This window comes from Devosia sp. Z6_126 (genome assembly GCF_058133495.1).
Genome location: NZ_JBYUNO010000001.1, coordinates 1,123,738 through 1,346,330 on the forward strand (window position 1 = coordinate 1,123,738; position 222,593 = coordinate 1,346,330).

A 222,593-nucleotide genomic window follows, 5' to 3' on the forward strand; every position below is an offset into this window, starting at 1 on the left:
AAGCGCTCGCGGTCACCTCGGCTCAACCTTCCGAGGTTTATCCAGACGCGCCCACCATCGCTTCTGTGGTGCCCGGCTACGAGGCTGCCACGGTTCAGGGCATCTTTGCACCGGCGGGCACCCCCGAGGCGGTTGTCGACCGTCTCCACAGCGACATAGCTCAGGTCCTGCAGGATCCGGAGGTCATCAAGCGTTTCCTCGAGTCCGGTGCCGAGGTTGTCGCGAGTACCCCGGAGGACTTCGCCGCATATATCGAGGCGGACGCAGCCAGCATGGGCAAGGTCATTGAGGCTGCAGGCATCACGTCCCAGTAGCACTTTCGAAATCGCCCATCTGGCCCGTGCCGGGTGGGCGTCATCCGTAATCGTACAATTAGCCAAGGACTGAAAGATGCTACTGCCCCAGGGACTGAACCCAGGCTCCTATACGCCCTTTACGCATGACAATAAGCTCAACGAAAAGGTCCTGTACGAAGAGCTCGAACGTGTCACGCCGGGCTCTGGAGGATTGCACGGGCCGGCCGGGCATAGCGAGTTCTCGAGCCTCACATTCGAGGAATGGAAGGTGTGGACGGACATCATGGTGGAGGTCGCGCACAAGGCGAACATCCCGGCATGGTCGTTCCTCGGCACGGAGAGTTTTGAGAAGACCCTGCCTTATGCCGACTATGCGCTGAAAGCTGGAGCGGACGGGTTTTTCCTCATCAATCCCTACTTCAACCGCTACTCGCAGGACGCCGCTTACCTATATTACCGCGACTTCGCCAAGGCGTATTCGGATACGCCGATCGTTTTCTATCCTTCCAAGCAAGGGGGAACCCATATCGAGCCAGCAACGATCGGAAGAATTGCCGAACTTCCCAGCATAGTGGGTATGAAGCTCAGCCCCGACAACAGCTTTGAAGAAATCGTCAAGATATTGGCGCTGACCAAGGGTAAGCCAGACTTCAAGCTGATCGCCGGCAATCTCACCATGCTGTATCCGATGCTGGCAAATGTGGATTTCGCTTCAAGCTGCAGTTCGATGTCGAACTTCTCCCACGAGTGGAGCCTGAACCTGTGGCGTGCCTATAAGGCCCGGGACTGGGCAGCGGCCGAGATGTGGACTCAAAAGCTCAGCCGCACTTTCTTCGTGCTGAGCACCGGCCACCGTCATGAGGGCGCCCGTGCCGGCCATAAGGCAGCGCTGGAGCTGCTTGGTCGCAAGATGGGCCCCCCGCGCCGGCCTGGCCTGCCCGCCGGTGAGGATCACATCGCTCGCATCCGAAAGGTGTTCGAGGAAGAAGGCCTGCTGAGCGGGGCAGGTTCGTCCACCTAAAGTCACGCCGAACCGTATCCTGCGGTGATTGAATAGTAAGAAAGGTGCCCCGCAAGGCGAGACGGTACGCTCAGCCGACCGGGTGGTTTTGGGGGCACCAAACAAGGACAGCGTAATGACGAGCTCGAAGACAACACTCGTCTGACGCGGAGGCTGGAGGAAATTCGTCTTTCCGTCGTAGCCCTGATGAACCTGGGCGACGTTACGGCAAGCTCTGTGCCCAAGATGGTGCTGGTGAGCCGGATACCAGCGGCGGCACTATTTCTACGCGCAGTTTCATTCCCCATCGCTGTTACGACGCCATAGGGGTACTGGAGGCAGTGAGTGTCGCTAGTGCCTGCCTCCTACCTGCGGGGCCCGCGAAGCGCAATGCGGTAACTCGCGAAAGTACCGAGCGGACCATAATCGTCGAGCATCCAACGGGCGAGCTGGCGGTGATTGCCCACCTTGACGAGAAGGACGATCTGACCCGTGCCGGGGTGTTACGCGCTGCTCGGAAGTTGCTGGATGGATTTGCATTTTAGTGAGCAGTCGACTGAAATGTTAGCCGACATTCGTGTGCGCGGGACAAGTATGCGCCCCATTCCGGCCGTTCGACGAACCTTCAAGAGGCCCCAAAGCGGACATGGGTGTCCGGCCTATTGAGACGCCAGACTGGGGTGGTAGGCTCTATTCGATTGCCCATGCGGGCCTTGCGCACAACCAGACAACCGGCCGATTTCGGCAAGTTTGCCGTGCCCAAGGCAAGCTGCCGCTGGCGATGTAGTGACTATCGATGCGGCCCCGTTCACAGCTACCCGTTTGGAGGTGTAGCCGGATCGAAGCGCAGTTGTGTTGTCGTGGCCGGGCTTGGTGCGCCTTCGCTATTCCTGCAGCCACGATACTGGAATTAGCGCTATTCCATCACGCCAACGCTCTGCAATTGCATCGCGGAACCAGTCGTCAAGCAACTCTACGTGGTCGGACACGATTATCTGCATGTTCGGCGTTTCGTTCGTGAAGCGATGCAAAAGCATGAACAGCTTGCGCACGGCCTCCTGATCATCGTCGCCAAGCCCCTCAATGAGACCGTTCTGATCTCGGTCGGGCGGATAGTGTGCCTGAGAGGGTTGATCCAACATCAAGAACCCAGGCAGCGGCCGGTTCCGTCTGCGAAACAGCTTGTGAAGGCTGAGGTGCGCTGCGACGTGATAGCCCACCCAGTTCTCACCGCTGCCCATCTGCGCGAGGGACAACGGCCCGTCGTCGGTGTCCGCGATAACGGATAGATTCTTCAGGTCTAGGCGAAGGGGGTGGTCGCCATGCTCAAGACCCAGGTCCATCGCAAACGCGGTGAGGTCACGTCCGACCAGATTGAGCGCCGTGGTCAGTCGCTCCTCGGCCGCGTTAACATCCAGCGCCTGCTGTAGTGCTTCCATTTCAGCGCGCAGCGCCTGTATCTGGCTCGGAAGCTGACTGGTGGGCGCAACGTAGCTAGCGTTCTGCAAGTAGTAGTCGATACGCCCCGCTACACGCGCCTGCTCGACAAACTGGTTCTGTGCAGCACGGAGGCGCTCGTTCTCCTGAATACGCTGGGCAATGTTCGCCTGGACACCGCGAAGCTGCTCCGACACGGCTGCCCGGCGTGCCTCAAGGGACGCCAGGCGCTCCTGTAGCCGCGGCGCATCCCGGCGCACCGTTTGAAGCTGATTCTGGATACCAGCGAGGGAGGCCTGTATCGCAGAAACCGACGGCACGGGCACTTGAAGACGGCTTTCACAAACCGGACAAACATCGTTCGCGCTGTGAGCATCGTGCGCAATGAGCCCGATCGAGGCCAGTCTTGCTTCCTGCTCCTTGGCCTCGGTCTCGAATGCCGACGCCTCTTTGTTCAGACGCTCGATGTCACCGATCTCATCGCGTACATCCTGAAGCTCCGTAATATAACCGCGCCGGCGCTCATCAAGCGCGGGGAGATCCGCAGTGGAGCTTCCCGTGCTTTCAAAATCCATGCCGGTTGGGCGGCTTGCGGTGCGGAGCAGCGCGACAGCGGCATTGGTGTCTTGCGGCGTCGCGTTGGTAGGGAGCAGCCGGCTGCTGCGCGCCTCATCAACAAGCGCAAGCGCGGCGGACGAAGTTTGCCGCGACAGCGACTCGAACTCAGCATAATCACGCTCAAGCCGACGCAGACGCGTACGGACATCCTGGTATCTCCTGACCGTGAGAAAGTGGTCTTCATCGACGGCGCCCATGAAATAGGGCAGCGAGTCCCTGATCGCCGCCGGGAAGAACTGCTCGCCCTGACGGTGGAACAGGAAGCGGCGGTTTGCGATTTCGTCCTGGTTCTGCAGACAGAATAAGATCGCGTGCCGAGCCGAGGCCTCAAGGGGGTTTCGCGTGGATGTAGTTTCTGGAATGTTGATATTCTCGGCAATCCCTAAGATGGACGAGAGCTGGGATCGAAGTCCCTCCTCGGTGATGTTCTTTTCGAACCCCGCATCGGTCACTGGCGCGGCATTCACACCGCGCTTGAAGAAAACTTCGTCACTCTTCTTGCCTGCGGGTCCAGGGTTCTTCCGGGCAATAAGGATGCCCTCCCCATCATAGTCGAACAGGACGGCGAACCACGACGCCGTTCGGCGTATTGCGCCTTCGGCAATCGTGCATTCATCCCGCCCCCAGCAATAGTCGACGATATCCAGCAGCGCGGATTTGCCGGTCTTTGACTTGCCAGTCACGATGTTCAGCGCACTGAGCTTCAACGCCACATCGCGGCGCTCACCTTGCGGCGAGTAGACAGAGATCGTTCGAATTTGCAGACTCATGGCAGCACCCCGAAGCCTTGAAGCACCGAAGGCGCATCCCCTTGGGCACCGAACCAGCGCCCGAGCAGCGTCGCTGCGCTCCGCGCCTGGTCGGTGTCCTCGGTGTTGATGACAGCCTTGGCGGTTGACGAGAGTTTAGACGCCCCCGGAACCAGCCCCCCGTCTCTGACGGCGAGACGGCTTTGCCGGATCGAAAAGATCAAGGCTTCGCGCACCGCAGGCCGAAGTCGGTCCACCCGCAAGGGGAGTTCAGCGACGAGGTTGTCGTGCGTCGCAATCCATCCAGCGAACGCGGTGCTCGCCATCTTGGGCAACTGGTCGCGCGATCCTTTGTGCAAGGCAAGAGGAAGCACCAGAAAGGCCAGCGCCACGCTCATCGACTGCTCGGTCTTCTTGCAATACTCGGCCACGCTCCGGCAGAGAAGCTCGCCGCAAAAAGCCGGGTTGAAGTTATTAGCCTCTTCGGATGGCCGCTCGGACCAGACAAGGCTCCAATGCGATGAAGACATCTATGCGACCTCTAGCCGTTTGGCGAAGATCGTGGCGTAATCGCGGTGCCAGCCCACGCGCAGTTGGTCTGCAAGGATGTGGTACGACCCAACACTGAGGAACCGATTGGTGAGCGTTCGAAACGGAAAGCGAGCCTCGTTCTCAACCCAAGAATACAAGCCGAGGCCGGCTGTCCTAAGTTCCGAATCGCCGCAGCCTGCTGCCAGCCCGTCGCACATCTGTTCGAAACGCGGCTGCCATTCCTCAACCAGAGTTCTCTCAAAACGGCTGACTTCGTCATCCAAGACGAGGCTCTCCCGCACCCAGTGGGAACGCTGCGCGAACGCGCGGTAGTAGTCACGCTTTGCGAGCTCCACACGACCCCGTCCCAACCCAACACCCCGAAGTTGCTGGACAAAGCGGAAGTCTTCAAGCTTGCTGAGTTCTGCAGCGCTGACGTCGGCCTCATCCATCGTCAATGGCAAGGAGTCGCGCTTCAGACTCTCCCGGATTTCATCGAGCTTCTGCTCAAGGGAGGTGACGGCTATAGTGCCTGCAGAAGTGGATTGGAGGATCGCGCAGACGCGCGGCCACCACCAGCCTTCAAGTTGCTCCCGGGCGAGGGCAGCTTTACCGCGTGGCGCGATCAGCGCGATTTGGCTCTCAATGAGGGGCTCAAGATCCGCGATGAGCGGCGCGCCGTCGAGTATTTGTATGGCGGAGAGCAGTTCCTTCTGAAGGGTGACCGGCAGGGCCGTGAACGCTTCAATGGATTTCGCAATCGCAGTGTTTTTTGAGGCAGCCGCTGCGGCGCTTAGAAGCGCGTGTGCCTGGTCTATGTCGCGAGGACCCTCACCAATCTTAGCCGGACGGAGCAGATTGGCTGCCGTGTCTTCAGCCACGGAAGACGTGGTCACCAGCGCAAAACGCGTCCTTCCGGGGAGTGAAGGGTCCTTTTTCGTCTTTGAGGCCCAGATGCCAAAGGTCTTCCAAAGGTCGACCGATCCATCCGTCATATTCGCGGCTTGGTTGAGGTGGTGCTTCGTCTGAAGCAAGTCGATGGCGGCCCCGTCCTTTTCGAACGAAACGTCATCGAGTTTCTCGATGGACACCTCTACGCTGGAATCGACGTTGGCGTACTTGAGTGCTTCAGACAACGCCAAGCGCGCCTGATAGAGGTATCCTGCCGCAACGTGTGCGGCGCTATGCTTGTCGGAACTACCGCCCACGCACCTCTCCCGGTACTTCTAGATTTGCTTGTAGTGTTCTCACGGTACGAAAATACTTCAAGAGTGCGCCTTCCGCTGTGGATATCTAGGAACGAGAGGGTACCTGAAATTTGCGTTGTTGCCCCCCGGATCAGTTGCCACTGCTTCGTCGGCCCCGCCTCCCATGGGCTGCGTAAAGATGTGAGTAAGTTCGGCTCAGGTTGCATTTTCCTTACGTGCTTCGCTGTGGACGTAGCCCGAAGTCTACCGGATGCGGCACTCGGAGTGAACGATCTCGACGCCGTCATAGCCGTTTGCAGCCAGCATGCCGGCGACGTCATCTATGGACAGTGTGCACTTCGGACCGATGATTACCCTCGCGATAGCGCGACGATGCTTGTCGTCGCCGTCCCGGTAGCAGCCGAACTGCAACGGCAGGTAACTCACCTCGCCATTGGCCCCGGTGCGGGTTGACGGAGTGATCCACTCATTGACCTCGCCGACATCGGACACCAGTGTGCCGTCTGCCGGATCCGGCGCCTCCTTGGTCTGCAGGATCTCGCATTCATAGGCCCCAGGTGTGATGCTTAAGCGCGGTGATGGCGGTGAATGCGTCCACAGAGGCCTGCGTCTTGAACTGCTCATTCGAGACGCTTCCCTCGGGATCGTGGTAGCCGCTATCTCGAGAATTCCCCGAACGGCTCCGGTGTGTTCTCAGACAGGTAGTTCCGTCATGAACGCCCCCCCGCGGCCTCGGTTATCTGAACTTCCGCGCTTTAAGATAACCTTCATTCGGCAGCTAAGTCGAGTTGACTGCCCATCGGTATCAACGACTTCGAGTCTGCCAATCGCTCGACATCTGTTATCTCTGCACCGGCGCCAAAAGCCGACAGGCTGCTTCCGGCCCAATACTCGCACTTTGCTCCACATTCGATATCCTTACAGCCTGATTGAATAACGCGGTCCCATGATACCGCGTTAGCATTCGGCGTCTGATCATTTTCCAGCAGTGGATCTACTGCCTCCGTACTTGCCGGCCTGAAAATAGGGCAAGTGCCATCCAGTTGACCAGGTGTGCGGTGTGATCGGCAGCGCACGACGGCATCCCGCCGGTGAGGCCCGCGCTAAACCGGCTAACCGGAGGAATGCTGTCTGAAAAGCATGTCAAGGGAGGACTGAATGCATTCGAAGATAAACAAAATGGGCCCCCGGCCCCTGCTGCGCAGCTTGCTCGCGGGAACAGTAATGTTGAGCGGGCTAATGGTGACACTGCCTGGCGCTTTCGCCGCTCCGATCGACGTGGTCGAGGTAGCCGGCGGCAAGGTCCAGGGTGTTCTGACCGACATTGCGGGCGTGCAACTGTTCAAGGGAATTCCGTTTGCGGCCCCTACATCGGGCGCCAATCGCTGGCGCGGCCCACAGCCGGTTGAACCCTGGGAGGGCGTCAAACTCATGGACCGGTGGCCTGACCAGGTGGTGCAGGACATCAACCTTAATCCCGTAGGCCAGTTCTGGGGCGACGAGTTCTACTACGACCGGGCGTTCCTGCCGCCAGCAAGCGAGAACTCCCTCGCGCTAAATCTTTATACGCCGGCCAAGAGCGCGGATGACAAGCTGCCGGTTTATGTCTGGATCCATGGTGGCGGCAACGATCACGGCTATGCTTCGGAGATCGAGTTCTGGGCGTCCAAGCTGGCCGAACAAGGCATCATCGTCGTTCAGGTCCAGTATCGCGTCGGTCCGATAGGATTCCTTGCCTTGGACGAACTGAGCCAAGAGGGTCCGGATGGGGCCTCGGGCAATTATGCACTGCTCGACCTGATCGCTTCCCTGCAATGGGTCAAGGACAACATTGCCAATTTCGGGGGCGATCCCGCCAGCGTGACCATTGGGGGGCAATCCGCCGGAGGGCGTAATACCGTCACCCTGCTGAGAAGCCCGCTGGCAAACGGCCTCTTCCAACGTGCCGTGGTGCAGAGCGGCTTTGGTGGCATCCTGCCACTTGAGTTCAAATCGCTCGAGGATGCTCAAACCGATAACGCTGCCGCCATCGAGGAGATCTTTGGCAAGCCCATGAGTCTGGCCGAGCTTCGGGCCCTGCCGACCGATGACTTCATGCAAAAGAGCGTCGAGGATGACATCCTTTACATGGCGCTCGACAAAAAGGTGGGCGAGTACATCATTGACGGCTATTCGCTGACCACGGAGTCGGTTGATCTGCTGCAGCCCGGAGCCCTGGACGGCATTGACCTGATGATCGGTGGGGCTTCGGACGAGCGGACGTCGCAATGGGGCGGCCCTGACAAGACTATGTCGGACGAAGAATTCGCCAAGACCATGACAGACCTTTATGGCAACGAGGACTGGAAGGAGGTCTACCAGCCTTCAGACCCGCAGGAAGCCTATCGCATGACCCTGCGCGCCAGTGCTGACATGGAGTTCCAGAAGGCCTTGATCTCGGCTGAGTATGTCAAGGCCAACAACCAAGACAGCAATGTCTACGCCTTCTACTTTAACCACAGCCCTCCGGGCCGGAACTCGGAGTTCTACGGTGCCTACCACTCGTCCGATCTGTGGTACTTCTTCAACTCCATGCGCGACTGGCATGGCCAGCGCCATTGGACCGACGCGGACAGGCGGATGGGCGAAACGATCTCCACCTATCTGGCCAACTTCGTAAAAACGGGCAACCCAAATGGCGAAGGTCTGCCCGAATGGGTGCAGCCCGACGGGGCGCCGAATTTCACGCGCTTCAATGCCGGCTACGCCTATTCGGTGACCGAAACGCCTTATCCCTCTCGCGACGAGGTAAACCGCATGCGCGTCTTTGAGCTGAGCGGCATCGAGCAGTCTGCCCTGACGAACTAAAGAAAGATGCGGTCGCGCGCCCAGCGTGGCCGCACCCCCAATTGCTTCGGGCGGCGAGCGGCCCGCGTGATCCCCGCTAGAACCTGCCGCGAAACCCTGACGTTGTTACGCTGCTGAGGCATCGCCAGCCGAACGTCCCGGCAACGACAGGGTTGCCGCCACTGCCCTGAGATGATCGAGAAAACGGGCGTGATGAGGCGGTGCGAAGAATGCCTCTCGCCGGTAGATGACCACCTCGCGTGGAGGGATAGGCAAGGAAAACGGCAGGGCAACGAAGTCGGTGCCGTCTCCACCAGCTTGCATTTCGTGCTCCGAGACGATCATCAACCGATCACTCGAGCGCAGCATGGCAAAAGAGAGCGCGGCCGAGCGGGTTTCGACCGAAATTCCGTTAGGAAGACCGGTATCCTTGAAAACCTCGTCGCAGGCGAGCCGCAGCGGCGTTTGAGGAAGTGGCAGAATCCACTCAAACCTGGCCAAGTCCTCGACCAAAACGCGACGGGCAGTGGCGAGTGGATGGCTGCGGCGGCACGCTACGGCAAAGCGGGTTTGAAAGAGGTTTTCTGCTTCCAGGCCCCGCGTATCCACGCGAGCTTTCCTGGTGCAGATTAGATAGTCCAACTCTCCCGCCCGCAACTTGGCTGCCATCACGGGGAAGGTGTCGTCGATAACTCTCAGCACCAACGAGCTCTCTTTGGCAGGGGAGTTCGAGATTGCCAAAGGGATCAAGACCAAGCGCGCAAAACCGAGGCAGCCTATGGCAATGGTCGGGCGCGCCGTCTCGACATAAGCCGCAAGATCATCCATCGCATAGTCCAGCTCCCGGAGAGCCTGACTAAGCCCCTCGGCCAAGACCTGGCCGACAGGATTGAGGAAAATCTGGTTGTCTCTGCGCTCGAATAGAACGCAACCGAACAGTCTTTCGGTATCCCGCAGCCTCGTCAGAATGGCGCTGGCGGATACCCCTAACGCGGTTGCCACTAAACGCGCCTGGGTGAGCCTGGCGATCCCGACAACGGCAAGCATGTGCTGCCAGGTTAATGCTCCAGTGAGGCGAACGCATTCATGCTCCTTGCTCAATTGCGCCTGCATCAGGGTTGCCGCGACCGCCGCTTCAAACAACCTGAAGAACGCCGACAGTCGTCGGCTCACCAGTTCGCCCGCCGGGGTCACTCGGCTTCCACTGGAGCCCCTCTGCAATAGCGGGGTACCAAACATCTGCTCGACCCGGTTGACCGCATAAACGACGCTCGACTGCGACATGTGGACGGCTTCGCTGGCCTGATTGAGACTTTCCAGCCTTGCCGCCGCATCGAACGCCCGCAGATGCCGTATGTTGATGTCCGGGCCTCGGCCCGTCGATCTGAAGCAGGTGCTCAATCTGGCGGTCATCGAAAATCCCCTCTCGGTCTCTCCCCTGCGACCGGTCGGGCTTGGCCCGAAACGGACCAGAGTTTACGTCTCTAGAATTTGCCCAAGCATTCCACGTTGGACCCGTTGCAGATGGCCAAGCATGAATTGCTCGGCCGCTTCGGGTTCCTGCTGCTCAATCGCGTCGACGATCCGCCGGTGTTCTTCAAGACTGGGGTTGGACGGCGATGGGGGCTGCTTGTCCTTGAGCCGTCCCCAGAAGGCCACGTGACGGACATTGTGCAGGGTTTCGAGGAAATGGGTGAGAGGCACATTGCGCGTGGCTTGGGCGATAACGATGTGCAACTTGCCGTCCCAGAAGGCATATTCCTGGAAGGTCTTGGCGGCCTCGGTTCGCTTGAGGCATCGATGCATCTCGTTGATCTGGGAAGAGGATGCATTGAGCGCGGCGAGGCGCGCCGCGCTCGGCTCCATGATGAGCCGTGCGGTCATCACATCGGTCGGGCTGGTGCGCGCCGCCAATGCGGAAGTACTTTCCCCGGCGTCCTCGGGGCGCGCGCCAACAAAGGTGCCTTTACCCACATGGCGCCAGATATAGCCCTCCGCTTCCAGCTCGCCGAGCGCCTGGCGCAGCGCACCCCGCGAGATGCCCAGTTGCTCGGCAAGTTCCCGCTCAGGCGGCACACGGCTGTTCAACGGCCACTGCCCGCTCGAGAGCCACTCCTTCATCTGCTGCGTCGCGGCGATCCGATTGCTCACTATGGTGACCGTCAAGCTGCTCCTGCAACCATGCGCTCGTCATGGTCCGGATTGGTTTCAAAGCGCGAAGGCGCATCAAGGATCATGGTTTGTGCCCCATCCGGTGTTACGCAGGGCCAGGCCGGCAATCCGGGATGTTCAGGATTGCCATGCCGGGCAAAAGCGATCCAGGCGTCGGCCACGATTTCACCCAGCCTGACGGCCTCTTGGCCCCCCCCCGTGCCGTGGCTGCAGCGCTCGACATTGTTGAACACAAACGGCAATTCGGCATTATGGTAGGCTCTGGGGCGTCCGTCCAGCAGCGGCGTTTGCCAGCAAAACCAATATAGCCAAGCGGGGGCTGCGCCAAGAGCTGCCTTGCTCTGCGCGTGCTCAACGGCGCATTGCCGGATGGTCGCCGAATAAGCGCGCGACATGATGTCGAAGGGCCGATCGGCGGGATAGCGGTCCCGGAATGTGGTGAGTACCGCTGCGGCCGAAGACCCGAACGAGAGGGCGAAGTCGGCTGCCACTTGCTCGAAACTGAGCTGTTCCAAATCAGGCTGGCCGATGGCGTGCGTAAACTCGTTAAGCGTGGTTCCCACCAGCAACGGCACCGAGGCGCTGATGGCAGGGGCCTCCGGCCAGCCGCCATGGCGCGGAAGGACATTTCCGTCAACCACCGGCTCCCAGCGAATCCGTCGATTGCGACGGGCCGGATTGGACGGCGGCGAGAGCCTCGCGACTGCAGCGAGTTCAGCGCGACTCAATTGAGCATAGGGCACTTCCTGCAATTGGCTTGCACCGGCTTGGGGCATGCCGAGTTCGTCCAGCACGGCCGCGGTCAGCGAGAGCGATGTCTCGACATCCATTTGGCGCAGGGCGCAATTGCTTTGGACGATGGCGCGGTGGAACAGCCCCTCGGCCGCAGGCATCGCCATCAGTGTCGTGACCTTGCCGCCACCGCCCGATTGCCCAAAAATGGTGACGCAGTCGGGATTGCCGCCGAAAGCCGCAATGTTGTCGCGCACCCATTGCAGCGCCAGCACGATGTCCAGCATTCCGACATTGGCTGAAGAGGCGAACTCGTCTCCAAAGCCACTGAGGTTCAGGTGCCCGAGGACATTGAGCCGGTGATTGAGCGAAACCACCACGACATCGCCGCGGCGTGCAAGATTGCTGCCCTCATACGCCGCAAGGTCGTGGCCGGAGCCCAAGGAATAGTGCCCCCCATGCAACCAGACAAGCACAGGCCGGCGGGCAGTATCGAGCCCCGGGGTCCAAATGTTGAGACGCAGACAGTCTTCGGATTGGGTGCCAGCCTGCAGCCCATTGAGCAAAGCATCTTCCATGAAGGCGCGATCGTCGGGCGAGCTTGGCCGTCGCGGCGCCTGGGGTGCGATATCGCCATGGCAGTAAGCCAGCCGCACCCCGGTCCACGGTGCGGCCGGGCGAGGAGGCATGAAACGCCCCCGCCCAGAAGTGTCCGCTCCATAGGCAAGGCCCAGAAACGTGTGAACGCCGTGGTTCTCAAACCCCTTCACCTGTCCGGCATTGGTGTGGACCACGGGCGTGTCGGTGCGAAACTTAGTCATCATTGCCTGCCATTGCTGCCTGCGCCAGCACACCATTTTTCCGGCGGGCACGAATAAAGGGGAACACTGCCGAAGCGAGAGCCATGAGCCAGATCACGTTGCCAATTGGCGACGAGAACAGGATCATCGGGTCGCCCTGGCCAACTCGAAGAGAGCGCAGCAGATAGGACTCGAACAGCGGACCCATCAGCACGCCGATCAGCATGGCGGTGACTTCATAATTGGTTTTGCGGGCGATGTAGCCGATTACGCCGAACACAAGCGCCACGCCGATATCGAAGATGTATTCGCGCTCGGAGAACGCGGCGACGGCGATCATCGACAGGATGAGTGGCACCAAAAAGCGCGTAGGTATCCACACCACCCGGCTCATATATCGCGCCAGCGGCACGATCAGGATCAGCATCAGCAGATAGGCCACGAACATCTGCACAAAGACGCCATAGGCGATTTCGGGATTGTCGGTGAACAAACGAGGCCCGAAGATTACCCCATTATAAGCCAGTACGATCATCATCACGGCGCCGGTTGCGCCGCCGGGGATACCCAGGGCCATGACGGGAACCAGCGTGCCGGAGGTCACGCCATTATTGGCGGATTCTGGTGCGATGACCCCGCAAGGGTGTCCCTTGCCGTATTCGTCCGGAGTCTTGGAGAAGAGCTTGGAGTAGTGATAGGCGATGAAGGCCGCAACGGTGGCCCCGGCACCGGGCAGAATGCCGATAATCAGACCAATCAACGAGGTCCAAACGATCTGCCACCAGTATTTCACCGTGAGGCGCAGGCCATCGAAGGTATCGAGCCAGCTCGCGCGACGAGCCGTTGACTGGTCCTTCTTGTGCACGACGGAATCTTCTTCCAGCATCACCAATGCCTCGGAGATGCCGAACAAACCGATCAGGGCGGCAATCAGGGGAACGCCGTCATAAAGCTGGGCGAAGCCAAAGGTCGCACGCGGCGTGCCGAAGATGGGATCGGCCCCTATCGAGCCGATCATCAGGCCCATGAAGCCGGCGATCAAGCCCTTGAGCATGTCGCGCGAGGCAATCGCCGCGATCAGGGTCAGTCCGAGTACCATGAAGGCGATCATCTCGACGCTGCGGATCACGTAGCTGAGCTGGGCCAACAGCGGCAGCGTCGCGATGGTGACTGCGGTGGTGATCAGGCCTGCAAGGACCGAAGAGGAAAAGCACAGCACCAAAGCCTGCTGGGCCTTGCCCTTGCGCGTCATCGGATAGCCGTCGATGGCAGTTGCCGCGGCCCCACCTTCCCCGGGCATGTTGAACAGGATCGCCGGCACGCCGCCCCCCAGTTGGGTGGCGCAGTACAGCGCGATCATGAAAGCCAATGCCGATGTGACGTCCATGCTCAGCGTGAGCGGCAGCAGCATCATCAAGGTGTTCTGCGCGCCAAAACCGGGCAGGATACCGACCACAATGCCGATAAGGGTCGCGGGCAGAATGATCCACCACAGACCCAGGTTCTGCATAAAGAGATCGCCCACGAGAGCGAAAGGGAATTCCATGGCTTTTGCTCTTGTTAGGGCAGGATCGACAACAGGGCGTGTTCAAGCGCACCTTGCGGCAGCCGGCTCCCGGCCAGCCAGATCAGCAGGATGAAAACGAAGCTGGCAGTCGCCAGGGAAATACCCGCCAATTGCCAGATGCTGCGCACACCCATGATCAGCATGCCGGTACAAAGCACCAGGGCCAGGCCAAGCGTAGTGCCGGTGAACGGTAGCAGGGCGGTGAAGACGGTGACTGCCAGCAGCAGGGCCAGCCGGCGCCGGTTGTTCTGGGAGTTCTCGAACAGGTCGCCAAAGCCAAAGCTGATTCTGCCGGCCAGCGCTTGACGAAGCGTCAGCAGCACCTGAAGGGCGCAAAACAGCAGCAGAACCGAGCCAATCAACCAGCCGGTGCTACGTGCTTCCCAGGTCAGCCCCACCGTCGAAATCATGTAGTAGGCCGTCAATCCTGCCGCAAGTGCGGGTATGATCAGGTTCGCGAAGGCGGATTCGTTGTCACCCCGGCCGTCGGCCGGGGCTTGATTTGGGGACATATCCGTCATGGTTGTCAGCTGGCTGCCGTGATCTGAGCCTTGAAGCGCTCCGCGACCTCGGCGATACCCTTGGCGTAGGCCATGCAGCCTTCCTGATCGAGATAACGCATCGCGTCCCAGGGCTGGGTCGTTTTCTTGATGCCTTCCTCGAAGCTGGGCTCGGCGAACACCTTGGCTGCGGTGGTCTTGAGCATCTCGAAGCTCTCGGTATTGGCCTCGATCCAGTCATTGTGCATGGCAAAGGACCGAGTGGTGTAGAAGTCCGGCAGATCCGTGCCCAGGACCTCGTTCACCAGCGGCGCGTTCTCGTTCATGTGCGCGAGCTGGTTCTTGGTCCGATTGAACACCGTAAGAACCCGCAGCGCGCCATTGGCTTCGTTGGGCACGCCCGAGATGCCGCCGCCACCCAGCTCGACTTCGCCATTGACCACTGCCGTCAGCGCCGGGTTTCCGCCGCCGTACGGGATCAGGTTGAACTGCGCCCCGGTTTCTTCGGCCAAGGCAAGCAGCCCGAGGGCACCCGGATGGGCCATCCGCGTCATCGATATGTTGATCGGAGCCTTGCGCGCCTCTTCGATCACGTCTTCAAGGGTCTGGAAGCGGCTGTCGCGGCGGGTGTAAATGCCGCAGTCATCCACGTCTACACCGCAGAAATAAGTGTAGTCCTCAGGGAACTTGTAGCCCGGATTTTGGGTGACATACATGATCATCTCGGGACCCATGTTGCCAAACAGCATGTTGTAGCCGTCATGAGCCCGCTGGTTGATGAACAGCTCGTAGCCGACCTGTCCGCTGGCCGCGGGGTGGTATTCGAACTCGAAGGACTGGTTGTTAAGCATGGGCGACCATGAATTGGCGAAGGCACGCACCATCATGTCGGCATTGCCGCCCTGCCCGGTCGGCACAATGACATTGAACCGGCTTGAGGGATAATTGTCCTGCGCAAAGGCTGGCCGCATGGCGCCAAGCGCGATTGCGCCCCCCATCCCGATCAGCATGTTTCGGCGATTAATCTTGAAGTTGGTCATGAACTCCTCCAGGGGCTTGGCCAGTTATGGGCGGACCAATTTTTATATTGGTGTGCTTGCACCTACAATGAAATCTGCTAATCAGCCTGTCAACAGGCGTTTGGGCTTTGTACCAATCGCACCATTGGTCTATTGGAGTGCAAACCGTGGGCAATATTGAGCAGCAGGATTTCTCTCTGGAGAAGGCCGAGGGCGTCCAGCTTTTCGCCAGGCGAAAAGGTCCCGCCGATGCCAAGGCGGCACGCGGCAATATCGTGCTCGTGCACGGCTCTTCGCAGGCCTCTCTGCCATGCTTTGACCTGATCGTTGGGGGAAGCATGCAGTATTCATTGATGGAAAGCCTTGCGGCGCAAGGCTGGAACGCGTGGACCTTCGACTGTGAAGGCTACGGGAAATCATCCAAGCACCGCGACCGGCTCTTCGACATTGCCGACGGCGCCGATGACTTGGCAGTGGTGATGAAGTTCATCAATGAGATGACTGGGGACACCAATATCCACGTGTATGGCGGGTCGGCCGGCGCCCTGCGGGCGGCCGTCTATGTCGCGCGCGACCCCGCTTTGGTAGGCCGCCTGGCGATGGACGCGGTGGTGTGGACCGGCGAGGGCAGCCCGACCCTCGAACAGCGGCGTAAGCGCCTGCCTGAACTTACCACCTCGCTGCGCCGCCCTATTGATCGGGCAAGCCTCGTTTCGATTTTCAACCGGGACCATCCCGGCAGCGCAGATGAAGTGGTTGTCGAGGCGTTTGCGGACGCAGTTCTTGAACTGGATACTTCCATTCCCAACGGCACCTATATCGATATGTGCACCAAGTTGCCGGTGATGGATCCAGCAACCATCGCGGTGCCGGTGATGATCATGCGTGGCGAGTGGGACGGCATCGCTTCCCAGGACGACGTCCTCGCGTTCTTCACCCGCTTGCCCAACCCCGACAAGCAATTGATCATCCTGCCTGGCGTTGCCCATGCCGCATTGAACGGCAAGAACTACGCACTGGCTACCCACACCCTGCTTTGCTACTTCTCCCGCCCTGACCCGGTTTATCTCGGCTAGGCACCGGCGCGATGCTCGCGCTTGGACTTGCGGCTGTTATAACGCTGACCTCGTTCATGTCCGGCGTGTTCGGCATGGCGGGCGGTATGGTGCTCCTGCTTGTGCTTCTTGCCATGGGGCTCGACGTCGCCACCGCCATGGCCCTGCACGGATTGGCGCAGGCGACCGGCAATCTCTGGCGGGTCGTTACCTGGCGCCGGTTCACACGCTGGCGCATCGTGGGCTACTTCGCCGGGGGCACCCTCGCCGCCGCGGCAATCTTCAGCTTGTTCCGCTTCGAACCCAATCGTGCCGTGGTGCTGATCATGTTGGGGCTGGCACCATTTCTTGTCATGGCGTTGCCCAAGCGCTGGGTGCCCCAGGCCGACCGGCCGGCGGGCGGACTGCTCTGCGGCTTTGCGAGCATGGCAGTGACCCTGGTCGCCGGCGTTGCCGGACCCTTGGTGGATTCGTTCTTTATCCGCACCGGCTTTGACCGCAAAACGATCGTAGCAACCAAGGCCGGCTGCCAGCTCATCGGCAATCTGACCAAAACGGCCTACTTCCTGGCGCTGTCGGGTATGTCGGTCGCGCTGGGTCCGGAACTTCTCGCCGTAGCCCTGATATTTCCCATCCTCGGAACCTTCCTCAGCAAGTTCGTCCTCGAATGGATGAGCGAGGCCCACTTTCAGCGCTACACACGCTTCGTCATTGGCCTAGTCGGCCTGGTCTCGATCGGTAATGGGGTGATGGAAATCTACGCCTGAGCGGCTGCTGTTTGGATTACCTCGGTCAGGCTCGGGCGCTGTTGAGAGCCGGCCGGGGGCCGGCATATCCAGCTCGCCGGGCTTCCACCCAGCCGGTTCACCTATTCAGACGCGCAAGCCCGAAGGATTGGTGCCTTACGCCAGCAAACGCCACCGATGTCTGTCGTGGAGGTCTCCACAATACTGCAGGGCCTCGGCAACTACGCCGCGAAACTTCTCGTCGTTCCAGAGGGCAACCAGCAAGGGCAGGTCGAGGCGACCGGACTGCTGTGATCCCCAATATGTCCAGCCCAGGAACACATCCAGGCGTTCAGCAGGATTTTCCTTGTGCCGAGCACTGGGGATCGAGGGGAAAACATCTCCGTCAGCGGTGCTGATGACCCATTGGGCAAGTTCCCCTACTGAGACTTCGAACACGCATCCGCCGCGCCCTGGGAAACTGAGCTTGGACGAAAGCGGACTGCGTTCCACTCCTCCCTCGAGCAGTGGGGGCCCGCCCACCCACTGGGCACGTTCCAGTACGGTCCGGGCATGCACGACGGCAGCGCCCGACGAGCCTACTGCCGAGAGCACCGCCAAGCGTTCCAGAAACGTGGTTTGTCCGACAACCCCGAGGCTCTTTGACGCCCTGGTGAGTTCTAAATAGTCGTCACTAGCCCGGATGGATAGACGATGAGCCATAGACGAGTTTCCGTGGCGTGTGCCCTTACCAGAGGGTGGGCATCTGAGTTCACAGGCGTGTGCCCCAGGGAAAGGCCCCGGGGCACACGAACCTGTCTTAAGCGACAGCCAAGTCGCTGCCGACCGCGCGCAGGTGATTTTGATAGTCGTTCGTCTGGTAAAGAGCGTCCCGGAAGTTAACGAGCTCAATCCGGTTCGTCCTGATCCATTCTTTCAACCGGGGATCACACAGGGCGGCCACATCCTGAACCCGGCCGATTACGAACTGCTGCGCACGGGGGCGTGGATGGCGCTCCCCCAGCCGGTAGGCATAGTAATCCAGGTATCCCGGGTGCCACGACTGCGTAGTGAACACGTCTTCCGGATAGGCCAGGATGCCAGCGCGATCCTGCGTGTAGAACAATACCGGATCGTAGTTCGCCTCTACCGAGCCGACCGAGTCGGTGAGTAGGTCGATATATGCGGTTGTCCCCGCAGCATTGATGATCTTGCGATCGGCCCAACGTTCGATTGGCTCACGCGCGGGGCTTGGCGTGGAAGAATAGTGGCCGCTTAACTAGGTCTGCTTGCGGGACCCTTCTCTGTCGAGCGTCACTCGATCTCCACGATAGGCGAGCACTAGGCTCCCCAAGCTATCGAATGTGACCCACTTGCTATCGAAGATGGCTGCAGCCTGGGGTTACTTTACTGTCACCCTAGACTTGCCGCGGTGAGAGCGGGTTGCCCCGCTCCCACCACTTCACCGCGTTGAAGAGACAGACGTGATCAGCTCGGCCAGGCCTTCGATGATTGCCGGCTCGGCGCAACCAGGCTTCATTCGGGAGCTCGTGACCTCGAACGTCGTCTTGGGGTAACTCTCGTCATCTGGGATATAGCCGATCGATCCAGCGGTGTGCGTGATCAGGATTGTCTCTTGGGCGGGAGACTGCTCCATGAACCGGTCGCCGATCACCGTATTGACCTCACCGTTCACCCCGGCGAGCGCAATGTCGTTTAGGGTGATGGCCTGCAGCCGCAACTCGATATCTGGAGCATCCTCGTTGGTTACTGCAGCGGTCTTGGGATCCATGATCACCTTGCCGCCCGGGCAGATGGCGGTAGCCACCCCGGCCCCAATAGCAACTTCGGTCGTATCAGCCGCTGTTTTCTCGGAAACCCGGATCACTTCTTCGGCCAGCCGCGCGCTTTGGGCATGCAGCAGGGCCCAGCCACCTGTACCCAGATCGGTGGTGCCCGGTTTGACCCGGCCCTCATTGGACTGGTTGTAAAGGGCCATAAACAGCGGATTCTGGTCGCCCGCGGCGCCCATTGTCCACAAAGCCACCGGCTTGTCGTCGTAGTGGGTCTCCACGAAATTGGAGGTCCAGCCGGCTAGATCGCTGGTAACTTCCGAGCCACCATCCTTGGTGACTGCGGTCAGCATGACCACGCTGTGCACGGCATAGTTCACCAGGAAAGCAATCGGCTCGCCGGTCTCCACAGACTCGAACTTGAGCACATCGACACGCTTGTTGGACGGGCCTTCCGGGTTATAGCCGATCACATAGCGATCATCGATGAACTCGTCCCGGTTCACATTCACATAGGCTTGGCCCGCTCCGTGGCCCATGCGGGCATCCTGCAGATCCGCCTTGGCCTGCACCACCGCCTCAACGGCGCCTGCAAGGATCTTGTCCAGCATTGCCTTGGAAGCGGGGTCGGACGCCTGATCGGCTACCCCCCCGGGCGCGCGCCCTACTGAGGGCATGCTGTGATTATGGGTTGCCACCAGCCAGATACCTTCAGGTGCAATGCCGGTTTTTTCGGCAATCATTGCGGTCAGATCAGCCGCTACGGGCACGCCGCCGACATCCATGGTAACCATGGCAACTTCGGTTTCGCCATTGTTGATCACCATGGCGCGCGCATAAACCGGGTCATGGGTGCCGGTCCAGGGCAACTGGACATTTTCCATTTTGACCGGGTCAAAGAAGCTGCGACCCTGCGCGATGGGATAAAGCTCGTCAGGCGGAGAAATGTCCACCTTGGCCGCGCCGACTTGAAAAGCTCCGTCCGCCGCGAAGGCTGCCACGGGGGCGAGGCCGACCAGGCACGACGACAGCAACAGAATGCGATGTAAGTTCACGCGCTCCTCCTTTAACGAACAATATTGGTGCGCCAGTTTGCTTTTTCTGAGCTGCCATTGATGGCAAGTCAGCTCACTTTCACGCCCCTGCAGCATAAGACCCCGACTAGAGCAGGGGGTATCGAATGTGAGAGTGGGCTAACCAAATGGCGCACCCGGAAGGCTTGCCTCGTTGACTTGTGGGCGCGCTACCATTCCTACTGCTGGTCGTGAGCCGTTCAAATGAGAGAGCAACGAGACCGTCGGAGGAACTTGATAGGGTCCGTTGCCAATCATCAGAACTAAGCGTCATGCAAACAGCCTCGTCGCCGAGCCTGATGCATGTGGGCCCCATTGAGGGCCAAACGGGAGTTGGCCGGATTAGTCCGGACCAAGAGGAGAGATCAATGACTTACGCTTATGGGCTGCCCAAGTGGCGGCAACGGTACCGCTATGCCTTGTTAGCTGCAGCGGCAATTGCATCCTCGGTGGTGGCGAGTTCCGCTATTGCCCAGCAAGCCGGTACTGGCGTTGTCGTGCCGACCGTCGTCGGGCCCATCGCGAGCGAAGGCTTCGACAGTCCTTCGAACGATTACATTTTTTTCTCGACCGATATCGCTCTTGAAAGCCGAGGTTATCGCGAAGAAGAATATTTCGTCAGCGGGGTAGGAAACACCTATGACGCCCCCGATAGAACGCCCGATACCCTCCCCACTGAGAATGCAAGGGTAGTCGAGACGGGCATCCCTTATCACACCCGAATGGTTGTTCGGCGACCCGTTGACCCGGCTGATTTCAATGGCACCGTGGTCGTCGAATGGCTCAACGTCTCGGATGGATTCGACGGCGAGTATTTCTGGGTACAGTCCCATCAACATCTGTTACGTGACGGCTACGTCTATGTAGGCCTGTCGGCGCAGGATAACAGCATCTCGCACGAGGAGCTTGGCCTCAAGAAGTTCAGCGCCGAACGCTATGGCAAACTGGATGTCACGGGCGGCGGCGACGAGTGTTGCCTCGAGAGCCAGACAGCCTACGACATTTTTGCGCAGGTGGGCTCGGCCCTCAAAAACAACGGCGAGATTCTTGGGGGCCTCGACGTCAAGAACCTGATTGGCGTGGGCATGTCACAGTCGGGCCGGCGCATGAGCGTCTATGCCAATTACCTCCATCTTGGCGCTCCGATCTATGACGGCTTTCTGTTCCAAGTCCACAATTCGCCGTTGCGCGACGACCTTAAGGTCCCGGCAATCCGCGTTCTTAGCGAGAGCGAGTACGACGACGTTTTCGAGGAATCTGAAACTGAGCTGCGCAAGTCCTATTGGGTATCCGGCTCGTCGCATGGCGATATCCTGCAACGGGTTGGGCGCAATGGCGTGAGGCTGCGCGACCTCGGCATTGGCTTGACCGGCAATGACGCCTGCGGTCCGACGGGCTCGCTCGGGGAAAGCCTGACCCGCACCCGCACCCCAATCAGCCATGTCATTAACGCGGCCGTTCACCACCTCAAGGCCAATATCGAAAATGGCACTCCGCTCCCGGCTGGGCCAATCCCTACATGGGCACCCGCCGAGCAATGGGTGGAACGCGATGAAAGGGGTAATGCCCTAGGCGGCATCCAGCTTGCCCATATGGCTGTACCCACGGCTCGAGCAGATGGCCTCGAATGCGGGAATATCGGTGTCTGGGAGCCCTTCCCCACCCAAACACTCACCCAACTCTATCCCACGCACGAGGCCTATGTTGAAAAGGTCCGCGCAGCCGTGGAGGCCAATATTGCCGCTGGATTCGTTCTCCCAGAAGATGGCCAGCAGACGATTGCGGAAGCCAGCGCCTCGGTCATCGGAACGGGCCTGGAATGCGGCACGTATTGCCTCGACCGCAGCCACTACCGCCTGGACTTCTCATCCACGGGCAACCTTCGCTTGAGCACCGTTTATTACAACATGGTGGACGGCGAAGAACTTGTGGCAGCGATCGACGCAGCCCACCGCAATGTCGCTGAAGGCGACACTGCGGAGGCGCCGCAGAACGCCCAGTTCCACGCCCTTGCCGTTCATCACCTTCGCGACTACCTCAACCTCCTCAATCAGGCGCGTGAAGATGGGAGGGTGACCGATACTGCCTCCGACGTCCTGTCCATGCAGGCGCATGCGATTATCAAAGGCCTGCAAGGCTAGGCTTGCCGCACCTGCACTCAAGCTGAGAAGGGTGGCCTAGGCTGCCCTTCCTATTTGTGGAGGCGCATCTTCAGATTGCGGAGGGGGAACGTGTTATTGACCGAGACAACTAGCAGGTATTGATCGGCCTTCTTATAGCACTTGATCAAAGACAACGTCGTGGGTGGATATGACAGGTTCTGACCGCCACTCGCTAATAGCAGTCAGTCCGTTGTCGGCCCGAGGCTGTGGGAAAACTCGGCTAGAAAAACACTCGTTAGAATAGAATTCCTGCCAAGCCCAAAGCCTCACCGCGGTCAGCTCCCTTAAGCGGGTTACGCCGAGAAATTGATGGTAAAGGCTATGAAGTGCCAAGCCAGAGCCACACTCGTGGAATTTACATTCTAGCGCTCCTGGCGACGATCGCGTTTTCACACAGCCTCGGCCCCTTACCAGCCCTTGGGCTGTTTGGCGCAAACGCGCCGAATTGTGCTTTGGCGGCCGCCCGGCAATTGGCGTTGCGGAGCGGCCTAACCCGCCCCGAGTGGAGATCACCCAGGGGGTGGGCTCCAAGGATTACTGCAGTCACGAGCGACGCCGTCAAGGATTACGTTGGGGCAAGCAAGGATTGATGCGGACGGGCGATAAAGCGCTCGTCCGCATCAGTCTTGGCTCCTCAGACCTTCGTAAGGCCCCGCCTGTACGAGGCGTTCTTTTCTTCCCGCTCGGTAATGAAGGCCAACAGCGTGGACCTTCGGCACGCCAAAGTACTCCCGACTCTGAATATGGGCAGATGTTCCTGGTAGCAGGCATGATAGACCTGCCGGCGGGTCATTCCCAAGAACTGGCCAATGGCCTCGGCGCCCCAAATTACGTCGGAGCTCAGTTCGTATTCGCTATTCATGAAAGCATACTCCCGGACAACAGACACGTGTTCGCGGCGCAGCAGTGTCGGTACGCTTTGCCGCGGCGGGCCACGCGAGACGAGCGTGGCGGTGCCAGATGTGTTGGGCTGGTCCTGCCGTCGAGACGAGAGCCGGTACGCCAAGGCGGCCGCTCCGCCTCATGTTCCCTATGGCAGGGACATGCCCATCAATCCGGACGAGCGCAGCCGCCTCGGGGGAGGAGTGTGGGTGTAGACGAGGATGAATTCCATTCTTGATCTCCAAAGTTCTCTGCCATCGGAAGGTGCCGCGCCAACGACAGCCTTTCCGCTTCGCGACTGCGAAGGCCCGCAATCGACGTAAACAGGAAACCGCCAGATTGCTTAAGGACTTCATAAACTCCTGATCTGTCCGGGAGAATTGAAAGGCAGGTCCAAGTTCGTCGCTGGCCGAGCAATTCGTCCGCCGGCGGAATATTTGTCAGCCGTCAGAGCTTGCGGACGGGGGTATCGTGCGGAGGAAGGTCTCGAGTTCCTCAGCGGATAGCGACAATTTGGCCATGAGAATGGTCGCTAGATCGCGGCAGGTATCCGCGTGCTGCTGGATGAGGTTCTCGGCGACTTTCGCATAGCGCCCCAGATCAGCTGCAACCGCATCCAGCAAGCGGCTGTCTTTAGACAGAAGCGAAACGGCGTTCTTCGGTTCCGTGCGCCAGACCAAAGCGTCTCCCCACCCGAAACTGGCATATCCCTGGGCGACCACTTCGGTTGCCACGTGCAGATCGGAGCCACGACTCCCACCGGCCCCCATCGTGACATCCCCGCCGAGGATCACGCGTTCGGCAGCCTGGCCCCCCAGCATGACGATCGCTGCCCGTTCGAGATCGCGCCGCGTGAAGCCGGTTACTTCATCAAAGCGAGTATGCCCAGCCGCGCTGCCAACTTGGCGAATGGTGACAAAAGTCGGAATCCGGCCCAAAACGTGCCCCGATATACAATGTCCGGCCTCGTGGACCGCAACGCGCCACAACTCGGTTGATGTCCGGTAGTCGCGCCCGATTGCGGCATTCCACAGGTCTTCATGCCGGAGAGCGCGCCCGGCATTTCTGGCCGTCCTTCTGGCGCTGCTCACCCATTCTGCTGCGGCGGCTCCCGTCGCCCCTTTCGTCAGCATAGCCAGGGACAGCAGATCATCATCCGCAAGATCGCCGCCGAGAAAGTGCCGCAGGATGCCTGCCAAGGCTCGCGGCGACGGCGGGTCGATCTGCAGCATACGGGATAACCGGCCAGGTCTGACCAAGGCGGGATCGAGGTCCTGATACCGGTTGGTGGCGCCCAAAACGACAACCCCGTCCCGGTCGTTCAACGAAGAGTCCAACTGGACCAAGAAGTCGGTGATGACCGGGGTCCACCAATCTTTGTTCTTCGCGTCGAGTGTCTCCCGGGACGGCAGCGCATCTAATTCGTCGATGAACAGAAGGGAGGGAGCTAGTTGCCTAGCCTCGTCGAAGATGCTGCGAAACTTCTTGATCACGCCGTCCAGGTGACCGTCGGATGTAGCAAACAGGGTACCGATGGAGGTCTGCACGAAGTGGAGACCGCATTCTCTGGCAATGATCCCGGCAACCATGGTCTTTCCGGTTCCCGGTGGACCGGCTAAGACGGCACCAGCTTCGATGGCCGAGAAGGGAATGGCACCTGACCGATATGCCGTAAGGTCGGCTTTGAGGTCGATCCCCCATTCCTTAGCCGCGTCTAGGCCTTGGAGTGAAGCCAGTGGCGGCATCTCTGCTGCTGTATTTGGAGATGACCCTGTTAAACGCTGCAGCCGGGCCACCGTCGTGCTCACTGTACCGCCGGGAGGGAAGCAGGCGCCGAGCAGGCTCAACTCACAAAATCGATCGAGCCCCGCCTTGATCCTTGTGTGGTCGCCGACCAGCGTGCGCCTGGCAACCTCTCGCAGTGCAGACCGGTCTGGCAATCTGAGCTTATATCGGTAATCGGCAACCTTGCTGGCTTCTTCAGGCAGGTCGCCACTCTCGACGATGGCCATAACGCCACCCTGTTTCGCGACGACATCGACGAGCCGGTCGAGCTCTGCGCTGGGCTTCTTGCCGGCGTGAGAAGCCGTTCGGATGAAAAGGGGGTAGCCCGGGAGAACCTCTCGAGCGGCGGCGGCGACCCAAATGAGCCAATCAGCCCCGGGCACTTCGAGGAGAAGGATGTTGAAGCTGTCCGCGCGCAGCTTGTTGAAAACGGATGCCGGTATAGTTCTCTTGAGACAGGCTAGGCAGATCGCCAGGCGCGGATCGGTGAATTCCGGCCTGTCTTCGAGCAGGACGTTAACCGCTGCGGCCGTGTCGTCTTCGTGCTCCGCCATGTGATCGCTCCGCCTGGTTTCGGTTCACCCCGCTGGATTAGGATGAAGACCATCGTGTGCCCAGCCGGGTGAATCCGTCTTGCCGCAAGGATTGCGTCAAGAGCGCAAGGACTGTCGCATATTGCATGGCTTTCTGTGTGCACTCGTTTGTTCACCGCGGCATGCTCACCTGTGCGCCACGACCGCAAGATGTGGGCGGTAGGTCGGAAGGATCGAGAACTCCGCTGGGGAGCGACTATTGCGGCCGCCCGGCATTCCCGGCGAAAGAGGACAAACCTTCCCGTGTTGGCTCCGGCCAAAGCCAACTATCCATGTTCCATCGCCAACGATGTCGCCCGTCGGCCGGGATCATCAACGGAGACAGGAGCTCATTGTGGTTGTCGATCAACTGGGACTGACCGCGACCCATCTCGTCGATGCAGAAGGTGTATTCCTGCACGTGCCGTACCGCATTCCGGCACATGGAATTACACTCGTGTCTGCGGATCGCGCAGCAGCGGTATTGATTGCCCCGGCCTGTGCAATCGAAGATCCGAGGCTCGCGCCATGGTTGTCACTGCATGGGATATACCGGGTTGAGGACCCCAGCGGAACTGTCGCGCGAATCGGCGAAGGAAAGGTCATAGACCGCCTTCGTCGTCATCGAGCGGCGCCCGTCGTCCTTCCAGCTCGGATAGTTGCCGCGTTCAGTGCCGACGGCGAGTGGACTGTGGAGGAGCGGAAATTCCTTGAGACGACCTTCGCGCATGCTTGGATCGCCGAGGGCAACGTGCTGTCGAGCACCACGTTTGATCACCAAAGTCACTTGCGGTTTAACCTCGCACGGCGCACGGAGCTGACTGGGATCATTCACACTATCCTCGATCTGGTCTTTTTGGGGGAGAGGGTATTGGACGGCGACGCGCATTTCCGCCCATTGTCGGCGGATGCGAGAGACTGGCCGATGGCACCAACCTCTGTTCCGGGGCCTGCCGATGAAGTGGTCGGGCCCGCCCTGTTGATCGACCTCTCGCGGGATCCCGCCAGTTACCGCCGCTTCGAGGTCGGATCCAGGCTGCGGTACGCGGACGGCAAGATCGCCGCCCTCGCCACCGTGCGCGACGGTTCAATCGTCCTGCACCCGGGATCGAGTGTCTACACGCGGACCACCATCAGCGTCGGTCAACGCTATCGTTCGACGCACGCCCGATTTCTTGAAGCCGCCAGAGTGGTGGGCAACCTGGATATTGGCATTACCAGGGTTGCGATCGCCGCAAGAACGGCCGCCTCTTTGATCAAGTTGGTCACGGCGGGACGTACCCATGTCGCTTCCCGCTGGAGCATCAGTTAGGGCGGCCTAGGCCGCGGGCGCCTCAGCTTGCCAAGCGAAGCGCGCTCGCGGGCTTGTTTTACGGCTGTGAAACTGCGGGACGGCGAACGCCGAACGAAGCCAAACTGACAGTCGCGCCATTGCTGACCGGGTAGGTCTACAAAAAGAAGGGCAGCGGAACCGCCCGCATGCAAGCAGGTGATCCCGGACGGCGGCCGGCATTTCAGCCGGAAAAGGATAAACTGCCCGTGTTCATCCAGCTCCGAAATCCTTCCGGGCACCAGTGCGATCGCACAGCGCGGCCCTTGTACTTTGCCGAAGGTTTTTTGTGCTTATTCTATGGGGTACGCAAATGGGGTACGTATTGGGGTACGCGACTGATTTTGCGCACTCACTAAGTCCTTGAAGTAGCAGGCCTTTCAGGGGTCGTCGGAAAATGGTGGAGCTGAGCGGGATCGAACCGCTGACCTCGTCATTGCGAACGACGCGCTCTCCCAACTGAGCTACAGCCCCGTTCCGACCGGGTTGATATGCACCAAGATCGGCACGAAGGGCAAGAGGATTGCGTGGCCCGGCAGCGGCTCAGTGGGGCTCCTTGGCGTCCGCGGTGCCGAGGAGCCAATAGCCGGCGGCCTTGATGTATTCGGGGTTCCAGCCACGCTCCTCGGTGAGGTGCGCGCGCACGGCTTTGCTCATGCTGCTTTCGCCCGCGATATAGGCGTAGGCCTCGCCGGCCGGGAATTCGAGCGCCGCCACGGCATCGAGCAGCAGGCTCGTCGCGCGGGCGGGCTGGCCGTTGCGATGCAGATAGTGAAGGGTCAGGTCCGCCTGGGTGGTGAAGCGCTGCTCTTCGGCGGCCTCGGCCACTTCGATCACCGCGATCACCCGGGCGCCGGCAGGGAGTTCTTCGATGCGGCGGCCAAGGGCGGGCAGGGCGGTTTCATCGCCCACCAGCAAATACCAGTCAAAGGCGTCGGGTACGACCAAAGAGCCGCGCGGGCCACCGATCACGAGTTTGTCGCCCAGCTTCACCTTGGCGGCCCAGCTCGAGGCGGGGCCGTCACCATGGAGCACGAAATCGAGCTCGAGCGTGCCTGCCGCCACGTCGAAAGAGCGTGGGGTAAAGTCGCGCATTTCGGGGCGCTTGCCCGGGAGGAACTCAGCACCCCGCTCCCCGATCGGGGCGGTGTAGGGCTCGACCCCGTCCGGGAAAAAGAATGCCTTGATGTGATCGGCATGGCCAAGCGAGGCAAAGCCGGTCAGGTCCCCGCGCAGAGAAATCCGGCGCATGCGCGGGGTGATGTCGGTGACCCCAATCACATCGAGCAGGCGCATCCGAGTCTCGTGGCGAACACGAATTGGGGCGCGAGGATCGCTGGTGGGGGCAGTGTCGGACATCGCATTCATTCCTGAATAGTTCGGTCAGGATTTACTCCGCTCGGGAACCCTGGGCAAGCCTTGCGCCGTTCTGATGGGGAGACGTGGTTTCGATCACCCCCCAGATGCAGGAGAAACAACATGCGCAGCATCATCTACGAAAGCTTTGGCGTGCCCGAGCAGGTGCTCCAACTGGGCGATCGCCCCAAGCCCGAGCCGGGCGCCGGGCAGGTGCGGTTGCGCATGGTGCTGTCGCCCATCCACAATCACGACCTGATGACCGCGGCTGGGAGCTATGGCTTCAAGCCTGAACTGCCCGCGACAGGCGGCACGGAGGCACTTGGGGTGGTGGATGCCTTGGGGGAGGGCGTCACCAATCTGCAGGTGGGGCAGCGGGTCACCGGGGGCGGGCAGGCGACCTGGGCCGAGTATTTTCTGGGCGACGCGGCCCGGCTGGTGCCGGTGCCTGACAGTGTCGATGACGAAACCGCCTGCCAGCTCGTGTCGATGCCGCTTTCAGCCAAGATGATCATCCATGAGCTGGGCCTTAAGCGCGGGGACTGGCTGGTGCAGAATGCCGCCAATGGGGCGGTGGGCAAGCTCGTGGCGCGGTTCGGGGCCGAGCAGGGGATTGGCGTCATCAGCCTGGTCCGGCGCGACGAGGCGGTGGCCGAACTCAAGGCGCTGGGCATCGAGCATGCGGTTTCAACCGCGAGCGAAGGCTGGCAGGACGAGGCCAAGGCGATGATCGGGGAAGGCAAGGCGCTGCACGGCATCGATTCGCTGGGGGGCGATGGGCCGGCCCAGCTGGCCGAAGTGATGGCCGATGGCGGCACCATCACTAATTTCGGCGCCATGACCGGCCGGCCGCTGCGCATCACCCCGGCGTTGTTGCTGTTCCGGCAGATGACGGTCAAGGGGTTCTGGGCGGCCAAGCCCAAGACGCCGGTGGCCGAGATCGCGCGGATGATCGGCGAGCTTGTCGCCGACGCCGCCAACGGCAAGCTCACCCTGCCGGTGGATGGGATTTATCCGCTTGAGGAGATCGCCGCGGCGGTCAAGGCCAGCGGCGAGCCCGGGCGCAAGGGCAAGGTGGTGCTGCGGCCTTAAACGAGGCCCAGCATCCGGTCCTGCTCGCGACGCAGCGCGAACAGGCGGGTGGAGGTGTCCGGCTGGCTGTTGGCTGAAGTCAGCAGCTCGCCCTTTTTGACGGGCGCAGTCACCCTGCCCCCTTCGAGCAGGCCCACCGGCACGGCCCCTTTGGCGCGGCTATCGGTGATGGTCATGGTAAAGGAGCGGTAGCAGGTTTCGCCAATCGCATCGAAGGTTTCGCCCACGGCGAGGTCGCGCTTCGCCACGGCGCATACCTCGGCCACGGGCTGGGGCAGGGGCACCATGTCGGGCTTGCCATGCAGCATGATGCGCGCGCAGGTCAGCGGCACTTCAAGGCTTGTCAGGTGATAAGGCCGGAAGAAGCTGTAATAAGGCCCGTGGCCGATATGGAGGTCATCCATGCGCTCGATGATGCGGGGATGCTCGGCCTTGACGATGACGAAGACCCCCGGCGCCACGCCCTTGCCCACGGTGAAATCGACAACGCCCATCTTGTTGAGGATCCCCCCGTCTTCGCGCGGGATCAGCACCTTGGCCATGTCGTCGCGGTCGGCCTTGGGGCCGTGCATACCCGGCACATCGGGCACAAGGCCCGTGGCATTGGCGATGGCGCACATTTCCACCATGGTCTTGGAGCCATCGACAAACTCGACGAGCATGCGCGGGTTCATGTTGCGGCGCTCCGCTTCCTCCCGGTATTCGTCGGGGATGGCATCGTGGCGGAGGGGATTGTTCTTGCCCTTGCCGGCGGCGACGATGGGCAGGCCCAGCGCGGAAACGAACTCGATCAGCTCCATGCAGGAGGACGGCTCGTCTCCCGCGCCAACCGAATAAACGACGCCGAGCCGGTCGGCCTGCGCCTTGAGATAGGGGCCGATGGTGACATCGGCTTCCACATTCATCATCACCAGATGCTTGCCATGCTCCATGGCCAAGAGGTCGTAATCGGCGGCGACGCCCGGCTTGCCCGTGGCGTCGATCACCACATCGATATTGGGCGTGGTGACGAGGGTTTCGGCCGAGGTGATGGCGATCTTGCCCGCTTCGATGGCGGCGGTGGCCTGGGCGGGACTGTCGGCGGTGCGGCCCTTGCTGTCGTCGCCATAGGCAATCTGCATGGCGGCAAGCGCGGTATGGGGGCGGCGGGTCGCAATGGCCGCCATCTCGATGCCCTGCATCAGCGACATTTGCGTGACCAGATCGGTGCCCATTTCGCCCGAGCCGATCACCCCGACGCGGATGGGCTGGCCGGTTTCGGCTCGCGCTTGCAGGTCGCGGGCGATGCCGGTGAGGGTGATGGAAGCGGTCATGGGTTCGGGTCCAAAAAGTGTTGATCTCCCCTAGCATCGGCAGGAGCAGTTTGAAACAGCGGTGACCCGTCGGGGTGCGGAAGCGCGTGCGCTTGCTGGCAGGGCGGCATCATGCTTTGTGGGCCGGCAACTGGAGGCAAAGGCGATGGCGCGGATCGGTTTGGTGGCCCATGACGACAAAAAGGACGAAATGGCCGCCTGGGCCAATGCCCACCGGGCCAAGCTCAGCCAGCACGAGCTCTGGGGTACGGGCACGACGGGCGGAAGGGTGATGCGGGAAACCGGCTTGCCGGTGACGCTGCTCAAAAGCGGGCCCTTGGGTGGCGACCAGCAGCTGGGCGCGATGATTGCCGAAGGTCAGCTCGATGTGCTGATCTTTTTCATCGATCCGCTCTCGGCCCAGCCGCATGACGTTGACGTGAAGGCGCTGACGCGGTTGGCGACGCTTTACGATGTTCCCTTTGCGCCCAATAAATCTACCGCAGACGCGGTTCTGGCGGCGCTTTAGCGCCCCCCGGCGCGGTTGACCGGTCCGCAAGCTTGTGCGCAGATGCGGCCAAACGGCCCCGGTTCGCGGGGCAATTGGCTATCCAGTGATCAAGGGTCAGAACCGCGTGTCCGTTGACGCAGTGATTGACGTTCGTAACGTCTCCAAAAGCTTTGGCGGTCTTCAGGCCGTGAGAAACTGCTCCCTCCAGGTGGAGCGAGGCTCCATTACGGGCCTGATCGGGCCCAATGGCGCGGGCAAGTCGACCCTGTTCAATATCGTGGCGGGCAATATTGTCCCCGATAGTGGTTCGGTGATCTTTGATGGCAAAGATGTGACGGGCCTCAAGCCGCATCAGCTGTTTCGCACCGGCATGTTGCGCACCTTCCAGATCGCCCATGAATTTGGGAAAATGACGGCGCTTGAGAACCTGATGATGGTGCCGGGCGACCAGCCGGGGGAGAGCCTCTTTAACAGCTGGTTCCGGCCCGGCCTCGTGCGCTCGCGCGAGCAGGAGGTGCGCCAAAAGGCGCTCGATGTGATCGACTTCCTCAAGCTTGGGCATGTGCGCAACGAGCTGGCGGGCAATCTTTCCGGTGGACAGAAAAAGCTGCTCGAGCTCGGGCGCACCATGATGGTGGATGCCGAAGTGGTGTTGCTCGACGAAGTGGCGGCGGGCGTCAACAAGACGCTGCTCAATGACCTCGCCGCCAATATCGAGCGGATGAACCGCGAGCTCGACTACACTTTCTTTGTGATCGAGCACGACATGGATCTGATCGGGCGACTGTGCGATCCGGTGATCGTGATGGCGCAGGGCGAAAAGATCGCCGAAGGCCCGATGGCGCAGATCCGGGCCAATCCCGCGATCGTGGAAGCCTATTTCGGCACGCCGGTGGAGGCGGTTTGAATGGAGCTTTTGCGTGTGAATACCCGGCTGCAAGCCCGCGGGGAGAGCCGGCTATGGCATTGATCGAACTCAAGCATGTGGTGGGCGGCTATGGCGGCGCACCGATCCTCAACGGGGTGGATCTGAGCATCGAGCCCCATGATATCGGCGTCATTGTCGGGCCCAACGGGGCGGGCAAATCGACGACGCTCAAGGCCATTTTCGGCCTCTTGAAGGTCACGGGCGGCAGCATCGAATTTGGCGGCGAGAACATCGCCAATTCCCTGCCCGACAAGCTCGTGCCCAAGGGGCTGAGCTTCGTGCCCCAGGAAAAGAACGTCTTTACCTCGATGAGTGTCGAGGAAAATCTCGAAATGGGGGCGTTTACCCGGCGCGATGATTTCCGCTCCACCATGGACTGGGTTTACGGGATGTTCCCGGTGCTGGCCGAAAAGCGGCGCCAGCCGACGGGCGAACTTTCGGGCGGGCAGCGCCAGATGGTGGCCATGGGCCGGGCGCTGATGAGCCAGCCCAAGCTCTTGATGCTCGATGAGCCCTCAGCGGGATTGTCGCCGCGCTATGTGATCGAGATTTTCGAGACCATCGTGCGCGTCAACAAGGAAGGCGTTGGCATCCTGATGGTGGAGCAGAATGCGCGCCAGGCGCTGGCCTTTGCCACCAGAGGCTTTGTGTTGGCGGGCGGGCAGAACCGATTCAGCGGCACCGGCCCCGAACTCATCGCCGATCCCGAAGTCGCCAAAAGCTTCCTTGGGGGCTGAGATGGACCTCTCCTTCGCCGATCATCGCTCCACCATCCACCCCTTCATCGAGTGCTGGCAGCCCGCATGACCGAACTTGTTTTCTTTATCAACCAGGTGGTGATCGCCGGCGCGGTGCTGGGCTCGATCTATGCGCTGGGGGCGATCGGCATCACGCTGATCTTTGGCATTTTGCGCTTTGCCCATTTCGCCCATTCCGAGCTGATGACCTCGGGGGCCTTTATCGCCTTTTTGCTGGCGGGGGCCTTTGCGGCCTGGGGGATCGTCACGCCCATCCCCACCGGCTTTGTGGTGCTGCCCATCGCCATGGTGCTGGGGGCGCTCTTCGCGCTGGGGATCGACAAGGGGTTCTATGCGCCGCTGCGCAAGCGCGGGGCCCGGCCGGTGACGCTGCTGATCGCTTCCATCGGTGTGACGCTGATGGTGCAGGGCCTGATCCGGCTGTTTTTCGGCGCCGGCTCCTATTCCTTTTTTGAAACCGAAACCAAGGAAGTGTTCCGCATCGACATGTCGGGTTTGGGCTCGACGCGGCCGCTGGTGATCACCGAGCCGCAGGCGCTGATGATTGTCGTCACCGCCATTTCGGTGATTGCGCTGCACCTGTTCCTCACCCGCTCGCGCCTCGGCAAGGCGATGCGCGCCATGGCCGACAATGCCGACCTGGCGCAGGTTTCGGGCATCAACACTGCGCTCGTGGTGCGGGTGACCTGGGTGATTGCGGGGGCGCTGGCGACCATGGCCGGCACCATGCTGGCGCTCGATGTGACGCTGAAGCCCGACCTCGCCTTCAACATCATCCTGCCCATCTTTGCCGCCGCCATTGTGGGCGGGCTGGGCCAGGCCTATGGCGCCATTGCCGGGGGCCTCCTGATCGGCTTTGCCGAAACGCTCGCCGTTTTTAACTGGACCATGGTGCTGCGCCCGCTCAATGCCATTCTGCCCGACTGGCTGCAACTGCCCGCCACGCTGGCGCTGGTGCCCACCGAATACAAGCTGACCGTGGCCTTCGTGATCCTCGTGGTTACGCTGCTGGTGCGCCCCACCGGTATCTTCAAGGGAGCTTCCTCATGATCGCGCGTTCGGCTGCGCTGTTTGGCGGGCTCTTTGTCCTCATCCTGCTGGTCGGCTGGGTTCTGGGTGCGCCCTTCACCTCGAGCCGCCTCGTGGAAGCGGCCGCCTATGCGCTGATCGCGCTGGGGCTCAATATCCAGTGGGGCTATGGCGGGCTCTTTAACTTCGGCATCATGGGCTTTTTGATGCTGGGGGGCGCCGCCGTCACCTTTATCTCCTATCCCCATGACCCGGCGTTCTGGGCCTCCGAAGGGCCGATGCTGCTGGGGCGCGCGCTCCTCGCCTTTGCCGCGGGCGCGCTGCTTGTCATCGGGGCGCAGCAGTCCCATCATCTGGGTGTGCGCGGCCGGGCCAAGACGGTGCTGATCGTCCTCGCCTGGTTTGTGGCCTATTGCGTTTACCGCAGCCAGATCGATCCGGCCGCCGCCTATATCGAGGCGACCGGCAATGGCTTTGTCGGCGGGCTGGGGCTCCATCCCGTGCTGGGCTGGGCTTTTGGCGGTGTGCTGGCAGCGGGCGTGGCCTTTGTCATCGGCAAAATCTGCCTTGGCCTGCGCTCGGATTACCTGGCCATCGCCACCATCGGCATTTCCGAGATCATCCGCGCGCTGATCAAGAACATGGACTGGCTGACGCGCGGCACATTGACCGTCTCGCCCATTCCGTGGCCGGTGCCGCTGCCGCAATATTATCAGGCTGAGGGCTGGGACGGCACGTCGGCGCTGCTGCTGGCGCGCGGTGGCTTCCTGCTGCTGGCGCTGCTCGTGCTCGCCGTCGTCATGTGGCTGGTGTCGCGCGCCTATGCCGGGCCCTGGGGCCGGATGATGCGCGCCATCCGCGACAACTATATTGCCGCGGCCTCCATGGGCAAGGATGTCACCGGGCGCCAGCTCGAGATCTTCATCCTGGGCTCGGTGCTGATGGGCATTGGCGGGGCCATGCTCGTTTCCTTCGTGCAGATCTTTGATCCCTCCTCCTACCAGCCCATCAACCACACCTTCCTCATCTGGGTGATGGTGATCGTGGGTGGCGCCGGCAACAATTGGGGGGCGCTGTTTGGCGCCGTGCTGATCTGGCTTATCTGGGTGGTGAGCGAACCCCTGGCGCGCGCCGTGTTCGACATTGTCAGCTATTGGTCGAGCTCGGTCGGCTGGGGCGCCATCCCCGATATCGAGTCGCGTTCGGCGCAGATGCGCGTCTTCGTGCTTGGCCTCGTGATCACCATTGCCCTGCGCTTTGCGCCCAAGGGCCTGATCCCCGAAACCGTGCGCCGCGACGCCTAGGCGGGCGGCGACGAGGGGAGAAGCGGCGTGTTCTGGATTGCAGCGACGCTGACGGCTGCTGCCCTGCAGACCGTGCGCAATGGCGTGCAGCGGGGCCTGACCGGCACGTTGGGCACGATGGGTGCCACCTATGTGCGCTTTCTTTATGGGCTGCCTTTCGCCATCCTGTTCCTGCTACTCGTAGCGCTGGGTAGCGGCGAGCCGCTGCCTGCGGTCGGCCGGTGGTCGGTCCTGTTCGCCCTCGGCGCGGGGCTGTCGCAGATCCTCGCCACGGCGCTGATGCTGTGGACGATGAAGAGCCGCTCCTTTGCCGTTACCACCGCCATCATCAAGACCGAGCCGGTGCTGGTGGCTCTGGCGGGCCTACTGCTCCTGGGCGAAGTGCTGCCGCCCCTGGCGCTGCTCGGGATTGTCGTTGCGACCCTTGGCGTGCTGCTGTTGTCGCGACTGGGTGGGGCGCAAGCGGCGGGCCCCAAATCGGTGCTGACCGGGATTTTGGCCGCTGCATTCTTTGCGCTTTCCGCCGTGGGATTCCGCGCCGCGATCCTCGAGCTGCCATCAGGCTCGCCGGTGCTGCGCTCGAGCGTCGTGCTGGTGCTGGGCCTAGGGCTGCAATCGGCGCTGCTGGTGGGCTGGATGCTGCTGTTGGATCGCGGTACCCTGCGCAAGGTCGCGGGTGCCTGGCGCCAGTCGCTGCCGGCCGGTTTTGCCGGTGCCGCCGCTTCCCAATTCTGGTTTATCGGCTTTGCGCTGACGAGCGCCGCCAATGTGCGCACCCTGGCGCTGGTCGAGATTCTGTTTGCGCAGGCTTTTGCCTGGGTCACCAGCCGGGCCGTGCCCGAGCGGCGCGACCTCCTGGGCATGGCGGTGCTGGTCGTTGGGCTGCTGCTGTTGCTGCTCAACAGCTAGCGGCGCTGGCGCCTAGAGCGTGCCCGAGCCATAGACCACATTGGTGGCATTCTGCGATTCAGCCCACAGGCGCTCGGCCGCTTCCTCGTCTTCGCCAAGCTTGGGCCATTGCACCAGCGCCGGCTTGCCGCGCCAGCCGCCCAGCCCCGCCGGGCCCACAAAGGCCAAGCGCGGCAGATCGTCTTCCACCGCGGCGGCCACGCTGGGGAGCGCACCGGCGGCTGCCGATTGGCTCAAGATGCCAGTAAAAAGGCCCGTGACCCGTCCGATGCCGCGCTTGCCGGTCACATTGGCGAAGAGGCCGGTATTGGCAAAGCCAGGATGGGCCACCGTAACGCGCAGGTTCCAGCCCTCGCTATCGCTCAGCTTTTGCAGATGGCGCGCCCACAGAAGATTGGCCAGCTTGGATTGCCCGTAAGCGGCCATGGGCTGGTAGTTCTCTTGGCTTTGCAGGTCATCAAAATTCATCTTGGCGTGCCGGGCGGCGTTGCTGGACACCGCCACAACGCGCGCGCCATCGGTTTTCAGCAAGAGCGGCAGCAAGTGACCGGTCAGCGCGAAATGGCCGAGGTGATTGGTGCCGAATTGCAGCTCAAAACCGTCCGCCGTGGTCTGCCGCTCGGGCGGCATCATCACCCCGGCATTGTTGATGAGAATATCGAGCCGGGCATATTGGGCGAGCACCCGTGCCGCGCAGGCGGCAACGCTGGCAAGGTCCGCCAGGTCCAGCAGCTCGAAATCGAGTTTGCCGCGGGGGGACGTGGCAGCGATGGTGCGGATGGCCGCGGCGCCTTTTTCGCCGTTGCGGCCCGCGATGATCACTGTCGCGCCGGCACCGGCCAGCATGCGTGCGGTTTCGAGCCCCAGGCCGCCCGTGGCGCCGGTGACAAGGGCGACCTTGCCGGTTTGGCTGGGGATATCGGCTTCGCTGCTGATCTGCATGGTGAGTGCTCCGGGGTCAGGGCGGCAAGGGCGCGCCAGTCTCGCCAACAGGAAACCGCTTGATGTCGGCAGGTTCCCAAAGAAAAAGGCCCGGGGGTGATCCCGGGCCTTCCGAAGGAGCGCTGAAAACCGAGCTTACTCGATCTCGCCCTTTTCAACGAAAGCGCCGTTCTCGACGGCCAGTTCCACGATGATGCCGTCCACGTCGCCAGCTTCATCAAAGTCGAGCGCCCCGCCGGCGCCCTCGTAATCGATGTCCTTGCCTTCAGCGATCAGCGCCTTGGCCTTTTCCCATTCGCCGGGGAGGATCTTCTCGCCAGGAGCGGAGGCCACCTCGCGCAGCGCGCCAACAAGGCCTTCGCGGTCGGTGGAGCCGTTCTTTTCGATGGCGAGCGCCAAAAGGAAGGCGGCATCATAGGCCTGGGGAGCATAGGTGGCGTTGGCTTCGAGGCCCGCCGCGGTCGCCAGGTCCACATAGGTGGTGGTGGCTTCGCCGGCCGGCGCACCGGCGCGGGTGGCGATCATGCCCTCGACCGAGCCGGCATCTATGCCGGTCAGCAGGTCGTCGCCAACCATGCCGTCGCCGCCCACGAAGAGCGTAAAGTTGCCCGATTCCACGGCCTGGCGCAGGATGGTGTTGCCCGAAGCATTGGCATAGGCCAGCACGACGAGGTTCTGCGAGGCCACCAGATTGCCCAGCTCGGCGCGATAGTCGGCCTTGCCTTCTTCATGGGCGAGGTTGGCGGCAACGGTGCCGCCGGCGGCGGTATAGGCGGCCGCAAGCGCGTCGGCCAGGCCCTTGCCGTAGTCATTGTTCACATAGGTGATGGCGATGTCGTTGATGCCCTTGCTGATCAGCAGGTCGGCCATCTTGACGCCCTGCATGGCGTCCGACGGGGTGGTGCGGAACACGAGGTCGTTGTCCTCGAGCGTGGTCAGCGCCGGCGCGGAAGACGCGGGCGAGATAAACACGACATTGCCCGACAGGCCCGAGCCATTGAAGGCGCCGATGGTTTCGCCGGTGCACAACGCGCCCACGACACCAACGACGTTTTCCGTGTTGATCAGGCGGTCGGCGGCGCCGGCAGCAGCGGTGGCGTCGCAAGCGCCGTCCGCCGAAACGAGGGACAGTTCACCGTCCAGGATGCCGCCTTGTTCGTTGACCTGCTTGACCACGAGTTCGGCGCCGGCAAAAATTGGCGGGGTCAGGCTTTCGATGGGTCCCGTGAACCCGCCGACGAAACCGATCTTGGCGCCGGTTTCCTGAGCAATGGCGGGCGCTGCAACGAGGAGCGTCGAAGCGGCCACGGCCAGGGTCAGGGTCTTCTTGAAATTCTGCATTGTGATCCCTCTGCTTGGGTTGCGCCGCCCAGCAGCCTTGGTGGCGGCTTTTTGTGGTGGAACAACGACAATCGGGGGCACAAAGCATGCCCCTCGGGCGCGACTGTTGCACATCTGCCCGCCCCGAGTCATCCGCAATTGGTGAAGCGGCAAGCCCCTGCGAAGTGTTGCTTAACGCGCGGCCCTTGCGCATAGAAAAGCGGGCGCCGCAGGAGAAACAGCAGCATGAAACAGTGGTGGACGAGTGCGCTCCTGGCGGCGACGGTGGTGTTGGGCACCAATCCCGCATTGGCGCAGGTCACAACGCTTGAGACCCCGGGCGGGACCGCATCCGCCCAGGCACCGGCGCCATCCACCTGCGGCAGCCAGCCCATGACGATTGCCCGCATGAGCTGGCCTTCGGCGGCGCTGCTGGCCGAGATCCATGCGCGGGTGTTGCGCGACGCCTTTGGCTGCCAAACCCAGGTGCTGCCCGGCGACATGGCCAATGTGGGCTCGTCCATGGGTTCAACCGGGCAGCCGGCCATTGCGCCCGAGATGTGGGTCACGCGCATCGCCGAAGTGTGGAACACCGGATTGGAAGCGCAAAAGCTGCGCGCCGCCGGTGACACCTATGGGGAGGAAGCGTTCGAGGGCTGGTTCATCCCAGATTACGTGGCTGCGAGCCGTCCTGAGCTGGAAAGTGCGGCGGGCCTCGCCGAAGCGCTGCCTGCCTTGGGGGGCGATGGTCCGGTCAAGTTTATCTCCTGTCCAGCCGACTGGGCCTGTGCCCTGATCAACCGCAATTTGATCCGGGCGCTGGGCCTCGAGGACCTGCTCGAAGTGGTCGAGCCGGCGAACCGGTTCGAAATGGATACCCTGATCGCCTCGGCGGTGAGCGCCAAGGAGCCCTTCGTCTTTTATTATTGGCAGCCCAATGCCGTTTTGGCGCAGTTCGACTTTGCCCGGCTCGACATGGGCGCCTATGATGAGGCGGCGGCGCAATGCCTGGCGCGACTCCAGTGCCCCGAACCCAAGCCGTCGGCCTTTGTGCCTGACGTTGTGGTGGGAGCGCTGGCCGAATGGGTATTCACCGAAGCCCCCCAGATTGCCGCCTATTTCAGTCGGGCCAGCATGCCGGTGTCGGAGATGAACACTCTCCTCGCCCAGATCAACGAACCCGGCGCCACGGTGGAAGCGGTGGCCGACCGGTTTGTGGCCGAACGGGGCGAGCTGTGGCGCGATTGGGTCGGCACGCCGCCCGCGCCCTAGCGCTGGGCTCGACGGAGTCCTAGCGCTGGCCCGCCCGCGCCCTAGCGTGGGAACACCTACCCCTTAGCGCGGTGCATGGCCCTTATCCTTCCGTCTTGGTTGCATGGCTTGCCGGTGTGGATATAGTCCGCCCATGCCCCTAGTCGGGCGCTAGCAGGAGCAGAGCCTTGGATTTGAAGCGGATCAACGATCGCATTACCGTATCGGGCCAGATCAATCCCGAAGATGTAGCAGCGCTCAAGGCCGCGGGGTTCACCACCATCATCAATAACCGGCCGGATGGGGAATCGCCCGACCAGCCGGAAGGCGCCGCCATCGCCGCTGCCGCCGAGGCTGCCGGCCTCGTCTATCACGCCATTCCCCTTGGGCGCGAAGGCGTGTCGCCCGACATGGTGGAACAGACCCAGGCCGCGATTGCCGCCAGCCCCGGTCCCGTTTTCGCCTTTTGCCGCTCGGGCACGCGTTCTACGACGCTGTGGGCGCTGTCCCAGGCCGGTCAACAGGATGCGGGCGAGATCATCCGCCAGGCCGGGGAAGCGGGCTATGACATGTCCCACCTCGCCGGACATCTGAACAGCAAGTGATTGCGCATTGGGGTCCCGGTTCAACCGGGACCCCTTTGCATTTCTGAGCCGCGTTGTTGCGCCCCAATCCCCTCTGGCCGGGAATTTAAATCGATGCCAATCAAGAAAATCCTTGTTGCCAACCGCAGCGAGATCGCCATTCGCGTGTTCCGGGCAGCCAATGAGCTGGGGCTCAAGACCGTCGCGGTGTTTGCCGAAGAAGACAAACTGGCGCTGCATCGCTTCAAGGCGGACGAGGCCTATCTGATCGGGGTGGGCAAGGGGCCCGTCGAGGCCTATCTGCAGATCGAAGAATATATCCGGGTGGCGCGCCTCTCAGGCGCCGATGCCATCCACCCCGGCTATGGACTCTTGTCCGAAAGCCCGGAATTCGCCGATGCTTGCGAGGCGGCGGGGATCGTTTTCATTGGCCCCAAGGCGCAGACCATGCGTGATCTCGGCAACAAGGTTGCCGCCCGCAACATGGCGATCGCCGCCGGCGTGCCGGTGGTGCCGGCCACGGATGCGCTGCCCGACGATCTCGATGCGGTCAAGGCCATGGCGGCCGAGATCGGCTATCCGCTGATGCTGAAAGCCAGCTGGGGCGGGGGCGGGCGCGGCATGCGCCGGATCATGAATGAATCAACGCTGCTGGCGGAGGTCTCGGAAGGCAAGCGCGAAGCCAAGGCGGCTTTTGGCAAGGACGAGATGTATCTCGAAAAGCTCGTCGAACGGGCCCGCCATGTCGAGGTGCAACTCGTGGGGGATGATCACGGCAATCTCGTGCATCTTTTCGAGCGCGACTGCTCGGTGCAGCGGCGCAACCAGAAAGTGGTGGAGCGCGCGCCCGCCCCGTACCTATCGGAAGAGGTGCGCACCAAGCTCACCGATGCGGCGCTGCGGCTGGGCAATGCCGCTCGCTATCGCGGCGCGGGTACGGTCGAGTTCCTGATGGATGCCGATACCGACGAATTTTATTTCATTGAGGTCAATCCGCGTATTCAGGTGGAGCATACCGTCACCGAGGAAGTGACGGGGATCGACATCGTCAAGGCGCAAATCAAGCTGCTCGATGGCGCGGTGATCGGCACGCCGGAATCGGGCGTGCCGCTCCAGGCCGATATCAAGCTGCATGGCAATGCCATCCAGTGCCGGGTGACGACGGAAGATCCCGAGCAGAACTTCATTCCCGATTATGGCCGCATTACCGCTTATCGCGGCGCCACCGGCTTTGGCGTGCGCCTCGATGGCGGCACGGCTTATGCGGGGGCGGTGATCACCCGCTATTACGACCCGCTGCTGGAGAAGGTCACCTGCTGGGCCCCGATGCCCGAGGAAGCCATTGCCCGCATGCATCGCGCCTTGCGCGAGTTCCGCATTCGGGGCGTGTCCACCAACCTGGCGTTCCTCGAAAACATCATCACCCACCCAGATTTCGTCGAGAACCGCTATACGACGCGCTTCATCGACACGACGCCGGCGCTGTTCGACATTGCCCGCCGCAAGGACCGGGCGACCAAGCTCCTCAGCTACATCGCCGATGTGACGATCAACGGGCATCCCGAAGTGCGCGACCGCCCGCGTCCGCCCGCCGATGCAGCGGCCCCTGTCGTGCCGCAGTTCGCCCCACCCGCCGCGGTGGAAGGCAGCCGGCAGGTGCTGGAACGCGCGGGACCCAGGGGCCTCGCCGACTGGATGAAGGCGCAAAAGCGCGTTCTCTTCACCGACACCACGATGCGCGATGCGCATCAAAGCCTGCTCGCCACGCGGATGCGCTCGTTCGACATCACGCGGGTGGCGCAGGCCTATGCCCATGGGCTGCCGAACCTGTTTTCGCTGGAGTGCTGGGGCGGGGCGACCTTTGATGTCGCCATGCGCTTCCTCAATGAAGACCCCTGGGAGCGGCTGGCGCAAGTGCGCGATGGCGCCCCCAAAATCCTGACGCAGATGCTGCTGCGCGGCTCCAACGGCGTGGGCTACACCAATTACCCCGACAATGTGGTGCGCTTCTTTGTGCAGCAGGCCGCCAAGGGGGGCGTGGATGTGTTCCGCGTCTTTGATTGCCTCAACTGGGTCGACAATATGCGCGTCGCCATGGACGCGGTGCTCGAGGCCGACAAGGTCTGCGAAGGCGTGCTCTGCTATACGGGGGACATGCTGGACCCCGACCGGTCCAAATATGACCTCAAATACTATGTGGCGCTGGCCAAGGAATTGGAAGCGGCCGGCAGCCATGTGCTGGGCATCAAGGACATGGCTGGCGTGCTCAAGCCCGCCGCGGCGCGCAAGCTTGTGGCAACTCTGAAGGACGAAGTGGGCCTGCCCATTCACCTGCATACCCACGACACCTCAGGGGCGGCCGCCGCGACGGTGCTGGCGGCGGTGGAAGCAGGCGTTGATGCGGTGGATGCGGCGATGGATGCCCTGAGTGGCACGACCTCGCAGCCCACACTCGGCTCGCTCGCGGCAGCGCTGGCGGATGGCGAGCGCGACAGCGAGCTCGACGCCAAGGCCATCCGGCAGATCTCGTTTTACTGGGAAGCGGTGCGCACGCAGTACCGCGCCTTTGAAAGTGATCTGCGCGCGGGGGCGTCCGAAGTCTATCTGCATGAAATGCCGGGCGGGCAGTTCACCAATCTCAAGGAACAGGCCCGCTCACTTGGCCTCGAAACCCGCTGGCACGAGGTCGCCCAGACCTATGCCGACGTCAACCAGATGTTCGGCGATATCGTCAAGGTGACCCCCAGCTCCAAGGTTGTGGGCGACATGGCGCTGGCCATGGTCTCGGCCGGCCTCACGCGCGCCGAGGTGGAAGACCCCAGGCGCGACATCGCCTTCCCCGATTCGGTGGTGGGGTTCTTTGCCGGCGATCTCGGCCAGCCGCCGGGCGGCTTTCCGCCAGCCTTGCAGAAAAAGGTGCTGAAGGGCCGCGAGCCGCTGACCGAACGGCCGGGCTCCTATTTGGCGCCGGTGGACTTGGAAGCCGAGCGGACCCGCATTGCCGAGGAAGTGGGGCACGAGGTCGATGATTATCGCCTGGCGTCAGCGCTGATGTATCCGAAAGTCTTTGCCGACTTCGCCAAGACCCAGGACCGCTACGGTCCCACCGCAGTGCTGCCCACCCCGGTGTACTTCTATGGGCTGGTTGAGGGCCAGGAACTGCTCGTCGACATCGAAAAGGGCAAGACGCTGGTGGTCAACTATCTCGGCCGCGCGGAAACCAACGAGAAGGGCGAAGTGCGGGTGTTCTTTGACCTCAATGGTCAGCCGCGCACCATCACCGTGCCCGATCGCCTCAAGGCCGGCGAGGTCAAGCTGCGCGCCAAGGCAGCGCTGGGGGATAGCAAGCAGGTGGGTGCGCCCATGCCGGGGGTGATCTCGACCCTCGCGGTCAGGGAAGGGCAGTCGGTGTTTGCCGGGGATGTGCTGTGTTCCATCGAAGCCATGAAGATGGAAACCGCCATTCATGCCGAAGCCGATGGCGTCGTCGCCGAAGTGCTGGTCAAGCCGGGAGATCAGATCGACGCCAAGGACCTGCTGGTGCGCATGGAGTAGCCGCGGAAGCGATCCCGCGGCTCGATGGAGCTACTTCTGCCGCTGTCCCGGCTTGAACCGGGCCAGTGGGTCAAAGCCGGCGGGCCTTGCCGTCGATGACATTGCCCTGAGTAGGACGAGCGGCGCGGGCACCGGCCCGGGCCTTTTCGCCGCGCACTTCGAGCGGCAGCATACCGACGATCCAGCTTACCAGCAGGGGCACGATGACCATGTCATCGACGATGCCAAGGAAGGGCAGCACGTCGGGGATCAGGTCGACCGGACTGATCAGGTACAGCGGCACCAGCAGCATGGCGAATTTGAGCGCCAGCGGCGTTTCCGCGTGCCGGAAGCCGCGCCAAAGCAGCAGCAGTTCCTTGCGGAAGATAAAGAACCGGCCCACGGTGAAGCGACCGAGCAAATTGAGGGGCGAGAAGAGGTTTTTCATCATAGCTCTTAAATGGCCCTGGCTCGCTTTAGTTCAAGACCTCCCCGTTCACGTAAGCGTCGGATTGCGCTTGTAGGCTGCGCGCCTTATTTGTGGCTCAGCAAAGAGGTGTTTCATGTCGGGCCCGGCACTGCGCAGGCAATCGGTTGGAGTCAATGTTGGCGGGGTCCTGGTCGGCGGGGGCGCACCGGTCGTGGTGCAATCCATGACCAATACCGATACCGCTGATATCGATGCGACCGTGCGGCAGGTGATGCAACTGGCGCGAGCGGGCTCGGAGATCGTGCGGATCACCGTGGACCGCGACGAGTCGGCGGCGGCCGTACCGCATATTCGCGACCGGCTGGCCTTTATGGGTTATGACGTGCCACTGGTGGGCGATTTCCATTATATCGGCCACAAGCTGCTGACGGATCACCCGGCCTGCGCCGAGGCGCTGGCGAAATACCGCATCAATCCGGGCAATGTCGGCTTCAAGGCCAAGCGCGATACGCAGTTCTCGACGCTGATCGAGCTCGCCATTCGCTACAACAAGCCGGTGCGGATCGGGGTCAATTGGGGCTCGCTCGATGAAGAGCTGCTCACGCGGCTGATGGACGAAAACGCGATTTCAGCGGCGCCGATTTCGGCCGCCGCCGTGCAGCGCGAGGCGATCATCCAGTCGGCCCTGCTGTCGGCGCGCCGCGCCGAGGAAATTGGGCTCGGGCGCGACAAGATCATCCTCTCCACCAAAGTCAGTGATGTGCAGCATCTGATCGCCGTCTATCAGGATCTGGCGGCACGCTGCGATTATGCGCTCCATCTCGGGCTGACCGAAGCGGGCATGGGCTCCAAGGGCATTGTGTCCTCCTCGGCCGCGCTTGGCATTCTCCTCCAGCAGGGGATTGGCGACACGATCCGCATTTCGCTGACCCCCGAGCCGGGTGGGGACCGCACCACCGAGGTCAAGGTGGCCCAGGAGCTGCTGCAGACCATGGGGTTCCGCCAGTTTCTGCCGGTGGTGGCTGCGTGCCCGGGCTGCGGGCGCACCACCTCCACCACGTTCCAAACGCTGGCCAAGGACATCCAGGATCACCTGTCCGCCTCCATGCCGGAGTGGAAGGAGCGCTATCCCGGCGTTGAAACCCTTTCGGTCGCGGTGATGGGCTGCATCGTCAATGGCCCGGGTGAATCCAAGCACGCCAATATCGGCATTTCCCTGCCCGGCACCGGGGAAACCCCCGCGGCGCCCGTGTTCGTCGATGGCCAGAAGGTTGCGACGCTGCGCGGGGCCGATGTCGCCGACCAGTTCAAGGTGATGGTCGCCGATTATATCGAGCGCAAATTCGGTGCCAGCCAGCAAACGGCGGCGGAATGATTGAGAACCCTGAGGAGCGGCAAGGGCGCCGCAGCGCCCTGCAGCTGCTTTATGGCAACAAGCGGCGCTGGATCTATATCGGTGTGCTGATCCTGGCGCTGCTGGTGCTCAAGGGGCTGGGCGTGCTCGACTAGGGCGTCACCGCCTCGGGTACGAGGCAGGCATCCACCCATTGATTGCCGCAGAGTTCGGCCAGCCGCTCGAGGCTAAGGCGCACCGAGGAATGCGTGTCCCCGCCGGCCGGAATGACTTCGTCATAGATCCTGAGCGATTGGTCCAGGAAAATCGGCAGTGGCTGGGGCAGGCCGAAGGGGCAAACGCCGCCCACCTTGTGGCTCGTGAGCTGCTCCACTTCTTCGGCCCCCAGCATGCGGGGGCGGCCGCCGAGCGCTGTTTTGGCCTTGGTGTTGTCCAGCCGCGCATCGCCACGCGTCACGAGTAGCAGCACTTCCCCCTTGACCCGGATGCACAGCGTCTTGGCGATCTGTCCGGGCGCGCAGCCATGCACCGCCGCCGCCAGATCGACTGTCGAGGTCGCCTCCGCGGTTTCGATGATGGGCAGGTCGGGGGCACGCAGCGCCAGGTCGGCGCGGACAGATTGCAGGGTCATGAAATCCTCAGAACAGGCGGGCGAGCCGCGAGGCGAAATCGTCGCGCAGCTTGTGGTGCAGGGGCGCCGCAAGCGCGCGGCGCAGGATGGATGGATCGGGATCGCGCACCCCGTCCAGCGCCATCAGTTCGGCGACGGTGATGCGGGCCCCGGCAAAGGGGGTGTAGGTGACCGCCATTCCCGCGGCGACTTCGCCAGTCGTCAGCACGCGGCAATAGGCGCCGGGGCGGTTGGCGCGATGAAAGCGCTTGGCCCAGCGCGGATCGCCCATGCGGGCGCTGAAGGTCAGGCAGGGCGTGCGGTGGGAGGTGACTTCGAGCTCCACCGCCCCGAGGCCGAAGCGATCACCGACGGCGATGGCGCGACCTTCGAAGCCCTCGAGCAGCAGGTTTTCGCCGAAGGTACCGGGCAGGGGCTCATCGCCCAGTTCTCCGGCCCACCAGCGATAATCGTCGGCGAAATAAAGGTAGACCGCCTGATCGACGCCACCATGATGCTTGCGGTCCATCACCGCGTCGCCCTCAAGGCCCAGAGTGCCGACCGCCACAGCGTCCTGTATCGGGGTCTTGAAGATGCCGGTCTTGGCCTTCTTGCCCGGGATCGGCTGGGGCGTTCCGCAGCAGACGGCAAGCAGCTGGTGCACCCGCTAATGCTCCCGGCTGGCGAAATAGCGGGCCGTGGCGCGCAAGCCGTCGGCCTTGGGGCCGAAGGTACGCAGCGCCAGCAAAGCCTCGTTGACGGTGCGCGACAGGGCCGTGCGAGCCCCATCAAGTCCAAGCGCGGCCACGAGGGTCTGCTTGCCCGCCTCGGCATCCTTGCCGGTGGCCTTGCCCATGATTTCGGGCGAGGCGGTGACATCGAGAATATCGTCGGCGAGCTGGAAGGCGCGACCGGCCGCTTCGGCATAAGCGGTGAGGGCCGAAAGGGCGCGGCCATCGGTCGTGCCGAGCAGGGCCCCGATCCGCACGCTGGCGCGGATCAGGGCGCCGGTTTTCATCGCTTGCATGGTGGCAATTTCGGCCGGCGAGAGATCGGCGCCTTCGCCGGCAATGTCGCGCATTTGCCCCCCAACCATGCCCCCAGCGCCGCTCCCGGCAACGAGCTCCCCAACCAGGGCAATGCGCACCGCCGGATCGGGATGGCATTCGGGACTGGAAAGCAGCCCAAAGGCATGGGTGAGGAGCGCATCGCCAGCCAGGATCGCCGTCGCGTCGTCATAGGCCTTGTGCACGGTCGGGCGGCCGCGGCGCAGATCATCGTCATCCATGGCTGGAAGATCGTCATGCACCAGGGAATAACAATGCACCAGTTCCACCGCGAGGCCCGCCATCAGCGACTGGGCAGGTGGCACATTGAACACCGCCGAGGCCTGGCGCACGAGCAGGGGCCGCAGCCGCTTGCCGCCGGCGAGGCTGCCATGGCGCATGGCAGCGATCAAGCGCTCGGGAGCCGGGCCGGGGCCCGAAAGGCGGGTCGCGCCGAGCGCCCGATCCAGCGCGGTTTCCACGGCAAGCGCACAATCGGCAATGTCGGCGGCAAAATCGTACATGGGTTTGTTGCTAGCCGTTCGCCGCCCAAGCGGCAAGGGGGCGGGGGATGGGAGGCGCACCCGGCAAAACAAAGGCCCGGCTGGTGGCCGGGCCTTTGCATAAATGGGGAGGAGGTCGTGAGCTTATTCGCTCTTGGTCTCGGCAGCAGCGGCTTCCTGCTCGGCAGCAGCAGCAGCGGCTGCAGCTTCCGCGTCCTTGGCAGCCTGCTCGGCGGCAAAAGCCTCGGCAGCGGCGACCTTTTCGGCGTCACGCGCATCGCGAGCAGCCTGGGCTGCCGTACGCTCTTCGGCCTCGATCTTCTTGGTGCGGGCGTTGGTCGATTCGAAAATACGGGCCGACTTGCCGCGACGATCGCGCAGGTAATAAAGCTTGGCGCGACGCACCTTGCCGCGCTTGAGCACTTCAACCGAAGCGATATTGGGCGAATAAAGCGGGAACACGCGTTCCACGCCTTCACCATAGGAAATCTTGCGCACGGTGAAGCTGGCGGTCAGGCCGCCACCGTTGAGGGCAATAACCACGCCTTCGTAAGCCTGCAGACGCTCTTTTTCGCCTTCGCGGATCTTGACCCACACCTTGACGGTATCGCCATGGGTGAATTCGGGAAGAGTGCGCTTGGCGGCGAGCTGCTCAACATGCTCAGCATTGAGCTGCTGGATGATATTCATGATCCGTCCTGATCTTTTCACTGGGGCAGTTGTTCGAGCCTTGCGGCGCGATGCCCGGTCTTGGTTACAACGGAGAGTTTGGTCTTCTTGTTGTCGTCGGCAGCGGGTCCGATAGCCCACCGTCCAGTCGTGGCGGCGCTATAGGGGATTTTTGCCGCAAAGTCCAGCCATCCCGGGCACATCCGGCACCCCGTTCAATCCAGCAGGTCCGGGCGTCGCGCCCGGGTCAGCTCCAGGCTTTGCGCGTGCCGCCATTCGCGAATGCGCTTGTGGTCGCCCGACAGCAGAACGGATGGGATTTCGGATCCTTCCCAGCTCTGCGGGCGGGTATATTGGGGATATTCGAGGAGCCCGTTTTCAAAGCTTTCCTCGGCATGGCTGTCCGCCCCGCCCAGCACGCCTGGGATCAGGCGCACCACGGCTTCGAGCAGCACCATGGCCGCAACTTCCCCGCCCGCGAGAACATAATCGCCGATGGAGATTTCCTCGAGCTGACGATGCTCGATCACGCGTTGGTCGATCCCCTCGAAGCGACCGCAAAGGATCACGGCGCCCGGGCCCAGCGCCAGTTCGCGCGCCCGCTTTTGCGTCAGCGGCGCGCCGCGCGGGCTCATCAGGATACGCGGGCGCGGATCCCCAGAGGGCGCCACGGCATCAATGGCGCGCGCCACGATGTCGGGTTTGAGCACCATGCCGGCGCCGCCCCCCGCCGGAGTGTCGTCCACGGTGCGGTGCCGGTCGGTGGCGAAATCGCGCAATTGCGTCGTGCGCAGCGACCACAAGCCTTCCCCGAGGCCCCGCCCCAGCACCGAAGCACCCAGGGGTCCGGGAAACAGGTCCGGAAACAGGGTGATGATATCAGCGGAAAAGCTCAATCGGGCTCTTCCTCGCCCTCGGGTGCATCGAGGGGAACCACGATGGTCAGATAGCCGTCGCCCAGCCGGACATCGGGCACGACGGCCTTGGTGAAGGGGTAAAGAAAAGTGTCGCCGGAAACGGGATCGCGGATTTCGATCAGATCGCCGGCGCCAAAATTGGGCAGCGCCACGACGGTGCCGAGCACGGTGCCGTTTTCCAGCCGCGCTTCGAGGCCCAGCAGGTCGGCGTGGTAGAACTCGTCCTCATCATCGTGCTCGGGCAGGCGAGCCCGGTCGATAAAGAGCGAGACGCCATTGATCGCCTCGGCGGCATTGCGGTCGGCAATGCCCTTGAGGCGCGCGATGGCAACATTGTTCTGCAGGCGCAGGGCCTCGATGGTGATGGTGAGGCCGGGGCGATCGGTTTCGAGGGCGCCATACTGGGCAATGGACTGGGGTTCGGCGGTAAAGGTGGCGATGCGCACCTCGCCCTTGATGCCGTGTGCGGCCCCGATCTTGCCAAGCAGCAGGCGGTTATTGGTTGGGGTCATGGCTTACCTCGCTGGGGATGGCTCCCCATAGCAGGCGGCACGACGCTTGGGAATTGCCTGCGAGGGGAGCGGGAACCAAGGGGGCGTCCGGCAATTGTGCACACACAGTTGAAAGGAGCCCAGCAATGGCGAGAGTTCTGAGCGGTCGGGAAGAAATCCGGCAATGGACGCAGGCGCGAGCCGGCAACCCCATCATGATGGAAACGCCCGATGTGCGCGAAAGCCGCTATTTGCTGCAGCTGACCTTTGGCCAGCATGCGCTCAATGCCGAGCGCAATGAGGGGCCGGACGTGAACCCCTATGGCGGCTGGGAGCTGGTGGATTGGGATGACTGGTTCGTGCAGCTGGACAAGCAGCGCCTCGCCTTGCGCGTCAATGAGGACGAGCCCGGCACGCTCAGCAATGATTATGAATTCGTCCCGCGTGAGGGCAGCGAGGAAGACCAGACCACCGACGCCGCCCGCAAGCCGGCCGCGATCACGGTGCAGTCGCCCAATCCGGATGACCGGGCGTCCTGAGCGTTAATCGCTGGCGTTGTCGATGGCGTCCAGATCATCGTCGGAAAAGCCGAAATGGTGGCCGATCTCGTGCACCAGCACATGGGTGATGATCTCGCCCAGCGTGTCGGTGTCGTTTTCGGCCCAGAAATCGAGAATGGCGCGGCGATAAAGCGTCACATTATTAGGCATTTGCCCGGTCTGGGGCACGGCACCGTTCTCGGTCAGGCCAATGCCCTGGAACAGCCCCATCAGCTCATAGGGGCTTTCCATGCCAAAGCCCTCGAGCACATCGTCCTCGGCCCATTCGGCCACCGAACAGGTGACATCGGCCGCCAGGGTCTTGAACGGCTCGGGAAGGCCCGCAAGGGCTTCGCGGGCCAAAGCTTCGAAATCATCGAGGGAGGGCGCCAGGCGCTCTCCCCAAGGATTTACTGCCACTCGCGGATATCAACGAAATGGCCGGCAATTGCGGCCGCGGCAGCCATGGCGGGCGACACCAGATGGGTGCGGCCCTTGAAGCCCTGGCGGCCTTCGAAATTGCGGTTGGAGGTCGAAGCGCAGCGCTCCTGGGGCTTGAGCTTATCGGGGTTCATCGCGAGGCACATCGAGCACCCCGGTTCACGCCATTCAAAGCCAGCAGCCTTGAAGATCTGGTCCAGCCCTTCGGCTTCGGCCTGATCCTTGACCAGACCCGAGCCGGGCACGACCATGGCCGAAACGCCGGCAGCCACCTTGCGGTCACCGATCACGGCGGCGGCAGCGCGCAGATCCTCAATGCGGCCATTGGTGCAGGAGCCCACAAAGACACGCTCCACCGGGATATCGGTGATCTTGGTGCCGGGCTTGAGGCCCATATAGTCGAGCGCCCGCCACTTGGAGGCGCGCTTGTTTTCGTCGGCGATGTCGTCGGGATTGGGGACGACACCGGTCACCGAGATCACGTCCTCCGGCGAGGAGCCCCAGGACACGATTGGGGGCAGGTCGGCGGCGTTGAGCACCACGACCTTGTCGAAATGGGCGCCTTCGTCGGTGTAAAGCGTCTTCCAATAGTCGAGCGCCATGTCCCAGGCCTGACCCTTGGGCGCACGGTTGCGACCCTGGACATAGTCAAAGGTGGTCTGGTCGGGCGCGATAAGGCCGGCGCGGGCGCCGCCTTCGATCGTCATGTTGCAGACCGTCATGCGGCCTTCCATCGACAGAGCCTGGATGGCTTCGCCGGCAAATTCAATGACGTGGCCATTGCCGCCCGCGGTGCCGATCTCGCCGATGATCGCCAGGATGATGTCCTTGGCGGTGACATGGGGCGGCAGCTTGCCATCCACACGCACCAGCATGTTCTTGGCTTTTTGCTGGATCAGCGTCTGGGTCGCCAGCACATGCTCGACTTCCGAAGTGCCGATGCCATGGGCCAAAGCGCCGAACGCACCGTGGGTCGAGGTGTGGCTGTCGCCGCACACAATGGTCATGCCGGGCAGGGTGAAACCCTGTTCGGGGCCGACGATGTGCACAATGCCCTGACGCTTGTCGAACGGGTCGAAATATTCGATGCCGAAATCGCGGGTGTTCTCGGCCAGCGCCGCGATCTGGATGGCGCTTTCCGGGTCGGGATTAGGCAGCGAGCGGTCGGTGGTGGGGACATTGTGGTCCACCACGGCCAGGGTGCGCTCGGGATGGCGCACCTTGCGCCCGTTCATGCGCAGCCCTTCAAAGGCCTGCGGGCTCGTCACTTCGTGCACGAGATGCCGATCGATATAGATCAGCGAAGTGCCGTCAGCATTGTTCTGGACCAGGTGGTCGTCCCAGATCTTGTCGTAGAGCGTGCGGGGTGCCATGGGCGAGCGTTCCGGATAGGGGCTGTACTTTGGAGCCGTTCTAAGCCCAAGCCCCCGCACCGGTCAAGCAGAACCGTACCCGAGAGTACGGTTACTGTTCAGTGACGGAAATGGCGCATGCCGGTGAGCACCATGGCGATACCCGCGGCATCGGCCGCAGCGATCACCTCATTGTCGCGCATCGAGCCGCCGGGCTGGATCACCGCAGTGGCGCCAGCCGCAACCAGCGCTTCGAGGCCGTCGGCGAAGGGGAAAAAGGCATCGGAGGCCACGACGGAGCCCTGGGTCAGCGCGCCATCGATCCCGGCGGCCTGGGCGGCGTCGATCGATTTGCGATGGGCAACGCGGGCGGAATCCACCCGGCTCATCTGCCCCGCGCCAATGCCTACGGTAGCGCCATCCTTGACGTAAACAATGGCATTGGACTTGACGTGCTTGGCGACCACTGCGGCAAGCTTGAGGTCGCGCATTTCGGCCTCGGTGGGCGCACGCTGGGTGACGACCTGAAGCTCGCAGTCGTTGACGTTGCGATTGTCACGCCCCTGCACCAGCAGGCCACCGGCGACCGAGCGGACGGTCAGCCCATCGGCCTTGGGATCGGCCACGCCGCCGGTCAGGAGGAGGCGCAGGTTTTTTTTGGCGGCGATGATGGCTTCCGCTTCCGGCGAGGCAGAAGGGGCGACGATCACTTCGGTGAAGGTCTTGACGATTTCCTCGGCTGCGGCGGCATCGAGCGGCTGATTGGTGGCGACAATGCCGCCAAAGGCGCTGACCGGGTCGGTGCGCAGCGCCGCGCGGTAAGCCGAGAGCAGGTCGGGGCCCACGGCGACGCCGCAAGGATTGGCGTGCTTGATGATGGCGACGGCCGCGGTCTCGGCGGGGTCGAACTCGCTCACGAGCTCAAAGGCCGCATCGGTGTCGTTGATGTTGTTGTAGCTCAGGGTCTTGCCCTGGACCTGGCGGGCGGTGGCGACGCCGGGGCGGTTTTCGCCCGTGGTGTAGAAGGCGGCCCATTGATGCGGGTTTTCGCCATAGCGCATGACTTCGCGCAAGGTGCCGGCAAAGGCGCGATAGGGGATCTCGGGGTAATCGAGCGCCCGGGCAAACCAGGCGGAAATGGCACTGTCATAAGCGGCGGTGCGGGCATAGGCCTTGGCGGCCAGCTTCTGGCGGAGGCTAAAGGGCACGCCGCCAGTGGCGCGCACGGCTTCGAGAATGGCGGGGTAATCGGCCGGGTCCACTACGACGGTGACGAAGGCGTGGTTCTTGGCCGCCGAGCGCACCATGGCGGGTCCGCCAATATCGATGTTCTCGATGATCGCGTCATAGCCCGCGCCCGAGGCCACGGTCTGCTCGAAGGGGTAAAGATTGACGGCGACGAGGTCGATCGGCCCGATGGCGTGCTCGCTCATCGAGGCGGCATGTTCGGGATTGTCGCGCACGGCCAAAAGGCCCCCATGCACCTTGGGGTGGAGGGTCTTGACGCGGCCATCCATCATTTCGGGAAAGCCGGTGAGGTCGGCAATCTCGCGCACCGGCAGGCCGGCTTCGGCGATCAGGCGCTGGGTGCCGCCAGTGGACACCAGTTCCACGCCCGCTTCGGCAAGGCCCGAGGCAAACTCGACCATGCCGGATTTGTCGAACACCGACAGCAGCGCCCGGCCGATCTTGTGTGTGTTGCCCGCGTCCATCGGTTTTGCCCCTATCTGGTGTTTGCCGGGTGCTCGCTAGCATGAAGCGCCCGCATGCGCCAACCGCCTGTCAGTTCTGGCGGGTGAAGATCCAGGCGATCTCCGTGCCAGCAGCGGCCTGTGCCTCGAGCACGAGTTGGCGCGTACGCACCAAGCCCAAGGAGGCAGACTGGCGCACGGAATCGTCTTCGTAAAGGCTCGCGCCTTCCCACAAAAAGCTCCACACTTCGCCATTGGGGAGAACAAGCCGCGCAACGCTTTCTTCCGAAACCCGGTGCACCACCGTGCCGGGCCCGAGATGAAAGCGCAGGCAGAGCACGCCACTGGGCGTGCCCTGCGCAATCAGGCGATCCTGGCCGACCAGGGTTTCGCCATCCCCAATCAAGGTGATCTGGCGTTCGATGTCGACCCCGAAGCGGCGGCGATAACCGGCCGTGGTGAGGGTGAGCGCGTTTTCCGCCAGTTCCAGCTTTGGCTTCGGAAGGGCCCCGCGACGGGCGGCTGCACCGGATGGTTCGGGATCCTGGCCATCGATGGTTGGGCCGGAATGGGCAACGGCTTGCCGGAACGAAGCTTCGCTGCCGGGCAGATCGGCAGGGGCTGGGCCGCAATTGCCCACCAGCAGCGCGTTGCCGGTCGAGAACTCGAAGGCCAGCGGGCTGCGATGCGCCTGGGCGGCAAAGTCCGGTGCAGGCGCGGGACCGGTATCGGCCACCAGAACCGCGTCGCCGGCGCGCAAAATGCCGTAGCCGCCGAGCAGCATGCTACGCCGCCGCAGCGGCGGGCCATCGGACTGCACGGCGATCAGGATGTCGTGGGGTAGCTGGCCGCAGCCCTGGAAATAAGCCGGCTCGCCCGTGCCCAGGGTCAGGGCATCAAGGCACATATGCATGCGATCGATCTGAGCCGCCAGTTCGGCCGTAGCTTCGGTCTTGGGGCCCAGGGGCGCGCGGCGCACGCTTGAAAGCTCCACCAGCAATTGCAGCTGAAGCCGACTATTACGCGAGCGATGCAGCCCGTCCCGGTCGAGCTGTTCGGCCAAAAGCGCGTTGAGCCGCCGCAGCCGCGCGGCCAGATCGGTGCTGCCCTCGGCATCGCAGGCGGCGGCGCCCAAAAGCGCAATGCCCGCAAACAGCGCATCAACCGGATCGCTCGCCAGCCCTTCGCGCACCTTGAGGCTCTGGATCTGGGCGCCAAGGGCGCGCTGGATAGTGCGGGACTGCTCGGGGGTGGCGCCATCGAGCAGCATATTGAGGTGGCGCAGCCAATTGAGCACGCGCTGCGCGCAGATCGTGGGCGCCCAGCTGGCGCGGGCAAAGCCGCCATCGCGCGCGATCCAGTCCAGCACCAGGGTGCGGGCGAAAAAGCGCTCGCCGGGATCGCGCAGGTCGCGGAAATGGCGGAGCCAGGAAAAGCTCTGCAGGTTCTGCCACCATTCGAGGTGCTCGGGCGGCTCGGCGAAGGGCGAGGTGCCGCCGGTCTGCACCAGCTTGGAGGCCAGCAGATAACGCCCCGCCATCATGTCGCGTACGGCTTCCGCATCGGCCGGGCGCAGTTCGGGCAGGTTGCCGCTCCAGCTATTGTCGGCAAGGCTGCGCCAGGTCCAGCGCACAGCCGGAAGCGTGACCACACGGTCGGCCAGCCCAAGAGCCGCGCGGCGGGCGTGATGAACCAGTGAAATCACGGCGGGGCGCTCCCTTGTGGCAGGGAGCGATATGGGTCCGCCGGGGCGGCTAATGGCTGCAACGAGTTCATGCCTCAAAGGCGCTAGCTGATTTGCGCGACTTTCTGGCGGCCATTCTAGGAGCGGCGGCGGAATCGCGCCACGAAGAAACCGTCCATTCCCCCGTTTTGCGCGCCTGGTGCCATGCCCGGATGCGTGCGTACCGTTCCTTCTGACGTGATGGCTTGGGGCAAGCCGGGCAATTGCTCTGCTGTAACCGGCAGCAGTTCAAGTTCGGGCAGGTTGGCCAGCACCCATGCGGCCTGTGCTTCGCCTTCGTCAGGTTCGAGCGAGCAAACGCAATAAATCAGCACGCCGCCCGGCGCGAGGCACTTGGCGGCATTGCGCAGGAGATTGCGCTGCAGGCGCACGCGCCCGGCAATGTCGCTGAGCGAGCGGTGCCACAGCACTTCGGGGTGACGCCGGAAAGTGCCGGTCGCCGAACAGGGGGCATCGAGCACGATGCCGGCAAAGGGCTCTTCGGGCGCATAGGTGGTGGCATCGGCCACCACGGTTTGCGCGCTATAGTCGAGGCGCTCGAGATTGCCGGCGAGGCGCTCCATGCGCTTGGCATCGGCGTCGAGCGCGGTGACTGCATAGCCGGCCTTGACCAGCTGGGCTGTCTTGCCGCCCGGCGCGGCGCAAAGATCGAGCACGCGCGAATTGGCGGGCAGGTCGAGCAGGCGCGCTGGGATCGCGGCGGCAGCATCCTGCACCCACCAGCGCCCGTCGCTATATCCTGGCAGGGCTTCCACCGGCTTGTCGCGCGCATCGATCCGCACGCTGTCGGCCATCAGGGGGACGGCGCCCAGCGCATCGCGCAGTTCGGGGTCGTCATGCTTGAGCGTCAGGTCCAGCGGTGCGCCGGCCAAAAGCGCGGCTTCAAAGGCAATGATGGCGTCTTCGCCATAGGCGGCCAGCCAGGTGTCGCCAAAGGTCTCGGGCAGCAGCAGATCGTCGGACAGCATGCTGAACTTGGCCGAATTGGCCTGCGCGGTGCGCAACACGGCATTCATCAGCCCGGCCAGGTGGCGCGCCTTGGGATCACGCTTGACCGCCTCGACCGCAAGAAACAGCGCGCTATGGGCGCCCAGATCGGGCAGGAAAATCAGCTGCGCGACCGACAGGCGCAGCACGGCTTCGAAGGTGCCTGATTTGCCCGGCATGCCCTTGTCGAGCAGGGCATGGAGAATGAAGTTGAGCTGGCCGTGGCGGCGCAGCGCCGTGGTAATCAGCCGGTTGGCGAGAGCGCGGTCGCGCCCGTCAGCCAGATCGGCAGGGCCCAGGGGCGCGAAATGTTCGCCCGCGAGCACGCCCCGCAGGCGCTGCGCGGCAACGAGGCGAAGCTTGAGGCCGGCCGGTTCAGGTTTGTGCGTCTTGATTTGTTTTATCCCCAGGGGCCGCGATCACCGGGATTGTCCCGGCCGGCCGACGGCGCGCGCCAGGTGGCACCGCCAGGCGCCGGACGGCGTGGCGAAGCCGACCAGGGCCCGCGCGCCGGCCGGGGGTCCTTATCAACCACCTGAAGCTGCGCTGCAAGCTGCTGGAGCTGGGCAATGCGGTTGCCCGTATCGGGGTGGGTGGAAAAGAGATTGTCCATGCGCTGCCCGGACAGGGGATTGATGATATACATATGGGCCATCGCGGGGTTGCGTTCGGCTTGAACATTGACCTGCCGCCCGGCAAGGGTGGCGATCTTGGCCAGCGCCGAAGCCAGCGCCAGGGGATCGCCCGAAATGGCGGCGCCATCCTTGTCGGCCTCGTATTCGCGGGTGCGGCTCACCGCCATCTGCACGATCATGGCCGCAACCGGCGCCAGGAACACCATCAAGAGCGCGCCGATGCCGCCCAGCGGATTGTCGCGATTATTGCCGCCGCCGAAGAACAGCCCGAACTGGGCCAGGGCCGAGATCGCGCCGGCAAAGGTGGCGGTGATGGTCATGGTCAGGGTATCGCGCGAGCGGATATGGGCCAGCTCATGGGCGACCACGGCGGCGACTTCGCGGGTATCGAGCTGCTGCAGGAGGCCCGTGGACACCGCCACCGCCGCGTTCTGCGGATTGCGCCCCGTGGCAAAGGCATTGGGCTGGTCGGTCTGGATCACATAAACAGCGGGAGTGGGGATGCCGGCCTTTTGCGAGAGGATGTCGACCATCTCATAGAGTTGAGGCACCTGGCTGCGCTCCACCGGAACGGCGTTCTGCATGCGCAGCACCATTTTGTCGGAGTTCCAGTAGCTGAACAGATTGGTCAGCAGCGCAAAGCCAAAGGCCATCATCATGCCCGAGCTGCCACCAATGAAATAGCCGACCACCATGAACAGCGCCGTCAGCGCCGCCAGCAGGCCAAAGGTGCGAAGCGTGTTGTACATGGTGCCTCTTGGGTTTGCGTGTCTGGCCAATTATGTTGGGTGCGATCCGGTTGCATGCAAGGCGCCGGGGCCCAAGCCTTGGGAGAAGCGCAATGAACGACAATGAGCCAATTGCCCCAGAGCCGTCCGCGACTGCCCCCGAGCCCGCGCCGCGCCCGCCCCTGTCTCCTGCCGCGCAACGGGCTCTGGCGGAAGCCGAAGCGCGCCGCGCCGAGATCGACCGCCTTGCGGCCCAGAACCCGGCCGAAAAAGGCGGCCGCGGCGGCCTCGAGCCAGTGCGCTACGGGGACTGGGAGATCAAGGGTTTAACCAGCGATTTTTGAGGGGGGTGTATTTCCTGAGGCTCGGACGCTTGGGTATGGCGGCACGATAGTGCGCTACACCACGACCCCCTCCCTCGATCCCTCCCCTCAAGGGGGAGGGAAGGCCGGCCTTCAAGGCCGGATACAAACACTGGAGAGCTAGAGCCTCACGGCTGGACTCCGGATCCGCGGCTCTATGCCTCCCTCCCCCGTGAGGGGAGGGCCGGGGAGCGGGTGGTTGTGGGAGCGCCCGGCGACTTCTATCGCGGAGGGCGCTTCGCGACGGATGCAGAACCCTAAACTTTACCCCCGTGCAGCCGCAATGGCCGGCAGCAGTTCCTGTTCGAGGCTGGTGGGGGTCAGGGGGCCAACATGCTTGAAGGTGATGACCCCTTGCGGGTTGACCACAAAGGTTTCGGGCACGCCATAAACACCCCAGTCGATCGAGACGCGCCGGTCCCGGTCGGCGCCGACCGCATCATAGGGATTGCCCAGTTCGGCCAGAAAGGCACGGGCATTTTCGGGGGCGTCGGCCTGGTTGATGCCAAAGAGCCGGATATCGCCGCTGTTTTTGAGGCTAGTCAGCAGCGGGTGCTCGGCCCGGCAAGGGATGCACCAGGAGGCAAACACATTGACCACCGTGACCCCGCCGGTGAGGTTTTCGGTGGCAAAGCCGGGCACGCCCAGGTCCGGCACCGGATCCAGCGCAAAAACCGGGGCAGGCTTGTCGATCAGCACCGAGCGCACCAGCGAAGGGTCGCGGTTCATGGTGCTGGCGAAGATCGCCACGAGACCGGCGAGCAGCAGCAGCGGCAGGGCAAAGAGGAGGAAGCGCATCAGGCGGCCGGCTCGGCCGAGCGGCGACGGATGCCACGCGCTTCGAGGTCCTTGAGCCGCTGCTCGGTGCGGCGGGCGTCCCAGAGGGTCCAGCCGATTAGCGCGGCCACGACAAGCGCAACACCAAGATAGGCGCAAACGATAAAGAGCGCGTGGGGTCCCAGATCGATCATGCGTCTGCCGCTCCCTGGGCTGTCCGGCGCTCGAGCGTGGCGACCCGCCGGCGCTTGATCTCGGTGTGCATGGCCTTGAGCTGGAGCGTGATGAACAGCAGCGTAAAGGCAAAGAACATCACGAATAGCGGCGTCAGGATGGAGGGCGGCATGCGCGGCCCATCGGCGCGAAAGACGCTGGCGGGCTGATGGAGCGTTGACCACCAATCCACCGAGAACTTGATGATGGGGATATTGACCGCACCCACGAGGGTGAAGACGGCAATCACCCGGGCGCCGCGCAGCTGGTCGTCAAAAGCGCGCCAGAGCGCAATGATGCCGAGATAGATGAACAGCAGGACCAGCGTCGAGGTCATGCGCCCGTCCCATTCCCAGAACGTACCCCAGGTCGGGCGACCCCAGAGCGAGCCGGTAAAGAGCGCCAGCGCTGTAAAGCAGGCGCCCAGGGGCGCGGCGGTCTTCATCGCCACATCGGCCAGCGGGTGGCGCCAGACCAGGGTGCCCAGCGCCGAAACGGCCATGGTCGCGTAAACGAATTGGCTCAGCCATGCGGTGGGCACATGCACATACATGATGCGCACGGTGTCGCCCATCTGGTAGTCCTGGGGCGAGTTGAACAAGGCGAACCACAGCCCAACCAGGAACAGGAGCGCGGTGGCCACGGTGAGTGGCCAGAGCAGCGGGCGCGTCCAGGCGACGAACTGCCCGGGATGGGCAATGCGGTTCCACCAGCGCTGTTTGGGTGCGGTTGCAAGCGTCATGGGGCTCAACTAATCCTCGCTCGCACTTATCGCAAGAGCCGCAGCAAAGGGCGCAGTGGCGCAGGCGATGAGGCTAATCGCCGCGAGAAACAGCAAGGCGCTGCCGGATTGATCCGGTCCAGGCCCAGCCGGAATGGCGCCAACGCCAAAGATCAGCACCGGCACCGAGAGCGGCGCGATGAGGATCGGGGCCAGCAAACCGCCCCGCCCGATCCCCACGGTAATAGCGGCGCCGATAGCACCAAAGGCAGCAAGCGCCGGCGTGCCCACCAGTAGCGACAGCAGGGTGCGCCAAAAACTCGCAAGGTCCATGGACAACAAGATTGCCAGCAGCGGGCTGGCAAGTAGGAGCGGCAAGGCCGCTAGCAGCCAGTGCGCGAGGAGCTTGGCCGCAATGATCGCCGGCATGGGGAGCGCCGCCTGACGCAAGAGCAGCAGGGTGCCATCCTCATGGTCGGGCCGGAACAGGCGATCGAGCCCGAGCAGCATGGACAAGAACGCCGCGATCCAGATCATGCCCGGCGCGAGCCGGGCGAGCAGCGCCTGGTCGGGACCAACGGCAAAGGGCACAACGACGCCCACGATTACAAAAAAGAGGACGAGCGTCAGCACATCGCCACCCCCGCGCAAGGCGAGGCGCAGGTCGCGCCCGAGCGTCGCCGCAAAACCGCTCATCGGCTCGGCTCCAGCGTCAGGGTGGTGATCCGCGTGGGATCGGCGAGGGCGAGTTCGTCATGGGTGGCGGCCACGACAATGCCGCCGCTTTGCAGTTGCGCATCGATAAGGCCGGCAACCAATGCCTGACCCTGCCGGTCGAGCGCGGCGGTGGGTTCATCAAGGAGCCACAGCGGGCGCGGCGAGACCAGCAGCCGGGCCAGCGCGAGGCGCCGCCCCTGGCCGGCCGACAGATAACCGGCATCGAGCCGGGCCAGCGCGCCCAAACCCACCTGTTCCAGCGCATCGGGCACTGGCAGGCCATCGCCACCGTTCAGCGCGGCCCAGAACTGCAGGTTTTCTTGGACGCTCAGCCGCGGCTTGACGGCGTTGCGGTGGCCGCAGAAATGGAGGAATGGCCCCTCATCGGGATCAACGCCCTCGAGCGCCAGGCTGCCCGCTATGGGCGTTACTACGCCGGCGAGCGTCAGCAGCAGCGTCGTCTTGCCCGCGCCATTGGGTCCGCGCAGCAGCAGGGCCGTGCCCGGTCCGGCCATGAGGTCCAAAGGCCGGCCAAGGGGCGTGCCGCCCCGTCCGCATTGAAGGCCTTGGGCGCGCAGATGCAGGGCTGGAAACACTTGCCGAGGGGACATGGCCCCATCTCGTATTGAACTAAAGGCGGCACTGGCAAGGGTAATCTTTGTTGGATATAAGCCCTCTAGATTGGAGTCATTCCAGGAAAGGCGACGTCTTTGGGCGGTTGCCCGGCCCCTTTGGCCGCACGCCCCGCGTTCGCCGCAACGCTAGATGACAGGGCGGAACACCGTGACCTCACTGAACAGCTTCAACGCCAAATCGACCCTTGAGGTCGGCGGCAAGCGCTACACCTATTATTCCATCGCCGAAGCCGAAAAGAACGGGCTGGAGGGCGTTTCCGCGCTGCCCCATTCCATGAAAGTGGTCCTGGAAAACCTGCTGCGCTTCGAAGATGACCGCACCGTCACCAAGGCCGATATCCTGGCTGTGGCCGAATGGCTCAAGACGCGCAGCACCGAGCACGAGATTTCCTATCGCCCGGCGCGCGTGCTGATGCAGGATTTCACCGGCGTTCCGGCCGTGGTGGATCTGGCCGCGATGCGCGATGCGACCGCCAAGCTCGGCGCAAATCCGCAAAAGATCAATCCGCTGGTGCCCGTCGACCTCGTGATCGATCACTCGGTGATGGTCGACAGCTTCGGCACGCCGATGGCCTTCGAGCAGAATGTCGAACTCGAATATGAACGCAATGGCGAACGCTACGAGTTCCTGCGCTGGGGCCAGTCGGCCTTCGATAATTTCCGCGTCGTGCCCCCCGGCACCGGCATCTGCCACCAGGTTAATCTCGAATATCTCGCCCAAACCGTCTGGACGCGCGAGGAAGACGGCGAGATCGTCGCTTATCCCGATACGCTGGTGGGTACCGATTCCCACACCACCATGGTCAATGGCATGGCGGTGCTGGGCTGGGGCGTGGGTGGCATTGAGGCCGAGGCCGCGATGCTTGGCCAGCCCATCACCATGATGATCCCCGAAGTCGTGGGCTTCAAGCTTACCGGCAAGATCAACGAGGGCATCACCGCCACCGACCTCGTGCTGACCGTCACCGAAATGCTGCGCAAGAAGGGCGTGGTCGGCAAGTTCGTCGAGTTCTATGGCCCGGGTCTCGATTACCTGAGCCTCGAAGACCAGGCGACCATCGCCAATATGGCCCCTGAATATGGCGCCACCTGCGGCTACTTCCCCGTCGATTCCGATACGCTTAAATACCTGACCACTTCGGGCCGCGATCCCGAGCGCGTGGCGCTGGTCGAGGCCTATAGCAAGGCCCAGGGCATGTTCCGCGACACCAATTCGCCCGATCCGGTGTTCACCTCGACTCTCGAGCTCGATCTGTCGAGCGTCGTGCCCTCGATCTCGGGTCCCAAGCGCCCGCAGGACCGCATCGTTCTGACCAATGCCAAGCAGGCCTTTATCGAAGGGCTGCCCAAGGAATTCGGCAAGACCGAGGACACCCGCGTTCCCGTGGAAGGCGAAGAGTTCAGCATCGGCCATGGTGATGTGGTGATTGCTGCCATCACCTCGTGCACCAATACCTCCAACCCATCGGTGCTGGTGGCTGCCGGTCTCGTTGCCCGCAAGGCACGCGCCCTTGGCCTCAACTCCAAGCCTTGGGTCAAGACCTCGCTGGCCCCTGGCTCGCAGGTGGTGACCGACTACCTCACCGCCGCGAACCTTCAGGCCGATCTTGATGCCCTTGGGTTCAACCTTGTCGGCTATGGCTGCACCACCTGCATCGGCAATTCGGGCCCGCTGCCGGCCGCCATCTCCAAGGCGATCCAGACCGGCGACGTGGTGGCTGCGTCGGTGCTGTCGGGTAATCGCAATTTCGAAGGCCGCGTCAATTCGGATGTGAAGGCGAACTTCCTCGCTTCCCCGCCGCTCGTTGTGGCCTATGCCATTGCCGGCTCGATGAATGTCGACATCACCACTGAGCCGCTGGGCATCGGCTCGAACGGCCAGCCGGTTTATCTGCGCGATATCTGGCCCACCAATCACGAGATCGCCGAGATCGTGCGCACCCATGTGACGCCTGAAATGTTCAAGCGGCGCTATTCGGATGTGTTCAAGGGCGACGACAACTGGCAGGCCATCGCCATCGAAGGCGGCGAAACCTATGGCTGGAACAGCTCCTCGACCTATGTGCAGAACCCGCCCTATTTCGAAGATATGGACATGACCCCCAAGCCGGTGACCGATATCAACGGCGCGCGGGTGCTGGCCCTGTTCCTTGACTCGATCACCACCGACCACATTTCCCCGGCCGGCTCGTTCAAGCCCTCCACCCCCGCGGGCCAATATCTGCAGGAGCACCAGGTCGCCCCACGCGATTTCAACTCCTATGGCGCCCGTCGCGGCAACCACGAGGTGATGATGCGCGGCACTTTTGCCAATATCCGCATCAAGAACCAGATGCTGCCCGGCGTTGAGGGTGGCTTCACCAAGGGTCCCGATGGCTCGCAGATGCCCATCTATGATGCGGCCATGGCCTATCAGGGCCAGGGCACCCCGCTCGTGATCTTTGCCGGCAAGGAATATGGCACCGGCTCGTCGCGCGACTGGGCGGCCAAGGGCACCAACCTCTTGGGCGTCAAGGCCGTGATTGCGCAGAGCTTTGAGCGTATTCACCGCTCCAACCTCGTGGGCATGGGCGTGATCCCGCTGCAGTTCAAGGACGGTGAGAGCTGGCAGACGCTGGGGCTCGACGGCACCGAAACCATCGATATCGTCGATGTGGCCAACATCACCCCTCGCGCCACGGTGCCGGTTAGGATCACCCGGGCGGACGGAAGCTCCCTCACCATCGAGACCCGCTGCCGGATCGATACCGCCAACGAGCTCGACTACTACAAGAATGGCGGGATCCTGCATTACGTGCTGCGCAGCCTCGTAGCTGCGTAAGGGTTAGTCCGGCTCGGGTTTTAGCCAATGGCGGTCCTTTGGGGCCGCCATTTTTTGTTTGCTGCTGACAGGGTTTGTCGCGCCTGAGTGAGAGTTTCCGCCCGCAAGCAAATGGAGCAGGTAAATGATCGATCATCTGGGCATCGTCACGGGGCAGTTCGACCCCATGCTGACGTTTTACAAGGCCGCGCTGGCCCCGCTTGGCTATAGCCAGCAGGCCGCTTATCCCGGTGTGGCCGGGCTGGGCGGAACGGGCGAACCCGCGGATCTGTGGCTGACCGCAGCCGACGGCGCGATGCCGGTCCATGTCGCCCTACGCAGCCCCGACCGCGCGACCGTGGATGCATTCCATGCCGCCGCTCTCGCCGCAGGTGGCCGCGACAATGGTGGCCCGGGGCTCCGGCCCAATTACGGTCCCGATTATTATGCCGCCTTTGTGCTCGATCCCGACGGCAATAACCTGGAGCTGGTCTGCCACGCTCCCGCCTAAGGTTAACCGAGCCGGTATTTGTCACCCCGTTTTGACTGGCGGGCCAACCAATCTGTGGCTTACAACTTGGGGATGGTTCCTCCTTGCACCCCCGCCGTAATCATGGCGATGATCGCACTTCTGGCCATGGCCCCCTCTAGCCAGGCCGAAAGCCTGCGCGAGCGGCCCAAGGCTGTGGTAGAATTGTTCACCAGCCAGGGCTGCTCGTCCTGCCCGCCGGCCGATGCGCTGCTGTCGAGCCTGGGCAAGGACGACGATGTCATCGCCCTCGCTTTCCACGTCGACTATTGGGATTATGTGGGCTGGAAGGACACGTTTGGCGATCCCGCCAATTCCGACCGTCAGCGCGCCTATGCCAAGAGCTGGGGCACACCGCGCATCTACACGCCCCAGATGGTGGTCAACGGCAAGCAGGACGTGGTGGGATCGCGCCGCGCCGAAGTGCATAGCGCCATTCGTTCGGCCAGCCTGACCCTGCCGGTGGATATCGAAAGCGATGCCGGCATGCTCGAGGTCGAGATCGGCCCTCGTGCCGGAACCGCCGATGCAGTGGTTTGGCTCGTCACCTATCTGCGCCAGGCGCAGGTGCAGATCGAGCGCGGCGAAAACGCGGGCAAGGCGATGAGCTATACCCAGGTGGTCACCGGCCGACACATGCTGGGCATGTGGGAAGGCAAGGCTGGCGCTCGTTTCAAACTGCCATTGGCCGAACTTGCCGCCGAAGCGGGCGACGGCATCGCCGTGATCGTGCAGGAAGACCGCAATGGGCTGCCAGGAGCCATTCTGGGCGCTGCGTCCTACGAGCGCTGACCCCCAAACAAATCTCCCGCCGCTGGAAACCAGGGACGGGAGAAGTTGACTGCTCTTTGGAGGAACTGGTGGCGGCGTTCTTCGGGGGGCTCGGTCGGCCAGCCACCAGCCTTGGGGCAACGATGACACTGTCGCGGTGCAATGGGGCAGCCAAAGGGAAGCAGTGTGGCCTAAATGGGGTATTTTGGCCTAGGGCGATGGCGGTGCCGTGAAGCGCTTGCATCGCCGGTCGAATGCCGCGATCATGACGGTTCTGCAACAAGGAGTGCGAGGCCAAGCGTGCAAGCGCGTGTTCCAAACAGCAAGCCGGTGAAGCTCGAATTGGTGCATCAGGCCGAGGCGCCGCCCAGTCCGCAGCCCAGCAAGGTCCCAGCCATTGTTGCCTTTGACCGCAAGGAACTGGCGCTGATCCTGTCGGTTTATGGCCGCAAGGTCGGGCAGGGCGAGTGGCGAGATTACGCCATGGACTTCCTGCGCGAGCGGGCAGTGTTTTCGGTATATGCCCGCGTGTCCGAGCGACCACTTTACCTGATCGAGAAAACCCCGCGCTTGCGCAATCGCCAGGGGCAATATGCCGTTACCAACCAGCAGGGCCGCATTTTGAAGCGCGGCCACGAACTGGCGCAGGTGCTCCGCGTGCTCGATCCGCAACTGGCGGTGGTGGGTTAACCGCCCGTTGCCGGTTGGGCGGACTGCAGCCCGTGCCTGAGCAGATGTTGCTCAGGCTCAACGGTTCAACAAGCTGCCTGATTAAAGCGCCAGTTGCAGGTGGACGATGTCGTGCCAGCGGTCGAATTTGAGGCCAACCGCTTCGTAATAGCCGACGCGGTGGAAGCCAAATCTCTCGTGGATGCCGACTGAGTTGGCGGTATCGGCGGTGATCACCGCCAGCATCTGCTTGAAGCCAAAGGCCCGCGACTGCGCCAAAAGCTCGCTCAGCATTGCCTTGCCGATGCCGCGCCCGGTTTCGGCAGGATCGAGATAAAGCGAATCCTCGCAGGTGAAGCGATAGGCGGCGCGGGGCCGATAAAAGCTGGCATAGGCATAGCCGATGGGCTTGCCCGCGCGCTCGGCGATGATCACCGGATGACCCAAGCGCAAGAGGCCCGCATATTTCTCGGCGATGGCCGTTTCGTCGGGCGCTTCGGTATCAAAGGTAATGGCGGTGTGATCGACATAATGTCGGTAGATGCGGGTGATCGCGGGCACATCGGACCACTCGAACGGGCGCAGGCGGAAGTCGGACACGATACGTCAACTCGACAAAGCAAAGGGACCGCAGCCTTTATGACTGCGGTCCCCAAACAGTGTCCATCGAAATCCGCGGCGGGTGGCCGCGGGTCGGGATTATTCGCGGTTGCCGAACAGGCGCAGCAGCATCATGAACAGGTTGATGAAGTCCAGATACAGCGAGAGCGCACCCATGATGGCGTTCTTGGCGAGCGTGTCGGCACCATGGTGCTCGGCATAGCTTTCTTTGATCTTCTGGGTGTCATAGGCGGTCAGGCCCACAAAGATCAGCACGCCGACAGCGGAGATGATGAACTCCATCATGCTCGACTGCATGAAGATGTTGACGATCGAGGCGATGATCAGGCCGATCAGGCCCATCATCAGGAAAGAGCCCATCGCCGTCAGGTCACGCTTGGTGGTGTAGCCATAAAGGCTCATCGTGCCAAAGGTTGCCGCGGTGATGAAGAACACCTTGGCGATCGAAGCGTCGGTGTAAACCAGGAAGATCGAGCTCATCGACAGGCCCATGATCGCCGAGAAGGCCCAGAAAGTGGCCTGGGCGGCGGGCACGGAGAGCTTGTTGATGCCAAAGCTCAGCACCATCACGAAGGCGAGGGGCGCGAGCATCACGACCCACTGCAGCGGGCTGGCATAAAGCAGGTAACCCCACTGGGTCACATACTGGCCATTGGCCAGTTGGGCCACGGCGGCATCTGGATTGGTGGTGATGGCAGCGGCGGCAGCAAACCAGGCCGCAAGGCCAGTGACCACCAGGCCAATGCCCATGTAATTGTAGACGCGCAGCATGTAACTGCGCAGGCCCTCGTCGATGGCTAAGGCCGAGCCGGCCCGCGCATTCAGGGTCTGACGGTCATATTCAGCCATATGCACTATCCTTTCACTGACGGATAAGGCGGTTTCCTCCCGCCGAGGGCGTTGTTGGGCGCCACTTGATCGGTAATATGGATGGGGGAGAAGTCCTTTACAACCCTGTTCGCCCAGCCGCGACGATTCGACTGCCCCTCTCTGGCAGTTATGCTAGGCTGGCTGCGATTGTCTTGCCTGCCCGCGGGCAAAGGAGGCCTCATGCCCCGGCTGTTTACTGGCCTTGAAGTTCCCGGCGATATCGCCTTTGCCCTGTCGCTCAAGCGCGGCGGCCTCAGCGGCGCGCGCTGGATCGATGCCGAGAATTACCACATCACCCTGCGCTTCATCGGTGATGTGGATCACGGCACCGCCAATGAAGTCGCCGACAGCCTCGACCGGTTGAGCCAGTCTCTGAGTTTTCCGGTGCGGCTGACCCATCTGGGTGCCTTTGGCGGGGCCAAGCCGCGCGCGCTTTATGCCGCAGTTGAGCCCAGCGAGGCGCTCAGCCGCCTGCAGGCGGCCCAGGAGCGGGTGCTGCAGCGCGCCGGCCTTCCCGCCGAGGGCCGCAAATTCGTGCCCCATATAACCTTGGCCAGGTTGCGCGGCTCGGCGCCCGAGGAGGTGGCCCGCTTTATCGCCGAGGCCGGGCGCTTCGAGCCGCTTGAATTCACGCCCAGGCGCTTTGTGCTGTTTTCCAGCCGTGACTCGGTGGGTGGCGGCCCCTATGTGGTCGAGCAAAGTTATTCGCTCGAAGCGTGAGCCGCTCACGGCAGTGTTAACGCGAGCTTGACCCTTTACCTGCAAAGCACGTCATTGCCGCTGCCCCGCGCCTTTTTAGCGTCACGATTGCCGCTCACTTGATGGCTGGCGCTGGGGCGTGGCGGCGCTTGACACCTTAGTAACCATGTGGGGCTTAAGCTTGCGAGCAGCAAATCCCACTAGATGCGTACCTTCAAAGATGAGGAAGATTTGGCGATGACGTTGAAAACCGGTAGCCTTGTGTTTGGGCTCGCGGTCGGCGCGGTCATGGCTCTGGCCCCTGTCGCGCAGGCGCAGCAGGCAACCGAGCTCGGCAGTTTCAATGCCTGGACCGCCTGGCAGGCGACCGATGCTTCGGGGGTGCTCTGCTATATCTCGGCCGCGCCGCAATCGAGCGAGCCCGCCGGTGTTAATCGCGACCCCATTCACTTCATGATCATTCACCGCAAGGGCATGGGCACCAAGAACGAGGTGCAGACCATTATCGGCTACCCCTTCAACAGCAGCGACGCCAAGGCCAGCGCTTCGATTGATGGCAAGTCCTATCCGATGGTCACCGAGGGCTCGGCCGCCTGGCTGGCTTCGACCGGCGACGAAGGCGGGTTTGTCCAGGCCTTCAAGGGCGGCACGAAGCTGCAGGTGCGCGGCACCTCCCAGCGCGGCACCAACACGATCGACACCTATTCGCTTTCGGGCGCCACGGCGGCGATGAACGCCATCGACGCAGCCTGCGCCTGATCGGGGCTGGACCCCGCTCGAGCAATCCTTCTATCCGGGCGAGGTGCCGCGTCGCGGCCCTCGTCCTTCCTGTGTTTGATGAGGCCCCTTATGGTTTCGCGCTTTGTTTCGCTTGTGGTCGTGGCCAGCCTGCTTTCGGTTGGCAGCGCTGCAGCCCAGTCGGTGCGGCTGCTCGGTGATTTCCGGGACTGGTCGAGCTATGCAGCGTCCGATGGGGCCGGGCCGGTCTGCTTTGCCATGACCAAGCCCACCACTGTGACCCCCACGCCCGACGGCTATACGCAGGCCTATCTCTACCTCACCAGCCGGCCCGGCGAAAATGTCGCCAGCGAGTTCAACCTGGTTGCCGGCTTCACTTTCCAGCCCGATAGCGGCGCGACCGTCACGGTGAATGGGCAGACCTTCAATCTCTTTACCCAGAACGATGCCGCCTGGCTCGAGGATGCCGGGCAAAGCGATGCGCTCGCCAGCGCCATCCGCGCCGGCTCGAGCCTGGTCGTTGAAGGCACCACCAGTGCCGGCATCAAGGTGGCACAAACCTTCTCGCTCGCCGGCTCCACCGCTGCCACCCAGGCCGTCGCCGCCGAATGCTGAGGGATTGAGCAAGCTCGTCCGCAATGAACAGCGCAAGCTGACCGCCACTTACATGAATGGCGTAGCTATGGCGCTGGTGGGGATTGGTGCTTTGGCGCCGATCGTGGCGCTGGCGCAATCGTCCAGTGGCTCGCCCACTGCAGCCTTCGTCGTGGTTGGTTGTTTCATCAGCAGTTTGGGCTTACATTGGCTGGCAAGACGCCATCTGAAAGGACTGGAAGAATGATTGAGTGGGGAGTTGTTGCCAACTTTGCCGTCGTCATCATTGCCGCCTTCTCGGTTGCTCTCACGGCTTCGCTGTTTGATCGCCCCACCCAGGGCAAGGATCACCCCGCGCCTGGCGAATAGCAGCCCTTCAGCACCTCCCGGGCCCGTGACTTTGCGCCGGCGCGCCCCATATGCTATTGGCCACCTGATCCCGCACCTTCCGGACCTTTGCCCCCATGAGCATTGCGCTTAATCTTGACCATTCGTCTGCCATGCGTTCGCCGGTCGCCAGCCGGCCTTCGCTGATCGGCCTGGGCAAGCCGCAGCTCGCCGAGGCATTGGTGGGCGCGGGCATTGCCGAGCGCGAAAGCAAGATGCGCGCGAGCCAGTTGTGGAACTGGCTTTATGTGAACGGGGTCACCGATTTCGAGCGCATGACCAATGTCGCCAAGCCGGTGCGCCAGCTGCTGGCCGACAAGTTCATCCTTGATCGCCCCGAGATCGTTTCCGAGCAGGTTTCGAGCGATGGCACCCGCAAATGGCTGTTCCGCTTCCGCGATCCCGCCAATCCGCTCTATCCACCCGTCGAGGTGGAAACCGTTTATATCCCCGAGCAGGACCGCGGCACGCTTTGCGTTTCCTCCCAGGTCGGGTGCACGCTTACCTGCTCGTTCTGCCATACCGGAACGCAAAAGCTTGTCCGCAATCTCACCGCCGGGGAAATTCTCGGGCAGGTGCTGATGGCCCGCGAGCGGCTGGGCGATTTCCCCGGCGGCAGCCGCCCCGATGATGGCGGTCTTGTTCCGGCTGACGGGAGCCGTGCCATCACCAATATCGTGATGATGGGCATGGGCGAGCCGCTTTATAATTACGAGAACGTCAAGCAGGCCCTGCTGATCGCGTCGGCGGGCGACGGCATGAGCCTGTCCAAGCGCCGCATTACCCTTTCGACCTCTGGCGTCGTGCCCTTTATCGAGCCCACCGGGCGCGAGATCGATGTGATGCTGGCCATTTCGCTGCATGCCACCAACAATGATCTGCGTGATGTGCTGGTGCCCATCAACAAGAAGTGGCCGATCGAAGAGCTGCTGGAAGCCTGCCGCAATTATCCGGGCCTCAGCAATGCCCGCCGCATCACCTTTGAATATGTGATGCTCGATGGCATCAATGACAGCGATGCCGAGGCGCGTGAACTGGTGCGGCTGCTCGCGGGCATTCCTGCCAAGATCAACCTGATCCCGTTCAATCCCTGGCCCGGCTCGAACTATGGCACCTCGCCTTCCTCACGGATCGAGCGCTTTGCCGATATCGTCAACAAGGCCGGCTATGCCAGCCCCGTGCGCACGCCCCGCGGGCGCGACATCTTTGCGGCCTGCGGCCAGCTCAAGAGCGAAAGCGAGCGCTTGAGCCGCAAGGATCGCGAAGCGCTCGCCGGCTAAGGGAGCAGCGATGGGCGGCGATCCGGCATTGATCCCCGAGTTGTCCGTCGCCGATCTCTCGCGCAGTCTGCGCTTTTACTGCGAGTTCCTGGGCTTTGCCGTTCGCTACGAGCGGCCCGCCGAAGGCTTTGCCATGCTGGAGCGGGAAGGGGCCCTTCTCATGCTCGACCAACTCGGCTTGGCTCGAGACTGGAAGACGGGGTCGCTCGAGCCTCCCTTCGGGCGCGGCATCAACTTACAGATCCGCGTCAGCGCCCTTGCTCCCGTGCTCGAGCACCTTGCGGCGGCCGGCGTCGCGTTGTTCCTGCCCGTTGAAACCAAGATCTATCAGGCGGGCAGCGGCGTGGTGCGGCAACGCCAGTTCTGTGTGCAGGATCCGGACGGGTATCTGCTGCGCTTCGCCGAAATCGGCTGATGCCAAGACCATCGCAACGGCGCATCGATGCGGCCATCGCGGCAGCGGAGCGCTTGGCCGCGGCGAGGGCGCCTTTGATCTGCCCCCTGTGCGAACGCCCCATCCCGCCCGAAGCCAAATCCAGCCGCCATCATCTGACGCCGCGCCTCAAGGGCGGTACCCATTTGGGTACGGTGCAGCTGCACCAGATCTGCCACAGCGCCATTCACGCGCGGTTTTCCGCTACCGAGCTGGCGAGCAAGCTCAACGACGTCGAGGCGCTGCGGGCCGATCAGGAACTGGCCGAGTTCATTGCGTGGGTGCAAACCAAGCGGCCCGACTTCCACGCCCCCACTCGCATGACGCGGGAGCGGCGCGCGAGCCGCAAGCCGCGCGACTAGTTCTATTTGCGCAAGATCACCCACACGGCGTGGATCAGGCCGGGGAAATAACCCAGCAGCGTCAGCAGGATATTGAGCCAGAACTGCAGCCCGAGCCCCACCTGAAGAAAGACGCCGACCGGTGGAATGATCACCGACAGGATAATGCGCAGAACGTCCATGCCTTGCCCTCTTGTTCTGCCGGGCTAACGAACAAACGCGGCCAGCCGTTCCTAGCGGCGCCCTTCGGCAAGGAGGATGGTCAGGGCAAAACCGGTGAACACCGCCGCAAAGCTCCAGTTGAGCGCGCGCTGCACTAGCTTGTTGGTCGCGAGCAGGCCCGCCATGCGCTCGGCCGCCAGCACCATGGCAATGGCGACCGGGATCGAAACCAGGATGAATTCGCCCCCCAGGAAAAACAGCTTGCCGGGCGCGGCCGGATCGTGCCGGTCAACGAACTGGGGCAGGAAGGTCACGAAAAACAGCACCACTTTAGGATTGAGCAGATTGATCCCGATCCCGGTGGCATAGCTTTCGCGCAGCGTTGGCGTTCGGGCGGCCCGTTCGGCCAGGCGCAGCCCGCCTCCGTGCATCACCGCGCCATAGGCCAGCCACAAAAGATAAAGGGCGCCAGCGATCTTGAGCACGAGAAATGCCGTCGGCGCCGCGACGATCAGCACCGAAATGCCCAACGCCGCGAGGCAGGTATGCACGAGAATGCCGCTCATTGCCCCCGCCGCCGTGGCAAAGCCATGCGCCCGCCCATAGTTGATGGCGCGCGACATTTGCAGCGCCATATCGGGGCCTGGCGTGATCGCCAGAACAAAAGCGGCCAGCGCAAAGGCCAGCAGCATGGAAAGATCGGGAACAAAGGCGGGCATAGAGGTGCTCAAGAAATTCGGCCCGGACAATTGCATGCCCGGCCCGGGCTGAATAGGGTGCGCCCGATTTGTGGCGCCAGCTGGCGCCAACCCCCAAGCGCAAGAACCAAAGTTATGGCAAAAGACATCAAGAAGGTCGTGCTCGCCTATTCGGGCGGCCTGGATACCTCCATCATCCTCAAATGGCTGCAGGAAACCTATAACTGCGAAGTGGTGACCTTCACCGCGGACCTCGGGCAGGGCGAAGAGCTTGAGCCGGCGCGCCGGAAAGCCGAGATGTTCGGCATCAAGGATATCCGCATCGAGGACCTGCGCGAGGAATTCGTGCGCGACTTCGTGTTTCCCATGTTCCGCGCCAACGCGGTGTATGAGGGTCAGTATCTGCTGGGCACCTCCATTGCCCGCCCGCTGATCGCCAAGCGCCTGGTTGAAATCGCCCAGGAAACCGGCGCCGATGCCATTTCCCATGGTGCCACGGGCAAGGGCAATGACCAGGTGCGGTTCGAATTGACCGCCAATGCGCTCGACCCTTCGATCAAGGTGATCGCTCCCTGGCGCGAATGGGACCTGCGCAGCCGCACCCAGCTGCTTGATTATGCCGAGCGCAACCAGATCCCGGTGTCCAAGGACAAGCGGGGCGAGGCCCCGTTCTCGGTTGACGCCAATCTGCTGCACACCTCCTCGGAAGGCATGGTGCTCGAAGATCCCGGCGTGCCTTATCCCGACTATGTGCCGCAGCGCACGGTTGATCCCGAACAGGCCCCGAACGAGCCCGAGATCATCACCATCGGCTACGAAAAGGGCGATCCTGTTTCGGTCAATGGCGAAAAGCTGTCGCCTGCCGCGCTGCTGACCAAGCTCAATGAGTTGGGTGGCAAGCATGGCATTGGCCGACTTGACCTCGTCGAGAACCGCTTTGTCGGCATGAAGTCGCGCGGGCTTTATGAGACGCCGGGCGGCACCATCATGCTGGTGGCCCATCGCGGCATTGAATCGATCACGCTGGATCGCGGCGAAGCTCACCTCAAGGACGAGCTGATGCCCAAATATGCCGAGCTGATCTATAACGGCTTTTGGTTCTCGCCCGAGCGCGAAATGCTGCAGGCCATGATCGACAAGAGCCAGGACTATGTGTCGGGCGAAGTCACGGTGAAGCTCTACAAGGGCAGCGCCAATGTGATTGCGCGCACCTCGCCCAACTCGCTTTATTCCATGGACCTCGTCACCTTCGAGGAAGGCGCGGTCGCTTATGACCACCATGATGCCGAGGGCTTCATCCGCCTCAACGGCTTGCGGCTCAAGACTTGGGCGGCGCGCAATCGCAAGGCGGAGCGCCCATAAGCCTTCCGCGTTAATCGGGCCTTAAGAGCCGACCTCTAGCGTTAGTCCGTTGTGCGCAAAGCACCGCGGAAGGGGTCGGCTCGTGCGGGCATTGGACGCTGGAAGTTTGAGCGAGATGTCCGGGGCGCTGCTGCTGGATGCGGCGCTCCAAAGCATGCCCTATGGATTTTGCGTGTGGAGCCCCCAATTTCGCCTGGTGCTGTGGAACCAGCATTATTGCGAAATCTATGGTTTTGAGCCCGAGCACCTCCAGGTCGGCATGACGCTCGAGGCGGTGGTGGGGATCTCGTCGAGCCTGGGCAATCACCCCGACCAAACCCCCGAGGCCTTTTACGCGGCCTATGCCGGCGAATTGCTGGCCAATCGCGATGGCGCGCGCCACAAAAGCCAGGAAGCAGTGCGGGGCGGGCGCATCATCGAAACCGCCCATGTGTTTAATCCGGCGCTGGGCTGGGTGATCACCCATGAGGACGTGACCGAGGAAATCGCGCGCACCGAGGTGATGCAAAAGCGCGGGCGCGAACTCGAGCGCCAGAACATCCGGCTCGACGCGGCGGTCAACAATATCTCCCAGGGCCTGTGCATGTGCGACGCCCAGGGGCGCCTCGTGATCTGCAACGAGCCCTATCAGCGCATCTACAATCTGCCCGAGGCGCTGGTGCGTCCCGGTACTCAGCTCGAAGAAATTTTGGGCCACCTGTTCGATAGCGGCATGAGTTCGGGCACCTCCCGGCAGCAATATATCGCCTGGCGCCGCGACATCATCGCGCGCGGCGAATACGGCAAGAACGTGCATGAATTCAACGGCCGCGTTATCATGATGCAGCACCATCCGATGAAGGATGGTGGTTGGGTGTCGAGCCACGAAGACATCACCGAGCAGCGCCAGATCGAGGCGCGCATCCGCTATCTCGCCCGCCATGACGCCCTGACCGATCTGCCCAACCGGGTGCAGTTCCTCGAGGAAATGGCCAATGCGGAAGCCGCGATCGGGCGCGGCGAACAGGCGGCGGTGCTGTATATCGATCTCGACCACTTCAAGGGCGTCAACGACACGCTGGGCCATGCGGTGGGTGACGAGCTGATCCGGGAAGCCGGGATGCGCTTGTGGCGCACGACGCGCGACAACGACCTGCTGGCCCGTCTGGGGGGCGATGAATTTGCCTTGCTGCTGCGCTCGGTGTCGAGCGAGGCCGATGCCGCCAAGGTGGCCAACCGCATCGTCAAGGCCATGGCGGCCCCCTTTACCATCGGCGAGCACCAGATCGATATCAGCGCCTCGGTCGGTATCGCCATGGCGCCCCAGGATGGGGTGAACACCGATACCCTGGTCAAGCATGCCGATATGGCGCTCTACAAGGCCAAGGCGGATGGCCGCTCCACCTTCCACTTCTTTGAAACGGGTATGGACGAGGAGTTGCAGCAGCGCCGCAGCATCGAGGCGGGCCTGCGGGCCGCCCTGGCGCGCGACGAGCTGCGCCTTGTCTTCCAGCCCTTGCTCGATCTGGAGCAAAACAAAATCGGCTGCGTCGAGGCCCTGTTGCGCTGGGATTGCGCGGAGCGCTCGATTTCTCCCGCCGAGTTCATCCCCATTGCCGAGGAAACCGGCCTCATCGTGCCCCTGGGCGAATGGGTGCTGCGCGAGGCCTGCCGTACGGCCACCACCTGGCCCGACGGGGTGCGCGTTGCAGTGAACCTTTCAACCGTCCAGTTCCGCAACAAGGAACTGGTGAGCGTAATCCGCTCGGCGCTTGCCGATGCGGGCCTGCCCGCGAGCCGCCTTGAGCTCGAAATCACCGAATCGTTGCTGCTCGCCGACAACGAATCGACCCTGCGGGCGCTGCATCAGCTGCGCGCAATGGGTGTGCGCATTTCCATGGACGATTTCGGCATCGGCTATTCCTCGCTTTCCTATCTGCGCTCCTTTCCCTTCGACAAGATCAAGATCGACCGCTCCTTCATGCGCGATCTGACCACCCGCAGCGACAATCTGGCCATCATCCGCGCGGTGATCGGGCTGGGGCAGAGCCTCGGGATGACCACCACGGCCGAAGGGGTGGAAACCCCCGAACAGCTCGAATTGGTGCGCGCCCTGGGTTGCTCGGAAGTGCAGGGGTTCCTGTTTTCCCCGCCCCTGGCCCCGGCCGTGCTCGAGCTGATGCTTATTCGGCAAGTCGAGCACACCCGATTGCTGCGCGCGGCCTCCTGAGCGCCGCTGGCAAGCGGTGGCGTTATCGCGCTGTCATAACTTGAGGCTAAGGGTGCGCGGATGAGCCGAGCCGACGCCCCCACCGCCCCGCTTGCCGGCACGCCGGGCGAGGTTTTCGCCGCCTTTTTAGCCCTGGGACTGACCTCCTTTGGCGGCCCCATCGCCCATCTCGGCTATTTCCGCGACGAACTTGTCGCCCGCCGCGGCTGGGTGGATGAGCATGGCTATGCCCAGCTCGTAGCCTTGGGGCAGCTCCTGCCGGGGCCGGCCTCCAGCCAGGTCGGTTTTGCCCTGGGCGTGGTGCGCGCCGGCTGGCTCGGCGGGCTGGCAGCTTTTGTTGGCTTCACCCTGCCATCGGCCCTCCTGATGCTGGCCTTCTTTGCCGGCCTTCTTGCCCTTCAGGGACCAGCCCTGTCTGGGGCGCTCCATGGCCTTGAATTGGTGGCGGTGGCTGTTGTGGCCCAAGCCGTCTGGGGCATGCGCGGGGCGCTCCTCACCACGCCCTCCCGCCTTGGCGTGGCTGCCCTGGCGCTGGTGTTGCTGGCGCTGGTGCCCGGCATTGCCGGGCAGCTTCTGGTGATGAGCCTTGGCGCGCTTTGTGGCCTTTTGCTGGGCTGGGGCAATGCCAGCGGAACCAACGCTTCCGTGCCTGCCGGAGCCTTGTCGATGCGTGTGGGCATCGCGCTCCTTGCCGCCTTCGCCCTGCTGCTCCTTGGTCTGCCGCTGCTCGCCGCTGCGGGGGTGGGCGGCTTTGCCGTGCAGTTCCTTGATGCCTTTTATCGCACCGGCGCCCTGGTGTTCGGGGGCGGGCATGTGGTGCTGCCCTTGCTGGAAGACAGCGTGGTGGCGCCCGGCTGGGTGTCGCCGCCAACCTTTCTGGCCGGCTATGCCGCCGCCCAGGCGGTGCCGGGGCCGCTGTTTACCTTTGCCACCTTCCTTGGCGCTGCCGCCGCCCCGTCCGGCTACACGCTGCTGGGTGCGCTCGGCGCAACGCTCGCCATCTTCGCGCCCGGCTTGCTGCTGATGGGGGCAGCCTTGCCGTTGTGGCGCCGCCTAGCCGCTGTTCCCGCCATCGCCCACCTGATTGCGGGCGCCAATGTGGCGGTGGTGGCGCTGCTGGCTGCCGCCTTGTTTGATCCCGTGGCCACATTGGCCCTGCGCACCCCCTTGGATTATGCCCTCGCCGTAACCATCTATTTACTACTCGCGGTCGGTCGCGTGCCGCCCTCGATTTTGGTCGGCGCGACCGCGCTTGGTGGATGCCTTTTGGCCCTTGTGTGACGCGGTGCATTGCCGCCCTGCAGTCACAGGGATTGTCCGATGGCGCTAAAACCTGTAATAGCCGCGACAAAAGCGCCGGTCCTGCCTGTTAGCGGGTGGCGTTGTTGTTTTCCTTCATGGTTCAACTCGTTGTCGCCGCGTGGCGGTTTGTGGGCGTGAATCATGCATTCAAAGGCTCCGCCCCTAATGTCCTTGCGCAATATCGCCATCATCGCTCACGTTGACCATGGCAAGACCACCCTGATCGACGTGCTGCTCAAGCAGTCCGGCTCGTTCCGCGAAAATGAACGCGTCGAAGAGCGCGCCATGGACAGCAATGACATCGAGCGCGAGCGTGGCATCACCATTCTCGCCAAGGTGACCTCGCTGCTCTGGAAAGACACCCGCATCAATATCGTGGACACCCCCGGCCACGCCGATTTCGGCGGCGAAGTGGAGCGTATCCTCTCGATGGTCGATGGTGTCGTGATCCTCGTCGATGCCGCCGAAGGCCCGATGCCCCAGACCAAGTTCGTGCTTGGCAAGGCGCTGGCCCAGGGCCTGCGTCCGATCGTGGCGATCAACAAGATCGACAAGTCGGACGAGCGGCACCTCGAAGTGCTCGAAGAAATCTTTGATCTCTTCATCGCCCTCGACGCAACGCCCGAACAGCTCGACTTCCCGATCCTTTATGGCGCTGCCAAGCAGGGCTGGATGAGTGCCGATCCCGCCGGTCCCAAGGAAAGCCTCGCGCCGCTGCTCGACAAGGTCATCGAGCATGTGCCCGAGCCCAAGGTCGAAACCGGTCCGTTCCGCATGCTGGTCACCACCATCGAGCGCAATGCCTTTCTCGGCCGCATCCTGACCGGCCGCATCTTTTCGGGCTCGGTCAAGGCCGGCGATCCCATCCATACGCTCAGCCGCGAAGGCAAGATCGTCGAAAAGGGTCGCGTCTCCAAGGTGCTGGCCTTCCGTGGCCTTGAGCGCACCCCCGTGGATGTGGGCGAAGCCGGGGACATCGTCGCCATTGCCGGTCTCGAGACCTCGACCGTTGCCGACACCATTTCCTCGCCGACCAATATGGAACCGATCGCCTCCAAGCCGATCGATCCGCCGACCCTGTCGGTCACCTTCCGCATCAATGACGGCCCACTGGCCGGCCGCGAAGGCGACAAGGTGCAGTCCCGCGTGATCCGCGAACGCCTGATGCGCGAAGCCGAAGGCAATGTCGCCATCAAGGTGACGCCGGGCGACGACAATGACAGCTTCGACGTGGCTGGCCGTGGCGAATTGCAGCTGGCCGTTCTGATCGAAAACATGCGCCGCGAGGGCTTCGAGCTGACCATCGGCCGCCCCAAAGTGCTGATGAAGGAAGAAAACGGCGTCAAGCTCGAGCCGATCGAGGAAGTCATCATCGACGTCGATGACGAGCACACCGGCACGGTCGTCCAGAAGATGACCGAGCGGAAGGGCGAGCTGGTCGAAATGCGCGCTTCGGGCGTTGGCCGTACGCGTATTCGGCTCCTGGTGCCGACCCGTTCGCTGATCGGCTACCAGCCTGAATTGCTGAGCGATACCCGCGGCACGGCCATCTTCAACCGCCTGTTCCACTCCTTTGCCCCCTTCAAGGGCGAACTGCCTGGCCGTCGCACCGGCGTTCTGATCTCCAACGGCACCGGGCAGTCCGTCGCCTTTGCGCTGTGGAACCTCGAGGACCGTGGCCCGATCATGATCGACGCCGGCGTCGACATCTATGAAGGCATGATCATCGGCGAGCACAGCCGCGACAACGACCTTGAGGTCAATGCGCTCAAGGGCAAGCAGCTGACCAATATCCGCACCACCTCCAAGGATGAGGCGGTTCGCCTGACCACGCCCAAGAAGCTCACCCTGGAGCAGTCGCTCGGCTATATCGCCGAAGACGAATATGTCGAGGTGACCCCCAAGTCGATCCGCCTGCGCAAGATCTGGCTCGATCCCAATGATCGCAAGCGCGCGCTGCGCTCCAAGGCCGGCTAAAAAACACCAGGGGCTCCGTTGGAAACAACGGGGCCCTTACCCTTTCTTGGCGTTTTGCGGTAATGGTGCGCCCCATCGGAGACGGAGTGGATCATGAGCGAGTGGATCATCGGCACCATTACCCAATGGAGCTATGTGGGGATCTTTCTCCTGATGGTGGCCGAGAACGTTTTTCCACCCATTCCCTCCGAGCTGATCATGCCCTTTGCTGGCTATGTGGCCGCTAGCGGCGAGCTTAATGGCTGGGGCGTGCTGCTCGCCGGCGTGCTGGGGTCGCTCGCGGGCACGTCGGTCTGGTATTTCGCGGCCCGCCTTTTGGGCCTGCATCGCTTCACCCTGCTTTGCAACCGCCTTGGGCGCATCGCCACGGTCAGCGAAGACGATATCGACAAGGCCGTGCACTGGTTCGACCGCCATGGCATCTGGGCGATCCTGTTGGGTCGTTTGATCCCCGCCATCCGCACCCTCATTTCCGTGCCGGCCGGTCTTGCTGCCATGCCCTTTGGCCGCTTCATCACCGTTTCGGCGATCGGCACCGTGCTCTGGACGGGGCTCCTGACCGCCTCAGGCTATCTGCTCCACGAAGGCTATGAAGCCGTCGAGGCTTGGGTCGATCCGGTCTCCACCGGCGTCGTCGTCCTTGCGGTCGTGATCTATCTCTATCGCTTCGCCACCTGGAAGCCGATCAAGGATATCGGCTAGGGATGGGCGCCCGGCCAGAAGCCGGACGCCGTTTGGCTGTTTAAAGCAGCTCTGCGGGCACCTTGCCGCCATTCTCGGCCAGTTTCTGGATCACCGCCTTGTGCAGCCAGATATTCATGGCCGCGCTGTCCTCGGTGCTGCCGGTGTAGTTGAGCTCCTGGGCCAACTCCTTGCGCGCGGCAAGGCTGCTGTCGATGCCTAGAGCTTTCATCAAATCGACGATGGATTTGCGCCAGTCCAGCGTTTGGCCGCTCTTGGCCACCGCGGCATCAAGGATCGCAGCCACGTCGACCTGCGCCCCGCTGCTGGCGCCAGTCGCCGCCGGGGCCGCTGCAGCATTGCCCTGGGCGGCTGGTGCTGTTGGCACCGGCGAGGAAGCTGCGGCCGGCGACGCGGCAGCGCCGGCCGGCTGGCGGCTTGGAGCTGGTGCGGCCGGGGCAGCGCTTGGGGATGCCTGCGCGGGGGCCTGCGCGACGATTGTGGGCTGCGCCTCGTGCTTGCCGAAGATCTTGTCCTTGATGTCGCTGAAAAAACCCATTGCTTGGTTCCTGTTTGTTGTTGGAGCCACTCAACGTCTCGGGCGCAACCCTGTTCCGGGGATCGTCGCTGCCAGCCTTGCATGGGCACTCTTGCCGGAGCGACGCCGAAGCCCTAGATAGCGCCTAGTTATTTCGCGAAGGATCATCCGCTCATGGCCGCCGTCCTCGATGTCATCATGGTTGTCCTCCAGCTCTACTGGTGGATCGTGCTGATCATGATCATCATGAGCTGGCTGATCTCGTTCAACGTCATCAACACCCGCAACGAATTCGTCGCCGCGGTGTGGCGCATGGTCAATCAGCTAACCGAGCCGGTGCTGCGCCCGATCCGCAACATGTTGCCCAATTTCTCGGGCCTCGATATCAGCCCGATCGTGCTGTTCCTGATCATCTTCTTTATCCAGCAGGTGATCCTGCGCTACGGCTATCCCAACGTCGTTTGAGCCAACGCTCCCCTGGCGGATCGATGCCGCCGGGCTGACCCTTCTCGTGCGCGTGCTGCCCAATGCCGGGCGCACCGCCATCGACGAGATCATGGTGCTGGGTGACGGGCGCGCGGCGCTCAAGCTGCGCGTTGCCGCCATCCCCGACAAGAACAAGGCCAATGACGCGGTAATTGCCGTCCTCGCCCAGACGATGGGCATCTCGCGCTCGGCTCTGCGCATCACCTCGGGCGCCACCGCGCGCCTCAAGACCCTTCACATCGCCGGCGACGGCCCGGTTCTGGCCGCCCGGCTTGCCGCCGCTCTCCCAGCGAGCCGCGACAAAACATCGCATTAGCGATTGCCTTGCCGCCCAATCCCCCGCATCATCGCCGCGGAGGGGGTTCGTGGAGGAGCCGGCTCCGCCGATTGGAGGATCGGCGCACCGGGAGCGGATCCCTCAAGGCATTGAGGGGACTTGTGCATGACTTTAGCTTTGTGGCTGATCGTCGTTTGTGGCGGTCTGAGTGTTGTTTATGGCGTGATCACCACGCGTACCCTGTTGGCCGCCGATCCCGGATCGGCGCGCATGCAGGAAATCTCGGCTGCCGTGCGTGAAGGCGCCTCGGCCTATCTCAAGCGTCAATACACCACCATCGCTATTGTCGGCGTGGTGATCTTCATCGCCGCCTGGCTGTTGCTGGGCACCTATGCCGCCATCGGCTTTTTGCTGGGCGCCGTGCTGTCCGGCGCTGCCGGCTTTATCGGCATGAATGTGTCGGTGCGCGCCAATGTGCGCGTCGCCCAAGCCGCCACCACTTCGCTCGCCCGTGGGCTCGATCTCGCCTTCAAGTCGGGTGCCGTCACCGGCATGCTGGTGGCGGGCCTCGGGCTCCTCGGCATCACCGTTTATTTCCTGCTGCTGACCGGCATCGGCTATGCGCCCACCAGCCGCACCGTAATCGATGCCCTGGTGGCGCTGAGCTTTGGCGCTTCCCTCATCTCGATCTTCGCGCGCCTGGGCGGCGGCATCTTCACCAAGGGCGCCGATGTGGGCGGCGACATGGTGGGCAAGGTCGAAGCGGGCATCCCCGAGGATGATCCGCGCAACCCGGCCACCATCGCCGATAATGTGGGCGACAATGTCGGCGATTGCGCCGGCATGGCCGCCGATCTGTTTGAAACCTATGTGGTCACCATCGTTGCCACCATGGTGCTCGCCGCCATCATCCTGCCCGAGGCGCTCAAGCTGGCCGGCATGGTGCTGCCGCTCGCCATTGGCGGGGCTTGCGTTTTGACCTCGATCGCCGGCACCTTTGCGGTGAAACTGGGGGCCAGCAACAACATCATGGGCGCGCTTTACAAGGGCATCATCGCCACCGGCGTGCTGTCCCTGATCGTCCTCGTGCCCGTGCTCTGGCTGATCTTTGGCGACATGAACCTTCTGATCGAAGCCAGCGACAAGGTCTTTACCCCCTGGTCGCTGTTCTGGTGCGGGGTGACGGGCCTGGCCATCACCGGGCTCATCATCGTCATCACCGAATATTACACCGGCACTGGCCGGCGCCCGGTCAATTCCATCGCCGAAGCCTCCGTCACCGGGCACGGCACCAATGTGATCCAGGGTCTTGCGGTGTCGCTCGAATCCACCGCCCTGCCGGCGCTGGTGATCATTGCCGGCATCATCATCACCTATTCGCTGGCGGGGCTCTTCGGCATTGCCGTTGCCGTCGCCACCATGCTGGCGCTGGCCGGTATCGTCGTCGCGCTCGATGCCTTTGGCCCCGTCACCGACAATGCCGGCGGCATTGCCGAAATGGCGGGCCTGCCCGCCGAAGTGCGTCACAACACCGATGCGCTCGATGCGGTGGGCAATACCACCAAGGCCGTCACCAAAGGCTATGCCATCGGCTCGGCGGGCCTTGGGGCGCTGGTGCTGTTTGCCGCCTATACGCAGGACCTCATCTATTTCTCGGCTCTGCCCGACGCCCCGGCGATCTTTGCCGGCATGGGTACGCTCACCTTCTCGCTGGCCGATCCATATGTCGTCGTGGGCCTGCTGTTTGGTGGCCTCTTGCCGTTCCTTTTCGGCGGCATGTCGATGACCGCGGTCGGACGTGCCGCCCAATCGGTCGTGGTGGAAGTGCGCCGCCAGTTCAAGGCCGATCCCGGCATCATGGCCGGCACTTCCAAGCCCGATTATGCCCGCGCCGTGGATATGCTGACCAAAGCCGCGATTCGCGAAATGATCGTGCCGTCGCTCCTGCCGGTGCTGTCGCCCATTGTGGTGTTCTTCCTGATCAACTGGATCGCCGGGCCCGCGGCCGGCTTTTCCGCCCTCGGTGCCATGCTGATGGGCGTGATCGTCACCGGGCTTTTTGTCGCCATTTCCATGACCGCGGGCGGCGGTGCCTGGGACAATGCCAAAAAGAGCTTTGAGGACGGCTTCACCGATAGCCACGGCGTCGTGCACCACAAGGGCAGCGACGCCCACAAGGCTTCCGTCACCGGCGACACTGTCGGTGACCCCTACAAGGACACTGCGGGCCCCGCCGTTAATCCGATGATCAAGATCACCAATATCGTCGCCCTGCTACTGCTCGCCGTCCTGGCCCACTGGGGCTAGCAAGGCATCCGCCTCGACCGAAACTCAAGAAGGCCCGGGGCGTTTCCCGGGCCTTCTTGCCATCAGCCGGAAACCCGAAGCTCCCTTGCCCACGGAAAACACCGACTGATCCTTTCGAGCTAACGGAGGGACCCCCAACAAAATCGCCGCAGAATTGTCGAACTCGGGCCGTTCTGTGCGTCGCAAGAGCAAGTGTCATCCCGATCAGGACAACATCATGCGAAAACTCATAGCCGGCCTGTTTTACTCTGTGGATGGCGTCGCCGAAGCGCCTGACCAGGTTCAATTCGATAGCTTTGACGAGGAACTGGGCGCCCTGATGGACCAGACCATCAGCAGCATCGACGCGGTGTTGATGGGTCGCGTCGGCTTTGAGCAATGGGCGAGCTATTGGCCCAATGCCAGCCAGGACCTCGATTTTGCCGAGTTCATCAATGGCGTGCCCAAATATGTCGCCTCCGAAACCCTGACCCCGCCGCTTGCCTGGAGCAATGCCGAGCTGATCGAGGGGGACCTGCTCGATTTCGTACGCCGGCTCAAGAACCAGCCCGGCGGCGATATCGCCGCCATGGGCGGGTTGTCGCTGGTGCGCCAATTGCTGCTCGCGGGCCTCATGGACGAGCTGGTGCTGATCATGCACCCGGTGATTGCCGGCAAGGGGCGGCACCTGTTCGGCCCCGATGATCCGGCCACCCGCCTCGAGCTCCAGAATATGGAGCGCACCAGCAAGGGCAATGCCATCCTGACCTATAGCCGGCGCGCCGATTAGGCGGTCGATGGGGCAAGGGCTGGATCTTGCTGTTCCAGTGCCGCGATGATCTTGCCGATTGCGGCGAAGAACGCCGCCTGTTCGGCGCTGGAAAGGCTCGCCAGGGCCAGAGCATTGATCGTGTGCACCACCCGCTCCACCTCGGGCAGCAGGGCCAGCCCGGAAGGGGTCAGCACGACGAGCGCGCTGCGCCGGTCCGCCGGGTCGGGCCGGCGGCTGATGAAGCCGTCGCGCTCCATGCGGTTGAGCGTTGCGGCCATTGTTGGTTGCTCCACGGCCGCGCGGCGCGCCAGTTCCTTTTGCGTCAGCGTTCCCCCGTCGCCCAGGGCGAACATCACCGGCATATAGGCGGGCGCAATGCCGGTGGGCTGCAACTGCCGGTCCAGTTCGCGCGCAAACAGCCGCGCGGCCCAGTTGGCGAGGTACCCCGCCGAAGTTTCACGGCTCAGTGTCATTTACATAGCTTGCTATCTTTGTTCATAGGATGCTATGTATAGGCCGTCCCTCCAGCCGGCACAAGGATCACTCCCATGTCGCTCAAGAGTACGCCGCGTCGTTATGGCACTATCGCCATCCTCATCCATTGGATCACCGCGGCGGCCATCGCCGTCATGCTGGGTACCGGCCTGTCTGCCAGCAATGCCAGTGATCCGGCGACCGAAGCGGGCTTGCTGCGCTTTCATGCCATTGTCGGGGTTTGCATCGCCGTGCTGACCGTGTTCCGCATTGTCTGGTGGGTGTTCTTCGATCGCCGGCCCGAGGATGGCGCCAGCCCCTCGCGGCTCGAGCACCTGGCGGCCCGCAGCGTGCACTATGGGCTTTACCTGGTGATCCTTGTCATGGTCGCGAGCGGCATGGGCACCCTGATCACAACCGGCGGCAATCTGGTGCTGTTTGGCGGTGGCGGTGCCTTGCCCGATTTTGCCCTGGCACCACCCTTCACCGTGCATGCGATTGTGGCGCGGCTGCTGCTGATCCTGGCGCTCGGCCACATCGCCGCCGCGCTTTACCACCAGTTCATCCGCCGCGACAATTTGCTGGCCCGCATGGGGCTGGGGCGCTAGAGCCGGGCGAGCTGGGGCAGGGCCGTTTTGGGCCGGGTCAGCGCCTCCGCGATCACGGCCACGCAGTCCTGTGGGGTCATGCTGCCGGTGTCCACTTCCCCGTCATAGATGCCGGGCTGGTGCACCGCCTCCTGCCAGCGCAGCACCGGTGCGGGCACGCCCGGTCCCGCGGCATAGAACCCGTTTTGCGGATCGGCATTGCGGCGCGCCATGATCGTCTCGATCGGGCAACGCACGCCTATAAGCAGTGCATCGAGCCCCGCTAGCTGCCGCGCCGAGCGCGGCAGGATCCCGAGGGGTGCCGAATAGCCGTCGTGGTGCCCGACATCCGCAACCACATCAAAGCCTTCGCGGGCATGCGCGGCGATCGAGGCGTAAAGCGCGTGATAAAGCCGGACCACCACCGGCTCGAGATCGGGCCGCTCACCGCCCGGCCGCAACCCAATTCCCGGGCGCAGCACTTCGGGCAGGGTGGCGTTCTGGCCATCCACCCCTAGATTGATCCACTGCCCGGGCAGGCTGTCCTGCACGGCCCGGGCGATGCTCGATTTACCCGAGCGCGGCGCGCCATTGAGGATGACGACCCGGCCGCTCATTGCCGCTTGCCGGGAATATCCTGGCCATTCTGGTGCAGCACGAGCCCGGTGACCTGCCCCTCGGCATTGAGCTCGAAGCTGATCTGGGCGTCGACCACGGTGTAAAAGAACTCGGTTTCGCTTTGCGGCAGCACTTCCAGCCGCTCTTGCCCGCTCGCCTGCACGAACAGCCGCCCCCCTTCGCTCGTGACCACCAGGTCGAATTCGGGCCCCAGCCGATAAGTGCCGGCATAGCGCGGCAGCAGCCCTGGATCGATGCTGACCGGCTCTCGCCGCTCTGGTTGTGGCGCCAGCGGCAGGCTGGCCTCGAGCAGGTGAAAGCCTAAATCTTCGATCCCGGTTTGCGTCACCGCATTGGCCAGCACCACCGCGCCCGCTTTGCTTTCGGGCGCATAGCCGATGAAGCTGTTGAAGCCCCCCGTGATGCCATTGTGCCAGATCAGTGGGCCGGTTGGGCCATTAAGCACCATCCAGCCCAGCCCAATCCGCATATTGGGCGAACCAGCCGGTCGTTGCTCGGCCAGCATCAGCGCGAAGGCTGGAGCGAGATCGGTTACCACAGCGCCGCTGGCGGCCTGGACGAAGCGGGTGAGATCGGCGGCGGTGGAGCAATAACCACCCGCCGGGGCAAACACGTCAAAGCCCCAATGGGGTACCGCATTGCCGGCCCGGTCATGCCCGGTGGCAAACCGCCCGGGATCGACCGGCACAAGGCCAGTCTCGGTCATGCCCAGGGGCTCAAGAATGCGCTCGCGCACAAGATCGGCGTAGGGTTTCCCCCCGGTATGCTCGAGCGCCAGTCCGAGGAGCGCCGCCCCGGTATTGGAATATTCAAATTGGCTGCCCGGTTCCCGGAGCAGCGTGTAGCCCGTCAGAAACGCCAGCAGCTGTTCGGCGCTGTAGCCGCGATATGGATCGGCGGGATCTGCCACGCCCAGATCGGGGGGAATGGCGGGCAGGCCCGCACTGTGCGTCGCAAGATCAAACAGGGTAATCTCGCGGCCGGCAAGGCTGGGTACCGCCGTGCCGGCCGGCAGGTAGTTGGCAACGGGTGCATGAAGGCTCACCGCGCCATCGAGCACAAGTTGCGCCAGCAGCAGATTGGTGAAGAGCTTGCTGATCGAGCCGATCTCGAAGATCGTCGTTTCGCTTACCGGCGCGCCGCCCTCGGCAACAACGCCATGGCCGGCAAATTGGACCTCGCCATTGTGCAGCCGGGCCGTCGCAATACCCTTGCCTTGCCCGGCGCGATCGAGCCGGTCAGCTAAAGCCGCAGCGATGTCGGGCGAGGAGGATGATGCTGTCTGGGCCAGCGCCGGGGTGGCGCAAAGGCCCAGGGTAAGCAGCGTTGCAGTTCGACGGTTCATCAGTGGCCCTCGCAGGTGCATTGCTCGAAGGCTGCACCCGCGTTGCGGCCAAGATGGGGCAGGGCCTATTGGGCGCCCTTGGCCATCTCGATGGAATCGAGAATCACCTTGCGCGCATCGGCCAGATTGCCGATCCGGTCGATCTTGGCCCATTTGCCGGGCTCGAGATCCTTGTAGTGCGTGAAGAAGTGCTTCACCCGCTCAAGCTGGATTTCCGGGAAATCCTCGATATCGAGGATGTTGTCATACATGCGCGTCAGCTTGGACACGGGCACCGCGATGATCTTTTCATCCTGCCCGCCATCGTCTTCCATGAACAACACGCCAACCGGGCGCGAGCGCACCACGGCGCCCGGCACCAGCGGGCGCGAATTCATCACGATCACATCGAGCGGGTCGCCGTCGCCACACAGCGTATGGGGCACAAAGCCGTAATTGCCGGGATAGCGCATTGGGGTGTAGAGGAACCGGTCCACGAACAGCGCGCCCGAGGCCTTGTCGATTTCGTACTTGATCGGCTCGCCGCCCAAAGGCACTTCGATGATCACATTGAGGTCTTCGGGCGGGTTCTTGCCGATTGGAATGGCGTCGATGTTCATTGGGCGTTCAGCCTTGGTTCATCTGGGTGGCGAAAAGGTGGCGGCCTTGTTGCCCAGAACCGCCAGCAAAAGCAAGCCTCTTGCCTGTAGTGGCTTATTTCACCACCAAAACCGGCACTTTGGCGCGCGCCAGCACCTCGGCCGCCTGGCTGCCCAGCAATAATCGCCCTAGTCCCCGCCGCCCATGCGAGCCCATCACGATCAGATCACTTCCCTGCTGCTCGGCCGTTTCGATGATGCCGTCAGCCGCTAGATGGTCGGGCAGGTGCAGCGTTTCGGCAGCTATTCCAAAGGCTTGCGCCTGCTCCTGCGCCGCCGCCAGCACCTTGCCGGCACGTTCGCGATAGCCATCCTCGAGCTGGGTGATCAGCGGCCCCGCATCGATCTGGCCAAATCCACCCGTGCCCCCGACCATGGTCGCCACCGGGTCGGTCACGGTCAAAACGGTCACCTTTCCGCCACTGCCCTTGCCTAGGTTGAGCGCCGCAGCGAGGGCCTTGTCGCCCAGTTCGGAGCCGTCGGTGGCGATGAGGATGTTGTTGAACATCGGCGTTTCTCCCTGTGATGGAATGGCTTGCAACGGTTTTGTAGCAGAAACACAAAGGTGGCGAATTTGATCTCGATCAGAATGGCAGGGCTATTTTGCCTCGGTGCGGCATTGGGGGCCAGTGCCTTGGCGACCCCCGCACTGGCCCAATCGGGTTTCAACAGCGCTTATACCGATCTGGACCTGAACGAGTGCCTCGTGCTCGACGCTGACGATTTCGGCGCCAGCTGGGCCTGCCCCGGCTACAAAGGCTTTCCGCTCAAGGTCATGGAAGGGGATCTGCGCTTTTCCCTGGCCTATGGCTTTGGCGACAACAACGAAAACGGCGCCCAAACCCTGCCGCCCTTCAACCGCCTCGGCCCCAAGCTGGAATGGCGGCTGTCCAACGCCTCAGGCCGCTGGCTGCCTATCTCGACCATCGTGCGCTACCACACTGCCGATGCCGAAACGGGCGAAGACAGCAACGAGATCCTGGTGGTTAGCCAGATTGCCGAAGGCAATTCCTGTCACATCGCCTATGTGGACGCCTTGGCTAATCCCGATGCCAACGAGTTGGCGCGTGCCGCCGCCGACCAGGCTGGCGAGTTCGATTGTGCGCTTGATGAAGCCAAAACCATCGGCACCTTCAAGGCCTGGTAGCTCAAGAGGATCGAGATTTGCCGATCTGGTTGCGCAGCACGGTGCGTTCGCGCGAAGGTACGCCGATCAGCTCGGCGATGCGCCAGACCATGTTGTCCTCAAGTTCGTGATTCTTGCCATCGGCAAACACCACTTCCCACATCATGCGGATGATGGCGATGCGATCCTCGAGCTCCAGCGCGGTTAAGGCCGAGGTAAAGCGGTAGAAATCCACCGCCTCGGCATCGCGCATGGCGCCTTGCCGCACCAGTTTATCCACAGTCGCTTCATCGAGTTGGTAGTGGCTCATCAGCGCAGTCTTGATGGCCTGCTGCTCTTCGGGCTTCATCTGCCCGTCTACCGATGCCAGATGCACCAGGAGGGCTGCTGCCGCCAGTTGCGGATCATGCTCGTCCATTGCCGTTTCTGGTTTTGCAAACAAGCGAGTAAGGGCGTCGAACATGCAAAAAACCTCTGCCGGCATCTGGCCTTTCGGCGGTAAGAGGAAAGCGCTAAGGCGCGGTTAGCGTTCCATCCTTCATTGCGAGGGCGGTGGATGGCAAAGGTTAACCTTTTCCCCAACCCCGCAAAAAGACTCGGCTTGACTCCGGAACCCGGTCCGTAGTGTTCTTGTTTTGTTCTGAACCAAGAACCGAAAGCCCCATGAGCGACCTTGACCGCCAAACGCGCCTTGCGGCGCTGCGCACCCGTATTGCCGATCTCGAACGCCGCCCGGCCCTGGCCGAAACGGCGGCACCGGGAGCGATGGCGGGCGGCTTTCCCTTGGCTGGCCCGGGGGTGGTGCATGAAGTGTTCGCCGATGAACGGCGCAATGGCGGCGCTGTGCTGGGGTTTGCGCTGGGGCAGGCGCGGGGATTGCTGGGGGGCACCCGCCAAGCAGTGGTTTATCTGCAGATGACGGCCGATGCTCAGGAAATGGGTCTGCCCTATGGCAGCGGGCTGCAGTTTTTCGGCTTTGATGCGGCTGACCTGGTGCTGATCCGGCCTGCCAATATCGCCGAATTGCTGTGGGCAGCTGAAGAAGCGCTGGGCTGCGGGGCGGTGGCGGCCGTGGTCGCCGACGTCGCGGGCCAGCCCAAGATTCTCGATTTCACCGCCAGCCGGCGCCTCAGCATGCGCGCCCAAAGCGGCGGGGCATCGGTGTTTCTGCTGCGCTATGGGCGCTGGCGCGAATCGAGCGCCGCGCAGTTGCGCTGGCACCTGGCGCCCCTGCTGAGCTCACCCACCCCCTTTGATGCCCGTGCCCCAGGGGCGAGCCGCTGGAGCGCCCGGCTGGAAAAGGGCGCGCTTGGGCAAGGCCATGGTGGCGAATGGATCCTGGAGTGGACAGAAAATGGCTTTCGAGCAGAACAGTCAGACCGCCCCGGTCTGGATGGAACAACGGGGAGCACGGCGCTTCCTGGCGCTGTACCTGCCCGATTGGGCGACCGACTATCTCAAGCGGGCTGACCGGCAGCTGCAGTCACCCCTGGCGCTCTTTGAGCGCATCAAGGGGGGCATGCGGCTGGCAGCGGTGGACCGGGAAGCGGCGGCGGCTGGCCTTAGCCCAGGGCAGAACCTAGCCGATGCGCGCGCGCTGGTGCCTAATCTGCACACGCTGGCCATCGACCGGCCGCTCCTGGAAGCCGCCTTTGCCGATTTTGCTGATTGGCATTCCAATGCCAGCCCGCTGGTCGCGGTGCTGCCCGACATGAGCCCCTTTGGCGATCTGGTGCTCGATATCACCGGAGTATCGCATCTGTTTGGCGGCGAGGAAGCGATGCTTGCGACCCTGCTCAAGCGGCTGGCGGTTCTGGGCTATCGGGTCCAGGGCGCGGTGGCCTCCACCGTGGGCGCAGCCTGGGCTGTTGCCCATTTTGCCGCCAACCAGGTGGTGGCTGCGGCCGATACCGAGCGGGTCCTGGCGCATCTGCCGGTCGCCGCGCTTCGCCTCAGCCCGATCCAGATTGCCGGGCTCAATGCCATGGGGCTCAAGCAGGTAGGGCAGGTGCGCGGGCGCGAGCGCAAGGCCCTGCAGGCCCGGTTCGGCTTGTCGCTGCTGACCCGGCTCGACCAAGCCTATGGCGCACTCGAAGAACGTCCCGTGCCCCGCCTGCCCCTGGCTGAACGCTATGCCGAGCGCCGCTTTGCCGACCCGATCGGCTTGATGGACGATGTGCTGATGTGTGCCCATGACCTGGCGGTGCAGATTGGGCTGCGGCTCGAAAGCGAAGGGCTGGGTGCGCAAAGCTTTCATCTGTTCCTCTATCGGGTGGACCACAAGGTGATGTGTCTGTCGGTCAATGCGGCCCGGGCCACGCGAGACCCTGCCCATATTGCGCGTCTTTTCGCCCATCGCTCCGAGCGGCTGGGCGGAGATTACGATGCGGGGTTTGGCATTGATGCGATCCGGCTTGCTGCCAGCTCGGTGTCCCCGCTCGATGCCGTGCAGGTGGGCGCCTTTGCCGCTGCCGACGGGGGACAGGATCTGGACCGGCTTTATGACCGCATGGCTAGCCGCCTGGGGGCGCTGGCGGTGCTGCGCACCAAATTCAGCAATACCCATATTCCCGAGCGGGCCGTGCGGCTGGAGCCGGTGATCGCCCGCACCCCTGACGATCCCGAAGCGCTGCCCGATCCCGGCCGGGCGCGGCCGCTGCGGCTCCTGCCGGTGCCCGAGCCCATCACCATCACCGCCGCCCAGGTGCCCGATGGTCCTCCCGCCGGCATGATCTGGCGGCGGGTGGGGTACCAGTTCATCAAGACCTCGGGGCCCGAGCGCCTGGCGGCCGAATGGTGGCGCAGCGGCCAGCGCCTGCAACTGGTGCCGCCCCAGGGACAGAAGAGCAAGCCGGAGCAGGCTCAGCCCTATCTGCCCCAATTGGTGCGCTTTGATCCCGAAGCGCAAACGCGCGATTATTTCATCGCCGAGGATGATGGCGGGCGCCGGTTCTGGCTCTATCGGCAGGGCTTTTATGGCGGCGCCACCGGGCCCTCCTGGTATCTGCATGGGTTCTTTTCATGAATGAGGTGCTCTCATTTCCCCGTTCCGGGAGCGGGCGGGAGCAGCCGCCGGCGCCGCAATTTGCGGAACTGGTGAGCACCAGCAATTTCTCGTTTCTGCGCAGCGGCTCGCACCCCGAAGAGTTGGTATCAGCCGCCATTCACTATGGCATGACCGGGCTTGGGCTATGCGATCGCAACAGCTTTGCCGGCGTGGTGCGCGGCTACATGGTGGCGCGAGACATGGGGCCGCAGGCGCCCGGCTTTCGTTATCTCGTGGGCGTACGGCTGGTGTTCAGCGACGGCACACCCGACATCATCGCCTATCCCAGTGACCGGCAGGCCTATGGCCGCCTGTGCCAGCTGCTGACGCTGGGCAATGGGCGAGGGGAAAAGGGCGCTCCGGTGCTGTATCTCGCCGATCTTCTGGAAAGGGACGAAGCGGGGGAAAAAGCGGCGGCGGGGCAGCTCCTCATCCTCATGCCCGATGAAAGCGATTGGGATTTGACCGAGCGCACGCTGCAAACCCTGGCCGGGCAGGCCAAGGGGCGGGTGTGGGTTGCTGCCGCCCCCCGCTACGCCGGCTCCGATCGGGCCCGGTTCAACCGCATTGCCGAGATGGGGCACCGGCATGGCGTGCCCATGCTCGCCACCAATGACGTTTTATACCACGAGCCCAACCGGCGGATGGTGCAGGATGTGGTCAGCTGCATCCGTCAGCACCTGACCCTTGAAACCGCCGGCAGGCGGCTCGAAGCTAATGCCGAACGCCATCTCAAGCCCGGCCGGGAAATGGCAAGGCTCTTTGCCGAACATCCCGATGCCCTCCGGCAAACCCAGCTGCTGATGGACCGGATTGGCTTTTCGCTCGACCAGCTCAAATACAACTATCCCGAGGAAACGGTCGGCAATGGGGAAACCGCCCAGCAGACCCTTGAGCGCTTGACCTGGGCCGGCGCAGCCAGGCGCTTTCCCGATGGGGTGCCCGACGAGGTCAAGCGCATGATCTGGAGCGAATTGTGCCTGATCGCCTATAAGCGCTACGCGGCCTATTTCCTGACGGTCCATGACATCGTGATGTTTGCCCGCTACGAGCGCAAGATCCTGTGCCAGGGGCGCGGTTCGGCGGCCAATTCCACCGTCTGCTTTTGCCTTGAGATCACCGAGGTCAATCCGGTCACCGGCAATCTGGTGTTCGGGCGCTTCATTTCCACCGAACGCGACGAGCCGCCCGATATCGACGTCGATTTCGAGCATGAGCGGCGCGAAGAGGTGATGCAATATGTTTACCAGAAATATGGGGGCAAGCGCACGGGCCTCACCGCCAATGTGATTTCCTATCGCTCCAAGAGCGCCATGCGCGAAGCGGCCAAGGTGTTCGGGGTGGCCGAGGATACGGTGGCTGCGCTCAACCAGATGCAATGGGGCTGGGGTGCCCCTTTCGATCTGCGCGAAGTCGAGCGGATCGGCATGCATCCCGATGATCCCGTGCTCGCCCAATTGTTCGAGGTGACCAAGGTTCTGCATGGCTTTCCACGCCATCTGAGCCAGCATGTGGGTGGGTTCGTCATCACCCGGGACTCACTGGAAAGTCTGGTGCCGATCAGCAAATCGGCCATGGAAAGCCGCACCATCATCGAGTGGAACAAGGACGATATCGACGCGCTGGGCATTCTCAAGGTCGATATTCTGGCACTCGGCATGTTGTCTTGCCTGCGGCGCGGTTTTGAGCTGATGCACCGCCACTACAATCAGGAGATCCGGCTGGTAGATCTTTTGGCTGAAGAAACCGATCCCGACCAATCCAAGAAGGCGCGAGTTTATGCCATGACCCACCGCGCCGATACGATCGGGGTGTTCCAGATCGAAAGCCGGGCGCAGATGTCCATGCTGCCGCGGATGCGGCCGCAAAGATTTTATGACCTTGTGATCGAGGTGGCCATTGTGCGGCCAGGGCCAATCCAGGGCGGCATGGTGCATCCCTATCTGCGGCGCCGGCTAGGCAATGAGGAGGTCACCTATCCCAAGCCCGAGCTCAAGGCCGTGCTGGGGCGCACCCTCGGTATTCCCTTGTTTCAGGAGCAGGCCATGCAGATCGCCGTGGTCGGGGCGGGCTTTTCGGCTGGGAAGGCCGACCAGTTGCGCCGGGCCATGGCCGCGTGGCGACGCACCGGCCAGATCGCGCAATTCGGCGAGGAGTTCATCGCCGGGATGCTCGCCAATGGCTATGAGCTGGAGTTCGCCAAAAGCTGCTTTGCGCAAATCCAGGGTTTTGCCGAATATGGCTTTCCCGAAAGCCATGCGGCTTCGTTCGCGCTGCTGGTTTATGCCTCCTGCTGGCTCAAATGCCATTATCCCGATGTGTTTGCCTGCGCGCTGCTCAACAGCCAGCCCATGGGCTTCTATGCTCCCTCCCAGATTATCCGCGATGCGGTCGAGCATGGGGTGGAAGTGCGGCCCGTCGATATCAACCGCTCCCACCTCGAGCATGTGCTGGAAGGCAATAGCCGCCCGGCGGCCGAGCATTTGTGGGTGCAGCATGCCGAAATGGTGGGCGACATCCGCTCTACCCATGCCATCCGGCTGGGGCTGTCGGCGATCAAGGGCCTTAAGGAGGACCACGCCAACCGTCTCGTCGCCCGCCGCGGGCGGGGCTATGATTCCGTGCGCGATCTGTGGCTGCGCACCGGGCTGCCGGTAGCGAGCCTGGAGATCCTGGCGCAGGCGGATGCCTTTGGCTCACTGGGGCTATCGCGTCGCGATGCGGCCTGGGCGGTAAAAGGGCTGACGGCCACTGCCGGCGCCGAAACGCTGCCCTTGTTTGCCGCCACCCCAGGGGCGCAATCGCTCGGCGAAGGAGAAGCCGATGCGGGCCTGCCGCCGATGCCGCCCGGCGAAGAGGTGATCCATGATTATCGCCACCTCAGCTTCTCGCTAAAAGGCCACCCGGTGCATTTTGCCCGGCCGCAGCTAGAAAGGCGCGGCGTGGTCAAGGCCAGCGCCTTGCTGGGGCTTTCCCCCGGCCGGCAAGTGGAGGTGGCGGGTCTGGTGCTGGTGCGCCAGCGGCCGGGCACTGCGCAGGGAGTGATCTTTGCTACCCTCGAGGATGAAACCGGCGTGGCCAATATAATCGTGTGGCCAAAAGTGTTTGAAGCCAATCGGCGCGTGGTGCTGGGTGCGCGCATGCTGGCGGTCAAGGGCGAGCTGCAGCGGGAGGGTCTCGTGATCCATATTGTTGCCCGACAGCTGACGGACCTGACACCAACCCTCTTGGACATTGCCGATGGTCATCCCTTGGGCGATGCCGTGTTGGCGCGTGCGGACGAAGGGCGCACCGGCACCCCGGGCAGCCGGGGACCGGAACGAGACCAGTTGCGCCACGAAGATACAGCCCGCCGCCACGCCCATGCGGCCCTGCCCAGCGGACGCAATTTTCACTAGGCGGGTCGTTCCTGAAAAAGCTCGCAAGCGGCTTTCCGGTATCGCTCTCGGTAATTTACGTATTGAGGACACGATCTCAAGCCCTCCTTAACCTCGATAAGGTTTGATTGGCCGATCACGAACCGGAGACAGGTGTGTTCACCCCCGCGCATAAATCAATGCCGGCGCTCGATTACGTATCGACCGTCAAGTCTGTCTATAAGGACAGGCGCGCGATGATTTACGGCACGCTGGCCAGCGCTGTCGGCGCGGCCACGACCGCGCTGAAAACCGGATCTCCGCTGCTTTGGGGCATCACCGTCATTTTCCTGTTGATCGCCGTCTTTCGATTTATCGACATGACGCAGTTCAAGCAGGCCGATATCGGTCCAGAGGATGTCGACGCGGCCTATCAGTGGGAAGTGCGCGCTACGCTCTGGGGCGCTTTCGCCGCGCTTGTTTATGGCTCCTGGTGTTTCTTCAGCTTCGTCTTTGTTGATGATCCCGTCGCGGAGATCATCAGCATGGTCACTACCACTGGTTGCATGGTGGGCATTGTCACGCGCAATTTCGGGCTGGACCGGCTCCTCACCCTGCAACTGGTTATTGCCTGCACCCTGATGTGCGCCGGGTTGCTGCTCGGGGGGGATATCTACCACCAGGTTCTTGGCGTCCTGATGCTGCCCATGCTGCTCAGCATGCGCGTATTGGCGCGCGATGTCCGCTTGATCCTCCTTAGCGCGGTTCACCAGCGGGTTGAGGCCTCTCGCCTCGCCATTGAGCTCGATACCGCGCTCGATACGATGCAGCATGGCCTTTGCATGCTTGATAGCCGGGGCTTTATCTCGGTCACCAATGATTATGCCGAAAAGATCTTCCAGGCGCTGGTGCCGGGAGAATGGGGCGGTCGTTGCTTTTCCGACAGCATTGCCCAAGCCGAAGCACACGATACCCTGTCGCACCCGGATGCCCAGAATCTGCTCGATTGCGTTGCCCGGGGCAGTGGCAAGACCGTCCTGAAGCTCGAAACCGGTGAGTTCATCGAAGTTACCGTCAGTTCACGGCGCGAACAAAAGGTGCTGCTGTTCGAAAACATCACCGCGCGCGTCGAGGCGGCCGAGCGGATCAACTTCATGGCGCATTTCGACAGCCTCACCGGTTTGCCGAACCGTGGGCACTTCGCCGAACTGGTGGAAGCCGATCTGGTGCAGCGCCGCACCACGCGCGCCTTTGGCGAGATCGTGCTGATGATCGTGGATATCGACGACTTCAAGCATGTGAACGATACGATGGGTCACCTGATCGGGGACCGCCTGCTGGTGGAGGTGTCCCACCGCCTCGACACCTTGATGGGGGTGGATTGCCTTGTCGGCCGCTTTGGCGGTGATGAGTTCCTGGTTTATCGCGGCGATGTCACCCAGGCAGAGGCAGCGCGCGATGCCGAAGCCATCGTTGCCGTGTTCAAGCCGCCATTCAACATCATGGGCCAGGTCATCGCGGTCAATGTCAGCGTCGGCCTCGTGGTTGAGGACGCCATGGCCGAGGGGCTGGATTCGCTGATGACCAAGGCCGATCTTGCGCTCTACAAGGCCAAGGGCTCGGGCAAGTCGCAGGTGCAGTGCTTCCAGGAAGAAATGGACGTGGATTACCGGTATCGCCAGCGCCTCAAGACCGATCTGCGCCATGCCCTTGATACGGACGCGCTGTCCCTGGTGTTCCAGCCGATCGTTGATATCAAGACCCAGCGCGTGGTCAGCTGCGAAGCGCTGGCGCGCTGGCACCATCCCGAACTCGGACCCATTTCCCCAGCCATCTTTATCCCAATGGCCGAAGAAACCGGCTTGATCTCCGATATCAGCCGCTGGGTGTTGACGACCGCTACGCGCGAATGCCGCTCCTGGCCCGAAGATGTCAGCGTTTCGGTGAACATCTCGGCCCGCGATTTCCGCAATGCCGATGTCGGTGACATGGTCGAGGAGGCGCTGCGCAGTTCCGGCCTGGCACCGCACCGGTTGGAAGTCGAGGTAACCGAAACCGCGCTCATCGAGGAGCGGGACGCGGCCACCAAGATCCTGAGTGGATTGGCGACCAAGGGAATCGGCATTGCGCTTGATGATTTCGGCACCGGCTATTCGTCGCTAAGCTATCTGCAGGCGCTGCCGTTCACCAAGCTTAAGATCGATCGCAGCTTCGTCATGAACATCGCCGCCGATGCGCGGGCCCTCAAGCTCCTGTCCAATGTGGCCCAACTGGGCAAGGACAACAATCTGGTGATCACTGCCGAAGGCGTGGAAACCGAGGACCAGTTGGAGCTGGTTTCCCAGCATACTTGCGTGGATCAAATCCAGGGCTTCCTGTTTGGCGCGCCGCTCCCGCGGCGCGAGATTGCCGAGTTGATCGGCCGCATGCGCATGGCGCAAAGCTTCCCTGCGAAAATCGTCAAAACGGTTAATTCTCGGTAAATGCCCGCCCCTCCGGCGTTTTTGCCGGCGGCACAAAATTTCCCTCGCCAGAAACGCCGCCAAACCCCGCAGTTCCCCTGTTTTCAACATGACTAACAAGTGATTAACTTGTGTCGGGTGTAAGGGGTGATGTGATGAGTGCGGTAGTCACACCCGTTGCTGGGGGCACTTCCCGTTTTGCGGAAGCGCTTGTCGATCTCTTGGACAGGGTCGAGTACCGGCGGGTGAGCGTAGAGGATCAGCTTGATCCAGTGTATCGGCTTCGTTACGAGGCCTATCGGCGGGAGGAATTCATCCCGTTCAACAGCCAGCAGGTGGTGCGCGACGAGTTCGACGAACTGCCCAATGTTTCCTGTTTCGGGGTGCTTATCGACGGGCGGCTGGTGAGTTCCATCCGCGTCCATCATCTGAGCCGAGAGACCCCGGTTTCGCCATCACAGTCGGTGTTTCCTGACCTCCTCGATCCGTTGATTGCGGACGGGGTGAACATGGTGGATCCCGGCCGGTTCACCGCCGATCACGAAGCGACTCTAGCTTATCCGGCCTTGCCCTTTCTGGCCCTGAGGATCGGGGTGATGGCCGCGCGCCATTATGGCGCTCGCTATTGCCTGTCCTCAGTGAGGCCCGAACACTCCGCCTTTTACCGAAGGGTGTTCAACTCCACGCAGTGGGGCGAGGCTCGGTATTATCACGGGCTGCGCTTCCCGATGGTGCTGATGGTGGCCGATGTGCCGGTGATTTATCCGCCGCTGTTGGAGCGATACCCGTTCTTCATGTCCACCGAAGAAGAGCGGCAGGCGCTGTTCGGCTCGCCCAGCGGCTCGGTAAAGCTGGTCGCTCCCAGCGCCCGCATGGCCCGGCGCATTGCCCAACTCGGCGGCTCAGACGAAGGGGAGCTGTGAGAACCGGGCCCTTGTGGTGCACACAGCCGGGCTAAACTCGCGCACGGGGGAGGGCGTGTGGTTCCAGGCAATGTCTCAAGCGTGCGGACCCGCCAAAGGGAGTTTGCCGCAGGTCGGTTCCGGTCCGCTCAGCCAAGTTCCCGCATAGCGTCACCAATCCACGCCAAATTGTCTTGGCGCAGGAAGCCCCAGTTGTAGAAGGCGACTTCTTCGACGCCCCCGGCGCGGAGCGCCTGCACAGCGCCGAGGAATTCGGTTTTGCTCGCAAGGTCGGGATAGGAGGGGCGCAGGATGCCGCGCAGCTTGCCCGCGCCCCTGAGGCGTCGCTGGAGATCGAAAAGGTCGGCGGAAACCCGCTCGGCCGATGCTTCATAAAAGCACGCCTCGATGATTCCAGCCGTTTGCGCCAGCGCGGGCAAATCGCTGCCCTCGTACCAGGCTCCGGCGGTCGGCCGGGCAACAGAGGGGATCACCGAAACCGTTGCATCGGCTCTGACGGCGTCCCGAATTTCACCGACCAAGGAGGTTACGACGCCGCAACGGAAATCCAGAAAGCTCTGGAGCTCGAAGTCTCCCGCCAGGTCGGCTCGCCAGAAGGCTTCCGCCATGTCGGCGGGATAATCGATGCCGCTTTCCAGATAAGCCTCGATGTCGCTGGCAATTTGAGCCTTGAGCCGGCGCGCATCGATGCCGGCTCGTTCCGCACTGGCGAGGCAATGATCGCAAAAGCAAAGCCCGAGCAGGTTTTCAAGCCAGGCATTGGACTTCAGGAGGGCAAATTCGTGGTGAAAGCCATGGGCATAAGGCGTCCAGCCGGGTGCTTCGAGGGAAATGCCCGATACCGGATAACGCTCGGTCACGTCAGTCGCCAGAGCAATGGCATAGGCGCGTGCGTCCGGAGCTGATGGGCAGAGATTGTAAAAATAGGGATCGCCAAAGGCGTTGCGCACGACACTTTCCGGGTGGGCCATCCCCAGCCGCGTATTGTGCAACAGCACCAGCCACACATTGGTAGCCATATCCGAGCGCGTCAGTTCACCAAGAACATCGCCCTCGGCGAGCAGGGCGTTGGCCAGCGGCTGAATTGTGCCATAGCGTGCCGGATCGGCATGGAAATAAACGGTGCCATCCTCGGGAAAATACACCTTGCCCCTGGTGCCACGCGGCCGCAGGAACTTGCCGGCATGATAACTGCCGGCCACTGTTACGGTGTCGAGCCCCAGCCGCCGGAATTCGTCAACGGCCTCGGGAACACCAGCCTCCTGGAGGTCCCAGGCATAGGTATAGATGGCTTTGTAGCTCATCGGCGGACCTCGACAGGAATGGCAGGTTGGAGCGCTGGTGCGCTTGGCCGAAACGGCCGGGATGCAGCAATCTGTAACAAACCTACTTTCGTCGTCAAGCAATCGCCGCGAAGGGCCACCTGTTCATGCGGTGGCAATGACGAATTTGCCCCAAGTGCTGAGGATAGTTGTAAGTTTCTTACATAAAAGGGCGGCGGGCACTCGGAATGCGCCGAGCGCCCGGTTGAGACCTCAGGAAGCGATCTGGTGGATGCGCACACCCGGAACCACTTGCTGGGCAATGTCGCAGAGGTGGCGGTGGTGGGTCAGATAGATCACCTGCCCCACAGTGGCCATTTGGCCAAAGAGCCGAAACACTTCTTCCGAGCGCGGCTCGTCAAAGGTTTCCATGATGTCGTCGGCGATGAACGGTACAGAAGGGCGCACGGCAGCGAACTCGGCATATCCTGCAAGGCGCAAGGCCAAGTAGAGCTGGAACCGCGTGCCTTTGGACATATCGGTGGCGAGCTTGGAGCCGCCGCCGCGCGCGAGCCCAATGAGCGCTTCCCCGTCCTTTTCAGCGCGGGTGGTGAGGCCCGTATATTCGTTGCGGGTAATCAGCTGGAATGCCTGGGACGCGCGTTGCATCATGGAAGAGCGATGCTGTTCGCGGTAGGCATGCAAGGCGTGCTCGGCCACAAGCCCTCCCGCGCGGAGGCGCACAAAGCGCAAGGCGAGCTCCTCGATCTGGAGCAACAAGGTGCGCCGTTCCGCTTCGATCCGGGCAACCGCGTCATCGCCGCCAACCGCAGCGAGTCGTTCCTGCGCCATTGATCTTTCGGCGAACAGCATCCGCCGCCGCTCGTCCAAATCCTCAAGCCTAGCGGCAAGCACCGCCGCCGTTTCGTCCAGCGCCGTACGGTCAATATCGGCAAGCCTGTTCAATGCCGTTTCAAGGCTCGACACGTTCATCTCGCCGACAATGCGGGCTGCAAGCTTGGCTTGCTCATGTTCGAGCCGGTCGCGCTCGGCGCACTGCGCCAGGGCTGCCGCTAACCCGGCCAGGTCCTCCGCGGCAAAGAACTCGAGCAGTTCGCCTTTCTTGGCCTCGCAGACCCGCAGCTCTTGCGCCAGGGACCCCAACTCGGCCTGCAGCGCTTCGAGTTCGCCAGCCTTTTCCATGCGGCGTTGCAGGCTCTGGCGGGCTTGGCGGCTCCTTTGGGCAAGGGCTCCAGCCAGTTGCGGGGCCTGTGCAGGCTCGAACGTCTCCTTCAGCTCGTTGTGCAGTTCCGCCACTCGCTCGCGAAATGCAGCCTGATCGCGCTCCATGGCAGCGATACGATGCTCGGTTTCCTCTCGGTGGCGCAGTTCTGCACCAAGCTCCGCCAAGGCGTCCAGAATTGCCCGCACTGCGCCGGTGCTGGGGGCCTGGTCGGCAAACCAGGTTTCTTCCACCGTTCGGTCCCAGCGGTTCTGCCAGTCTGCTTGCTTGCCCAAAGCTGCGTCTCGAACGCGGCGGCGCGCCAGCAGTTCGCGCTCACGCTCACGCAGCAGTTTGTCCGCGCTTTCGCTTGCCGCCTGAGCGGAGGCGACGGCGTTCAAAGCGTTCTCGGCGCTTTGCAGCAGCGCGGGCACACTCAACGCGCTTGTGTCGGCGCCAGTGGCGGTCAGCGCTTGGGCAAGCTCGTCCCGTTCACGGGTAAGTTCAGCGCGCGTGTCGCTGAGCGCGGCGGTTGCGCCGTCCAGCGTCGCCAGCGCAGCGCGAGCGCGCTCGACCCCCGTGCGCCAATTGTCGATGTCGTCCAGCAATTGGCGTGTGGCGGTGTCGGCGAGTTGATCGAGGTCAGCGGGCAGGCTGGCGCGGAGGGCCGAGCGAAGCGTTTCGAGTTCTGTTGCCGCTTCCTCCAGTTGTGCTTCTTCCTGGGCCAGGCGCGCCTCGGTGGAAGTGAGTTCAGCCGAAAGGCTGCGCATTTCCGCCGTAGCCTGCGCGTTGGCGATGCGGGCGTCAGTTATTTGGTCGGCGGCCGTCATGGTAGCCGCAAATTGCAGAGCGCTGTCGCGGTCGAGACGCTCCAGATGGCGGCCCCAGGCGCCATCGCGTTCGGCCCGCAGGTTTGCAGCCTCGGTATCGTCGATGGCTCCGGCAGCCCGCAAATGCTTGATGCGATTAAGCTGTTCAGTTTGGCGCGCCATCAGTTCCCGCTGGTTCTCCCGGTGCCTTGTTGCGCGTGCCTCCGCTTCGCTGATGCCGCTCCGCCATTGACTGATTTGCGCGACTGTTGGCAATTTGAGGCCAGCCAGATCATCAGCAGTGCCGGACCAGGGCAGCAAGGCAGCCATCGCGCCATCGAACTCCCGTTGCAGCCGCGGGAGCTCTCGGGCATGGATCCGCTCACGGGCGCTAAGGTCGCTTTGGCGCGCGGCGGCGATGCCGGCTTGCAGATTAGCTACAGTCGATGGATCTAAGCTTGGCCGCTTGGCAAGCAAAGTTTGTTGCTCCTGCTCGGCCGCCTCCAAGGCGAGTTGAGCTGCGGTGACTTCCTGCTCGGCCGTCGCGAGCAGCGCGTCGATACCGGAGCGCTGCTCGATCAGGTCGCGCAGGGTTCCGGCAACCGGCGCCGGGATGAGGAGGGCGCGGGCGTCGGCTTGGTCCGCCCGCCCAAGTGAGCGGGTAATGGCGGAGATGCGGGCCTGTTGCTCCAGCAAGGTCTGGCGCCGCTTGGGCAAGTCGTCTTCGGCGGTGCGAAAGCGGGCCGCGGCGTCGGTAAGTGCCTCGATGGGCTCGGCGAGAGCCAGCACGGCCCCGTCCACTGCAATGGCCTCGATCTCGGCACGAAGGCGCTTGGCGCGGCCTTCCAGTTCGGCATTGCGCGTTTGAAGCCGGGTTTCATCGCGCATCAGGCCTGGCAGTTCCTGGCCCCAATGGGCGGGCGGGCGGGGAAGATCCTCCAACTCGGCGAGCGTCTCGGTCAGGCGAGCGTGATCCTGGGCGAGGGGGAATGCGCGTGCAATGCGGCTTAGAGCTTCATGCTCAGCCCGGGCGCGCCCAAGTTCACTGCTGATCTCTTCGTACGCCCTGGTCGCCCGGTCCAGTTCGGCGACGAGGGCATTGTGGGCGGAAGCCTGCACATCAATCTGGTCCCGCTTCGTTTTCAGCTCGGCAATTTGGCGCTTGTGGACGGCAATCTGGGTGGAGCTGGCGCTTTTGCGGTAAATCCCGTCCGCTTCCGCCTTGAGGCCTTCAAGAATGCGGCCGATATCGGCAAGGCCCGTGCTCGCCGAAAATAGCAGCTCTCCTAGATCGCCCCGGCTTTCCAGAATGGCATTGCCGCCATCTTCAAGGGTTTGATCATCGAGCGAGAACATCATGCGATAGGCGTCGCGGGTAAGGCCTGCCAGTGGCGTGCTCAGCAGCGCCTCATTGGCGGGCTGGCCGCGTCCATCGCGCAGCGAATTGGTGCGGCCCTTGACGCGACGCAGCGCATGGTTTTCGTCGTTGAACTCCAAAACCCCGCCAATTTCCATGGACGGATAGGGGTGGAGAAAATTGTAGCGGCTGCGCTCTTCGATGCCGAACAGCAGGTCGAGATAGGCCGAAAGCGAGGTGGATTTCCCCGCTTCATTAAGCCCATAGATAATGTGCAGGTCGGAGGTTCCGGGCTCATGGGCGCCGAAATCGAGCGAAAAATCCGTGAACTTGCCATAGCGAAGCAGGTCGAGGCGGCGCAGGCGCATTAATCGGCCCCGGCTTCGCTTTGACGCAAACGGGCGACCACGTCCTCGCTGCCTTCGCTCAGCACCTGATCGATAAAGGCTTCGAAACCTGCTTCGTCGTCGCCGGCAAAGCGCCGCGCTTCGGGCGGCAAGCTGTCGCGCACATCCTTGACCAGTTGCCGGAGGGTTTCGCGCACGCTGTGCTGGCCGATGCTTTGGGTGCGCATGAGGTCACCCAGTTCGAGCACGGGATCGGCCGAATGACGGATTTCGGCTGTGTTTGGGGAGGTGGTGGCCAGCTCGATCTTTTCGATCCAGGTTTGACCAAGTCCCTCGAGGCGCTGCTCAATTTCGGTGAGGAGCAAGTCGCGATCGCGGCGCATGCGCCAGCTCAGGGGCGTTTCACCCGCCAGCTTGAGGCGCAGCACCAGATGGGGCGCTGCGGTGGCGGCGCGTAAGGCGGCGACGCTGCTTTCAAGCGCGTCGATGACTTCGCGCCAGGATTGCTGGCCCGAAAGATCAACCGCGAGCCGCTCGAACTGGGCAATGCTGGTCAGCCTTTCCTCGACGGTTACCGAGCGATCATCGGCGATGGTCACCAGCGATACGGTTTTAGGGCCGGCCTCGTTGATGTCGCGGCCCTGGGGCATTCCGGGCATGATGACATGGCGGTCGCCGGGGTGATGGGCGCGGGCGTGGACATGGCCTAAGGCCCAGTAATCAAAGCCCCATTCCTGCAGGTCGGCGAGGCTGCAAGGGGCGTAATTGTCGTGGCCCGGCGCGCCGGCGAGGCTGGTGTGCATGATGCCGATATGGGCGGCGTCGGGGGAGGGGGCGCGGAACTTTGGCAGCAGGCTTTCGGGGGCGTGCGGACGCGAAAAGCTCAATCCATGCAAGGAGATATCGAGGGCGCCGCGGCGGAGGGTGATTGTTTCGGCGCGGCTGCCGAAGATCTTGACGCTGTCGGGCAGGATCAGTTCCTGGGTGATCTTGGAGAGCGCATCGTGGTTGCCGCGGACGATGAAGACGGCGATGCCGGCTTCGTGCAGGCGGCCAAGCTGGGTGGCGATGAAGCGGGCAGTCTTCATCGAGGTCTGATCGCCGTCATAAAGATCGCCCGCGATCACGAGGGCATCGACCTGCTCGGCTAGGCAAAGATCGACGACAGAAACAAGCGCTTGGCGGGTCGCGTCGCCGACCAGTTGCCCCAGATCGGCATTGCGTAATGCCAGGGAGCGGAGGGGGGAATCGAGGTGAATATCGGCGGTGTGGACGAAGCGGAAGGGCATGAAAGGGAGCTCGTCGGAGGGGCGCGGCGCGTGGGCACTATACTTAACAATGTCATGCCAGAGGGGCGGGGTATATCGCAAGCGCTTGGGATGGCCGAGTTTAGAACAAGGAAAATGCGGCAGCACGATAGCGTTGCAAACCTTCCTGCCGCGGTTCCGCCACAAAGATGAACGGACTATGAACAGGTCAATCGCGGGAACAAAGTGGAGCTTGGTTCCATTGGGTGAGCACACCCAAGCAGGGAGCCAAGGTCATGAGTTTTCCACCCATCGATCCCAGCCCGACCGCGCCTGATCCGGGGCCGGTGCCGCCGATCTTTCCGCGCCCGATCGATGATGCGCCCAAAGAAGGTGACCTGCCGGTGCCCGATCCAACCAATCCCAATGACAATGCGGAGCCTGGGCCCACCATGCCGCCGGAGCGCTCGCCATTTCCGGACAGTGCCGGCGGGTGAAGATCGCGACCTTTAACGTCAACGGCATCAATGGACGGCTTGCCGTGCTGCTGCGCTGGCTCGAGGAGGCGGCGCCCGATGTGGTGTGCCTGCAAGAACTCAAGGCGCCCGATGAGCGGTTCCCCCGCAAGGAAATCGAACAGGCCGGCTATGGCGCCATCTGGCTGGGCCAAAAAAGCTGGAACGGGGTGGCGCTGCTGGCGCGGGGCACCGAGCCGGTGGAAACCCGGCGCGGGCTCGTGGCCGATGCCCAAGATGAGCACAGCCGTTACATCGAGGGGGCGGTCAATGGCGTGCTGGTGGGCTGCCTGTACCTGCCCAATGGCAACCCGGCGCCGGGGCCGAAATGGGACTATAAATTGCGCTGGTTCGAGCGCTTTACCCGGCATGCGGCCGAGCTGATCGCGGCCGATATCCCTGCCGTGCTGGCGGGGGACTATAATGTGATGCCGACCGAGCTCGATGTGTACAAGCCCGAGCGCTGGACCAAGGACGCGCTGTTTCGCCCCGAAGTGCGCGCCGCCTATCAGGGCCTGCTCGAGCAGGGCTGGACCGATGCCCTGCGCACCAGGCATCCGGGCGAGCGGATCTATACGTTCTGGGACTATTTCCGCAACGCCTATGAGCGCGATGCCGGCTTGCGGCTCGACCATCTGTTGCTGGCGCCAGCCCTGGCCGACCGGCTGGAAGACGCCGGCGTTGATCGGAACGTGCGCGGCTGGGACAAGGCGAGCGACCATGCGCCAACCTGGATCGTGCTGCGCTAGGCGTTTCGTAGGGCTAAGGGGGCACAGCCATGAGCCAGGAACTGCTGATCTTCATCGTGATAGGTTTTTGCGCCCAGATTGTTGACGGGGCGCTGGGCATGGCCTTTGGCGTGATCTGCACCACGGCCCTGCTGTCTATCGGCCTGCCGCCGGCAGCGGCAAGCGCGCTGACGCATGTGACCGAAATCTTCACCACCGCCGCTTCGGGCGCCTCGCATGCCTATCATCGCAATGTGGACTGGAAACTGGTGGCCTGGCTGGCGCCGGCGGGCATGATCGGCGGTGCGATCGGCGCCTATCTGCTGTCCAGCATCGATGCGAGTTTCATGGAGCCGCTGGTGTCGATCTATCTGATCGGCTTTGGGTTCTACATTCTCTACAAGGCGTTCCGTCAATTCCAGCCGCGCCAGGTGAGCGACAAGCTGGTGCCCGGGATCGGGCTGGGGGGCGGGCTGCTCGACGCCATGGGCGGGGGCGGCTGGGGGCCGATCGTCACCTCGTCGCTGGTGGGGCGGGGGCATGATCCCAAAAAGGTCATCGGCTCCACCAGCCTGTCGGAATTTCTGGTGACGGTGACGATCTCGCTCACCTTTGTTTTGACGCTGGGCTGGACCCAGTTCAACGCCGCTATCGGCCTCATCATCGGCGGCGTGCTGGCGGCGCCAATCGGCGCCCTCCTCGTCAAACGCCTGCCGCTGCGCCCGCTAATGGTGGCCGTGGGGGCGGTGATCATCGGGACGTCGGTGTATCGGTTTTTGTAGGCATCTCGCCGTAAACAGCCGGCGAACGGTGCTTTCGCGGCTGGGTGCTTGACCCGATGGGGTGCGCGGCTTCCCCTTGCGGCGACGGCGAGGACCGTTGGGGAGCAGCAAAGTGGCGGCAGGGGTGATGCGGGCGGCGGTGGTGCGGGCGCCGGGCGGGGCCGAGGTGTTGAGGATCGAGGAGCGGCCGATCCCCCAAGCCAAGGACGGCGAGGTTTTGATCCGCGTCCGCGCCTTTGGCGTCAACCGGTCCGAGGTTTACACAAGGCAGGGCCATTCGCCGGGCGTTTCCTTCCCCCGCATTTTGGGGATCGAAGCGGTGGGGGAAGTGGCCGAGGCTCCCGGCGGCGATTTCAGCGTCGGGGACCGCGTCGCTACCGTCATGGGTGGCATGGGGCGGCAGTTCGATGGCGGCTATGCGCAATATTGCGTTGTTCCGGCCCGCCAGGTGCGGCGGGTCGAGGCCCAATTGCCCTGGGAAGTGCTGGGGGCGCTGCCCGAAATGGGGCAAACGGCCTGGGGCGCGTTGTTCAAGGGGCTGCGCCTGCAGCAAGGCGAACGGCTGTTGATCCGCGGCGGCACCACATCGGTGGGGCTCACCGCCGCGAGCCTTGCCGCGCGGTTCGGAGCGGAGGTGATCGCCACCACAAGGCGCGAGGACCGGCGCGACCTGCTCGAGCGCTTCGGGGCCCACCAGGTGATGATCGATGACGGCGAGATCGCCCCGGCCATTCGCGCCCAGTGGCCCGAGGGGGTGCACAAGGTGCTCGAATTGGTGGGCACGACAACGCTGCGCGATTCGCTGGCCTGCGCTGCCGAAGGGGGCGTTGTGTGCTCAACCGGCATGGTCGGCGACGCCTGGACGCTGCCCAATTTCGAGCCGATGATCGACGTTCCCCATCTGGTTGGTTTGTCGACCTATGCCGGTCGGGTGGAGGAATTTTTGGAGATGCCGCTCAATGAGATGGCGGAGGACGTGGCGGCCGGGAGACTGCTGCTGCCGCTCGGACCCCGGTTTACGCTTGAGCAGATCGCTGAAGCGCATCGCTGCATGGAGGAAAACCGGGCGGGCGGGAAAGTCGTGGTGGTGACCTGAGGGGGCGTCGCAGGGGCGCCGTGGCCGGCTATCATCAGGTGGGGAAGTGGTGCCGCTTGCGTGACTCGAACACGCGACCCCATCATTACGAATGATGTGCTCTACCAACTGAGCTAAAGCGGCAACGCAGGCGGAGATAGCAGGGGGCGCGGGGGTTTGCAAGGGTTGCTGCGTGGGGGGCGGGCAGGATCTGTGCGCGGCCGTGTTGCGGCGTTGCAGCAGCGGGGCGGGGTGGACGGGGGGACTTCTTGCTTCCTGCTTCTCTCAGGAGGGGACGGTGGGACTGGGGGATGGCTCGGGGCCAAACGGCCCCCCTCCCCGGCCCTCCCCGCGAGGGGGAGGGTGGGGATCGGGGCTTTCGTCGCGTTTTGCTTCAGTAAGGCCCTGTGGCGGAGGCGGCGGCCCTCGTGGGGTGTTGAGGGAACCCCCTCCCTTGATCCCTCCCCACAAGGGGGAGGGTTTCGCCTGCGGCTCTGGTGGAAAAGGGAGTTTTTGGATGGTGCGGAGGCAGGGCGGATACCATCCCGGACAGCCGCTCGAGCAAGGCCCCCAGGCGAAGAGCGAGGGTCGAGGGTTGCGTTGCAGTGACCAAAAAAATCAGGCGGGGATGGTGGCTTGGTGGAGGGGGGTGCCGGTTTGGTCGATGAAGGTGATCTCGAGGCGGTCGCGGGCGAGGGTTGCGGATAGAAAGCCGAGGGATGCGGCGGCAAAGCCCGCGGGCCCGACGGGGGTGACGGGGCGCTGTTCGGCGCCCCCGCCGCTGGTGAGGAAATGGATGCCGTCGCGCTCGGTGTGTTCCAGATTGTGGTCGTGGCCGTTGAGATAGATTTGGACGCGGTGGCGCTTGAGGATAGGGAGGACGCCCTCGACGAGGGCAGGGCTGTCGCCGTGCTGGCCGTGGGAAAATACGGGATGGTGCCCGACCACGATCTTCCAACGGGCGGTGCTGGCGCCCAGCATGGTATCGAGCCAATCGAGCTGGGCGCGGGCGGCGGCGCCGGTGAAAAACCAGCGATTGGCGAAGTTGAGGTTCACAAGGCCCGTGGTGTCGAGGAAAAAGAAATCGGCGCCAGTGCCGTCGATGAGGCGGTATTGCTCGACATAATAGCGGGCGGGCAGGGTCCAGCGGTCGCTGCGCAGGGCATAGGCGAGCTCGGCATCGGGCTGGCCGCCGTAATCGTGATTGCCGAGCACCACATACCAGGGCACCTGGAGGGCCGGATCGGCATAGATGGTTTCAAAGGCCGCCTGCCAGAGCGGATCGGCGGTGTCGGCGACGCCGCGATCATAGAAATTGTCGCCGGTGGAAATGATGAAGGCGGCGGCGCGGGTTCTGGCTTCCTGCGCCAGTTGGGCGGCGACGGTGGTGGCATCGGCGAGGGCGCGGGGCTGGCCCCAATCCCCCAGAGCGAGGAAAGACAGGGTCGCGGGAGCGGGCGGCGCGGCTGCGCGGGCGGGGCCGAATAGCCAGGGAAGCGTGGCAAGGGCACCGGCGCCCCCAAGGAACTGACGCCGCGATGCACTCATAAGCCCGATGCTCCCATGGGGCGGGCCCCTCAAGCCCCGACTGACGTCGGAGCGGGGCGGCGCCGGGAGGCCATCCTCAGCCCCGATCTGGGCGGGACGGTGGCGGTCGCTTACTGGCTCGCGGGTTGGGGCAGGGGCAGGGGTTCGGCGGCGACGGCGGGCAATTGGCTCGGCGTGGTTTCAAGCGTGGGGCGGTGCACGGCGGTGACGGGGACCTTCCACTCAAAGGCGTCGAGGCGGCCCGAAACGGGGGAAATGGGCTCCCACTCGTCGGAGGTGATGCCGTCGGCGGTCCAGACCGGGTCGCGCGGGGCGCGCACGGCCCGGGCGAGCCATTCGCGCGCCTTGCCCTGATCGCCATTCTGGCCTTCCTCGATTTCGGCCATGAGGGTGCAAACGCCCTGGGTGGCTTCGGGGCCGTTGAAGGGGGCAAGGGCATTGCGCGCGAGGGGCCAATCATAGGCATCAATGGCGGCGCGGGCCAGCACCATGGCGGCGGCGCGCGTCGCCGGCGGAGTTTCGATCAGTTCGCGCACACGCTTGAGGCGCTCCAGCGCCGAAGCGCCGGGCTGGGCATTGGCGTAAAGGGCGGCAGCATCGGGGTGGCCGGTGGCGCGCCAGATGCGGCGCAAGAGGCTCATGGCCTTGCGGGTTTCGCCGCGGTTGATGTGGATGCGCGCGGCAATGAGGGCGGCGGGCACGAAATCGGGCAGGAGCTTGAGGGCGGTCAGCGCGTGGTCGAGCGCGACGAGCGGATCGGTGTTTTCCGTTTCACGGGCGCGGGCGGTTTCGATCACGGCCTGGCGGCGGCGCTTGACGGCGCGTTCCTCCCTATTGGCGACGGGCTCGGCATTGACCATGGCCACGGCTTCCGCCCATTGGCCATTACGGGTGAGATCATCGAACACGGCCGAGGCCGCCCAGCCGCTGGCCGGCGCGAGGGCAAGGGTCTTGCGGGCAAAGGTGAGGGCGGCGTCCGAGCGGTTCTGGGCGCGGGCCTGGTCGTAAAGGCCGGTCAGGGCCGCCACGGCGGTTTTTTCGCTGGCGATGAGGGCACGGTAATGCTCGCGGGCGGCGGACATGTCCCCGAGCGCGAGATCGGCGCGCGCTTCGAGCAGCTGGGCGGCGGCATTGCCGGGCAGGCGCGCCTGGGCTTCGCGAGCGAGCGCGCGGGCGCGGGCGGGATCACCGGACTGCAGGGCGATAAAGGCGTCCGACAGTGCGTCGACACCCTGCTCCTTGCGGCGTTCGCGGCCGCGGCGGGAGATGGCGCCGGGGGTGGCGAGGATGCGGCTGACGATCGACCAGACCACGATGATGATGACCGCGACCAGCAGCAGCATGAAGATCGCGGCGCCCAGCTGGGGCTGCATGCGATAGCCGCCAACCTCAAGGGTCAGCGTGCCGGGGAGCGCAATCAGCCAGGCGATGCCGGCGGTGATGAGGAGGCTCGCGACAATCCAGGAGGCAAGGCGGATCATGATGCGGCCTCGCCACTCAGCGCCTGGGCCCGCAGGGTATCAAGGAAGCGGGCCGCTTCCGCTTCGGTTGCAACCAGGGTTGGCACGTCGCCCGCGGCGGCGCGCATCGGCTCGGGCAGTTGGGCAAAGAGCGCCTCGGCGGCGGCCCAATCGCGCCGGGCGATCGCGGCTTCAAGGCGCGTGACGACGGCTTCGGGGTCATCGCCTTCACGCTCGCCCACCGGGCGGATGGCGACGGCGGAGCGCAGCCAATCCAGCGCGCCCTCGGCCCAGCCGGCCTGTGGGTCGGCGGGGCGGCCGGCGAGAATGGCGGGCAAAACCTCGTTGAAGCGCTGCGCCACCTGATCGGGGCGGGCAATACCGGTGGCAGCGCCATTGGCGATGGGCAGCGGGATGGAGACGGCCGGCAGCGCGGCGCGCAGGGCACCCAGCTCGGCCTCATAGGGGCGACCCGTGCTGAAAGCGGCTTCGAGGCCCGAAAGGATCAGGGGCAGCTGCAGCACGGCGCCGATATCCTCGGGCTGGCCCGCCAAGGTCGCGGTAGTTTGCGCGACGGCGGTATCGAGATTGCGCAGATTGGCTTCGGTGGTGCCGAGGCGCGCGGCCAGTTCGTCAACGCGCGGCGGCAGGGCGTTGAGCTGGTCGACCTGGGCGGGGAGCGTTTCGAGCTGGGCAACCTGCGCCGGAAGAGCGCTGAGCTGTTCGACTTGAGCGGGCAGGGCACTGAGTTGCTCGACCTGCTGGGGCAGGGTGCTGAGCTGGTCCACCCGACCGGCGAGACCAGCAAGGTCGGTGCGGAGCGCCTCGAGGGCGGCCGGATCGGCCGGGACTGCAGCGCCAGGGGGTGCAGCAGGCGCTCCGGGAGCAGCGGCGGGGCGGGCGTCGAGTTCGTCAATCCGGGTCTGGAGGGCGGCGATCTGGGTTTCGATGCCGCTCAGGTCCACCGGTGCCGCAGCGGGCGCGGGGGCGGCCGGCTCGGCCGTTTCCAGTTCAGCAATGCGGCTGTGGAGCGCTGCGAGTTCGGCCTGGGTGGTTTGGGTGACGGTTTCGAGCTCGGGAATGGCGCTGGCGAACTGGGCGAGACGCGGATCCTCGGGCGCCGGCGTGGGCGTGGGCAGATCGGGGGTGGGCCAGAGGCCGGCAAAGGCGAGGCCATAAGCGGCGGCAAGGCCCAGCAGGCCCCCGCCAACAACAGCGCCGGCCGTGGCGCCGGTGCGGGAACCCGACCTGGCCGTTGTGGGGGCAGGAGCCGCATCGCGGGAGGAGCCCAAGGGCGAAGATTTGGGCGCGGATTTGGGCGCCGGGCCGGGTTGGGGCCGATCGGCCTTGCCGCTATCGCTGTCGCCGGGGCGCGCCTTGAGGTCGAGCACGGGCGGCTTCACAGGCCCGGTGCGGGTTTCGGCCGGCTTGCTGTCCTGGGGCGCAGCGTTGGGGGAGCCGGCATCCTTGGCTGCGGGATCCGCCGGTTTGGCAGTGCCGTTCTTGGGGTCGGTATCGTCGGCCATCAGCAGGCTCCCTGTGGTTGTCCGATCATGGCGCAGTTTGCTCGCGGGTGAAAGCCAGGGCCAGGGCCATCATGGCTTCTTCACTCGGATGATCAGCCAGCCCGATGCGGTTGAAATGGGCCGAGATCAAGGGCTCGGCCACGGCTTCCGAAAGACACAGCATGGTGGAGGCGCTGCGCTCCTTGTGGTCGAGCTTGCCTTCGAGCAGCTCAACGAAGATTTCGGCGGTGCGCCGGGAATAAAGCAGCGTCGCATCGATGCTGCCATCGGCAAGCTGCCTGATCACCGGCTCGGGCAGGGCATCCACCGCGACCATGTCATAAACGCGGGTGGTCACCACCATGAGCCCGAACGGGGCCAGGGACTTGCCGAGGTCGTGGCTCATATGCTTGCCGGCGGGATAAAACACCGGGCCATCGAGGCGGGCGCGCACCAGGGCATTAACCAGCTCGGTTGCGGTGCCATCGGCACTGACCACGTCGGTGCAGCCCATCTGGCGGGCCTCCCAGGCGGTGCGGTCGCCCACGGCAAAGACGGGCAGGTGGATATAATGCTCGAGGGCACCCCGATCGTCGAGGGCGCGCAGGGCATTGGCCGAGGTGACGGCCATGGCGGCAAAGCCATCCTGGGGCGGCAGGCTGGAATCAAGGGTCAGCCGAGTCATCAGCGGCGCGACGAGCCCGGTTATGCCGAGGGCTTCGAGCCGCAGCAGGGTGGACTGCGCATCGGGCTCGGGGCGGGTGACGAGCATGGTGGTCATGAGCGCGCCCATTGCGCGAGCCATTCGGTGCCGGCCTGGCCCACCAGGTCTTCGCCCACGGCGCGGCCAAGCTCGGCCGTATCGGTGCCGGTGGCGGCGCTGTCAAAGGCCATGGCGCCATCAAGGCTGAGGATCTGGCCCTTGAGGGTCAAGGTGGTCCCATCCCAGACGGTGCGCGCGCCAACAGGCGTGCGGCAGGAGCCATCGAGCACGGCGAGCATGGCGCGTTCGGCCTCGACTGCGCGGTGGGTGGTGAGGTGATCCAGTGGGGCAACGAGCTCGGCCGCGCGCGCATCGTCGCTGCGCACGGCAACGCCAATGGCGCCCTGGGCGGGGGCGGGCATGTAGATATCGGGGTCAAGCAGCGCGGTGGCGCGATGGGTTTCGCCCAGGCGATTGAGACCGGCAAGGGCCAGCATGGTGGCATCGGCGATGCCATTGGTGAGCTTTTCGAGCCGGGTGCCGACATTGCCGCGGAAGGGGACAATGTCGAGATCGGGACGCTGGCGCAGCACCTGGGCGGCGCGGCGAATGGAGGAGGTGCCGAATTTGGCGCCTTCGGGCAGGGCATCGATGCCGGCATAATGGACCGAGATGAAGGCGTCGCGCACATCCTCGCGCTCGAGGAAGGCGGCGATGCGGATGCCCGGGGGCAGGCGCGTCGCCACATCCTTGGAGGAATGCACGCCGATATCGACGCGGCCATCGAGCATGGCGTCGTCGATCTCCTTGGTAAAAAGCCCCTTGCCACCGATATCGAGCAGGCTGCGATTGGTGGCTTGGGTGCGGTCACCGGCGGTGGAGATGACTTCGATGGCGATCTCCTCCTCGGGAATATGGTGCAGCGCGCACAGCCGGCTGCGCACCAGACGCGCCTGGGTGAGCGCCAGCGGGGAGCCGCGGGTACCGATCCGGAGGAAGAACTGGGACGATTGCAATTTCTTGGCGTCCTATAGTAGGCAGAAGCTCCCGAGGGAGTAGACCAGTTCAACGTGACCGGGCAAGCGCAAGCGACCATATTGGGCATAGAGACCAGCTGCGACGAAACCGCCGCAGCCGTGGTTGTGCGCGAGCAATCCGGCAAGGGCGTCATTCGTTCCAATGTCGTGCGCTCGCAACTGGATGAACATGCAGCCTTTGGCGGGGTCGTGCCCGAACTGGCGGCGCGGGCGCATGTGACCTATCTCGACCACATCATTGCGCAGGCCTGCCGCGAGGCGGGAATAGCGCTCGATGAGGTGGATGCCATTGCGGCAACGGCCGGGCCGGGCCTGATCGGGGGCGTGCTGGTGGGGCTGACCACCGGCAAGGCGCTGGCCGCCGCGCTGGGCAAGCCTTTCTTGGCGGTCAATCACCTCGAAGCCCATGCGCTGACGGCGCGGCTGACCAATGGGGTGCAGTTTCCTTATCTGATGCTGCTCGTGTCCGGCGGGCACAGCCAGTTCGTGCTGGTGCGCGGCGTGGGCGATTACGAACGCTGGGGCACGACCATCGACGATGCACTGGGGGAGGCCTTCGACAAGGTGGCGAAGCTCCTCAGCCTTGGTCATCCCGGCGGGCCGGCGGTGGAAAAGACTGCTCTCGCGGGCGATCCCAAGCGGTTCCGCTTTCCCCGGCCGCTGCTGCGCGAAGCGCGGCTCGATTTTTCCTTTTCCGGGCTTAAAACGGCGGTGCGGCTGCAGGCCGAAGCGCTGGCGCCGCTGAGCGACCAGGATGTGGCCGACATTGCCGCGAGCTTTCAGGCCGCGGTAGCCGAGGTGGTCGCAGTGCGGGCGGGACAGGCGCTGGAGCGGTTCGCGGCCGAGTTGCCGAGTGCCCCGCCGGTGCTGGTGGTGGCGGGGGGCGTGGCGGCCAATCGCAGCATTGCCGCGGCGCTGGACGCGGTGTGCCGCAAGGTGGGGGCGCAGCTGGTGGTGCCGCCTATTGCGCTTTGCACCGATAATGGAGCGATGGTGGCCTGGGCCGGGGCCGAGCGGTTTGCGCTGGGCGTGCGCGACGGGCTTGATGCGGTAGCGCGTCCGCGCTGGCCGCTGGATCTGCCCGACATGAAGGTGACGCCCGATGCGGCTTGAAACAGCCCTGGTGGTCGGCGGTGGTGCCTGGGGCACGGCCCTGGCGCAGGCCGCTGGCATGGCCGGGCGTGGCGTGACGCTCCTCGTGCGGGACGCGGCGCAGGCCGAGGAAATCAACAGCGCCCACACCAACGGGCGTTACCTGGGCGAGCAGGTGCTGCTGCCCGGATTGCGGGCAGTCATGAGGGCCGAGCCGGCGGACTTTGTGATCATGGCTGTGCCGGCGCAGGCGACGCGCGCGGCCTTGCGCGGGCTCGATCCCGCGCTGCTCGCGGGCAAGCCGGTGGTGCTGAGTGCAAAAGGGCTGGAAGCGGGGAGCCTGCAGCGGCAAAGCGAGATTTTGGCCGATGTGGCGCCCGAGGCGGTGCCCTTCGTGCTCTCCGGCCCCAGCTTTGCTGCCGATGTGGCGGCGGGGCGCCCGACCGCGGTGACGCTGGCGGGGGATGATGCGGGGGACAGCTCGGCGCTGGCCGCAGCGCTGGCCGGCCCGCATTTTCGCCCCTATGCGGCCGATGACCGGATCGGGGTTGAGGTGGCGGGCGCGCTCAAGAACATTTATGCGCTGGCTTGTGGCGCCGTCGAGGGCGCGGGGCTTGGGTTGTCGGCGCGTTCGGCGCTGATCGCGCGCGCTTACGCCGAAATGTCGCGGCTGGTGGTGGGCATGGGCGGCTCAACCCGCACGCTGACCGGCTTGGCGGGATTGGGCGATCTGTGCCTGACCTGCACCTCGCCGCAATCGCGCAATTACCTGTTTGGCATTGCCCTGGGGCAGGGACGCACGGTCGCCGAAATCATGGGGGCGGGCGCCAAGCTGGCCGAAGGGGTGGCCACGACGCCCGTCGCGGCAGCGCTGGCGCGCCGGCTGGGCGTCGATGCACCGCTGGTGGATGCCGTGGACCAGGTGCTCAATCAACACGCCGGAATTGAAGATGTGGTGGCGGGCCTGATGTCCCGGCCGCTCAAACGAGAGGACTAAACTATGCTTTACGCCATGATCGCCAAGGATAAGCCCGGCACGATGGAGCAGCGGCTCGCGACGCGCCCGGTGCATCTCGAGCATCTGGAAAGCCTTGGGCAAACGCTGCGGCTCGCCGGCGCCCTGCTCGATGACGCCGGCCAGCCTGAGGGCTCGCTGATGGTGGTGGAAGCGGAAAGCCTCGAGGCTGCTACGGCGATGTTCATGGCCGACCCTTTCATCAAGGCGGGGATTTTCGGCAGCTACGAGATTAAGCCCTGGCGCGTGGCGTTCGACCATATGTCGCCCAAGGCCTGACCCGGTGGCCTATTGGCTGATGAAATCGGAGCCCAACGTGTTCTCGTTTGGGGACATGATGGCCAAGACCGCGCGCGGCGAGCCCGAAGCCTGGCATGGCGTGCGCAATTATGCGGCGCGCAACAATATGCGGGCGATGCAGATCGGGGACGAGGCGTTTTTCTACCACTCCAATATCGGCAAGGAGATCGTGGGGATCATCCGGGTGATCGCGCTCGCCCATCCCGACGATACGGCCGAGCTCAATGCCAAGGGCGAAGTGGTGTGGGAGTGCGTGGACGTGGAAGCGGTCAAGCCGCTGCCGCGGCCGGTGACGCTGGCGACGATCAAGCAGACGCCCGAGCTGGAAGAGATCGAGCTGCTGAAGCTGTCGCGGCTGTCGGTGTCAAAGGTGCGGCCCGAGGAATGGGAGCTGATCTGCCGGATGGGTGGGTTGTAGTTTTTCAGCCATCACGCGCGCGGGTGGGCCTGCACACCCGCCCCTCAAGGGGGAGGGGAGGCGGAGCCGCGGGATTATTGCTAAGCTTTTGGGAGCGCTGAGGCGGCAGGTTCGCACTGCTGGCGGCGCGCGGAAAAATCTTGGGATGGGCCCCGGCTTGGGGCCGGGGTGACAATCGGGTGTTTGGATAGGCTTGTGGGTGGGCTGATGGACCCCCACCCCTTGGCCATTCGAGCATAGCTCTCATGGCCTTCTCACCTCGGAGCGCTCCACTGGAGCGCTCCGCCGCCTTCGCGGACGGCTCGAAGCCCCTCAAGGGGGAGGGAGGGCCGGGACCTTGCGCCCGGTGCGCTTGGCCCCAGGCCGTGTCACAGAGGCCAAGTGACCAAAACTAGGTTTCGACGACCACCGGGGGGACATGGGTGGGCTCGCTCGAGGGGGCGTATTTGTTGAGGAGGCTGAGCTGGCTGAGGGAGAACAGCACAGTCAGTGGCATCACGCCCCAGACCTTAAAGGTGACCCAGAAGTCGGTGGAGAAATTGCGCCAGAGCACTTCGTTGATGACGGCAAGGACGAGGAAGAACAGGCCCCAGTTGAGGGTCAGCTTGCTCCAGCCTTCGGGGCGCAGCTTGTAGACGTCGCCAAAGACGTATTTCAGCAGCGATTGGCCAAAGAGGAGGCCGCCCAGCAGCACCGCGGCGAACAGGCCATTGGTGATGGTGGGCTTCATCTTGATGAAGGTTTCGTCCTGCAGCCAGAGCGTCAGGCCGCCAAACACCAAGACGACCACGCCCGTGACCAGTGGCATGACCGCGATCTTGCGCAGGATCAGCCAGGAGGCAAGGAGCGAAACGACCATGGCTCCCATGAACCAGGCCGTCGCGGCAAAGATATCGGCGCGGCTGTTGACGATAAAGAAAACGACCAGCGGCCCCAGTTCGAGACCGAGCTTGATGATCTGAGGCCGAAGTTCGTCCCAGGCGATCTCGGGTTCGGCTTGGTTGGGCATTGTTGCATAACTCTTGTTACTTGCGCAGCAGTCTGGGGTGAGTTGCCCGAAACGGCAAGGGATCACTAGGACCTAAGCATGGTGATAATTAGGCTGAGGGCCGGATTATTCCCGGCCCGCGATGGCGCGCGCGAAATCGGTGGCGGCAAAGGGCTCGAGATCGTCGACCCCCTCGCCTACGCCGATGAAGTGGACGGGCAGGCCGAAGCGCCTGGCGATGGCGACGAGAATGCCGCCGCGGGCGGTGCCGTCGAGCTTGGTCATGACGATGCCGGTGACGCCGGCGCGGGTGCCAAAGATCTCGGCCTGTTTGAGGGCGTTCTGGCCGGTGGTGGCATCGAGCGTCAGGAGCGTGGCGTGCGGGGCGGTGGGATCGACCTTCTTGATGACGCGGATGATCTTTTCGAGCTCGTTCATCAGCTCGTCGCGGTTCTGCAGGCGCCCGGCGGTATCGATGATGAGGATGTCGCGCCCTTCAGCCTTGGCTTGCGTGACCGCATCAAAGGCGAGACCCGAGGCGTCCGAGCCTGCGGGGCGCGACACGACGGGCGAGCCGGTGCGCTGGCCCCAAACCTGGAGCTGCTCGATGGCGGCGGCGCGGAAGGTGTCGCCCGCGGCCAGGAGCACGGAGCGGCCTTCGCTCGTCCACTTTTGCGCCAGCTTGCCGATGGTCGTGGTCTTGCCCGAGCCGTTGACGCCCACCATCAGCACCACAAAGGGCTTGTGGGTGGGATCGATGTGGAGGGGCACGGCGACAGGGGCGAGCACTTTTTCCACTTCGGCGGCGAGCACGGCGCGCACATCATCGCCGCTGACCTCGCGGTTGAAGCGGTCGCGGCGCAGGGTGTCGGTGATGGCGGTGGCGGTGTCGATGCCCAGATCGGCCTGGATCAGCACGTCTTCCAATTCATCGAGCGTGGCCGCATCGAGCCGGCGCTTGGTGAAGACGCCGGTGATGGAAGTGGTGAGCTGGTCCGAGGAGCGCTTGAGGCCGGTGGAGAGGCGCTGGAACCAGCCCAGGCGCACGGGCTCGGCGGTGGCGGGCGCGGGTATGACGGGAACGGCTTCGGGCACGCCTTCGGCCAGATGGGCGGCGGTGGCGGCTTCGGCTTCCTCCTCGAGCTCCTCCACATAGGCGGGGGTAGTTTCGGGCGGGCCGGGGAGCAGCTCGTCAGGTGCGGTGGTGTCGGGCTCGGGCTCGGGCGTCGGCGGCACCGGCTCGGGTGCTGGGGCCTCGAGTTCGGGCTCGGGCGTGGGTTCAGCGTCCTCGGGCAGGGCTTCGGGCGGCGCGGGGATGGGCTCGGCGGGGGCAGGCTTGGGTTCCTCGCCGATGATTTCGCCCCACAGGCGCTTGAAGAAGCCGGGTTTTTCTTGTGCCATTGTTGTTGCTCCTCAAGCTTTTTCTTGTGCGGCAGCATGCTGCGACAGGCGCAGGATGCGGGGGCAGGCGAGTGCGTCGGGCACTCAGGCGGCGGCCTGCAGCGCCTCGCCAACCAGACCTTCGGGCGTGGTGCCCGTGATGCGAACGGCGAGCAGGTCGCCGGGTTGCGTGCCAGGGACGGCGACGGGCATGAACTGCTCGGTGCGCCCGAGACCATCGCGCTCGACCAGCACATGCTCGATCTGGCCGACCCGCGCTGCGGCGAGCGCGGCCCATTGCCGATCGCCGGCGGCGCGCAGGAGGGCCGCGCGTTCGCGCGCCACGGCTTTGCTCACCTGGGGCATGCGCGCGGCAGGGGTGCCGGGGCGCGGGGAATAGGGAAAGACGTGGAGATAAGTCAGCCCCGCCTCGGCCACGATGGCCAACGTATTGGCGAACATGGCGTCGTCTTCGGTGGGGAAGCCCGCGATGATATCAGCGCCAAACACCATGTCGGGGCGCAGGCTGCGCAGCTTGTCGACGATGGCGAGCGCATCGGCGCGGCTGTGGCGGCGCTTCATGCGCTTGAGGATCATGTCGTCGCCCGACTGCAGCGACAGATGCAGATGGGGCATCAGGCGGCGATCGCCCGCGACCACGTCATAAAGTGCCTCATCGGCCTCGATGGAATCGATGGAGGAAATGCGCAGGCGCGGCAGGTCGGGCACATGGCGCAAAATGGCCTGGGCCAGCTTGCCGAGGGTCGGGGTGCCGGGCAGGTCGCCGCCATAGGAGGTGATGTCGACCCCGGTCAGCACCACTTCCTTGTAGCCATTGGCGACGAGTTTTTTACACTGATCGACGACGAGGCCCATGGGAACTGAACGGGAAGGGCCGCGGCCAAAAGGAATGATGCAAAAGGTGCAGCGGTGGTCGCACCCGTTCTGGACCTGCACGAAGGCGCGAGCGCGCCCATCCATGCCCTCGATCAGATGGCCCGCGGTTTCCCGCACGCTCATGATGTCGTTGACCTGGACCTTGTCGTTGAGCGGGGTGCCAAAGACCATGGGCGCGTAGCTTTTGGCCTCGAGCTTGTCGGCATTGCCGATTACGAGATCGACCTCGGGCATGTCGCCAAACGAGCGCGCTTCGGTCTGGGCGGCGCAGCCGGTGACAATGATCCGCGCCTCGGGATTGTCGCGCCGCGCCTTGCGCACGGCCTGCTTGGCCTGGCGGACAGCTTCGGCGGTGACGGCGCAGGTGTTGACGATCACGGCATTGTCGAGCCCGGCCTTTTGGGCTTCGGTCTTCATCACCTCGGCTTCAAAGGCGTTGAGGCGACAGCCAAATGTCAGGGTTTGAACTGCCATCAGGCGGCGGCCTCGCTGCGCGTCCAGGCGCCGGTGGCGGGATCGAGGGTGCCGGCCCATTCAGTTTCGGCAGGGCCGGTCAGCACCACATGATCGTCCCCACGCCATTCGATGACGAGATCGCCGCCGGGCAGGCTGACGGTCGCCTTGCGGGCGGTGCGGCGGGTGCGGGCGCCGTTGACCACGGCAGCGCAGGCGGCGGTGCCGCAGGCCTCGGTCAACCCAGCGCCGCGCTCCCAGGTGCGCAGCACGATGCGATCGGGCGCGAGGACCTGGGCAATGGAGATATTGCAGCGCTCAGGGAAGATGGGGTGGTTTTCGAGCATGGGTCCGAAGCGATCAAGCGCAAAGCCCCAGACATCGGTGTGCACCCAGAAGGTCGCATGCGGATTGCCCATGGACGCGACCGAAGGAGAATGGAGTACGGGCGCATCGATGGGCCCGATCTGCAGCTCGATCTTGCGGGTATCGGCAAATTCCTCGGCCAAGGGGATTTCGTACCAGGCGAGCTTGGGTGTGCCCATATCGACGGTGATCGAGCCATCGGGATGTTCGTCGCCGGTGAGGAGGCCCGCGACGGTTTCGAACACGAAACTCGTGGTGCCGGTCTGGGCGGAGAGCGCCTGGACGACGCAGCGCATGCCGTTGCCGCAGGCCTGGGCGCGCGAGCCATCGGAATTGATGATGTCGACCAGCGCCGCGGTGCCGGGGATGCGGGGATCATGGAGGGCCATGATCTGATCAAAGCGAGTGCCGGGCGTGGCGTTGATGGCAATGGCCGCTTCGGGCGTGATGCGGCCGGCGCGGCCGCGCAAATCGGCCACGATGATCTGGTTGCCCAGCCCATTCATTTTCCAAAACGGCACGCCGTCCACGTTCGGCCTCGCTGCCCAGTGTTGTTGCAGGGCCCTATATGGCGGATCGGGCGGCAAATTGCCAGTGCGGCGCCATGTCTGGACCAGGGCGGGCAATGGAGGTGGCCTGAGGGCCGATTATTACAATTAAGATTGAATTTAAAAGGGTTTACCGCAAGATCGGCTTAACCAAGCAAGCAGCCAAAGCGCGTCACGCTCACCCTTTTGCGATAAAAGGCGGGCGTCGGAACTAAGCCGTTTGGCGGATGGTGAGCAGGCGCGATGGTTAACTGCCAGGGAGAGCTGGAGTGAGCGGGCGAGCAATGGCGCCCCAACTGCTCACGCGCGCCGGTGCCCGGCGGCACAGCCATGCCCAGCATGTGCTTCGCCTGCCGGTGGCGCAGGTGCCGCGCGCGCCCTGGGAGGCGCTTGGCGGCCGCAGCCTTGAGCCCAATGGATTTTTCGATCCTGGTTTTGCCCAGGCGGCATCGCGCCATGCCTGGAACGGGCGGGGCAATGATGCGCTGGTGGCGTTTGATGGCGCCAGCCAGGGGCGTATGCTGGCTTTCCTGCCGGTGGTGAGCGCCTGGGCGGCGCTGCGCCTACCGGTGCCGGCGCTGGTGGCCCGGCAACCCTATACAGTTTTGTCGAGCCCGCTGCTTGATCCTGAGCGGGCGGTGGAAGCCGCCGGGGCGCTGATCGATGGTGCGGCAGGGGCGGGCGCCCATCTGCTGGTGTTGCCTTTTGCCCGGCTGCAAGGAGCGACGGCGGACGCGATCGCCGAGGCCTTGGCGCGGCGGGGCATTGCGCCGGCTGAGGTCGACAATGCCCATGAGCGCGCCGCCTATGCATCGACGGGCGACGTCGAGAGCTATCTGCGCGGCGGCATGGGGGCCAAGCGGCTCAAGGAAATGCGCCGGTTGCGCCACCGGCTGGACGATGAAGGCGCGGTAGCGTTCACCGTTGCCGACCGGCCCGACACCATTGCCCCGGCGGTGCAGCGCTTTCTTGCGCTTGAAGCCAGCGGCTGGAAGGGCAAGCAGGGCACCGGCCTCGCGCAAGCGCAGGGCGATGCGCGCTTTGTCGAACTGGCGGCGCTGGATATGGGTGCGCGCGGTGGCTTTGAAGTGGCGGAACTGCAGCTCGATGGACGCACGATCGCGGCAGGGCTGGTGCTCAAGGGCGCGGGCCAGGCGCTGTTTTTCAAGATTGCTTATGACGAAAGCATGGGGCGGGTGTCCCCGGGCGTGCAGCTGACGCTCGAGATGACGCGGCGCTTTGCCGAGAACCCCGAGATCAGTTTTGTCGACTCCACCGCCGCCGCCGGGCACCCGATGATCGACCATATCTGGCGCGAGCGGCTGGCCGTGGGCGACCTGCTGATCCCGACCCGCGCGGGCGATCCCGTGGCCGCTGCCATTGTCCGGCTCATCAAAGCGCGGCGTCGCGCCCGCGAGCGGGCCAAATCGCTTCTGTTGTCTCTTCGAAACCGCAAGGAAAAACGCTTATGACCAGCCTTTTGACTGCGCCTAACTCTGCCTTCCAATCGCTGTTTCCGCTGAAGCCCTTTCGCATCACCCATGGCCTTGTGGGCGATCCGCGGCTGACGCTGCCGGCGATCCTTGAACTCGTCAAAGCGCTGCCGCGCGACCGGATCGAATATAATTCGGGCAAGGCGGCGGTGAGCCAGGATCCGTCCACCACCCCGCTGGTGGAACTCGACCCCGAAGAGGTGATCAGCCAGATCGAAACCGCCGGTGCCTGGATGGTGCTCAAGCGCATCGAGCATCACCCCACCTATAAGGCGCTGCTCGAAGATGCGCTGATGTCGGTGGCATCAGCGCAGGGGCACAAGAGCCTTGCCGATGCCGGATTTTCCGACATCCAGGGCTTCTTGTTCGTGTCCTCGCCCAATTCAACGACGCCCTTCCATCTCGACAGCGAAGACAATTTCTTTGTGCAGATCCATGGCGACAAGGAATTTGCCGTCTACGACAACGAGGATCGCTCCATTGCGAGCGAGGACCAGATCGAGCATTGCATTACCAAGCACCGCAATCTCAAATTCGAGGAGCGGTTCGTAAGCAAGGAAATGCTCAATGCGCTCAAGCCCGGCGAAGGGGTGTTCGTGCCCTATCTCTGGCCGCACTGGGTGCGCACCAAGGACAGCTATTCCATTTCGGTGGCAATCACCTGGAAGACCGCGGCGGTGAAGCGCCGCAACGATCTTTACATATTCAATTCCATGCTGCGTGGCCGCGGCCTGCCGCAACAGGCGCCCGGCAAGCAGCCGGCGCTCGATGCCGCCAAGCTGGCGGTGTTCGGCACGGTCAATGCGGTGGTGTCGCCCTTCCGCAAGAGCGAGGCCATTCGCAAGCTGGTGCGCTCGGTGGTGCTCGGCAAGGACGCCAATTACTACTACCGCGCCGGCAAGGCGCAGAAGGCCAAATAGCCGCGCCCCGGCCGCAAAGGCTTTGCCCACGGCCCTGTCTTGGGTAAGGCAGGGTCTATGGCAAGTGCGCGCAAAGCAAAAGGCTGGCGGCGAGTGCTGCGCTTGGGAGGCGCGGCGCTCGCCGTGCTCGTGGCTATTCCGCTGCTGCTGACGCCGGTCTATCGGTTCATCGATCCCGTATCGGTGCCGATGCTGGAGCGTTATCTCACCGGGCGACCGGTGGTGCGGCAATGGCGGCCGATCGACGATATCTCGGACCGGCTCAAGGCCGCGGTGATCCTGTCGGAAGACGGGCAGTTCTGCCGGCACTTGGGCGTGGATGTGAGCGCGCTGCGGGCCGAAGTCGACAATTTCCTTGACGGCAAGCCGGCGCGGGGCGCGTCCACCCTGTCCATGCAGGTGGCGCGGAACCTGTTTTTATGGAACGACCCCGACCCAGTGCGCAAAGTGCTGGAAATTCCGCTGGCGCTGTATCTCGACCTGGTCCTGCCCAAAAAGCGGATCATGGAAATTTATCTCAATATTGCCGAATGGGGGCCCGAAGGGCAGTTCGGGGTGGCGGCGGGAGCGGAGCGCGCCTTTGGCCGGGCACCGCAGAACCTTGATTGGCGCACGGCGACACTGCTGGCGGCCGCCCTGCCCAACCCCATGCTGCGCCAGCCCGGCAAGCCCTCTCGGGGCATGGTGCGCATTGCCGGGATCGTGCAGCAGCGGGCGCAACAATTTGGCGAGCGGGCGGCCTGTGTGGGGGAGGACGGGCAGCTGGCGCTGTGAGCGCGGAATGCGCCAGCGGGCTTGCGAAAAAGGCTAGGCAAGCCCGCGGACTTGCTTTATAGAGCCCGTCAATCCCGCAGAGAGCAACACGTCTCTGGGCCGCTTCTGGCGGCGCAACGATATCGAATATTGGAGTTTTTGCCATGGCAGTGCCAAAACGAAAGACCTCGCCGATGAAGCGTGGCTTCCGCCGTTCGGCCGATGCGCTGGCCGCACCCGCCTATGTCGAAGACAAGGACTCGGGTGAGCTGCGCCGTCCGCACCACGTTGATCTCAAGACCGGCATGTATCGCGGCCGGCAGATCCTCGACGTCAAGAAGTAACGGCGAGCGGCGCCTTGCGCTGGCTTGTCTGAGAGTTTTTGCGGCCGATTCCTCCGGGAATCGGCCGTTTTTCGTTTGCAGTGGCCGCGAAGGCGGCACCAAGGACCATCGGAGTTTTCCCAATGAGCATGCGCGTTGAATCGGATTCCATGGGCACCATCAATGTGCCCGGCGACAAGTATTACGGCGCGCAGACGGCCCGAAGCCTCGCCAATTTCGATATTGGCGGGGAAAAGATGCCCAAGGAGATCGTAGTCGCCTTTGGCATTCTCAAAAAGGCCGCGGCACTGGCCAACCACAAGCTCGGGCTCCTCGACGAGGCAACGCGCGACCTGATCGTCGCGGCCGCGGACGAGGTGATCGCGGGCAAGCTCGACGAGCACTTCCCGCTGGTGGTGTGGCAGACCGGCTCGGGCACGCAGAGCAACATGAATGTCAACGAGGTGATCTCCAATCGCGGCATCGAGCTGGCGGGTGGGACCATGGGCTCCAAAAAGCCGGTGCACCCCAATGACCATGTCAATATGAGCCAGTCGAGCAACGACACCTATCCGACGGCCATGCATATCGCGGCGGTCGAGGCGCTGGAGAACTATCTGTTCCCGCGGGTGGAAGTGCTGCGCAACACGCTGGCGTCGAAGTCGGAAGAATTCATGGATGTGGTCAAGATCGGCCGCACCCATCTGCAGGATGCCACACCCCTGACGCTGGGGCAGGAAATGAGCGGCTGGGTCGCCCAGATCGACCTCGCGCTCAAGGCCATCCGCGCGACGCTCCCCCAGCTCTATGAGCTGGCACTAGGCGGCACGGCCGTGGGCACCGGGCTCAATGCCCATCCCGAATATGCCGAAACAGTCGCGGGCGAGATCGCGTCCCTGACGGGGCAGCCCTTTGTCACCGCCCCCAACAAATATGCCGTGATGGCCGGGCACGACGCCTTTGTGGGCACCTCGGGCGCGCTCAAGCAGCTGGCGGCGGCACTGATGAAGGTCGCCAATGACGTGCGCTGGCTGGCTTCCGGCCCCCGTTCGGGCCTTGGGGAGCTGACCATTCCCGAAAACGAGCCGGGCTCCTCGATCATGCCGGGCAAGGTCAACCCCACGCAGTCGGAAGCCATGACCATGGTGGCGGTGCAGGTGATGGGCAATGACGCGGCGATCGGCTTTGCCGCCTCGCAGGGCAATTTCGAGCTCAATGTGTTCAAGCCCGTGATCGCCTACAATTTCCTGCAGTCGGTGCGGCTGCTGGCCGATGCGGCGCGCTCGTTCAACGACAATTGCGCCATCGGCATCGAGCCCGATCGCAAGCGCATCAACGAGCATCTCAACAATTCGCTGATGCTGGTGACCGCGCTCAACCGCAAGATCGGCTATGACAATGCCGCCAAGATCGCCAAGAACGCGCACAAGACCGGCACGACCCTCAAGGAGTCGGCGGTGTCGTTGGGGCTGCTGACGCCCGAAGAGTTCGACGCGGAAGTGAAGCCCGAAAGCATGGTCGGGCCGATCCAGCTCAAGAAGTAAGGAAAATGGTTCGGGGCCCTGCGGGGCCCCGCAGCTTTTTTCAAACCACGAGGGTCTTGCGGTAGCCCTGGGGCAAGCGGCGCACGGCCATGCGGGCGCTGTCGGCATAGGCGTGGAGCGCGCCTTCCACCGAGCCGCGCCGGCGCGAGCGCTGAGGCGGCAGATGGTGCCGTTCGGCGAGGAGCTGGCTGACAAAGGCGGCAGTGGTGGCGGTGCGCTCGAGCGAGGGCCGGGGCGCGGGCGGGCCGATCAGGACCGGCATGCCCGGGGCAATCTCGAAAGTGCTCTCGCTGTCCTCGCCCAGTGCCATTGCGCGCCTCCCGCTTGGGATCGTCCTCTTCTCAAGAAGGACAACGACCCTGCGGCAATAAAGTCGCAGAGCCCGGCGCAGAGGTAAACAAATTCTTAACACGCGAGCTGAGGTTTTCCTCGGCTTGGTTAAGTCCAGGGCCGTTTAGAAGTTGTCCTTGCCCTTGCGGATGGCCGCAAAGACTTCGCCGGGGCTGGCGCCTTCGAGCCCATAAAAGCGCGCGAGCACCGGCTCGTCGGCGCGCAGGAACGGATTGGCGAGGCGCTCTTCGCCCAGGCGCGAGGGGATGGTGGGCAGGCCCGCTTCGCGCAAGCGCGTCACTTCGGCGGCCCGTGCCTTGAGCGCTTCGTTGTCCGGATCGATCGAGAGGGCGAAGCGGGCATTGCTGGCGGTATATTCATGGCCGCAATAAACGAGGGTGTCGGCGGGCAGGTCGCGCAGCGCCTTGACGCCTTCCCACATCGGCCCGGGCGTGCCTTCGAACATGCGCCCGACGCCCAGCGAGAAGAGTGCATCACCGCTGAACAGGTGACCGTTCTTGGCATCGTGGAAGACGATATGCCCGAGCGTATGGCCGGGCGCGGCGTAAACGTCGAACCGGGTTTCGCCAAGCGTTACCGTGTCGCCGGCTTCGACCAGCTCGTCGAGCCCTTCGATCTTGCCCGCTTCGGCGCGCGGACCAACGACGCGGGCGTTGAACTCGGATTTGAGTTCCGGAATGGCTTCCACATGGTCGATATGGTGGTGGGTGATGAAGATATCCGACAAGGTCCAGCCGCGGCGGGCGAGCGCCATCTTGATCGGGCCGGCCTCGGGCGCATCGATGGCGGCAGTGCGGCCGGTCGCCGTGTCATGGGCCAGATAGCCGTAATTGTCGTCGCGTGCCGGAAATACCTCGACAATCAAACCCATGGTGCCGCTCCTTGTTGCTGGTGCCCTTAGCTAGGAAGCCCGGCGGGGGAAGGCAACCTCCGATTAGACAAGTCCACCGGGGTTTGGCACAGTTGGGCCCATGACCAGCGATGTTGTGCGCCTGATCGAATATTATAAATCCCCGCTTGGCCGCATTTCGCGGACGCTGGTGCGCGAACATGTCGTTGCGCTGGCGGGGCAGGTCGAGCGCAAGCGGGTGCTGGGGCTGGGGTTTGCTACCCCCTATCTGCGCTTTGCGCTGGAGCGGGCCGAGCGCGTGCTGGCCTTCATGCCGGCGCGGCAGGGGGCTTCGGCCTGGCCGCGCGAAGGGCCGAGCTGCACGGTGCTGTGCGATCCGCTGGAAATGCCGCTGACCGATGCGGCGATCGATCTGACCATTGCCGTGCATGCGCTCGAGCATATTGCCGATGCCGAAGAGCTGATGCGCGAGCTCTGGCGCATCACCGCGCCCAATGGGGAATTGATCCTGGTTGTGCCGCGGCGGCGGGGGATCTGGGCGCAGCGTGACACCACCCCGTTCGGCACGGGCAATCCCTATTCCGGCAGCCAGCTGGAAAAACTGCTGCGCGACCACAGCTTCGTGCCTGAAGCGTGGCGCGACGGGCTGTTCTTGCCGCCCATTCAATCCTCGCTGGTGCTCAAATCCACCCGGTTCTTCGAGGGGGCGGGACGGCTGTTGGGACCCGCAATGTCGGGGGTGATCTGCGTGCGGGCGCGCAAGGAAGCCTTTCCCGCCGTGCCGCGGCGCAAGCGCGAGGAGCGCTTCGTCAAGGTGCCGGTGCTCAATCCCGCCACGGCCCGCGCGCAATAGCGGGCAGGTTCGGCCTGGGGTGCAATGCCCCCTTTGCCTTTGGGGCCCGAGCGCATATGGTCCGGCGCAATTCAGCCAAGACGAAATCATGCCCGATCCCATCCGTCCCACGCCGCAAGCCGGCATTCTCGAGATTGCGCCTTATCTGCCGGGAAAATCCGGCGCGCCGGGCAGCAAGGCCATCAAACTTTCCGCCAATGAATCGCCGCTGGGCGCGAGCCCCAAGGCGGTTGAAGCGCTGCGCGAGGCGGTGAGCCATCCCGAGATCTATCCCGAGGGCTCGTCGCGCTTGTTGCGCGAAGCGCTGGGGGAGGTGCATGGCATCGATCCCGCGCGCATTGTGTGCGGTAATGGCTCGGACGATCTGCTGCATCTGCTGGCGCAAATCTATCTGGGTGAGGGCGACGAGGCGGTGATGAACCGCTATGGCTTTTCGGTTTATCCCATCATCACCCGGGCCGCGGGGGCGCGGATCGTGCTGGTGGACGAGCCCGAGTACCGCGCCGATGTGGACGCGATCCTCGCGGCCGTTACGCCTCGCACCAAGATCGTCTGGCTGGCCAATCCCAACAATCCCACCGGGACCTATCTCAATTCGGCCGAGGTGGCGCGCCTGCATGCCGGCCTGCGCCCCGACATCCTGCTCGTGATCGACAGCGCCTATGCGGAATATGTGACGGCCGCGGATTATTCGGTCGGGCTGGATCTGGTGGCGGCGCACGAAAATGTCGTGATGGTGCGCACCTTCTCCAAGATGGGGCTGGCGGCCGTGCGGGTCGGCTGGATGGTGGGGCCCGAGCATGTGATTGACGCGATCAACCGCATTCGCGGGCCGTTCAATGTGAACCTGCCGGGGCAGGTGGCGGCGGCGGCGGCAACGCGCGACGTGGAATTCACCCAGCGGCTGCGCGAGCACAATGCCCAGTGGCGCGAGTGGCTCAGCGCCCAACTGGCCGGCAATGCCATGCGGGTGGTGCCGAGCCAGGCCAATTTCATCCTCGTGCTGTTCGAAACGCCGGCCGAAGCGGCCAGCGGTTTCGAGCGGCTGGCGGCGGCAGGCTATATCGTGCGCGAGGTCGGCGCCTCCTATGGCATCGAGAATGGCCTGCGCATTTCCATTGGTTCGGAGCAGGCGATGCGCGACGTGGCCGAAGTGCTAAAATCGGGAGCGGCGCAATGAGCGTGAAGTGCAAGAAACTCGCCCTGATCGGCATTGGCCTCATCGGTTCGTCCATCGCCTTGGCGGCGCGGCGGCACGGGCTGGTCGATCACATCGCCATTTCCACCCGCAAGCCCGACACCCTGGCGGAAGCCGAAGCGCTCGGTCTGGGCGACAGCTATACGCTCGACCCCGCCGAAGCGGTGCGCGACGCCGATCTCGTGATCCTCTGCACCCCTGTAGGTGCCTATAAGAGCGTGATGGAGGCGATTGCGCCTTCGCTGGCGCCTGGCGCTATTCTTTCCGATGTGGGCTCGGTCAAGGAACATGTGGTCAAGGTGCTCCAGCCCCTCTTGCCCGAAGGGGTGCAGCTGATCCCGGGGCACCCGATTGCCGGCACCGAGCATTCCGGCCCCTCGGCGGGGTTCCCCGAGCTCTTTGCCGGGCGCTGGTGCGTATTGACGCCGGGGCCCGAAGTGGACCCGGCCGCGGTGGAAAAACTCTCGGCATTCTGGCGCGCCATGGGCAGCCAGGTCGAGTGCATGGATGCGGCGCATCATGACATGGTGCTGGCGATCACCAGCCACGTGCCGCATCTCATCGCCTACAATATCGTGGGCACCGTTGCTGACCTCGAGGCCGATACCAAATCGGAAGTGATCAAGTTCTCGGCGTCCGGTTTCCGCGACTTCACCCGCATTGCCGCCTCCGATCCGGTGATGTGGCGCGACGTGTTCTTGACCAATCGCGATGGCGTCCTGGAAATGCTGGGGCGCTTTCTCGAGGATTTGGCTGTGTTGCAGCGGGCGGTGCGCACCGGGGATGGGCCGGCGCTCGAAGCCATGTTCACGCGCACCCGCGCCATCCGGCGCTCGATCATTTCGGCAGGGCAGGAAACGGCTGCGCCCGATTTCGGGCGGCCCCATGAGGCGCCGCCAGCGGCAGAGGGCGACGAGAAGGCCTGATCAGAAGAGGGGCGGCACGGCCCCGATCGGTATCAGGCCCGAGAACACGCCGCCGGCACGGAAACTGAGAATATTGGTGTGGCTGCCATCGGCCGCCGGGGTGCCGAGGACGAGGGTGCGGATGGGCTCCTGCAGATAGGGGCCGACCCGTTCGGCGACACCAGTGGAATTGATGCTGATCTGGCCTTCTAGCTGGCCCTGCGGATCGAGCTGGATTTCCCCTTCCGCGGTCAGGGTCGAGGCGCCGTCAGTGGCGCGGGCCGACACGATGCGCAAGGTTGCGTCCACCGCTTGCATGGTGCGCAAGAGCAGCGGATCGTTCCAGATCCGGACATCATCGGGCAGGCCCGTCAGCTCCAGCTGGATTTCGCTGTTGGTGTCGGTGAGGGTGAGGGCGGGGTAAACCAGGTTCTGCGTGCGGGCATAACCGGCGAGCGACGCCAGGTGGCGATCGGCATCGTGCTGCTCGGGAATGTCGAGCAAGTGCAGTTCGCTCAGCGTGGCGGTGGCGACCGGCGCTTCACCCATGAGGGGATTGGTCCAGACCAGGTCATGGGCGGAGACCGAAAGGCGCGAAATGCGCCAGTCATCGAGCCGCAGGCTCGCTTCGAGGCCAGACCAATCCAGCGCATTGCGCGAGCCGGTAAAGGCATCGCTGACGCTAAGGGGCCCCAACGCGGAGGCCAGGACATGGGTGGGGCGATAAACGAGGACACTGGCGCGAATGCCGGCGATATCGGCGCTCACATCCTCGATCGTGATGCGGGCGGGGCTGCAATCCACGTCGAACCGGAACGGGTAGCCGGTGACGTTGAGGTTTTCGCAAACGACGCGGGGGTTGGTGACCCCATCGGCCTGGGCGAGGGCGGCGACCTGGGTGCGCACCTGGCCGGCAATGATGTACCAGGCGACGCTCCAGATCAGGAGAACGGCGACCACGACCACCAGGAGAATTTTGATTCGTTTGCTCATAGGAGCCTTTCTAGCTCCGGTCCGGTAAAGGCCCAAGCGAAGTTCTCGGTTTTGCGCGAGGGGCGTTGACTGCGCCGCAAGGCGCGTGCAATCGGATGGGCATGGACAATGCTTCCCCGACCCAATGGGTTTTTGGCTATGGCTCGCTGATCTGGAACCCGGGCTTTCCGTTCGTGTCCAGCCAGGGTGGGCTGTTGGGCGGCGCGCATCGGGCGCTCTCGATCTATTCCTTTCACCATCGCGGCACGCCCGAGCAGCCCGGCCTGGTGTTCGGGCTGGCTAGGGGTGGTTCGTGCCGGGGCATGGTGTTTGAGGTAGCGCAGGCGGACTGGGCCGGTGTGCGCGCCTATTTGCATGAGCGCGAGCAGGTCACCAGCGTTTATCGCGACGTGTTCCGGCCGGTGCGGCTCGAGGATGGGCGCGTGGTGCAGGCGCTGGCATTTGTGGTGGATGAGCGGCATGCGCAATATGCCGGCAGGCTGCCACTGGAGCGGCAGCTCGAAATGGTACGGCGCAGTTCAGGAATATCCGGGCGCAATATCGATTACGTGCTCAATACTGCCCGGCATCTGGCGGAACTGGGGATCAAGGACCGGCAGGTGATGGCGCTGGCCGAATTGTTGGCGCGCGAGGACGCGCCGGAGCAGAGTTAAGCGGCCGACCGGGTCTGGAGCGGAGCGGCGCCTTCGAGGTCCCAAACCGTGCTGAGCCGTTCATTTGCGGCGCCCGAGCTGCGCACGCGGAAGGCGCGATCGGCACAATCGAGCGCGAGGCGGAACCGCGTGCGGCTCATGGGGTCATTGACGAGGTCTTCGCTGGAGCCAACCCAAAGGGCGTGACCGCCCTTGGCGACCAAAAACAGGTCGTCGTCGGCCACCGAAAAATGCTCGAGATTTTCGCTCAGCAGGTCGTAAACCCGGCCCGAGCGGCCTTGCCAGTAGGTGGCGCGGCCAAAGCCTGCACCCAGAACAGTGATTTCGGCGGACGGGGCCATGTGGACGATGTCCTTAGCTGCGACAAGAACAAAATTAGAACAAAACTTTAGTCAAGTCAATGCTCTCGCAACATCGGTTCTAGATATAGTCCTGTCACGCTGAAAGGCCCCATATCTGGGGTTCTCTCAGGATTTTTCCGGTTTGCGCGCATTGACGCGGCGGCGCAGTTCTGGATCGATCGGACGGGACAGTCCTTGATCGACCGCCGTGAGAATCAGTTCATCTGAATCGGTCTCGATGGCTATTTTGAGTCGCTCCATGAATTCAGCGGGCGGTAGTCCCGCTTCAATGGGCGGCAGAAAACGGGCCTGGGCAGTGCCGGGCCAGATCAGGAAGCTGTTGCGCGGCCAGAACAGGCCCGAATTGAGTGCCACGGGTACCACCGGAACCTTGAGCTCGTTGTAGAGCCGTACGACGCCCTGGCGATATTGCGCGGGATCGAGGGGAGCGCGGCGCGTGCCTTCGGGGAAGATGACGATGCGGCAGCCGCGGCCGACAGCGGCGTGAGCCTGTGCCATCATCAAGGGGATGGCTTCGGCACCGCGCTTGCGATCCACTTCGATGCAATCGAGCGAGCGGGCGGCCCAACCGAAGAAGGGGATACGCATCAGCTCCTTCTTGACGATATAAGCGGGCCGGCCGGTGTAGGGGAAAATGGCAAACACATCCCAGTCGCTCTGGTGCTTGGCGGCGATGATGCAGCCGCCGGCCGGAATGTGTTCGGCGCCCGTGACCTCGGTTCTGACCCCGACGATCCAGCGCAGCATGGCGAGATTGGAGCGGCACCAATATTTGGCGAGCGCCCAGCCAGCGGGTGTGCGCTTGAGCCCGTTGAACAGCGCGATGGTGCCGATGCTGATGGCGACGAGGACGGTTTGCCCAATAAACAGCAGGTAGAACAGCGCCGAACGAAGTGCCTGGATGATAACCATGCGAAAGGGGCCTCCATTGCCCCTAGTCCATCCCGGCCGCTGCGCTAGGCAGCGGCAGCGGGGATCAGGAGGTTTGGCTCAGATAGCGCCGCACTGTGTGGCGCGAAGTGACCGCGGTCAGCGCGGCAATAACGGGCACGACGAGCATGATGAAGATGATGCCGTCCCAGCCCAGGGCAAAGCGCCCGAACAGGACGCCGAACTGAGCGCTGGCCTGGTTGGACATCATATTGCCCGCCGCGGTGCCGATCAGCAGGAAAAACAGCACCGCGGCGACGGCACCCAAAAGGCCGCCCTGCAGGCCAATGGACAAGAAGCGCCCCTGGAATTCGCCGGCGATGAAACGGTTGGAGGCGCCAATATAATGGAGCACATCGACGATTTCGCGATTGGTTGCCATGGCGCCGCGGGTGGCAAAGATGATGGCGAGCACGGTGGCAACGCCGATCAGCGTCAGGATCATCAGGCCCGAAAAAACGATCGTGCCGGCCATGGTGTTGAGCTGCTGGCGCCAGGCAGCATGGGTATCAAGGCTCGCGCCCTTGATCGCCTGCAAGTCGCGGGCGAGCTTTTCGACATCGGCATCGACGGGGTCGGCCAGTTGCACGACAACGAGGCGCGGCACTTCGATGGCGGTCAGGTCAAGGCCGGCGCCGAGCCAAGGCTCGAGCAGCTTCTGGCTTTCCTCAAGCGTAAGGGCGCGGGCGCTGGATACGCCGGGCGTCGCCTGGGCGAGGGATACGGCGGTGCGCAGATTGCTTTCCATCACCTCGCCCTCAACCGGGCGGATCTGGATGGTGACTTCGCGGCCCACATCGGATGACCAGGCGATGGCCGATTTTTGCACCAGCACCACGCCACCAAGGGTGACGGCGGACAAAAAGCTCATGATGGTGATGAGGAGCAGCAGCGTGCGGCCGGCGACGCTGCGTTCGGGCACAATGGGGGCGGCACCGACACGAACGCGGCGGGGCAGGAAGGCCAGGACGCGCTCAATCATGGATCACCAACTCACCCTTGGAGAGCAGCATGCGGGGATAAGGGAACTGGTCGAGCAGGGGCAGTTCGTGGGTCGCCAGGATAATGGTGGTACCAAGGGTGCGGTTGAGCTCGGCAAACAGGTGCACCAGCCGGCTCGAGAGCTCGGGATCGACATTGCCGGTGGGCTCGTCGGCGAGGAGGACCTTGGGGCGGGCGATCACGGCGCGGGCAATGGCGGCGCGCTGCTTTTCACCACCCGAGAGGAGCGAGGGGGGCGCGTCCATGCGCTCGCCCAGGCCCACCCATTCCAGCAGTTCGGTGACATTGGGCCGGTATTCGCTTTCGGCCTGACCCAGGACGCGCAGGGGGAGCGCGACATTTTCATAGGTGGTGAGGTGGTCGAGCAGGCGGAACTCCTGAAAGACGATGCCGATATGGCGGCGCATCTGCAGCAGGCGATCCTGCGTCAAGTCTGACACGTCCTGATCGAACATGGTAACGCGGCCACGCGAGGGCTTGAGCGACAACAGCAGCAGGCGCAGCAACGAGGTCTTGCCCGCGCCCGAAGGGCCGGTCAGGAAATGGAACGAGCCCGGCTCGATGGAAAAGGTGAGGTCCTTGAGGATTTCCGGACCATTGCCGTAGCGCAGTCCAACATCGGAAAACTCGATCAAGTCGGCAGGCTCCCACCGTTCAAAAATGCTGTGGCTTTGGCGCGCGCGCCGAATCAGCTGTTAGCGCACCATAACAGGGCTAACCCGATGATGGCGCAGACGAGGAGGGTTTTGCCGGCAGGAAAGCGGCGCAAATGTGAAGGTAGGCGGGCCTGTGGAAGGTTTGAGGGTTCTTAACCCCCGTCTTCTAGGTTGGGGGCGGGCGTCCTGCCCGTAGAATCACGGCCGCATGATCATCACCTGTCCCCATTGCCAGACCAAATACCAGGTGACCTACGAGGCCATTGGCTCGACAGGCCGCAAGGTGCAGTGCGCCCAGTGCCAGCAGGCCTGGCGGCAGGTGCCGCTCCAGGGACCCTCCCCCGAGCCCGAACCGGTGGCGATCGACCCCCTGACCGAAGACGGGCTCGACGAGGCCATAGAAGCCGAAGAGCGCGAGGCGAGCCCCATGCCCGCTGGCGCCAAGCGGCGGAAGTGGCCGGGGTCGGAGCCGGCGGGCGCGGTGGATCCCGCCGTGATCCGGCAAAGGCAGCGCGATTTCACCCAGCGGCAAAGTGCGGTCAACGCGCAATTGCCACTGGCCAGGCTGCGCCGCGCGGTGCGGGTGCTGGGCGTGCTGACGCTGGCAGGGCTGGCGGTGTTTGCCGTTTGGGGGCGCGTCGAAATCGTCAAGCGCTATCCGTCGCTCGCCGGGGTTTATAGCGCCGCCGGGCTGCCGGTGAATGTGGTTGGTCTCGATTTTGGTGAGGTCAAAACCCTGCGCACCCTGCAAGGGGGCAAGGAAGTGTTGCTGGTTTCAGCCCAGATTGCCGGCACCAGCGATCGCGCGGTCCCGGTTCCGCCTTTGGTGGTTACCCTGCTGAATGGGGCGGGCGCGGGCATTTATGAGTGGAGCGTGGCGGCAAATGCGCCCATGCTCAAGGCTGGCGAGCAAACGCTGGTGGAAACCTTGTTAACCGTGCCGCCGGCAGAAGCGGAGCGCGTCCGGCTGAGCTTTGCCAGCGGCCGGGCCGATGGCGACGATGCGCGCCCGGGGGCGGCGGCCCCCGAGCCGGCCGCAGCCGCCGCGCCGGCACATGAAGTGGAGCAGCATTGATGGCCCGAATCCTGGTTGCTGAAGACGATCCTTCGGTGCGCGCTTTTGTGGTTAGTGCCCTCGAGATCAAGGGGCATGACGTGGTCGCGGCCGAAGACGGGGGTTTGGCGATCGAGACCATGGAAGAAGAAGGGGGGCGGTTCGACCTCCTTTTGTCCGACATCAAGATGCCGATCATGGACGGGATCGCGCTGGCGCTGCAGGTGGCCGCGCAATATCCGCAGGTCATTATCGTCTTGATGACCGGCTTTGCCGATCAGCGCGAACGGGCCCATGGGCTCGACGCGCTGATCTATGACGTGATTACCAAGCCGTTTTCGCTGGCCGATCTGTTGGCCAAGGTCGATGACGCGCTGGCGGGCAAGCCGGTGGAAGTGGTCAGCATCGCCCGCCGCGGGATCGTGGGCTAGCGGCAAGGCAGGCGGGCCCTTTCGCGCGCTGCATTCGTGGTTTAGACAGGCTCCATCCCGCCAGATGGAAGACCTCACGTGACCAGACCTGACACTTTGCCGCCCCAGCTGATCGCGGCTGCCATCCGTTCGGCTGAGGAGGTGGGCACCCCGGTCTGGCTCTATGAGGCCGAGATGATCCGGCAGCGGGTTGCCCAGTTGCGGGCATTCGACACCATCCGGTTTGCCCAGAAGGCCAACAGCAATACCCATATCCTGCGCCTGCTGCGCAGCGAGGGCGTGATGGTGGATGCCGTGTCGCTGGGCGAGATCGAGCGGGCGCTGCATGCAGGGTTTGAGCCGGGCACCCAAGCCGAGGAAATCGTCTTTACCGCCGATATCATCGATGCGGCCACCTTGGCGCGGGTGATCGAGCTGCGCATTCCGGTTAATTGCGGCTCGCCCGACATGATCGCGCAAGTGGGCGAGGCCAGCCCTGGGCACCCCATCTGGTTGCGCCTCAATCCGGGTTTCGGGCACGGCCATAGCCGCAAGACCAATACCGGCGGGCCGTCGAGCAAGCATGGCATCTGGCATGACGAGCTCGAAGCGTGCCTGCGGCTGGTCGACCAATATGAGCTCAAGCTTGTGGGCCTGCACATGCATATCGGCTCGGGGGTCGACTACCAGCATCTGCACCGGGTGTGCGACAGCATGGTCGATGCGGTGCGCCGCGCCAACCGACCGCTCCAGGCGATATCCGCGGGGGGTGGGCTGTCCGTGCCCTATCGTGCCGGTGAGCCCGAGATCGATATTGCCGAGTATTACGCGTCCTGGGACAAGGCGCGCGGGGAAGCCGAGGCCATCACCGGCAGCAAGCTGCGGCTGGAACTGGAGCCGGGGCGGTTCCTTGTCGCCAATGCCGGGGTGCTGGTTGCCGAAGTGCGGGCCGTGAAAAAGGTCGCCAACAACCATTTCGTTTTGATCGATGCGGGGTTCAGCGACCTGGCGCGGCCGGCAATGTATGGCAGCCACCACGACATCGTTTTTGTCAGGCGCGATGGCAGCCTGGTCACCGGGGAAGCGGGCGCCGCGGCGGTGGCTGGGCCGCTCTGCGAATCGGGCGACGTCTTCACCCAGTCCGATGGGGGCTATGTGGAGTTCCGCGACATGGCCCTGCCATCGGTGGGAGACTTTGCGATCATCCGGGATACGGGCGCTTATGGCGCGAGCATGTCGTCGAACTACAATACGCGTCCGCTTGCCCCGGAAATGCTGCTCGATGATGGGGCGCTGCGTCTCATCCGGCGCCGCCAGAGCGTGCAGGAGCTGCTGGCGCTCGAGGGCTAAAGGGTCCTCAGGCGCCGCTTTCGTAAACCGCTTCGATCCGGTCGGCGACGAGGTGTTGCAGGCGCCAGAGATGGGGGTCGTGGATGCCCATGTCCTCCAGGTGCCGGACGGTGGCAAAGAGATATTCGGCCATGGAGCCGCGGGTGCCGACGGCGCGCGCCAGCACATCGGCAATGGCCTCGTCCGAGAGCCCGTTCACATAGCGGCCGGAATGGCGATCGATGCAGAAGGTCAGCGCGGTGATGGTGCGCTCGCCGCTCTTGGCGCGCACCCAGCGGGGCGGAAACGCTGAGGGCAGCCAGGCCATTTCGCGCTCGAGCAACTTGATGAGATTGGCCTCAACCGCATCGGGGGGCAGGCGATACAGCACGCCATTGCATGAGCCGCCGCGATCGAGCGCCAGCATGAGGCCGGGATTTTCCGGGCTGCCGCGATGGCGATTGTTCCAGCCGAGGCAAAAGGACCGGTGCCAGCCGCGCACCAGGCCCTTGCGCATTTCCACGAAGTCGCAGGCCGGGCGCCAGATCAGCGAGCCATAGGCAAAGAACCAGATTTCGTCGGTGTCCTCGCGCTCGGCAAGGAGGCGCTCGAGGGTGGCGCGGTGGTCTTCCGGGGTGGCCTCCCACATGCCCTCGGGCGGGGGCGGCAGGATGTCGGTGACTTCAGGGGGCTGCAGATAGCCGACATGGCGCTCGGTGAGGCGCATCTGCCGGAGTTTTTGGGGCATTCCAGGTCCTTTCACCTGCCGGTTCCCCGGCTCGCCCACCAGGATGGGGCAAGACCGGGACAACGGCTCAGATGGTAAAAGACTGGTTCAGATTACCCGGCTATTCAACCCCGCCATCGCCATGGCCGCCATGCGCCTTCTTCTTGGCAAGGGCGCGCGGCTCGGCCGGCTGGCCGGTGAGGAGGGTTTTCCAGCGCGCCGCTTGCGTGACCACATTGCTTGGCGCGGTGCCGCCATAGCTGCTGCGGGCGGCAACCGAGGCCTCCACGGTCACGACCTTGTGGATGCGGCTATCGAGGCGCTCGTCCACCGATTTGAAGTCCTCGATGGTGAGGCCCTCGAGCCCGCAGCCCTTGGCTTCGGCCAGCGCAACAATCTGGCCGGTGATGTGGTGGGCATCGCGGAAGGGGATATTGGCCTGACGCACCAGCCAGTCGGCGACGTCGGTCGCGGTGGAAAAGCCGGCGCTGGCCGAAGCGTGCATGCGCTCGCGATTGGCGGTGAGATCGCCCACCATGCCGGTCATGGCGGCCAGCGAAAGGGAGAGGGCATCAAGGGCGTCGAAGGCGACTTCCTTGTCTTCCTGCATGTCCTTGGAATAGGCGAGCGGCAGGCCCTTCATGACGACGAGGAGGCTCGAGAGCGCGCCGATGATGCGCCCGACCTTGGCGCGCACCAGTTCGGCCGCGTCCGGGTTGCGCTTTTGCGGCATGATGGACGAGCCGGTGGTCCATTTGTCCGACAGCTTGATGAAGCCGAACTGGGCCGAGCTCCAGATCACCAGTTCCTCGGCAAAGCGGGACAGGTGCATGGCGCAGATGGCAGCGGCGGCGAGGGTTTCGAGGATGAAATCGCGATCGGACACGGCATCGAGCGAATTGGCGGTGGGGCGATCAAAGCCGAGCGCCTGCGCGGTCATGTCCCGGTCGATGGGATAGGGCGTGCCGGCCAGGGCGGCCGAGCCCAGCGGGTTTTCGTTGAGGCGCTTGCGGGCGTCTTCGAGCCGGCCGGCATCGCGCCCGAGCATTTCCACATAGGCGAGGAGATGGTGGCCAAAGGTCACCGGCTGGGCGTTTTGCAGATGGGTGAAGCCGGGCATGATGGTTTCGGCTTCGTCCTCGGCCTTGGTGACGAGGGCGAGCTGCAGGCCGCGGATCTGGACGAGGAGCGTATCAATGGTATCGCGCACGTAAAGGCGGAAATCGGTGGCGACCTGGTCATTGCGCGAGCGGGCGGTATGGAGGCGCCCGGCGGCATCGCCGATTTTTTCGCGCAAGCGCGATTCCACATTCATGTGGATGTCTTCAAGCGAACGCGAGAACGTGAAGGTGCCGTTCTCGATCTCGCCCAGCACCTCGGTTAAACCGGCCGTGATGCTGTCGGCATCGGCCTGCGTCAGAATGCCGGTTGCAGCAAGCATGCGGGCATGGGCTATCGAGCCGGCAATATCCTGGGGGAAAAGACGCTGATCGAAGCCGATCGAGGCGTTGATTTCTTCCATGATGGCGTCGGGGCCCGATGCAAACCGGCCGCCCCACATCTTGTTGCTCATTGCTGCTCTCCGGAGATCCCATGACTCAATCCAGCCCCGTCCGCCCCGAAGCTCGCCATCGGTTCCGGTTGCTGCTGGGACTTGGAGTTGGTGTGGTGGCGCTTTCTATAACGGCGTGGGCGTGGCTGGGCAATGCCGGGCAGGCACGCGAATGCCCGGTGCAAGCCGAGGCGGCCGAGGCGATCGACTTTGCCGCAGTGGGGGAACTCGCTGCGCTCAATGGCACGGGGGAAGGGCGGGGCTATTCGACGCTTGCCTTCCAGGACGATGCGGGCGCGCCGATGAGCATTACGAGCTTCAAGGGCAAGAAATTGCTAGTCAATTTCTGGGCCAGCTGGTGCGTGCCGTGCCGGGAAGAAATGCCGGCGCTCGATGCGCTGGCGAGCCAATATAATTCCGACGAGTTCGCGGTGCTGCCGATCAATCTCGATATCGGCGAGGATGGGGTCGGCAAGGCGCGCGCGTTTTTGGCCGAAGGCCAGTTCGCCAATCTGCCGCTGTTTGCCGATCCGAGCTTTGCCGCCTTCGAGCGGCTCAAGCGCGAAGCGGTGGCCGTCGGGTTGCCGGTGACGCTGGTGCTGGACGAAAACGGGTGCGAGTTGGGCGTGCTGCAGGGGCCGGCGGAATGGAATACGCCGGACGGGCGCGGGGTGGTGGAAGCGCTGCTCGGGCTTGGCGCCTGACGTTTCAGGCGCGCTTGTCGATCACGAGGCCCTGACCGGGTGGTGGCGCGGCCTGCACGGCTTGGGCGACCATGTTGATGAGGCTGGCTTCCATCTCATGGGATTTCTTGAGCACGGCCAGTTGCACGCTTTGCTGAGTGGCGGCGGCGCGGGTGGTGACCATCTGCATGGCAAGATCGGTGTTCATCGCGCGCTCCCGTTCGAAGGCGGGGATCATAGAGAGGCGCGGGTAAACAAAACGCTAGCGGCCCCCGAGCAGCGCCACCTGCGAGCGCTTGCCGATCGCGGCCAACACCATGCCGGTGGCAAAGCCACCAAGATGGGCCCACCACGAGACGGGCTCCAGCGAGCCCATCACCACATTGAAGATCTGGACGGCAATCCAGACACCCAGCATCCAGAAGGCCGGCACCGGCAGCGGGATGGGAATGACGATGCGCGCCAGCACATAAACCCGAGCATGGGGATAAAGCAGGCAATACGCCCCCATCACCCCGGCGACGGCGCCCGAAGCGCCGATCAGCGGCGTGGTGCTGTTGGGATCGAGCAGGAGGTGGAGGAGCGCCGCGCCGGCCGCGCAGCCGAGGTAAAACAACACGAAGCGGAAATGGCCCAGGGCATCTTCGATGTTGTCGCCGAACACCCAGAGAAACAGCATATTGGTGCCCAGATGCAGCCAGTCGGCATGCAGGAAGGCGTAGGTAAAGAGCGTCGCCCAATCGGGCAGCCAGGGGAGGGGCTGGGGATAGATGTCGCGTACCACCACCGGGATCATGCCCCATTGGATCGCGGCCTGAAGAAAGCCGATTGGCGGCAGGAGCGACTGGGCTGCAAAAACAAGGGCGGTGAACGCCATCAGGCCATAAGTGACCCAGGGAAAGGCAATGTGGCGGATCGGGTTGGTGTCATGCAGGGGCAGGAACATGCCGATCCGCCCCCGTTCAGCTGCCCCTGCGGGCGTCCCCGTAACCGCCCGGCACCCAGAGCACGTCCTTGGCGCCCTGGTTGTTGGCAACGCGCGCCAGCACAAAGAACAGATCCGACAGGCGATTGAGGTAGCGAACAGCTTCGGGATTGGTGTCGGGCTCGGCCGCGGCCAGTTCCACCACCAGCCGCTCGGCACGGCGCGTCACCGTACGTGCCACGTGAAAGGCCGCGGACAAGGGCGTACCGCCGGGGAGGACAAAGCTTTTGAGCGGGGCGAGATCGGCATTGTAGCTGTCGATCTGCTTTTCGATCCAAGTGGTCTGGGCGGCAGTGATGCGCAGGGAGGGGTGCTCGGCATCGGGCGCGTCTTGACCGGGGGTGGCGAGATCCGAGCCGACATCGAAGAGATCGTTCTGGATGCGGGCGAGCATGGTGTCGATCTTGGGCATGGAGCCGGTTTGCAGCCGCGCGAGGCCGATAAAGCTGTTGGCTTCATCGACCGTGCCATAAGCCTCAACCCGCAAATCATATTTAGGACGGCGCGGCCCGCGCACGAGGCCGGTGCTGCCGTCATCGCCGGTGCGGGTATAGATGGAATTCAGTTTGACCATGGTTCAGCCCCTCGATCCGCCAAAGAAGAACAATGCAGCCAGCAGCAGCAGCAATGCGACCGCCTGGCCAATCACCCGCAGGCGCATCAGGCGCTGGCTGGTATTGCCCGAGCCGCCCTTGAGCATGTTCCAAAAGCCCAGCAGGAGCACCCCGACCACAAACAGCATGACCAGGGCAGTGACAATATTGAGAAGGTTTTCCATGAGTTCCTGCCGGGGATGATGATCCCTAAATGGGCGAGCCGCTGACGGGATGCAAACGGCAGCGGCAAGCGGGGCCTGCATGCCACAAATCTTGCTGCAGGTGAACAGCCGGGGTGCTTTCCCGGCATCCAAGCTGGCTCATGCGCTTGAGCCTCAATTGAGCTGGCGCGGCGCAAAGCCGAGTTCGCGCCTGACATCGTCGGGGCTCCAGCCGGCCTGCCGCAGCGCCGCCAGGGATTGCGAGTTCCGCGATTTGCTGAGCTTGTTGCCCTCTCCGTCAAGGATCAGGCGGTGGAAATTGTAGATGGGCGAGGGCAGGCCGAGAAGGAACTGCAGGAGAACATGGATATCGGTCGAGGCTTCCATGTCGCGACCACGGGTCACATGGGTGATCCCCTGGGCCGCGTCATCGATGACGACGCTCAGGTGATAGCTGGTGGGGGTGCCCTTGCGCTGAAGCACCACATCGGCCCAGCGCTCGGGGCGGGCATAGCGGATCTGGGGGCGATCGGTGAGGAGGGGGCCGACAATGGTGAAGGTCAGGGGCCCTGTCATGGCGCGGGCGCGATCATTGCGCAGGCGGAACTGCACGGGATCGCCGCGCTCGAGCCGCTCGATTTGTTCGGCGGCGCTCAAGTGGCGGCAGGTGCCGGGGTAAAGCGGGGCGCCGTCGGGGTCGGTGCCAGTAGATTTGGCGGCGATTTCGGCGCGCGAGCAAAAGCAGGGATAAAGCAGGTCGAGGTCGCGCAGGCGCTCGCCGGCGGCGGCATAATGATCGAGGCGCTGCGACTGGTGCATGACCGGAGTGGGCCAATCCAGCCCCAGCCAATGCAGGTCGCGAAAGATGGCGTCGGTAAATTCGGGTTTACACCGCTCGAAGTCGATGTCTTCGATCCGTAAAAGAACTGTGCCGCGCAAGGCGGCGGCCGCAGCCCAGGTGTAAAGGGCGGAAAAGGCGTGCCCCAGATGCAAGAGCCCATTCGGGCTGGGGGCGAAACGCAACAGGGGACGATTGGGTGAGTTCGACACAGCGGCACACTACATGAACGACGCGCTGGCGTCACCGCGCCTCGATACGCAAGCGGCGGTGGACGCCCATCTAGACGCCCTGGTGCGGCTCGATCCGCGCCTGGCCCCGGTGCGCGAGCGCGCGGGGATCGTGCGGCCGCGGATCACCGAGGCGGGATTTGCCGGCATTGCGCGGGTGATCTGTGGCCAGCAATTGTCGGTGGCGAGTGCCAATGCGATCTGGAGCCGTTTTGCCCAACTGCCGGGGGCGCATGATCCCCGCGCTTATCTCGCCCTCAGTGAAGCGGAGGTGCGGGCCACCGGCTTTTCGGGCGGCAAATATCGCACTGTGCGGGTGATCGCCGAAGCGGTGGTGGCGGGGGCGCTCGATTTTTCCCATCTCGAAACATTGCCCGCCGAGGCGGCGGTGGATTATCTCACGGCACATAAGGGGATCGGCCCCTGGACGGCGCAGGTTTACCTGATGTTCTGCGCGGGCCATCCCGATGTGTTTCCTGCGGGGGACCTGGCGCTGCTCAAGGCGGTGCATTGGGGGCTCGAGCTTGAGGTGCGGCCCACCATCAAGCAGATGGAAGCCATTGCTTCAGGCTGGGCGCCGCATCGCTCGGCGGCGGCGCTGTTGTTCTGGCGGTATTTCGCGGCGATCCGCGACAAGGAAGGAATTGCGCTTTGAGTATTCTCACCGGCCCCAGTGTGCCCCCCAAGAGCGGGGCGGCACCCCGCCAACTGGCCGTGTTGCTGCACGGCTATGGCTCGGATGGGGCTGATCTGATCGGGCTTGCGCCGTTTTGGCAGGATGCCATGCCCGAGGCGATGTTTATTGCCCCCAATGCGCCCCAGCCCTGCCCGGGCTCGCCGGGTTACCAGTGGTTCCCCATCTACTTCGGGGGGCGAGAGGTGAGCTGGAGCGGGGCGACCGAGGCGCGCGAAACGCTGGTGCGCTATTTGCGCGAGCTATGGGAGGAGACGGGGATTGCGCCCGAGAACACGCTGCTGGCCGGCTTTAGCCAGGGGGCGATGGTGGCGCTGCATGCCGGGCTGTCCATTCCCGAGCGGCTGATGGGCATTGTCGCCATAGCCGGGGCCTTGGCGCCCCCACCGGGATTTGGCGAGGGCAAGCTGGGCACGCCGCCGGTGTGCCTCGTGCATGGGGATCGGGACGGGGTGGTGGAGCCGCGCTTCAGCGCCGAGGCCGCGCGGAAGCTTAAGGAAGCCGGGATCGAGGTACACTACCATGTCTCGCCGGGAGTAGCGCATGGGATTGCGCCCGATGGGGTGGCGTTTGTTGATCAATTCATCCGCAAGATCAATCAAAACAACGGGAACGCAGTTCTGCACGAGCAGCCTTCACAGGACTGATACAAAGGGCTTAGTATAAGGAGGATATGGACTCCTTCGATTCCCGTTTCGGGAGACTCAAGTGACGATCCACGTGTCGCCTGAGGCCTGTCCCGCCCTGGTTCTGAACGCCGACTTCCGGCCGCTCAGTTACTATCCCCTGTCGCTATGGTCCTGGCAGGACGCCATCAAGGCGGTGTGCCTGGAGCGCGTCAATATCGTGTCGCACTACGACATGGTGGTGCATTCACCGAGCTTCGAGATGCGGCTGCCCAGCGTCGTGTCGCTCAAGGATTATGTGAAGCCGGCGCGCCATCCCGCCTTTACGCGCTTCAACGTGTTTTTGCGTGATCACTTCCAGTGCCAATATTGCGGCTGCAAGGATGATCTGACCTTCGACCATGTGATCCCGCGCTCCAAGGGCGGCCAGACCACCTGGGAAAACGTGGTGGCGGCCTGCGCGCCCTGCAATTTGCGCAAGGCCAATCGGATGCCTTCGGAAATCAAGATGTTCCCGCGCCAGTCGCCTTATCCGCCCACGGTCTATGACCTGCACAATAATGGCCGGGCGTTCCCGCCCAACCATTTGCACCAGAGCTGGCTCGACTATCTCTACTGGGATATCGAGCTCGAGCCCTAGGCGAGGCGCGGATTGTTGCGCCGCTGGGCGACAATCGAGACCAGCAGCAGCGCGACAATAGCCAGGCTGACCAAGGCATTCATGCCCGCCAGTGACAGGCCAAGGAAGCGGAACTGCACGACGTCGCAGCCCACGACATGGGCGGCGTTGAGATCGCTCAGCGCATCAAAGCTCACGCCAGCGCCCACGCCCGTGCAGGCGGTGGGGCCGGGCCAGAAACCCCATTCCACCCCGGCATGGTAGATGCCCATATAGGCGCCCCAGGCGAAGATGGCGGTGGCCACGGCCATGGCGAGGTACCAGAGCGCCAGCGGCATGCGGTTCCAGAACAGCAGCACCAGGAACAGGATAGGCAGGCTGAAATAATAGGCGAGGCGCTGCTCAAGGCAGAGATCGCATGGCACGAGACCGCCGATCAGCTCGGACGCCCAGGCGAGCGTAATCGCCAGCAGGCCGAGCGCAAAAGCAAGGGCTGCACTGATCTTGTCGAGCGGTGAGCGAAGCGAGGCAGCCATGGGCGAGTTCCGGAGTGACGCTTGTGGGTGCGGGTGGGATAGCCGCACAAGCCGGTAAAAACCAGAGCGGAACGGCGATTTGATGCTAATCGCCGGGCAGGCTGATCCCAAGGGCCTGGCGCAGGGCGATGGCATTGGCGGGGGCGTGCAGCTTGTCCTCATGCACAAAGAGGGCAAAAACATCGTGCCCCGCGGCGTCCCAACCGCGGATCTGGCTGGCCCAATCGGCGATGTCGTCGGGAGTGTAGCCGGCAGCATCGGGGCGGGCAGGGCCCTGCAGGCGGCAATAAGCGAAATCGGCGGTGAGGGTTCGCGCGGGTTGCTGGACGGTGTCGCTGATCACCAGGGCGGTGTTGTGTGCGGCGAGCAGATCGCGGGCGGCAGGGTCATCCCAGCTGGGGTGGCGCGCTTCGATGGCGTGGCGGATTGGGCCGACACCGGTGGCATCAAGAAAAGGCGGGGTTTTGAGGCGCTCATCGGCTTGCGCGGCGAGGGCAAGATAGTCGTCCGCCGTGCGGGGCAGGAGAGCGAGGAAGTCTTCCAGCACGCCGAGGTCCAGCGCCAGGTTGGGGGGCAGCTGCCAGACAAAGGGGCCGAGTTTGGGGCCGAGTGCCAGGGGACCCGAGGCCAAGAAGTTGGCGAGTTCAGGCCGGCAGTTCTTGAGGCGGCGGATATGGGTGACGAGTTGGGGGCCCTTGACCGCAAACACGAACCCATCGCGGGTTTCGCCGGCCCATTTGGCAAAGCTCGCGGCCTTCTGGTTGGCCCGGAAGGTCGCATTGATTTCGATGGTGCTGAGCCGGGAGCTGCTATAGGCGAGCTCCCGCTTCTGCACCAAACCATCAGGATAGAACGTGCCGCGCCAAGGCTCGAACACCCAGCCTGCCGTTCCGGTCCTGATGGTCATGGTTGGGACATTGCCGCTGGACTAGAACTTGTAGTTCATGCCGGCGCGCACCACGCTGAAGCGCTGCGTGGAGTCGACCGACCCGCCGGGCAGGCCGGAATAGGTCTGGGTGCCCAGGTCCACATAGAGATATTCGGCCTTGAGGGTCAGGTTGTCGGTGGCGGCAGCTTCGAGGCCCGCGCCCACGGTCCAGCCCAGATGGGTGGTGGACTGCGAGGTCACGACATTGGCCGCGTCCGTGGTGCTCATCGAGCCCTTGCCGACGGCGACACCGGCGGTGACATAGGGCATCACGCGATCCAGCGCCATGCCAGCGCGGCCACGCAACGTGCCATAGGCATCGATGCCCGATTCGAAAGTGGTGCCTGGGCCGATATCTTCTTCATAGCCGATCGAGGACCACTGGCCGTCCGCTTCCACACCGACGATGAAGCCGCTGCCCATATCCATGTTGTAGCCGACCTGGGCGCCGAGCGACCAGCCATCGGTATTGGTGTCGATCTCGGGGCCGCCGCCGGATGCTTCCTGCGTGGTTTCGCCAAAGCCGTAGCCGCCGTTCACGCCGGCATAAAAGCCGGACCAATTGAAGGCGGAGGATGACGAATAGAACGGCGTCGCGGCCGCGCCACTGTTCCAGGACAGGTCGGCAGCGTTGGCCGTACCCGTCAGCAGAAGCGCTCCGCCCAAGATGATCGCTGCATGCTTCATGATAAACCTCGTATAAAGATGTCCCTGCAAATTGCGCAGAGAGTCTTAATAGCGCGGTAAGCCGTTTGGTTAACGGCGCCATGTTGTGCGGTTTGCTGGTCACAAAAATCTGAGAGCCTCGTTCGGGAACTTTTCTCCTTTGACGCTAGCGATTGATTGGAGGGCAAAGCCTGGCAAACGGCGATACGGCCAGCACGGTCAGCGAATTGGGGCCGGGTTCTGCTGCTCCGTTCAGGCCGGCGAATTCCTTAGGGCCGCGTGGGCGGCGATCGTGGAGGACCGCGATAAGGCAACTCGCTGGACTGCCGATCAGGCGTCTGGACTTGGTGCGCTGCTGACTCACAAGTCTAAGCATCCTTAAATACTGTTTAACCAAACTGGTCCATGGTCTGTTAACCATAAGTTGGGTCGGTTCGAGGGTCATGAAAGCAAAATATTACGCGGCGTTGTTGTCGGGCGTTCTCTTTACCAGTGTCGTGAGCGCGCAAGAAGCACCGAGCAAGGCCTTCGGACTGACACTGGGGTCGAGCTTTTTCCAGTTGCCTGGAATCGACACCGGCACAGGGACGAATGGATCGGGGAGTTTTTCCCCGCAGGTGAGTGGCAGCGGCGTGGGCGCCAATCTAGGCCTCAGTGGCGGGCTGAGCTTGGGCGCTTTCGGCAGTTACGATGCAGGCGTCGGGCTGTCTGGCTTTACCACGGTTGGGGGCTCCAGCCGCACGGTGGTCGATCGCTTCACGGGGCCAGGCACCGTTACGATTGGTGGTTATACTACGCCTGGAGATGCCGGCATCGCGCTAGCCACCGACAGCGCTCCGGGGAACTCTTCGGCGAGCGCCACGGTCATCCATGCCAATCCACAGGGCGGCGGCGAAGTGCTGAGTGTGAACGCGCCCTTCAATGCTGCGGGGGCGGTCAATGACTACGGCGTCAGCATTGCCCGCGACAACAACAGCTTCGCGCTAGGGGGCGTGGCAACGCAGCAGGGGGAAATCAACGGTGCTGCGGCTTATGGCGCGGTGGCAGCGACAGATGGCGGGGTATTTTTTGGTGCAGGTGACCTTACGGGCCTTGCTATCAGCACCAGCGTTGATCGCAAGCTGACCTATTCGGGGGTTGATCTTACCCTGGCTCTGTCGACGGTGACCGGCGCGGCCTCCATGCAGGGTTATGTGGGGCCGAGCTATCGGCTGCTGCGGCAATCAATCCACACCACGACCCGGGTCGATATTCCTGAAGCGAGCCCGAGCGCGACGACCTTCCCCGAATATTCGATGCTGCGCAACGAGCGGCTGACCTCCCGTTACTGGGGTGGTGTTATCGGTGTTAATCTCAACCAGCCCATTTCGGACGAAGTGACCTTCTCACTGGGGCTGGAGGGCGGCGCCTATCATGTCGAGGATCGCTACGAGGGGCGGGAAGGCTATTCTATCGCTGGTGGTTCGGCCGCAGTCGTGCCCTTGACCACAGTAAACAATGCAAACCGTATCGATCTGGAGGCGGACGGCATGGCCTGGTCGGCGAAAGTCGCCCCCGCTGTTACCGTTGCTCTCGCGCCAAATCGGCAGATAACCTTTGGCGGCACGATCGATTATCTGTCCCGGGTCGCCACCGTGTCGCGCGATGGTTCGGTTAGTTCGGCTACCAATTCCTATGCTGGTTCGGACGACGGGGCGTTGACCTATGATGGCGCCGCCCAGACGGGCAATCGCTTGAGCTTTGGCTCGATGTGGAGCTTTACGCCCACCGTGTCTTTCACCGGCCAGTTCTAGAGCGGACCGGGAGCGCAGAAACACGGCGGCTGTTCCGCCGTGTCATTGTTGTCATCAATAGGACAGCTGGCTGACAGACGAGACATTGCCCAGGCCAGCTTGGCTGGTGGAGGAGTAGTTCGCGCCATTGCCGAGTGCGATCTGGCTGGTCGATGAGAGATTGAAGGCGCCGTCCTGGCTCGTGCCCGATTGGTTCAAGCCACCAAAGGCCGCCAGCTGGCTGGTCTGGGAACGGTTGAAAACGCCAAGCTGGGTTGTTCCAGCGTCGTTGAGGCCGCCTATGGCGGTCTGGCTGGTGCGAGCATTGTTGAACGAGCCAGTCTGGCGGGTGCCGGCCAGATTGACGCCCGCGATCGCCAATTGACTGGCGCTGGCATTGTTGCGCGCACCGCTCTGGATCGTGCCGGTGACGTTGTCGCCGGAGTCTGCTTCCTGGACAACATTGTTTCGGTTGGCGAGGCCGGACTGTGACTGCAAAGCAATATTTCCGGCCTGAGCCGCGCCAGCGCCCATTGCAAGCAGAGCGGCGGCAATAAGAAGACTACGCATGTTTCTGTTCCTCGAGTTACTCAACAAGTGCTGGGATTCACCCACTCCGTGACAAAGGTCGCCGGTGCTAAACAGCTACTCAGAAGCAAAAATAAAAGGAAGTATTAACCAGGGCTCGGCGCAATAAACCGATTTTTAACCTTACCAGGCAAGCAGTTGAAGATGATTTGCTTTAATGGAGGGTTGCTGGCGGCGGTCCCGTGTTCGAGGGCCGGCTTGCGGCCGCCCTGTGCCACTAGGCTGACTGCGGCAGGTGCCTGGTCTTGCTTACCAGCAGGCGTGGGGAGACAGCCAGGTCACCGGCATTGCCGGGAGCAACTGTGGAACGCCAAAGCTGAAGGAAACTGGTGCCCCCCGCCGGACTCGAACCGGCACGCCTCGCGGCGGAGGATTTTGAGTCCTCTGCGTCTACCATTCCGCCAGAGGGGCACGGGCTGTGTCTAGCGCAAGGCGCTTTGCGCCGCAACTGGGTGCGATAGGGTGCGTGCGCAGGTTTTTAGCGCGGACACGATCAGTTTCCCACCGCGCGGTAATGCTGTTCGAGCCAGTGAACGGCGAAGGCAAGGATCTCGGGCGCGGCAACGAGGACGCAATCGGCATTGCCGACCCGGCCCGTTTGCCCGGCGCCAGTGGCGAGATAATCGCGCACCACCGTGGCGAAATAATCTTCGGGGAGCCCAGGCGGGGCGTTGGCAGTGTCGAACTCCTCGCACCAGCGCCAGCGAGTGGCGCCATCTAGAAGCAGCGGGACCTCGAAGCGCTTAACCGGCTTGTCGGGGAAGCGGGCCAGGTGCTCGGCATGGTGGAGGAGGGTCATGGTGTCGAGCGGGGCGCCCAGCATCAGCGTTTTGCCGCCCGCCTGGACCAGTTTGCCGAGGGGCGATTGCGGGCCATAACCATAATCGAGGGCATGATCGGCGGTGAACCACTCGGCCTGCGCGCCCAGGGCGGCGCAGGAGGCGGCGGGATTGCCGCTACGCCGGGCGCCGGGGGTGGTGCGCAGCAATTCAGGAAAGGCGCCGTTGTCGCGGATCGAGCGCGAGCGCTCTGGATCGAATGGCGGCACATGGGGGCGGAGCGCGGGATCGGCAAAGGCGTCTTCCTCGGCTTGCCAGTCGCAATAACCCAGGAGCGTGCCCTCGGGGCCGAGCACATCAGTGAAGGCGTCGATCAGCGCGTCGGGGCCGCCCAGAATAGGGCCGACCTGGCGCAGCGCCGCGTGCACCAGCACGGCATCGCCGCGCTCGAGGCCCAGGTCCTGCAACTGCCCAGCGAGGACTGGTCGGGTCCAGGGCGAGGGCATTCAGCTATCCCCTGGCGTAAGCGATCTTGCGCGGCTGCTCGGCCTCAACGGCGATGGCACGCTGATCGTAGACCGTGCGGGCATCGATGATGGCGCCATGATGCTCGGCCGACCAGTCCCACAGCGCCTGGATGGGGTTGGTCAGCGTCTTGCCCAGTTCGGTCAGGCCATATTCAACCCGGGGTGGCACTTCAGGATAGATGGTGCGGGTGACCAGGCCATCGCGCTCGAGATTGCGCAGGGTGAGGGTCAGCATGCGCTGCGACACGCCATTGATCGAGCGCTTGAGCTCGTTGAAGCGGATGGTGTCGTGGCGGGCGAGAATGCCCACCACCATCACGCTCCATTTGTCGCCGATGCGGTTGAGCACATCGGACATGGCGGTGCAGTTGGAGCGATTGGCGGTGTCCTGGAGCGACATGGGCGACCTGCGAGGTTGGTTGGCCCTCAATATAGAGATGGTTCCTTTCTGTGCCTAGGGTGCAGTTTGGGCCGGCGGGTGCTCGGCGGCAAACAGACCATAGTAAAACCGCAGATCGTCGCTGCCATAGCCCAGGGCCTCGAGCATTTCGGCCATGAAACTGACCGGAGCAGTGCCGGGGGCGGTGATGATGGCGCCGGCGCGGACGGCCCGGGGCTGGTCCCGGTAGAAACGGGCGCCGCCATAACCGGTGGGGGCGAGGTTGTCGGTGCTGTTGCTGGTATGAGGGATGGTGTCGAGCAGGCCGGCGCGGGCAAGGGGCAGGGTGCCGTCGCAGATGCCGCCGACCACCTTGCCGGCTGCCGCCGTCGCTTGCAGCAGGCGGGTAAGGTCGGGTGCTCCGGGTTGCGACCAGGCGGCGCCACCGCAGATGACGAGGGCATCAATGCCGGCGGGATCGATATTGTCGATAGGCAGGTCAGGCGTGACCTGCATGCCGCCGGCGGAGGCCAGCGGGATCCCGCCGGGGGAGGCGTAGCGGGTGGTGATGCCGAGATGGCCGGCACTGGCCGCGTTCAACAGGGCTGTTTCCCAATCGGCAAAGCCAGGGGTGAGGACGGTAACAATGGTGGTCATGGGCGTTCTCCAGGTGGAAATTGCGGTTGTGCCGCGACCCCTCGTCAAGGGATGTCAGGAGGTTGGGGGTTCAAAAGCCCGTGGGGGGGAGGGCCCGTGCATTGAGCTTGGGCACGGTGGCTGTTAAGAACGCGCGCCCCTTATCAGTCCCGGAGCTCGCTCTCGTGCCGTCAGCTCGATCCTTGCGCTCAGCGATCATTGCCATTGTCCTTAACTGCCTGTGGGCGGGTGCTGCAGTGGTCCAGGCCAATCCCATGCTGCTCGTGGATATGGACAATCTTGCGGTGCTGTATGAGGAAGATGCCGGCCAGCCCTGGCACCCAGCGTCGCTTACCAAGCTGATGACCGCTTATGTGGCTTTCGAGGAAATCCAGAAGGGCACCGTGACGCTGCAAACGCCGGTGGTGCTGTCGCGCAATGCCATCAACCAGGCGCCCAGCAAGTCGGGGCTGCCGGTGGATAGCGCGCTGAGCCTGCAGGACGCGCTTTATATCATGATCGTCAAGTCGGCCAATGACATCGCCATGGGGATCGCCGAAACCGTGGGGGGCAGCGAAGCCCAGTTTGTCGCCAAGATGAACGAGACGGCGGCGCGGATGGGGCTGTCGGCAACCCGCTTTGTCAATCCGCATGGGCTGCATGACCCGGCCCAGCAAACTTCGGCGCGGGATTTGGCGGTGCTGTCGCTGTATTTGCGGCAGAACTTCCCGCAATATGCCGAGATGTTCGGCACCGAATTTGTGCAGCTGGGCAAGGCCAAGCTCGAAAGCAATAATGCCCTGCTGACCAAGTTTGCCGGCACTACCGGCATGAAGACTGGCTATGTTTGTGCTTCGGGGCTCAACATGGTGGTGACCGTCGAGCGCGACGGGCGGCGGCTCCTGGCGGTGGTGCTGGGCGGCTCATCGGCGCGCGATCGCAATGAGCGGGCGGCCGAATTGGTGTTGCGCGGCCTGTCGGGCGCGGCCCGGCCGGCCGGGCAGTCGCTGCTGGCGCTGGCCAACAATCCAAGCGCCGCGCCCGTCGATATGCGCGCGCGCATCTGCGGCCAGCAAGCACCGGAATATGTGAAGGCGCAGGAAGCGGCCTTCCCCATGGGCCTCAAGGGACAGCCGAGCTATCTCAATGATGCGATACCGGCGCAGTCCTATGTGGCGACCAATCTGGGGCGGGTGCGCGTGGGGATCGAATTGCCGCGTCCGCGTCCCGATCACGCGCCGGCCTTCCCAATCGCCAGCGATGTCGTAGGGATCGAGGCGGAGCTGCGGCCTGGTATGGCGGCAACTGCCACCGGGCCGGTACCCATGCCACGGCCGCGCCCGAACCTTTAGCGGCGCACCAAGTCGAAGCGCAGGTGATCGCCGGCGTCGGTCACCGTGCAGTCATGGCCGTTCTGGCGGCAGTAAAGCGGGATGTCGATGCGCGCCATGGGGTCGGTGGCCAGTACGACGAGCCGGGTGCCGGCTGGCAGTTGGGCCAGCCGTTTTTCGGTTTGCAGCACCGGCAGGGGGCATTTGAGCCCCCGCGCGTCAATCAGTGTCGGCTCAGTCGGCAAGAATAAGCACCCAGTAGATGCCGTAATTGGAGGTCGGATTGAAGGCGACCGCGACGCCGGCCTTGCCCGCATTGGCACGCAGGCCAGCCGCATCGGCGGGGTTGTTGCGCCAGCCCGAGAAGGTTTCGGCGAAGGTGGCGTAACCGGCGCTGAGCTTGAGCGCCTTGACACCATTGGGCGTCTTGGGCGGGGTGCCGGTGGATGCATACTGGTTGACGAGCGCCTGGGCAGTGCCGCTCAGGCCAGTATCGAGCGCCAGGGCCGGCAGGCCGTTGGTGGCGCGATAGGCATTGATGATGCCGATGGCCTGGGCCCGGTCGAGGCTGGCGCCTGGCTGGTCCATGCGGGCGGACAGGCCGGGCGACAGGGTCCCGGCGGAGCCGGCAGTGTTGCCAAAGGGGCTGCAGGCGGACAGCAGGACCGCGCCAAGAAGACCAAGGGTGGGGAGCAAAATGGCGGTGCGGCGGCGAATGGCGCTCATGGATTTTCCTTCGGCAAAGGCACGGATGAAGGGCGGAATGCTCCCCTATACACCGTTGAACCGGCGGGTGGGGGGCCTTTATGTGGCGCTTGAGGTCACCTTTCAGCCAGCGCGTTGACGGTTTGCTTACCCTTTGCATGCCTCTCCCGAGGCGTTGCGACCAGGCGGGGGAGGGCCGGTCAGTAAAATTGACATCAATTGCTTTTCGGGTCGGCAAGGACGCCAAGTAAAGTCGGGGCAAAGGCAAGAAACCGCCCCCTCGTCCCTCCGTTGATCGGAACTAATCATTTCGGCTTAGGAGATGTCTATGTTCCTTCGATCCAGCATTTCTGTTCTTGCCTTGACGGCTGCCTTGGCAGCATCCCCCGCTTCTGCCCAGCTGCTTGATGCCGATATTGGCAGTGGCGGTGTCGACATCTCGGTGGGGGGCGATGATGGCCTCAATGTCGGGGTGGGCGGCGGCGATGGCGGGCTGGATGCCGGCGTGGGGCTTGGCGGCGATGATGGCATCAATGCCGATGTGGGCCTTGGTGGCGATACGGCGGTCGATGCCGACGTCGATGTTGGTGGTGATGATGGTCTGGGCGTCGATGCCGAGATAGGCGGGGACGCGGCCGTGGATGTCGGCGTCGAGGCCGGCGACAGCGAAGTGGTGTCCGGCACGGTGCTGGGCGGCGACGGCAGCCCCCGCGCCAATGTGCTCGACACCGATGTCAACGTGATCCAGGGCGCTCCGGTCAGCGCCGATGTCAATCTCGGCTCGGGTTCCCGCTCCGGCGCGGCAGTAGATGCCGATGTGCAGATCGGAGCCCAGCAAACAGCGACAATCGATCCCACGCAAACAGTAACCGGTGGCACCAGGCTGCTGGCGCTGGGCAGCCCAACGGCGCGGACCGAGGCGCTGATCGAGCTGATCGCCGATCCAGGATCGGCCGAGATCGACCTTGATGCCAGCATTGATGATCGCCGCATCGCCCTGGTCCGGGTGGACGAGGTGCTGTCCGAGGCGGCGCTGGCGGAGATCGAGATCGCCATCGGCGACAATCCCGAGGGTCGGGCGGATTTGCTCGCGGTTCTTGAAGACAGCGCGGTGCTGAGCTCGGTGCTGGAACGCGAAGGCGTGGCGCTGGAGGATGTGCTCGCGATCGAGGTCGGGGCCGATGGCTTGACCGAAGTGTTGGTGCGCGGGGCCCCCGAGGCCCTGGTGGCGGAAGTGGACGCGGCTGGCATCGATGTGGTCGATGCCGAGCTGGGCGCCGGCTCGGGTGAGCTCGCCGCCGACGTCGCCATCCTGCCCCGTGACGGCCAGGCTGGCGGGGAGGGCGCCGCAAGCGGAGACCTTGCCGATCTCGACATCGCCGCCCTCACTGAAGAGGAATTGGCGGCGCTGGACTTGTCGCTGCTTCCCGATGAGCAGCAGCGTGTGGATGCCGTGCTGCGCATTTTGGGCACGGAGGGCGATGCGAGCGGAGCCGGCGGCGGCGAGATCACCATCCTCGATCTTGATGCCTTGCTGGGTGAGGCCGCACAGGCCGACGTGCTGGCAACGCTCGGCGGCAGTGATGACGATGAGACCCTCGCCGTGGTTGAGGCCAATCTTGCCCTCACGCAGGCGCTGGCCGATGCCGGGATTGCGCCCGAAGCCGTGGTCGCGGTTCGCGCTGGCCGCGCCGGGCAGGTGCGGCTCCTGGTTGATACGCAGGCCCAGCTTGCCGACAGCGGTGATGGCGCCGCGGGAGGCATCACGGGGGCTGGCGAGTCGGCTCCTGTGGACCAGACAGGCAGCGATGGCGCTGGTGATGGAGCAGATGGCAATGGCGATGATGCCAGCGGCGATGCAGGTGGTCCGGACACGGATAACGGCAGTGCGGCGCCCGATGATGCTGCCGGTGGCGCCAATAATGGCGCGACGGGCGGCGGAGCCTCCGGCGCTGTGGACACGGCTGGCTCCGACGGCAGCAGTGATGGTGCGACGGGCGCCCAAGACCAGGCCGGTGCGCTGCCGGGCGGCGCTCCGTTGGCCGCAACAGCCTCCGCTCAGGTGCTGACGGCTGAAGTCGAAGCCTTTGCCCTTCCGCTTCGCACCGTCGGGTGTTCCGGGGCTGCCGAAGCGGTCGCCGCAGGCGATGCGGCCGAGCCTGCCGATGTTCTTGCCGCCGGTTCGGGCGATGCCTCGCTGGTGCTGCTGGAAGGCTGCGGCTCCGCCGGTCTGCCGATCCCGGCAGCCGAGGAGTTGCGCAACGCGGTTGCCGCCAATGAGGCCCTCGGGGCAGCCCTGGCGCAGTCCGGGGTCGGGCCGGTCGATGTGGTGACCGTGACCCAGGGAGATGCGGGCCTGACCCTTTTCGTGGTCGACCCCAACTAAGCTCGCGGGCACAACCGGGCGAAAGCGGCCTCGCTCCTTTTTGGAGCGGGGCCTGCTGTTTGCTGGGTCTCGCAGGCTGGTGGCCTGCAACCACGCTGGCGCTTTGTCGTTGCCCCTCCCAAGGCAAGGGAACAAAGCAGATGGCAACAGTCCAAAACCGCAGTGCCGAGCAGGATCATGGTCGTGAGGCGGATGCGCCAACGGAGGTACCGGCAAAGGGCTGGAAGGACATCCTGTGGCGCACCTATGCCGAGATCAATGATGATCGGGTGACCCTGATCGCGGCGGCGGTGACCTATTACCTGCTGCTGGCGATTTTCCCCACCCTCACGGCCTTTGTGTCCCTTTATGGCCTGTTCACCGACCCGGCCACGGTGACCGAGCATGTCAGGGCACTGTCCGCGGTGGTGCCCGAAGGGGGCATGGCCATCATCGATGAACAACTCAAGCGCCTGACCTCGAGCCAGGAATCGACGCTGAGCTTTGCCCTTATCATCTCGATCGCCATTGCGCTTTGGAGCGCCAGTTCGGGGGTCAAGACGCTGTTTGAGGCAATGAACATCGCCTATGACGAGCGCGAAAAGCGCAATTTCTTTGTTCTGAACGCCACCGCCCTCGTGTTTACCCTGGCCGGTGTCGTTGGCGCGGTGGTGATGATTGGCGTGGCCGTGGTGGTGCCAGCGGTGCTGAATTTCCTCGGGCTGGGGAGTGGGCTGGAATGGGTGCTCAAGATCGGCTCCTACCTGCTGCTCGCCGTGGTCTTGCTGTTGGGTATTGCCGTTCTGTATCGCTTCGGCCCGAGCCGGCAGCAGCCGAAATGGCGCTGGGTTACCCCGGGCGCTCTCCTTGCCGTGGTCGGGATCATCGTCGTGTCGCTGCTGTTCTCCTGGTATGCGGCGAACTTCGCCAATTTCGACAAGACCTACGGCTCGCTGGGCGGGCTCATTGCCCTGCTGACCTGGATGTGGATCTCGGTCACCATGCTGATCGTGGGTGCCGAGCTTAATGCGGAGGCCGAGCGGCAGACGCGGCGCGATTCCACCGTGGGCAGCAGCGATCCGCTCGGTCGCCGTAATGCCACGGCAGCCGACACGGTAGGCAAGTCCCGCGAGGAAGGCGGGGAACCCACCGACGATATTTCAGGCAAAAGCCCGGAATGGCAGGCCGGTTACCGGGCCGCTGCTGCGCAGCTGCGCCCACGGCGGCAGCATTCCCTGGGCGCCCTGGCCCTGGCAGTGCCGGCTTCCCTGGCGCTGGGCGCAATGCGGCGGCGGGACAAGCGCTCCTAGCGGGGCGTTATCCCGGCAGCCTATAGGCCGAGGACCCGCAGCCGCTTTGGCGCCAGTAATTGGTGACCGGCTGAAACGCGCCAGTGGCGAGGAACTGCAGCTGAGCGGTATAGGCCATGGCCATGCACTCGCCGGGCCCGGCGACCACATGCACCATTTCATGCAGGATAGTGGTTTGGCGCAGGGCATCGGTGCCGGAGTCAAAGAACTGCGGGCAGAGATTGATGGTTATAGTGTCGGCGGCCGGGTTCGGGATCACATAGGCGGCAAAGCGGGTGCAGGCTTTGTCGCCTTCGCCCTGCGCCTGAAAGGCCACCTGCACCTCCCCCGATCCGCTGGACGGGACAAAGCGCAACTGCCGCAAGGCTTGCCCGTAAGCCGTGGTCGGCACGCCCATGCTGGATGATCCAAGTGCGCCTTGCGCCTTGGCGAAGGTCTGCACGGCGTCGGCAAGGGCCCGGTCCAGCAAGCCCCAACTTTGAGCGCCCGCGGGAACGACGCTCGTCACCAGCGCGGATGCAAGCGCGATTGCAGGCAGAAAACGCATCAACTCAGTCCCTTAGCTGCGCCCTTGCTATACTTGCGGGCGCGGTGGCGCCACAAGATCACGCGCGTCGCGGGGGAGAGATGGGGGAGGTTTCAGGCCGATTTACGTTCCGCAAGTGGATCGGCTACAGAATCGACTTCTGCGGAGGTCGCGTGAGTTGCGGCGATGTGATGGGCTATCTCGCTCGCCGGCTTGGCGCGATCGAACAGGAAGCCCTGCACATTGGTGCAGCCGGCTTGTTGGAGCAGGTGGAACTGTTCCTCGGTTTCCACGCCTTCGGCGGTGGTCTGCATTCCCAGCACTTCACCGAGCTGAATGATCAGTCGCACCACGGAAACGGCGTCATCGCGACTGGTCAGATCGGCCACGAACGACTTGTCGATCTTGATGGTGTCAAAGGGGAAGCGACGCAGATTGCTGAGCGAGGAATAGCCGGTGCCGAAGTCGTCCATCGCAATGCGCACGCCAATGTCCTTGAGGCGCATCAGCGCGGACAGGGTTTGCTCGTCGCCCTGGAGCAGCACGGATTCGGTGATTTCCAGCTCCAGCCGGTGCGCGTCCAGCCCCGATGCGGCGAGGGCGTCGCCGATGGTCCTGACCAACTCGCCACTCTTGAACTGAACGGCAGACAAATTGACCGCCAGGCCCAGATCTCCGGGCCAGCAGGCCGCTTCGGCGCAGGCCTGCTGCAGCACCCAGGCGCCGATCTCGTTGATCAGGCCCGTCGCCTCGGCGAGTGGGATGAAGGTCGAGGGTGGCACGAGCCGATCCCCACCCGGACGCCAACGCAACAGCGCCTCGTAGCGGCACACCTGGCGCGTTTCAGCCACGAGAACGGGCTGGTAATGCACTTCCATCTCGCCCCGATCCAGCGCCTTGCGCAGATCGGCTTCCAGCGTCTTGCGGGTTTGCAGTTGCTGGTCGAGCTCCGGCTCGAAAAACCGCACCCGGCCCTTGCCATCAGCTTTGGCGACATAAAGCGCCAGATCGGCATGGCGCAGCAGTTCCTCGGTTTCCACTGGCGTCTTGGGGCAGAACTGCGCCACGCCGATGCTGGCGCCGACGGACAGTTCGCGCCCCTCCAGAAAATAGGGCCGGGACAGATCGGCAATCAGCCGCTCGCCGATCCGGCGCTGCTGTTCGGCATCGCCTTCAATCCAGCAGGCGGTGGCGAACTCGTCGCCGCCCAGCCGCGCCACGGCGTGGTAGGTCGTGCTGCCCTGCTGCAGGCGCTGGGCCACGACTTTGAGCAGTTGATCGCCCAGATGATGGCCGAAGGTGTCATTGACGTCCTTGAAGCCATCGAGATCGAGCAGGAACACACAAAAGCTGAGGTCATGCTTGCGCGAGCGCAGCAACATCTGGTCCAGCTGCAGCCTGAACTGCACGCGGTTGGGCAGATTGGTCAGGGCATCGTGGTGGGCCATATGCGCGATGCGCAGCTCGGCGCGGCGGCGCTCGCTGATGTCCTCATAGGTGGCGAGCCATCCGCCATCCGGTAGCGGGGTATGGGAAACCGCATAGGCGCGGCCATCGGGTAGCTCGGAGGTGAACACCTTGCCGGTGCGGTTCCAGATCATCGGGAGCTGGCGGGCCAGGATGCTGTAATAGGCGGTGTCCGCGCCTTGCTCGGCCGCCCTTTTCTCCATCTGGGTGGCGGTGAGACCAGGCTCCAGGTTCTGCGGCAGGCCGCAAAGTTCGGCAAATCGCTGGTTGAACACGACGAGCTTGCCATCGGCGTCGAAGGTGCAGATCGCATGGGACATGTTGTTGAGGGCAGCATCGAAGCGGTCATTCTGCGCCCGCAAGGTCTTGGAGGTTGCCCCCAACTGGGCGGCGAGCGTGCTGACATCCTGGTAGGCGCGTTGCAACAGCCGATTGTTGCGGAACAGCAGCAGCGTCAAGGCGACACCGCACAGGATCAGGCCCCAGGCGAGGCCAGTGAAGATCCAGTGCAGGCGCTGCAGTTCGGCCCGATCGGCGGCAGTGCGTGCGGCGCCATAGGCCCCGGCCGCGGAGGCAAGAGCGGTCAGGCGGGCGTCCAACGGGGCAAGGGCCGCAAGCCCCTCGAGCAGTTTGGCCCGCGTATGGGGTTCGGAGGCGAGCAGGCCATCGACCGTTTCCAGCGCGCCCCGGACAGCGTGAACGGTTTCCTGATTGGCGGGATCGGCCTCGATAAAGATGCGCAGCGTGCGCGAGTTTTCACTGGAAGCCGGGCCAGCTTCATACATCTCGACCCGGCTGAACATGATGTCGAGCCGCAGCATGGCTTCGGCCAGCCGCTCTGGCGTGGCGTCGAGCGCGTAGAGGGCCAGGCTCTGCTCGAGCCGGGTGAACTCGGAAAGGGACTGGCTGACAGTCCAGGCAACATTGTAGCGCGACAGGTTTTGCAATGCGGTCTGGCGCTGGGCAATCACCAGCGAGGTGTAGCAGGTCGCGACCACAAGGCAGCACACGATGACTGCCAAGGCGCGCTGCATGAACTTGACCGACGCGGCCTGCAAAGCTCTGGTTACTCCACGATCAACTGTTTGACCTGCCAGGCGGCCCGCCCATAATAGGTCGAGGTGCGCAGGTCCGGGTTTTCGTCGAAGGGATAGATGATAAAGAGCGGGCCCTTTTCCCGCACCGTCATGTATTGCCCGTTGTGGCGCAGCGCCAGAATGGGTCCGAAATCGGCAAAATCCGAGAGTGGGATCGTGGTGACATAGTCGTTGAGCGCAATGGCAGTGACGGTGTGCCCCTCGGCGCCCACGGCATCCATCAGCGCCTCGAGCGGCACGCCTTCATAGGTACTCACCCCGTCAAACCAGGGCGTCCGGGTCACAATGGCGGCGTTGCCAAGCGCCTCGAGCATCGTGCGGTCAAACACCGCCACCCCGTCCTGATTGGTCTGTGTGATGTTGCCGGATACGGTCAGGATGGGCTGAGCTGTTGGCACATCAAGCGCCACTGCACCCAGGGTGGAGCAGACAATCATCGCGGCGCTGGTGAGCAGGGACAGGTACAACTTCATGTTCATCGCTGGTTTGATCCTTTATGCGGCAAAGGTCAGCTAGAAAGATGAAGGTCAGGTGAAACCAAGTCGGTAAAAGCTCCAGATGGCCTACATGTTTGCACCGCCAAGCCTGATGCTGCACGTCCAGCGCCGTTTCGGTCGGCAAGAGCAAGCTGTCAGTGCTCGCCGGGCGGATCATCTTGCCGGCAGCTTCGGTGACTTGGCGAGATCGGGTTGGCTCCGCATTCTGGCTTTGACTAACATACGATAGTGCGCGGATCAGCGACTTAGCGGCATTAAGCTGACATGGCGCGTTTGCCTGCCAGCGCCAAGGCCGCAAGCACAACGACCATATCGGCGGGGGGACAAGGACGGGCGTGGGTGCCGGCACTTTGCGGGCGCATCCTCCTCTGGGTCGGGACGTTTGGCCGCTCCAGGCCGCGCCACAAACCTGGTTCGCGAACAGCGATTGGCAAGAAGAGAAGCAACTACAGCGACCCGCGCACGTTTGTGCGCGAAGGTCCGGTACCAAGGCCCACCATGGACGATCAGCGTCTTGATAGATTTTTTCGCCGCCTGCGGGTGCGTGACACCCTAGGACAAGCAGAACGGGATGCGCTTTCGGCGGCGGCCGGCCAGACCGTTCATTTCGCCCCGGGCGAGTTGATGGCGCGCTATGGCAGCAGCCCGAACAAGAGCCTGCTGCTGATCCAGGGCATGGCTGCCCGGCAAAACACGGTGGAAAGCGGCCAGCAGCAGATCACGGCCTTTCACATCGCGGGCGATTTCGTGGATCTGCATGCCTTCCTGCTGTCCAAGCTGGATCATGATGTGAGCGCGATGTCCACCGTGGCGGCCGTGGAGTTCCCCCATGATGCCTTGCGGCAGATCACTGAGGATTATCCGCACCTGACGCGGCTGCTGTGGCTCTCGACCTTGCTGGATGGTGCGATCCACCGGCAGTGGCTGGTGGCGATGGGGCGGCTGACCGCAATTGCGCATATGGCGCATCTGTTCTGCGAGCATTATGTGCGGGCCCAGGCCGTCGGGCTGGCCGAGGATATGAGCTTTCCGTTCGAGATCACGCAGCAGGAGCTCGCTGATGCGCTGGGGCTTTCCAATGTGCATGTGAACCGCACGCTCCAGGAGCTGCGGCGCCAGGATCTGGTGGCCTGGGACACCAAGCGCGTGCGGGTGATCGACTGGAAGCGCCTGCAGGATGTGGGGCAGTTCGATCCGATCTTCCTTGATGCGGTGCATACGCCGCGGTGAGGCGAGTTTCTCTCGAAAATAAGTAATCCCCCGGTTTGGGGTGGCTGCGGCGCGCTGCCGAGGGTTGCGCTATTGACATTGCTGGTATTCGCGGTAACGTTCCCGCGGTGTGGCAGGGCGGACCGGCTGCAAGGGATGGTTCATGCGCAACAGCCGCGATCGCCGACCAACCATTGTTGATGTTGCCGAGCGCGCCGGGGTGTCCAAGAGCACCGCGGCCCGCGCGCTGACGGGCTCGTCCAACATCACCGAGGAAACCCGTGACCGGGTGATCCGGGCCGCCGCCGCCGTTGGTTATGAGCGCAATCACCTGGCGGTGGGCATGCGCTCGGGCCGCAGCGGCCTGTTGGGCCTCGTGATCCCCGATATCACCAACCCGTTCTGGGGCGATGTGGCGCGTGGGGCGCAGGATCGTGCTTCGCGCAGCGGGGCGTCACTGCTGATCTTTTCTTCCGACTGGGACCCCAAGGCGGAAGCGGCGCATCTGGGCGCGCTGCGCCGGGCGCGGGTCGATGGGGCGATCATCAACCCGGTGGCCGACAGTTTTGACGATCTCGACCGCTTCGGCCTGCCTTGCGTTTTCATCGGCTCGAGCGCCGAGCGCTTTCCCAATATTTCGAGCGTCGGTTCGGACATTGCCCAGGCGGTACGGCTCGGGCTGGACCATTTCGTGCAAAAGGGCCATCCGGCGCCGAGCCTGCTGCTTGGCCCGAAATCGCGTTTGGCGCGGGCACGGTTTTTGCGCGCGGTGCATGAGCATTGCGTCGAGCGGGACGTCGATCCTGCCGTGCTGCCGATCGAGGACGGGGAATATACCGTCAGGGGCGGCCGCGAGGCGATGGCGCGGCTGCTGGAGCGTCCGCGCGTCGGGCATCTGGCGGTGTTTGCGGCCAATGACATGATGGCATTGGGCGCGATGATGGCGGTGCGCGATGCCGGGCTCGAATGCCCCCGCGACGTTTCAATCATGGGTTTTGACGGCATTCCCTCGGGCGAGTTCGCCTGGCCGGGTCTGACCACGGTGGCCAAGCCCGGGCGCGATATCGGCGAGCGCGCCGTGGACGGGCTCTTTGACGAAATCGAACACAAGCCGGACCACCGGCGCATTTACATGCCGTGCCGGCTGGTTGAGCGCGGCTCGATTGCCGAACTGTCGGCGCAGGCCGCGCAGCGACGCGCCGCGAGCTAAGGAGTATCTGGTTGATGGTTGGCTCATCGGAAGAGCAGCTCGGCGCAGCAGTGGCGAGTGGGAACGTTCCCGTAAACGGACATACCGCAGGCGTTTTGCCGCAAGCGGGGCCGCAACCGCGCCATGTTGCTGAACAGGGTATGAATAGGCTTGAGCGCTTCCGCTTTGGCCTGCGCCAATGGTGGCCCTATTACGCCATGATGGCGCCGGGCCTGCTGTTCTTTTTCGTTTGGCATTACGTGCCGATCTGGGAAGCCAAGATGGCTTTCGAGCAGGTTCGCATCATCCCGCCCAATATCTGGGTCGGGCTCAAGAATTTCGGCGTGCTGTTTTCCTCGCCCATCTTCCACCAGGTGCTGCTCAACACGCTGATCATTTCGGGCATGAAGATCCTCTTTGTGTTCCCCGTCCCAATCATGGTGGCGTTGCTGCTCAATGAAGTGCGCAACGGCAAGCTGCGCGGGGCGATCCAGTCGGCGATCTACCTGCCGCACTTCTTGAGCTGGGTGGTGATCGCGGGCGTGTTCATCGCGCTGCTGTCGCCCACTGATGGTGCGGTCAACCAGGTCCAGCAATCGATGGGCTTTGGCACCACTAATTACCTGACCAATACCGGCACGATCCGCTGGGTGCTGGTCGTATCGGAAATCTGGCGTTCGGCGGGTTGGGATAGCCTCTTATATCTCGCGGCGATCTTTGCCATCGACCCGCAGCTATATGAAGCCGCCGAAATGGATGGCGCCAATCGCTGGCAAAAGATCTGGCATGTGACCATTCCGGGGATCGTGCCGACGATCGCGACGCTGTTCATCCTCAATATGGGCATGTTCCTGTCGGCCGATCTCAACCAGGTCATCAATTTCCAGAACGCGGTCAACGCTTCCACCATCGATATCATCGACACCTATGTCTACCGCATGGGCCTTTCGACCGGTGAATATGCGCTGGCGACGGCAGCGGGCCTGTTCAAGGCGGTGATTGGCATGATCCTGGTGTTGACCTCGCATCTCGTCAGCAAGCGCCTTACCGGCAAGGGAGTGTGGTGATGTTTGGTCAATCGCGCCGGACGCCGCTCGAGCGGGTCGAATATGTGCTGATCGTGTCAACGCTCCTGCTGCTGGTGGTGTTCACCCTGCAGCCGCTGCTGAACCTTTTGGCCCTGTCGTTGTCCGAGCCCAGCAAGGTCGCTGGTTTTTCGGGCCTCTCGATCATCCCCGACGGGTTTTCGCCCGATGTGTGGATGCTGCTGCTGCAGCATCCCAATGTGCAGCGCGGCATTTTCAACTCGGTGTGGATGACCGCCACCAGCGTGTGCATCGGCGTCTTCGGCACCGCCTTGATGGCCTGGGGTATGTCGCGGCCGGGCCTGCCCGGACGGCGGATCATTTTCCTGCTCGTGCTCGTCACCATCGTGTTCGAGCCCGGGATCATTCCCGACTATTTCCTGATGAAACGCATGGGCCTGCTCAACACGCCCTGGTCGGTGATCATGTATAAGGCGATCAGCGCCTGGTATCTCATCATCCTGATCCGCTTCTTCGAGGAGATCCCGCAGGAGCTTTTGGAAGCGGCCGAGCTCGATGGGGCCAATCCGTTCCAGACCTTCTTCATGGTGGTGCTGCCGCTGGCCAAGCCGGCGCTGGCGACGATTGCCCTGTTTTATCTCGTGCTGCACTGGAACGAGTTTTTCCGGGCGATGATCTATCTCAACGACCAGACAAAATGGCCGCTGCAGGTGGTGCTGCGCCAGTTCGTCATCGAGGGCGACAAGCTCGCCATCGTCGGGGCCAACAATGCCGCCAACAATATCGGGCTGGCGCAGATCAATATCCGCGCGCTCAAGGCGGGGATGATCCTCATCACCATCCTGCCCATTCTCGCCATCTATCCGCTGATCCTCAAATTCTTCACCAAGGGGACGATGTCGGGAGCGCTCAAGGGATGATTGGGACGACACAATCTTGGGGGGATCGCCGATGGCCCCCCAGCCCGGCCCTCCCCTCAAGGGGGAGGGAGGCCAGGCTCCGAGATCCCGTTTTTCGAACCTTTCCACAAGAACCGCAAAATTGCGGCCAATGACGAAACAAACGACAATCCAAGGAGGAAATGTCTGATGCTGAAGAAACTACTGCTGGCCTCGACGGCCATGGCAATGCTGGGGGCGTTGGCTGCGCCGGCAATGGCGCAAACCACGCTGCGCCTTGTGAGCAAGGATCTGCTCAACAGCAATCCCGATGACGTCAAGGAGATCGAGGCGATCGAAGCGGCGCTCAAGGAGCGCGGCGTTGATGTCGATATCCAGATCGTCGACCTGCCGGGCTCGGGCTATGCCGATGCGCTGGGCGTGATGCTGCTATCGGGCGATATCCCGGACATCATGTATTTCCAGGGCGGCGACCAGAAAATGGCCGAGCAGGGAGTGCTCGAGGACCTTACGCCCTGGATCGAAAAGTCTGAGTTCATCAAGGATGCGCTGTGGCCGCACAATGTGGAGCGCCTCGCGAACTACCCTTATCTGCTCTACGTGTACCCTTCGCGCGCGCCCCAGCCGGTGATGCGCCAGGACTGGCTCGACGAGCTTGGCATGGAGCCCCCGACCACGGTCGAAGGCTATGAAGCGCTGTTCCAGGCCATCCACGATGCCGATCTCGATGGCGACGGCACGCCGGGCAATACGCTGGGCCTGACGGGGTTCGGCAATACGGGCGAACTCGATTCCATCTTCAACCAGGCCTTTGGCGTCAGCGCCACCTGGATGAAGAATGCCGATGGCACCTGGGTTAATTCGCGGGTCACCGATGCCGAGCGCGCCAAGCTCGAATTCTATGCCCGGCTCGCCAGCAAGGGCCTTTACGACAAGGAATATGTCACCAACACGTTCGATGTGAAGGAAGACAAGTTCTATACCGGCCGGGCCGGGGTGATCTTTGGCTCTTCGCCAGAAGTGATCGACATCTATTCGGGCAAGATGCGCCAGGCCCATCCGGGCGAGGAGATCACGCTGACCGTGCTGCCAGTACCGGAAGGCCCGGGCGGCAAGGGCCTTGCAGCGGTTGACGTGTCCAAGGAAGCGCGTGGCTGGGCGATCTCGTCCCTGTCCGAGCACAAGGAAGAAGCCTTTGCCGTGCTCGACTTCATGACCAGCAAGGAAGGTCAGGATATCGACCGCATGGGCTTTGCCGATGTGCACCATACTGTGGGCGCCGACGGCACGGTGACCTTCACCGATCAGATCTCGACCTGGTATGCGCGCTTCTTCAATGCCGCGAACTGGACGCCCGCGACCCCGCTGCTTTCGCCCACGGCGCAGACGGCGCTCGACACGATCAAGGGTAATTTCACCCCGGACAACGCCTTTGTCTGGCCAGCTGAATATGCCGCCGATGTGGACGCGGCCGAGCAGGTTTATCGCGGCTGGGTCGCCAAGTTCATCACCGGCGAAGCGAGCCTCGATCAATGGGACCAGTTTGTGGCGGAATACAATGCCGCAGGCGGCCAGCGCATGGCTGAATATGCCGCGACCGTGCTGGGCCAGTAAGCCCGGCGCAACTTGAGCCCTCCTCCTCTCAAGGGGGGGCTGGGGCGGGGGCTCTGCTGCTCCCGCAACCTTCCTGGCCTTCGTATTGGCCCGAACCCCCACCCTCGATCCCTCCCCTCAAGGGGGAGGGCGGCGCCGCCTCGTAGAAGACTTCAACTGAAAGTGCCCAAACAAATGACCAAATCCCTCCAATCGCGTATTCGCGGCATGTTGCATGGCGTGGCGCTGGGCGACGCGCTCGGGGCGCCGGTGGAAAAGCTCTCGGCCGCGCAGATCCGCGAACGCTATGGACGGGTCACTTCGGTGATGACGCGCTGGCACAAGATGGATTTGCCGCCCGAGCAGCGCAATCACCGGGTGCGGGGGGACGGGATCGTCACCGACGATACGCTGATGACCCTGGCGGTGATGCAGATCTATGCCGAGGAGCGCCGGCATCTCGATGCCTGGGACATGGCCGACGGCATGGTGCGCCAGATTGCCTGGACCCCACGCTGGGTGCCCGAATTGCAGCGCGAAGCCATGCTGATCGACCGGTTGTTTTATCCCGAAAAATGGATTTTCCAGCGCCATCAGCTGTCCAATTGCGATCCACGCCAAGGCGGGATCGGGAACATGGTGAACTGCGGGGCCGCGATGTATATCGCCCCGATCGGGGTCGCCAATGCCGCCGATCCCAAGGGCGCCTATGACGAGGCGATCGCCTTTGCCGCCGGGCACCAGGAAAGCTATGGGCTGGAGGCCGCGGGCGTCGTGGCCGCGGCGGTGGCGGCCGCCTTCGTGCCGGGCACGACGATTGATGCGATCGTAGATACCGTAATCGGATTGGCCAAGGATGGCACGCGCGATGCCATCATCGATATTGCCGCCTTGGCGCACCAGCTGCGCGGCAGCGGGGCTGACCATGCGGCGGTATGCGAAGCGTTCCATGGGGCGATCGCGCGCTATTCAGTGATGGGCGACGACGTCAATCACAGCGCCGCCAAGGTCGGGCGGCTGAGCGATGCCTATCGCCCCTCGCGGCTGCAGGCAATCGAAGAGCTGCCGCTGGCGCTGGGCTTTTCCCTCCTTAACAATGGCGCTTTCCGCCCCTCGATCGAGGACGGGATCAATTCGGGCCGCGACACCGATTCCATCGGGGTGATGGCCGGGGCGATCCTGGGCGCCATGCACGGCGAAGAGGTCGTTGTGGCTGAGGACCGCGCGCAGCTCGACCTGGCCAACCGGCTCGACCTGTTCGCGGCGGCCGATGCGTTCACCGCCGTGGTCGAGGACATGCTGGCGGCGGACCGAAAAGCAATGGAGGCGCGCTGGGTGGCCAGGGCGGAACTGGGTTTGGCCTGATGTGAACTCTGTCCGGCTCGCCGCGCGCCGCGGTTGAGCATCTCATCCAGTCTCTTCAGTATTCGAAAGTTCAAGCATGCTGTCCGAAACCCAAATCCTCGAAAAGATCTATGCCGGCTTTATCGGCAAGGCCATCGGCGTGCGCCTGGGCGCGCCCGTCGAGCCCACGATCTGGAGCTATGAGCGCATCCAGAAGACCTATGGCGAGGTGACGCAGTATCTGCGCGACTTCAAGAATTTCGCCGCCGACGACGACACCAATGGCCCGGTTTATTTCATCCGGGCGCTGCGCGATTACGGGCTCAGGGCAACGGCCGCGGATGTGGGCAAGACCTGGCTCAATTATGCCGCCGAAGAGCATGGCATGTATTGGTGGGGCGGGTTTGGCGTGTCCACCGAGCACACCGCTTATCGCAATCTGCGCGCCGGCATCCCTGCGCCGCAATCGGGCTCGATCGCCCAGAACGGCACGACGGTGGCCGAGCAGATCGGCGGGCAGATCTTTATCGATAGCTGGGGTTGGGTGAACCCGGGCAATCCGCAGCGCGCAGCCGACATGTCGGCCATGGCCGCTTCGGTGGCCCATGATGGCGACGGGCTCAATGGGGCGCGGTTCTGCGCGGCAGCGATTGCGGCGGCGTTCGAGGCCAAGAGCATCGACGAGATCATCGCGACGGCGCTGGCAACGATTGATCCGGCTTCCACTTATGCGCGGGTGTGCCAGGCGGTGATCGATTTTCACCGCGCCAACCCGGACAACTGGCGCGCCTGTCGCGAGATGCTGGAAGCCGAATGGGGTTATGACCGCTATCCGGGCGTTTGCCACATCATCCCCAATGCCGGCGTGACGATCATGGCCATCCTTTACGGGAAGGGCGACCTGCCGCGCACGGCCGAGATCGCGACCATGGCGGGCTGGGACACCGACTGCAATGCGGGCAATGCGGCGGCGATCGTTGCGACCTTCCAGGGCCTGCATGAGGGTTGGGACAAATATCGTAAGCCCATCAACGACTTCCTTGTTGCCTCGGGCATTGTGGGCACGATCAACATTGTCGATATCCCGAGCTTTGCCCGCGAGCTAACCGTGCTGGCGCTGCAGCTGGCCGGCCGCGAAGTGCCCCAGCTTTGGATCGAGGACATGACGCGGCGCGGGTTGCGCTTTGACTTCGATCTGCCCGGCTCGACCCATGGCTTCCGCAGCGATGGCACCAACCAGATCTCGGTCAAGCATTCCGGCGAGCGCCATGTCGAAGGCTCGCGCGGTTCGCTTGAAATCCAGCTCGACCGCCTTGAGCGCGGGCAGGGCGGGCGCGTGTTCTGGAAGCCGTTTTATCGGCGCACGGATTTTGACGACGAGCGCTATCGCCCGATGTTCTCGCCGGTGGTGGATGGGGGCCAGACCGTCAGCTTCAAGCTTTGGCTCGACCCCTGGAATGGCGACGGCAATCTGCGGGTGGTGCCTTATGTGCGCCGCACCATGAGCGGGGCGATCGAGGAAGTGGGCGCCTGGGATGTGCCATCGGCCACCGGTTGGCAGGATTACAGCTTTGCGGTGCCCGAAGGGGCCGAGGCGATCGACGAGATCGGCATTTCCATCGAGTATTTCGGGCGGCTGAAGTTCCTGGGTCGCCTGTTCCTCGCCGATTTCAGCGTTGGTGGTGCGGGTCACACCGTGATCGAGCCGGCAACGGAAGTGCAGGAATGGGGTGCCATTTCGCGCTTCACCTATAATCGTGGGCACTGGACCAAGAGCTTTGGCCGCATCCAGGGCCATACGGCGGGTGATGCCGATATGTGGACCGGCCATTATTATAGCCGCGACGTGACGGTGAAGGCCGATATCCAGCGCCTGTCGGGCATCTCGCAGCTGGTGAGCGCGCGGGTGCAGGGCACCGGCCGGTTCTATGCGGCGGGTCTCGAGGGCGACGAGGTCGTGATCCTCAAGGAGGATTTCGGCAGCACGGTGCTGGCGCGGGCGCCGTTCAAGGCCCAAACCGGCAAGAGCTACGACATCGCATTCACCGTGCGTGGCGACCAGCTCAGCCTTGCCGTTGACGGGCAGCAGCTCGTGACCGCAACCGACGCCGACTATGCCTATGGCATGGCCGGGCTGCGGCTGGCTTCGGCCGGACGGATGAGCGTGGGCCGTTTCGAGATCGTCGAGGGGTAAGGAACCCCTCCCAACCCTCCCCGGGTGGGGGAGGGTGTCTGCCCCGTGGCTGGGGTTTAATCCTGCCAAGGCTTTGGCCCGTGCGCTCCCAGTGAGCGCCGGGCCAGGCGAATCTCAAGGAGAGACCGCATGTCGGAAATCGAACTCAAGCATGTCGGCAAGCGCTATGGCGATGTCACCGTGCTCAATGACATCTCGCTGGAAATGGCGGATGGCGAATTCGTCGTGCTCGTGGGCCCGTCCGGCTGCGGCAAATCCACCCTGCTGCGCATGATTGCGGGGCTGGAGGATATCACGGCGGGCCAGATCACCATTGGCGGCAAGATCGTCAACAATATGCCGGCCAAGGAACGCGACATCGCCATGGTGTTCCAGAGCTATGCGCTTTATCCGCATATGAAGGTGGCGGACAATATGAGTTTCTCGCTCCGGCTGGCGGGAACGTCCAAGGCCGAGATCAAGAGCCGCGTCGCCGCAGCCGCCGAGATTTTGGGGCTGGAAAACCTGCTCGACCGATTGCCGCGCGAGCTGTCGGGCGGGCAGCGCCAGCGCGTGGCCATGGGCCGGGCCATTGTGCGCGACCCCCGCGCTTTCCTTTTTGATGAGCCACTCTCCAATCTCGATGCCAAGCTGCGCGTCAAAATGCGCGGTGAGATCAAGCGGCTGCATCAGCGGCTGGGCAAGACCATGGTTTACGTGACCCACGACCAGACCGAGGCCATGACCATGGCCGACAAGATCGTGGTGCTCAACGGTGGGCGGATCGAGCAGGCCGGCGCACCGCTCGAGCTCTACAACAATCCGGCCAACCTCTTTGTCGCGGGCTTTATCGGCTCGCCCGAGATCAACCTGCTTGAGGCGACTTACACCGGCGGCACCGAGATCGCGATCAAGGGCGGCCAGTCGATGCCGCTCGGCACCGCCCTCGACGTGCCGGCGGGCACTGCGATCACCTATGGCGTGCGGCCCCAGCATATCACACTGGGCGCGAGCGGCGTTCCGGCCGAGGTGCTGGTGGTGGAGCCCACCGGCGACGCGCAGGAAGTGCTGGCGCGGGTGGGCGAGGAAGACGTGTCGGTGGTGGTGCGAGACCATCCCCTGCTGACGCCGGGCGAAGTGGTGCAGCTGGTGATCGATCCAGCCAAGCTGTTTGTGTTCGATACCAAAACCGGGCTGCGGTTGCGGTAAGTTCAGGGCAGCACGCACGCGGGTGGGTGCTTGGACCTCCCTTCCCTTGGGGAGAGGGTTGGAGGAGGCATCAGTGGTCGGCCCGGCGACCCCACCCTTGATCCCTCCACTCAAGGGGAGGGAAGGGCAGGAGCCGTGAGTTGGGTAGCTGGTCCCCCTCCACAGGGAGCGGGAAGCGACGATCCGGCAAAGGGCTCAGTTAGATTGGTTGAATTGATGACGCACGCGCAAAAGGCCTTTGACCCAACTGCAACCGGGCCGCTCGATGGCATCCGGGTGCTGGATCTGTCGCGGTTGATGGCGGGCAATATGCTCAGCCTGCAACTGGCCGATTTTGGTGCCGATGTGGTCAAGATCGAGCCGCCAGAAGGGGACCCCCTGCGCGACTGGCGTGATGACGGGCATTCGCTGTTCTGGAAGACCTATGGGCGTAACAAGCGTTCGGTGGCGCTCAATTTGCGGCACGCGCCGGCAATGGCGGCGTTGTGGAAATTGATCGAAACGGCTGATGTGCTGATCGAAAACTACCGGCCGGGAACGCTGGAAAAGATGGGGCTGGCGCCCCAGGCGCTGCTGGAGCGCAATCCCGACCTGATCGTGGTGCGCATTTCCGGGTTTGGGCAGACCGGGCCTTATGCGCAGTTCCCCGGCTTTGGCACCATCGTGGAAGCCATGAGCGGCTTTGCCGACCGGACGGGCTTTCCCGACCGCGAGCCGGTGCTACCGCCGCTAGCGCTGGCCGACATGATCGCTGGCATCTATGGGGCTTCGGCCACGACTATGGCGCTTTATGCGCGTCAGGCCGGAACGGCGCGGGGGCAGGTCATCGACCTTAGTCTGCTCGAGCCGATGTTTTCGGTGCTCGGTCCGGAAGCGGCCATTCATGCAGTGACGGGCAAGATCAAGCAGCGGGTGGGGAGCGCCTCCAACACCGCATCGCCCCGCAATGTCTACCAATGCGCCGATGGCAAATATCTGGCGCTGTCGGGCTCGACCCCGGCGGTGGCGCGGCGCATTTTCGAGATCATCGGGCGGGCCGATATGAACGAGGATCCGCGCTTTGCCAACAATTCCGAGCGGGTCAAGCACCGCGCCCTGGTGGACGAGGCGGTGGGTGCCTGGTTTGCCCAGCGCCCCAGCGAAGAAGCGCTCGCGGTCATGCGCCAGTCCGGCGCGACGGTGGGGCCCATCTTCAACATAGCCGATGCCATGGCCGATCCGCATTTTGCCGAGCGCGAAATCATCGTCGAAGTGGAGGACGAGCAGTTCGGCCATTTGCCCATGCACGATATCGTGCCGCGCCTCTCCGGCACGCCCGGCGTGTGGCGACGGCCGGCACCAGGCCTTGGCGAGCACAGCACCGAAATCCTGCGCGAAGCGGGGCTGGACGAGGCGGCGATTGCTGCAGCGGTGGCGCCGTGATCCGCTCGCTGCTCTATGTGCCGGCCCATGCCGAGCGCTTCATCGCCAAGGCGCATCAGCGCCAAGCGGATGCCATCATCCTTGATCTCGAGGATGCCGTGCCGCCCAAGCACAAGCTTGCCGCCCGCGAGGGGCTCGGGGCGAGCGTGCCCAGCGTCGGGCAGACGGGCGCGCAGGTGTTCGTGCGCATCAATGCCGCAAGCATCGAAGATGCACTTGCAGCGTGCCGGGCCGGCGCGATGGGCCTCTTGGTCCCCAAGGTGGAGCGCGCGGCAGATCTGGAGCGGCTGGGTGAAGCGCTCGAGCCGACGGAGCGTGAACTCGGGCGCAGCCCCATGAGCCTCGTGGCCATTCTAGAAGACCCCGGCGCTGTGCTTGAGGCACGGGCTATTGCGCGCGCGCCCCGGCTGCTGGCGCTGGCGACGGGCGGGGAGGATCTGGCGCTGGCGCTGGGCGGCCAGCCCACGCCCGACGTGCTGCGGATGCCAAAGCTGCTGGTGCATTACGCCGCCAAGGCACAGGGATTGCTGTCCTGGGGGATGCTGCGCAGCGTGGCTGATTACACCGACCATGAGGGGATCAGCGCGGCGGCGCGCGAAGCGCGCGAGCATGGCTTTGATGGCGCCACCTGCGTGCATCCGGGCGTCGTGCCCTTGCTCAATGCGGGTTTCGCCCCGAGTGCCGAGGAGCTGGCCTGGGCCCAGCGCGTCGTCGCGGCCGCTGACCAGGAGAGTGGAGCCTTTGCGCTGGATGGCCGCATGATCGACGCGCCAGTTATTGCGCGCGCCCAAGCGCTGCTCGCAGTAACAAAGCCGTGACAGTTTAGTTATCCCACTGAAACATTTATAGTTGTCCGCCCGCCGATCCAAGTTGCCGCCGAAGTCGACATGTTGGATTCAGGGTTTTGCAATGGCTTTGCACTAGAAGGGAGTGCTTGAGGGGCCAGTTAAGCTCAATGTTGCGCGTCTATTCCGGTATCGTCGACAATCATGATCCGGCCTATGTCGCGCTCGCGGCCATTATTTGCATCCTGAGCAGTTTCACTGCTGTCGGCCTGGCCCAGCGGGCCATCGTCGCCAAGGGGCAGGACCGCGTTCTATGGCTGCTGGCGGCGGGCGTGGTCACCGGCGCGGGGGTGTGGACCACACATTTCACTGCAATGCTCGGGTTTCTGCCGCAGGCAGGATTGCATTTCAATCCGCTCGAGGCGCTGGTTTCGGTCGGGCTCTGCTTGGTGCTGACGACGCTGGGCTGGATTGTTGGTTTTGCCGATCCGCAGCGGGCACGTGGTCTCCTGGCGGGCGTGCTGATCGGCGCGGGACTGGCCATCGCCCATTTCTTTGACATGACAGCGCTGCATGGCGCCGAGATCGTGCGGATTGATTACGGTTTGCTGGCGATGGCGGTGATCGGGGGCATCGCGATCACCGCGCTTGCGGGCCCGCTGCTGCAGCGCTTTGCCCAGGCGACGCTGGCCTGGCCCGCGGGTGCGGCCCTGGCGCTGGGGGTTTTGTTTCTCCATTTTGTTGCCAGTGCGGGCATCGAGCTGGCCCCATTGATGGGGCTGCCGGCCCGGCCGGAGCTGAAGCTGGCGGGTGTCGGAGGGGTGCTGGTTGGAGGGAGCCTGCTGCTGCTGGCTTCGGCGCTGACGCTGGTGTTTCATCACCGGCGCCTGGCGGATGTCACGGCTGCCGATGGCAAGCGGCTGGCCTCGGCGCTCGAGGCGCTGCGGGGCAGCGAAGCCCATCACCGTGCCTATATCGAGCTCAATTCCCAGATTCAGTGGCTGTCCGATGCCAATGGACGGGTGCTCGAGATGGGGCCGCGCTGGTGGGAGTGCGTGGCGGTGTCGCGCGAGCAAAGTATTACCGAGGGTTGGCTCAATGCCATGCATCCCGATGACCGCGAGCCGGTGCGCGCACTGTGGGCGCGGGCGGTTCGCACTGGCGACGGGAGCATTGCGGATGTGCGCTATCGGGTGCAGTTTCGCGATGGCAGCTATCGCTGGTTTCGGGCCCGCGCCCGGCCGTTGCGCGACGAAGCCGGCACCGTGCTGCGCTGGTATGGCTCGCTCGAGGATATAAACGAGCAGGTGGCGGCCGAAACGGCGCTGCGCCGCAGCGAAGAGCGCTATCGGCTGGCGTCCGAAGCGACCAACGACATCATCTGGGATTATGACGTAGAGCGCGATCGCACCGCCTGGACCGGGATTGCGGGCAAGGTTCTGGGTTATCCCGAACTGGCGCAAGGCACCAATATTGCCTGGTGGGCCGACAAGGTGCATCCCGAGGATCGCGGTGCCCTGGTGGGGATGGAAAAGCCGCTCGGGCGGGACGGGCAAGGGCAGAATACCCAGGAATACCGGTTCCGCACGGTGAATGGGGATTATATCTGGGTCTCCTCGCGCCGGGTGCTGGTGCCCGATGCTTCTGGCAAGCCCGTGCGGTTCGTTGGCTCGATGCTCGATATCACCGCGCGCAAGCAGGCCGAGACCGAGCTGCAATGGGCGGCGTTCCATGATCCGCTGACGGGGCTGCCCAACCGGGCGCTGTATGCCCAAAGGCTCGATGCGGCGCTGGAGCGGGCGCGTGGCACCGGCGAGATCGTGGGCTTGCTGGTGTTTGACCTCAACAACTTCAAAACGCTCAACGACACGATGGGTCATGCCGCGGGCGACCGGCTGCTCAAGGAGATCGCCAGCCGGCTGGTAGCCGCAGCGCCTGAGGGGGTAACCGTCGCGCGGCTGGGGGGCGATGAATTTGCGGTCATCTCACCGGGCCTTGCGGCCGAGGATCTGCGCATGGAAGTGGCGCGGCAGCGGCTTGGCCCGCTTGACCAGCCCGTTGCCATTGACGGGCTGCAGATCGCGGTCAGCTATTGCGCCGGAGGCGCGGTGTTTCCCCGAGATGCGCAAAGCGCGGGCGAGCTGCTGCGGGCGGCGGATCTGGCGCTTTATGCCGCCAAGGCGGATTTGCCCGGAACGATCCGGGGCTTCCAGCCGCAGATGCTGCAGGCCTCCGAAGCGCGAGCCAGGGCGCTGGCCAATGCACGCAAGGCGCTCGATACCGATGCTATCGTGCCGTTCTATCAGCCCAAGCTGTGCCTGCGCTCGGGGCAGGTGACCGGTTTTGAGGCGCTGCTGCGCTGGCATGACCAATCCGGGTTGCAGCCGCCGGCCAGCATTGCCGCCGCATTCGATGATGCCCAGCTCTCGGTCGAGATCACCGATCGCATGCTCGACCGGGTGTTGGCCGATTGCGTGGCGTGGCGTGAAGGTGGGCTGGAGGTTGGCCGGGTGGCGCTCAACCTGTCGGCGGCGGATCTGCGCCAGCGGGGGCTGGCGGAACGGGTGCTGTGGCGGCTCGACAATGCGGGACTGCCGGGAAGTGTGCTCGAGCTCGAAGTCACCGAATCCGTGCTGATCAGCCAGATGGGCGGGCATGTCAGCACGCTTGAAAAGCTGCAGCAGGCGGGTGTCACCATTGCGCTCGACGATTTCGGCACGGGGTATGCTTCGCTGACCCATTTGCAGCAGTTCAAGGTGGATGTGCTCAAGATCGACCGCTCTTTTGTGGAGCTGATCGGCTCGAGCGAGCGGCGCGACACGGCGGTGATCAATGCGGTGCTGGAAATGTCGCGCAGCATGGGCATCACCACGGTGGCCGAGGGCATCGAGCGGCGCGAGCAGGCCGAATTTCTGCACGAGCGCGGCTGCGATCTTGGCCAGGGCTATCTGTTTTCCCGGCCCATTCCCGCTAGCCGGGTTCCCGACCTCCTCGAGCAGTTGGAGGAACGCCGCTGGGAAGCGGCGCTCCGGGCCGACCAGACCGCCGGCTAAGGGGCTGCACCAGGCGGCAGCCCCATGCTGCGGGGATCAGGCGACGACGAGCGGGGCGCCGCTTCGAACATGATCATAGAGATGGATGATGTCCTGAGGCAGCATGCGGACGCAGCCGCTGGATACGGCCTTGCCGATCGTGGTTTCGTCCTGGTTGCCGTGGATGCGGTAGATCGTGTCCCGGTTGCCCTGGTGGATATAAAGCGCGCGGGCGCCGAGGGGATTGTCTGGTCCCGGCTCCATGCCGTGGCGATATTGCTCGAGTTCGGGGTGGCGATCGATCATTTCGGACGGCGGCGTCCAGCGCGGCCAGGCGCGCTTATAGGCGATATGGGCACGCCCAGACCATTCAAAGCCAGCAGCACCGATGCCCACGCCATAACGGGTGGCGCGACCGTTTTCGCCCACATGGTAAAGGAAGCGATCGGTGGTATCGACAATCACCGTGCCGGGCTTTTCCCCGGTGGGATCGTCTACCTCCTGGCGCCAATAAACGGCTGGCACCAGCTCCATGCGCGACGCGCGAACGGGATAAAGATCATCGGTGATGGCGCCATACATAGCCTGGACATCGGGCGGCACGCTGGTAGGCAGGGGCTTGGCCGTGGGCGGCGCATTGGGGGCGCTGATTGCCGAGGCGGCAACGAGGCCCGGGGCAGAGCTGGTGCATCCCGCCAGTCCCAGCCCGGCAAGGGCTGCACCTCCGGCGAGAAATCTGCGTCTGCTCAATACGGGGCTCGTCATTGGACCATCCTTGGTTCTTTGTGGTTTTGCCGGGGGCTGACCCGGAGGAGAAGGAAAGGTCAGTACTGTTGACGCAGGGCAAAGGGCAGGCCCCTCAAACGATCGTGTGCTCTTTGTGGTCAGATGCGGGAGGGGTGAGGTTTTGCGGCAACGGTTTGGCGCGCTAAGGGCCGCAAAGTGGCCGGTTTGTCGCAGGGGGAACGTTGCCGGCGGGGTGGCGTTGGACCGGGCAAGGAGTGCCCCATGAGTGCTGTAACCACGATCCCCAAGCTCGATCTCAACCGCTATCTCGGCCGCTGGTATGAAATCTGCCGGCTGCCGCTCAAATGGGAGGACGAGACCGCCACCGACATCACCGCGACCTATTCGCTGAGCGATGGGGGCAAGGTGCGGGTGGACAATCGCTGCTTTGATGCGGAAGGCAAGCCGAGCCAGGCTCTGGGGGAAGCCACACCGGTCGATGACAGCAAGGCCAAGCTCAAGGTGACGTTTCTGCCGGGGTTTATCCGCTGGCTGCCGTTCACCAGCGGGGATTACTGGGTGCTCAAGCTCGATCCCGACTATCAGGTAGCGCTGGTGGGCGGGCCGGACCGCAACAATCTCTGGGTGTTGGCGCGCGAGCCGCAACTGCCCGAGGCGGTGCTCGAGGAAGCCCGCCGGCAGGGCTTTGACCTCAGCAAGCTGATCACCCCGCGCCACACCGGCCGGCAAGTCACCGACGCGATGGTCGAGGCGCAGTAGCTAGCGGCGCGGCTCGAACAAGCGATCGCGCGAGCCGGAGAGGTGGGTTTTCATCATCTGGCGCGCGCCCTCGGCATCGCCTGCGCGAATGGCGTCGTAAATGGCGGTGTGTTCGGTGAATACATGCGCGAGCCCATCGCTGGTGCTGCGCAACGACATGCCATGAAAGCGCATGCCCACGGCGATATGTTCTTCCAGCGCCTGCATGGCGGTGGAGAAATAGGGATTACCCGAGGCCTTGGCGATGGCCAGGTGGAACATGAAATCGGCATCGGCGCGGTGGGCCTGCCGGTTCGTGGCGTCGCGCAACAGATCAAGCGCGCCCCGGATTTCGGCGAGCGCCGCATCGGTGCGGCGCGTTGCCGCCATGGCCGCCCCCTCAGGTTCGATGGTGAGGCGGAAATCATAGCAGTGCTGCAGATCGGAGAGGTTCTCCATCTGCCCAAAGCCCAGCGGCTCGCGCAGGCCATGGTCGCGCACAAAGCTGCCGGCGCCACGGCGTGAATAGATCAGCCCCTGATCGCGCAGGCGCTGCAGGGCGTCGCGCACGACGGGCCGCGAAACCTGGAATTCGGCCGCCAGCGTATGCTCGGTGGGCAGGCGCTCATCGACGCCATAGGCGCCTGATTTGATGGCCCGCAACATGCGGTCGAAAACCGCGTCGGAAAGGCTGCGCCGTGCCTGGAGACCATCGGACATAGCTGTTCGTGTCACTCCCCTTGCCCCGCAACCGGGGAGGCAAGCAGACGCAGCAGCGTGTCGCTGTCGCCAAAGCCCCCCGATTTGGTGATTATCGTGAAGCCGCCGCCGCGGGCAAGGGGCAGACCGGGCAAGGCTTCGCCGTCAAGGAACAGCACGCCAATGCCCATGGCCTCGAGAATGGCATGGGCGGTGGCGCCGCCCGAAAGCACGAGGCGGGTGCCCGGCGCGGGGGCCAGCCGGGCAAGCGAGGCGGCCAGGTTGGCGGCGACGCGGGCAGGTTCGGCCGGCTCGGCGCCCGGCGTGGCCTGCAGCAGGGTGAGGGGCGCGGCGGCAGGCAATTGTGCCGGCGCGATTCCGAGCGGGGCGGCGAGATAAACCAGGTCGGGCCGGCGTGCCCGCAGGGCTTCGATCTGCGCCAGGGTGATGGGATCGGTGGAGCCGATGACGTAGATCGTTGACGCCGGTGCCGCTGCGGCGAGGTGCGGCTCGTTTGCGGTGGACCAGCTCTGGGCCAGCGCCTCGGCGAGGCCACGGGCGCCCACCAGCAGATCATGCTCGCCGCTGGCGAGCGCTGCGGCGATATCGGCCTGGGTGACGGCGTCGGGAATGGTGGCCTTGCCGGAATGCGCGCCAAGGCGGCTGGCGACGCTGATGGGCTCGCTGATGCCAAAGCCGCCCAATTGCCCATCGCGCGCCCAGCGGCCAAAGGCGGGAATCGCGGGGATCACTAGGGCGTTGGTATAAGTGATGGCGTCGAGCTCGGCGGGGATATTGCCCTTGAGGCGGGAGTCGACTTTTTTGAAGATCGGCAGCCCACAGGGCAGTTCGGCGAGCGCCGCCTGGACGGCGGCCGTGGCGGCGAGCGGGTCGATCTCGCGGCTATTGGTGGATACGCCCACGATCTCGGCGCCGCTGGCCAGCGCCTCGGTCAATCCGGCCGGCGCGAGCGCCACGGCGGTCGAGAGGCCATGCATGGCAAAGGGGGCGCTGGCATCGAGCGCCCCGGTCAGATCGTCGGCGAGCACAACCAGCCGGGTCATGCCAGGCCGATGGTGGCGACGCGGCGCTGCGCCTGCACTTCGGGATCGGGATCGAGCGCCGCGGCAAGGAGGCGCTGGGTATAGGGGTGCGTGGGCGCCGTGAAGATCTGCTCGGTGGGGCCACGCTCGACGATCTCGCCGGCCTTCATCACAATCACCGTATCGGCAAAGTCGCGCACGACTCCCAGATCATGGGCGATGAAGAGGAAGGAAATGCCCAGCCGTTCGCGCAGGCTATTGAGCAGCGCAATCACCTGGGCCTGGATGGAGACGTCGAGCGCCGAAACCGCCTCGTCGCAGATGATGAGTTCGGGCTCGAGCGCAAGAGCCCGGGCAATGGCGATGCGCTGGCGCTGGCCGCCCGAGAACTGATGGGGATAGCGGGTGGCGTGATCGGCGCTGAGACCGACTTGCTCCAGCAGTTCACGCACGCGCGCCTGGCGCTGCTTGCGGTCGGGCATGAGCTTGTGGATGTCCCAGCCCTCGGAAATCAGCTGGTAAACCGACATGCGCGGATTGAGCGACTGGGTGGGGTCCTGGAACACCATCTGGATCTGCCGGCGCACGCCGAGCAGCTCGCGCGGGCTGAGCTTGAGCAGGTCCTGCCCCTTCCAGAACGCCGCTCCGCTGTCGGCGGTTTCGAGGCGCAGGATCGAGCGGGCCAGGGTGGATTTGCCCGAGCCGCTTTCACCGACAACGGCAAGGGTCTGCCCGCGCGCCAGCGTCAGGGATACGCCTTTGAGGGCGGTATATTGCCCGTAGGTCTTGCAGAGGTCGCGCGCTTCGAGCAGCACCGGCGCTTGCGCGTCGAGCAGGCGGATCTCGCCCTTGCCGGGCGCCGAGCCGATCAGCTTGCGCGTATAGGCGTGCTGGGGGTTGTGGTAGACATCGTGGACCGTGCCGGCCTCGACGATCTGGCCGCTGTTCATGACGACGACACGGTCGGCAATTTCGGCGACGACCCCAAGGTCATGGGTGATGAGCACGAGACCCATGCCGGTTTCGGCCTGCAATTCCTTGAGGAGCGCGAGCACATCGGCCTGGATGGTGACGTCGAGCGCGGTGGTGGGCTCGTCGGCGATCAGGATATCGGGCTTGAGCGCCAAAGCCATGGCGATCATCAGGCGCTGGCGCTGGCCGCCCGAGAACTGATGGGGGTATTTGCGCACGGCGTTTTCGGGTTCGGGAATGCCGACGCGGGTGAGGAGATCGAGCGTGCGGGCGCGCGCTTCGGCGGGTGAGCGGCCATGGGCGGTCATCACCTCGCCGATCTGCCAGCCCACCGGGTAAACCGGGTTGAGATGGCCCAGCGGGTCCTGGAAGATCATGGCGATGCGCTTGCCATTGATGGCGCGGCGCTGCTCGTTGCTCATCGTCAGCAGGTTTTTGCCCTCAAAGAGGATCTCGCCCGAGGTGATATGGGCGGGGGGCATATCGAGGATGTTGAGTACGGCCGAGGCGGACACCGACTTGCCCGAGCCGCTTTCCCCGAGGATGGCGAGGGTTTCGCCGCGATTGACTGACCAGGACACATTGCGCACGGCATGAACGGTGCCGCGGGCGGTGTGGAAATCGACCGACAGGTTGTGAACCGAGAGCAGGGCCTCAGGCATCGGTGGTGCTCCGCGCTTCAAGGCGCCAGCGCTGGGCGGGATCGAGCGCGACGCGCATCCAGTTGGACAAGAGATTGAGGGCAAGGGTGGTGATGACGATCAGCAGGCCCGGCCAGAAGGCCAGCCACCAGGCCGAGGTCAGATAGGGGCGGCCCTGCGACACCATCAGGCCCCAGGTGATGTCGGGCGGCTGAATGCCGATGCCGAGGAACGACAGCGAGGATTCCGCCAACATCACAAAGGCGAAATCGAGCGTGGCGATGGTGACCAGCGTGGGCGCGACGACGGGAAGGATATGGCGGAGGATAATGCGGCGGTTCGAAGCGCCCATCACCACGGCGGCCTGCACGAACATACGCTGGCGCACTTCGAGCACTTCTGCGCGGGTGGTGCGCAGATAGATGGGGATGCGGGTGATGGCCAGAACCAGGATCATGTTGGGGATGGAGGGGCCCAGCACGTAAAGCACGATCACCGCGATGAGGAGCGAGGGGAAGCTCATGATGACGTCGGCAAGGCGCATGATGGCCTGCGAGACATGCTTGCCGAGATAGCCGGCGAGCAGGCCCAGCACCGCGCCCACCAGCATGGCGACGGCCACGGTGCCGGCGGCAACCAGCATGGTCGAGCGCGCCGCGACAACGAGGCGCGCGAGCATGGGGCGGCCAAGGCTATCGCCGCCCAGCACAAAGGCCCAGCCGCGCGCGAGGTCAAAGGGCGGGCTGTTGCGGCCGCGCAGGTTTTGGCTCGAGGCGAGATCGCCCAGCAGCATGGGGCCGAACACGGCAAAGAGGATGATGATCAGCAGCACGATGGCCGACACCAAGGCCAGCTTGTCGCGCCAGAGCATGGAGAGCAGGGGCCAGTGGCGCTGTTTTTCGCTGGGGGCGGGAGTGACGGTCGAAAGGTCCGACATGGCGCGCCTCCTCAGTGCCGAATGCGCGGATCGAGCAGGCCATAGGCGATGTCGATCAGGATGTTCATGAGGAAAATGGCAATGGCGGTGACCATGATGGCGGCGAGCACGACATTGAAATCGCGCTGCAGGATGGAGTCGATCATGAGCTTGCCGATGCCGGGGAAGCCGAAAATGGTTTCTACGATCACCGCGCCGTTGAGCATGGCCGCAGCCTGGTCGCCGATCACGGTGATCACGGGCAGCATGGCATTGCGCAGGGTATGCACGAAAATGATGGGCAGGTTGCGCACGCCCTTGGCCTTGGCCGTCTTGACATAGGGGGCACTCAGCGCCGCGAGCATGGAGCCGCGCACCACCTGCACGATGAGCCCGAAGGGGCGCACAAACAGAACGGCAATGGGCAAGATCCAGTGCCAGGGCGTGCCGACACCAGAGGTGGGCAGCCAGGCCAGGTTGATCGAGAAGATGACGATAGCGACGATGGCAATCCAGAAATCGGGGGCCGAAGCGCCGATCAACGAGATGATGGACACCAGCCGATCGAAGAACCCACCGACATTGAAGGCGGCGAGGGCGCCCAGGATAATGGAGGCCACGACAACGAGGGCCATGGTGATCAGCGCCAGCGGCAAGGTCCAGGCATAGGCTTCCAGCACCACATCGATGGCCGGACGCGCCTTGCGCAGGCTTTCGCCGAAATCGAGATGCAGGAAATCCCAGACATAGCGACCGAACTGTTCCATCAGCGGCAGGTCGAGACCGTTGATAGCGCGGAACTGCGCCTTCATTTCCTCGGTCGCATCGATGGGCAGGAACAGGGCCGCCGGATCACCGGTGAGGCGGGACAGGAAAAAGACCAGCACGAGCAGGCCCAGGAGCGACAGCAAGCTGGCGATGGCGCGCTGCGAGATCAGTTTGGTCATGGCCGATCATCCGGTTGGAAGCGAAAGACGATGCCGGGGCTTGGGCCCGGCATCGCGAAGTTTGGTAATCGGGGCGTCTTACTTGAAGCCGATTTCCGAGAGCTGCAGCTGCTGGTTGGTGGCGATGGTGGGCGTGAAGTCGAGACGCTCACTGACGCGGCTATGGCCAACCATGTGGAAGAGGAGCGCATCGGCAACCACTTCGTCATGGACATAGGCAAACAGCTCGGACCAAAGAGCAGCGCGTTCCTCACCGGTAGCGGCAGTGGCGCGCTCGATCAGATCGTCCGCCTTGGGGTCGGAGATGCCCGACTGGGTGCCGTTGCTGTGGTACTTGAAGTACATCGAGAACACCGGGTCGCCGCGTGAATTGTCGTGCTGGGCAACAACGAGCTGGGCAGGACGGCCTTCGGGATAGGGCTTGGAGTAGTACTGCTCGTGCTCGGCCACTTCCACCATGCGCAGGCTGGCATTGAAGCCCACTTCATTGAGCATCTGCACCAAGGCTTCGCCCACTTCGGTGACATGGGGGAAGTTTTCGGTACGGGCGATCACCTCGATGGGTGCCTTGATGTTGACGCCTTCGGCCTCGGCCTCCGCGAGCCAGGCCTTGGCCTGTTCGGGGTCATAGGCATGGGGCTCAAGGTCGGCGTTCCAGCCCAGCGTTGTCGGCGGGACCATGGCGGTCGCGAGTTCAGTGCCGGCGGCGAGCACGGTGCCGATGAAGGCCTCGCGGTCGATGGCGGCGTTCAGCGCCTTGCGGACGCGCAGGTCGCCCATGGGCTCGACGGTCTGGTCGATGCGCAGATAGACGGTTTCCGAATTGGGATAGGTGAAGTCGGTCGCCGGGTTGGTGGCTTCCACTTCGGTGATCTGGGGGGCGATATCGGCTTCGCCGGTTTCCACCATGGCCGCGCGCACGGCGGGCTCGGAGCGGAACACATAGGTGGCCGAGGTCACGGCCGGAGCCTCGCCCCAGTAATCGTCGCGGCGGGTCAGCACGATCTGCTGGCCGGCGGTCCAGTCGGTCATCGCATAGGGGCCGGTGCCGATCGGCTCGCGCACGAATTCCATCGGGGTTTCGGACGGAACGATGGTCACGAGCGACATCAGCAGCGGCAGAATGGGCTGGGCGGGCTCGGCCTTGACGTCGATGGTGTTGTCATCGACCACGGTGAAGGTCAGGTCGGTGTCGGCGAAATAGCGCGCGCTTTCGCAGGTCAACTGATCGCTGAACACGCGGTCAAAGGAGTGCTTGACGTCGGCAGCGTCAAAGCTGGTGCCGTCCGAGAAGGACACGCCCTGGCGCAGCTTGAACTGCCAGGTGCCGTCGCCTTTGTCTTCCCACGATTCCGCCAGGCGCGGCATCAGACCCTTGTCGCCGCGCACATCGAGCTCGGTCAGGGTTTCGCTGATGTTCTGGAGCACGACGCGGCCGATATTGGACCGGGTGGCCATGCAGGGATCCACCAGGTCGAGCTCTTCGCTCAAGACCACGGTGATATCGGTATCGGACTGCGCCATTGCCGGGGCAATCGCGGTGGAAGCCAGCAGAACGCCGACCAGAATGCGTTTGAAGATCAATTCTACCTCCCTAAGGCAGCTTGCGGATGGATGAACGCCGCTGCGAAGCGCTCCCGCTCGTTCCTCCGGACGCGCCGATAGCAGTCGGCTTGCCGTTGGCCGGCACTATCTAGCGCTGTCATGGAGTTGTCAAACGAATTTGGGTGAGTGCCGCTGCGGCATTCCGTTCTCCGATATAAGACGCTGATTAGAAACAACAATCCTGTCGCCCCGTAGGCTTGTCCGTGTGAAATGTGGCAATAATAACTTGACAACATGGATTGTCCCGCCGAGTTTGCGGCAACCAAAACCGTGGGGAGAGACATGACTCCAGACCAAATCGCCGCTCGCATGACGGGGGAGATCCTGCCCGGGCAGGACGGCTTGCTGGAGGCCTATCTGCCTTCGCCCATGGTGCAGAACCATGCCGCCTTCATCGAGCGCCTGGAGGATGGCACGCTGGCTTGCCTGTGGTTCGGCGGCACGCTCGAGGGCAAGTCCGACATTTCCGTGTTCGGCTGCACGCTGGCGCCCGGCGCCGAGCGCTGGTCCGAGCCGGTGCAGCTGAGCAATGATCCCGAGCGCTCCGAGCAAAACCCAGTGCTGACGCGTAATGAGCGCGGCCAGTGGCAGCTGTTCCACACCGCCCAGCCCGCCGGCAACCAGGACGAGTGCCTGCTGCGCGCCCGCCCGATCACGCTCGAAAATGGCCTCCTCGCCGGGGGCGAGCCGCGGCTGGTCGATCTGCCCCTGGGCACGTTTGTGCGCGCCCGCTTTGTGCGCCGCGCCGATGGCGCCTGGATGATGCCGGTGTTCCGCTGCATCCCGCGCCCCGGCCAGCGCTGGAACGGCAGCCATGATACCGCGGGCGTCGCCGTTAGCCATGACGATGGCGAGAGCTGGCAGATGACCGAAGTGCCCGGCTCCATCGGCTCGGTGCATATGACCATCGTGCCGCTCGATGGCGAGCATATGGTGGCCTTTTATCGCCGCCGGCAGTCGGACTTCGTGCATCGCTCGGAAAGCCTTGATGGCGGGCTGACCTGGTCGGCGCCCGAGCCGACCGATGTGCCCAACAACAATTCCTCGATCAATGTGGTGCGCCTGCGCGACGGGCGGCTGGCCATGGTGTGCAATCCCGCATCCGCGGCCACTTCAAGCGACCGGCGCGTCTCGCTTTATGACGAGATCGAAGCGGGCGATGACCGGCCCGACGCCACGGGCGGGTGCCAGCCGATCTGGGGGGTGCCCCGCGCGCCGCTGAGCCTCTGCCTCTCAAGCGATGGCGGGCTGACCTGGCCCCTTCGGCGCGTCATCGACGACAGCCCCGGCACGTGCCTGTCCAACAATTCCGAGGACGGGCGCAACAAGGAATTGTCCTATCCCTATCTGCTGGAGGGCGAGGATGGGGCGATCCATGTCGCCTACACCTATTTCCGGCGGGCTATCAAATATGTCCGGCTGCCCCAGGGCTGGATCGATGGAGGCGCTGCATGAGCGATGTAATCGGCATTACCATGGGCGACCCCGCCGGGGTCGGACCCGAGATCAGCGTGCGCGCGCTCAGCGAGATGAGCCCCGAGGACCGGGCGCGCACCCGCATCTATGGCGATCGGGCGACGCTGGAACTGGCGCTGGCCGCTACCGGCGTGACGCTCGATCTTGATGGCGTGGTGGAAGACCTGCCGATCGAAGACGGGCCGCTGCCCTGGGGCAAGCTCGATCCGCGCGGCGGCGACGCCGCTTTCCGCTTCATCGAAAAGGCGGTGCGCGATTCCGAAGCCGGCCGCATCGGCTGCATCGTGACGGCGCCCATCAACAAGGAAGCGCTGAACCTGGCCGGGCATCACTATGATGGTCATACCGGCATGCTCGCGGCCCTGACGGGGCAAAAGTCGGCCTTCATGCTGCTCGCTTCCGAGCGGCTCAAGGTCATCCATGTCTCGACCCATGTGTCGCTCAAAACAGCGATCGACCGGGCGACGCCCGAGCGGATCCTCGCGACCATCCGCGCCGGCAACGAGCATCTCAAGCGCATCGGTTACGCCAAGCCGCGCATTGCCGTGGCCGGCATCAATCCCCATTGCGGGGAAGGCGGTTTGTTTGGCACCGAGGATGATGTGCAGGTGGCTCCCGCCGTCGCCATGGCCCGTGCGGAAGGCATCGAAGTCCAGGGGCCGATCTCGGCCGATACGGTTTATCACCGCGCCTATAATGGCGGATTCGACCTCGTGATCGCCCAGTATCACGACCAGGGGCATATCCCGATCAAGCTCGTGGCCTTCGATACCGCGGTCAATGTCTCGCTCGGCCTGCCGATCGATCGCACTTCGGTTGACCATGGCACGGCCTTCGACATTGCCGGCACCGGCACGGCCAACCACATCAATATGAATGCCGCGATCGCCTATGCGCGTCGCCTCGTTGCAGGAAAAAACACATGAATACGGCCCTGAACCTGCCCATCCATGGGGTGTTCTGCGCTTCGGCCACGCCGGTTGCGGCGGATGGCACGCCTGACCACGCTGCGTTCGCCGCCCATTGCGATGCGCTGCTCGATGAGGGTTGCGACGGCGTCGCCCTGTTGGGCACGACGGGGGAAGCTAACAGCTTTTCCATTGCCCAGCGCCAGGCGCTGCTCGAGCAGGTGATCAGCAGCGGCATCGATCCGCAGCGCCTGCTGCCCGGCACTTCGCAGACCAATGTGCCCGATACGGTGACGCTGGTGCGCCATGCGGTGGATGCCGGGGTCAAGGCTGTCGTGGTGCTGCCGCCCTTTTACTACAAGGGGGTGAGCGACGAGGGTCTGTTTCGCTTTTATGCCGAGGTGATCGAGGCCGTGGGCAGCGATGCGCTGCGCGTCGTGCTGTATCACATCCCCCCCATCGCTCAGGTGGGCTTGTCACTCGAATTGGTCGGCCGGTTGCGCGAGGCGTTCCCGGGCGTGATCGTCGGCATCAAGGACAGCTCGGGCAAGCTTGAGAGCATGCAGGCTTTCGCTGGCGCCTTCGAGAATTTCTCGGTGCTCTCGGGCGCCGATCCCTTCATGCTGCCGCTGCTGCAGTCGGGCGGGGCGGGGTGCATCACCTCTTCCTCCAATCTGATCGGGGCGCATCTGCGCGTCGTCTTCGATGGCTGGCACGATCCGGCGCAGGCCGAGCAGGTGGCCCGCGCGCAGAGCCGGATCGAGGCCTGGCGCAACCTCTCCAATGCCTATGTGCAGCTGCCCACCATCAAGGCGATGCTGGCCAAGCGGCGCGGTCATCCCGGCTGGACGCGGGTGCGCCCGCCGCTGGTGGAACTTGACGCCGCTCAGCTCGAAACTGTTTGGGGCCAGATGGCCGAACTTGAGGCGCAGGACAATGGCTGAAGCCACTCTTTCCATGGCGCGGCCGATTACCTTGCTGCAGCCGGCGCGGCTGGAAATCGGCGCGGGCGCGATCAGCAAGCTCGGCGAATGGGCCGGCGCGTTCAGCCGCGTCTTCGTGGTGGCGATGCCGCCGACGGAGGGTTTTGTCGAGCGCATCGGCCTTGCCGGTGAGTTGCAAGTGTTTGTCGACCTGCCGCCCGAGCCGGACCTGCCGGCGGTGCAACGGGTGTTGGCCGCCGCGCGCGCCTTCAAGCCCGATCTCGTGATCGGGCTGGGCGGCGGCTCGGTGATGGATGTGGCTAAGCTCGTGGCTGTCCTGTGGGACAGCACGGAAACCATTCTCGACGTGGTAGGGCCGGGCAAGGTCAAGGGCCGGCGCACCGCATTGGCGCAGGTGCCGACCACTTCGGGCACCGGCTCGGAAGCGGGCATCCGGTCGCTCGTCACCAATCCCGAGACGCTGGCCAAGCTCGCGATCGAAAGCCAGTTCATGCTGGCCGACCTTGCCATTCTCGATCCCGAACTGACCTATTCGGTGCCTTCGGCGGTGACGGCAGCGACGGGCGTTGATGCGCTGGCCCATTGCGTTGAGGCCTTCACCAATATCAAGGCCCATCCGCTGATCGATGGCTATGCGCGGCTGGGGATCGAACTGGTCGGGCGCTATTTGGCGCGGGCCGTGGCCGATGGTTCAGACACCGAAGCGCGGGCCGGCATGATGCTCGCCTCCTATTATGGCGGGATCTGCCTCGGGCCCGTGAATACGGCGGCTGGGCATGCGCTCGCTTATCCGCTGGGCACGCGGCTCAAGCTGCCCCATGGCCTCGCCAATGCGATCATTTTTCCGCATGTGCTGGCCTTCAACCAGCCTGCTCAGCCGGAAAAGACTGCCGAGATCATGGCCTTGCTTGGCCTGCCGGCAGCAGAAAACCCAGAAGCGGTGCTGGCCGGGGCGATGCAGTTCTGCCGGCAGCTGGGGGTCGAGATGGGCCTTGGTGCGCATGGCGCCGAGGGCGCGGCCTTGCCCGGCTGGGCGGTCGAAGCTCATGCCATTCGCCGGCTGATGGACAACAATCCGCGCGCGATGAGCATCGAAGATGTGCTGGCGATCTACCAGGCGGCACTGAACTGAAGTTTGCGGCGCCGGGCAAAACCCGGCGCTGTGCGATCAAACCACGCGGCGGCCCTCGGCATCGACCACCACTTCGCCATCTTCCTTGGTGAACGGGCCGATCGCGGGGTTTTCCAGGATCTCGAGCACGAGCTCGGAGGGGCGGCAAAGGCGGGTGCCTTTGGCAGTCACCACAAAGGGCCGGTTGAGCAGGATCGGGTGCGCCGCGATGGCGTCCAGCATGGCCTCCTCATCGACCGAAGGGTCCCCCAGTCCCACCGCGTCAAAGGGCGTGCCCTTCTGGCGCAGCGCCTCACGCAGCGTCAGGCCGGCATCGGCAACGAGTTGGCGGATCGTGGCGCGGTCGGGCGGGGTTTTGAGATATTCCACCACGTCCGGCTCGACGCCGCTTTGGCGGATCATGGCAAGGGTGTTGCGCGAGGTACCGCAATCGGGATTGTGGTAGATGGTGACGCTCATATGGTTTCGGGCTCCTGCACGAGGATAACGCCGAATTGCGCTTCGACGCCCGTGCGGACGCGATCGCTGATCTCAGCGATATCGGCATAGGTTGCGCCGCCATGATTGACCACGACAAGGGCATGGCGCTCGGACACGCCGGCGCCGCCAATGCGCAGGCCCTTGAACCCACTCTGCTCGATCAGCCAGCCCGCCGATAGCTTGCTGCGCCCATCGGGCTGCGGGTAAGCGGGCGCGCCGGGGTGCTCGGCGCGAATGCGCTCGACTGTCGTGGCATCAACCACCGGGTTATGAAAGAACGAGCCGGCATTGCCGGTTTGGGTCCAGTCGGGCAGCTTGGAGCGGCGCAGCTCGACCACCCGGTCCATGACCGCCTGGGGGCTGACCTCCGCCGGCAATTCCGACAATCCGGCATAGCGCAGATTGGGTGTCCAAGGACGGGGCAGGGCGAAGCGCACCGCCGCAACGATGAAGCGGTTGGGCTCGCGCTTGAACAGGCTTTGCCGGTAGCTGAACGCGCAATCCTCAAGGCCCAATCGCACGAAGCACTGCTCGTGCGTGTCATAGGCGGAAAGCGAGGCGAAACGGTCGGCAAGTTCGAGGCCATAGGCCCCGATATTTTGTACGGGAGCCGCGCCCACCGTGCCGGGAATAAGCGCCAGGTTCTCGAGCCCGGGCATGCCGTTGGCGACGGTGTAGCTGACGAAGTCGTGCCAGTTTTCCCCGGCGCCGGCTTCGATGATCGTTTGCTCGGGTGTGTCCTGCAGGATCTGGCGGCCCTTGATCGCCATCTGCGCCACGATCCCCTCGAAAACGGGGCGCAGCACGACATTGCTGCCCTCGCCCAGGATGCGGAGCGGCAGGTTTAGCCGCTCGGCCGCGTCCAGGAGCGCCGGGATGTCTTGGGGCGTGTTGATCGTCGTGCCAAAGCGCGCCTTGGCTGACAGGCCAAAGGTGTTGCAGGGCCGCAGGTCGAAGTCGGGAATCAATTGCATCGGCATACCCGCTAGCGGGCCTTGATGGTTTGAGCAAGGCTCCGCGTGGCAACGGAGGTGGCCCGCCGACTTGACCGAGGTCAAGGTTGCCCCGCCTTGGCCTTGCTAGTCTGGTGTGGTGGCCCTGTGAGCTGGCCCGCAACGGGAGTGGCAGATGAAGGATATTGTGGTTCAACTCACCGGGTCACCCGAGGACGAGTTTCGCCTGACCACCGCCGAAACAATTGCCCGCAGCTTCGAGGCGCACCTGACGGGGCTCCTTGTGCATATGCGGCCCGAGATTTTTGCCGGGCCCGAAGCGTCACTGGGCTTGATGTTGCAGGAAATGATCAACGAGGCCGAGCGGCTCACGCGCGAGCGGCAGGCGGCGCTCGAAGATCGTCTCGACAAGATGGGATTGCCCACCGAGCTGCGCGTTGTTTCGGGTTTTGCCGGGACGGTGGGCAGTCAAATGGCGGCCGAAGCGCGGACCGCCGACCTTTTCGTTGGCACCAGGCCCTATGGGGAAGGAGCGCAGGATTCCCAAATCGAGGAGGCCGTGTTGTTTGAATCGGGCACCGGCTGCTTGTGGCTGCCGCCGATGAAAGCTGCCGCCAGCCCGCTCGATATGGTGCTGGTGGCGTGGAAAGACACACGTGAATCATCGCGAGCGGTCAAGGATGCGCTGCCGCTGCTCAAACTGGCGGGGCGGGTCGTCGTCGCCATGGTCACCGATGAGCCGGGTGAAGCCAGCGGCGTGATCGAGGGCGGCGATATTGCCCGCTATCTGAGCCGGCATGGGGTGGCGGTGGAGCTCCGGGAAATCGCCGGCTGGCGCAATGCCGCCGAAGCGATCCAGAACGAGGCGGAAAAGCTGCGCGCCCAACTGATTGTTGCCGGTGCTTATAGCCATTCGCGCATGCGCGAGCGCCTGCTGGGTGGCGTCACCCGGGTGCTGCTGAGTGAAGCGGTGATCCCGGTGTTTATGTCCCGCTAGGGCAACTGGCAGCAAATCACGCCCGGGCCGCGCGCCCGCTTTTCCCCCAACTAACCTGGTGCTGATGTGTTGAACCAAGCCGAACTGGCCGCCCGGATCCGCCGCCCCGAACTGCTCGAGCGCATTTGCACGGCGCGCGAAGCGGCCGACCGGCTGGGTGATGGCATGCTGGTGGGCATGAGCGGGTTTACGCGCGCCGGGGACGCCAAGGCGGTGCCGCTGGCCATGGCGGAACGGGCAGCGCTTGATCCGTTCAAGATTACCCTCATTACCGGGGCCTCGCTGGGCCATGACGTCGACCGGGTGTTGACCGAAGCGGGCGTTTTGGCGCGGCGCATGCCTTTTCAGGTCGATACAACGCTGCGCGCCGCCATCAACCGGGGCGAGGTGATGTTTATCGACCAGCACTTGAGCGAAACGGTGGAGCATCTGCGCTCGGGGCAACTTGGGGTGATGGACTACGCCATTGTGGAGGCGGCAGCGATCACCGAGACCGGGGGCATCGTGCCCAGCACCTCGGTGGGCAATTCGGCCAGCTTTGCCGTTCTCGCCAAAAAGCTCATCGTCGAGATCAACCTCGCCCAGCCCCTGGCGCTGGAAGGGCTGCACGACATCTATTTCCCCTCCAAGCGCCCGACGCGCCTGCCCATTCCCATTGTTGCCGTCGACAGCCGGGTGGGCCTGCCTTATGTGCCGATCGATCCCGACAAGATCGTGGCGATTGTCTTGACCCATACTGCCGACAGCGCGTCCAACAATGAACGGCCCGATGCCGATACCAACGCCATCGCGGATAAGCTTGTCGGCTTGCTGGAAAGCGAAGTGGCCGCGGGGCGGCTCGATCTGTCGCTGCAGCCGCTGCAGGCGGGGATCGGCACCATTGCCAACGCGGTGTTGGCGGGGCTGGGCGAGGGGCCGTTCCATCACCTCAAGATGTATTCCGAGGTGCTGCAGGATTCCACCTTTGATCTGTTTGATACCGGCAAGCTGGTGTTTGCCTCGGCCTCGTCGATCACCCTGACGGCGGAATGTGCGGGGCGCGTCTTCACCAATCTTGACCGTTATCGCGATCGGCTGGTGCTGCGGCCCCAGGAAATGAGCAACCACCCCGAAGTGGTGCGGCGGCTCGGGATCATCGCGATCAACACCGCGCTCGAGTTCGACCTTTATGGCAATGTGAACTCCACCCATGTAAACGGCACCCAGATGATGAATGGCATCGGCGGCTCGGGGGATTTTGCGCGCAACGCTTATCTGTCGATCTTTGTGACGCGATCCATGGCCAAGGGCGGCACGATCTCTTCGGTGGTGCCGATGGTGAGCCATGTGGATCACAGCGAGCATGACGTCGATGTCGTCATCACCGAATGTGGCCTCGCCGATCTGCGAGACCTGGCGCCGCGCGAGCGGGCCCGCGCCATCATCGACAATTGCGTGCACCCCGACTACCGGGCGCAGCTCGAGGATTATTTCACGCGCGCCAGCGCCCGGGGCGGGCATACGCCCCATCTGCTGGAAGAAGCACTGTCCTGGCATCAGCGCCGCATGAGCACGGGCAGCATGCTCGCGGGCTGAGGGCTGGGGCCGCGGCGATAGCGGCCCCTTGTTTGTGCTTAGTTCAGCTCCAGCTGGGCGATGGTGGTGAGCATGCCATCGAGCAGGGTTGCAGCCACCGGATCAACGCCGGGCGGGTCCTGCATCACCCGGAAGGTGGTGGCAACCAGCGCGCCGCGCCCGATCCGGCGCTCGATGATGGTGGCCGCTGGCTTATGCACCCAGCCCACGACCAGCCCGGCATGCACGAGGCCGTCATATTCCCAGTCGCGCATGCCCCCGAGCACATGGCGGGGGACGACCCGGTCATAGGCGATGTCCAGCATGGGGCCGCCGGGCAAGGCCGCAAAGGCACCATTGCGCTTGATCCAGCTGAAATTGGCGATCCAGTCGCCGCGCCAGATCGTGCCCTGGCGCGGGTGGAGCGCGATATTGGGCAGCTGGGTTTCAAAGCCCATATGCAGGCCCGGCTGTTCGTCCTCAACCGGCATGTTGGGCGGTTCGCGCCGGGGCGCATCGGCGCGCAAGTTCTTTTTTTCCTGCAGCTTGGGATGGGCTAGCACCAGATAACGCGCGCCAAAGCGCATTGCCTCGATGTCCTGGGCGTCGAGCATGGAAACAACGGTCACATCGGCATGGGCGGCCGATACGATGCTGTAGCCAAGGCCCTGCAGGAAAGCAGCAAGACTGCCGTCCCGAGTATGAAGGCGCAGCTCGCGCTGGGATTGGCGCGGTGTGAAGACCGAAAGGTCGACGCTGTTGCGCGCCAGTTCCTGCTCGCCAATGCGCAAGCCGAAAGACAGCGTCGCGATCCGGTTGCTGTCATAGCCCGGCAGTTGCAGCTCGGTTGGGGTGAGATCGATCACTTCCAGTGCGTCCGCCTGGGGGACGGGGATGGTGCCCGAGGGGCCATCGGCGAGCGACCAGTGGAGGATCGCGCCGGCCGGCAGGCGGGTGCCCCCGGTGGCGATGGAAAGGCCGAAGCTGAACTTTTCGCCGGCCCAGCCGGAATAATGGAGGATATTGGGCACGATCACGAGATCGGCGTTGATCTGGGGGAAGCGCTCGTGGAACACGCGCGGATTGCGCCGGATGTCGAGGAGCCCATTGGCTTCCCAATGCACATCGGTGATCTCGGTGATCACATAGCCCTGGATGGGCTGGCGGGCCCGCATCGCCTCGATCTGGTATTTGAGATTGTCGAACTGGTACCACTGCACCTTTTCGATAAAGGCATCGAAGCTGCCGAACACTTCATCGAGATGGTAGGCGGCGAAACGGTTCTGCAGGCCATGGGGATAGGCGGAGTTGTCGCCCCAGCCAAAGCCGGTTTCCATCCACCAGGGCTCCGACCCATCGGGGTTGGCGACCTCGGCAGGCCGGGGCAGTCCCCAGACGCCGAATTCCGAAACGATCAGCGGTTCCTTGCCCGTGCGTTCGGCATCGCCATGGGGCGAAAAGGTCCAGTCGGCCCCGGCTGCGAACTCTTCGGTCAGGCGCTCCCATTCGGCGCGGCGCTCGGGCACGGAGCGATAATAATGGTAGTCATTGAGGTCGGTCTTGATGTGGAAATTGGGAATGCAAGGCGAGTTGTCGACCACAAGGCGGGTGGGGTCGAGCGCCTTGAGCCAATCAAAGGTTTCCTTGAGCCAGGCGCGGTGGTCGGCGTTTTCCACCAGCCGCGTGCCCCAGTCTTCGTTGATGATGGTCCAGCAGATGATGGAGGGGTGGTTGCCGTCGCGCTCGAGAATGCCCTTCATCGTCTGGCGCAGCCGCTCGGCCGAAGCCAGGGTCAGGGTCGCAACATTGGGGATTTCGGTCCAGATCAGCATGCCCATCCGGTCCGCAACTTCATAGTAGCGCGGGTCGGGCACCTTGATGTGGCAGCGCAGCAGATTGAGGCCTAGCTCCTTGGATTTGCGGAAATGGTCCTCGATGAATTCGAGCGAAGGCGGGGTGCAGATGCCTTCGGGATAATAATCCTGGTCGAGCGCGCCGCGCATATACAGCGGCTCCCCATTAAGGAACAGCTTGCCGTCGCGCGACTCGATTTTGCGAAAGCCAAAGCTGTGCTCGGTGCGGTCGCTGACGCCCACCGGGCTGCTGAGCTCGACTTGCAGGCGGTAGAGATGGGGGTGCTCCGGCGACCAAAGCAGCGGGTCCGTGACGGCAAGGCTGAACTCGCTTTGCCCGGCCGTGGCGTCGCCCGTTGCAGTTGCGACTACGGCGCCATCGTTCGCCAGCACGGAAAGGGCGACTTGTGCCGGGGCGGACAGGGTCAGCCGCGCGAGCACCGCGCCGGTATCTGGATCAGGGGTGATGGCGCAGCCGGTGAGATGGGCGACCCCGCGCCGCTCCAGCGTGACTGACTGCCAGATGCCGCCCAAGGGGCCGTACCAGCTTTGCTTGCCGTGAGGGATTTCGGAAAACGGAAAGTCCGGGTAGTTGCGCCGGTCGCCCGAGGGCAGGGTGACCGCGACCTCGAGCTGGTTCTCGCCCCTTGTGCCCGGCGGGAGCACGATCTCAAAGGGCAGGTAGCCGCCTTCATGGCTGCCCAGCGGCGTGCCATTGAGGCTGACTTCGGCGAAATAGCTCACGGCCCCAAAGCAGAGCACCAGCGTGCCGCCGTCCCAATCAGCGGGGACGGAAAAGCTCCGGCCATAAATGGCTCGCCCCGAGGCATAGCGCAGATCGGCGAACTCGGCCTGCCATGGGTTGGGCACATCAGCGGTGCGCGTTCGCCCGTCGCTCTCGTGCGTGAAGCTCCACTCACCATCAAGCGACAGAACTGCCCGCAGTCCTTCGCCCGCTTCAACCGCTGCTTGCGTCATGTTGTGCACTCCGGCCGGGCTGCGCTAATATCAGCTCGGGGTTTGATAATATTATTATCAGCTCTAGCGCTGGCGGAGTTCGCCGGCAAGAGGCTAAGCAAGCCGCACCATCGCACCCCTAGATTGGGTGCGGGGGAGCTTGAGGCAAGGAGAAGGCGATGGGCAAGCGCGCGACAATGACCGACATCGCCAATCACGCCGGGGTTTCGCAAGCTACCGTGTCGCTCGTGCTCAATGAGGTGGAGAATGCCCGGGTCGGGGCGGCCACCCGGCAGCGGGTGCTGGAAGCCGCCGATGCGCTGGGCTACCGCAAGACGCAGCGCCTGCACCGCTCACCAACCGGGGCCCGGGTGATCGGGCTGCTGATCGACGATGTGACGACGACCCCCTTTGCCGCCCAGTTCATCGAAGGGGCGCGCGACGAGGCGGCGCTGCATGATTGCATCGTCGCAGTGTTTTGTACCCGGCGCGACGAGGCGCTTGAAGAAGCGGCACTTGATCTCTTGGCAGCGACGCAATTGCAGGGGGTGGTTTATGCAGCCCTGGTGACCCAGGGGGTGACCCCGCCCGAGCGGCTGAAAGCTATCCCGACCATTTTGTTGAACTGCCACGATGACGAGCGAAGGTTTCCTGCCGTGTTGCCGGGCGATGTGGCGGGCGCCTTTGCGGCCACCGAAGCCCTGCTCAAGGCCGGGCATCGCCGCATTGCGCATCTGGCGGGGGAAAGCTGGATGGAAGCGGCGCGGGACCGGGAGCTCGGCTATCGCCGGGCCCTGGCGAGCTGGGATGTGCCGGTGGACCCAGACCTCATCCTTGCGGGCGGATTTACCGTGACGGGCGGGCGCGATCTCACCGCGCAGCTATTGGCGCTGCCCGAGCCGCCCACTGCCTTGTTTTGCTTTAATGACCGGATGGCGGTGGGTGCCTGCGACGCTATCCGCAATCGCGGCCTGCGCGTGCCCGATGATCTTTCGGTGATGGGTTACGACGACGAGGATCTGGTGCGCTATCTGCAGCCGCCGCTTTCGAGCGTGGTGCTGCCCCATGACGAGATGGCGCGCTGGGCGGTTGGGGCGCTGTTTGATGCGGCCGTCATCAAGGCGGAGCGGCCGGTGCGCATGAAGATGGATTGCCCACTGGCGTTGCGCCAGTCGATCGCTCCACCGGCCCTAGCGCGGGGTGATGCCGGCCTAGCGTCGGTTCTTGAGGACGATGGCGATGATGATGAGCACAAAGGCTGAAAGGCGCAGCAGATAAAGCCAGCTGCGTTCTTCGGCCGGCAAGCCGGACAGCGCCAGCAGCGCCTGATTGGCCGCCAGCAGCCAGAACGCCGCCGCAAAGGCTGCAAACAGCAATTGGCGGGTGCGCACCCAAAAACGCAGGAAAAACAGCCCGGAAACCACAAAGCCCATCGTGATCAAGCCGGAAACGAAGTCGAACATCGCTTACTCCGACTCCCAGACCAGACCGAAGATCAACACGCCGACCGCGGCCAGGGAAGCGGCATGCCGCCAAGCCCGCAGGTCGTATAGCGGGAAGATCAAGAGGTCAAACAGGACGATCACGCTGTTGAGGGTCAGGAACAGAAAGCAGATGCCGGCCCAGAACAGCAGGGGCGTGCGGCTGCGCCAGAACCCGCGCAACAGCAGCCCGGTGCAGGCGGCGCTGGCCAGCATGCACAGCACGTAAATGGCAACCGGAATAGCCTCGTTCACTTGGATGGCTTTCTGAGCAGGAACGCGTCGGAAAAGGATTGCAGTTTGGCGTTGGACCGACCAACGATTATTCGGCGAATATAGTTGGGGCGCGCGCGATAGTCGCGCTCGAGCCTTGCCACAAAGCCGGCGATGTCGGGCGAGGCTGCTGAAAAGCGCAGCTTGCCTGGCTCGAGTTGCACCACCAGCCCCGCCTCAACCAGGCCCCGCACCGATTGGGCCACGACAAGTTCGCTGCTGCGCAGCTCGGTCACGAGGCTTGTCGTCGTCCAGCTGCGCTCGGGCTGGGAATACAGCAGCAGCAAGAGCTCGAGCGACCAGACGGAGTCCAGACAGCTCTCGATCATCTCGACAAAGTCAGACTCAGATGGCGCGGGCGGGCTCATTGCACAGCGGTGTAGGAGCGGTCAACGCATGGATCAACCCTCACAGCGAGTTTCGTTTCGCTTTTAACAAATCCATGCCATCTGTTTGCGCTTGCGCTAGAAGGGTTTTGGCCGCCCGCAAGAGGCTGACTGGCCGCGATGAGGAGCACACTACCTTGACCATGACCGCCCCCACCCAACAGCTCGATCGCCGTCATATCCTCAACGCCCTGCGCGCCTTCCGGCGCGGCGATTTTTCGGTACGGCTCGACGGAGATTTCGACGGCATCGACTTCGAGATCGCCCAGAGCTTCAACGAAATCGTTGAGCTCAACGAGGCGCTGACCGATGAATTTGCCCGTCTGGGGCGCGTGGTGGGCAAGGATGGGCGCATCGGCGAGCGCGCGCATGTGCGCAATGCCAGCGGCAGCTGGGAAGCCAGCGTGCGCTCGGTGAACGAACTGATCGAAGACATGGTGCAGCCCACCGCGGAAGTGGCGCGCGTGATCGGGGCCGTGGCCAAGGGCGATCTCAGCCAATCCATGATGGAAGAGATCGATGGCCGTCCGTTGCGCGGCGAGTTCCTGCGCATCGGCAAGGTGGTGAACACCATGGTCGATCAGCTCAACAGCTTTGCCTCGGAAGTGACGCGCGTGGCGCGCGAAGTGGGCACCGAAGGCAAGCTCGGGGGCCAGGCGCAGGTCAAGGGCGTCGCTGGCACCTGGAAGGATCTGACCGACAATGTGAACTCCATGGCGGCGAACCTGACCAGCCAGGTGCGCAACATTGCCGAAGTGACCACGGCCGTCGCCAATGGCGATTTGAGCCGCAAGATCACCGTGGAGGTGAAGGGCGAGGTGCTCGAGCTCAAGAACACCATCAATACCATGGTGGACCAGCTCAACGCCTTTGCTTCGGAAGTGACGCGCGTGGCGCGCGAAGTGGGCACCGAAGGCAAGCTGGGCGGCCAGGCGCGCGTTGAAGGCGTCGGCGGCACCTGGAAGGACCTCACCGACAATGTGAACCTGATGGCCGAGAACCTCACCGGCCAGGTGCGTAACATCGCCGAGGTGACCACCGCCGTGGCCTCGGGCGATTTGTCCAAAAAGATTACCGTGGACGTGAAGGGCGAAATCCTCGAGCTCAAATCCACCATCAACACGATGGTGGACCAGCTTAACTCCTTTGCCTCGGAAGTGACCCGCGTGGCGCGCGAAGTGGGTACCGAAGGCAAGCTGGGCGGCCAGGCGCAGGTGCGCGGCGTTGGCGGCACCTGGAAGGATCTCACCGACAATGTGAACTTGATGGCGGCGAACCTGACCGGTCAGGTGCGCAATATCGCGGAAGTCACCACCGCCGTGGCGTCGGGTGATCTTTCTAAAAAGATCACCGTGGACGTGAAGGGCGAAATCCTGGAGCTGAAGTCGACCATCAACACCATGGTGGACCAGCTCAATTCCTTTGCCGGGGAAGTGACGCGCGTGGCGCGCGAAGTGGGCACCGAAGGCAAGCTGGGCGGCCAGGCCGATGTGAAGGGCGTCGGCGGCACCTGGAAGGATCTGACCGACAATGTGAACCTGATGGCCGCGAATCTGACCGGTCAGGTGCGCAATATCGCCGAAGTGACCACCGCCGTGGCGCGTGGCGATCTGTCCAAAAAAATCACCGTGGATGTGAAGGGTGAAATCCTCGAGCTCAAGGACACCATCAATACCATGGTGGACCAGCTCAATTCCTTCGCCGGTGAAGTGACGCGCGTGGCGCGCGAAGTGGGTACCGAAGGTAAGCTCGGTGGCCAGGCCCATGTGGAGGGCGTGGCCGGCACCTGGAAGGATCTGACTGACAATGTGAACTCGATGGCGCAGAACCTGACCGGCCAGGTGCGCAACATCGCCGAGGTGACCACCGCCGTGGCTTCGGGTGACCTCAGCAAAAAGATCACGGTGGATGTGAAGGGGGAAATCCTCGAGCTCAAGAACACCATCAACACCATGGTGGACCAGCTCAATTCCTTTGCTTCGGAAGTGACGCGCGTGGCGCGCGAAGTGGGCACCGACGGCAAGCTCGGCGGTCAGGCGCAAGTGCGCGGCGTCGCCGGCACCTGGAAGGATCTGACCGACAATGTGAACGCCATGGCCGCCAACCTCACCGGCCAGGTGCGTAACATCGCCGAAGTCACCACCGCGGTGGCCTCGGGCGACCTCAGCAAGAAGATCACGGTGGCGGTGCGCGGGGAAATCCTCGAGCTCAAGGACACCATCAACACCATGGTGGACCAGCTCAATAGCTTTGCCTCGGAAGTGACGCGCGTGGCGCGTGAAGTGGGCACCGAGGGCAAGCTCGGCGGCCAGGCGCAGGTGCGCGGCGTCGGTGGCACCTGGAAGGATCTCACGGACAATGTGAACCTGATGGCCGCCAATCTGACGGGCCAAGTGCGCAATATCGCTGAGGTGACCACCGCCGTGGCCTCGGGTGACCTCAGCAAAAAGATCACCGTGGACGTGAAGGGCGAAATCCTCGAACTCAAATCCACCATCAACACCATGGTGGACCAGCTCAACAGCTTTGCCGGCGAAGTGACGCGCGTGGCGCGCGAAGTGGGTACCGAGGGCAAGCTCGGGGGCCAGGCGCGGGTGGAAGGCGTTGCCGGCACCTGGAAGGACCTCACCGACAATGTGAACCTGATGGCGACCAACCTCACCAACCAGGTGCGCGGCATTGCCGAAGTGGTGACCGCGGTGGCTCAGGGCAATCTCAAGCGCAAGCTCGCGGTGGATGCCAAGGGCGAAATCGCAGCCCTTGCCGAAACCATCAACGGCATGATCGAAACCCTCGCGACCTTTGCCGACCAGGTGACCAATGTGGCGCGCGAAGTGGGTATTGAAGGCAAGCTCGGCGGCCAGGCGCGCGTGCCAGGCGCGGCGGGCCTATGGCGCGATCTCACCGACAATGTGAACCAGCTGGCGGCGAACCTCACCACCCAGGTGCGCGCCATTGCCGAAGTGTCCACTGCCGTGACCAAGGGCGACCTGACGCGCTCCATTTCGGTGGAAGCCTCGGGCGAGGTCGCCGCGCTAAAGGACAACATCAACGAGATGATCCGCAATCTCAAGGATCAGACCCTCAAGAATGCCGAGCAGGATTGGCTCAAGACCAACCTGGCGCGCTTTTCGCGCATGCTGCAGGGCGAGCGCGACCTCTCGACCGTGTCGCGCCTGATCATGAGCGAGCTCGCCCCATTGGTGAACGCGCAATATGGCGTCTTCTATGTGACGACGCGCGAAGACAGCGAAACCCGGCTGGAACTCGCCGCCAGCTATGGGGCGGAAAGCCATGCCCAGATCCGCAGCCAGGTGGCGCTGCGCGAAGGGCTGATCGGGCAAAGCGCCGCCGACCGGCGCGTCATCATGCTCGACAATGTGCCGCCCGATTTCCTCAAGATCAGCTCGGGCCTCGGCTCGGCCGATCCGGCCAATGTGATCATCCTGCCGGCGCTGTTTGAAGAGGAAGTCAAGGCCGTGATCGAGCTCGCCTCGTTCAGCGAGTTCAACGACACCCATCAGAGCTTCCTCAACCAGTTGATGGAATCGGTGGGCATCGTGCTCAACACCATCGCGGCCACCATGCGCACCGAGGGGCTGCTCAAACAGTCCCAGTTGCTGACCGCCGAGCTGCAGTCGCGCCAGTCCGAACTCACGAAAAAGCAGGAAGAGCTGCACGCCACCAACGAGGAGCTGCAGGAAAAGGCACAACTGCTCGAAAACGAGAAAAAGCAGGTCGAGAACAAGAATCTCGAAATCGAAATGGCCCGCCGGGCGCTCGAGGAAAAGGCCGAACAGCTGGCGCTGACCTCCAAATACAAGTCCGAGTTCCTGGCCAATATGTCCCACGAGCTGCGCACGCCGCTCAATTCGCTGCTGATCCTGTCCAAGCTCCTCGCCTCCAACCAGCAGGGGAACCTGAACGACAAGCAGGTGGAATTCGCGCGCACCATCAATGCGGCGGGCACGGACCTGCTCAACCTCATCAACGACATTCTCGATCTCTCCAAGATCGAGTCCGGCACAGTTTCCATCGATATCGGTCATGTGAAGCTGACCCAGCTGCGCCAGCATATGGAGCGCACCTTCCGCCAGCTCGCCACCGACAAGGGGCTGAACTTTGCCATCGACATCGATCCGGCGCTGCCCGAAACCATGCGCACCGACGAAAAGCGGCTGCAGCAGGTGGTGCTGAACCTCCTATCGAACGCCTTCAAGTTCACCGCACAAGGGCAGGTCAAACTCCGCTTCGGCCTCGAAGCGGTGGATGCGCACGGCCAGGGCGGGAGTCGCATGCTCGCTGTCGCCGTCAGCGATACCGGCATCGGCATTCCCGAGGAAAAGCAGAAGCTGATCTTTGAAGCCTTCCAGCAGGCCGATGGCACGACCAGCCGCAAATATGGCGGCACCGGGCTTGGGCTCTCGATCAGCCGCGAGATCGCCAATCTCCTGGGGGGCGAACTCAAGGTGCAGAGCACGCCCGGCCAGGGCTCGACTTTCACCCTTGTCGTGCCCCTTGATGGTCCCGAAACGCTGGGCCTGCAGCATAGCCCCGCTGCGGTCGAGCCCAGTCCCGCGAGCCCTGCCAGCCCCGGGGAGGCGCCCGATGGCGATGATCGCAACACGATCCAGCCCGGCGACAAGGTGATCCTGATCGTCGAGGACGACCCGACCTTTGGCCGGGTGCTGCTGGATGTCGCCCGTTCCGCCGGGCTCAAGGGTGTGCTGTCCAATGCCGGTTCGGGCACGCTGTCATTGGCACGCAAGACCATGCCCGATGCGATCACGCTTGATCTTGGGCTCAGCGATATCGATGGCTGGGTGCTGTTTGACCTGTTGCAGCATGATCCCAAGACCGCATCGATCCCGATCCACGTGATTTCGGGCGCCGAGCATGCGGCAGAGCTGACCGCCAAGGGCGCGGCCAGCGTGATGCTCAAGCCAGTTGATCCGCAGCAGCTGACGGCCGTGTTCGAGGCCATCAGCAGCAATCCGGATCGCAATCATCGCCGTGTGCTCGTGGTGGACGCCGACGCCGAGCGGCGCCTGGCCACCACCGAGGCGATCCGGGATGGGCTGACCGCCGTCACCGCCGTGGCGCTGCTGCCGGCCAACAGCGATGAGGCGGCGCTGGATGGCTATGATCACGTCGTGGTCGCGATTGGCCGCTCCGCCAAGGACGACCAGGCCGCTCTTGGGCGGCTTGGCAGCCACGGGAGCGCAGTTCTGGGCAAGACGGTGATCTTTGGCGCCAATGCCGAAGCGCTGCTGGGCTCGGCCGCAAACAGCGCCCTTGCCGGCCTGCCGCGCGCCGAAAGCCTGTCCCAGCTGACCGAGCTCGTCGCGCGCCAGCCAGCGTCCGGCCCGGGCGAAAGCGATCGCGCTGCCACCCAGGATCTGGTGGGCACCAAAGTGCTGATCATCGACGATGACATCCGCAACATTTATTCGCTCACCAGCATGCTCGAAACGTGCGGCATCGAGGTGCTGCATGCCGAAAGCGGGCGCGAGGGTATCGCCATCCTCGAGCAAAATCCCGATACCCATATTGCCCTGGTCGACATCATGATGCCCGAAATGGATGGCTACGAAACCATGCGCACGATCCGGGGCCGCCTGGCTCTGGCGCATATTCCGCTGATCTCGGTCACCGCCAAGGCGATGAAGGGGGACCGGCAGAAATGCCTCGATGCAGGAGCGTCCGATTACATTGCCAAGCCGGTGGATCTTGATTTGTTGCTGGCCCTGCTGCGGGTCTGGGTCGCGCGTTCGCGGGAACGGAGCGCGGCATTGGGCATGACTGCGACGCGCGCATGACCTCGGGTTTGACCGAGCTGAGCGGAATGGAACTTGGCCGCCCCGGCGACAGCCTGGCCGGGGCGGCGCCTCGTCCACGCGTGCTGGTGGTGGATGATGATCCGCGCAATCTCCTGGCGCTGAGCGAAGTGCTCCAGGATGTGGCCGAAATCGTCACCGCGTCCTCGGGCACCGAAGCGCTGCGATTCCTGCTCAAGGAGCAGTTCGCGGTGATCCTGCTCGATGTGCTGATGCCCGGCATCGATGGCTATGAAACGGCCAAGCTCGTGCGCATGCGCGAGCAGTCGCGCGACATCCCGATCATCTTCCTGACCGCGATCAACAAGGAAGATGCCCATCTGATGCGCGGCTATGACAGCGGCGCGGTGGACTTCGTGTTCAAGCCGTTCGATCCCACCATCCTGCGCTCCAAGGTGCAGATCTTTGTCAGCCTGTTTGAAAAAACCCGCGAGATCGAGCGTAATGCCGAGCGCGAGCAGGTGCTGCTGCACGAGGCGCTGCGCGCCCAGGCCGAAAAGCTGCGCACGGACCAGGCGCTGCGCGAGGCCGAAGAGCGCCAGGCCCTGCTGCTGCGCTCCCTGCCGCTTGCGGTTTATCAGATCGAGGCCGGGGCTGGGGCGCCCAGCTTCATTGCCGGCGATATCGAGAGCCTGACCGGGTTTTCCCCCGAAGCCTTTGCCGAGGACGCAAGGCTTTGGCTCGGGCGCATCCACCCCGACGATCGCGACGGGACCATTGGCGCGGCAGGCGAGGCCTTCAAGCCGGGCGAGTATCGCTGGCAGCATCGCGACGGCACTTATCGCGTCTTCGTGGATCAAAGGGTGCCGGTTTCCGGACGGGATGGCATTCATGTCGGCACGCTGCGCGACATCACCGAACAGCGCCGGCTCCAGGACCAATTGCTGCAATCGCAAAAGCTCGATGCGATCGGCAAGCTGACCGGCGGGATCGCGCACGACTTCAACAATCTTCTGGCTTCCGTGCTGAGCGGGATTGGCCTCCTTGAGCGGCGCAGCGAACTTGATGAACGCGGCCGCAAGGTTTTGGGCATGATGCGCCATGCCGCCCAGCAAGGCGCGCATCTGGTTAATCGCATGCTGACCTTTTCGCGCCGGCAGAACCTGCAGCCCGAGGTGATCCGGATCGAGGCGGTGGCGCAGGCGCTTGATGGCTTGCTCGCGCCGGTGCTGGGTGGGCTCGTGACGCTGAGCTGGGAACTCGAGGCGGCGCTTTGGCCCGCCTTTGTGGACGGGGGCGAGCTTGAGCTGGCGCTGATGAATCTCGTGATCAATGCGCGCGATGCCATGCCGACGGGCGGCACGGTGACCATCACTGGCGTCAACCGGCACCTGCCGGTTGACAGAGGGGACCTCAAGGCCGGCGATTACGTCGTGCTGTCGGTCGCCGATACCGGCACCGGCATTCCGCCCGAACTGCTGGAGCGGGTGCTCGAGCCTTTCTTCACCACCAAAGATGCGGGCAAGGGCACAGGCCTGGGCTTAAGCTCCGTGCTGGGCTTTGCCCAGCAGTCGGGGGGAACGCTGCTCACTTCGAGCGTAGTGGGGGCGGGCACGGTTATGGAGGTCTGGTTGCCGCGCTGCGCCGAGATCGCCCCCAGCCTGATCTCGGACGCGATCAGCGAGCCGGAGCTGGCTGTCACCGCCGGGCAAACGATTTTGCTGGTCGATGACGCGGTGGGTTTGCGCGATCTTACCCAGATGCATCTGAGCGATGCCGGTTATGCGGTCACTTGCGCGGCGAGCGGCACCGAGGCGCTGGAGTTGATCCGGGGCGGGGCGGACCGCTTCGACGTCATTGTCACCGATTATGCCATGCCCAACATGTCCGGACTTGACCTGATCACAGCCGCGCGGGCGCAGCGGCCGCTATGGCCCGCCGTCATCATCAGCGGCTACGCCGATCTGGAAGACGTCGCTCGCCGGCCATCCGATGTTCCGCTGCTGGCCAAGCCCTTTACCCGGGCCGCATTGCTGCAAGCGGTCCGCAATGTCGCCGTCCAGCGCTCGACGCACTAGCGGCGCTTCAAAACAAGGCGGTCGGCGTCAGCCGGCTGCGTCGCGGATGGCGGCGGCGATTTCCGTGGTTGTTTGCCTGGTGAGTTCCTTGGGCAGCTCCAGCATGATGCTGGCCGAAACGGTCTTGTGCATGGTTTGGCGCAGCTGACCCAGGGTCTGCGGATCGGCAGCGAGCACGAGATGCTCGAACTTGTTGGCCTGCTTCATTGTGTAAAGGGCTTCGGCCAGTTGCTTGGCGAAGGTCGCCTCGTCGGTCTGGCGGGGCGTTTGCTCCTCGGGGCGGACCCCGGACGGGCCTTCGCGGTCAAGGTTCTGTGGGGTGAGGCGCTGTTCCTCGGTCAGGCTCAGATTTGCCCTGATCCCATGGGTGCGCAGCAGCACGGCGTGGTGCCCATCAGCGACCACCACCAGCGTGCGCTGGGGAATGTAAATGATATCGGACATGATTGATTTCCTGGGTCCCCGCGGGCGGGCGATTTGCAGGCAAACGAAGCGGTTGGGCGCGATGTTCCCGGTTTTGCCCGCATGGGCTTAACGAGGTCGTAAACCCCACGCGCATTCGCTCCGCAAACCGCTGCGCCAGGACGCGCCGGAATTGATAAGCGTCAAAACCTTGCTGCGGGAATGGGGCATGGTGCGGGCCACCGCCCGGCGCAAAGCCGGTCGGCGCGAGCAGGAGCGCCACCGCCATGGCTCAATGGGAGACCGACCTCACCACCCGCACCGGCTTTACCTTTCATGTCCGGCCTGTTCGGGGGGATGACGCGGCGGCGCTGCAGGAATTCTTCGGGCATGTCTCGCCCGAGGATCTGCGCTTCCGGTTCCTCAGCACGGTCAAGAAGGTGGGTCAGGATCGCCTCCGGGCCATGACCGAGGTCGACCATCAGCGCACTGAAAATTTCGTGGCCATCGACCCCGAGACGGAGGCGGTGATCGCGACGGCCATGCTGGCCTGCGATCCCGCCATGGCGGTGGGGGAAGTCGCCATCTCCATCCGGCAGGACTTCAAGAGCCGCGGCGTGAGCTGGGAGCTGCTGGGCTATGTGAGCCGCTTTGCCCAGGCCAGGGGCGTTGGGCGGCTCGAGTCGATCGAGGACCGCTCCAATCTGTCGGCCATCCGTCTCGAAAAGGAGATGGGTTTCACCTCCCGGGCCTGCCCGGGCGATCCCACAGTGGTTGTGCTGGAAAAGCAATTGCGCCCCCTGGCCGGGGCGCTCGATGCGCATCAATCCTAAGGCGAAAAGGGCTGCAAAATGATCAAGAACATCGTGGTTCATCTCACCGGTTCAGACCAGGACCAAGCGCGCCTGGGGGTAGCCGAATCCATTGGCAACCGCTTCGATGCCCATCTGACGGGGCTTTACGTGCATATCCTGCCCGAAACCTCCGATCTCGACCCCATCGTGATGGCCGGGATGGAACCCTGGTTCGAGCAGTCCGCTGCGCGCGCCGATGAAAGCTTCAAAAAGCTCAAAACCCGGTTCGACGATTTGGGCATCCCCCATGATGTGCGCCGGCTCGATGTGTCGTCGGGCGCTGCGGGGCAGGCCATGGCTGCGCGCGCCCGCGTCGCCGACCTTTTTGTGGCAGCCCGGCCCGAAGAGGATCCGGCTGAGGACGTGAACATGGAAGTGTCCGTGTTGTTCGGCTCGGGACGGGCGTGCTTGTTCGTGCCCCAGAATGGCCGGCACACCAATGGCTTCAATAGGGTGACGGTCGCCTGGGATGGCAGCCGCGAGGCGGTGCGCGCCATTACCGAAGCCATGCCCTTTCTTGAGCAAGCCAGCCAGGTCATCATCGTGTCACTGCGCCAGGATGAGGACGCCCTGTCCGCTGGTGATCTTGCCCGCCATCTGCGGCGCCACGGCATCTCGGCCGAGGTCAGGACGCTCGACACCGATACCGAAGGTTCTGGGGAAGCCTTGCTGGACGAGGTCGGGCGCACCGGGGCCAATCTGCTGGTGATGGGCGGCTATGGCCATTCCAAATTCATGGACTGGGTGCTGGGCGGGGCCACCCGCTATGTGCTGACCCATGCCGATATTCCGGTGCTGATGGCCCGCTAGCGCCGTGCCTGCTTAGACGGTTGTGTCCCAAGGGCATGGTGGTGCACTGAGGCGCTCTGGCCCGCCCTCCCCCAGCGGGGAGGGGGCGGGAGCTATCCGATCACTGAATCTGCTGGAGTGCGGGCAGGTTCAGCACTTTGATGTAGTGGGTGCTGGGCACGCTGACGATCCCGGCATCCTTGAACCGCCGCAGGACCCGCGATACCGTTTCGGGGCTGATGCCAAGATAAGCGGCGATGTCGAGCCGGTGCATGGGCAGCGCCAGGAGATTGTTGCCGTTGCGCTCGACGAGGTCGCAAAAGAACGCCGCCAGGCGCGCATCGGCCGTTCCCAGCGAAACGATCAACAATTGTTCGCGCAGGCGGGTGAGGCTAGGCAGGAGCTGCTTGTGGCGCCATTCGGCGGCATTGGGGTCCTTGGTGGGCCCGAACACCCGAATACCGGTGGTTCCTGCCGATTCAGCGGAGAAACAGTGTTCGCTTTCGCTTTCCCAGCCAAACACTTCGTTGGGAAAAAAGAACCCGCCGACCTGGCGATTGCCGCCATAGGTCACGCGGGCCAGGAGGACGCACCCGAACTGTACCGAGTACAGGGACCCCGAAGGGTCCCCTTGCCGGTAGATCTTCATGCCATTGCTGTAGATGGAGATAGGTGCCTCGGCACTGGAGGTCTTAACATGTTGGCTCATGCCTGGCTCCTAAGGGTTCATTGCGCTGCTGATCGGGAGGGTCGTCAGTCTGGGGCAGCAAGATGCATGGCATGGCTCCTTAGGCTGCGACCGGATTGTCTTGCTGGCGAGCGCGCATGATTGCCTCGTGCAGCTTTTTCTCCTGGTCGGGCGAAAGCGAGCTTTTCAGGATCGTGCCATTGAACTTGGACAGCTCGGCGATAACCTTTTCCGGTTGCGCCTTGCGCACGAGGATGAACAAGGCCGAGGTGCCGGGCGTGAGCTTTTCCGCCACGGAGCGGACAAAGGTGTCATCCAGCCCATAATCGACGAGCGACCCCGAAATGGCGCCAGTGGCAGCGCCAAGCAGTCCGCCTATGGCCAGGCCGGCGAGCGGATTGAGAAACAACAGGCCGACAAGGGTGCCCCAGGCGATGCCCGAAAGCCCACCATAGGCGGCGCCCGCGCCGGCCACATTGTAACTCTGCTTGAGATTGATCTTGCCGTCGTGGCGGCGGATCACCACCACGGCATCGTCGAGATCAATCAGGTACTCCTTTTGGAGTTGATTAAGTTCGTGGAGCACGCGGTCGGCTTCATTCACGTCGTCAAACGATATCGCTATTAGGTCACTCACCTTGCCATCTCCTTGATAATCAAGTGTGTCCGCCGGCATGTGAACTGAAGAAGCTTCACGGCCGTCCTGACAAAAATCAAAATACGTCTAGGCAATATTTAGTTCCGTTGCCAGAGTACTTGGATTTTGATTCATAGAAGAACCGCGATCGTGGCAATTTAGATTGTGTGACAGTCTGAAATACACGCGAGCAAATAGTGGAATAAGTCTCTAACTTTATTGTTCCGGATTGTCTTCTTTGTACCGGAACAATTCCGCAATCTTGACCAATGTCAATAAGCTGTTCGATGTGCCCCCTATGATCCCCCGCTATCAGGAGCGTCCTCCCGGATGCATGTCCCAGTGCGGAGTTGAAAATGCGATCGGTACTCGTTCTTGGCGGGGACGGCTTTTGCGGCTGGCCCACAGCCTTGCACCTTTCGGCCCGCGGCTACCGGGTTGGCATCATCGACAATCTGTCGCGCCGCCACATCGATGACGAGATGGGCGCGGGCAGCCTTAGCCCGATCACCTCCATCCGGGAGCGGCTCGATATCTGGCGGGATATATCGGGCCAGCAGATCGACTACTTCTTTATCGACGTCGCCCGCGACTTCCACAGCCTGCGCGACGCGATCGAGATATTTGCGCCCGATACCGTCGTTCACTTTGCTGAACAACGCTCCGCCCCTTACTCGATGACCAATTCAAGTCACAAGCGCTATACGATGGAGAACAATATTGGTGGCACGCACAACTTGCTGGCGGCCATTGTTGATCTTGCCAAGTCTATTCACGTTGTCCATCTGGGGACGACCGGCGTTTATGGTTATGCCAGCGCCGGGGTCGAAATCCCCGAAGGCTATCTCGATGTCCTGATCAAGGCCCACGACAATGATTTTGTGAAGCGCTCGATCCTGTTCCCCACCAGTCCCGGCTCGGTCTACCACCTGACCAAGTCGATGGATCAGCTGATCTTCCAATACTACGCCCACAATGATCGCCTGCCGATCACCGATCTGCACCAGGGCATTGTTTGGGGCACGCAGACCGAGGAAACCCGCCAGCACGACGGGCTCGTCAACCGCTTCGATTACGATGGCGATTACGGGACGGTGCTCAATCGCTTCCTGATGCAGGCTGTGGTGGGCCATGCCCTGACCGTGCATGGCACCGGAGGGCAGACGCGCGCCTTCATCAACATCCAGGACACGGTGCGCTGCGTCCAGCTCGCCATCGACAGTCCGCCCCAGCCCGGCGATCGGGTCAAGATCTTCAATCAGGTTGCCGAAACCAAGCGGGTGCGGGATTTGGCCGAGATGATCGCCGCCATGACCGGCGCGCGCATCGCTTATGTCGACAATCCCCGCAATGAAGACGCCGAAAACGATCTGCTCATGTCCAATGCGGCTTTCCGATCTTTAGGGCTCGATCCGATCCTGCTGCGTGAACAGCTGTTCGGCGAAACCATGGAAATCGTGGAGCGCTTCAAGTCGCGCTACAACCCCAAAATGGTGGCCGCCCGCTCCTTGTGGACCCGAAACCATCGCCCCGGCCTTGTGAAAGAGTGAGTTTGAGCCATGCGTGATGCCCTCCGCCTTGTCATGTTCGCCGTGATCATCTTTGGGGTAACGACACTGTCCGTGTTGTTCAGCGACCCTGGCTTTGCCGCCAATCTCACCGAGCGCCTCGGCTTTTCGGAAGGAGGCGAGGCAGCACCCATCCAACTGGCGCAGGCCGACAGCCCTCCGGCCGGGGCGCCCCCGGCCCAAGGCCAAGCGGCGGCCCCTGCGGCGGCGGCGCAAGCCGAAGCGGCTCCAGCCGCTACCGGTCGACAACAGGCAGCTCCGGCCCGCTTGACCGCGGGCGAGGCAGTCGTGCGCATTCCTCGGGCACAGCCCGGCATCTGGATGGGCCTGGCGGGTTTCCCCGCCCAGACGAGCCTGCGCTTCCCTTTGCCCGAGGGCCTCAACATTGTTGAGGGCCAGGTGCAGCTGGATTTGCAAAGCGAGCTGGTCGAGCAGGGCGATGGACTATTGACCGTCCTCGTTAATGGCACCGAACGCGATGCCATTGTGCTCATGCGCGGCACGACCGCGCTACAGCTGACCTATCCCTTGCTGCCAGCGGACCTGGCGGCGGGAGAAATCATTGTCACCCTCGATGCCAATGGCACCACCAATTGGGGCCAGATCTGTCCCACCAATGCCGCCAATCTGGGTGCTGCCATCGCGGTCCTCGAAAGCAGTGGGCTGGCCCTGCAGCTCGATGCGCCGCGCAGCGATGTGGAAACCAGGATCGCGCTTGCTGCCGAGCCGATCGGACTGTGGGCGCCCGACCAGCCGGCGATGCAGGCCTGGGCCACGCAGTGGTTGTCGCGCCAGGGTGTTCCGGCCCAAGCGCGCCCCCTGGACCAGAACGGATCTTTTTCGCTCGTGGCTGAGGCCGCCGAGCCCCTGAGCATGAACGACGCCGGTCAAATCACGCTTGCCGGAACGGAGGCCCTCGACATGGTCGCACGGATCAAGGGGGCTACATTGCCCGCCAGTTACGAGGCCCAGTGGCCGCTGCCCATCAATGCGCTGACCCCCGATCTGGCGGCGCATACCTTCCGCGGCTCGAGCCGCTGGCTGCTCGATTACAAGCTCGCCGACCTGCCCGATGGGCTCGCGCCAGCACGCCTCCATCTAGCGCTCAAGACCAGTCAGCTGGTGGAGCCAAACCAGTGGTCGCTGCGGGTGCTGCTCAATGGCAACCTCGTTCATGCCGCCAATCATCCCGGCACCGATGGCGCCATCACCCTCGATGTGCCATTGCCCGCCCAGTTCCAGTTCCTGTCCAACCAGCTGGCGATCGTCCTGGTCGACAATTCCCCCAACCAGGGCATCTGCCGGGCCGGTCCCGAAGCTGCCGCGCAATTGCTGCCCGAAAGCTATCTCGATCCCGTCCAGACCCCCGAAGGGGCCAAGCAGGTCCTCGTGTCCGCGCTGGCCGGCTCGGGCGGAGTCTTTGTTGCCGGTCCCGCCAGCGCCGACCAGGGCGCGACATTGCAGACCCAGCGCCTGCTTGACCTGATCCTGCCCCTCGATGTGCCGGCCTCGTTCCTCGAGGAAAAGCCGGTCAGCATCCAGATGCTGGACGAGCCCGCGCTCCAGGCGCTGCGCGACAACGATGCTTCCCAGGGCTTTCTTGTTGTTGCCCATGAAGGCCAGGACCCTGATGGCGTTGCCGTCTGGCCCTTGGACGAGTGGCGCGACCGCGGGACTGCCGATCCTGTTCAACCCGGTGCGCTGTTTGTATCATGGTAGAAACACCCCAACGCCAGGCACTCCAGCATCGGCTGCAGCCGGATCAATACAGATCCCATGATTCGGCGCCGCCGCTGCTTTCCCGCCCCGTAGCCAGCACCAGTGCCCCACAGGTGCTGGCGCTGGCTACGCTGATCTCGTTCGTGCTGCTGATCCTGGTCGAACGGCAACCGGCACTCCGGGCGATATTCCCGGACGGCGACCTTTATTTCTCGCAATATGACGGCAATTATGCCGTGCCGCTGCGCATCTTCGTGTTGAGCTTCTATCTGGCCTTCGCCACCACGATCCAGGCGCCAGGCTGGGCGCGGCTGCTGTTTGGCTTGGAGCTGGTGCTGCCTTTTGCCCTGTTCTGTGCCACGCTCGATCTTTGCAATGGCGTGTTGTTGGCGCTGACCGGCGCGAGCCTGCCCCTGCAGGCGATCAGCATCATCACCGGTCTCGCGGGCTTTTACATCTTTTCGCTCACCATGCTGTCCTGCGCCGATATGCCCGAGCGCGACGATGCTCCGCTCAACTTGCGGTTCAAGCTGGGCTCTCTGCTGACCCTTGCCAGCACCATCGTGATTTCGGCGGCGGTGTCCGTCTGGGTGATGCGGCTTGATCTGCCCATTGTTTACCGGCTGCGCGAGATGTCGCTGCTGGGGGGCGTCGCCGTCGGCCTGTTCATGTTCGTGCCGCTGATTTTCTTTCTTCTTAACATCCTGGCTGCGTTTCAGAACCTGTTCCGGGGCCGCAAGAATTTTGCCCCCGACATAACCCTGCTCATTCCGGCCCATAACGAAAGCCACAACATCGCCGCCGCCATTGCGGCGGCCGATATTGCGGCAGGCAATTATGCCGGCGCCGTGACGCTGATCGTTGTGGACAACAACTCCAGCGACGATACGCCGGCGGCCGCCGAGGCAGCCTTTGCGCGCTGCGAGCATGTGACGGGGCAGTTGCTGCGTGAGCCCACGCCGGGCAAGTCGCGTGCCTTGAACCGGGGCCTTGCGGCGGTGCAAACCGAGTTCTTTGCCCGCCTCGATGCCGATACGCTGCTCCATCCGCAGCTGCTGGCGGATTGTCTCGCGCACTTCGCCCATCCCTATGTCGGCTGTGTCGGTGGCATGCCCATGCCGCCAGGTGGCGGAGCCTTTGATGGGCCGCGCCAGATCGAGGTGTTGCTCAAGTCGGGCTATGATCAGGTCGCCTTCGGCGCTGCGGACGTGATCATCGGCATTCCCGGTATGTTCGCCTGCTACCGCACCGCGGTTGTGCGGGAGGTTGGCGGGTTCGCCAATGGCTTGAACGGCGAGGATACCGACGCCGCGCTGCGGATCGGGGAAGCCGGGTATCGGCTGATCGTTGATCCACAGCTGCGGTTCATCTCCGAGGTGCCACGCAGCTTTGCGCATCTGCGCGAACAGCGGCAGCGCTGGTATCGCTCGCTTTATCATGTGGCGGCCCGGAACCGCCAATTGCTGGCAGGTTTTACCCCCTCGGTGCGTGGCAAGATCGTGCTGCCCTTCATGCTGATGAATACGGGGCGGCGCGCCATGGGCTGGCCGCTGCTGTTTTTCGCGATCAACTTCCTGCTGCTTCATGCCGATCCCAGAAGCACGGCCAGCGCCACCTCGCTGCTGGCCATTCTGATGGGCGCCCCATTGCTCAACGCAGTTATCGCCATTCTCGTCAATCTTCGCCCTGGCGACTTGCTGCAGCTCCCCGCCTATATCGCCTTCCGCATGCTGCGCTATTATTTCACCCTGGAAGCGGTGCTTTCGATGACCTTCGAGCGCTACACCGCGCGCGCGGGGGTGCTGTCGCCAGAGCGCCAGCGGGCGCGGCTCGCCAATGAAAGGCGGATCGGCACTGCCCCCGCCATGGCGCACCGGACCATAGGGGCGACCAGCTAAGGCTCAGCTCGCCCCTGGCCCGAGGGTTCAGGCCACAGGAGCCAGGACCACCACCCCGATCAGTATCCGAAAAAAAAGGGGGCTTGGCCCCCCAAAACGTTTCTAGCCCGCCGCTTATTGTCGGGGGGCCGGAGCCTGGCGCGGCGCTGCGGGCTGGCGTGAGCGCAGCATATACCAGGCGACCGCCAGCAGGGCGCAGGCATAAACTATCAGCAGGATGGAAACGATGTTGATCAGTTGAAGAGCGCTTTGCGATGGCATCGCCAGCAGCACGATCCCGACGCCAAGATGGGCCAACGCCGTGAACACCGATGGCCAGAACCGATCCACTGTGCTGCGATATTTGTAGACGATGTAGAGTTCCACCAGCCCGGCGCAAAGGCCGAGAAGACCCACCACGGTTATGATGAATTTGGGCGTCACTTCCGGGCTGACATATTGGCTGCTGAAGATTAGGATGCCGGCCAGGATCTCGAGCACATTGCGCACCACATCGTTGAATTGCAGGTTGATGGTGGGGGTACGGAAAATGTCGGCCAGCAGCCCAAGCATGCCGTCCGCCACCAGCAGCATCGCGGAAATCACCACGAGAAGCCGAAGGGCCCCTTCGGGGTCATTGAGGCCATAAATCCCGGCTGCCAGCATGATTGCACTGCGGGCAAGCAGGACATAGGCGCCATAGCGTTTGTGCTCTGTGGATTGATCACTCATTTCGAGCTCCTCGCGAGCAATGATGCTGGGCAATGGCCCGAGCAAGGCGACCCGGTGCCTGCTGGGGCCGGCGAGGGCCGAAAGGGCTGAGACTGCCGATAACCTCGGCCGCTCGGGGGTTGGCGGGGGACGCCGCCAACCCGATAAACTGCGCAGGTGCCCGCCCCCACGGTGGGCCTTATCTCATGGTCAATGGTGGATGGGAATTTCCTTGGGGGTATCGGAATATCCCGCCGGCTTGGGAATGGTCAGCGTCAGCACGCCGTTCTCGAACTTGGCGTTGACGCTCTCGGGATCAACAGCGAAGGGTGCTGTAAAGGTGCGGTTGAACGAGCCATAGCTGCGCTCGCTGCGATAAACCGAGCCCTCCTGGGACTCGGTGGTTTCCCGCTTTTCCCCGCTGACCGTCACGGTGCGATCCTGAACCGTGATCTTGACGTCCTCGTCGCTCATCCCGGGTAGTTCGAGCGACAGCATCAGACCGGAATCGGTTTGCCGCAACTCGGCATCGGGGAGGAAGCCGCGCATCCTGCTGCTGAGCGAGGTTGGAAAACCTGGGGTCAGGGCATAAAAAAACTCCTCGATGCGGTCGCGAAGCGCGTCAATCTGCCGATGCTCGCCCGTGGAAGCTGGCATCCGGCCATTGCCGTTGGTGGTCGCAGGCGTTTTATCAGTCATGGTCATGGTCTGGTCCTTTCCGATTGCATCCCTCAGGATGCCAGCAAGGCTACAATCGCGGACCAAATGGCGCGGTGACCAAAGTCAAGGAACGGTGCGATTGGGCGTCCGGAGCGCCCGTCAACCGCACTTTTCGAGCACATTCCCGACTCCTAACGCGCAGGATCAGCCGGCCGCCTGCCGGTAGGGAAGTGAGCCTCCGGCAGGCTCCAAACCGCTCCCGCGAAGGGCGGCGATCCGGGTTTCGGACACGCTCGAGCAAACCACGATCTGGCCGCGCCATGCTGCCGCCGAAAAGCCCAGCATGCGCTGGCAGGGGCTGGTCTGGTAGATCGCGGCGCCCATCGCGGCGAAGACCAGCAAAATGATGGCAACGGCGATCCAGATCGGCTTCATCCGCCCTGTCCTGCTTACCTCGTGCAAGGAGGATACGCCCCCTTGCCCGAGCTGCGTTGACGGGAATCAAGAGACGAGCATTCCGTGGGCCGAGCGGTGGGCGTGCGCTTGTTGCCGGTTTTGACCTCCGTCAAAGCGCGGCGGGCTGGAGGTGTGAAGCTCGAGCCAACAAAAGGAGCTGCCATGTCAAACCCCAACCAAGCCCCTGGCCCGCTCCGCTGGCCGTCGCGCTATTCCTACTTCTTTCTGGCGCTCGGTACCCTGCAGCCCGCCCCGCAGCACAAACCCAACCCCCAAGGCAAGTGAGCGCCCGCCATGATCAAGGATATTGTCGTTCACCTCACCGGCTCCGATGAAGACCGGGTGCGCCTCGATTATGCCGAAACCCTGGCTGGGGTGTTTGATGCTCATTTGACGGGGCTGCTGGTGCATCTTGAGCCCGAACTGGTCGCCTCGCCTGGCCTCATCTATGCCGATGTGCTCCCGACCTTGATGGACGAAGCGGCTGCATTGACGCAACAGCGCCGGGAGGTGCTCGCCGCCCGCTTTGCACTGATGGTTGTGCCCAACGATTTGCGCATCGTTTCGGGGGTCACCGACACCGTGGGGGAGGGGCTCGCGGCCGAAGCACGGGCGTCGGATCTCTTTATTGGCACTCGTCCATATGGTGATCCCGACAAGAACTATCGCGACGAGGAGGGGGTGCTGTTCGGCTCGGGCGGGCCTGCATTGTTCCTGCCGCCTCAGAAACCGGCATCGTTCCAGCTCGAAAACGTGCTGGTAGCCTGGAAGAACCAGCGCGAAGCGGCGCGGGCGATCAAGGACGCCTTGCCGATCCTGAAAAAGGCCCAGCAAGTTGTGCTGGCCGTGGTCACCGATGAGCCCGAGGAGCAGGCCCAGACCTCGTCGGGCGCCGATATCGCGCGCTATCTCAGCCGCCACGATATCCATGCCGAAATCAAGGAACTGGCCGGATGGCGTTCCGCCGCCGAGGCCTTGCTGAGCGAAGCGCGGCTATCCGGCGCCGATCTCGTGGTGGCGGGCGCTTATGGCCGCTCGCGCCTGCGCGAACGCGTGCTTGGCGGCGTCACCCGTGCGCTGCTCAGCAAATGCGATGTGCCGGTGCTGATGTCGCGATAACGCCCGTGCCTGAGCACCGGCGAACGAAAAACGCCGGTGTTTCCTCCTTCCCCCCATCGCCTATGGCCTCGCCTTTTTCGGGTGCGACAGGGGGTCCCTTTGGTTGCGGCGCTGTTGGTGCCGGGGGATGCCGCCGGCTTTTTTGATCTCCGATAAAACCCGGTGCTTGATTTCCATCAACGAGCCCGTCGCCCAATTCCCTACCCTCCTTGAAGCGGGCGAGGCCCATAGCTGGCGGGAATGTCCGACCAGCGACCTCGCATCGGCACTGTTGGAAATCAGGTGCATCGACAGGGATCAACCAGGATACGGGGAGAACTGCATGACCTTCCAGACCATGCTGCTACAGCCGGCCCCTGCCATGTCAGGCCCGGCAATGTACTTGGCGGAAACGGCCCAGGATGCGCTGTCCACCTATGGGGCCGGATCCGAGATTTATGGCCAGGGAGAACTTGCCGGCCCGATCTATGCAGTTGAGTTCGGATGTGTGCGCATCGGCCGCCTCACGCCCGAAGGCAAGCGGCAGGTTTGCGGCTTTTCCTTTGGCGGCGATGTGTTTGGCTGGGAGTGCGGGCGCGAGCATCGCTTTTTTGCCGAAGCGGTCGGGGTCACCGGCATCCGCGTGTTGCGGCCCAACCGTGATGCCGAGGCGGCGGCCAAGCTTTTTCCGCTGGTGGTGCAAAGCCTGACACGCTTCCAGGAGCATCTGCTGGTGCTGGGTAAAACCATCGTCGATGAGCGGTTGGCGGCCTTTTTGTGCGATCTCGCCGCCCGCCAGGGCGCAGGCTCGCGCATCGAGCTGCCCATGGCCCGCAACGATATTGCCGACTATCTCGGGGTCAGTTTTGAAACCGTGTCGCGCATCCTGCGCCGTTTCCGCGACCAGGGCCTGATCCGCGTCCCCGACATTCATTCCATCGAGATTTTGGACCGGGCCACGCTCGAGGCCATCTGCGGGCATGAAGCAGATTTGACCCCCGTCAAGGCCCCCGAGCTCGGAGCTCTTAGTCTCCAAGGTGACGCGCAAGGCGCCCGATCGGAAAGGAGAAACAAGTGAAAGACGGCATTGGTACCCAGCCCATCATCGATGATTTCGAGTTCGAACTGTGTGGTGACACCGCCCAGACCAGCGTGGCGTTGCACGAGGCCGCACGATCATGGGGCGGTGTGCCCGGTCCGGCTCCCACGCCGATCATTGCCCAGTTCGCGGGCAAGGTCAGAGCGTTCCTCGATGGACTGCGGTTAACATCGGCGGGTTTGTTGAACAATTCTGCGCCCGGCAGCTGCCGGCACCAGGCGACTACGCTCCCCTTCCGGCGCACGCGCTCCTTCCGGGCGGTGCCGGCGAGGGTTCGGTTCCGGCAAAGCGCCTTGCGCTCTGCGGCACCCTTGACAGGCGCGGGCAAAGCCAATGCGGCCCCGCTCGATCCGGGCCCAGGCTCGGACGCGGGTGATCTGCCCTTTCACCCCGAAGGAGCCTCCCGGCGTGACGGTGAGCTGGAAGCCAATAGCCGCAATAGCGCTGGGGCGAGCGATCCCGCGTCCTGACCCGCTGATGCGACTTGGATGGGGAAACGCTTTGTTCGTTCCCGGTCGGCCCGTCGCCATCAGGGACCACCACCGACACAACTCTCCAGGTTGAATGCCTGGCCCTGGTTTGGAGGGCACCATGCTCAACACAAGATGGCACCGTGACAACCCGCGCCCGCTGTTTCCGCGCTCGGCATTGCTGGGCTGGCACCTGCGGCACGAGGCCGCCTGCTCCTGCAGCTCACTCCCCGAGTTCGTGCTGCGCGAGCTCGACGAAATGGGCGTGATCGTCCCCGGCCATACCTCCCGCCCCGAAGGCAATGTGGCCGTCACTGCGCGCGCGCTCCGCCCCGGGCTTTGAGCGCCCGGCAAGCAGATGGGGCTGACAGGCCCCATCGCTGCCCCGATCGGGCAAGCAGCCAAACCCCACTCCTGCAGTCGCCTGCCCGGCCGAGGTCCGAAGGGACAGCTGGCGTCAGACCGCTAGTTGGTGGGTATTGGCCCAAAGGGTGACGACGATCCCCTCGTCGGACCAGTCGGTCTGGATCGAGCCGCCCAGCTGGCCCGTGACGCTGCGGTTGAGCAGCTTGCCCCCATAGCCTTGGTCGGTCGGCGGCTTGACCCGGGGTCCCCCGCGTTCCGTCCAAATCAGGCATAGCTCGTCGGGGGTAAGGCTCCCCGAAATAACCAGCAGGCCCGATCCCACGGACAGCGCGCCATATTTGACCGAATTGGTCGCCAGTTCATGGATCACCAGGGCCAGGGTGGTGGCCGATTGCTCGCCGATCTCCATCGGGGGCACATCGACATAAATCCGGTTGAAATCCCCCGAAGCATCATAGGGCGCCAGGATCACGCTGATCAGGTCCTCGAGCGCAGCGCTGCCCGCCGCATGACCGGGGAGGGAGCGGACAAAATCATGGGCACGGCGCAAGGCCTGCAGCCGCCCCTTGAGCTCGGCGGTCATCTCGGCAACGCTGGTGCTCGAGCGCGACGACAGGTCGACCAGCCCCTCGGCAATGGCCAGCAGGTTCTTGACCCGATGGCTCATTTCGCCCGCCAGCAATGCGTTGTTTTCCTCGGCCTGCCGGCGTCGGGTCACATCGAGGAACACCCCCACCATCTGCCCGTCATGCAGCCGCTCGTCTTCCCCGAGGCCCCGCACCGACACCCACCGCACCTGCTTGTTCACGAGGATGCGGAAATCGATCTCATAGGTGCCCTTGATGGCGCGCGTGGCCCGCAGATTGGCCCGTACCATTTCAAGGTCGGCCGGGTAGACGCGCGAGGAAAGGTCCTCCAGCGTCACCCTGCTGCGGCGCGGCAAGCCCCACAGGTCGAAGCCAAGTTCGTCCATGATGAAAGCGTCGGTTTCGGGCGACCATGACCA

General features: G+C 63.7%; 214 protein-coding genes and 3 tRNA genes (2 of these 217 only partly in view). 109 read left to right on the forward strand and 108 right to left on the reverse strand.

Annotated features, from left to right (window positions below):
• The 3 genes from AC3YOG_RS05475 to AC3YOG_RS05485 form a co-directional block, all read left to right on the forward strand.
• Positions 1 to 314 carry the 3' portion of a Bug family tripartite tricarboxylate transporter substrate binding protein gene (locus AC3YOG_RS05475; protein ID WP_489934368.1) on the forward strand. Its footprint begins 646 nt before the window's first position, so 314 of the gene's 960 nt are visible here — the last part of the coding sequence; its start codon lies off the left edge, out of view; it ends in the stop codon at positions 312 to 314.
• Positions 315 to 390: 76 nt separating this feature from the next.
• Entirely contained in the window at positions 391 to 1,317 is a 927-nt protein-coding gene (locus AC3YOG_RS05480) for a dihydrodipicolinate synthase family protein (protein WP_489934369.1), read from the forward strand.
• 260 nt (positions 1,318 to 1,577) lie between these two features.
• Complete coding sequence (locus AC3YOG_RS05485; protein ID WP_489934555.1) at positions 1,578 to 1,841, forward strand: PrpF domain-containing protein; 264 nt, start codon at positions 1,578 to 1,580, stop codon at positions 1,839 to 1,841.
• A 339-nt stretch (positions 1,842 to 2,180) separates the two neighbouring features.
• Here the strand turns inward: AC3YOG_RS05485 and AC3YOG_RS05490 are convergent, their stop codons facing one another.
• The 4 genes from AC3YOG_RS05490 to AC3YOG_RS05505 all read right to left on the reverse strand — a co-directional run bounded on the left by AC3YOG_RS05490 (position 2,181) and on the right by AC3YOG_RS05505 (position 6,463).
• Entirely contained in the window at positions 2,181 to 4,121 is a 1,941-nt protein-coding gene (locus AC3YOG_RS05490) for a DUF3732 domain-containing protein (RefSeq protein WP_489934370.1), read from the reverse strand.
• Entirely contained in the window at positions 4,118 to 4,630 is a 513-nt protein-coding gene (locus tag AC3YOG_RS05495; RefSeq protein ID WP_489934371.1) for a three component ABC system middle component, read from the reverse strand. Before AC3YOG_RS05495 ends, AC3YOG_RS05490 begins: the two co-directional genes overlap by 4 nt.
• Positions 4,631 to 5,839 (reverse strand): ABC-three component system protein, encoded by a 1,209-nt coding sequence (locus AC3YOG_RS05500; RefSeq protein WP_489934372.1) that lies wholly within the window; start codon positions 5,837 to 5,839, stop codon positions 4,631 to 4,633.
• Positions 5,840 to 6,082: 243 nt separating this feature from the next.
• Complete coding sequence (locus tag AC3YOG_RS05505) at positions 6,083 to 6,463, reverse strand: hypothetical protein (protein WP_489934373.1); 381 nt, start codon at positions 6,461 to 6,463, stop codon at positions 6,083 to 6,085.
• A 615-nt stretch (positions 6,464 to 7,078) separates the two neighbouring features.
• On the opposite strand from AC3YOG_RS05505, the gene AC3YOG_RS05510 reads away from it, so the two are divergent.
• Positions 7,079 to 8,686 (forward strand): carboxylesterase/lipase family protein, encoded by a 1,608-nt coding sequence (locus tag AC3YOG_RS05510; protein ID WP_489934374.1) that lies wholly within the window; start codon positions 7,079 to 7,081, stop codon positions 8,684 to 8,686.
• A gap of 105 nt (positions 8,687 to 8,791) precedes the next feature.
• Here AC3YOG_RS05510 and AC3YOG_RS05515 read toward each other — a convergent pair whose 3' ends face one another.
• From AC3YOG_RS05515 to AC3YOG_RS05540, 6 genes are all read right to left on the reverse strand, one after another.
• Positions 8,792 to 10,078, reverse strand: a complete 1,287-nt coding sequence (locus AC3YOG_RS05515) for a LysR family transcriptional regulator (RefSeq protein WP_489934375.1) — start codon at positions 10,076 to 10,078, stop codon at positions 8,792 to 8,794.
• Positions 10,079 to 10,141: 63 nt separating this feature from the next.
• Positions 10,142 to 10,831 carry a FadR/GntR family transcriptional regulator gene (locus tag AC3YOG_RS05520; RefSeq protein WP_489934376.1) on the reverse strand — a complete coding sequence of 230 codons (690 nt, stop codon included), beginning with the start codon at positions 10,829 to 10,831 and terminating at the stop codon, positions 10,142 to 10,144.
• The gene (locus AC3YOG_RS05525) at positions 10,828 to 12,390 is read right to left on the reverse strand and encodes a carboxylesterase/lipase family protein (RefSeq protein ID WP_489934377.1); all 1,563 of its coding nucleotides are present in this window, start codon (positions 12,388 to 12,390) and stop codon (positions 10,828 to 10,830) included. The genes AC3YOG_RS05520 and AC3YOG_RS05525 overlap by 4 nt, the downstream gene beginning before the upstream one ends.
• Complete coding sequence (locus tag AC3YOG_RS05530; protein ID WP_172122035.1) at positions 12,383 to 13,915, reverse strand: tripartite tricarboxylate transporter permease; 1,533 nt, start codon at positions 13,913 to 13,915, stop codon at positions 12,383 to 12,385. The genes AC3YOG_RS05525 and AC3YOG_RS05530 overlap by 8 nt, the downstream gene beginning before the upstream one ends.
• 14 nt (positions 13,916 to 13,929) lie before the next feature.
• Positions 13,930 to 14,448: a hypothetical protein gene (locus AC3YOG_RS05535; RefSeq protein ID WP_489934378.1), complete on the reverse strand. Its 519-nt coding sequence runs from the start codon at positions 14,446 to 14,448 to the stop codon at positions 13,930 to 13,932.
• 14 nt (positions 14,449 to 14,462) lie between these two features.
• On the reverse strand, positions 14,463 to 15,476 hold the full coding sequence (locus AC3YOG_RS05540; RefSeq protein ID WP_489934379.1) for a Bug family tripartite tricarboxylate transporter substrate binding protein: 1,014 nt from the start codon (positions 15,474 to 15,476) through the stop codon (positions 14,463 to 14,465).
• A gap of 146 nt (positions 15,477 to 15,622) precedes the next feature.
• Here AC3YOG_RS05540 and AC3YOG_RS05545 point away from each other — a divergent pair, with 146 nt between their 5' ends.
• Together AC3YOG_RS05545 and AC3YOG_RS05550 are read left to right on the forward strand one after the other, a co-directional pair.
• Positions 15,623 to 16,531 (forward strand): alpha/beta hydrolase, encoded by a 909-nt coding sequence (locus AC3YOG_RS05545; protein WP_489934380.1) that lies wholly within the window; start codon positions 15,623 to 15,625, stop codon positions 16,529 to 16,531.
• Positions 16,532 to 16,542: 11 nt separating this feature from the next.
• Complete coding sequence (locus AC3YOG_RS05550) at positions 16,543 to 17,277, forward strand: TSUP family transporter (RefSeq protein ID WP_489934381.1); 735 nt, start codon at positions 16,543 to 16,545, stop codon at positions 17,275 to 17,277.
• 135 nt (positions 17,278 to 17,412) lie between these two features.
• On the opposite strand, the gene AC3YOG_RS05555 is transcribed toward AC3YOG_RS05550, so the two are convergent.
• The 3 genes from AC3YOG_RS05555 to AC3YOG_RS05565 all read right to left on the reverse strand — a co-directional run bounded on the left by AC3YOG_RS05555 (position 17,413) and on the right by AC3YOG_RS05565 (position 20,083).
• Positions 17,413 to 17,958 (reverse strand): hypothetical protein, encoded by a 546-nt coding sequence (locus tag AC3YOG_RS05555; RefSeq protein WP_489934382.1) that lies wholly within the window; start codon positions 17,956 to 17,958, stop codon positions 17,413 to 17,415.
• Between the two features lie 97 nt (positions 17,959 to 18,055).
• Positions 18,056 to 18,361 carry a hypothetical protein gene (locus AC3YOG_RS05560; RefSeq protein ID WP_489934383.1) on the reverse strand — a complete coding sequence of 102 codons (306 nt, stop codon included), beginning with the start codon at positions 18,359 to 18,361 and terminating at the stop codon, positions 18,056 to 18,058.
• A 336-nt stretch (positions 18,362 to 18,697) separates the two neighbouring features.
• Positions 18,698 to 20,083: a neutral/alkaline non-lysosomal ceramidase N-terminal domain-containing protein gene (locus AC3YOG_RS05565; protein WP_489934384.1), complete on the reverse strand. Its 1,386-nt coding sequence runs from the start codon at positions 20,081 to 20,083 to the stop codon at positions 18,698 to 18,700.
• A 386-nt stretch (positions 20,084 to 20,469) separates the two neighbouring features.
• Between AC3YOG_RS05565 and AC3YOG_RS05570 the strand changes: the two genes are divergently transcribed.
• On the forward strand, positions 20,470 to 22,242 hold the full coding sequence (locus tag AC3YOG_RS05570) for an alpha/beta hydrolase domain-containing protein (RefSeq protein ID WP_489934385.1): 1,773 nt from the start codon (positions 20,470 to 20,472) through the stop codon (positions 22,240 to 22,242).
• 1,343 nt (positions 22,243 to 23,585) lie between these two features.
• Here the strand turns inward: AC3YOG_RS05570 and AC3YOG_RS05575 are convergent.
• Complete coding sequence (locus tag AC3YOG_RS05575; protein WP_489934386.1) at positions 23,586 to 25,484, reverse strand: AAA family ATPase; 1,899 nt, start codon at positions 25,482 to 25,484, stop codon at positions 23,586 to 23,588.
• A 373-nt stretch (positions 25,485 to 25,857) separates the two neighbouring features.
• On the opposite strand from AC3YOG_RS05575, the gene AC3YOG_RS05580 reads away from it, so the two are divergent.
• Positions 25,858 to 26,814 (forward strand): hypothetical protein, encoded by a 957-nt coding sequence (locus AC3YOG_RS05580; protein WP_489934387.1) that lies wholly within the window; start codon positions 25,858 to 25,860, stop codon positions 26,812 to 26,814.
• Positions 26,815 to 27,230: 416 nt separating this feature from the next.
• Here the strand turns inward: AC3YOG_RS05580 and AC3YOG_RS05585 are convergent.
• Positions 27,231 to 27,306, reverse strand: a tRNA-Ala gene (locus tag AC3YOG_RS05585).
• Positions 27,307 to 27,375: 69 nt separating this feature from the next.
• Positions 27,376 to 28,191, reverse strand: a complete 816-nt coding sequence (locus AC3YOG_RS05590; RefSeq protein WP_489934388.1) for a siderophore-interacting protein — start codon at positions 28,189 to 28,191, stop codon at positions 27,376 to 27,378.
• A 120-nt stretch (positions 28,192 to 28,311) separates the two neighbouring features.
• On the opposite strand from AC3YOG_RS05590, the gene AC3YOG_RS05595 reads away from it, so the two are divergent.
• A complete protein-coding gene (locus AC3YOG_RS05595) occupies positions 28,312 to 29,280 on the forward strand; it encodes a zinc-binding dehydrogenase (protein ID WP_489934389.1) in 969 nt (322 codons plus the stop codon).
• Here AC3YOG_RS05595 and AC3YOG_RS05600 read toward each other — a convergent pair.
• A complete protein-coding gene (locus AC3YOG_RS05600; protein ID WP_489934390.1) occupies positions 29,277 to 30,593 on the reverse strand; it encodes an NAD(P)H-dependent oxidoreductase in 1,317 nt (438 codons plus the stop codon). The two genes, AC3YOG_RS05595 and AC3YOG_RS05600, sit on opposite strands and share 4 nt — an antisense overlap.
• A gap of 145 nt (positions 30,594 to 30,738) precedes the next feature.
• Between AC3YOG_RS05600 and AC3YOG_RS05605 the strand changes: the two genes are divergently transcribed.
• The 6 genes from AC3YOG_RS05605 (at position 30,739) to AC3YOG_RS05630 (ending at position 36,011) form a co-directional block, all read left to right on the forward strand.
• Positions 30,739 to 31,101 (forward strand): methylglyoxal synthase, encoded by a 363-nt coding sequence (locus AC3YOG_RS05605; RefSeq protein ID WP_127754775.1) that lies wholly within the window; start codon positions 30,739 to 30,741, stop codon positions 31,099 to 31,101.
• 106 nt (positions 31,102 to 31,207) lie between these two features.
• Positions 31,208 to 31,990, forward strand: coding sequence for an ABC transporter ATP-binding protein (locus AC3YOG_RS05610; protein WP_489934391.1), 783 nt, complete (start codon positions 31,208 to 31,210; stop codon positions 31,988 to 31,990).
• A gap of 53 nt (positions 31,991 to 32,043) precedes the next feature.
• Positions 32,044 to 32,748, forward strand: a complete 705-nt coding sequence (locus AC3YOG_RS05615) for an ABC transporter ATP-binding protein (protein ID WP_127754773.1) — start codon at positions 32,044 to 32,046, stop codon at positions 32,746 to 32,748.
• 66 nt (positions 32,749 to 32,814) lie between these two features.
• On the forward strand, positions 32,815 to 33,819 hold the full coding sequence (locus AC3YOG_RS05620) for a branched-chain amino acid ABC transporter permease (RefSeq protein WP_489934392.1): 1,005 nt from the start codon (positions 32,815 to 32,817) through the stop codon (positions 33,817 to 33,819).
• Entirely contained in the window at positions 33,816 to 35,102 is a 1,287-nt protein-coding gene (locus AC3YOG_RS05625; protein ID WP_489934393.1) for a branched-chain amino acid ABC transporter permease, read from the forward strand. The genes AC3YOG_RS05620 and AC3YOG_RS05625 overlap by 4 nt, the downstream gene beginning before the upstream one ends.
• Before the next feature lie 27 nt (positions 35,103 to 35,129).
• Positions 35,130 to 36,011 carry an EamA family transporter gene (locus AC3YOG_RS05630; RefSeq protein WP_489934394.1) on the forward strand — a complete coding sequence of 294 codons (882 nt, stop codon included), beginning with the start codon at positions 35,130 to 35,132 and terminating at the stop codon, positions 36,009 to 36,011.
• A gap of 12 nt (positions 36,012 to 36,023) precedes the next feature.
• Here the strand turns inward: AC3YOG_RS05630 and AC3YOG_RS05635 are convergent, their stop codons facing one another.
• A complete protein-coding gene (locus AC3YOG_RS05635; protein ID WP_489934395.1) occupies positions 36,024 to 36,953 on the reverse strand; it encodes an oxidoreductase in 930 nt (309 codons plus the stop codon).
• Positions 36,954 to 37,088: 135 nt separating this feature from the next.
• Positions 37,089 to 38,294: an ABC transporter substrate-binding protein gene (locus tag AC3YOG_RS05640; RefSeq protein ID WP_127754768.1), complete on the reverse strand. Its 1,206-nt coding sequence runs from the start codon at positions 38,292 to 38,294 to the stop codon at positions 37,089 to 37,091.
• Positions 38,295 to 38,519: 225 nt separating this feature from the next.
• Between AC3YOG_RS05640 and AC3YOG_RS05645 the strand changes: the two genes are divergently transcribed.
• The 3 genes from AC3YOG_RS05645 to pyc all read left to right on the forward strand — a co-directional run bounded on the left by AC3YOG_RS05645 (position 38,520) and on the right by pyc (position 43,663).
• Positions 38,520 to 39,545, forward strand: coding sequence for a glycine betaine ABC transporter substrate-binding protein (locus AC3YOG_RS05645; RefSeq protein ID WP_489934396.1), 1,026 nt, complete (start codon positions 38,520 to 38,522; stop codon positions 39,543 to 39,545).
• Positions 39,546 to 39,712: 167 nt separating this feature from the next.
• Positions 39,713 to 40,129 (forward strand): protein tyrosine phosphatase family protein, encoded by a 417-nt coding sequence (locus AC3YOG_RS05650; RefSeq protein WP_127754766.1) that lies wholly within the window; start codon positions 39,713 to 39,715, stop codon positions 40,127 to 40,129.
• A gap of 93 nt (positions 40,130 to 40,222) precedes the next feature.
• Positions 40,223 to 43,663 carry a pyruvate carboxylase gene (gene pyc, locus AC3YOG_RS05655; protein ID WP_489934397.1) on the forward strand — a complete coding sequence of 1,147 codons (3,441 nt, stop codon included), beginning with the start codon at positions 40,223 to 40,225 and terminating at the stop codon, positions 43,661 to 43,663.
• Positions 43,664 to 43,733: 70 nt separating this feature from the next.
• On the opposite strand, the gene AC3YOG_RS05660 is transcribed toward pyc, so the two are convergent.
• The gene (locus AC3YOG_RS05660) at positions 43,734 to 44,090 is read right to left on the reverse strand and encodes a YkvA family protein (RefSeq protein WP_206524657.1); all 357 of its coding nucleotides are present in this window, start codon (positions 44,088 to 44,090) and stop codon (positions 43,734 to 43,736) included.
• Between the two features lie 115 nt (positions 44,091 to 44,205).
• Between AC3YOG_RS05660 and ispG the strand changes: the two genes are divergently transcribed.
• On the forward strand, positions 44,206 to 45,447 hold the full coding sequence (gene ispG, locus AC3YOG_RS05665; protein WP_489934398.1) for a flavodoxin-dependent (E)-4-hydroxy-3-methylbut-2-enyl-diphosphate synthase: 1,242 nt from the start codon (positions 44,206 to 44,208) through the stop codon (positions 45,445 to 45,447).
• On the forward strand, positions 45,444 to 45,581 hold the full coding sequence (locus AC3YOG_RS05670; protein WP_489934399.1) for a hypothetical protein: 138 nt from the start codon (positions 45,444 to 45,446) through the stop codon (positions 45,579 to 45,581). Before ispG ends, AC3YOG_RS05670 begins: the two co-directional genes overlap by 4 nt.
• Here AC3YOG_RS05670 and AC3YOG_RS05675 read toward each other — a convergent pair.
• From AC3YOG_RS05675 to rimM, 6 genes are all read right to left on the reverse strand, one after another.
• A complete protein-coding gene (locus AC3YOG_RS05675; RefSeq protein ID WP_489934400.1) occupies positions 45,578 to 46,057 on the reverse strand; it encodes a YbaK/EbsC family protein in 480 nt (159 codons plus the stop codon). The genes AC3YOG_RS05670 and AC3YOG_RS05675 overlap by 4 nt on opposite strands.
• A 7-nt stretch (positions 46,058 to 46,064) precedes the next feature.
• Positions 46,065 to 46,700 carry an MOSC domain-containing protein gene (locus AC3YOG_RS05680; protein ID WP_489934401.1) on the reverse strand — a complete coding sequence of 212 codons (636 nt, stop codon included), beginning with the start codon at positions 46,698 to 46,700 and terminating at the stop codon, positions 46,065 to 46,067.
• A gap of 3 nt (positions 46,701 to 46,703) precedes the next feature.
• Entirely contained in the window at positions 46,704 to 47,606 is a 903-nt protein-coding gene (locus tag AC3YOG_RS05685; protein WP_489934402.1) for a polyprenyl synthetase family protein, read from the reverse strand.
• 123 nt (positions 47,607 to 47,729) lie between these two features.
• Positions 47,730 to 48,275 carry a 50S ribosomal protein L19 gene (rplS, locus tag AC3YOG_RS05690; RefSeq protein WP_173088316.1) on the reverse strand — a complete coding sequence of 182 codons (546 nt, stop codon included), beginning with the start codon at positions 48,273 to 48,275 and terminating at the stop codon, positions 47,730 to 47,732.
• A gap of 194 nt (positions 48,276 to 48,469) precedes the next feature.
• Positions 48,470 to 49,150 carry a tRNA (guanosine(37)-N1)-methyltransferase TrmD gene (trmD, locus tag AC3YOG_RS05695; RefSeq protein WP_127754759.1) on the reverse strand — a complete coding sequence of 227 codons (681 nt, stop codon included), beginning with the start codon at positions 49,148 to 49,150 and terminating at the stop codon, positions 48,470 to 48,472.
• Complete coding sequence (gene rimM / locus AC3YOG_RS05700) at positions 49,147 to 49,683, reverse strand: ribosome maturation factor RimM (RefSeq protein ID WP_489934403.1); 537 nt, start codon at positions 49,681 to 49,683, stop codon at positions 49,147 to 49,149. Before rimM ends, trmD begins: the two co-directional genes overlap by 4 nt.
• A 125-nt stretch (positions 49,684 to 49,808) precedes the next feature.
• Between rimM and AC3YOG_RS05705 the strand changes: the two genes are divergently transcribed.
• Positions 49,809 to 50,201 carry a hypothetical protein gene (locus AC3YOG_RS05705; RefSeq protein ID WP_172121563.1) on the forward strand — a complete coding sequence of 131 codons (393 nt, stop codon included), beginning with the start codon at positions 49,809 to 49,811 and terminating at the stop codon, positions 50,199 to 50,201.
• 3 nt (positions 50,202 to 50,204) lie between these two features.
• On the opposite strand, the gene AC3YOG_RS05710 is transcribed toward AC3YOG_RS05705, so the two are convergent.
• From AC3YOG_RS05710 to htpX, 6 genes are all read right to left on the reverse strand, one after another.
• Positions 50,205 to 50,621 carry a metallopeptidase family protein gene (locus AC3YOG_RS05710; RefSeq protein ID WP_489934404.1) on the reverse strand — a complete coding sequence of 139 codons (417 nt, stop codon included), beginning with the start codon at positions 50,619 to 50,621 and terminating at the stop codon, positions 50,205 to 50,207.
• Complete coding sequence (gene leuC / locus AC3YOG_RS05715; RefSeq protein ID WP_172121561.1) at positions 50,612 to 52,015, reverse strand: 3-isopropylmalate dehydratase large subunit; 1,404 nt, start codon at positions 52,013 to 52,015, stop codon at positions 50,612 to 50,614. The genes AC3YOG_RS05710 and leuC overlap by 10 nt, the downstream gene beginning before the upstream one ends.
• A 98-nt stretch (positions 52,016 to 52,113) precedes the next feature.
• Positions 52,114 to 53,706 carry a bifunctional phosphoribosylaminoimidazolecarboxamide formyltransferase/IMP cyclohydrolase gene (purH, locus tag AC3YOG_RS05720; RefSeq protein ID WP_489934405.1) on the reverse strand — a complete coding sequence of 531 codons (1,593 nt, stop codon included), beginning with the start codon at positions 53,704 to 53,706 and terminating at the stop codon, positions 52,114 to 52,116.
• 70 nt (positions 53,707 to 53,776) lie between these two features.
• A complete protein-coding gene (locus AC3YOG_RS05725) occupies positions 53,777 to 55,390 on the reverse strand; it encodes a heparinase II/III family protein (protein WP_489934406.1) in 1,614 nt (537 codons plus the stop codon).
• 116 nt (positions 55,391 to 55,506) lie between these two features.
• On the reverse strand, positions 55,507 to 56,742 hold the full coding sequence (locus AC3YOG_RS05730) for a transcription antitermination factor NusB (protein WP_172121558.1): 1,236 nt from the start codon (positions 56,740 to 56,742) through the stop codon (positions 55,507 to 55,509).
• A gap of 74 nt (positions 56,743 to 56,816) precedes the next feature.
• Positions 56,817 to 57,800 (reverse strand): zinc metalloprotease HtpX, encoded by a 984-nt coding sequence (gene htpX, locus AC3YOG_RS05735; RefSeq protein WP_173088314.1) that lies wholly within the window; start codon positions 57,798 to 57,800, stop codon positions 56,817 to 56,819.
• Between the two features lie 92 nt (positions 57,801 to 57,892).
• Between htpX and AC3YOG_RS05740 the strand changes: the two genes are divergently transcribed.
• Entirely contained in the window at positions 57,893 to 58,123 is a 231-nt protein-coding gene (locus tag AC3YOG_RS05740; protein ID WP_489934407.1) for a DUF1674 domain-containing protein, read from the forward strand.
• A gap of 282 nt (positions 58,124 to 58,405) precedes the next feature.
• Here AC3YOG_RS05740 and AC3YOG_RS05745 read toward each other — a convergent pair whose 3' ends face one another.
• Genes AC3YOG_RS05745 through ccmA form a run of 5 tightly spaced genes read right to left on the reverse strand, consistent with a single transcriptional unit; the run spans position 58,406 to position 61,153 of the window.
• A complete protein-coding gene (locus tag AC3YOG_RS05745) occupies positions 58,406 to 58,939 on the reverse strand; it encodes a DsbE family thiol:disulfide interchange protein (RefSeq protein WP_489934408.1) in 534 nt (177 codons plus the stop codon).
• Positions 58,939 to 59,112 carry a heme exporter protein CcmD gene (gene ccmD / locus AC3YOG_RS05750; RefSeq protein ID WP_172121554.1) on the reverse strand — a complete coding sequence of 58 codons (174 nt, stop codon included), beginning with the start codon at positions 59,110 to 59,112 and terminating at the stop codon, positions 58,939 to 58,941. Before ccmD ends, AC3YOG_RS05745 begins: the two co-directional genes overlap by 1 nt.
• Positions 59,109 to 59,873, reverse strand: coding sequence for a heme ABC transporter permease (locus tag AC3YOG_RS05755; RefSeq protein ID WP_489934409.1), 765 nt, complete (start codon positions 59,871 to 59,873; stop codon positions 59,109 to 59,111). Before AC3YOG_RS05755 ends, ccmD begins: the two co-directional genes overlap by 4 nt.
• Before the next feature lie 9 nt (positions 59,874 to 59,882).
• Positions 59,883 to 60,548 carry a heme exporter protein CcmB gene (gene ccmB, locus AC3YOG_RS05760; RefSeq protein ID WP_489934410.1) on the reverse strand — a complete coding sequence of 222 codons (666 nt, stop codon included), beginning with the start codon at positions 60,546 to 60,548 and terminating at the stop codon, positions 59,883 to 59,885.
• Positions 60,545 to 61,153 (reverse strand): heme ABC exporter ATP-binding protein CcmA, encoded by a 609-nt coding sequence (gene ccmA / locus AC3YOG_RS05765; RefSeq protein ID WP_489934556.1) that lies wholly within the window; start codon positions 61,151 to 61,153, stop codon positions 60,545 to 60,547. Before ccmA ends, ccmB begins: the two co-directional genes overlap by 4 nt.
• A 181-nt stretch (positions 61,154 to 61,334) precedes the next feature.
• On the opposite strand from ccmA, the gene acnA reads away from it, so the two are divergent.
• From acnA to AC3YOG_RS05785, 4 genes are all read left to right on the forward strand, one after another.
• Positions 61,335 to 64,025 (forward strand): aconitate hydratase AcnA, encoded by a 2,691-nt coding sequence (gene acnA / locus AC3YOG_RS05770; protein WP_489934411.1) that lies wholly within the window; start codon positions 61,335 to 61,337, stop codon positions 64,023 to 64,025.
• A gap of 124 nt (positions 64,026 to 64,149) precedes the next feature.
• Positions 64,150 to 64,515: a VOC family protein gene (locus AC3YOG_RS05775; RefSeq protein ID WP_489934412.1), complete on the forward strand. Its 366-nt coding sequence runs from the start codon at positions 64,150 to 64,152 to the stop codon at positions 64,513 to 64,515.
• Positions 64,516 to 64,623: 108 nt separating this feature from the next.
• Entirely contained in the window at positions 64,624 to 65,325 is a 702-nt protein-coding gene (locus tag AC3YOG_RS05780) for a DUF1223 domain-containing protein (RefSeq protein WP_489934413.1), read from the forward strand.
• A 324-nt stretch (positions 65,326 to 65,649) separates the two neighbouring features.
• The gene (locus AC3YOG_RS05785) at positions 65,650 to 65,994 is read left to right on the forward strand and encodes a DUF2794 domain-containing protein (RefSeq protein WP_489934557.1); all 345 of its coding nucleotides are present in this window, start codon (positions 65,650 to 65,652) and stop codon (positions 65,992 to 65,994) included.
• Between the two features lie 81 nt (positions 65,995 to 66,075).
• Here AC3YOG_RS05785 and AC3YOG_RS05790 read toward each other — a convergent pair whose 3' ends face one another.
• Both AC3YOG_RS05790 and AC3YOG_RS05795 read right to left on the reverse strand, forming a co-directional pair.
• The gene (locus AC3YOG_RS05790) at positions 66,076 to 66,573 is read right to left on the reverse strand and encodes a GNAT family N-acetyltransferase (RefSeq protein ID WP_489934414.1); all 498 of its coding nucleotides are present in this window, start codon (positions 66,571 to 66,573) and stop codon (positions 66,076 to 66,078) included.
• Between the two features lie 99 nt (positions 66,574 to 66,672).
• Positions 66,673 to 67,443 carry a Bax inhibitor-1/YccA family protein gene (locus AC3YOG_RS05795; protein ID WP_127754739.1) on the reverse strand — a complete coding sequence of 257 codons (771 nt, stop codon included), beginning with the start codon at positions 67,441 to 67,443 and terminating at the stop codon, positions 66,673 to 66,675.
• Between the two features lie 201 nt (positions 67,444 to 67,644).
• Here AC3YOG_RS05795 and thpR point away from each other — a divergent pair, with 201 nt between their 5' ends.
• From thpR to AC3YOG_RS05835, 8 genes are all read left to right on the forward strand, one after another.
• On the forward strand, positions 67,645 to 68,184 hold the full coding sequence (gene thpR / locus AC3YOG_RS05800) for an RNA 2',3'-cyclic phosphodiesterase (protein ID WP_127754738.1): 540 nt from the start codon (positions 67,645 to 67,647) through the stop codon (positions 68,182 to 68,184).
• 216 nt (positions 68,185 to 68,400) lie between these two features.
• A complete protein-coding gene (locus tag AC3YOG_RS05805) occupies positions 68,401 to 68,922 on the forward strand; it encodes an invasion associated locus B family protein (RefSeq protein ID WP_127754737.1) in 522 nt (173 codons plus the stop codon).
• A gap of 90 nt (positions 68,923 to 69,012) precedes the next feature.
• On the forward strand, positions 69,013 to 69,516 hold the full coding sequence (locus tag AC3YOG_RS05810) for an invasion associated locus B family protein (protein ID WP_489889660.1): 504 nt from the start codon (positions 69,013 to 69,015) through the stop codon (positions 69,514 to 69,516).
• Positions 69,517 to 69,520: 4 nt separating this feature from the next.
• Positions 69,521 to 69,742, forward strand: coding sequence for an amino acid transporter (locus tag AC3YOG_RS05815; protein WP_127754735.1), 222 nt, complete (start codon positions 69,521 to 69,523; stop codon positions 69,740 to 69,742).
• Positions 69,739 to 69,864: a hypothetical protein gene (locus tag AC3YOG_RS05820; protein ID WP_282567565.1), complete on the forward strand. Its 126-nt coding sequence runs from the start codon at positions 69,739 to 69,741 to the stop codon at positions 69,862 to 69,864. Before AC3YOG_RS05815 ends, AC3YOG_RS05820 begins: the two co-directional genes overlap by 4 nt.
• A gap of 95 nt (positions 69,865 to 69,959) precedes the next feature.
• Positions 69,960 to 71,162, forward strand: coding sequence for a dual-specificity RNA methyltransferase RlmN (gene rlmN, locus AC3YOG_RS05825; protein ID WP_489934415.1), 1,203 nt, complete (start codon positions 69,960 to 69,962; stop codon positions 71,160 to 71,162).
• A gap of 10 nt (positions 71,163 to 71,172) precedes the next feature.
• Entirely contained in the window at positions 71,173 to 71,577 is a 405-nt protein-coding gene (locus tag AC3YOG_RS05830; RefSeq protein ID WP_489934416.1) for a bleomycin resistance protein, read from the forward strand.
• Positions 71,577 to 71,957: an HNH endonuclease family protein gene (locus tag AC3YOG_RS05835; protein WP_489934417.1), complete on the forward strand. Its 381-nt coding sequence runs from the start codon at positions 71,577 to 71,579 to the stop codon at positions 71,955 to 71,957. Before AC3YOG_RS05830 ends, AC3YOG_RS05835 begins: the two co-directional genes overlap by 1 nt.
• A 2-nt stretch (positions 71,958 to 71,959) precedes the next feature.
• Here AC3YOG_RS05835 and AC3YOG_RS05840 read toward each other — a convergent pair whose 3' ends face one another.
• Both AC3YOG_RS05840 and AC3YOG_RS05845 read right to left on the reverse strand, forming a co-directional pair.
• On the reverse strand, positions 71,960 to 72,118 hold the full coding sequence (locus AC3YOG_RS05840; RefSeq protein WP_072343446.1) for a YqaE/Pmp3 family membrane protein: 159 nt from the start codon (positions 72,116 to 72,118) through the stop codon (positions 71,960 to 71,962).
• Positions 72,119 to 72,169: 51 nt separating this feature from the next.
• Positions 72,170 to 72,817 (reverse strand): LysE family translocator, encoded by a 648-nt coding sequence (locus tag AC3YOG_RS05845; protein ID WP_489934418.1) that lies wholly within the window; start codon positions 72,815 to 72,817, stop codon positions 72,170 to 72,172.
• A gap of 114 nt (positions 72,818 to 72,931) precedes the next feature.
• Between AC3YOG_RS05845 and AC3YOG_RS05850 the strand changes: the two genes are divergently transcribed.
• The 5 genes from AC3YOG_RS05850 (at position 72,932) to AC3YOG_RS05870 (ending at position 80,348) form a co-directional block, all read left to right on the forward strand.
• On the forward strand, positions 72,932 to 74,158 hold the full coding sequence (locus AC3YOG_RS05850) for an argininosuccinate synthase (RefSeq protein WP_127754729.1): 1,227 nt from the start codon (positions 72,932 to 72,934) through the stop codon (positions 74,156 to 74,158).
• A 115-nt stretch (positions 74,159 to 74,273) separates the two neighbouring features.
• The gene (locus tag AC3YOG_RS05855) at positions 74,274 to 76,367 is read left to right on the forward strand and encodes a sensor domain-containing protein (protein WP_489934558.1); all 2,094 of its coding nucleotides are present in this window, start codon (positions 74,274 to 74,276) and stop codon (positions 76,365 to 76,367) included.
• A 60-nt stretch (positions 76,368 to 76,427) separates the two neighbouring features.
• Positions 76,428 to 77,648, forward strand: a complete 1,221-nt coding sequence (gene chrA / locus AC3YOG_RS05860) for a chromate efflux transporter (protein ID WP_489934419.1) — start codon at positions 76,428 to 76,430, stop codon at positions 77,646 to 77,648.
• A 186-nt stretch (positions 77,649 to 77,834) separates the two neighbouring features.
• On the forward strand, positions 77,835 to 79,646 hold the full coding sequence (gene typA, locus AC3YOG_RS05865; protein WP_127754726.1) for a translational GTPase TypA: 1,812 nt from the start codon (positions 77,835 to 77,837) through the stop codon (positions 79,644 to 79,646).
• 93 nt (positions 79,647 to 79,739) lie between these two features.
• Positions 79,740 to 80,348 carry a DedA family protein gene (locus tag AC3YOG_RS05870; protein WP_489934420.1) on the forward strand — a complete coding sequence of 203 codons (609 nt, stop codon included), beginning with the start codon at positions 79,740 to 79,742 and terminating at the stop codon, positions 80,346 to 80,348.
• A gap of 40 nt (positions 80,349 to 80,388) precedes the next feature.
• On the opposite strand, the gene AC3YOG_RS05875 is transcribed toward AC3YOG_RS05870, so the two are convergent.
• A complete protein-coding gene (locus tag AC3YOG_RS05875) occupies positions 80,389 to 80,886 on the reverse strand; it encodes a DUF3597 domain-containing protein (protein WP_489934421.1) in 498 nt (165 codons plus the stop codon).
• 153 nt (positions 80,887 to 81,039) lie between these two features.
• Here AC3YOG_RS05875 and AC3YOG_RS05880 point away from each other — a divergent pair, with 153 nt between their 5' ends.
• The 4 genes from AC3YOG_RS05880 (at position 81,040) to AC3YOG_RS05895 (ending at position 84,704) form a co-directional block, all read left to right on the forward strand.
• Positions 81,040 to 81,330 carry a YggT family protein gene (locus tag AC3YOG_RS05880; protein WP_489889669.1) on the forward strand — a complete coding sequence of 97 codons (291 nt, stop codon included), beginning with the start codon at positions 81,040 to 81,042 and terminating at the stop codon, positions 81,328 to 81,330.
• Between the two features lie 46 nt (positions 81,331 to 81,376).
• Positions 81,377 to 81,667 carry a DUF167 family protein gene (locus AC3YOG_RS05885; protein ID WP_489934422.1) on the forward strand — a complete coding sequence of 97 codons (291 nt, stop codon included), beginning with the start codon at positions 81,377 to 81,379 and terminating at the stop codon, positions 81,665 to 81,667.
• Between the two features lie 126 nt (positions 81,668 to 81,793).
• On the forward strand, positions 81,794 to 83,935 hold the full coding sequence (locus AC3YOG_RS05890; protein ID WP_489934423.1) for a sodium-translocating pyrophosphatase: 2,142 nt from the start codon (positions 81,794 to 81,796) through the stop codon (positions 83,933 to 83,935).
• Positions 83,936 to 84,152: 217 nt separating this feature from the next.
• Positions 84,153 to 84,704, forward strand: a complete 552-nt coding sequence (locus tag AC3YOG_RS05895; RefSeq protein ID WP_489934424.1) for a dihydrofolate reductase family protein — start codon at positions 84,153 to 84,155, stop codon at positions 84,702 to 84,704.
• Here AC3YOG_RS05895 and AC3YOG_RS05900 read toward each other — a convergent pair.
• Positions 84,701 to 85,159, reverse strand: coding sequence for a MarR family winged helix-turn-helix transcriptional regulator (locus AC3YOG_RS05900; protein WP_489934425.1), 459 nt, complete (start codon positions 85,157 to 85,159; stop codon positions 84,701 to 84,703). The two genes, AC3YOG_RS05895 and AC3YOG_RS05900, sit on opposite strands and share 4 nt — an antisense overlap.
• Positions 85,160 to 85,234: 75 nt before the next feature.
• Between AC3YOG_RS05900 and AC3YOG_RS05905 the strand changes: the two genes are divergently transcribed.
• The gene (locus AC3YOG_RS05905; RefSeq protein ID WP_127754718.1) at positions 85,235 to 85,768 is read left to right on the forward strand and encodes a cytochrome b; all 534 of its coding nucleotides are present in this window, start codon (positions 85,235 to 85,237) and stop codon (positions 85,766 to 85,768) included.
• On the opposite strand, the gene AC3YOG_RS05910 is transcribed toward AC3YOG_RS05905, so the two are convergent.
• The 4 genes from AC3YOG_RS05910 to AC3YOG_RS05925 all read right to left on the reverse strand — a co-directional run bounded on the left by AC3YOG_RS05910 (position 85,765) and on the right by AC3YOG_RS05925 (position 88,877).
• The gene (locus tag AC3YOG_RS05910; protein ID WP_489934426.1) at positions 85,765 to 86,364 is read right to left on the reverse strand and encodes a chloramphenicol phosphotransferase CPT family protein; all 600 of its coding nucleotides are present in this window, start codon (positions 86,362 to 86,364) and stop codon (positions 85,765 to 85,767) included. The two genes, AC3YOG_RS05905 and AC3YOG_RS05910, sit on opposite strands and share 4 nt — an antisense overlap.
• Entirely contained in the window at positions 86,361 to 87,731 is a 1,371-nt protein-coding gene (locus tag AC3YOG_RS05915) for a serine hydrolase (RefSeq protein ID WP_489934427.1), read from the reverse strand. Before AC3YOG_RS05915 ends, AC3YOG_RS05910 begins: the two co-directional genes overlap by 4 nt.
• 65 nt (positions 87,732 to 87,796) lie before the next feature.
• Positions 87,797 to 88,330, reverse strand: a complete 534-nt coding sequence (ppa, locus tag AC3YOG_RS05920; protein WP_127754715.1) for an inorganic diphosphatase — start codon at positions 88,328 to 88,330, stop codon at positions 87,797 to 87,799.
• Between the two features lie 94 nt (positions 88,331 to 88,424).
• The gene (locus AC3YOG_RS05925; RefSeq protein WP_489934428.1) at positions 88,425 to 88,877 is read right to left on the reverse strand and encodes a universal stress protein; all 453 of its coding nucleotides are present in this window, start codon (positions 88,875 to 88,877) and stop codon (positions 88,425 to 88,427) included.
• A gap of 66 nt (positions 88,878 to 88,943) precedes the next feature.
• On the opposite strand from AC3YOG_RS05925, the gene AC3YOG_RS05930 reads away from it, so the two are divergent.
• Positions 88,944 to 89,516, forward strand: a complete 573-nt coding sequence (locus AC3YOG_RS05930; RefSeq protein WP_489934429.1) for a hypothetical protein — start codon at positions 88,944 to 88,946, stop codon at positions 89,514 to 89,516.
• 1 nt (position 89,517) lies between these two features.
• Here the strand turns inward: AC3YOG_RS05930 and AC3YOG_RS05935 are convergent, their stop codons facing one another.
• Positions 89,518 to 89,958 carry a tellurite resistance TerB family protein gene (locus tag AC3YOG_RS05935; RefSeq protein WP_489934430.1) on the reverse strand — a complete coding sequence of 147 codons (441 nt, stop codon included), beginning with the start codon at positions 89,956 to 89,958 and terminating at the stop codon, positions 89,518 to 89,520.
• Between the two features lie 200 nt (positions 89,959 to 90,158).
• Between AC3YOG_RS05935 and AC3YOG_RS05940 the strand changes: the two genes are divergently transcribed.
• From AC3YOG_RS05940 to AC3YOG_RS05960, 5 genes are all read left to right on the forward strand, one after another.
• Positions 90,159 to 90,965, forward strand: coding sequence for an ImuA family protein (locus tag AC3YOG_RS05940; RefSeq protein WP_489934431.1), 807 nt, complete (start codon positions 90,159 to 90,161; stop codon positions 90,963 to 90,965).
• Entirely contained in the window at positions 90,850 to 92,520 is a 1,671-nt protein-coding gene (locus AC3YOG_RS05945) for a Y-family DNA polymerase (protein ID WP_489934432.1), read from the forward strand. The genes AC3YOG_RS05940 and AC3YOG_RS05945 overlap by 116 nt, the downstream gene beginning before the upstream one ends.
• Positions 92,517 to 95,939 carry an error-prone DNA polymerase gene (locus tag AC3YOG_RS05950; protein ID WP_489934433.1) on the forward strand — a complete coding sequence of 1,141 codons (3,423 nt, stop codon included), beginning with the start codon at positions 92,517 to 92,519 and terminating at the stop codon, positions 95,937 to 95,939. Before AC3YOG_RS05945 ends, AC3YOG_RS05950 begins: the two co-directional genes overlap by 4 nt.
• 134 nt (positions 95,940 to 96,073) lie before the next feature.
• Positions 96,074 to 98,380: a putative bifunctional diguanylate cyclase/phosphodiesterase gene (locus AC3YOG_RS05955; protein ID WP_489889681.1), complete on the forward strand. Its 2,307-nt coding sequence runs from the start codon at positions 96,074 to 96,076 to the stop codon at positions 98,378 to 98,380.
• Positions 98,381 to 98,514: 134 nt separating this feature from the next.
• Complete coding sequence (locus tag AC3YOG_RS05960) at positions 98,515 to 99,282, forward strand: N-acyl amino acid synthase FeeM domain-containing protein (protein ID WP_489934434.1); 768 nt, start codon at positions 98,515 to 98,517, stop codon at positions 99,280 to 99,282.
• Between the two features lie 128 nt (positions 99,283 to 99,410).
• On the opposite strand, the gene AC3YOG_RS05965 is transcribed toward AC3YOG_RS05960, so the two are convergent.
• The 3 genes from AC3YOG_RS05965 to AC3YOG_RS05975 form a co-directional block, all read right to left on the reverse strand.
• Positions 99,411 to 100,586: a hypothetical protein gene (locus tag AC3YOG_RS05965; protein ID WP_489934435.1), complete on the reverse strand. Its 1,176-nt coding sequence runs from the start codon at positions 100,584 to 100,586 to the stop codon at positions 99,411 to 99,413.
• A gap of 231 nt (positions 100,587 to 100,817) precedes the next feature.
• Positions 100,818 to 104,300 (reverse strand): ATP-binding protein, encoded by a 3,483-nt coding sequence (locus AC3YOG_RS05970; RefSeq protein ID WP_489934436.1) that lies wholly within the window; start codon positions 104,298 to 104,300, stop codon positions 100,818 to 100,820.
• A complete protein-coding gene (locus tag AC3YOG_RS05975) occupies positions 104,300 to 105,568 on the reverse strand; it encodes a metallophosphoesterase family protein (RefSeq protein WP_489934437.1) in 1,269 nt (422 codons plus the stop codon). The genes AC3YOG_RS05970 and AC3YOG_RS05975 overlap by 1 nt, the downstream gene beginning before the upstream one ends.
• Before the next feature lie 254 nt (positions 105,569 to 105,822).
• Here AC3YOG_RS05975 and AC3YOG_RS05980 point away from each other — a divergent pair, with 254 nt between their 5' ends.
• The 4 genes from AC3YOG_RS05980 to AC3YOG_RS05995 all read left to right on the forward strand — a co-directional run bounded on the left by AC3YOG_RS05980 (position 105,823) and on the right by AC3YOG_RS05995 (position 108,647).
• Positions 105,823 to 106,023, forward strand: a complete 201-nt coding sequence (locus AC3YOG_RS05980; RefSeq protein ID WP_127754703.1) for a hypothetical protein — start codon at positions 105,823 to 105,825, stop codon at positions 106,021 to 106,023.
• Positions 106,020 to 106,790 (forward strand): exodeoxyribonuclease III, encoded by a 771-nt coding sequence (gene xth / locus AC3YOG_RS05985; RefSeq protein WP_489934438.1) that lies wholly within the window; start codon positions 106,020 to 106,022, stop codon positions 106,788 to 106,790. The genes AC3YOG_RS05980 and xth overlap by 4 nt, the downstream gene beginning before the upstream one ends.
• Before the next feature lie 29 nt (positions 106,791 to 106,819).
• A complete protein-coding gene (locus AC3YOG_RS05990) occupies positions 106,820 to 107,551 on the forward strand; it encodes a sulfite exporter TauE/SafE family protein (protein WP_489934439.1) in 732 nt (243 codons plus the stop codon).
• A 97-nt stretch (positions 107,552 to 107,648) separates the two neighbouring features.
• Positions 107,649 to 108,647 carry a zinc-binding alcohol dehydrogenase family protein gene (locus AC3YOG_RS05995; RefSeq protein WP_489934440.1) on the forward strand — a complete coding sequence of 333 codons (999 nt, stop codon included), beginning with the start codon at positions 107,649 to 107,651 and terminating at the stop codon, positions 108,645 to 108,647.
• A gap of 47 nt (positions 108,648 to 108,694) precedes the next feature.
• On the opposite strand, the gene AC3YOG_RS06000 is transcribed toward AC3YOG_RS05995, so the two are convergent.
• From AC3YOG_RS06000 to hemC, 6 genes are all read right to left on the reverse strand, one after another.
• Positions 108,695 to 108,770 (reverse strand) — tRNA-Thr (locus tag AC3YOG_RS06000).
• Positions 108,771 to 109,244: 474 nt separating this feature from the next.
• Positions 109,245 to 110,174, reverse strand: a complete 930-nt coding sequence (locus tag AC3YOG_RS06005) for a purple acid phosphatase family protein (RefSeq protein WP_489934441.1) — start codon at positions 110,172 to 110,174, stop codon at positions 109,245 to 109,247.
• A gap of 110 nt (positions 110,175 to 110,284) precedes the next feature.
• The gene (locus AC3YOG_RS06010; protein WP_489934442.1) at positions 110,285 to 111,655 is read right to left on the reverse strand and encodes a heme biosynthesis protein HemY; all 1,371 of its coding nucleotides are present in this window, start codon (positions 111,653 to 111,655) and stop codon (positions 110,285 to 110,287) included.
• The gene (locus tag AC3YOG_RS06015) at positions 111,652 to 113,160 is read right to left on the reverse strand and encodes a COG4223 family protein (protein ID WP_489934443.1); all 1,509 of its coding nucleotides are present in this window, start codon (positions 113,158 to 113,160) and stop codon (positions 111,652 to 111,654) included. The genes AC3YOG_RS06010 and AC3YOG_RS06015 overlap by 4 nt, the downstream gene beginning before the upstream one ends.
• Positions 113,161 to 113,185: 25 nt before the next feature.
• Positions 113,186 to 113,920, reverse strand: a complete 735-nt coding sequence (locus AC3YOG_RS06020) for a uroporphyrinogen-III synthase (RefSeq protein WP_164854905.1) — start codon at positions 113,918 to 113,920, stop codon at positions 113,186 to 113,188.
• Positions 113,917 to 114,858: a hydroxymethylbilane synthase gene (gene hemC, locus AC3YOG_RS06025; RefSeq protein WP_489889690.1), complete on the reverse strand. Its 942-nt coding sequence runs from the start codon at positions 114,856 to 114,858 to the stop codon at positions 113,917 to 113,919. Before hemC ends, AC3YOG_RS06020 begins: the two co-directional genes overlap by 4 nt.
• 78 nt (positions 114,859 to 114,936) lie before the next feature.
• On the opposite strand from hemC, the gene tsaD reads away from it, so the two are divergent.
• Genes tsaD through AC3YOG_RS06045 form a run of 4 tightly spaced genes read left to right on the forward strand, consistent with a single transcriptional unit; the run spans position 114,937 to position 117,704 of the window.
• The gene (gene tsaD, locus AC3YOG_RS06030; RefSeq protein ID WP_489934559.1) at positions 114,937 to 115,992 is read left to right on the forward strand and encodes a tRNA (adenosine(37)-N6)-threonylcarbamoyltransferase complex transferase subunit TsaD; all 1,056 of its coding nucleotides are present in this window, start codon (positions 114,937 to 114,939) and stop codon (positions 115,990 to 115,992) included.
• Positions 115,982 to 116,968 carry an NAD(P)H-dependent glycerol-3-phosphate dehydrogenase gene (locus AC3YOG_RS06035; protein ID WP_489934444.1) on the forward strand — a complete coding sequence of 329 codons (987 nt, stop codon included), beginning with the start codon at positions 115,982 to 115,984 and terminating at the stop codon, positions 116,966 to 116,968. Before tsaD ends, AC3YOG_RS06035 begins: the two co-directional genes overlap by 11 nt.
• Positions 116,969 to 116,971: 3 nt before the next feature.
• A complete protein-coding gene (locus tag AC3YOG_RS06040; protein WP_489934445.1) occupies positions 116,972 to 117,265 on the forward strand; it encodes a YciI family protein in 294 nt (97 codons plus the stop codon).
• 4 nt (positions 117,266 to 117,269) lie between these two features.
• Positions 117,270 to 117,704 carry an EVE domain-containing protein gene (locus tag AC3YOG_RS06045; RefSeq protein ID WP_489934446.1) on the forward strand — a complete coding sequence of 145 codons (435 nt, stop codon included), beginning with the start codon at positions 117,270 to 117,272 and terminating at the stop codon, positions 117,702 to 117,704.
• Positions 117,705 to 118,095: 391 nt separating this feature from the next.
• Here AC3YOG_RS06045 and AC3YOG_RS06050 read toward each other — a convergent pair whose 3' ends face one another.
• The 4 genes from AC3YOG_RS06050 to dapF all read right to left on the reverse strand — a co-directional run bounded on the left by AC3YOG_RS06050 (position 118,096) and on the right by dapF (position 122,294).
• A complete protein-coding gene (locus AC3YOG_RS06050) occupies positions 118,096 to 118,713 on the reverse strand; it encodes a septation protein A (protein WP_489934447.1) in 618 nt (205 codons plus the stop codon).
• A gap of 105 nt (positions 118,714 to 118,818) precedes the next feature.
• Positions 118,819 to 120,093: a signal recognition particle-docking protein FtsY gene (ftsY, locus tag AC3YOG_RS06055; protein ID WP_489934448.1), complete on the reverse strand. Its 1,275-nt coding sequence runs from the start codon at positions 120,091 to 120,093 to the stop codon at positions 118,819 to 118,821.
• An 84-nt stretch (positions 120,094 to 120,177) separates the two neighbouring features.
• Entirely contained in the window at positions 120,178 to 121,443 is a 1,266-nt protein-coding gene (gene mtaB / locus AC3YOG_RS06060) for a tRNA (N(6)-L-threonylcarbamoyladenosine(37)-C(2))-methylthiotransferase MtaB (protein ID WP_489934449.1), read from the reverse strand.
• Positions 121,443 to 122,294, reverse strand: coding sequence for a diaminopimelate epimerase (gene dapF / locus AC3YOG_RS06065; protein WP_489934560.1), 852 nt, complete (start codon positions 122,292 to 122,294; stop codon positions 121,443 to 121,445). Before dapF ends, mtaB begins: the two co-directional genes overlap by 1 nt.
• A gap of 311 nt (positions 122,295 to 122,605) precedes the next feature.
• Here dapF and AC3YOG_RS06070 point away from each other — a divergent pair, with 311 nt between their 5' ends.
• From AC3YOG_RS06070 to fumC, 5 genes are all read left to right on the forward strand, one after another.
• Positions 122,606 to 123,808, forward strand: a complete 1,203-nt coding sequence (locus tag AC3YOG_RS06070; RefSeq protein WP_489934450.1) for a GNAT family N-acetyltransferase — start codon at positions 122,606 to 122,608, stop codon at positions 123,806 to 123,808.
• Complete coding sequence (locus AC3YOG_RS06075) at positions 123,805 to 124,749, forward strand: cupin-like domain-containing protein (RefSeq protein WP_489934451.1); 945 nt, start codon at positions 123,805 to 123,807, stop codon at positions 124,747 to 124,749. The genes AC3YOG_RS06070 and AC3YOG_RS06075 overlap by 4 nt, the downstream gene beginning before the upstream one ends.
• A gap of 93 nt (positions 124,750 to 124,842) precedes the next feature.
• Positions 124,843 to 125,523 carry a transglycosylase domain-containing protein gene (locus tag AC3YOG_RS06080; RefSeq protein WP_489934452.1) on the forward strand — a complete coding sequence of 227 codons (681 nt, stop codon included), beginning with the start codon at positions 124,843 to 124,845 and terminating at the stop codon, positions 125,521 to 125,523.
• A gap of 143 nt (positions 125,524 to 125,666) precedes the next feature.
• Positions 125,667 to 125,846, forward strand: a complete 180-nt coding sequence (rpmF, locus tag AC3YOG_RS06085) for a 50S ribosomal protein L32 (protein WP_127754686.1) — start codon at positions 125,667 to 125,669, stop codon at positions 125,844 to 125,846.
• Between the two features lie 122 nt (positions 125,847 to 125,968).
• On the forward strand, positions 125,969 to 127,369 hold the full coding sequence (gene fumC / locus AC3YOG_RS06090; RefSeq protein WP_127754685.1) for a class II fumarate hydratase: 1,401 nt from the start codon (positions 125,969 to 125,971) through the stop codon (positions 127,367 to 127,369).
• Positions 127,370 to 127,409: 40 nt separating this feature from the next.
• Here fumC and AC3YOG_RS06095 read toward each other — a convergent pair whose 3' ends face one another.
• Both AC3YOG_RS06095 and gloB read right to left on the reverse strand, forming a co-directional pair.
• Entirely contained in the window at positions 127,410 to 127,679 is a 270-nt protein-coding gene (locus tag AC3YOG_RS06095) for a hypothetical protein (protein ID WP_172125548.1), read from the reverse strand.
• 144 nt (positions 127,680 to 127,823) lie between these two features.
• Positions 127,824 to 128,591 (reverse strand): hydroxyacylglutathione hydrolase, encoded by a 768-nt coding sequence (gene gloB / locus AC3YOG_RS06100; RefSeq protein ID WP_489934453.1) that lies wholly within the window; start codon positions 128,589 to 128,591, stop codon positions 127,824 to 127,826.
• 100 nt (positions 128,592 to 128,691) lie between these two features.
• On the opposite strand from gloB, the gene AC3YOG_RS06105 reads away from it, so the two are divergent.
• The 3 genes from AC3YOG_RS06105 (at position 128,692) to AC3YOG_RS06115 (ending at position 131,547) form a co-directional block, all read left to right on the forward strand.
• The gene (locus AC3YOG_RS06105; RefSeq protein ID WP_127754682.1) at positions 128,692 to 129,423 is read left to right on the forward strand and encodes a class I SAM-dependent methyltransferase; all 732 of its coding nucleotides are present in this window, start codon (positions 128,692 to 128,694) and stop codon (positions 129,421 to 129,423) included.
• An 88-nt stretch (positions 129,424 to 129,511) separates the two neighbouring features.
• Positions 129,512 to 130,603, forward strand: coding sequence for a histidinol-phosphate transaminase (gene hisC, locus AC3YOG_RS06110; RefSeq protein WP_489934454.1), 1,092 nt, complete (start codon positions 129,512 to 129,514; stop codon positions 130,601 to 130,603).
• Positions 130,600 to 131,547, forward strand: a complete 948-nt coding sequence (locus tag AC3YOG_RS06115; protein WP_489934455.1) for a prephenate/arogenate dehydrogenase family protein — start codon at positions 130,600 to 130,602, stop codon at positions 131,545 to 131,547. The genes hisC and AC3YOG_RS06115 overlap by 4 nt, the downstream gene beginning before the upstream one ends.
• On the opposite strand, the gene AC3YOG_RS06120 is transcribed toward AC3YOG_RS06115, so the two are convergent.
• Complete coding sequence (locus AC3YOG_RS06120; protein WP_489934456.1) at positions 131,548 to 132,519, reverse strand: DUF2125 domain-containing protein; 972 nt, start codon at positions 132,517 to 132,519, stop codon at positions 131,548 to 131,550. It abuts the gene before it with no gap.
• A gap of 101 nt (positions 132,520 to 132,620) precedes the next feature.
• Between AC3YOG_RS06120 and AC3YOG_RS06125 the strand changes: the two genes are divergently transcribed.
• A complete protein-coding gene (locus tag AC3YOG_RS06125; RefSeq protein WP_248307141.1) occupies positions 132,621 to 133,172 on the forward strand; it encodes a gamma-glutamylcyclotransferase in 552 nt (183 codons plus the stop codon).
• Here the strand turns inward: AC3YOG_RS06125 and AC3YOG_RS06130 are convergent.
• From AC3YOG_RS06130 to ftsE, 4 genes are all read right to left on the reverse strand, one after another.
• A complete protein-coding gene (locus AC3YOG_RS06130; protein WP_127754677.1) occupies positions 133,169 to 133,513 on the reverse strand; it encodes a hypothetical protein in 345 nt (114 codons plus the stop codon). The genes AC3YOG_RS06125 and AC3YOG_RS06130 overlap by 4 nt on opposite strands.
• A 126-nt stretch (positions 133,514 to 133,639) precedes the next feature.
• Entirely contained in the window at positions 133,640 to 134,446 is an 807-nt protein-coding gene (locus tag AC3YOG_RS06135) for a lysophospholipid acyltransferase family protein (protein WP_127754676.1), read from the reverse strand.
• Between the two features lie 64 nt (positions 134,447 to 134,510).
• The gene (locus AC3YOG_RS06140) at positions 134,511 to 135,446 is read right to left on the reverse strand and encodes a cell division protein FtsX (protein ID WP_127754675.1); all 936 of its coding nucleotides are present in this window, start codon (positions 135,444 to 135,446) and stop codon (positions 134,511 to 134,513) included.
• On the reverse strand, positions 135,439 to 136,101 hold the full coding sequence (gene ftsE, locus AC3YOG_RS06145; protein WP_127754674.1) for a cell division ATP-binding protein FtsE: 663 nt from the start codon (positions 136,099 to 136,101) through the stop codon (positions 135,439 to 135,441). Before ftsE ends, AC3YOG_RS06140 begins: the two co-directional genes overlap by 8 nt.
• Positions 136,102 to 136,330: 229 nt before the next feature.
• On the opposite strand from ftsE, the gene AC3YOG_RS06150 reads away from it, so the two are divergent.
• The 3 genes from AC3YOG_RS06150 to lysA all read left to right on the forward strand — a co-directional run bounded on the left by AC3YOG_RS06150 (position 136,331) and on the right by lysA (position 138,936).
• On the forward strand, positions 136,331 to 137,197 hold the full coding sequence (locus AC3YOG_RS06150; RefSeq protein ID WP_489934457.1) for a zinc-ribbon domain-containing protein: 867 nt from the start codon (positions 136,331 to 136,333) through the stop codon (positions 137,195 to 137,197).
• Positions 137,197 to 137,607, forward strand: a complete 411-nt coding sequence (locus AC3YOG_RS06155; protein ID WP_127754672.1) for a response regulator — start codon at positions 137,197 to 137,199, stop codon at positions 137,605 to 137,607. The genes AC3YOG_RS06150 and AC3YOG_RS06155 overlap by 1 nt, the downstream gene beginning before the upstream one ends.
• Positions 137,608 to 137,685: 78 nt before the next feature.
• On the forward strand, positions 137,686 to 138,936 hold the full coding sequence (lysA, locus tag AC3YOG_RS06160; RefSeq protein WP_489934458.1) for a diaminopimelate decarboxylase: 1,251 nt from the start codon (positions 137,686 to 137,688) through the stop codon (positions 138,934 to 138,936).
• 7 nt (positions 138,937 to 138,943) lie between these two features.
• On the opposite strand, the gene AC3YOG_RS06165 is transcribed toward lysA, so the two are convergent.
• Entirely contained in the window at positions 138,944 to 139,663 is a 720-nt protein-coding gene (locus tag AC3YOG_RS06165; RefSeq protein WP_489934459.1) for a gamma-glutamylcyclotransferase, read from the reverse strand.
• A 100-nt stretch (positions 139,664 to 139,763) separates the two neighbouring features.
• Positions 139,764 to 141,215, reverse strand: coding sequence for an argininosuccinate lyase (gene argH / locus AC3YOG_RS06170; protein WP_489934460.1), 1,452 nt, complete (start codon positions 141,213 to 141,215; stop codon positions 139,764 to 139,766).
• A 20-nt stretch (positions 141,216 to 141,235) separates the two neighbouring features.
• Here argH and AC3YOG_RS06175 point away from each other — a divergent pair, with 20 nt between their 5' ends.
• Positions 141,236 to 141,898 (forward strand): TlpA family protein disulfide reductase, encoded by a 663-nt coding sequence (locus tag AC3YOG_RS06175; RefSeq protein ID WP_489934461.1) that lies wholly within the window; start codon positions 141,236 to 141,238, stop codon positions 141,896 to 141,898.
• 4 nt (positions 141,899 to 141,902) lie between these two features.
• On the opposite strand, the gene AC3YOG_RS06180 is transcribed toward AC3YOG_RS06175, so the two are convergent.
• The 5 genes from AC3YOG_RS06180 to gluQRS all read right to left on the reverse strand — a co-directional run bounded on the left by AC3YOG_RS06180 (position 141,903) and on the right by gluQRS (position 144,669).
• The gene (locus AC3YOG_RS06180) at positions 141,903 to 142,085 is read right to left on the reverse strand and encodes a putative motility protein (protein ID WP_172125573.1); all 183 of its coding nucleotides are present in this window, start codon (positions 142,083 to 142,085) and stop codon (positions 141,903 to 141,905) included.
• A 54-nt stretch (positions 142,086 to 142,139) separates the two neighbouring features.
• Complete coding sequence (locus AC3YOG_RS06185) at positions 142,140 to 142,823, reverse strand: rhomboid family intramembrane serine protease (protein WP_127754666.1); 684 nt, start codon at positions 142,821 to 142,823, stop codon at positions 142,140 to 142,142.
• Between the two features lie 16 nt (positions 142,824 to 142,839).
• Positions 142,840 to 143,436, reverse strand: a complete 597-nt coding sequence (locus tag AC3YOG_RS06190) for a cob(I)yrinic acid a,c-diamide adenosyltransferase (RefSeq protein ID WP_127754665.1) — start codon at positions 143,434 to 143,436, stop codon at positions 142,840 to 142,842.
• Between the two features lie 3 nt (positions 143,437 to 143,439).
• On the reverse strand, positions 143,440 to 143,640 hold the full coding sequence (locus tag AC3YOG_RS06195; RefSeq protein WP_127754664.1) for a twin transmembrane helix small protein: 201 nt from the start codon (positions 143,638 to 143,640) through the stop codon (positions 143,440 to 143,442).
• Between the two features lie 153 nt (positions 143,641 to 143,793).
• Positions 143,794 to 144,669 carry a tRNA glutamyl-Q(34) synthetase GluQRS gene (gene gluQRS / locus AC3YOG_RS06200; RefSeq protein WP_489934462.1) on the reverse strand — a complete coding sequence of 292 codons (876 nt, stop codon included), beginning with the start codon at positions 144,667 to 144,669 and terminating at the stop codon, positions 143,794 to 143,796.
• 13 nt (positions 144,670 to 144,682) lie between these two features.
• Between gluQRS and AC3YOG_RS06205 the strand changes: the two genes are divergently transcribed.
• The 3 genes from AC3YOG_RS06205 to AC3YOG_RS06215 all read left to right on the forward strand — a co-directional run bounded on the left by AC3YOG_RS06205 (position 144,683) and on the right by AC3YOG_RS06215 (position 146,647).
• Positions 144,683 to 145,342 (forward strand): DNA-3-methyladenine glycosylase family protein, encoded by a 660-nt coding sequence (locus AC3YOG_RS06205; protein WP_489934463.1) that lies wholly within the window; start codon positions 144,683 to 144,685, stop codon positions 145,340 to 145,342.
• On the forward strand, positions 145,339 to 146,028 hold the full coding sequence (locus tag AC3YOG_RS06210; RefSeq protein ID WP_489934464.1) for an alpha/beta hydrolase: 690 nt from the start codon (positions 145,339 to 145,341) through the stop codon (positions 146,026 to 146,028). Before AC3YOG_RS06205 ends, AC3YOG_RS06210 begins: the two co-directional genes overlap by 4 nt.
• 61 nt (positions 146,029 to 146,089) lie before the next feature.
• Positions 146,090 to 146,647, forward strand: a complete 558-nt coding sequence (locus tag AC3YOG_RS06215; RefSeq protein ID WP_172125579.1) for an HNH endonuclease — start codon at positions 146,090 to 146,092, stop codon at positions 146,645 to 146,647.
• Here AC3YOG_RS06215 and AC3YOG_RS06220 read toward each other — a convergent pair.
• The 3 genes from AC3YOG_RS06220 to AC3YOG_RS06230 form a co-directional block, all read right to left on the reverse strand.
• Positions 146,644 to 147,162 (reverse strand): disulfide bond formation protein B, encoded by a 519-nt coding sequence (locus tag AC3YOG_RS06220; RefSeq protein WP_489934465.1) that lies wholly within the window; start codon positions 147,160 to 147,162, stop codon positions 146,644 to 146,646. The two genes, AC3YOG_RS06215 and AC3YOG_RS06220, sit on opposite strands and share 4 nt — an antisense overlap.
• Positions 147,163 to 147,247: 85 nt before the next feature.
• The gene (locus tag AC3YOG_RS06225) at positions 147,248 to 148,069 is read right to left on the reverse strand and encodes a DUF72 domain-containing protein (protein WP_489934466.1); all 822 of its coding nucleotides are present in this window, start codon (positions 148,067 to 148,069) and stop codon (positions 147,248 to 147,250) included.
• Between the two features lie 21 nt (positions 148,070 to 148,090).
• Positions 148,091 to 148,777: an outer membrane protein gene (locus tag AC3YOG_RS06230; protein ID WP_127754657.1), complete on the reverse strand. Its 687-nt coding sequence runs from the start codon at positions 148,775 to 148,777 to the stop codon at positions 148,091 to 148,093.
• A gap of 422 nt (positions 148,778 to 149,199) precedes the next feature.
• On the opposite strand from AC3YOG_RS06230, the gene AC3YOG_RS06235 reads away from it, so the two are divergent.
• Positions 149,200 to 150,549, forward strand: a complete 1,350-nt coding sequence (locus AC3YOG_RS06235) for a hypothetical protein (protein WP_489934467.1) — start codon at positions 149,200 to 149,202, stop codon at positions 150,547 to 150,549.
• Between the two features lie 54 nt (positions 150,550 to 150,603).
• Here AC3YOG_RS06235 and AC3YOG_RS06240 read toward each other — a convergent pair whose 3' ends face one another.
• From AC3YOG_RS06240 to AC3YOG_RS06260, 5 genes are all read right to left on the reverse strand, one after another.
• Positions 150,604 to 151,098, reverse strand: a complete 495-nt coding sequence (locus AC3YOG_RS06240; RefSeq protein WP_489934468.1) for a hypothetical protein — start codon at positions 151,096 to 151,098, stop codon at positions 150,604 to 150,606.
• A gap of 345 nt (positions 151,099 to 151,443) precedes the next feature.
• Positions 151,444 to 151,527: transfer RNA gene (locus AC3YOG_RS06245), tRNA-Leu, on the reverse strand.
• 82 nt (positions 151,528 to 151,609) lie between these two features.
• Positions 151,610 to 152,401, reverse strand: a complete 792-nt coding sequence (gene aac(3), locus AC3YOG_RS06250) for an aminoglycoside 3-N-acetyltransferase (protein WP_489934469.1) — start codon at positions 152,399 to 152,401, stop codon at positions 151,610 to 151,612.
• A gap of 4 nt (positions 152,402 to 152,405) precedes the next feature.
• A complete protein-coding gene (locus AC3YOG_RS06255) occupies positions 152,406 to 152,822 on the reverse strand; it encodes a winged helix-turn-helix transcriptional regulator (RefSeq protein WP_127754655.1) in 417 nt (138 codons plus the stop codon).
• Positions 152,823 to 152,876: 54 nt separating this feature from the next.
• Positions 152,877 to 153,458, reverse strand: a complete 582-nt coding sequence (locus tag AC3YOG_RS06260; protein WP_489934470.1) for a DJ-1/PfpI family protein — start codon at positions 153,456 to 153,458, stop codon at positions 152,877 to 152,879.
• 164 nt (positions 153,459 to 153,622) lie between these two features.
• On the opposite strand from AC3YOG_RS06260, the gene AC3YOG_RS06265 reads away from it, so the two are divergent.
• On the forward strand, positions 153,623 to 154,789 hold the full coding sequence (locus tag AC3YOG_RS06265) for a serine hydrolase (protein WP_172125589.1): 1,167 nt from the start codon (positions 153,623 to 153,625) through the stop codon (positions 154,787 to 154,789).
• Here the strand turns inward: AC3YOG_RS06265 and AC3YOG_RS06270 are convergent.
• Complete coding sequence (locus AC3YOG_RS06270; RefSeq protein WP_489889723.1) at positions 154,786 to 155,013, reverse strand: sulfurtransferase TusA family protein; 228 nt, start codon at positions 155,011 to 155,013, stop codon at positions 154,786 to 154,788. The genes AC3YOG_RS06265 and AC3YOG_RS06270 overlap by 4 nt on opposite strands.
• On the reverse strand, positions 155,003 to 155,494 hold the full coding sequence (locus tag AC3YOG_RS06275) for a CAP domain-containing protein (RefSeq protein ID WP_489889724.1): 492 nt from the start codon (positions 155,492 to 155,494) through the stop codon (positions 155,003 to 155,005). The genes AC3YOG_RS06270 and AC3YOG_RS06275 overlap by 11 nt, the downstream gene beginning before the upstream one ends.
• Before the next feature lie 307 nt (positions 155,495 to 155,801).
• Here AC3YOG_RS06275 and AC3YOG_RS06280 point away from each other — a divergent pair, with 307 nt between their 5' ends.
• Positions 155,802 to 157,859: a hypothetical protein gene (locus AC3YOG_RS06280; protein ID WP_489934471.1), complete on the forward strand. Its 2,058-nt coding sequence runs from the start codon at positions 155,802 to 155,804 to the stop codon at positions 157,857 to 157,859.
• A 140-nt stretch (positions 157,860 to 157,999) separates the two neighbouring features.
• A complete protein-coding gene (locus AC3YOG_RS06285) occupies positions 158,000 to 159,148 on the forward strand; it encodes a YihY/virulence factor BrkB family protein (RefSeq protein ID WP_489934472.1) in 1,149 nt (382 codons plus the stop codon).
• Between the two features lie 7 nt (positions 159,149 to 159,155).
• Here the strand turns inward: AC3YOG_RS06285 and AC3YOG_RS06290 are convergent, their stop codons facing one another.
• From AC3YOG_RS06290 to AC3YOG_RS06300, 3 genes are all read right to left on the reverse strand, one after another.
• The gene (locus AC3YOG_RS06290; RefSeq protein ID WP_489934473.1) at positions 159,156 to 159,695 is read right to left on the reverse strand and encodes a hypothetical protein; all 540 of its coding nucleotides are present in this window, start codon (positions 159,693 to 159,695) and stop codon (positions 159,156 to 159,158) included.
• Positions 159,696 to 159,787: 92 nt separating this feature from the next.
• Positions 159,788 to 162,199, reverse strand: a complete 2,412-nt coding sequence (locus AC3YOG_RS06295) for a putative bifunctional diguanylate cyclase/phosphodiesterase (RefSeq protein ID WP_489934474.1) — start codon at positions 162,197 to 162,199, stop codon at positions 159,788 to 159,790.
• A gap of 8 nt (positions 162,200 to 162,207) precedes the next feature.
• A complete protein-coding gene (locus AC3YOG_RS06300; RefSeq protein WP_172125603.1) occupies positions 162,208 to 162,717 on the reverse strand; it encodes a putative pterin-binding protein in 510 nt (169 codons plus the stop codon).
• A 516-nt stretch (positions 162,718 to 163,233) separates the two neighbouring features.
• Here AC3YOG_RS06300 and AC3YOG_RS06305 point away from each other — a divergent pair.
• From AC3YOG_RS06305 to AC3YOG_RS06355, 11 genes are all read left to right on the forward strand, one after another.
• A complete protein-coding gene (locus AC3YOG_RS06305) occupies positions 163,234 to 163,965 on the forward strand; it encodes a Crp/Fnr family transcriptional regulator (protein WP_489934475.1) in 732 nt (243 codons plus the stop codon).
• A 142-nt stretch (positions 163,966 to 164,107) separates the two neighbouring features.
• Complete coding sequence (locus tag AC3YOG_RS06310; protein ID WP_127754644.1) at positions 164,108 to 165,154, forward strand: LacI family DNA-binding transcriptional regulator; 1,047 nt, start codon at positions 164,108 to 164,110, stop codon at positions 165,152 to 165,154.
• 140 nt (positions 165,155 to 165,294) lie between these two features.
• The gene (locus AC3YOG_RS06315; protein WP_127755362.1) at positions 165,295 to 166,200 is read left to right on the forward strand and encodes an ABC transporter permease subunit; all 906 of its coding nucleotides are present in this window, start codon (positions 165,295 to 165,297) and stop codon (positions 166,198 to 166,200) included.
• Entirely contained in the window at positions 166,200 to 167,099 is a 900-nt protein-coding gene (locus AC3YOG_RS06320) for a carbohydrate ABC transporter permease (RefSeq protein ID WP_127754643.1), read from the forward strand. The genes AC3YOG_RS06315 and AC3YOG_RS06320 overlap by 1 nt, the downstream gene beginning before the upstream one ends.
• Positions 167,100 to 167,267: 168 nt before the next feature.
• Entirely contained in the window at positions 167,268 to 168,692 is a 1,425-nt protein-coding gene (locus AC3YOG_RS06325; protein WP_489934476.1) for an extracellular solute-binding protein, read from the forward strand.
• 174 nt (positions 168,693 to 168,866) lie between these two features.
• Complete coding sequence (locus AC3YOG_RS06330; protein ID WP_489934477.1) at positions 168,867 to 170,036, forward strand: ADP-ribosylglycohydrolase family protein; 1,170 nt, start codon at positions 168,867 to 168,869, stop codon at positions 170,034 to 170,036.
• Positions 170,037 to 170,112: 76 nt separating this feature from the next.
• A complete protein-coding gene (locus AC3YOG_RS06335) occupies positions 170,113 to 172,209 on the forward strand; it encodes an ADP-ribosylglycohydrolase family protein (RefSeq protein ID WP_489934478.1) in 2,097 nt (698 codons plus the stop codon).
• Between the two features lie 129 nt (positions 172,210 to 172,338).
• Positions 172,339 to 173,397, forward strand: a complete 1,059-nt coding sequence (locus AC3YOG_RS06340; RefSeq protein WP_489934479.1) for an ABC transporter ATP-binding protein — start codon at positions 172,339 to 172,341, stop codon at positions 173,395 to 173,397.
• Between the two features lie 216 nt (positions 173,398 to 173,613).
• Entirely contained in the window at positions 173,614 to 174,819 is a 1,206-nt protein-coding gene (locus AC3YOG_RS06345) for a CaiB/BaiF CoA transferase family protein (RefSeq protein ID WP_489934480.1), read from the forward strand.
• Complete coding sequence (locus tag AC3YOG_RS06350) at positions 174,816 to 175,637, forward strand: HpcH/HpaI aldolase/citrate lyase family protein (RefSeq protein WP_489934481.1); 822 nt, start codon at positions 174,816 to 174,818, stop codon at positions 175,635 to 175,637. Before AC3YOG_RS06345 ends, AC3YOG_RS06350 begins: the two co-directional genes overlap by 4 nt.
• Before the next feature lie 137 nt (positions 175,638 to 175,774).
• Entirely contained in the window at positions 175,775 to 178,657 is a 2,883-nt protein-coding gene (locus tag AC3YOG_RS06355) for a bifunctional diguanylate cyclase/phosphodiesterase (RefSeq protein ID WP_489934482.1), read from the forward strand.
• Positions 178,658 to 178,693: 36 nt separating this feature from the next.
• Here the strand turns inward: AC3YOG_RS06355 and AC3YOG_RS06360 are convergent, their stop codons facing one another.
• Positions 178,694 to 179,401, reverse strand: coding sequence for a L,D-transpeptidase (locus tag AC3YOG_RS06360; RefSeq protein ID WP_489934483.1), 708 nt, complete (start codon positions 179,399 to 179,401; stop codon positions 178,694 to 178,696).
• A gap of 243 nt (positions 179,402 to 179,644) precedes the next feature.
• Between AC3YOG_RS06360 and AC3YOG_RS06365 the strand changes: the two genes are divergently transcribed.
• On the forward strand, positions 179,645 to 180,142 hold the full coding sequence (locus AC3YOG_RS06365) for a lipocalin family protein (protein WP_489934484.1): 498 nt from the start codon (positions 179,645 to 179,647) through the stop codon (positions 180,140 to 180,142).
• Here AC3YOG_RS06365 and AC3YOG_RS06370 read toward each other — a convergent pair whose 3' ends face one another.
• The 6 genes from AC3YOG_RS06370 to AC3YOG_RS06395 form a co-directional block, all read right to left on the reverse strand.
• Complete coding sequence (locus AC3YOG_RS06370) at positions 180,143 to 180,841, reverse strand: FadR/GntR family transcriptional regulator (protein ID WP_127754634.1); 699 nt, start codon at positions 180,839 to 180,841, stop codon at positions 180,143 to 180,145.
• Positions 180,842 to 180,852: 11 nt separating this feature from the next.
• Positions 180,853 to 181,884, reverse strand: coding sequence for a four-carbon acid sugar kinase family protein (locus AC3YOG_RS06375; RefSeq protein ID WP_489934485.1), 1,032 nt, complete (start codon positions 181,882 to 181,884; stop codon positions 180,853 to 180,855).
• Positions 181,881 to 183,497 carry an ABC transporter ATP-binding protein gene (locus AC3YOG_RS06380; protein WP_489934486.1) on the reverse strand — a complete coding sequence of 539 codons (1,617 nt, stop codon included), beginning with the start codon at positions 183,495 to 183,497 and terminating at the stop codon, positions 181,881 to 181,883. Before AC3YOG_RS06380 ends, AC3YOG_RS06375 begins: the two co-directional genes overlap by 4 nt.
• Complete coding sequence (locus tag AC3YOG_RS06385; RefSeq protein WP_489934561.1) at positions 183,490 to 184,347, reverse strand: ABC transporter permease; 858 nt, start codon at positions 184,345 to 184,347, stop codon at positions 183,490 to 183,492. The genes AC3YOG_RS06380 and AC3YOG_RS06385 overlap by 8 nt, the downstream gene beginning before the upstream one ends.
• Positions 184,348 to 184,424: 77 nt before the next feature.
• On the reverse strand, positions 184,425 to 185,339 hold the full coding sequence (locus tag AC3YOG_RS06390) for an ABC transporter permease (RefSeq protein ID WP_127754630.1): 915 nt from the start codon (positions 185,337 to 185,339) through the stop codon (positions 184,425 to 184,427).
• A 78-nt stretch (positions 185,340 to 185,417) separates the two neighbouring features.
• Positions 185,418 to 186,863 (reverse strand): ABC transporter substrate-binding protein, encoded by a 1,446-nt coding sequence (locus AC3YOG_RS06395; protein ID WP_172125727.1) that lies wholly within the window; start codon positions 186,861 to 186,863, stop codon positions 185,418 to 185,420.
• Between the two features lie 363 nt (positions 186,864 to 187,226).
• On the opposite strand from AC3YOG_RS06395, the gene AC3YOG_RS06400 reads away from it, so the two are divergent.
• Genes AC3YOG_RS06400 through AC3YOG_RS06415 form a run of 4 tightly spaced genes read left to right on the forward strand, consistent with a single transcriptional unit; the run spans position 187,227 to position 191,404 of the window.
• A complete protein-coding gene (locus AC3YOG_RS06400) occupies positions 187,227 to 188,399 on the forward strand; it encodes a sialidase family protein (RefSeq protein ID WP_489934487.1) in 1,173 nt (390 codons plus the stop codon).
• Positions 188,396 to 189,346, forward strand: a complete 951-nt coding sequence (gene pdxA, locus AC3YOG_RS06405; RefSeq protein ID WP_489934488.1) for a 4-hydroxythreonine-4-phosphate dehydrogenase PdxA — start codon at positions 188,396 to 188,398, stop codon at positions 189,344 to 189,346. The genes AC3YOG_RS06400 and pdxA overlap by 4 nt, the downstream gene beginning before the upstream one ends.
• Positions 189,343 to 190,272 carry a dihydrodipicolinate synthase family protein gene (locus AC3YOG_RS06410; RefSeq protein ID WP_489934489.1) on the forward strand — a complete coding sequence of 310 codons (930 nt, stop codon included), beginning with the start codon at positions 189,343 to 189,345 and terminating at the stop codon, positions 190,270 to 190,272. The genes pdxA and AC3YOG_RS06410 overlap by 4 nt, the downstream gene beginning before the upstream one ends.
• Positions 190,265 to 191,404, forward strand: a complete 1,140-nt coding sequence (locus tag AC3YOG_RS06415) for an iron-containing alcohol dehydrogenase (RefSeq protein ID WP_489934490.1) — start codon at positions 190,265 to 190,267, stop codon at positions 191,402 to 191,404. Before AC3YOG_RS06410 ends, AC3YOG_RS06415 begins: the two co-directional genes overlap by 8 nt.
• A 36-nt stretch (positions 191,405 to 191,440) precedes the next feature.
• Here the strand turns inward: AC3YOG_RS06415 and arsC are convergent, their stop codons facing one another.
• Positions 191,441 to 191,863, reverse strand: coding sequence for an arsenate reductase (glutaredoxin) (arsC, locus tag AC3YOG_RS06420; protein WP_127754626.1), 423 nt, complete (start codon positions 191,861 to 191,863; stop codon positions 191,441 to 191,443).
• Complete coding sequence (gene murB / locus AC3YOG_RS06425; RefSeq protein ID WP_489934491.1) at positions 191,860 to 192,858, reverse strand: UDP-N-acetylmuramate dehydrogenase; 999 nt, start codon at positions 192,856 to 192,858, stop codon at positions 191,860 to 191,862. The genes arsC and murB overlap by 4 nt, the downstream gene beginning before the upstream one ends.
• Positions 192,859 to 193,012: 154 nt before the next feature.
• Here murB and AC3YOG_RS06430 point away from each other — a divergent pair, with 154 nt between their 5' ends.
• Positions 193,013 to 193,834, forward strand: coding sequence for a universal stress protein (locus tag AC3YOG_RS06430; RefSeq protein ID WP_489934492.1), 822 nt, complete (start codon positions 193,013 to 193,015; stop codon positions 193,832 to 193,834).
• Between the two features lie 69 nt (positions 193,835 to 193,903).
• Positions 193,904 to 195,409 carry a succinyl-CoA:acetate CoA-transferase ScpC gene (gene scpC / locus AC3YOG_RS06435; RefSeq protein ID WP_489934493.1) on the forward strand — a complete coding sequence of 502 codons (1,506 nt, stop codon included), beginning with the start codon at positions 193,904 to 193,906 and terminating at the stop codon, positions 195,407 to 195,409.
• 38 nt (positions 195,410 to 195,447) lie between these two features.
• Here scpC and AC3YOG_RS06440 read toward each other — a convergent pair whose 3' ends face one another.
• A complete protein-coding gene (locus AC3YOG_RS06440; protein WP_489934494.1) occupies positions 195,448 to 198,219 on the reverse strand; it encodes a glycoside hydrolase family 2 TIM barrel-domain containing protein in 2,772 nt (923 codons plus the stop codon).
• A 158-nt stretch (positions 198,220 to 198,377) separates the two neighbouring features.
• On the opposite strand from AC3YOG_RS06440, the gene AC3YOG_RS06445 reads away from it, so the two are divergent.
• On the forward strand, positions 198,378 to 199,460 hold the full coding sequence (locus AC3YOG_RS06445; RefSeq protein ID WP_489889750.1) for a LacI family DNA-binding transcriptional regulator: 1,083 nt from the start codon (positions 198,378 to 198,380) through the stop codon (positions 199,458 to 199,460).
• On the opposite strand, the gene AC3YOG_RS06450 is transcribed toward AC3YOG_RS06445, so the two are convergent.
• Genes AC3YOG_RS06450 through AC3YOG_RS06460 form a run of 3 tightly spaced genes read right to left on the reverse strand, consistent with a single transcriptional unit; the run spans position 199,410 to position 200,281 of the window.
• Positions 199,410 to 199,661, reverse strand: a complete 252-nt coding sequence (locus tag AC3YOG_RS06450; protein WP_172125649.1) for a DUF5985 family protein — start codon at positions 199,659 to 199,661, stop codon at positions 199,410 to 199,412. The two genes, AC3YOG_RS06445 and AC3YOG_RS06450, sit on opposite strands and share 51 nt — an antisense overlap.
• A gap of 3 nt (positions 199,662 to 199,664) precedes the next feature.
• Complete coding sequence (locus AC3YOG_RS06455) at positions 199,665 to 199,934, reverse strand: DUF5985 family protein (protein ID WP_489934495.1); 270 nt, start codon at positions 199,932 to 199,934, stop codon at positions 199,665 to 199,667.
• Positions 199,931 to 200,281, reverse strand: coding sequence for a hypothetical protein (locus AC3YOG_RS06460; protein WP_127754619.1), 351 nt, complete (start codon positions 200,279 to 200,281; stop codon positions 199,931 to 199,933). Before AC3YOG_RS06460 ends, AC3YOG_RS06455 begins: the two co-directional genes overlap by 4 nt.
• Positions 200,282 to 200,481: 200 nt before the next feature.
• On the opposite strand from AC3YOG_RS06460, the gene AC3YOG_RS06465 reads away from it, so the two are divergent.
• Complete coding sequence (locus tag AC3YOG_RS06465) at positions 200,482 to 206,157, forward strand: HAMP domain-containing protein (RefSeq protein WP_489889810.1); 5,676 nt, start codon at positions 200,482 to 200,484, stop codon at positions 206,155 to 206,157.
• Complete coding sequence (locus tag AC3YOG_RS06470) at positions 206,154 to 208,193, forward strand: response regulator (protein ID WP_489934496.1); 2,040 nt, start codon at positions 206,154 to 206,156, stop codon at positions 208,191 to 208,193. The genes AC3YOG_RS06465 and AC3YOG_RS06470 overlap by 4 nt, the downstream gene beginning before the upstream one ends.
• Positions 208,194 to 208,220: 27 nt before the next feature.
• Here the strand turns inward: AC3YOG_RS06470 and AC3YOG_RS06475 are convergent, their stop codons facing one another.
• Entirely contained in the window at positions 208,221 to 208,637 is a 417-nt protein-coding gene (locus tag AC3YOG_RS06475; protein WP_489934497.1) for a host attachment family protein, read from the reverse strand.
• A gap of 245 nt (positions 208,638 to 208,882) precedes the next feature.
• Between AC3YOG_RS06475 and AC3YOG_RS06480 the strand changes: the two genes are divergently transcribed.
• Both AC3YOG_RS06480 and AC3YOG_RS06485 read left to right on the forward strand, forming a co-directional pair.
• Positions 208,883 to 209,428 carry a GNAT family N-acetyltransferase gene (locus AC3YOG_RS06480; protein WP_489934498.1) on the forward strand — a complete coding sequence of 182 codons (546 nt, stop codon included), beginning with the start codon at positions 208,883 to 208,885 and terminating at the stop codon, positions 209,426 to 209,428.
• Positions 209,429 to 209,446: 18 nt separating this feature from the next.
• Complete coding sequence (locus AC3YOG_RS06485; RefSeq protein ID WP_172125651.1) at positions 209,447 to 210,259, forward strand: universal stress protein; 813 nt, start codon at positions 209,447 to 209,449, stop codon at positions 210,257 to 210,259.
• A gap of 100 nt (positions 210,260 to 210,359) precedes the next feature.
• On the opposite strand, the gene AC3YOG_RS06490 is transcribed toward AC3YOG_RS06485, so the two are convergent.
• Together AC3YOG_RS06490 and AC3YOG_RS06495 are read right to left on the reverse strand one after the other, a co-directional pair.
• Positions 210,360 to 210,947 carry a helix-turn-helix domain-containing protein gene (locus AC3YOG_RS06490; protein ID WP_127754616.1) on the reverse strand — a complete coding sequence of 196 codons (588 nt, stop codon included), beginning with the start codon at positions 210,945 to 210,947 and terminating at the stop codon, positions 210,360 to 210,362.
• 79 nt (positions 210,948 to 211,026) lie between these two features.
• Positions 211,027 to 211,563 carry a DUF1269 domain-containing protein gene (locus AC3YOG_RS06495; RefSeq protein ID WP_172125741.1) on the reverse strand — a complete coding sequence of 179 codons (537 nt, stop codon included), beginning with the start codon at positions 211,561 to 211,563 and terminating at the stop codon, positions 211,027 to 211,029.
• Between the two features lie 356 nt (positions 211,564 to 211,919).
• On the opposite strand from AC3YOG_RS06495, the gene AC3YOG_RS06500 reads away from it, so the two are divergent.
• The 3 genes from AC3YOG_RS06500 to AC3YOG_RS06510 are packed head-to-tail and all read left to right on the forward strand — an operon-like array spanning position 211,920 to position 216,748.
• Entirely contained in the window at positions 211,920 to 213,113 is a 1,194-nt protein-coding gene (locus AC3YOG_RS06500; protein ID WP_489934499.1) for an NAD-dependent epimerase/dehydratase family protein, read from the forward strand.
• A 9-nt stretch (positions 213,114 to 213,122) separates the two neighbouring features.
• A complete protein-coding gene (locus AC3YOG_RS06505) occupies positions 213,123 to 214,850 on the forward strand; it encodes a cellulose biosynthesis cyclic di-GMP-binding regulatory protein BcsB (RefSeq protein ID WP_489934500.1) in 1,728 nt (575 codons plus the stop codon).
• A complete protein-coding gene (locus tag AC3YOG_RS06510; RefSeq protein WP_489934501.1) occupies positions 214,844 to 216,748 on the forward strand; it encodes a glycosyltransferase family 2 protein in 1,905 nt (634 codons plus the stop codon). The genes AC3YOG_RS06505 and AC3YOG_RS06510 overlap by 7 nt, the downstream gene beginning before the upstream one ends.
• Positions 216,749 to 216,862: 114 nt before the next feature.
• Here the strand turns inward: AC3YOG_RS06510 and AC3YOG_RS06515 are convergent, their stop codons facing one another.
• From AC3YOG_RS06515 to AC3YOG_RS06525, 3 genes are all read right to left on the reverse strand, one after another.
• Positions 216,863 to 217,459, reverse strand: coding sequence for an HdeD family acid-resistance protein (locus AC3YOG_RS06515; RefSeq protein WP_127754611.1), 597 nt, complete (start codon positions 217,457 to 217,459; stop codon positions 216,863 to 216,865).
• A gap of 189 nt (positions 217,460 to 217,648) precedes the next feature.
• Positions 217,649 to 218,143, reverse strand: a complete 495-nt coding sequence (locus tag AC3YOG_RS06520; protein WP_127754610.1) for an Hsp20/alpha crystallin family protein — start codon at positions 218,141 to 218,143, stop codon at positions 217,649 to 217,651.
• 159 nt (positions 218,144 to 218,302) lie between these two features.
• Entirely contained in the window at positions 218,303 to 218,533 is a 231-nt protein-coding gene (locus AC3YOG_RS06525; protein WP_172125661.1) for a hypothetical protein, read from the reverse strand.
• Between the two features lie 183 nt (positions 218,534 to 218,716).
• Between AC3YOG_RS06525 and AC3YOG_RS06530 the strand changes: the two genes are divergently transcribed.
• The 5 genes from AC3YOG_RS06530 to AC3YOG_RS06550 all read left to right on the forward strand — a co-directional run bounded on the left by AC3YOG_RS06530 (position 218,717) and on the right by AC3YOG_RS06550 (position 221,564).
• Positions 218,717 to 218,839, forward strand: a complete 123-nt coding sequence (locus AC3YOG_RS06530) for a hypothetical protein (RefSeq protein ID WP_489889760.1) — start codon at positions 218,717 to 218,719, stop codon at positions 218,837 to 218,839.
• 9 nt (positions 218,840 to 218,848) lie between these two features.
• Entirely contained in the window at positions 218,849 to 219,673 is an 825-nt protein-coding gene (locus AC3YOG_RS06535) for a universal stress protein (protein ID WP_489934502.1), read from the forward strand.
• Between the two features lie 322 nt (positions 219,674 to 219,995).
• The gene (locus tag AC3YOG_RS06540; RefSeq protein WP_489934503.1) at positions 219,996 to 220,730 is read left to right on the forward strand and encodes a helix-turn-helix domain-containing protein; all 735 of its coding nucleotides are present in this window, start codon (positions 219,996 to 219,998) and stop codon (positions 220,728 to 220,730) included.
• Entirely contained in the window at positions 220,727 to 221,221 is a 495-nt protein-coding gene (locus AC3YOG_RS06545; RefSeq protein ID WP_489934504.1) for a hypothetical protein, read from the forward strand. The genes AC3YOG_RS06540 and AC3YOG_RS06545 overlap by 4 nt, the downstream gene beginning before the upstream one ends.
• Positions 221,222 to 221,342: 121 nt before the next feature.
• Entirely contained in the window at positions 221,343 to 221,564 is a 222-nt protein-coding gene (locus AC3YOG_RS06550) for a hypothetical protein (RefSeq protein WP_127754605.1), read from the forward strand.
• Between the two features lie 114 nt (positions 221,565 to 221,678).
• Here the strand turns inward: AC3YOG_RS06550 and AC3YOG_RS06555 are convergent, their stop codons facing one another.
• Positions 221,679 to 222,593 carry the 3' portion of a sensor histidine kinase gene (locus AC3YOG_RS06555; RefSeq protein ID WP_172125665.1) on the reverse strand. Its footprint extends 153 nt past the window's final position, so 915 of the gene's 1,068 nt are visible here — the last part of the coding sequence; its start codon lies beyond the right edge, outside the window; its stop codon occupies positions 221,679 to 221,681.

What these genes read in the sequence shown, in the direction of transcription:
- AC3YOG_RS05480 (WP_489934369.1), top strand. Translation starts at nt 391, where the DNA reads ATGCTACTGCCCCAGGGACTGAACCCAGGCTCCTATACGCCCTTTACG.
- AC3YOG_RS05490 (WP_489934370.1), bottom strand. Translation starts at nt 4,121, where the DNA reads ATGAGTCTGCAAATTCGAACGATCTCTGTCTACTCGCCGCAAGGTGAG.
- AC3YOG_RS05495 (WP_489934371.1), bottom strand. Translation starts at nt 4,630, where the DNA reads ATGTCTTCATCGCATTGGAGCCTTGTCTGGTCCGAGCGGCCATCCGAA.
- AC3YOG_RS05505 (WP_489934373.1), bottom strand. Translation starts at nt 6,463, where the DNA reads ATGAGCAGTTCAAGACGCAGGCCTCTGTGGACGCATTCACCGCCATCA.
- AC3YOG_RS05510 (WP_489934374.1), top strand. Translation starts at nt 7,079, where the DNA reads ATGGTGACACTGCCTGGCGCTTTCGCCGCTCCGATCGACGTGGTCGAG.
- AC3YOG_RS05515 (WP_489934375.1), bottom strand. Translation starts at nt 10,078, where the DNA reads ATGACCGCCAGATTGAGCACCTGCTTCAGATCGACGGGCCGAGGCCCG.
- AC3YOG_RS05525 (WP_489934377.1), bottom strand. Translation starts at nt 12,390, where the DNA reads ATGACTAAGTTTCGCACCGACACGCCCGTGGTCCACACCAATGCCGGA.
- AC3YOG_RS05530 (WP_172122035.1), bottom strand. Translation starts at nt 13,915, where the DNA reads ATGGAATTCCCTTTCGCTCTCGTGGGCGATCTCTTTATGCAGAACCTG.
- AC3YOG_RS05535 (WP_489934378.1), bottom strand. Translation starts at nt 14,448, where the DNA reads ATGTCCCCAAATCAAGCCCCGGCCGACGGCCGGGGTGACAACGAATCC.
- AC3YOG_RS05540 (WP_489934379.1), bottom strand. Translation starts at nt 15,476, where the DNA reads ATGACCAACTTCAAGATTAATCGCCGAAACATGCTGATCGGGATGGGG.
- AC3YOG_RS05550 (WP_489934381.1), top strand. Translation starts at nt 16,543, where the DNA reads ATGCTCGCGCTTGGACTTGCGGCTGTTATAACGCTGACCTCGTTCATG.
- AC3YOG_RS05555 (WP_489934382.1), bottom strand. Translation starts at nt 17,958, where the DNA reads ATGGCTCATCGTCTATCCATCCGGGCTAGTGACGACTATTTAGAACTC.
- AC3YOG_RS05570 (WP_489934385.1), top strand. Translation starts at nt 20,470, where the DNA reads ATGACTTACGCTTATGGGCTGCCCAAGTGGCGGCAACGGTACCGCTAT.
- AC3YOG_RS05575 (WP_489934386.1), bottom strand. Translation starts at nt 25,484, where the DNA reads ATGGCGGAGCACGAAGACGACACGGCCGCAGCGGTTAACGTCCTGCTC.
- AC3YOG_RS05590 (WP_489934388.1), bottom strand. Translation starts at nt 28,191, where the DNA reads ATGTCCGACACTGCCCCCACCAGCGATCCTCGCGCCCCAATTCGTGTT.
- AC3YOG_RS05595 (WP_489934389.1), top strand. Translation starts at nt 28,312, where the DNA reads ATGCGCAGCATCATCTACGAAAGCTTTGGCGTGCCCGAGCAGGTGCTC.
- AC3YOG_RS05600 (WP_489934390.1), bottom strand. Translation starts at nt 30,593, where the DNA reads ATGACCGCTTCCATCACCCTCACCGGCATCGCCCGCGACCTGCAAGCG.
- AC3YOG_RS05605 (WP_127754775.1), top strand. Translation starts at nt 30,739, where the DNA reads ATGGCGCGGATCGGTTTGGTGGCCCATGACGACAAAAAGGACGAAATG.
- AC3YOG_RS05615 (WP_127754773.1), top strand. Translation starts at nt 32,044, where the DNA reads ATGGCATTGATCGAACTCAAGCATGTGGTGGGCGGCTATGGCGGCGCA.
- AC3YOG_RS05620 (WP_489934392.1), top strand. Translation starts at nt 32,815, where the DNA reads ATGACCGAACTTGTTTTCTTTATCAACCAGGTGGTGATCGCCGGCGCG.
- AC3YOG_RS05625 (WP_489934393.1), top strand. Translation starts at nt 33,816, where the DNA reads ATGATCGCGCGTTCGGCTGCGCTGTTTGGCGGGCTCTTTGTCCTCATC.
- AC3YOG_RS05635 (WP_489934395.1), bottom strand. Translation starts at nt 36,953, where the DNA reads ATGCAGATCAGCAGCGAAGCCGATATCCCCAGCCAAACCGGCAAGGTC.
- AC3YOG_RS05640 (WP_127754768.1), bottom strand. Translation starts at nt 38,294, where the DNA reads ATGCAGAATTTCAAGAAGACCCTGACCCTGGCCGTGGCCGCTTCGACG.
- AC3YOG_RS05645 (WP_489934396.1), top strand. Translation starts at nt 38,520, where the DNA reads ATGAAACAGTGGTGGACGAGTGCGCTCCTGGCGGCGACGGTGGTGTTG.
- pyc (WP_489934397.1), top strand. Translation starts at nt 40,223, where the DNA reads ATGCCAATCAAGAAAATCCTTGTTGCCAACCGCAGCGAGATCGCCATT.
- AC3YOG_RS05660 (WP_206524657.1), bottom strand. Translation starts at nt 44,090, where the DNA reads ATGAAAAACCTCTTCTCGCCCCTCAATTTGCTCGGTCGCTTCACCGTG.
- ispG (WP_489934398.1), top strand. Translation starts at nt 44,206, where the DNA reads ATGTCGGGCCCGGCACTGCGCAGGCAATCGGTTGGAGTCAATGTTGGC.
- AC3YOG_RS05670 (WP_489934399.1), top strand. Translation starts at nt 45,444, where the DNA reads ATGATTGAGAACCCTGAGGAGCGGCAAGGGCGCCGCAGCGCCCTGCAG.
- AC3YOG_RS05675 (WP_489934400.1), bottom strand. Translation starts at nt 46,057, where the DNA reads ATGACCCTGCAATCTGTCCGCGCCGACCTGGCGCTGCGTGCCCCCGAC.
- AC3YOG_RS05685 (WP_489934402.1), bottom strand. Translation starts at nt 47,606, where the DNA reads ATGTACGATTTTGCCGCCGACATTGCCGATTGTGCGCTTGCCGTGGAA.
- rplS (WP_173088316.1), bottom strand. Translation starts at nt 48,275, where the DNA reads ATGAATATCATCCAGCAGCTCAATGCTGAGCATGTTGAGCAGCTCGCC.
- rimM (WP_489934403.1), bottom strand. Translation starts at nt 49,683, where the DNA reads ATGACCCCAACCAATAACCGCCTGCTGCTTGGCAAGATCGGGGCCGCA.
- AC3YOG_RS05705 (WP_172121563.1), top strand. Translation starts at nt 49,809, where the DNA reads ATGGCGAGAGTTCTGAGCGGTCGGGAAGAAATCCGGCAATGGACGCAG.
- leuC (WP_172121561.1), bottom strand. Translation starts at nt 52,015, where the DNA reads ATGGCACCCCGCACGCTCTACGACAAGATCTGGGACGACCACCTGGTC.
- purH (WP_489934405.1), bottom strand. Translation starts at nt 53,706, where the DNA reads ATGGACGCGGGCAACACACACAAGATCGGCCGGGCGCTGCTGTCGGTG.
- htpX (WP_173088314.1), bottom strand. Translation starts at nt 57,800, where the DNA reads ATGTACAACACGCTTCGCACCTTTGGCCTGCTGGCGGCGCTGACGGCG.
- AC3YOG_RS05740 (WP_489934407.1), top strand. Translation starts at nt 57,893, where the DNA reads ATGAACGACAATGAGCCAATTGCCCCAGAGCCGTCCGCGACTGCCCCC.
- AC3YOG_RS05745 (WP_489934408.1), bottom strand. Translation starts at nt 58,939, where the DNA reads ATGCGCTTCCTCCTCTTTGCCCTGCCGCTGCTGCTGCTCGCCGGTCTC.
- ccmD (WP_172121554.1), bottom strand. Translation starts at nt 59,112, where the DNA reads ATGATCGATCTGGGACCCCACGCGCTCTTTATCGTTTGCGCCTATCTT.
- AC3YOG_RS05755 (WP_489934409.1), bottom strand. Translation starts at nt 59,873, where the DNA reads ATGACGCTTGCAACCGCACCCAAACAGCGCTGGTGGAACCGCATTGCC.
- ccmB (WP_489934410.1), bottom strand. Translation starts at nt 60,548, where the DNA reads ATGAGCGGTTTTGCGGCGACGCTCGGGCGCGACCTGCGCCTCGCCTTG.
- acnA (WP_489934411.1), top strand. Translation starts at nt 61,335, where the DNA reads ATGACAGGGCGGAACACCGTGACCTCACTGAACAGCTTCAACGCCAAA.
- AC3YOG_RS05775 (WP_489934412.1), top strand. Translation starts at nt 64,150, where the DNA reads ATGATCGATCATCTGGGCATCGTCACGGGGCAGTTCGACCCCATGCTG.
- AC3YOG_RS05780 (WP_489934413.1), top strand. Translation starts at nt 64,624, where the DNA reads ATGATCGCACTTCTGGCCATGGCCCCCTCTAGCCAGGCCGAAAGCCTG.
- AC3YOG_RS05795 (WP_127754739.1), bottom strand. Translation starts at nt 67,443, where the DNA reads ATGGCTGAATATGACCGTCAGACCCTGAATGCGCGGGCCGGCTCGGCC.
- thpR (WP_127754738.1), top strand. Translation starts at nt 67,645, where the DNA reads ATGCCCCGGCTGTTTACTGGCCTTGAAGTTCCCGGCGATATCGCCTTT.
- AC3YOG_RS05805 (WP_127754737.1), top strand. Translation starts at nt 68,401, where the DNA reads ATGACGTTGAAAACCGGTAGCCTTGTGTTTGGGCTCGCGGTCGGCGCG.
- AC3YOG_RS05810 (WP_489889660.1), top strand. Translation starts at nt 69,013, where the DNA reads ATGGTTTCGCGCTTTGTTTCGCTTGTGGTCGTGGCCAGCCTGCTTTCG.
- AC3YOG_RS05820 (WP_282567565.1), top strand. Translation starts at nt 69,739, where the DNA reads ATGATTGAGTGGGGAGTTGTTGCCAACTTTGCCGTCGTCATCATTGCC.
- rlmN (WP_489934415.1), top strand. Translation starts at nt 69,960, where the DNA reads ATGAGCATTGCGCTTAATCTTGACCATTCGTCTGCCATGCGTTCGCCG.
- AC3YOG_RS05830 (WP_489934416.1), top strand. Translation starts at nt 71,173, where the DNA reads ATGGGCGGCGATCCGGCATTGATCCCCGAGTTGTCCGTCGCCGATCTC.
- AC3YOG_RS05835 (WP_489934417.1), top strand. Translation starts at nt 71,577, where the DNA reads ATGCCAAGACCATCGCAACGGCGCATCGATGCGGCCATCGCGGCAGCG.
- AC3YOG_RS05840 (WP_072343446.1), bottom strand. Translation starts at nt 72,118, where the DNA reads ATGGACGTTCTGCGCATTATCCTGTCGGTGATCATTCCACCGGTCGGC.
- AC3YOG_RS05845 (WP_489934418.1), bottom strand. Translation starts at nt 72,817, where the DNA reads ATGCCCGCCTTTGTTCCCGATCTTTCCATGCTGCTGGCCTTTGCGCTG.
- AC3YOG_RS05850 (WP_127754729.1), top strand. Translation starts at nt 72,932, where the DNA reads ATGGCAAAAGACATCAAGAAGGTCGTGCTCGCCTATTCGGGCGGCCTG.
- AC3YOG_RS05855 (WP_489934558.1), top strand. Translation starts at nt 74,274, where the DNA reads ATGTCCGGGGCGCTGCTGCTGGATGCGGCGCTCCAAAGCATGCCCTAT.
- chrA (WP_489934419.1), top strand. Translation starts at nt 76,428, where the DNA reads ATGAGCCGAGCCGACGCCCCCACCGCCCCGCTTGCCGGCACGCCGGGC.
- typA (WP_127754726.1), top strand. Translation starts at nt 77,835, where the DNA reads ATGTCCTTGCGCAATATCGCCATCATCGCTCACGTTGACCATGGCAAG.
- AC3YOG_RS05870 (WP_489934420.1), top strand. Translation starts at nt 79,740, where the DNA reads ATGAGCGAGTGGATCATCGGCACCATTACCCAATGGAGCTATGTGGGG.
- AC3YOG_RS05875 (WP_489934421.1), bottom strand. Translation starts at nt 80,886, where the DNA reads ATGGGTTTTTTCAGCGACATCAAGGACAAGATCTTCGGCAAGCACGAG.
- AC3YOG_RS05880 (WP_489889669.1), top strand. Translation starts at nt 81,040, where the DNA reads ATGGCCGCCGTCCTCGATGTCATCATGGTTGTCCTCCAGCTCTACTGG.
- AC3YOG_RS05890 (WP_489934423.1), top strand. Translation starts at nt 81,794, where the DNA reads ATGACTTTAGCTTTGTGGCTGATCGTCGTTTGTGGCGGTCTGAGTGTT.
- AC3YOG_RS05895 (WP_489934424.1), top strand. Translation starts at nt 84,153, where the DNA reads ATGCGAAAACTCATAGCCGGCCTGTTTTACTCTGTGGATGGCGTCGCC.
- AC3YOG_RS05900 (WP_489934425.1), bottom strand. Translation starts at nt 85,159, where the DNA reads ATGACACTGAGCCGTGAAACTTCGGCGGGGTACCTCGCCAACTGGGCC.
- AC3YOG_RS05905 (WP_127754718.1), top strand. Translation starts at nt 85,235, where the DNA reads ATGTCGCTCAAGAGTACGCCGCGTCGTTATGGCACTATCGCCATCCTC.
- AC3YOG_RS05910 (WP_489934426.1), bottom strand. Translation starts at nt 86,364, where the DNA reads ATGAGCGGCCGGGTCGTCATCCTCAATGGCGCGCCGCGCTCGGGTAAA.
- AC3YOG_RS05915 (WP_489934427.1), bottom strand. Translation starts at nt 87,731, where the DNA reads ATGAACCGTCGAACTGCAACGCTGCTTACCCTGGGCCTTTGCGCCACC.
- ppa (WP_127754715.1), bottom strand. Translation starts at nt 88,330, where the DNA reads ATGAACATCGACGCCATTCCAATCGGCAAGAACCCGCCCGAAGACCTC.
- AC3YOG_RS05925 (WP_489934428.1), bottom strand. Translation starts at nt 88,877, where the DNA reads ATGTTCAACAACATCCTCATCGCCACCGACGGCTCCGAACTGGGCGAC.
- AC3YOG_RS05935 (WP_489934430.1), bottom strand. Translation starts at nt 89,958, where the DNA reads ATGTTCGACGCCCTTACTCGCTTGTTTGCAAAACCAGAAACGGCAATG.
- AC3YOG_RS05940 (WP_489934431.1), top strand. Translation starts at nt 90,159, where the DNA reads ATGAGCGACCTTGACCGCCAAACGCGCCTTGCGGCGCTGCGCACCCGT.
- AC3YOG_RS05945 (WP_489934432.1), top strand. Translation starts at nt 90,850, where the DNA reads ATGGCTTTCGAGCAGAACAGTCAGACCGCCCCGGTCTGGATGGAACAA.
- AC3YOG_RS05950 (WP_489934433.1), top strand. Translation starts at nt 92,517, where the DNA reads ATGAATGAGGTGCTCTCATTTCCCCGTTCCGGGAGCGGGCGGGAGCAG.
- AC3YOG_RS05960 (WP_489934434.1), top strand. Translation starts at nt 98,515, where the DNA reads ATGAGTGCGGTAGTCACACCCGTTGCTGGGGGCACTTCCCGTTTTGCG.
- AC3YOG_RS05965 (WP_489934435.1), bottom strand. Translation starts at nt 100,586, where the DNA reads ATGAGCTACAAAGCCATCTATACCTATGCCTGGGACCTCCAGGAGGCT.
- AC3YOG_RS05970 (WP_489934436.1), bottom strand. Translation starts at nt 104,300, where the DNA reads ATGCGCCTGCGCCGCCTCGACCTGCTTCGCTATGGCAAGTTCACGGAT.
- AC3YOG_RS05975 (WP_489934437.1), bottom strand. Translation starts at nt 105,568, where the DNA reads ATGCCCTTCCGCTTCGTCCACACCGCCGATATTCACCTCGATTCCCCC.
- AC3YOG_RS05980 (WP_127754703.1), top strand. Translation starts at nt 105,823, where the DNA reads ATGAGTTTTCCACCCATCGATCCCAGCCCGACCGCGCCTGATCCGGGG.
- AC3YOG_RS05990 (WP_489934439.1), top strand. Translation starts at nt 106,820, where the DNA reads ATGAGCCAGGAACTGCTGATCTTCATCGTGATAGGTTTTTGCGCCCAG.
- AC3YOG_RS06005 (WP_489934441.1), bottom strand. Translation starts at nt 110,174, where the DNA reads ATGAGTGCATCGCGGCGTCAGTTCCTTGGGGGCGCCGGTGCCCTTGCC.
- AC3YOG_RS06010 (WP_489934442.1), bottom strand. Translation starts at nt 111,655, where the DNA reads ATGATCCGCCTTGCCTCCTGGATTGTCGCGAGCCTCCTCATCACCGCC.
- AC3YOG_RS06015 (WP_489934443.1), bottom strand. Translation starts at nt 113,160, where the DNA reads ATGGCCGACGATACCGACCCCAAGAACGGCACTGCCAAACCGGCGGAT.
- AC3YOG_RS06020 (WP_164854905.1), bottom strand. Translation starts at nt 113,920, where the DNA reads ATGACCACCATGCTCGTCACCCGCCCCGAGCCCGATGCGCAGTCCACC.
- AC3YOG_RS06035 (WP_489934444.1), top strand. Translation starts at nt 115,982, where the DNA reads ATGCGGCTTGAAACAGCCCTGGTGGTCGGCGGTGGTGCCTGGGGCACG.
- AC3YOG_RS06040 (WP_489934445.1), top strand. Translation starts at nt 116,972, where the DNA reads ATGCTTTACGCCATGATCGCCAAGGATAAGCCCGGCACGATGGAGCAG.
- AC3YOG_RS06050 (WP_489934447.1), bottom strand. Translation starts at nt 118,713, where the DNA reads ATGCCCAACCAAGCCGAACCCGAGATCGCCTGGGACGAACTTCGGCCT.
- ftsY (WP_489934448.1), bottom strand. Translation starts at nt 120,093, where the DNA reads ATGGCACAAGAAAAACCCGGCTTCTTCAAGCGCCTGTGGGGCGAAATC.
- mtaB (WP_489934449.1), bottom strand. Translation starts at nt 121,443, where the DNA reads ATGGCAGTTCAAACCCTGACATTTGGCTGTCGCCTCAACGCCTTTGAA.
- dapF (WP_489934560.1), bottom strand. Translation starts at nt 122,294, where the DNA reads ATGAATGGGCTGGGCAACCAGATCATCGTGGCCGATTTGCGCGGCCGC.
- AC3YOG_RS06075 (WP_489934451.1), top strand. Translation starts at nt 123,805, where the DNA reads ATGACCAGCCTTTTGACTGCGCCTAACTCTGCCTTCCAATCGCTGTTT.
- rpmF (WP_127754686.1), top strand. Translation starts at nt 125,667, where the DNA reads ATGGCAGTGCCAAAACGAAAGACCTCGCCGATGAAGCGTGGCTTCCGC.
- fumC (WP_127754685.1), top strand. Translation starts at nt 125,969, where the DNA reads ATGAGCATGCGCGTTGAATCGGATTCCATGGGCACCATCAATGTGCCC.
- AC3YOG_RS06095 (WP_172125548.1), bottom strand. Translation starts at nt 127,679, where the DNA reads ATGGCACTGGGCGAGGACAGCGAGAGCACTTTCGAGATTGCCCCGGGC.
- gloB (WP_489934453.1), bottom strand. Translation starts at nt 128,591, where the DNA reads ATGGGTTTGATTGTCGAGGTATTTCCGGCACGCGACGACAATTACGGC.
- AC3YOG_RS06105 (WP_127754682.1), top strand. Translation starts at nt 128,692, where the DNA reads ATGACCAGCGATGTTGTGCGCCTGATCGAATATTATAAATCCCCGCTT.
- hisC (WP_489934454.1), top strand. Translation starts at nt 129,512, where the DNA reads ATGCCCGATCCCATCCGTCCCACGCCGCAAGCCGGCATTCTCGAGATT.
- AC3YOG_RS06115 (WP_489934455.1), top strand. Translation starts at nt 130,600, where the DNA reads ATGAGCGTGAAGTGCAAGAAACTCGCCCTGATCGGCATTGGCCTCATC.
- AC3YOG_RS06120 (WP_489934456.1), bottom strand. Translation starts at nt 132,519, where the DNA reads ATGAGCAAACGAATCAAAATTCTCCTGGTGGTCGTGGTCGCCGTTCTC.
- AC3YOG_RS06125 (WP_248307141.1), top strand. Translation starts at nt 132,621, where the DNA reads ATGGACAATGCTTCCCCGACCCAATGGGTTTTTGGCTATGGCTCGCTG.
- AC3YOG_RS06130 (WP_127754677.1), bottom strand. Translation starts at nt 133,513, where the DNA reads ATGGCCCCGTCCGCCGAAATCACTGTTCTGGGTGCAGGCTTTGGCCGC.
- AC3YOG_RS06135 (WP_127754676.1), bottom strand. Translation starts at nt 134,446, where the DNA reads ATGGTTATCATCCAGGCACTTCGTTCGGCGCTGTTCTACCTGCTGTTT.
- AC3YOG_RS06140 (WP_127754675.1), bottom strand. Translation starts at nt 135,446, where the DNA reads ATGATTGAGCGCGTCCTGGCCTTCCTGCCCCGCCGCGTTCGTGTCGGT.
- AC3YOG_RS06150 (WP_489934457.1), top strand. Translation starts at nt 136,331, where the DNA reads ATGATCATCACCTGTCCCCATTGCCAGACCAAATACCAGGTGACCTAC.
- AC3YOG_RS06155 (WP_127754672.1), top strand. Translation starts at nt 137,197, where the DNA reads ATGGCCCGAATCCTGGTTGCTGAAGACGATCCTTCGGTGCGCGCTTTT.
- AC3YOG_RS06165 (WP_489934459.1), bottom strand. Translation starts at nt 139,663, where the DNA reads ATGCCCCAAAAACTCCGGCAGATGCGCCTCACCGAGCGCCATGTCGGC.
- argH (WP_489934460.1), bottom strand. Translation starts at nt 141,215, where the DNA reads ATGAGCAACAAGATGTGGGGCGGCCGGTTTGCATCGGGCCCCGACGCC.
- AC3YOG_RS06175 (WP_489934461.1), top strand. Translation starts at nt 141,236, where the DNA reads ATGACTCAATCCAGCCCCGTCCGCCCCGAAGCTCGCCATCGGTTCCGG.
- AC3YOG_RS06180 (WP_172125573.1), bottom strand. Translation starts at nt 142,085, where the DNA reads ATGAACACCGATCTTGCCATGCAGATGGTCACCACCCGCGCCGCCGCC.
- AC3YOG_RS06185 (WP_127754666.1), bottom strand. Translation starts at nt 142,823, where the DNA reads ATGTTCCTGCCCCTGCATGACACCAACCCGATCCGCCACATTGCCTTT.
- AC3YOG_RS06190 (WP_127754665.1), bottom strand. Translation starts at nt 143,436, where the DNA reads ATGGTCAAACTGAATTCCATCTATACCCGCACCGGCGATGACGGCAGC.
- AC3YOG_RS06195 (WP_127754664.1), bottom strand. Translation starts at nt 143,640, where the DNA reads ATGGAAAACCTTCTCAATATTGTCACTGCCCTGGTCATGCTGTTTGTG.
- AC3YOG_RS06205 (WP_489934463.1), top strand. Translation starts at nt 144,683, where the DNA reads ATGAACGACGCGCTGGCGTCACCGCGCCTCGATACGCAAGCGGCGGTG.
- AC3YOG_RS06220 (WP_489934465.1), bottom strand. Translation starts at nt 147,162, where the DNA reads ATGGCTGCCTCGCTTCGCTCACCGCTCGACAAGATCAGTGCAGCCCTT.
- AC3YOG_RS06225 (WP_489934466.1), bottom strand. Translation starts at nt 148,069, where the DNA reads ATGACCATCAGGACCGGAACGGCAGGCTGGGTGTTCGAGCCTTGGCGC.
- AC3YOG_RS06230 (WP_127754657.1), bottom strand. Translation starts at nt 148,777, where the DNA reads ATGAAGCATGCAGCGATCATCTTGGGCGGAGCGCTTCTGCTGACGGGT.
- AC3YOG_RS06235 (WP_489934467.1), top strand. Translation starts at nt 149,200, where the DNA reads ATGAAAGCAAAATATTACGCGGCGTTGTTGTCGGGCGTTCTCTTTACC.
- AC3YOG_RS06240 (WP_489934468.1), bottom strand. Translation starts at nt 151,098, where the DNA reads ATGCGTAGTCTTCTTATTGCCGCCGCTCTGCTTGCAATGGGCGCTGGC.
- AC3YOG_RS06255 (WP_127754655.1), bottom strand. Translation starts at nt 152,822, where the DNA reads ATGTCGCTCCAGGACACCGCCAATCGCTCCAACTGCACCGCCATGTCC.
- AC3YOG_RS06260 (WP_489934470.1), bottom strand. Translation starts at nt 153,458, where the DNA reads ATGACCACCATTGTTACCGTCCTCACCCCTGGCTTTGCCGATTGGGAA.
- AC3YOG_RS06275 (WP_489889724.1), bottom strand. Translation starts at nt 155,494, where the DNA reads ATGAGCGCCATTCGCCGCCGCACCGCCATTTTGCTCCCCACCCTTGGT.
- AC3YOG_RS06280 (WP_489934471.1), top strand. Translation starts at nt 155,802, where the DNA reads ATGTTCCTTCGATCCAGCATTTCTGTTCTTGCCTTGACGGCTGCCTTG.
- AC3YOG_RS06285 (WP_489934472.1), top strand. Translation starts at nt 158,000, where the DNA reads ATGGCAACAGTCCAAAACCGCAGTGCCGAGCAGGATCATGGTCGTGAG.
- AC3YOG_RS06290 (WP_489934473.1), bottom strand. Translation starts at nt 159,695, where the DNA reads ATGCGTTTTCTGCCTGCAATCGCGCTTGCATCCGCGCTGGTGACGAGC.
- AC3YOG_RS06300 (WP_172125603.1), bottom strand. Translation starts at nt 162,717, where the DNA reads ATGAACATGAAGTTGTACCTGTCCCTGCTCACCAGCGCCGCGATGATT.
- AC3YOG_RS06305 (WP_489934475.1), top strand. Translation starts at nt 163,234, where the DNA reads ATGGACGATCAGCGTCTTGATAGATTTTTTCGCCGCCTGCGGGTGCGT.
- AC3YOG_RS06310 (WP_127754644.1), top strand. Translation starts at nt 164,108, where the DNA reads ATGCGCAACAGCCGCGATCGCCGACCAACCATTGTTGATGTTGCCGAG.
- AC3YOG_RS06315 (WP_127755362.1), top strand. Translation starts at nt 165,295, where the DNA reads ATGAATAGGCTTGAGCGCTTCCGCTTTGGCCTGCGCCAATGGTGGCCC.
- AC3YOG_RS06320 (WP_127754643.1), top strand. Translation starts at nt 166,200, where the DNA reads ATGTTTGGTCAATCGCGCCGGACGCCGCTCGAGCGGGTCGAATATGTG.
- AC3YOG_RS06325 (WP_489934476.1), top strand. Translation starts at nt 167,268, where the DNA reads ATGCTGAAGAAACTACTGCTGGCCTCGACGGCCATGGCAATGCTGGGG.
- AC3YOG_RS06330 (WP_489934477.1), top strand. Translation starts at nt 168,867, where the DNA reads ATGACCAAATCCCTCCAATCGCGTATTCGCGGCATGTTGCATGGCGTG.
- AC3YOG_RS06335 (WP_489934478.1), top strand. Translation starts at nt 170,113, where the DNA reads ATGCTGTCCGAAACCCAAATCCTCGAAAAGATCTATGCCGGCTTTATC.
- AC3YOG_RS06340 (WP_489934479.1), top strand. Translation starts at nt 172,339, where the DNA reads ATGTCGGAAATCGAACTCAAGCATGTCGGCAAGCGCTATGGCGATGTC.
- AC3YOG_RS06345 (WP_489934480.1), top strand. Translation starts at nt 173,614, where the DNA reads ATGACGCACGCGCAAAAGGCCTTTGACCCAACTGCAACCGGGCCGCTC.
- AC3YOG_RS06355 (WP_489934482.1), top strand. Translation starts at nt 175,775, where the DNA reads ATGTTGCGCGTCTATTCCGGTATCGTCGACAATCATGATCCGGCCTAT.
- AC3YOG_RS06360 (WP_489934483.1), bottom strand. Translation starts at nt 179,401, where the DNA reads ATGACGAGCCCCGTATTGAGCAGACGCAGATTTCTCGCCGGAGGTGCA.
- AC3YOG_RS06365 (WP_489934484.1), top strand. Translation starts at nt 179,645, where the DNA reads ATGAGTGCTGTAACCACGATCCCCAAGCTCGATCTCAACCGCTATCTC.
- AC3YOG_RS06370 (WP_127754634.1), bottom strand. Translation starts at nt 180,841, where the DNA reads ATGTCCGATGGTCTCCAGGCACGGCGCAGCCTTTCCGACGCGGTTTTC.
- AC3YOG_RS06375 (WP_489934485.1), bottom strand. Translation starts at nt 181,884, where the DNA reads ATGACCCGGCTGGTTGTGCTCGCCGACGATCTGACCGGGGCGCTCGAT.
- AC3YOG_RS06380 (WP_489934486.1), bottom strand. Translation starts at nt 183,497, where the DNA reads ATGCCTGAGGCCCTGCTCTCGGTTCACAACCTGTCGGTCGATTTCCAC.
- AC3YOG_RS06385 (WP_489934561.1), bottom strand. Translation starts at nt 184,347, where the DNA reads ATGCTCTGGCGCGACAAGCTGGCCTTGGTGTCGGCCATCGTGCTGCTG.
- AC3YOG_RS06390 (WP_127754630.1), bottom strand. Translation starts at nt 185,339, where the DNA reads ATGACCAAACTGATCTCGCAGCGCGCCATCGCCAGCTTGCTGTCGCTC.
- AC3YOG_RS06395 (WP_172125727.1), bottom strand. Translation starts at nt 186,863, where the DNA reads ATGGCGCAGTCCGATACCGATATCACCGTGGTCTTGAGCGAAGAGCTC.
- AC3YOG_RS06400 (WP_489934487.1), top strand. Translation starts at nt 187,227, where the DNA reads ATGACTCCAGACCAAATCGCCGCTCGCATGACGGGGGAGATCCTGCCC.
- pdxA (WP_489934488.1), top strand. Translation starts at nt 188,396, where the DNA reads ATGAGCGATGTAATCGGCATTACCATGGGCGACCCCGCCGGGGTCGGA.
- AC3YOG_RS06410 (WP_489934489.1), top strand. Translation starts at nt 189,343, where the DNA reads ATGAATACGGCCCTGAACCTGCCCATCCATGGGGTGTTCTGCGCTTCG.
- AC3YOG_RS06415 (WP_489934490.1), top strand. Translation starts at nt 190,265, where the DNA reads ATGGCTGAAGCCACTCTTTCCATGGCGCGGCCGATTACCTTGCTGCAG.
- arsC (WP_127754626.1), bottom strand. Translation starts at nt 191,863, where the DNA reads ATGAGCGTCACCATCTACCACAATCCCGATTGCGGTACCTCGCGCAAC.
- murB (WP_489934491.1), bottom strand. Translation starts at nt 192,858, where the DNA reads ATGCAATTGATTCCCGACTTCGACCTGCGGCCCTGCAACACCTTTGGC.
- AC3YOG_RS06430 (WP_489934492.1), top strand. Translation starts at nt 193,013, where the DNA reads ATGAAGGATATTGTGGTTCAACTCACCGGGTCACCCGAGGACGAGTTT.
- AC3YOG_RS06440 (WP_489934494.1), bottom strand. Translation starts at nt 198,219, where the DNA reads ATGACGCAAGCAGCGGTTGAAGCGGGCGAAGGACTGCGGGCAGTTCTG.
- AC3YOG_RS06445 (WP_489889750.1), top strand. Translation starts at nt 198,378, where the DNA reads ATGGGCAAGCGCGCGACAATGACCGACATCGCCAATCACGCCGGGGTT.
- AC3YOG_RS06450 (WP_172125649.1), bottom strand. Translation starts at nt 199,661, where the DNA reads ATGTTCGACTTCGTTTCCGGCTTGATCACGATGGGCTTTGTGGTTTCC.
- AC3YOG_RS06460 (WP_127754619.1), bottom strand. Translation starts at nt 200,281, where the DNA reads ATGATCGAGAGCTGTCTGGACTCCGTCTGGTCGCTCGAGCTCTTGCTG.
- AC3YOG_RS06465 (WP_489889810.1), top strand. Translation starts at nt 200,482, where the DNA reads ATGACCGCCCCCACCCAACAGCTCGATCGCCGTCATATCCTCAACGCC.
- AC3YOG_RS06470 (WP_489934496.1), top strand. Translation starts at nt 206,154, where the DNA reads ATGACCTCGGGTTTGACCGAGCTGAGCGGAATGGAACTTGGCCGCCCC.
- AC3YOG_RS06475 (WP_489934497.1), bottom strand. Translation starts at nt 208,637, where the DNA reads ATGTCCGATATCATTTACATTCCCCAGCGCACGCTGGTGGTGGTCGCT.
- AC3YOG_RS06480 (WP_489934498.1), top strand. Translation starts at nt 208,883, where the DNA reads ATGGCTCAATGGGAGACCGACCTCACCACCCGCACCGGCTTTACCTTT.
- AC3YOG_RS06485 (WP_172125651.1), top strand. Translation starts at nt 209,447, where the DNA reads ATGATCAAGAACATCGTGGTTCATCTCACCGGTTCAGACCAGGACCAA.
- AC3YOG_RS06490 (WP_127754616.1), bottom strand. Translation starts at nt 210,947, where the DNA reads ATGAGCCAACATGTTAAGACCTCCAGTGCCGAGGCACCTATCTCCATC.
- AC3YOG_RS06500 (WP_489934499.1), top strand. Translation starts at nt 211,920, where the DNA reads ATGCGATCGGTACTCGTTCTTGGCGGGGACGGCTTTTGCGGCTGGCCC.
- AC3YOG_RS06505 (WP_489934500.1), top strand. Translation starts at nt 213,123, where the DNA reads ATGCGTGATGCCCTCCGCCTTGTCATGTTCGCCGTGATCATCTTTGGG.
- AC3YOG_RS06510 (WP_489934501.1), top strand. Translation starts at nt 214,844, where the DNA reads ATGGTAGAAACACCCCAACGCCAGGCACTCCAGCATCGGCTGCAGCCG.
- AC3YOG_RS06515 (WP_127754611.1), bottom strand. Translation starts at nt 217,459, where the DNA reads ATGAGTGATCAATCCACAGAGCACAAACGCTATGGCGCCTATGTCCTG.
- AC3YOG_RS06520 (WP_127754610.1), bottom strand. Translation starts at nt 218,143, where the DNA reads ATGACCATGACTGATAAAACGCCTGCGACCACCAACGGCAATGGCCGG.
- AC3YOG_RS06525 (WP_172125661.1), bottom strand. Translation starts at nt 218,533, where the DNA reads ATGAAGCCGATCTGGATCGCCGTTGCCATCATTTTGCTGGTCTTCGCC.
- AC3YOG_RS06530 (WP_489889760.1), top strand. Translation starts at nt 218,717, where the DNA reads ATGTCAAACCCCAACCAAGCCCCTGGCCCGCTCCGCTGGCCGTCGCGC.
- AC3YOG_RS06535 (WP_489934502.1), top strand. Translation starts at nt 218,849, where the DNA reads ATGATCAAGGATATTGTCGTTCACCTCACCGGCTCCGATGAAGACCGG.
- AC3YOG_RS06540 (WP_489934503.1), top strand. Translation starts at nt 219,996, where the DNA reads ATGACCTTCCAGACCATGCTGCTACAGCCGGCCCCTGCCATGTCAGGC.
- AC3YOG_RS06550 (WP_127754605.1), top strand. Translation starts at nt 221,343, where the DNA reads ATGCTCAACACAAGATGGCACCGTGACAACCCGCGCCCGCTGTTTCCG.